This window comes from Rhodanobacter sp. FW021-MT20 (genome assembly GCF_041107475.1).
Taxonomy (GTDB): Bacteria; Pseudomonadota; Gammaproteobacteria; order Xanthomonadales; family Rhodanobacteraceae; genus Rhodanobacter_A; species Rhodanobacter_A glycinis.
Map to the genome: position 1 here is coordinate 1 of NZ_JBGBPX010000008.1, position 168085 is coordinate 168085.

Here is a 168085-nt window from a genome sequence, read left to right on the forward strand (position 1 = left end):
GCGCATCGAGGGGAAGCCTTGCGATTGATCGAGCCTATGACAGTCGGCTCGGGCGAGAGTTTCTCAACAGCCTGCTAAGGGCTCACATGTTGTTGAGATCAATATGAAGGATGGTGCTGGTTTAAGACCGGATAGTCAGCCTAATGAATTGGTGCACCAAGGAGCAGTTCGAGATGGTAGGCAAGCGAATCTTACGGTAAAAGAGAATGACAACTGATAAATCAATTACCTTGACGGATACTTACGATTTACTTGCCCTTCACAAGGGTCTGATGGAGTCACGCTTCTGCGACGTACCAAATGATCCCGGTGTTTCGGGTAGCCCTCGTCTGGCTGATATCCACAGAAACGTTATCAAAGCCATACGTTCGGCCGATTTGCCGGCTGGTCTTAGTCCTGAGAGCTGGGATAAGTGGCTCGTAGTAGATGAGGATCGAAGAGAGTGGCGTATAGCCTTAGATAGGGCAGTCAAGTCTTCACGCTGGCAAAAGATGGATTATGCGGAAAAATGCTCGCTCGCATCGAATCTATTGGCACCTTTCTATATCGACGATGAGGTGCTTGATAAATTCGTAAAAGCCGCAGACGCCAACAAATATTGAATTTGCCCACCACCTTCACGAGAGCGGAGCTCAGGGTCAGGTCTAGCATCGTTGCATTTGGTGGGGCCGCCGTCGTAAGGGCTTTTACGTATCGGGTGGAGGTGTGTAACGCGTCGGGGTGCTCGGGCTGGCGGGGCTCGGAAAACGTGACGGTGGTGCTCGGAAATGGCGGCGGCCAAGGTGAACGGGGTGCAGCCGGACAACTTCAAGTGCAACGGGGCGCCGGCGCTGGAGAAGGAGGGCACGCCATGAAGACGATCTGTCGAAACGCGCATCGTTCGTGGTGGTCGATAACTGCCAGTTTGCTGCTGTGGGCTGTGGTCGCCATGGCCCATGCCGGCACGGTGACGTATGTGTACACCGACCCGCAAGGCACGCCGCTGGCCGAGGCCGATGCGCAGGGTAACATCATCGCCCGGTTCGACTACTCGCCGTATGGCAGCATCGCGCTGGGCACGGCGCCGAATGGACCGGGGTATACGGGGCATGTGAACGACCCGGAGACGGGGCTCGTCTACATGCAGCAGCGGTACGATGACCCGAGTGGCGGGCGATTCCTGAGCCCGGACCAGGTGGGGGTAAGCCCGGGAGATGTGTTCAGTTTCAATCGGTATGCGTATGCCAACAGTAATCCGTTGCGATATACAGACCCAAGTGGACGGTGTGCGGAGTATTACAGTAAGAAGGATGGTGGTGGCTGCAAGGTTGATGTCGATCCATCGCTTACTAAAAGCAAGCAGGCGCAGGCAGCAAGGAGGGCGGTAGAGGGTGTGTTAAATAAATACGACAAGGCTATCAATGCGCTATCTGATGGAAAATCGTACTCGGTCTTCACAAAAAATTCCCGCCATCGAACTGAGGCCATTGGCCACTTAACAGGTAAGCAGATCAAGGCGCTGTGGAATGGGCAGCATTTCTCGATAGTCTCGAATGGCACATATATGAGTAGTAATGGAGGGGTTGGGGGTGCGGTGCCTGGCCATACGGCATTGGAGCCGCAAGGAGTTTTGGGGTATCAGGTTAGCTCCAGTGTGGCAACGGAGATATTTCACGAGTTTGGGCATATTACACCTGCGGGATTGCAGATGACGCGGATGTACGGTGATGCGCCTATTCGTAGCCCTGAATATATTGAGCGCGAACAAAAAGCAAGTACTGTTGGTAGCGTGATTGCTAGTTCTGTACAAGCGCCATTCCTTTGTTCTGCCATAGAATATGGGTGCTTCTGATATGTCGATTTATCGCGTTCTGAAAATATTTCAAATAGTATTGTATGTCGTCTGTATATACGGTTGTGATCGCCATGATCACGGCGCACTGACAGGCTTCACTCATACGGTTCCAACGGTATTTAAAAATAGAAACGGTGCGACTATCAAAGTATCAACCGAGGGTTTATGGCTTGGTGGGGTGTTTTATAAGGCACATGATTGCTCGAATGAAAATTTTAACTGTTTTGTTTATGGTGGAAAAATTTTATTTATAACACCAAAACTATGTTATATGCCGCCCATGCGTAGTTGGAGAGTTGGGAGCTTCATGGTCGAATGGAATGGATACGATCAAGGCTCGGAAGGTGATGTGATCCAATCGAACTTTGGGAATGGTGTGGGATATGGTTTTTCAGAGCTTAAGGGAAAAGGCATCGATAGTATTGCTTACAATATTGGAGATACTCATGTGGCTGTGGGTGAAAGGTTTTACGCGGATGCTCCATCTTGGCGTATGAATGACATGCTTTATTTCAGCCCTTCCGGTCCAGCGTTTCTTCCCTGTGTAAAGGAATGGGGTAAATAACAATGATGTGTGGCGCCGCCACGATCTGATACGTCCGTCTCGGATTCGGTAGCGAGCTGTATTTCGTGATAGCGTGTCTCGGGACAAGCTCCAGTCCGGTTGCCTTGATGTCCAGGCAGGCCGCTCGCGATGACGGCATCATTGCATCCTCGCCACGCGGGTTGCGAACAACCCGCTCCCGGTATGCGTCAGACGGGGCTTCGAGCAGACATTTATCAGCCCCTGACTTTCGGCACAGGCCGGCCGTACTCCCGCCCCGCTCGGTTATCCTGATTCCTTTTGCTGCGGGGAATTCCCATGCGTCGATTGCTGCTTGCCGGCTTGATTGCCTTCACCGTGTTGCCTGCTGCCGCGATGGCGGAGCAGGCGCCGGCCACGGCGCCGCTGACTATGGAAACCATCATGGCCAGCCCGGATTGGATCGGGCAGGCGGTGGAGAGTCCGTATTGGGGCGTGGATGGGCGCAACCTGTATTACGCGTTGAAGCGTGACGGCAGTTCGGTGCGCGATCTGTATCGCGTCGATCCGGCCGGTGGTGCGGCGACGAAGCTCGATCCGGCGGCGATGGCGCAGGCCGATGGTCCGGCGGTGTATGACCGCGCGCATCAGCATGCGGCGTTCGTGCTGCATGGCGACGTGTTCCTGGTGGATCTGGCCAGTGGTCGTCGCGTGCAGGTTACGCGTACGCCGCAGCGCGAATCCGCGCCGCAGTTTTCCGCCGACGGCCACGCGCTGCAGTTCCGTGACGGCAATGACTGGTACGTCTACGATCTTGCCAGTGGCGTCACTTCGCCCGCGGCGATCCTGAAGTTTGCCGACAATCCGCAGACGAAGCAGCCTGATGCGCTGGCCGCGGAGCAGTTGCGCCTGTTCAAGACGCTGCGCGAGATCAAGGCCGACAAGGACGCCGAGCTGGCGCGGAAGAAGGCGCTGGAGCAGGCCGATCCCACCCGTGCGCCGCTGCCATTCTGGCTGGGCGACAAGGTCGCCGCGGTGGATACCGAGCTGTCGCCCGATGGCCGCTGGATGCTGGTGATCACCAAGCCCGCGCACGCCGACGACGGCAAGGCGCCGGACGTGATCCATTACGTCACCGATTCGGGTTACACCGAGGTGCAGAAGGCACGCACCTACGTGGGCCGCAACGATCCGGCGCCGCAGTCGCTGCTGCTGCTCGACCTGTCCGCGCACAAGATCTGGCCGCTGAAGACCGACGGCCTGCCGGGCATCAAGGAGGATCCGTTGAAGGCGATCCGCGCGCAGACCGTGGCCGCGCTGGAGAAGGCCGGCAAGGACGACCAGGCCAAGGCGCTGAAGGCGCCGGCGGTGCGGCCGGTCACCATGGCCAACGAGGGCAGCGGCGGTGGCATCGTGTGGAGTGACGACGGCCACGAGGCCGCAGTGCAATTGCGCGCGATCGACAACAAGGATCGCTGGATCGCCACCGTCGACTTCGACAAGCACGCGCTGGTGACGCAGGATCACCTGCACGACCACGCCTGGATCAACTGGAGCTTCAACGACTTCGGCTGGCTGAAGGACGGCCGCACGCTGTGGTACCTCAGCGAAGCCAGCGGCTGGTCGCGGCTGTACACCAAGTCGCTGGACGGCAAGGCGCGCGAGATTGCCGGCGGCAGCAAGTTCGAAGTGAGCCAGCCGCAGCTCAGCGCCGACGGCAAGTGGTTCTACCTGCTGGCCAACAAGGTGGCGCCGTACAGCTACGACGTCTATCGCGTGCCCTCCGACGGCGGCACGCTGACCCGCCTCACGCAGTACCAGGGCGTGGACGGTTTCGCCCTGTCGCCCAACGGCCAGCAGTTGGCCGTGTTGCATTCGGCGCCGTACATGCTCGATCAGCTGGCCGTGCAGAACGCGGCCGGAGGCACGCCGCGCGAACTGACCAACACCATGAAGCCCGGCTTCACCGCGCGCCACTGGATCGAACCGAAGTTCGTGCAGGTGCCGTCCTCGCACGGTGCCGGCGTGGTCTACGCCAAGTACTACGGCCCGGCCAACGAGACCGACGCGCCGGATTCGCGTCCCGCCGTGATCTTCATCCACGGCGCCGGTTACCTGCAGGACGTATCGATGCAGGAGACCTACTACATCCACGAACAGATGTTCCACAACCTGCTGGTGCAGCAGGGCTACGTGGTGCTGGACATGGATTACCGCGGCTCGGCCGGCTACGGCCGCGACTGGCGCGACGCGATCTACCGCAACATGGGTCATCCGGAACTGGAAGACCTGCTCGACGGCAAGGCGTGGCTGGTCAAGCACCACGGCGTCGACCCGAAGCGCGTGGGTGTGTACGGCGGCAGCTACGGCGGCTTCATGACCGAGATGGCGATACTGCGCGCGCCGGGCCAGTTCGCCGCCGGCGCCGCATTGCGTGCGCCGGCCGACTGGATGACCTACAACCACGAGTACACCGCGAACATCCTCAACGACCCGCAGCTCGATCCCGAGGCGTACAAGACCAGCTCGCCGATCGAATACGCGGCGAACCTGCAGGATCCGCTGCTGATCGAGCACGGCCTGATCGACGACAACGTGATGGCCAGCGATTCCATCCGCCTGTACCAGCGCTTCGTCGAACTGCACAAGAAGAACTTCTGGATCTCGCTGTACCCGCTGGAACGCCACGGCTTCAAGCACGCCGACGACTGGTATGACGAATACCGCCGCATCGACGAGCTGTTCAATACCTACGTGAAGCCGGTGCACTGACCGGGAATCGCGAGCCTCGAATACCCTCGTCATCCCGGCGCAGGCCGGAAGCGCTTTTCAACAGACGGCTGTCTGGTCATCCAGTAGCGATCACGCCTGTTCAGGCCATGCGGCTACTGGATTCCTGCCTGCGCAGGAATGACGAGCAAGTGTGTCGTGCCGGTGTGCGCTGCGCATGATCGCGGATACGTAAAAAGATATGGCATCAATGGCGATGCGCTCAACGTGCATCAAAAGCCATCCGCATCTGCAGCATGATCTGGCGCCCGTAGACGTCGTAGTTCTCGTCGTTGAAGTACGGCGCGTCGGTGTAGCTGGCGTCGCGTGGCGGCATCTTGTTGGCGAGGTTGTTGACCATCAGCGCGAAGCGCAGGTGGCGCGTGGCCTGGTAGCCGATGCTGCCGTTGAAGGTGATCCACGGACGCAGGCGTCCGGCATCGGGCTGGCTGGCACCGCCCAGGATGGCGGCATAGTTTGGCGATGAACCCACGCGGCGGGCGTACAAGGTGCTGGTCCAGCGGCGGCCAGGGCTGGTCCAGTCCAGCGCGCCGGTGAACATGCTTTTGAATTCGGTGCTGGACTGCGGGTTGGCCAGTTGCCGCACCGATGGCGTGCCGGCTTCGAAGCGGAATTCGTGGTTGAGCAGATCGTTGTAGTCCAGCTGCAGGCCGAAGCTGCCGAAGCGCGTGGGTACGAAGTGGTAGCGAAGCGAGGCAAAGATCGCGCGTATCGTTTCGCTGGACAGGTTGGCATAGCTGGTGACGAGGGCCGTGATCGGCCCATCGGTCCCGGCGCGCTGCACCTGGCCGGTGGTCGGATTGGTCAACGCCTGGCATTGCGCCGAAGCCGGGTCGAGCTGGCCGAGCAGGCAGCGCGCGTCGTCGTAGGTCAGCTGGTCGATATCCTGTTCGACGACTTCGTTGCGAATGGCCATGTCGATGTAATCCACGCTCACGCTCACGCGCTCGGTGGGCGACCAGGCGGCACCGGCGGTCCAGCTGCTGGCCGTGGTCGGGCGCAGCGTCGGGTTGGCCAGCAAGGTGCCGCGCACGCCGTTGCTGTAGGCGTCGCAACTTGACGCGCCATCCTTCGCGCATGCGTAGTAGTCGGTGACCTGGGTGTAGTAACTCGACGGGCTGAGGAACAGCGACGAAAGGTCCGGCGCCTTGAACGAGGTGGCGTAGTTGCCACGCAGCAGCAGCGAGTGGAACGGGCGGTATTCCACGCCGAAGCGATAGGTGAAATGGTGGTTGCCGCGGGTACGGTCGCTGTCGTAGCGGTCGTAGCGCCCGGACAGGTCCAGCGTCAGCGGCTTGAACAGCGGCAGGTTCAGCTCGAACGCCGTCGCCGCGTGCGCGCGACGGCCGCCGCCGCCCGAGGCCGCGTGCTCGAACACCGCATGGTCGGCGAACAACGGATTGATCGGCTCCTGCCACGATTCGCCGCCGGCTTCGACCAGCGCAGCCAGGCTGGCGTTGCCGCCCGGCAGCTCGAACCAGGCCGTGTTGCCGATGGTGAGGCGCGTATCGTGCAGGGCGGTGTTGCTGGTTTCGCCGACATCGCGCGCAAAGCCGGCGTATTGGGCCGGCGACACGCCATCGAAAAAGGCCGCCGCATCGGTGCGGTAGAGCGGCAGGCCGGTGACCGGATCGATGTTGCCGGTCGCGCCCAGCAAGGTGCTGAAGAAGTGGTTGATCAGCGGCGCGATCAGCAATGGCTCCTCCACCCGTGCGTGGTCGCCGCTGCGCAGGTGGTAGATGTCCCAGGTCCAGTCTGAGGCGCCGAAGCGGCCGTTGGCGCCCAGGTCGGCCTGGTACAGCACGTCGCGCTGGCGGTACATCTGGCCGAAGACACCGTTCGGCATTTCTTCCGGCGCGAAGTATTTTTCGGGATAGAGGATATGGCCGCTGGCGGCATCCTCGATCACGCCGCCGGGCAGGTCGTCGGCATCCCAGCCCGGCACGCCGGGATACCAGCGTTGTTCCTGCCAGTCCCACATCGCGTCGGCGTACAACCGGACGCTGTCGCTGGCGCGGTAGCGCAGTTTCAGCAAGCCGTCATAGCTGCGCGTGTCGTTGCTGTAGGTGCGGTAGCCGCCGAGCGTGGACGAGCCGCAATACTGGCGGCTCGCGCTGGTGCCGGCGAGCCGGGTGCTGTGGCCGTAGAGGGCCTGGTCGCAGCCGTTCGGCGGGGCAAGGAATCCTTGCGGATAGCCGGTGAACGTGGCGATCGTGCCGTAGTCGAGGATGCCGGCCTGCAGCGGCGGTGAGCCGCCCTGCGGTCCGGTGCCGGAGGTCAGCGAACGCTGGTAGCCCCAGATCGGTTCGGCATTGGCGAACTCCAGCGCGGCCAGGGTGTGCAGCCGGCCGCTGTCGTGGCCCCAGGCGAAAGTCATGCGCTGGCTGGCGCCGCCGCCGTCGGCATAACCGCCCATGCGTGCCGACACCGCGCCGCCGTCCAGATGCGAACGGGTGACGATGTTGATGACGCCACCGATCGCCTGCGAGCCGTAGATCGCCGAGCCGCCACCGGCCATCACGTCGATATGGTCGATCAGCGACAACGGCAGGTTGGCCACGCTGATGAAATTGTTGCTGCCGTTGTAGGGGCGGCCGTACTGCGCGATCGGCTTGCCATCGACCAGGATCAGGGTGAACTGCGGGCCGAGCCCGAACAGGCTGATCGGCTGCGCGCCCTGGGTGAACGAGCCGGCCTCCTGCTGCCCTTGCACCGAGCCGGTGGCGAACACGTTGTTGCGCAGCACGTCCGACACGCTGCTGAAGCCGCGCGCTTCGATCTGCGCGGCGGTGATGGTGAATACCGGCGTGGCGGTCTGCACCCGGGCATCGCCGATCAGCGCGCCGCTGACGTTGACCGTGGCCAGCGTGGATGCGTCGTCGCTGGCCGGCCGCAACGGCAGCGCATGCACCGTGCGTTGGGGCGCGTGGTCGGCCGGCATCAGCACGAAGCTGGCCGGGCCCAGCGCGTTCCACCGCAGGCCGGTGCCGTCGAGCAATCGTTTCAATGCGGCGGTGGGGGTGAAACGGCCGCTGAGCCCGCGTGTGGTTTTGCCGGCAATCAGTTCGGGTGCGTAGGCCACCTGCACGCCGCCTTGCGCGGCCAGCGAATCGAGTGCGTGGCCCAGCGCGCCGGGCGCAATCGCATAGGCATGCAGCGGTGGCGCGGATTGGGCCGCACGCGACGGTGCTGCCAGTGCGGCAGTGCATGGCAGGCACACGATGGCAGCGGCCAGCGCCCACAGCATTGGCCGGGTAGGAGCCGATGGCCCGCGCCCACGAGTTCTTTTGCACATGGCCAACATGCGGTTTCCGCGGTTCCCCCGACGTGCAGATGCGGAAGCGGACGCTGTTCGATGCCCGCGCCCTCATTCCCCGAACCGGGCCATCATACGGGCAGGACACGCGGCGTAGGTGAAGCGAGCCGCGGCGGGGATCGGGAAAGTGGAGGGTCGCCGCTGCGGGCGTCGCGAGGCGCTGCCGACACCGGCTGGGTCGATCCGGAACACGGTGCGAGTGGAGGGTCACGCAGGGTCGGGGCGGTTGTCCGCGCGCCCGAGGTAAAACCGACGATGCCATATCCATGCAGGCGTAGGCGTTCCGCAATCCATGCGCACCGGGTACGTAGCGGCATCGTCCCGGGTTGAAACGGATGCCGCGGGAAAACCCCTACCCGGAAATGTCGAAAAGCGTGATGTGGATCACGCTACCGCTGGCGAGTGGCCAGCACGACGACTCCTGTCCGGAACGTTTTGGGCCACATCAATTTTGACTGAAGTGCTCTCGGCCTTTTGCCGCCACCTGCGGTGACGGAGGTTCCGCCCGCCTGCCGGCGGCCGGGTTCATTTTCTCGCTTGTCCGAGAAAACGGAACCAAAAGAGGGACACCCTGCGTTCGCGCCCACCGGCTCTACGAGCCGGCGGGTCCGCGCGCGACTGCGGGGGTTCGCCGACAGGGCTTCCTGCCCTGGCGTCGAACTGGCCGGCATCCCTGCCGGTCACCCTGCGGGCCTGATCCTCCGTCGCGCGCCGCTTCTCGAAGGGTTGGAAGAGCCACACACCGCGACCATGAGGCGATTATTGATGGTTCGCCAAATGGGGCCTGTCTTCGAGAGTCGGCTTGCCAGCGCTGTTGTATCAAAGCTTCTGGGGTCTTGCTGCCCGTTGATTCCGGGCAGCATTGAGCAGGACCACGTGGTGGCTGCCGTCGGCCCGGGCACGGATGGGCCAGCCGCGTTGCAGCAGTTGCAGCATGGTGTGCGGATCGTGGCTGTCGAACACGCCGCTGATGCGGATCGCGTCCAGCGCGGGGTCGCCGATGCTGACCTGGGTGCGGTTGTAGCGGTTCATTTCGGCGAGCAGGTCGGGCAGCTTCCAGTCGTGCACGAACAGCTTGCCCTCGGTCCAGCCTTCGGCGGCCTGCAGGTCGGCGGGCTGCACCGGCGAAATGTGGCCGCTGCGGTCGAACCAGAGCTGCTTGCCACTGTGCAGCGACACCCGCTCGGTGGCGTGATCGGGGGCGCTGGCGGCGATATCCAGTTCGCCCTCGATCAGGGTGATGCCGGTGCAGTCCTTGTCGGTGCGTACCTGGAACACGGTGCCGACGTCGGTGATGGTGCCGTTGCCCACGTGCACCACGAACGGCCGCTGCGGGTTGGCGCGCACACTGAATTGGGCGCGGCCGCGCAGCAGGTCGACGCTGCGTTCATGTGCGTCGTAGCGCACCACTAGGCTGGATTGGGTATCGAGCGTCACCGTGGTGCCGTCCGGCAGATTGACGCTGCGCTGCTGGCCGATGGCGGTGCTGTAGGTGGTGCCCGGCGCGGGTGCGATGGCGCGCCAGTGCGGCAGGATGGCCAGCACCGCCACCGCGGCCACCGCGACCGCCGTCGCCGGCCACAGCCATGCCTGGCGGCGATACCACGGCGCGGGCGGCGTGTAGTGCAGGGCGCGCAGGGCGGCAGCGGCCACGGCGGGGTGGCGGGCTGCGGTGGCGCTGTGTTGCCACAGGCGATCCAGCTCGCGCCAGGCCGCTTCGTGGGCGGGATCGGCGGCGCGCCAGCGGGCGCAGGCGGCGCGATCGGCGTCCGGACAGTCCGCTTCGAGCAGGCGCGCGTACCAGCGCTCGGCAGCGCCGGGTACGGCTTCGCGTTGTTCGGAGTGTCTGTCCATGCCTGCTAGAACGTATCCGGGAAGGAATCGCCTACCTTCTGCTTCAGCAAGGCCATGGCGGTGGTGATGTGCTTTTCGACCATTTTCACCGAAATGCCGCAGCGTTCGGCGATTTGCGTACGGCTGAAGCCGTAGACGCGCTTGAGCAGGTAGACGCGCTGGCACTTGGGCGGCAAGGCCATGATCGCCTCGCTGAGGCGCGCCAGCTGCTGGTCGCAGTCGGCGCGCTGCTCAGGCGAACGGTCATCGGCGGCGAGATCCAGGTCGTCCAGCGTCACGTGGTCGCCGCTGTGCCGGCTGGTGGCGGCGCGGCGCTGGTCGTGCGCCACGTTGGCGGCGATGCGGTAAAGCAATGGCTTCCAGCCTGCCGGCGCTTCGCTGTCGCGATAGCGCAACAGCCGGGCAAGGCTTTCCTGCAGCACGTCCTCGGCATCCTGCTCGGTGGGCGTGCGACTGCGCAGGAAGTGCAGCAACGGGCGCCGCTGCTCGCGCACGAAGGCGTCGAAAGCCTCGGCGATCGCGCGCGCTCCGTCGGCCGGCGCTGGCGGCGGCTCAATCGACACTTGGTCCCACTTGGCGTGCATCCCCGATATTTCCCTCACCCGTCCCGGCAATGTGCGGCAAATGGGGGGTGACACGCAACCGTCACAATCGGCGCTTCCCGCGAACCGGGCGCAGGAACGGTGGCCGGCCCGTTCCTGCGCCGCCGGTTCAGGGCGTGGCCGCGTCTTTCGGCAGCGCGACAATATGCAATGCGTCGTAGTCCGCCTCGTTCAACGGACCGGCGCTGCCGCCAGCGCCGGTGTAATGCGCGAAATGCGCGAGATCGCTCATGTTGAAGCCCTGCTTCAGCGCGAACGTGCAATGCGCACCGGCCTGTGCGGTGAAGCTGCCGGGGGTGGAGGCCTGTTGGCCGACGCTGTGTGGCATCACCAGCAGAGTGTCCTGCGGCGCGCTGCCGGCACAGCTCACGTGCAGCCACTTCACCGCGGCGGTGACGCCGGTTTCGATCGAGCCGTGGTGGTTGCTGTAGTCCAGCCACGCACGGAAGCGGCCACTGGAGGGCGCGGTCCAGGTGCGCGGCCATGTGCCGCTGATGCTGGCGGTATCGCCGACGCAAGTGGTCGGACTGGGCAGCGAAGCCACGCCGTCCTTGCCGACGTGGGTGAGGTTGAAGCACTGCTGCGCGGGCGACCACGGCAGCGCCAGCTGGCCGTGGATGGTGCCGTGGCGATGGCCATTGACGTACAACACGCCGTCGCCGTGCACCTGCCAGTGCGTGCCGTCGCGGACCACCACGGGAGCGGCGGGCGTGGGTGGCGCGTAGGTGGGTGCATCGGTGCGCAGCGGCGAGCTGGCGACGTGGATTGCCTTCAGCGTCACCGTGGTGTGCTGGCCATCCTGCGTCGTGCGATCGGCCACCAGCAGGTTGCCGTCCAGCGCGGCCGGACGCACCAGGGTGATGCTGCGCCCGGGCAGCTTCAGCGAGATGCGGCCATGCGTGCCGAACAACAGCGGCACCAGCGAGACGGGCAGCTCCGGCTTCACCTCGCCGTTGTCTTCCAGGCCAAACACGCCCTCGCTGACCATGTCGAGATAGCCGGCCACCGACCATAGTTGCCGCTTCGAGTCGACCACCGGTCCGCTCAGCTTGCCGTCGTCGACATGGGTGGACTGCGTCACCAGGTCGAAATTCTCCATGTTCGAACCGGCCAGCGCGGCGCCACGCAGCAGCGAGTGCAGTTCGTGCGCGATCAGCTCGGGTTGCTGCGTGATGCGTGCCGCGCGCAAGGCATAGGCGCTGACGAACGGCCAGATCGCGCGGTTGTGGTAGATCGGCTGGTCGGCGCGCTCGGGCCAGATCACTGGGCTGCCGGCGGGCCACGCGGGATAGTGCGTCAGCGAGGAACGCGCGCGTGCCTCGTCGGCCACGCCGCTGGTGATCGCCAGCGACAGGCCGAGCAGGTCATAGGCTTCCACCGGCATGCCATTGCCGCCGATGTAACTCATGTACATGCCGCGATCGGCGCGCCAGAAGTACGCGTTGATCGCTTTTTTCAGCGCATCGGCCTGCGCCGCATAAGTGGCCGCGCGCGGATCGTGGTGCTGCGTCGCCAGACGTGCGGCGAGGCGCAACGCGTCGTAATGCAGCACGTTGGTGGACAGTGCGAACGAGTGTCCGATAAAGGTGACGTCGCTGGCCGCCCACTCCGGATAAGTCTGCTGGCGCCAGTCGAGGAACGAGGTCTCGCCGCGGTACAGGCCCATCGCCGGATCGAAGATGTAGCGGCGATCCTGCGCCAGCGTGTCGTTCAGCGCCTGCCAGGTCTTGTCGGCAAAGGCGTGGTCATTGAGCAGATGACGCGCGCCCAGGAACCACACGATACGGTCGGTGCTGATCGGCCAACTGCCGCCGGAGCCGGTGTCCTGCATCGGGTAAAGACCTGCCGGTGCGTTCTTGTCACGCACGCCGGACAGCTTGAACTCGAGCCCGTTGCGCGAACGCGCCGGGTCAAAGCGCCACAGCCCCAGGTCGACCGAGTAGGACAGATCGCGCGTCCACACGTAATGCCAGCTCGCACCGGTCTCGAAGCAGTGGCAAGGCATCGGCTGGTCGTTGTCGAACGCGCCGTCCTTGATCGAGGTGACCGAGTCGCGCTTGAGGTCGTCCTGTGCCATCGCGAACAAGCCGTCGAACAGCGGGCTGGCCGTCTGCACGGTCGCCGTCGACGCAGGAATGCGCCGCTCACCGGCCGGCCCGTTCAGCACGTAACTGCCGTCGGCGTTCGCGGTGATGGCGGCGCGCTGGCTGTGCCAGTCGAGGTAATCGGCGTGGATGGATGGCGTAGTGGCCAGGGCGGTGGCAAGGAGGGCGACTGTCAGCATGGTGGGCGCCTCGTGGAATGGGTTCGTGTCATCTGCATCGTCTGTGTTTCCTGTTGATTGGGCTGCGTTCCGTCAACACAGCTCTTTGCTCGTCATCCCGGCGTAGGCCGGGATCCAGTAGCAGGGCATGTGGCTTTGGCGACAACCTATCCCTGACGTTACTGGATCCCGGCCTGCGCCGGGATGACAGCGGGAATCATTGCGCAAGTATCGCGCCGTAATGTCCCTGCACGCTCACGACCACGTTGCCGTTGCTTACGGTGTACTGATTGCCACTGAGCAGGTCGGTGAGCGTGCTGCCGTTGGTCACGCTGAGTTGCGATACCGGCACTGTCACCGTATGCGTCACCGAGTCGTTGTTGAGCGCCACGGCAATACGGTTGCTCGCGTCGAAGCGGCCGAAGGCATAGAGGTGGTTGGTGTCGTCGGTGAGCAGTGTCATGAACGAGCCGGTGCGCAACGCGGGGTACGCGTTGCGGATGCCGATCAGCTTTTGCGTGAGCGCCACCGCGGCATTGGTGGTGGTGGCCTGCGACCAGTCGAACGTGCGGCGATTGTCCGGGTCGGCCCCGCCTTGCATGCCGTACTCGTCGCCGTAGTAGATCGTCGGCGTGCCGACGTAGGTCATCTGAAAGATCAGCGCCAGGTAGGTCTTCCAGATGTCGCCGCCGCAGCGCGTGGCGAAGCGCGAGGTATCGTGGCTGCCGAGGAAGTTGGTCATCACCTGCTGCACGTCGCCGGGCAGGTCGGCGCGGGTGCCGCGCAGCCAGCTGTCGAACTGGCTGGTGGGGATGGCGGCGCTGTTGCCGCCCTCGTCGACGCCGCAGATCCATTCCGACACCGGCTGGGTGAAGCCGTTGTAGTTCATCGCGCCGTCCCACTCCTTGCCGTCGTCGAGCCAGGACGAGGCATCGCCCCAGAACTCGCCCACGATGTCGGCGTTGGCGTTCACCGATTTCACCGCCGTGCGCATCTCCTGCATGATCTGGTGGTTGGTGGCGTCGCTGCCGTTGCCGCCGCCGGCGTCGAGGTATTGCGCCGCGTCCAGCCGCCAGCCGTCGATGCCGTAGGGCGATTTCAGGTAGGTCTGCATCACCGAAGTGCTGCTGCCGTAGATCTGTTCGCGCACCGCCGAGCCGCTGGCGCCGTAGTCCAGCTTGGGCATGCTGGCGACACCCAGGAAATTGCTGTAGGTGCCGGGCCACTGCTGGAAGGTGTAGTAGTCGTACCAGGGACTGGACTGCGACTGGTAGGCGCCAGGCGGTTGTCGCCAGGATGGCCAGTGGCGCCATGTGCCAGCGTGGCCGGGCCGCCGCCATGCCGGCGTGGCGAGTGCAAGGCCGGATTGACCTGACGGCAGGTCGCGTGGATGGGTTTCGCCGAACCACGGGTTGCTGTCGCCGGTGTGGTTGAACACGCCGTCCAGCACCAGGTAACCGCGCCGTCCGTTGCGGTGGTCGTGGATGGTGTGGATCAGGCGCACCAGAGTGGCATTGCTGCCGAACGTGGGGTCGACCCGGTAATAGTCGGCCGTGTCGTACTTGTGGTCGGTGGGCGACTGGAAGATCGGATTGAGGTAGAGGATGTCCGCGCCCAGCGTGTGCTTGATGTAACCGAGCTTGTCGATGATGCCTTGCAGGTCGCCGCCGAAGAATACCGCGGTGTTGCAGCCGCCCACGCGGGGGAACACGCTGCTGCCCCAGGCGTGCTGTTCGGTGGCGCAGCCGTGATAGGTGTACTGGCCGTTGGCGACATCGTTGCGTGGGTCGCCGTCGAAGAAACGGTCGGGGAAGACCTGGTACATCACGCCGTTCTTCATCCAGTCCGGTGTGCTGAAGCCGGGGACGATGAAGAAATCGCCGAAAGGTTGCTCAGTGTCCGAGGGGCCCTCGGCGTCGTACCACACGGTCTTGCTGCCGTCGTTGACCTGGAAGCGGTAGTACTTCTCCGACGCGCTGGCCGGGATCGTGCCCTGCCACAGGTCGAAGCTGCCGGTGGCGTCGTTGGACGTCCAGTGCATCGCCACCCAGTGGAACTGGCTGTCGGCGCTGTCGTAGTACTTGATGTTGGCGCTGGTGATGTCGCCCTTGTAGGTGCGCAGGGTGAGCGTGACGGCCTGTGTCGCGCTGGGTTCGGGGTTGCTGTCGTACAGCGGGCCTTGGTCGTGGAACAGGCCGGCCCATTCCACGTTGTTGTCGTTGCTGGCCGCGAAGCTCGCGCCCAGCGGCAGCATACCCAGGGCCAGGCACAGACCCAGGGCGAGGGTGCGGTAGTGCGGGTAAGTCGTCTTGCCGTTGCGCATCGAAGTCTTCCTCCAAGGTTGGGTGAAACCCGATCCATGTGTGCATGGACGCTTTGCCGGTCACGGCCGGCGTATCGCACAGGCCGTCATCCCAGTGGCTCTCAACAGCCGAAGGGCTGGTCAAGCTGGGATGACGACTCATTTCATTTGGAACTTTGTCCGTGTTCGTGCTTGGACGTCAGCACCACGTCCTGCGCCTTCGCTGCCGCCACCCGCACCCAGGTCACTTCGCCGTAGCGATCGTGGCCGTGCGCCCAGCCTTCGCCGTTGGCCTTCGTCAGTGCATCGAGGCTGCCGAACGCGGGCAGCGGGCGGCCGTGGTCGGTGACGTTCTTCGCCTGCGCGCCATGGATCTTCAGCAGGTAGAACTTCAATGCCGGCGCGTAGCTGCCATTGCTGGCGGAGATATCGACATGCACCGCATCACCGCTACGCTGCAGGCTCAGCTTCTGGCTGAAGTACGCGCCGTGCTCGTAGGCGTAGGTGTCGCCATCGTCGTCGTAATAGTCGAAGTGAGTGGCATGGTCGGCGGGGAACATGTCCACGCTCAGCGTCGTCACCGGATGCTGGCCGACGTAGTCCATCGGCGGCCAGGTGGGGATGATCGCGCCGTCGCGGATGAACAGCGGAATGTCGAGCCAGTTCTTCGCGTCGACCGTGACCGCGATGGTCTGACCGCCGGCGTAGACCTTGCCGGTAAACCAGTCGGTCCAGCGACCCGCGGGCAGGTAGATGTGCTTGACCGTCTGGCCCTGCTGCACCACCGGCGAGACCAGCAGCCACTGGCCGAACAACCACGCGCTGGTGTCGTTGCGCACCTTGGCATCATGCGGCCAGGCGAAGGCCAGCGGCCGCACCAGGCCGACGCCGTGCGTGTGGTCCTGGTGCTGGTAGGCGTACATGTACGGCAGCAACTTGTAGCGCAGGCGGATGGCTTTGGTCGCAGCCTTCTCGGCGATCGGGCCGTATGTCCACGGCTGGCGCTTCTGGCCGAAGGTGCCGTGCACGCGGAAGATCGGGGTGAACGCGCCGAACTCGATCCAGCGCGCGTAGTTTTCGTCCGACGGATGGCCGTTGAAGCCGCCGCCGTCCATGCCCCACTGCATCTCGCCCACGCTGATCGCGCTGAGCATGCGCTGGCGCTGCGCGGCCATGCTCTTGAAGCCGGTGTCGATGTCGCCCGACCACAGGCCGTAGGCGTAGCGTTGCGCGCCGAGCCAGAAGTCGCGGTTGATCGACCACACGCGAAGGTTGGAATACGCGCGCTGGCCGTCGTAGATCGAGCGCTGCATGTTGAGGAACTGGGTGTCGCTCTTGGTGGTGTCGGCCTCGTCGTTCCACCAGCCGACGATGCCGGTGTCGAAGCTGTGCTTCAGCGCGCTGTTGAAGAACCATGCGCGCGTGGCCGGCTTGTCGAAATCGAGATCCTTCACCGGCTTGTGCGAGAAATAGTCGTTGCTGACCTTTTCGCCGGGCAGCCACAAATCGTGCGCCGTGGCGTAATGGCCCTCGACGGTATTCACGTGCACGCGCGGCTTCATGATGCCGGTCATGTGCACGCCCAGCTTGTCCATGTCGGCCTTCAGCTTGCCGGTGGGACCGTCGGGGAATTTCACCGGATTCCAGCTGAACTCACCCCAGTCGTTGCCCCAGTTCTTCCAGTCGAAATCGAAGGTGAAGGCATCCAGCGGAATGTGCTTGCCGCGATAGGTGGCGATGATCTGCCGGAATTCTTTCTCGTCGATGCCCCACTGGCTGTTGATGAAGCCCAGCGACCACTTCGGGAACAACGGCGCGTGACCGCTGAGGTTCGCCAGTTCGCCGAACAGTTGCGGCGGATCGCCGGCCATCAGGTAGACGTCCATCGCCGACTTGGACAAGCCGCTGATGGCGATGTGGCCGTCCTTGATCGCGTAGGTTGCGCCGTCGCTGTCCACCAGCACGCCATAACCGGCGGTGCTCCACACGAACGGTGCGCCGGCGAAACCCTGCTCGCCGGCTTTGGCCACTTGCGTGCCGTTGCGCAGCAGGCCGGCGGAAGCGTTCTCGTCCTTGTCGTAGCCGTGGATGCCGTACAGCGCGTCGTCGGTGGCGTGCGTCAGTTGGACCTGACCCTTGGCCAGCGCGGCGAGATCAAGTGTGAGCAGCAAGTGGTGCTGGGCGTCCTGCAGTTCCAGTGTGCCGGCCTGCTTGTGCCAGATCGCTACCAGCCGCTCGCTGGTGAGGGTGAGCGTGGTGCCGTCGTCATGCACCTTCGCGTCGGATGCGGCGACGGGTTTCGCATGCGGGTCGAGTACCAGCGTATGCACATCGCTGGCGCCGGCAGGGAGTGCCTGCACGTGCACCACGCCGGCACCATCGAAACGGATCGACACGTGTTCGCTGCCGAGGCGGAAGGCGACGCCTTGCGTGTCGGCGTGGATGGCCGAAGCGGTGGGGGCTGCGGTGGCGAACAGGGCCGGAGCGGCAAGCAGCAGGCCGGTGGCGAGTGCGGTGGTCAGTGTGCGGCGTGTGGTGGTGCGGAGAATGCTGGAGGACATGGGGATGTGGGCTCGCTGGTGAGTGGAGGCTTCGCGGTGGCGGCAATCGGCTCCCGCACGAGGTGGCAATCGCTTTTCATGCTTGTCATCCCGGCGCAGGCCGGGATCCAGTAGCGACCACGCCTGCTCAAGCCATGCAGTCGCTGGATTCCGGCCTGCGCCGGAATGACGGCGTCGGAGGCCGGGGGGCATTGATGCATCCCGCCCGATCACTGCAGCACCACGCTGGTATAAGCCGGCACGCTCAGCGTGTCGACGCGGATCGTGGCGCCGGGGCCGGTCTGTTTCAGCACACGGGAAAAGTGCGGTCGGCCAGGGACGTCCAAAGCCATCGTTTGCGTCTGGCCGGACAGGTTGTGCACCACCAGCACGGTGCCGTGCGGCGCGGTGCGTTCCCATGCGACCAGATGATCGCTGGCTTCCGGATACGCGCGGAAACCGCCATCACGCAAGGCGGGTACTTCGCTGCGCCAGTGGATCAGTCGCGTATACAGGTGCAGCAGCGACTGCGAATCGGTCTGTTCGGCCGCGACTGAAACATCGGCACCGTTGGCCGGGTTGCCGGCTTCCCAGGTGGTCTCGCCCTGCGCCGTTGGCGAGCGCTGCCAGCGCATCGGCTGGCGCAGGTCAGGATCGGGTTTCCTGCCCTGCGTGCCGAGTTCCTCGCCGTAGTAGATGTACGGCTCGCCGGGCAGGGTGAGTAGCATCGCGGCGGCCGTGCGCATGTGTTGCGGGTTGTCGTCGAGCTGGCTCATCACGCGTTCCTGGTCGTGGTTGGACAGGAACGGCGCATCCTTGATCGCCGCGCCGCCGACCGCCTCGTAGGCGGCGTAGGTGCGGTCGAGCGTGGGGCCGAGACCGAGGTTGCGTTCGCTTTTCGCCGCGGCGATCAGTTGCTTGGCCAGCGGGAAGTTGAACACCGCGTCCAGCGGCTTCAGCCACGGCGCGAGTTCGCTGGCGCGGTCGCGAGTCACTTCACCGACCAGGTAGGTGTGCGGATTCACCGCGTCGAGGCCGCGGCGGTACTGGTTCCACCAGGCGAAGTTCTTCGCCTGCGCGGCGGGGTCGTCCACGTCCCACGCGAAGTTTTCGTAGATGTGCCGGGCGGCGTCGAGGCGGAAGCCGTCCACGCCCTGCTTCAACCAGAACCGGCCCACCTTGATCATCTCGGCGCGCACGGCCGGGTTGTCGTAGTTCAGGTCGGGCATGGTCGGCGCGAAGATGCCGAGGTAATGGGCGTTGCCTGCTGCATGCCAGGCCGTGCTGCCGGTGACGCTGTCGCTGGCCAGGTCGGTGTACTTGTTCGCCCAGGTGTACCAGTCGTGGTACGGACTTTTTGGATCGAGCGCGGCCTTGAACCAGCGGTTCTCGTTGCCGCTGTGGTTGATCACCATGTCGATGATGACCTTGATGCCGCGCTGGTGCGCTTCGCTCAGCAGATGGCGGAAGTCGGCCAGCGTGCCGTATTGCGGGTTGATGCCGTAGTAGTCGGTGACGTCGTAGCCGTGATGGCTGGGCGAGGGGTTGATCGGCATCAGCCAGATGCCGCTGACGCCCAGCGATTTCAGGTAATCGAGCTTGGCGGTGACGCCGTTCAAGTCGCCGATGCCGTCGCCGTTGGTGTCGTACCAGCTGCGCACGAAGATCTCGTACCACACGCCGGACGGGGCTTTCGCCGTCACTGCGGGGACACTTGGCGCGGAGTTTTCTGCCGCCAGGGGCGCCGCTGTGGCAAGCAGCGTGGCAAGCGCGAGGGAGGCAAGGCATCGGCGTGAAGGCATGTCGGGATCTCTTCAGGTGCGGGTCAGACAATGGTCGGCGACGAAGCGCGCATGATCGGGCAGGCTGCCGGCGGCACGTCCTACCAGGGTACGGATATCGCCGAGGAACGCGTCCAGTTGGGTCTCGTCCAGCGCATCGGCCAAGGGATGATAGGCCTGTGGTTCGATGTGCTGACCAATCATCGCCTGCAACCACGCCACCTCGGTGAACAGTTCCTCGTGCTCGCGGAAAATCTGGCCGTGGCCGCGGAACAGCTCGATCTTGCGCGCCAGCGTGGGCGGGATATCCATGCTTGCGCACTGCCGCCAGAACGGGGTGTCGTCGCGCTCGGTGGCCTTGTAATGCAGGATCAGGAAATCGCGGATGCTTTCGTATTCGAAGCGGGTCTGCCGGTTGTACTCGTCCACCAGCACCGGGTCGCAGTGGCGATCCGGGAACATCGCCAGCAGCCGGCTGATGCCGGACTGGATCAGGTGGATGCTGGTGGATTCCAGCGGCTCCATGAAACCGGCGGCCAGACCCAGCGCTACGCAGTTGCGTTGCCACGCCTTGCGTCGCATGCCGGTGGTGAAGCGCAGTGGACGCGGCGTGCCCAGTGCTTCGCCGTCGAGGTTGGCCAGCAGCATCGCGCTGGCTTCGTCGTCGCTGAGATGCTGGCTGGCATACACCAGGCCATTGCCGGTGCGGTGCTGCAACGGCACCCGCCATTGCCAGCCTGCCGTGCGCGCGGTGGCACGGGTGTACGGCCACAAGGGTTCGGTGCGTGCGCTGGCCACGGCCATCGCCCGATCGCACGGCAGCCAGTGCTGCCAGCTTTCGTAACCGGTGTGCAGCGCGCCTTCGATCAGCAGGCCGCGAAAACCCGAGCAGTCGATGAACAGGTCGCCGGCGATGCGCTCGCCGCTTTCCAGCCGCACCGATTCGATGAAGCCGTCGACCTCGCGCAGCTGCACGTCGACCACCTTGCCCTCGATGCGCTGCACCACCTGCGGGTCGCAGCGCTGGCGCAGGTATTGGCCGTACAGTCCGGCGTCGAAATGGTAGGCGTACTTGATGCCCCCGAGCGGGCTGCTGCCGACCTTGTCCATGCGGCCGAAGCGGTGTTCGTTCGCCGTCTGCGTATTGAGCGAATACGACCACAGGTCGTTGGCGGGGTCGCTCGCGCGCTTGCGCAGCCAGTAGTGATGGAAGCCGATCAGCCCCAGCGGCAGGCCGATATCGCTGAAGGCATGCAGATAGGAATCGCCGAGCCGGCCGAAGTTGTTCAGTTGCACGCCCAGCTTGAAGGTGCCGTGGGTGGCGCGCAGCATGTCGTCCTCATCGATGCCGAGGAAGGCGTTGATGTGGCGGATTTGCGGAATGGTTGCCTCGCCCACGCCGACGATGCCGATCTGTTCCGATTCGATCAGGCGGATCTGCACGCGACGGCCGAGTGCCTTGGCCAGCAGCGCGGCAGTCATCCAGCCGGCGGTACCGCCACCGACGATCACCACGTGGCGGATGCGGGAATCGTGCGGATCGTCGCTCATGGGCCTCTTCCGTCGTGGTTGCCTTGCCACCGATGGTCCGGCGGCAGGACCGTGAAAAAAAGGCCCCGCTGGAAAGCACACAGCGGGGCACCAGGGGAGACACTTCGATAAAGCGCTTACTGGAACTTGTAGGAAACGCCCAGCGAGTAGGTGCGACCGTAGCGTTCCCAGGTTTGCGTCTGGCGCGGATCGTTGTTCTGGTACGTGGTGAAGATCTTGTTCGACAGGTTCGAGCCGGTGGCGATCAGGGTCAGGCCCTTGAACGAACCGTGTTCGAAGCTGTAGCTCACCTGTGCATCGTAGGTGCTGCCGCCGTTCAAGGTCTGCTCGATACGCGAGGAACTGATGCCGGACACCTCACCCAGGAAGCTGGAACGGTAGCTGTCGCTGATGCGGGCTTCGAAACCCGCATGCTGGTAGTACAGCGTGCCGTTGGCAACCCACTTCGACAGGCCCGGCACGGTGATCGGCGACGGGTTGTTGCCGTACACCAGCGAGCTCTTGGTGCGGTTGCCGGTGAGGATCACGCCGAAGCCGTCCAGCGGCTGGGCGATCAGGTTGAACGGCAGGTTCAAGGTGACCTGGGCGCCCTTCACGTAGCCGTGGCCGTCGTTGGTCGGGCCGGAGACGATGCCTTGCGTGGTACCCAGCGTGGCCGCTTGCGCCGGGGTCAGGTACGACGGCACGAACGCGCTGAAGTCGTACAGGTAGGACGCGTTCGGATCGATGTAGTCGCTCAGTTCGAGGAAGTAGCCGGAGACCGCGAAGTAGCCACCGCCGCCACCGCTGCGGCACAGGTCGGAGTTCTTCTGGTCGGCGGAGTTGCACTGGTAGCCGGAGGCCGGGCCGGAGAAGTAGTGCTCGTAGCTGATGTTGTAGTTGTCGGCCTTGGTCGGCAGCAGCTTGGCGTTGCCGCCGTTGGAGCTGAAGAACGCCTGGTTGGGATCGGTGGAGCCGAGGTGGGTGATGTTGCCGCTCACGTTCTGGCTGGCGTTCATCTGGTCCATGCGCGGCTGGGCGATGGTGCGGGCCGCACTGAAGCGCAGGTCGTCGTTGTCGGTCAGCCCGAAGATCAGGTTGGCGCTGGGCAGGTAGCGGGTGTAGCTGGTGCCGCCCGAGACCGGGATCAGGTCGGTGTGGCCGCCGGTGACATCGCTGCCCGGAGCTACGCGCTCGCCGGTCGAGGTCTGGTTGGTGTGGTCCACCTGCATGCCGACATTGCCGCGCAGGCTGATGCCGCCCAGATAGGTGTCGATGTTGAGCTGCACGTACGGGTTCAGGTCACGCTCGCGCACCTTCCAGTTCGGCGGCAACGGCAGCGAGGACATAAACACCGGCACCTCGGTCAGCGTGCCGTTGGCGATCAGCGAGAACGGGTTGTAGCACTGCATCGAGCCGATGCCCATCCACGCCAGCGGTGCACAGCTGCTGCCGCTGAACGGCGCCGACAGCACCGGCGTGTTCGTTGCGCTGAACGAACCACCGCCCAGGGTCAGGAAGTTCTGGTCGATGTTGTAGGTCTTGTTGCGGGTGGCGTAGCTCGCGCCGAACTGCAAGCTGGAGAACGGACCGCTGACGAAGTCGCGTTCCACGCTCAGGCGCAGGTTGGCCAGGTAGTCGACGGTGTGCGGTGCGTTGATGAAGCCTTCCTGCACCACCTTGTTGCCGGCGCCCCAGCCTTGCGGATCGGTCAGCACCATGCCGCTGCCGTAATTCATCGAAGGATCGACGTAGAGCATGCCATTGCCGAGCTCGTTGAAGCCGAAGCTGCCGCTGGGCGCGTGCGGGCTGCCGGTGACGCTGCCGTTGCCAGTAACAGGGTCGACCTTGTAGTACGCATTCGGACCGTAGTAGTAGCCGGTGCCGGAATAGCTTTCCAGGTTCACGTCACGGCGCGTGGCGCGCGAGTAGTTGCCGTCCAGGTCGGCCGACCAGTTCTCGTTGATGTGGAACTTGTTGTCCCAGTTGAAGTTGTAGACGCGTGCCGTGGTGCTGTTGAAATCGTTGCGGATGACCGGGTTGACGTGGTCATAGGTGCCGTTTTCAACGAAGCCACGGGAAACCGTGCCGGGCGTCAGGTACGTCATGCCATCGGGGCCGTAGCCCAGCGGCAGCTCCATGCCCTTGGCCTGCTGCACTTCCTTGAAGTTGTCGGCGGTGATGTCGATGGTGCCGGTGTAGAACTCGTTCGGCTGCCACTGCACGGTGGCCAGGAAGCCGTTGCGCTTCATGGAGTCGGTGATGCCGTAGTTCTTCGAGCCGCCGATGACGTAGTCACCGTTGCTGTCGGTCGGATAACCCCACGGTGCCTGATGCTCGATCTGCGACGGATTGTTCTCAAGGTCCACGCCCAGGGTCACGCCGATGGTGTGGTCGGCGAACTGGCTCACCCACACGCCGTTGACGTTGTAACCATGGTTGCTCACGCCCTTGCCCGGGGAAAGCTCGGACATGCTGTTGCCGATGTACTTGGCATTCACCGCGGCTTCGGGGCCGCTCTTGTCCAGCGGGCGAATGGTGTGCATGTCCACCGTGCCGGCCAAGCCCTGGCCGATCAGGTTGGCTTCCGGCGAGAGATGCACCACCACGTTGTCGAACCAGCTCGACGGGTACTGGTCGAACGCCACGTCGCGGTTGTTGTTCGTGCTGACCTGCTGGCCGCCGTTGATCAGCGCGGTGGAGAAATCCGGGCCGAGGCCGTGGATGGTCAGCACCTGCGGGCGACCGTCGACGGTCTGCACCGCCAGGCCCGGCAGGCGGCCCAGGGTGTCGGCGATGCTCACGCCGGGCAGTTTGCCGACCTGTTCGGCCGACACCGCCTCGACGATGGTGTTGGCGTTGCGCTTCAGCGCGGTCGAATTCTCGATGCTGCTGACGAAGCCGTTCACCTGCACGGCCGCCATCTTCTGCGGCTGGCGCTTGTCGGTGGTCTTGTCGGACTTGCCGTTGTTGTCGGTCTTGGTGTTCGACGACGACGTCGTCTGCGTGTCCTGCTGCTGGCTGGCCAGCGGCGCGGTTCCGGCATTGGCCACGGCGCACATGCCGAGACAGACCGAAGCGACAGCCGTCGCCAGCACGTTATGTTTCAGAACCATTGTGTTCCCCTCCCGCAAAAAGTGTGTCGCCGTCGATCTTGTTGGCTGGACTCCCCCGCGCTTCCGTCGGCGACGACCGTCGGCAGGTGCGCTGCCAAATGGTTTTCGGCGGCGTGATCGCATGGTAGGCCGGGCTTTCCGCAGTGAAGCATTTTCTGCATACGTATTCATGGTGGGCAACAAACCGCGTTTATCGCAGTGCAGCACAACGTGTCGCGCAATCGGGCATCGGCGGCGCGAGCCATGGCAGGACTTGACATGCGGGCGCGGTGCGCGAGTGCGACCTGGGCGAGACCTGCGTGCGCATGACGCAACCGCAGCACGAATGAATACGTATGCATACCCGTGCTGGTCGTCATGGGGCTGCGGCTAAGCTGATCGACATTCAACGACGGGCGGCCAAATGCGCCCGCTTCATGTCGTGGGGACACGTTCAATGACCGATGCATCGTGGTGGCGCGGAGCCGTCATCTACCAGATTTACCCGCGCAGTTTCCAGGACACCGACGGTGACGGTGTGGGTGATCTGCCGGGCATCATCGAGCGCCTCGACTATGTGGCCGGGCTCGGTGTCGACGCGATCTGGATCGCCCCGTTCTTCACTTCGCCGATGGCCGATTTCGGCTACGACATCGCCGATTACCGCAACGTGGATCCGTTGTTCGGCACGCTGGCTGACTTCGATCGGTTGCTGGCCAAGGCGCATGCGCTGGGCTTGCGGGTGATGATCGACCAGGTGCTCAGCCACACCTCGGCCGAGCACGCGTGGTTTCGCGAAAGCCGGCAAAGCCGCGACAACCCGAAGGCCGACTGGTACGTGTGGGCCGATGCGCGAGCCGATGGCGGCCCGCCGAACAACTGGCTGTCGCTGTTCGGCGGCAGCGCGTGGCAATGGGAACCGCGCCGTGGCCAGTACTACCTGCACAATTTCCTGACCTCGCAACCGGATCTCAACTTCCATCATCCGGACGTGCGTGCCGCCGTGCTGGACGGCGTGAAGTTCTGGCTCGACAAGGGCGTGGACGGGCTGCGCCTGGACGCGATCAACTTCTGCTTCCACGACACCCAATTACGCGACAACCCGCCCAAGCCGAAGGACAAGCGCGTGGGCCGCGGTTTCAGTCCGGACAACCCCTACGCGTTCCAGTACCACTACTACAACAACACGCAGCCGGAGAACCTGGCCTTCCTCGGCGAGCTGCGTGCGTTGATGGATCGCTACGACGACGTCGCCGCGCTGGGTGAAATTTCCTCGGAGGATTCGCTGGCGACGATGGCTGAATACACCCGCCGCGGTCGCCTGCACATGGGCTACAGCTTCGAGCTGCTCACCGACGATTTCAGCGCCGCCTACATCCGCGGCACGGTGCAGACGCTGGAAGCGCAGATGACCGAGGGCTGGCCGTGCTGGGCCATTTCCAACCACGACGTCGAGCGCGTGCTGACGCGCTGGGGCGGTGGTCGCCCGTCCGCGCCGCTGGCCAATCTGCTCACCGCGATGCTGTGCTCGCTGCGCGGTTCGGTTTGCGTGTACCAGGGCGAGGAGCTGGGCCTGACCGAGGCCGACGTGCCGTACGAAGCGCTGCGCGATCCCTATGGCATCGCGTTCTGGCCGCAATTCAAGGGCCGCGACGGTTGTCGCACGCCGATGCCGTGGACCGACGATCCGCTGGCCGGTTTCAGCAGCGGCTCGGCGTGGCTGCCGGTGCCGCAGGAACATCGCGCGCTGGCGGTGGCACGCCAGGAAATCGATCCGGCGTCCGCGCTGCAGGGCTTCCGCACCTTCATGCGCTGGCGCCATGCGCAACCCGCGCTGCGGACCGGCGATATCCACTTCCTCGAAACCGCCGAGCCGATTCTCGCCTTCATGCGCAGCTGCGGCGACGACGCGTTGCTGGTGGCGTTCAACTTGTCCGAACACGACGCGGTGATGGATCTGCCGCTTGACGGCGCGCTGCCTTTGCTCGACGGCCATGGCTTGCCACCAGGGCGCGTGCAGAACGGACGCCTGTACCTTCCCGGGTATGGCTCGGTATTCGCGCGGCTCGATGCCGCGCAGCGACAGATCATCGAACCCGGGCGTGCTTGATGCGGTTCGTTGAAGTTTTCATCGTTCGCCCCCGGGTCGAGTCAGGGCAGGCTCTGAGCGTCGCCGTGTAGCGGCAGCGAGGAGAAGCGTTTTGGAGGCAAGGACGTCGAGGCGTCGACGCCCCGGTCACCGGCGCGTGCGTGGGAGGTTCTACACGGAATGACCATCTCGATGTAGGAGCGCGCTTGCGCGCGATGCTGTTTCGCCGGAGAGGAAGCGCATCGCACGCAAACGCGCGCAACCCGGAAAACAAAAGAACGACATCAACCAGACCATGCCAACAGGGCCGTCGCACGACGGTTACGAGGGGGAAGACATGCAAGTTACGGGGCCAACCACGAACGCCGCGATGGCGTCGTCCATGGACATAACGCAACCAGGCAGCACCGCGCGGGTCATCATGATCGTGGCCGCTGCGGCCCTCGGCGGCTTCCTGTTCGGTTTCGACACCGCGGTGATCAATGGCGCGGTGGACGCATTGCGCGACAGCTTCGGATTGAGCGCGGGATGGACCGGCTTCGCCGTGTCCTGCGCGCTGCTCGGTTCGGCACTGGGCGCATGGTATGCGGGCCGGTTGGCGGATCGCTTCGGCCGCGTGCGTACCATGCAAGTGGCCGCGGCGCTGCTGGCCGTCAGCGCACTCGGCGCGGGGCTGGCACACAGCGTGGCCACGCTGATCCTGTGGCGCCTGATCGGCGGCATCGGCGTGGGCGTGGCGTCGGTGGTGGCGCCGACCTATATCGCCGAAGTGTCGCCGGCACGCATCCGCGGACGGCTCGGTTCGATGCAGCAGTTGGCGATCGTGCTCGGCATCTTCGTCGCCCTGCTCAGCGATGCGTGGCTGGCCAGTGTGGCTGGCGGTGCGGAACACGCGCTGTGGCTGGGTCTGGAAGCATGGCGCTGGATGTTCCTGGCGATGTTGGTACCGGCGCTGGTCTACGGCGTGCTGGTGCTGGGCGTGCCCGAATCGCCGCGTCACCTGGTGGCGCGCAGCCGTCCGCATGATGCGCTGCGCGTGTTGCGCCAAGTGCTGGGCATGACCGACGAGGAAGCGCTGCAGCGCAAGCTCGGCGACATCGAGCAAAGCCTGCGTCGCGAACACAAGCCGCGCTGGAGCGATCTGCTTGGCAAGAGCGGCCTGCTGCCGATCGTCTGGGTCGGCATCGCGTTGTCGGTATTCCAGCAGTTCGTCGGCATCAACGTGATCTTCTACTACTCGTCCACGCTGTGGCATTCGGTGGGCTTCAGTGAAGCCGATGCATTCGCGATCACCGTGATCACCTCGGTGATCAACGTGCTGGTGACGCTGGTGGCGATCGCCCTGGTCGACCGCATCGGCCGCAAGCCGCTGCTGGTCATAGGCTCCGGAGGCATGGCGCTGACCCTGGCGGTGATGGCGTGGTGTTTCGCCCAGGCCAGCGGCAGCGGCGCCGCGTTGGTGATGCCCGAACCGTGGGGGCCAGTGGCGCTGGTCGCGGCCAACGCCTACGTGATCTTCTTCGGCCTGAGCTGGGGCCCGGTGGTATGGGTGCTGCTGGGCGAAATGTTCCCCAACCGCATCCGCGCCATGGCCCTGGCCGTAGCCGCCGCCGCGCAATGGCTGGCCAACTTCGCCATCACCAGCAGCTTCCCCGCCATGGCCGAACTGAGCCTGCCGTTCTCCTACGGCGTATACGCGGGGTTCGCACTGTTGTCGCTGGTCTTCGTGTTGCGCTTCGTGCGCGAGACCAAGGGGATGGAGTTGGAGGATATGCGTGGGTGAACGTTTTGCGATAGGCATCCGCCGTGCCATTTGCATTGATGGTTAGTAGCTTGAGTCTGGCTTGTGTGTCTTGAGTGCACCCGAATTGAACGAAACTGAGCCATCCGCACACTGGATATCGGCCAACTGTTTCCCGTTACGAGCAACCTGGACTTCCCCATCCCTACGAGGCGGTCCTTTGAAGGATTCAATATAGAGAACCTGATATAAGGTTTTTCCATGTGGAAACGTTAGTAGATTGAAAAAGGCACCAGTTCCGTTGCCTGCTTCCCACTTCAGCTCCGCATTTGGCACCTTGACTTCCATGTCAGGCTTGCTTCCAAAGCGATAGTTGACCGTATCCTTTGCCTGACAGACATGAACTGGTTTGCCATTGGTTGTGACGCAACGAAATACCGTCTCCTCGTTAGCCGAACAAGCCATGGCCACTGCCGGAAGGAACAATACAAGAGCCACGATTGCCCTCATGTTTTTATCTCAACATGCACAGTATTGGAGAGGTCATGCCCATCATTTAGTGTGCGGCTGCTGCGCTAGCCGGTGTCGGGGAGCCTACTGAGGCATCGACGAACTCGATAGTTTTGAGGACAGCCATGATTTTGGGAAGAGTGCCTGTGGAAGGCGGATCGACCAGTGCCCTGACTGGGATCGGGCCGCCGCAAAGTACCTGCGAGCCGCCCGTCTCGACCAAGCAGAAGAAAAGGTTGCGCCCCCGGGTCGCCTCATCGCCCGTCGTGTCGTCGTAGGTGATGGCTGTGCCTTTCCAGTTGCTACCGGATAACGCGTAGGCGTGGAAATGCTGCTCTGGTGTGAAGGGCGGGTTCTCGGGGACGTTGCCGGCACCAGGGTTGTACCAGACCCATGTTCCATTGATTTTCTTGGCATCTAGTTGCTGATCAATCTGGTCTTGCGACGCGCCGGCGTAGCAGAGTAGCGGCACGCTCCAGTTTTCCGTGCCGGGTGGGTAGTACCCTGCACTCTGGAACGAACTGGCATTGTGCACGGATACCGTTCCCCCATTGAGCTTGAGTCGGAAGTGGCATTTTCCGGGAGAATAGATGGGACTGAGACCAGCGGAAGCCGTGCCTGTTGAGCTGTCTGATGCTGACTGCCGCGCACACGCAACTGTCGCAGCGAGAACCAACCCTACGAGGATGACAACTCTTTTCATGAATGCCTCGGTTTGTAGTCTTGCGGTTCGTTCGGTTTGTTCGAGCCGGGAAACGCAGGGGTATCCAGCAACACGACTTCGCAGGTGTTGTAGGCTTGGAAGCGAGCGACGAGACCGTTTCCACCACCGTTGATTGCCACGGCCACGCTTCGCATGCCGGGGCTGCTGTAGTACATGTGGCTGCCAGTTCCCGTGGCGGGTTTTGATGTGCGTTGGTTTACTGGTTCAGTGTCTGCGTTTTTGGCGAAGCCATTCCATGCCCAGAAAGTCCCTGCGGTGTCGGCGGAAATATCGATCCGAGTGCCATCACCTGTCTCAGTACGCCATGGCTTCATGTGTGCGGCAGCCACCGTGGCTTCCAATACTGCCAATGGTTCATTTTCATTCGGCAGATGATGTTTGTGCCGCCGTTCGACCTCTTTGTGAGCGGCCTTCAGACGACTGGCCAGATCGTCATCCACATCCCTGCCGATGAAGAGCCAATACTTGATGTAGTTGTCTGGCCAAGTGAGTTGCATGAAACCACGCCCGTTCCACGGGTAGTAACGCGGAGGATGGGCGTTGTTGACTCGCTCTTCCAGCCGCGCAAACCATTGCGTCTCCACCATCGCGTTCGCATAGAACGCAGCCATGCGCAGAGGCGTAACGATGCCGTAGCGGCGGCAGGCTTTGTTGAGTTCGTTGTGATAACCGGCCACCGTTCTGGGAAGGACGGTGATCGGCTCAGATACCCACTGATGATGGGCTGCTTCGCGCATGGCGGTTTTCGGAAACAACTGAATCATTTCGTCCTTGCTCAGCCAACCGCACTGGCGGAACACGCGCACGAACTCGCGCGGGTGGAAGTGCCAGTGCTTGCTTGGGATGCCGAGGTCGGCGTCTTCCCAGAAGCACAACGCCTCGGAGTGCGCCTTGAAGCGCGGAAAGTCCTCCGGCTTTAAATATGGACCGGCTATAGGGCCGGCATCGGGTGGGGTCTCCTTCGTCAGCCACTGCCAGCGTGTGGCGATGGTGGCTTTCTCCCACTCGGTGGGAAACTTGCAGATCGTGTACGCCAGGCGCGCTTGCGCATCCGCGCCGGCCACCTTGCCCAAGGCATCGGCACGGCGTGCTTTGGTCGCGCCACCCTGGCTTTGCAGGATCAGATCGATCAGCGTGGCGGAGTCGCAGCGGCTGTCGCTGTCGGCATCGTCGTCGACCAGTTGCCAACCGCACCAGTCCGGAAAATCCGCGTCGCTGAAGGCATGCACGCCTTCAGCGTGCAGGTTCACCCAGCCCTGCCCACCGGGATAGGCCACCTGCTGCCAATCCTGCAGTCCAGCCGCATTGCCCAGTGGCTCAAGCACGCGCCCAAAGCGCAACAGCTCATAGGCATCACGCCCCACGCCGCCCTGGGTCCGCTTGGCCAAAGCGCAGGCCGTGTCGAACAGGGTCGTGTCGGCAGCAGCGGGCATGCTGCCAATGGTCTTTCCGTCCATCGCGTAGGTGACGTAGTGCGTGCCATGGGGACGAGCCAAGTCGATGCCCACGACCAGCGCGTCGGTGCTACTCCATGTCGGCTTCGACAATGCCGTGGTCTCCGGCCAGAAGCCCACATGTTCCGGCGGCAGGGGGATGGTATCGTAGAGCGGCGTACCGGCCGGAAGACGCAGGTAGGCATGGCCGAACACGCTGGTGAGGCGGCCATCCTTGCCGGTATTCAGTGCACCGGACGCGCGGCCCACCAAGGCCACAAGATTGGCGTCGTCGCAGACGATCTCGACATGAACCCGCCCGGGCTTGCCGTAGATGCTGCCGGCTTCGCCGACCTCATCCTTGCGCCAGATCTTTTGGCCTTGCTTCACGTTGCTGGCGATGCGCTTGAGATGCAGGATGATCGAGAAGAAGCGAACCGTGACGCTCTCGCCGATCTCGGTTTCGTGACGGATCACCACGCAGCCGTTGTCCGACCAGCCACCGCCGTAGTTCAACGGATCGTTGGCATTGCTTGTCTGTGGCTTGGGTTGGCGTACATAAACCACGGTGCCGTCGGCCATGGCACAAACTGGCAAGCGCTTTCCGTCGTGGGATGGCGCCACCAGGTGCACGCCACCATGCCAAGCCATGTCGGAGCCTAGCGGGAAGGCACCATCGCCAAAGCCGCCGCCGTTCATGGCCTGGGCCAGCCACGGATCATCGGGACTGCTGGCGGCGCGCTGCGGCAGAAAGGGAGGGCTGATAAGCATGGCGTGTCCTTACACCGAGCGTGGATAGTCGGATTTGAGCTGTGTAAGTCCTTGAGGCAACGGTTCCAATTGCGCTGCTTGTCCCTCACCGCCCAACCACTCATGCGTCCCGCTCTTCACCGTGAAATTTCCGGGGCAGGCAATGGTGATGTTCTGGCCGTCGAGGGTGATCTGGCTTTGGCCGGATTGCAGGACGATCTTGTCCTTGGCCAGGACCTGGATGCTGTCGGTGGTGCTGGTGACGGTGACGCTTTGGTCGGCGAGGATGTCCATGGCGTCGGTGTGGACTTCGAGGCTGACCGGGCCGTGGTTGGCGATGACGTTGATGCCGCCGTCGGCGGTGTAGAGGCTGGCGCTGTCGCCGCTGACGGCGGCGAGGGTGGTGCCGGCGGCGAGGTGGGTGTCGCGCTGGCTGGTGAGGTGCTGGTGTTCGCCGGCGAAGCTGGCGGCGCTCTTGGGGGTGGTGAGGGCCACGCTTTCCGGTGACTCCATCAGCACGGCGGGCTGGGCGAAGCGTTCGACCGGGTCGCCGCCGCTGCGCTGGTTGCCGCTGGGTTTGCTGGCGGCCTGGCCGTTGACGGGGCCGCTGTATTTGCCGTTTTGCTGGGGATCGATCACTTGCTGCAGATCGGTCTGGGCGCGGTTGGCGGCCAGGCCGCCGGCCTTGGCTTGCGTGGCCGCGTTGTCCAATCGCTTGGCGGTGGCATTGGCGGCCTTGAGCTGGCCGATCGCTTCGGCGGCGTCCATCTGGGTGGATTGGCCTTGCGCGCGCGCGGTGCCGGACAGCAGCAGGCCTTCGCCGGCGCGCAGCACGGCCCAGCCGGCGGTGATCAGTTCGAAGCCTTCGCCGCGATAGCCGCCACGGGTGTTGCCGCTCTGGTCGATCAGGTAGCCGAGGTTGAGCTGGCTGTCGGCGATGCTGTGGTTGAGGCTGTGGCGCAGCTGCCCCGAGGCATCGTCGAGCACCCAGCGGCTGCCGCTCTGGCCGTCCAGCGTTTGCGTCTGCACGCCACTCAGCGTGCCGGGATGATTGGCGCCGCTGTTTTCGCCTGCCGCGAACGGCGGCGTGGCCGGGCCGTTGTAGAGCTGGCCGACGACGACGGGATGGTCGATGTCAGCGTGGGCGTATTCGACCAGCACTTCGCTGCCGATGCGCGGCACGAAGCTGTGGCCGTGATGGGCGCCGGCGTTGGCTTCGGCCACGCGCACCCAGGTGCCCGAATGATGATCACCCGGCGCGTGACCTTGCGGCAGGTGCTGGCTCATCGTGTCGGTGAGGCCGCCGGGTAGCGGTGCGGTGCCGCGCTGCCACGGGAATTGCACGCGCACCTGGTGATCGCGGGTGCCGGTGAGCGTGTCGCCCGGCACGCCGGTGACGATGGCGGTTTGCACGCCCGGGGCCAGCGGGCGGTCGCGATGCGCCGGGGCGATGGGCGTGCCGGCGGGCACGGCGTCGAATTGCTGGCGGTAGCTACCCTTGCCGAGCGTGCTGTCGTCGGTCTGGCTGCCGCGCAGGTGCGGCAAAGCCGTGCCGAGGTTGTTGGTGGCCACATGGTCCAGCGTCAGCGGCACGAAGGCCTGTCCGGACAGGTCCGGATGCTGGGTCAGCACATAGCTTTTGCCCGCTTCCAGCGTGCGCACGGCGCCCTGGCCGCGGAAAGTGCGGGCAGGCAGACGCAGGGCATCCAGCCGATGGGTGGCATAGTGCTGTGCCTGCGCGGCGGTGTCGAAACGGCCACTGCGGTCGGCGTCGAACACGTCCAGCGAGGGCAGCTCGGGGGCGTTGCCGTCATGCGGGGCCTGGGCAGTGCCGGCCACGCTGAGTACCTGGTCGGGCTTCCAACTGGCCGTGGTGACCTGGTCGGGCACCAGTTGGCGGCGTTCGCTGAACACGCTGACTGCGTCGTCCTGCTCGGTGGCGTCGATGCGATGGAAGCGCACCGCGGCCGGCGCGCCCGTGGGCTGTGCCGCCTGGGTGTCGAAGATCACCAAGGTGTGGCCGGGGCCATCGTCGCTGCTGGTCTGGTCGTGCTCGAAGCGGTACGACAGGCCTTCCTCGCCCAGCAGCCGCTGCACGAACGCCAGATCGGTTTCGCGATACTGGGTGCAGATGGGGCGGGTGCGCAGTGCCGTGGTGACTTCGGTGCGCACCTTGAGTTGCGGGTAGTCGGCCAGCACCTGGGTGACCACGTCGAGTGCGCTGCGATCCTGGAAGATCAATGCGTTGCGGCGCAGCGCCAGCAGGGCCAGGCCCGATTGCATGTCGAGCCGGTAACGCGCCAGGCCGCCATCGGCACCCAGCGAGGCGGCATGGGTGATGATGCCGTGCCAGTAGCGGCGGCCACCGGCGGCGGTGGCGATGCCCACGCTGATCGGTTGGCCGATCAGCGGCTTGAGATCGATGAAGGCGGAGGCGCTGACGCAATCCAGTTCGAATCGGAAGTCGTCGTTGACGGCTTCGCGCCCTTCGAAGCGCTCGACGATCAGGCCGTCGGCCGCGGTGGTGTCCAGCGTGATGAAGCGCGTGGTCTGCGACAGCAGCCCCAGCCAGGCGGAAACGTCAAAGTCTTCCATGTCTTTTCTCTTGCGCAGATACGGTACAGCCCTGTCCCTTCAAGCTTAATGACATGAAGTTGCGAGGGGTATCGGCGAAATCCGACACGGCCGGGTGTCGGTGTCGACCCGGTCACAGTTCGCCATCCGGGGGCGTCCGGCCAACCAGGGCCCGACAGGCTGCTAGGATCGTCATGGAGGCGGCCGGCAAATGGCCGTTTCCCGATGATTGCCTGCCACGGGGGTTCTGGCCAGCGTGACGACCAACAAGAAAATCACCTCGTTCGACATCGCCGATCTGGCCGGGGTTTCCCAGTCCACGGTATCGCGCGCGTTGCGTGGCAGCCCGCTGGTGAACGAGGAGACCCGGCGACGCGTGCAGGCGGCGGTAGAGTCGCTCAACTACACCGTTGACAAGAATGCTTCCAACCTGCGGCGCAAGTTCTCCGGCACGCTGGCGCTGCTGTTCTTCGAAGACCCCACCCCCGACGATTCGCACATCAACCCGTTCTTCCTGTCGATGCTCGGCTCGATCACCCGCGCCTGCGCGAAGCAGGGCTACGACCTGCTGATCTCGTTCCAGCAGCTTTCGCGCGACTGGCATGCCGATTTCGCCGACAGCAAGAAGGCCGACGGCATCATCCTGCTCGGTTATGGCGATTACCTGGCCTATTGCGACCGCCTGCAGAAGCTGGTCGAGCAGGGCACCAGTTTCGTGCGCTGGGGCGCGGTGTTGCCGGGCCAGCCCGACATCACCATCGGCTGCGACAATTTCCGTGGCGGCCACGATATCGCCACGCACCTGCACGAGCAGGGCTGCCGGCGCATCGCGTTCCTCGGTGACGCCTCCAGCCACTACCCGGAATTCTTCGAACGCTACCGCGGCTATGCCGCTGCGCTGGAAGAGCGCGGCCTGGTGGCCGATCCCGACTTGCAGGCCAATGCGGAAAGCACCGAGCGCGCCGGTTACGAAGCCATGCAGAGCCTGCTCGAACGCGACGCGAAGTTCGACGCGGTATTCGCCGCCAGCGACCTGATCGCCATCGGCGCGTTGCGCGCGCTGGCCGGCCGTGGCCTGAAGGTGCCGGACGACGTGGCGCTGGCCGGCTTCGACGACATCCCCGTGGCCGGCTTCATCAACCCCTCGCTCACCACCATTCGCCAGGACACCCGCCAGGCCGGCGATGCATTGGTGGAAAGCGTATTGAAGATGATCCACGGCGAATCGCCCGAAAGCGCGGTGCTGCCGGGCAAGCTGATCGTGCGGCGGTCGAGCGTGCGCGAACCATCGGGCTTAGGCGATGCTTAGCAAGGGGCTTCAAAACCCGCGGGCCGATGCGTACTGTGAGCCCATGCCGCCTCTTCCGAAAAATCTTGCCGTGCCCGTGACACGATCGATCGTGTGTTGCTGCAGCCTGTTTGCCGGGCACGGGCCGCAACGATGAAATTGCTGCTTGTCGAAGATTCCGAACGCCTGCGTAGCACGCTCCAGCACGGGCTGGTGGCGGCCGGGTTCGTGGTGGATGCCGCAGCCGATGGCGTGATGGCCAAGGGCTTCCTCGACACCTACGAATACGACCTGGTGACCCTCGACCTGATGTTGCCGCGAATGGACGGCATGGCCGTGCTGCGCGGCCTGGCGCGGCTGCGCACGCGCCCACGGGTGCTGGTGCTGTCGGCGCGCGACCAGGTATCCGATCGCATCGAGGCGTTGAACGCCGGCGCCGACGATTACCTGGTGAAGCCGTTTTCCTTCGATGAGCTGGTGGCGCGGTTGCGCGCCCTGGCGCGCCGCCCCGAGGAAGCGCACATGCCCATCCTCGAATGCGGGCCCCTGCGCATCGATACCCGTTCGCAGAGTGCCTTCGTGGCGGATGAGCCGCTGTCGTTGACGCCGCGCGAATTTGCCCTGCTGGGTTTGCTGATGCGGCATCGCGGTCGCGTGTTCAGTCGGCATGACATCCTCGAACGGCTGGCTGGCAGTGACTCGACCGCGTCGGAAGGCAGCGTCGAGGTACTGGTCTTCGGCCTGCGCCGGAAGCTTTCCGATGCCGGACTCGAAGACATCGTCAAGACACGCCGCGGCGCGGGTTACCTCATTCCATGAAACCGCGTTCGCTGGCGGGACGTATCGCGTTGCTGGTGGGCGTTGCCACCATGGCCATCCTCGGGGTGGCATCGGTGGTCATGGATCAGTGGGTCGATGCGGAGATGGCCCAGCGCTTCGATTCGGACCTGGTTTCCCAGGCCAACGCGCTTTCCGCGCTGGCCACGCTGGAGGACGGGCGGCTGGCATTGGGCGATTCGGATTCGCCGCATGCGCGATGGCTGTCGGAAATCGACGAGACGGTCTATGCCATGCGCTGCAGCGGTGGCCAATCGCTGCTGAGCGACCCGGCGCCGGCGCGTTATCCGGAAAGCTGGGCCGAGCGGGCGACTGCACAGCCGGCGTACCAGGACATCCGCATCGATCACCGCGTGTTGCGGGCCGTGTGGTTCCGCTTCCAGCCGGAGCTTTCGAAGGAGCCTGGCGAGGACGCATCGGCCGCAGCGGGGGCCGGCAGCTGCAGCATCATCTTCATGCAGCCGCGGACCAAGCTCGACGACATTCTGGAGGCGATTGACGGCATCCTCGTCTTCACGCCGATGTTGGCCTTGCTGGCCGTGTTGCTGATCACGCCGATGCTGGTCCGGCGCGGGCTGAAGCCGCTGGCCTTGCTGGGCAACGAGATGCGGCACATCGGTCCGCAGGCACCCGGGAAGCGCCTGCCAGAAACCGGCACACGCGAACTGGAGCCATTGGTCGGTCGCTTCAACGGCGTGCTGGAGCGCATGGACGAAGGCGTCAACCGCGAGCGGCAGTTCGCCGGTGCACTGGCCCATGAAACCCGCACCCGGCTGGCCGAGTTGCGTGTCCTGGTCGACGTGGAGCGGCGCTACCCCAGCGGTCGTCCCATCGATGGCTTGCTGGCGGAAATCGGCAATATCGGCGGCGAGCTGGAAAGCACGGTGTCCGGGTTGCTCCTGCTGACCCGGCTGGATGCCGGCGTGGAAAGCATGCAGCGCATCGAGGTGGATCTGGACAGCGTGCTCGAGCGGCAAATCGAACATGTGGCGCCGACCCTGAATCGACGCGGGTTGCGGCTCGACTGGCAGCGGTTGCCCGTGGCCGGAACGGTCATCGCCGACCCGGCACTGCTAGCCATCGTCATCGGCAACCTGCTGGGGAACGCCAGTACCTATGCCCCCGAGGGCAGCGTGATCGTGATTCGCCACGAAGGGTCATCCCTGATCATCAGCAACGCCGCGCCGGGTCTGGACAGCAGCGACGTGTCGCACTTCGGGCAGCGCTTCTGGAGCAAGCATCCAGGCAGCGAAGGCCATGCCGGGCTGGGCCTGGCGCTGGCAGGCGCAGCGGCTCGCGCGATGGACTTCCAACTGGCTTTCCAGCTGGATCCATCGCAGCAGCTGCGTGTGGTCCTGGGCTGGGGTGGCTGAGAGCCAGTCCGAAACCTCGTCCGGCCCCTCATCCTTCGCGAAGTTGTAGGAGCCCGCTCGCGGGCGATGCTCCGGCTTTCCGTTTCGGGAAGCGCCAGAGCAAGAGCATCGCCCGCGGGCGGGCTCCCACAGCCCGCTTCTGTCTCAGGTCCGCATGTTCGGAAAGATGTTGAGCAGGCTCTCAGAAGCGATGCACGTAGCCGATGCGGAAACCGCCGGGTAGCCAGCCGAGGATCAGCGGGCTCTGCCGGTGCGAGGCCCAGATGCCCAGGCCCGCACCCAGTGCGGCGCCGACGATGACGTCGCTTTGCCAGTGCCCGCGTACCTTGAGGCGTGCGACGGCGTCGTACAGCGGCAACGCGGCCAGCGCATAGACCGCCGGATGGTCGCTGCCGTACTTCACCATGAAGGGGGTTACCGCGGCGCTGATCACGGTCACTTCGCCGCTGGGAAAGCTTTCGTTGTGGATGCCGCGGAAGAAGCGGTTCGGATCGTCGGTTTGCGAGGGACGCTCGCGCTGGAAGGTCAGCTTCATCGCCTGGGCGGCGACAGCCGATACGGCGACGGCATCCACCGAGCGCCAGAACGTATCGCCCAGCTTGGTCTGGTCACCCAGCGCAAATGCGCCACCGATGACCGTCAGCATGGTTCCGTATTCCACGCCCAGCTGCGCGTTGCGATTCCAGATGCCGTGGTTGTCGTAATGCAGGCGATGATCGATGCCGAAAGGGCCGCCGCCAGCATGGGCCAGTGGAACCTGCAGCAATGCGCAAAGAGTGATGGCAAGAATCAGAAAGTGGCGCATGACGTGGTTCTCCATGGTATTCAGCGGCCGCCTACATGCAGTTGACGAGTGTGGCGCTTGAGCGTCCGCAAGGACAGGTGGACCGCCAGCCCGGCCAGCAGCAGTCCGACCCACAGCGGATCATGCACGAGCCAACGGGACAGCGTCTGGTGTCCGGCATCCAGATCGTACACGGCTTCGAGCAGGAAATAGGCGAGGGCGACGTGAAGCACGCCGTTGTATTCGCGACGCAGCACGGTGCGCAGGCTGAAGCGCAAGTCGGCCGGTTGCCACAGGCTGAAGTCCGGAATGAAAGCCGGTGTTTTCGCGGCCCAGCGCGACCAGGCCTGTCCGTGCGCAGCGGCGAGGAAGCGCTCTTCCGCCGCGGCAATGCGCTCGATGTACAAGGTGTTGGCGGCCACCAGCACGAGCAGGAACCACAGCGATCCGGTCGCCGCCGCAAAGGCCATCGCCACGATCGAATTGGCCAGATACAGCGGGTGACGGACCACCGAGTACATGCCGGTGGTGTTGAGCACCGCCGCCCGTTGTTCGCGGGTGCTGCGCACGGAGGTGTTGGCCGGCACGAAGCCGACGGTGAACCAGCGCAATGCCAGCCCGGCGAACGAGATCAGCAGGCAGGCCTCGCCAAGATGGTCGACCGCCGTCCCATGCAGCCATCCGCGCCCGGGGAATCCCGGAAAGCCGATGGCCAGCACCAGCAGCGGGAGAATGGCGATGATGGCCACGCTGCGCCGGTGGTAAAGCCATTGGCCCTGGCGCTCGAACTGCTCGGTCAGGCGGGCATGCGGGTTCATCGGAATGAGGCCACCGGATGATCGGGTGCGGTGTATTCGCCGACGGCCTGGTCGACCCAGCCGGCTACGCACGGTGCCGTGTGGACACCGTCGTCTCCCGCCGCCACGTCGACCCCCTCGTTGCCCGGACCATAGGGCGTGTACTTGCTTCGATTGGACTGGGTGAACAGGCCCAGCGTCGGTGTGCCGACGGCCGCGGCCAGGTGCATGACGCCGCAGTCGGCGCTGACGAAGCCCTGCATGTTCGCCAGCACCGCGGCCAGTTTGCGCAAATCGCGGGTGTAGAACGATGCGGTGACCCCGGGCAGTTGCGAGCGGCCGTGCTCGGCCAACACCTCGACGATATGGACATCCGGCCGGCGCGCGCGCAGTGCCGTGGTGAATGCCTCCCACCACGGTTCCGGCAGCCGCTTGGGACCGGTGGCGTTGCCGAAGATGCCGATCACCGGCTGCGTACCTGCCTTGCAACCATCGCGCCCGAGGATCTTGGCGAGCGCGCATGCGCCGTGCTGCATGTCGCTGGGCGCGAGTGGCACATCAAGCGTGGGCCATTCGGTTTCCGTCGTTCCCGCATAGGCGGTCCGCAGCAGGAAGACGCTGCGCTTGGCCAGGTGTTCGGGCGCGGTCGACCAGGGTCCGTCGGTTTCTCCGCCCGCGGTCGAGTCCGGGAATCCCACCTTGTAGCGCGCCCGGCACACGCGCAGGGCCAGGCGGCCGGAGCCCGAGCCGGCGCAAGGGTCGATCGCCAGGTCATAGGTGTTACCGCGCAACTCGTGCACCAGCTTCGCGGCAAGCCATGGATGATGTACGGCGCGGCGCGGGAAATTCATGATGCGCCGGACCTGGAAGCGCGGGCCGTACAGTACCTGTGCGGCGCAACCGGCACTGACGATATCGATCTCGGCGCCCGGATAGAGCGTCTCGATTTCGTGCAGCAACGGGCTGATCAACACCATGTTGCCAAGCCGGTGGTTGGGCCGGCAGACCAGCACGCGATGGATGCCGCGCACCGGCAATTCCCCGGGTTGGCACAAGCGCATGCCGGTGCTGCTGCGGGGCGGGGACGCACGCTCGCTCATGGGCGTCCCACGACCAATACGCTGAAGCTGCCCGGCACGATGTCGTGGCGGCCGTTGGCCTTGGTGGTCTTGCTCCACTGCGCGGCAGACAGGTACAGGCGGTGTTTCTGCGGGTCCAGCGCCAGCGTGCGGGCGCTGCGCTGGGTGGGAATGGTGGCCGTCACGCGGTATTGGTCGGGGCTGTTCTCGTGCACGGCGGTGATCGTGCCGCTGCCGCCGTTGGCGCTGTAGATCATCGAGGTGGCCGGATTGAACACCACGGCATCCGGGTCATCGCCGATCGGCACCATCGCCACGCGCTGGCCATCGCGGGCATCAAGCACCGCCATCAGATTGTTGTCGCACACCGAGAACAGCCGGTGGTGCGCGGTGTCGATGGCCAGGCTGCTGGGCGAGTGGCACGGCGCCAGCGGCCAGGTGTGCAGCAGCTTGTCGGTATGCGAGTCGATCTGCACCAGCTCGGACTTGTCTTCGATGTTCGCGTACACGTGGCCGGCGCCGTCGGCCACGGCAAACTCGGGACGGCCGGGCAGCGGAATCGTGTCGATGACGAGGTTCTTCGTCGTATCGATCACGCTGGCGCTGTTGCTGTGGCCGTTGAAGGTGAACACGTGGTGCGACGACGGGTCATAGACGATCGCGTCGGGGTTCTTGCCGGTGCCGGACACCACCGCGACGGTTTTCAGCGTGGCCAGGTCGAACACCGTGACCGACGCGCTCTTGCCATCGCTGGTGAAGCCGTGGTCCAGGTCAGGGGCGAGCGCGATGCCGTGCACGCCATCGGTGTCGGCAATCGTGCCGACCTGCTTCCCGTTGTCGGCGTCGAGCACGAGGACGCGGTTGCCCCGGCTGACGAACAGGTGCCGCCGCTGTGCATCGAAGCTCAGGTAGTCCCAGCCGCCCGTGCCGCCCAGTTGCCAGCGCGAGAGCACGCGGTAGCCGGAGGCCGGCGAGGTCGTGCCGGCGTGGGCGCTGACGCCGACGATGGCGGTGGCGAGCACCGCGAGCAGGGCCGTACGTAACAGGGAGCGTGGCATGAGCGGAACCTTCGCGCGATGGATGGAGCGGTATCCGCATATCATCCCGTCGCCGGCTTATCACTGGCTTAGCGCGCGCGACAGGGTGTCGCCGGCACTGCCGGAAGATCATGAACCGGTTCTAAGCTTGGGCTAAGTTGAAAACGGCAAAGTGACAGGATGCGGACTCCCCTACGCGCAATTTACATCATTGACACGCCGGCTCCCATGGGTCGTTTTCCACGTCGGCGCAGGCTTGCCGGCTGGTTGCCGGTGGCGATGCTGCTGGCCTTGTCAGGCTGCGCAAGCTATGCCCCCGAGCCGCTCGGCAACGGGCACGGCACGGTGAACCTGAATCAACTGGTGGTGCCCGCGTCCTCGATGCCGGTGCGGGACCTGGCCGCACACCGGTTCGACCCGGCCGATGGCCTCGACGTCACCGAAACGGCGATGCTGGCGGTGGTCAACAACCCCCAGCTCAAGGTCATGCGCGACCAGCTTGGCGTGGCGCGCGCGCAGGCGTTTGCCGCCGGCTTGTTGCCCGATCCGCAGTTGGCGTGGTCGCGCGATCTTCCCAGCAGCGGCCAGAGTGGCCTGACCAGCGCCTACAGCCTCGGCCTCAGCTATGACATCGGCAACCTGCTGACCCGCTCGGCGCGGGTGAAAGCCGCGGACAAGTCGCGCGAGCAGGTGCATCTGGACCTGCTATGGGCCGAATGGCAGACGGTGGCGCAGGCGCGCCTGCTGTTCGACCAGGTGGCCTCCAGCCGGGCCCAGGAGGCGGTGCTGACACGCGAAGTGGCCGCATTGAAGCCGCTCGATCGGCAAGTGCGCGTGGCGTTGGCGTCCGGCAACCTGACCTATGACGGTGCGGCCGTGGGCCTCAATGCCATGGCCGACGCCCAGCGGCGCCTGGCCGAAACCACGCGGCAGCGCCAGCAAGCCGAATCCGACCTGCGCAGCTTGCTGGGCTTGTCGTCCCAGGCACCGCTGGATCTGGTCGGGGCGCCTTACGGGCGCGAGCCCGACGCCGCGCAATTGCAGCAGGCGTTGCAGAGCTTGCCCGCGCGTCGCCCCGACCTGCTGGCGCTGCGGGCCGGTTACGCCGCGCAGGAGCAGCGGCTGCGCGAAGCGGTGATTGCGCAGTTCCCGGCGATCAACATCGGCATCAACCGCGCCCGCGACACCACCGACGTCACCACCAACGGCTTCAGCATCGGCATCACGCTGCCCTTGTTCAACCGCAATCGCGGCAACATCGCGATCGAGAAGGCCACCCGCCAGCAGTTGCATGACGATTACGATGCGCGCCTGCTGACCACCCGCAACGACATGCACCAGCTGCAACAGGGCTTGACCTCGCTGCAGGCGCAGACTGCCATGCAGGAGGCTCATGCACGACGGCTGGATGCCGCCCGCGCGGCCGCGCGCCAGGCCTGGCAGGCCAACCTGATGGACTGGCCGACGTATCTGTCGATTCGCGGCAACGCCTTGACGGCCGATCTCGACCTGCTCGCCCTGCGCCAACAACGCGCCACCCAGGCGATTGCGCTGGAAACGCTGCTCGGCGGCGATTGGACCGCCCAAGCCATGAGCGCCACCTCACCTTCTTCGAACCGGCACAAATGATGAATCGCCTGATCCCCAAACTGGCCTTGCCGCTGATCGCCGGCCTGCTGGCCGCGTGTGGCCAGGGCGCCAGCAATACCGACGAGGCCGCGCCGAGCGTGGCGGTGACCACCGCCAAACCGGTTCAGCGCAGCTTCGACGACACGGTGGCAGCCTTCGGCACGATCCAGGCCGACCCGCGCCGTGCGCGAACGCTGAATCTCGCCCACGGCGGCCAGGTGGTGGCCCTGCGGGTGGCCGACGGGCAGTCCGTGCGCGCGGGCGATCTCCTGTTGAAGGTGGCCACCGACCCGACCGCACGCAATGCCTATGCGCAGGCGCAGAGCGCGCTGACCCTGGCACGCGGCGAGCTGGCACGCACCACGAAACTGGCCGCGCAGCATCTGGCCACGCAATCGCAACTGGCCACGGCGCGCAAGGCGGTGGCCGATGCCGAGGCCGGCGTGCAGGCGCAGCGCAGCCTGGGCGGTGCAGCAGCGGTCGAGTCGGTCGTGGCCCCCGCGGCCGGCGTGGTCTCGCATCTGCAGGTGAGCCTGGACCAGCGTCTGTCAGCGAATGCGCCGCTGCTCGATTTCACCCCGTCTGGCGGATTGATCGCGCAGCTGGGCGTGCAGCCGGGCGAGGCCGGCACCATCCACCCCGGCATGCCGGTAAGCCTGCGCACGGTGTACGGCGACGCCAAGGTGCTGCAGGGACAGGTGAGCATGCTCGGCGACGCGCTCGATGCGCAGACGCACCTGCTGCCGGTGCAGGTCAGCCTGGCGCCGACCAAGGCAGCGCTGCCGTTGGCCGGCACCGCGCTGAATGCGCAGATCCAGACCCGCCACTACACCGCCTGGGCGGTGCCGCGGGCATCGCTGCGGCATGACGAGAGCGGCGATTACCTGTTCCAGATGGATCACGGCAAGGCGCACCGGGTGGACGTGACCGTGCGCTCGCCGGCGGGCGATCCGGTCGGCGTGGAAGGTTCGCTCGATCCTGCCCTGCCGGTGATCGTGCTGGGCGCCTATGAATTGTCCGACGGCATGGCCGTGCGCCAGAACGCAGCACGCAAGGGCAGCCAATGACGGCCACGCAATGGATGCACCGGCATCGGCGTTCGCTGCTGTTCCTGGCGCTGATCCTCGCCATCGGCGGCATCATCAGTGCCTTCAGCCTGCCGGTATCGCTGTTTCCGAACGTGTCGTTCCCGCGCGTGCGGGTCACCCTGGATGCCGGCGACCAGCCCGCCGATCAGATGGTGGTGAGGGTCACGCGGCCGGTGGAGGAAGCCATTCGTCGCGTGCGCGGTGTGCGCGAGGTGCGCTCCACCACCAGCCGCGGCAGTGCCGAGATCAACATCGGCTTCGACTGGGGCGCGGACATGGGCCGCGCGCTGCTGAACGTCAATGCCGCGATCGGCGAGATCCTGCCGAGCCTGCCGCCCGGCGTGAACGTGGGCGCCAAGCGACTCGATCCCACGGTGTTCCCGATCCTCGCTTACAGCCTGAGTTCGGACACGCTGACGCCGACCCAGCTGCATGACATCGCCGAGTTCCAGTTGCGGCCCTTGCTGTCCGGCGTCACTGGCGTGGCGCAGGTGGACGTGCAAGGCGGCGACGTGGCCGAGTTCCATGTCGACGTGGACGCGGACAAGCTGCGCGCGCAGGGGCTGACCTTCGCCGACCTGGACCATGCCGTGGCCAATGCCGCCACCATCCAGGCGATGGGCCGGCTGCAGGATCACTACAAGCTGTATCTGCTGCTGGCGAACAACCAGCCGGCCACGACCCAGGCGCTGGGCGACATCGTGCTGCGTGCCGGTGCGCACGGTGTGCTGCGCCTGCGTGACGTGGCAACGGTACGCATGGATCATGTGCCGCAGTGGGTACGCACCACGGCCGACGGCCACGATGCGGTGCTGATGCAGGTGTTCCAGCAGCCCAGCGGCAACAGCGTGCAGATTGCGCGCGACGTGGCGCAGCGCCTGGCCACGTATCAAAAGCAGGCACCGAAAGGCCTGCATATCGCCAGCTGGTACGACCAGACTCAATTGGTGCTTGGCGCGGCGGGCAGCGTGCGCGACGCAATCCTGATCGGCATCGTGCTGGCCGGGCTGGTGCTGTTCGTGTTCCTGCGCAACGTGCGGGTGATCCTGGTCGCGTTGATCGTGGTGCCGTCGACACTGGCGATCACCGTGATGTTGCTCAACGTGCTGCACATGAGCTTCAACATGATGACGCTGGGTGGCATGGCCGCCGCCGTCGGATTGCTGATCGACGACGTGATCGTGATGCTGGAACACATCATGCGACGCCTGCGCGACGGCACTGGGCCAGTGCGTGATCGCATCGCCGGCGCAGCGTGGGAGTTCACCCGGCCGTTGACCGGTTCCAGTGCGGCCACGGTGGTGATCTTCCTGCCGCTGGCATTCCTTACCGGTGTCACTGGCGCGTTTTTCAAGGCGCTGTCGCTGACCATGGCCAGCGCGCTGGTGATCTCCTATCTGCTCACCTGGGTGGCGGTGCCGCTGCTGGCCGAATGGCTGATCGACGAACGCCACGCGGAAGAGCATCCGCCGGGGCGTTTTTCCACGAAACTGCTGGCAGGGTACGAAAGCACGCTGGGCAAATTGCTCAAGCGTCCCGCGTGGCTGCTGCTGGGCGTGGTGCCCTTGCTGCTGGTCGGCGTGCTGGCGTACCGGCAGGTAGGCACCGGCTTCATGCCGAAGATGGACGAGGGCGGCTTCACGCTCGATTACCTGTCCGAGCCGGGCACCTCGTTGACCGAAACCGATCGCCTGCTGGCTCAGGTCGAGCAGATCATCCAGTCCAACCCCTACGTAGCAACGTATTCGCGGCGCACCGGCCTGCAGCTCGGCGGCGGCCTCACCGAGGCGAACACCGGTGATTTCTTCGTGCGCCTGAAGAACGGCACGCGGCCGCCCACCTCGATCGTGATGGAACACATCCGCGAGGAGATCGTGGCCAAGGTGCCGGGGCTGGACGTGGATGTCTCGCAACTGATGGAGGACCTGATCGGCGACCTCACCGAAGTGCCGCAGCCGATCGAGATCAAGCTGTATTCCGACGACCAGGCGCAGCTCGACGCCACCGCGAAGAAAGTGGCGGCGGCGATCAGCAAGGTCAATGGCGTGGCCGAGGTACGCAACGGCATCAAACCGGCTGGCGATGCGCTGGATATCAAGGTCGACCCGATCAAGGCCGGCCTGCTCGGGCTCGACCCGGTCGCAGTGGCGCAGCAGGTGGCCGACGCGGTGGCCGGCAACGTGGCCGCGCAGCTGCCGCAAGGGCCGAAGATGGTTGGCGTGCGCGTGTGGTTGCCACCGACATCGCGTGCGCGGCTGCAACAGCTGGAGGCATTGCCGATCCGCGCCGCCAACGGCCAGATCGTGCCGCTGTCGCAGTTGGCCACGATCCGTGAGGAGCAGGGCCAGCCGGAGATCGATCGCGACAACCTGAAACGCATGGTGGCGGTGACCGCGCGCATCGTGGGCCGCGACCTGGGTTCCACCGTCAGCGACGTGAAGCAGGTGCTGGCGAAGCCGGGCCTGTTGCCGCCGGGCATGTATCACGAAATGGGTGGCCTGTATGCGCAGCAGCAGATCGCCTTCCATGACCTGAGCATCGTGATGCTGGCGGCGATTGCGCTGGTGTTCACCCTGCTGCTGTTCCTGTACGAAAGCTTCCGGGTGGCGCTGGCACTGATGGCGGCGCCGCTGCTGGCGCTGGCGGCGGTGTTCGTCGGACTGTGGATCACCGGCATCGAGTTGAACATCTCGGCGATGATGGGCATGACCATGATCGTGGGCATCGTCACCGAACTGGCGATCTTCTACTTCTCCGAGATGAACGATGCCGTGCAACGCATGCCGCTGCACGAGGCGATGCTGTACGCCGGGCATCACCGCATGCGGCCGATCCTGATGTCCACCATCGCGGCGATCCTCACCCTGCTGCCGCTGGCGCTGGCGATCGGCCAGGGCTCGCAGATGCAGCAACCGCTGGCGGTGGCGATCATCGCCGGCATGCTGGTGCAGGTACCACTGGTGCTGTTGGTGATGCCGGCGCTGTATGCGTGGCTGGTGGGGCGCGGCCGCAAAAAATCCACGACCCAAAGCGAAGACTAAGCCATTGATAAGAGGTGGCTAAGCTCACGTGCGTAAGGTAAGGGTGTCATCGCAACGCAACTTTTTGCGCGGTGATCGACACCCAACCACCAAGGAGTACGTGATGCAAAAGTCCATCGTTCTCGCCCTGCCGCTGGCCCTGTGCGGCCTCGTGTTTGCCGCACAGGCGGGTACTTCGAAGCAGGCGGCCGCGCACGCGAAGATCAGCATGACGCAGGCCCGCAAGATCGCGCTGAAGGTCTACCCCGGCAAGATCGTGAAGCAGGAACTCGAGCACGAATCCGGCGGCAGTGGCCTGCGCTACTCGTTCGACATCAAGTCCGGCAAGAACACCCACGAAGTGGGCGTGGATGCGAAAACCGGCAAGCTGCTCGAGAACTCGCTGGACAACAACGACGCGGATTGACGCCGCACGCGACATGCCGTGCTGGCGCTGCCCTCGCGCCAGCACGGGCGCGGTGATGCCGCCCCGTCTGCCAAGCGGCATTTTTGCGTCAGGGCGCGCGCTTGAGTGCCAGCACCGCGTTGAGCCCGCCGAAGGCGAACGAGTTGCTGAGTACCGCGCGTACCGGCATCTCGCGCGCGGTGTTCGGCACGTAGTCCAGGTCGCAGGCCGGGTCGGGCTGGTCCAGGTTGGCGGTGGGCGGTACCACGCCGTCGCGCAGCGCGCCGATGGCGGCCACCAGCTCCAGCGCGCCGGACGCGCCCAGCGCGTGGCCGTGCATGGACTTGGTCGAGGACACCGCGAGGCGGTCGGCATGCGTGCCGAAGGCGAGCCGAATGGCGCGGGTTTCGGTGGCGTCGTTGGCTTGTGTGCCGGTGCCGTGGGCGTTGATGTAGTCGACGTCCTGTGGTGCCAGCCCGGCTTCGTCCATGGCCTGGCGCATCGCCATGGCGGCGCCTTCGGGGTTCGGCATCACGATGTCCGACGCATCCGCGCTCATGCCGGTGCCGGCCAGTTCGGCGAGGATGTTTGCACCGCGTGCCTGCGCGTGTTCCAGCGATTCCAGCACGAAGATGCCGGCGCCTTCGCCCAGCACCAGGCCGCGGCGGTTGGCGCTGAACGGGCGGCAGGCATCGTCGGCCAGCACGCGCATGGCTTCCCACGCACGCAGCGCGCCGTAGCTGAGGCAAGCCTCGGTGCCGCCGGTAATAGCCGCATCGACCATGCCGAAGCGGATCATCTGCGCGGCCTGGATGATGGCGTGGTTGGCCGAGGCGCAGGCGCTGGCCACCGCATAGGTGGGACCGCGCAAGCCGTGGGCAATGCTGATCTGGCTGGCCGAGGCGTTGGTCATCAGCCGCACGATGGTCAGCGGATGGGTACGGCTGGCTTTTTCGGCATAGAGCCGGCGGCTTTGCTCGTCCTGGGTGGTTTCGCCGCCGACGCCGGTGCCGACCACCACGCCGGTGCGCAGACCGAGGCCGTCGCGGGTGAAGTCGATGCCGGAGTGCGCGATCGCCTCGCGCGCGGCGTGCAGGGCGAATTCCGAGGTGCGATCGAGCTGCGGCAGGATGCGTTCGTCGATGTTCGCGGCGGGGTCGAAGCTTTCCGGCACCTGCGCGGCGATCTTCACGCGCAGGCGCTCGCTGTCCGCGTGGCGCAGCGGGCGGATGCCGCTGCGGCCTTCGCGCAGGCCTTGCCACAATGCCTCGGCGCCGACGCCCAGCGGGCTGATCGCGCCCATGCCGGTGATCACCACGCGGCGCGTGGTCACGGTAGCCATCAGGACTGGCCTGCGCCTGCAGCCTTCTCGTCCAGCGCTTTCTGCACCGCGTCGACCAGGCTTTGCGCGGTGTCGCTGTCGAAGTTGGCGCCCTGCTGCTCGGGGAAGTTGATGTCGAAATGTTCCTCGATGTCGAAGATCAGTTCGATCGCGTCAAGCGAAGCGATGCCCAGGTCCTTGAGCGTGGATTCGGGCTTGATCGTCGAAATGTCGATCTTGGCCTGCTTGGCGATGATCTCGAAAACTTGCTGCTGGATCGTGGGGGTCATGACGGAACCCTTGGTGGCGGGCGACAATGATGCACCATCCCCAGTCTAGACGGCACCGCTTACTCATGCCTTTCGTCGCACAACTCGAACCGGAGGCCATGTTGCAGGCGTTCATGGCGCAGCCACCCGATGGTTTCGCCGTGGAGTGCACGGTGCAGGGCACGCCGTCCTTCGTGGCCCCGTTCGACCTGCTGACCACGGCAGACGACGCCTTCCGGCGCCGGGTCGAGGGCTTGCCGCTGTACCGGCATTGGCAGCGCCTGCTGCGCTGGCGCACGCGTTTCGTCGGCACCACCGTGTCCGAGTACGCGCTGCTGCCGGGCGATGTCGAACCGGCGGCGCTGGCGCAAGGGCTGAAAGCCGCCTACGGGCGTGAATGCAAGCTACTGATCGTGAAGGACATCGCCGGCGATTCACCGCTGTTGGACGAGGCCGGCAACCGCTATGTGCGCCGTTTCGCCGAGGCCTGCGAGCGTGAAGGCTACGTGCTGCTGGAAGGGCAGGCGCTGGCGTGGGTGCCGATCGATTTCGATTCGGACGACGCCTACCTGGCGCGGCTGTCGCGCAGCCGACGCAAAAATATCCGGCGCAAGTTGCGTTCGCGCGACGCGCTGGAGATCGAGACGCTGCACGCCGGCGACGCCTGTTTCCACGACGACACCGTGCTGGCCGAATTCCACGCGCTGTTCGAAAATGTTTACGCGCAAAGCGAGATCCACTTCGATCACCTCACCGCCGGCTACTTCCGGCAGATTTTCCAGGATGCGCATAGTGGCGGCGTGGTGTTCGTCTATCGCCACCAGGGCCAGATGATCGGCTGGAACCTCTGCTACGAATGCGACGGCAAGCTGATCGACAAATACATCGGCCTGGCATATCCCGCGGCACGCGAGCACAACCTTTATTTCGTGAGCTGGATGCACAACCTCGGCCATGCCCGCGAACGCGGACTGACCCACTACGTGGCCGGCTGGACCGATCCCGAGGTGAAGTCGTTCCTGGGCGCCAGCATGACCTTCACCCGGCATGCCGTGTACGCGCGCAACCCGCTGTTGCGCTGGCTGCTGCGGCGGCTGGGCGGCCATTTCGAAAGCGACCGCGCCTGGCAGGCGACGGCGGAGTCCGACGATGAGTGAGCACAACCTGCGCCCGGTGGTACTGGATATCGACCACTCCACCGGCGACCTGCCCGACAGCGTGATCGTGCCTTTGGCCGAGTGGCAGGAATCCCTGCGCTTCGGCTGTTCGCTGGCGACCATGCGCCGTTTTCGCGCCACGCTGGATGCGCAGTTGCCGGCGCGCCACGGCACCGTGTTCATGGGCAGCGGCGACTTCCACCACCTCACCTGGCCACTGCTGGCGCGGATGCGCCCCGACGCGCCGATCCAGGTCGTTGTGCTGGACAACCATCCCGACAACATGCGCTTCCCGTTCGGCGTGCATTGCGGCTCGTGGGTGCGCCGGGTGGCGGCGCTGCCGTTCGTGGAGCACGTGCACGTGCTCGGCATCACCTCGGCCGACATTGGCGCGGGCCACGCGTGGGAGAACTACCTGACGCCGCTGCTGCGCGGCAAGCTCACCTACTGGAGCATGGGCGTGGATACCGGCTGGTCACGACGGCTCGGCGTGTCGCGCTGCTTCCGTGGCTTCGACACCCCTGAAGCGCTGGTCGACGCCTTCGTCGAAAGCCAGCGCACGCAGACCCTGCGCAGCTACCTGTCGATCGACAAGGACGTGTTTTCCGCCGAAGTCGCACAGACCAACTGGGACCAGGGCCGCCTGCTGCTATCGCACGCACTGGCGCTGATCAACGGCCTGCGCCACACGCTCATCGGCAGCGACGTCAACGGCGAGGTCTCGCACTACCAGTACCGCAGCTGGTGGAAGCGCAAGCTCTCCGCAATGGACGAACAGCCGCAGATTGATCCGGCGCAACTCGCCGGCTGGCAGGCGCAGCAGCATGCATTGAATCTTGAGTTGCTGGCGGCGTTGGCGGCGCGATCAGGCTGAACGCATGGATTTGTCTGTCAGGCTTTCCAACAGATGACACGGCCGATCACAACGCCAATCCGCCACTCTGCCAGCGCTTCGCGAACGACCGCTCTCGGGATGATCAGCCCATGTCTGGGAGGGAGCACACCAGACTACTGTGTCTTCACACGGCGCACCGATCGGAGACGATCGCCAAAATCAGTGAATTTGCGTATAACGCCAGTAGTTCGGCGTCGGTAACAGGATCGTTGGGGCGTGCGGCTCAGGCGGTTGCTGGCCGCGCCGCAGTGTTGCCAGTGACGTTGCATCCCAAATCACGATCCATACGCCGCGGTAGGGCTGCACGAGGCGCGCGTAGTGCACGTCGGTGGCAGTGAGGCGACGAGGGTAGGCAACCACGAGGCCGTGTCGATGCTTCGCCGCGAAGCTCTGTAGACTCTGGCCTTCATGTAGGCGGATCACTGGCCGGGTCATACGACCCGCGAATTCGAACTGGCCGTCATAGCTATCGAGGTTGCCGATGGCTCGCCCCTGTGTTTCCGCGTGGGCCAGCAAGCTTGTCGCAGGATGCATGTCGAATGCCGGGTAGATCGCCATCGTGACCATCACGTAGACCGTCGCGCTTCCGATCAGGCAGGCGCTGGCCAGCCGGCGTAATTCACCGCGCCCCGGCAACAGCATGAATCCGCCGAGCAACACGTACAGCACGCCATAGGGTGCGCTGATGCCAGCGAGGTCGTGCAACCAATGGTTTTGCAGTTTGCTGCTGTCCGCGGCTAGCGGTAACGCGAACAACAGCGAAGCCATGGCAAAGGCGCCCAGCGCGGGAGGCCATGCGGAGAGCCACTGGCTGTGCGCGGCTCTTCCGCCACGCGCGCGCAGCAACGTGATTGCAGTTGCCATCACGATCGCCGCCCCAGGCAGTTCTGGTACAAGGTAGTAACACTGCTTACCGCTAAACGCGCTGAAGATCAGAAACGCAGGCACCAGCCATGCGAATGTCATGCGTAGCCCGGGCGGCAAGGGCCGCGGCAGTAACAGGACGCCCGCCCACATGCGAGGCCAAGCCACGAACGGGAACAGCAACACTACCGCCCACGGCAGGTACCACCAGAACGGACGGTTGTGGATGAAGGCGTCCACCACACGACCGCTAGTTTGTTTAAACAGCAGGTTGTGCGCGTAAGCGGCGCTGCTCATCTGCACTGCCGGGATCACCCACGCGGCGAGTAGGATGCAACCGCTGATGATTGCGGCGAGGCCGAATCCGTACCAGCGCATGCGATGCGCGCGCGCCCATGAGCACCACCATGGGCCGAGAAGCCATACCGGCGCAGTATGCACCAGCATCACCGGGCCTTTGGTGAGGAGTCCAAGTCCGGTGCATACCGCCATGCCTATCCAGCGCGGTGACGGGTGGCGCTGGCTAGGGACGAGACATAGCATTGTCGCCAGCACCCACACGGCCAGCAGCCCGTCGTACATGATCTGCAGGCCGAACAGAAATCCGAATGACAGCGAAAGCAGCACCCACGGCGCCGCGCGTGCCACCTTGGGATGTTCGGGAAATAATCGCAGCGCCAATGCCTGCGAGAGGATCAGTTGCGCGGCACCGATCAGTACCATCAGTAGTCGCGGCCATACGTCGTTTACGCCGAACACCACCCAGCCGGCGTGAATCAGCCAGAACAGCAGTGGTGCCTTCTGTGCGTACGGCGCGCCGTTGATGTGCGGGACCCAGAACTGGTGGTGCGCCCACATGTCCCAAGCTACCGCGAGCGTGCGGGTGGAGTGCACAGGCAGCGGTGGTTGCAAAAAAATTGCGAGCGACGCAACCGCGATATACAGCGGCAGCCACCACAACAAGTCTTGTAGGTGTTTGAAATGAGCAGAAGAAGCGTCGGTCACGGAAATTTTCGCAGGCGCATGGAGAAGTGGACCCACTTGTTTGAACAGTCAAACAAGTTGCGATAAGTGGGTGCTTGCTCGGATCAAGGTACCTCGGGCACGAGCGGCGGTTGGTCGTGGTAGATCAGTCGACGTCGGAACGGTATACCCTGCGAACGATATAAGGCGGCCGTGACTTCGATTCGATATAGGTTCGCCCCACGTACTCACCTACGATGCCCAGCCCCAGCAATTGTAGGCCGGAAAGAAAGGCCACCAACGATATCAGCGAGGCATAACCTGGCAGTTCGACGCCGTGCACCAGGGTTCGAATGACGATGAAGCTACCGTAGAGCATCGCGGCGACCGCCACGCTGCCGCCGACATAAGTCACCAGCCGCAGCGGCGCGGTCGAGAATGAAGTCACACCTTCAATGGCCAGACTCAGTAGGCGAAACGCATTGAATTTGGTCTGGCCCGCGGCACGGGTGGGGCGGATGTATTCCAATTCCTCGGTGCGGAATCCAGCCCAGGCGAACAGCCCTTTCATGAACCGTCGATTTTCCGGCAAGCTGTTTATGGTGTCGATCACCGCACGATCCATTAGGCGGAAGTCACCGACGTTTTCCGGAATTTGAACGTCTGAAATCATGTTGAAGGTGCGGTAGAAAAGCATGGCCGATACACGCTTTCCCCAAGTGTCCGAACTCCGATTCGAGCGTTTAGCCACCACCACCTCGGCACCGTTTTCCCAGAGCTCAATCATTTCCAGAAGCAATTCCGGTGGATCCTGCAGGTCGGCGTCCAGCGGAATCACTGCATCGCCTGAGGCAGCCCGTAAGCCGGCGCTGAGTGCCGGCTCCTTGCCGAAATGGCGGGACAGGTCCACCACGACCATGCGAAAGGAGGTGGGTTGGTAGCGGGTTGCTTCGCGCAAGGTATCGTCTTCGCTGCCGTCGTTTACCACGACGAGCTCCCACTGATAAGGCGTTCCGGTGAACGTTCGCTCCAGCCGTTCAAGAGTGAGTTTGAGTGCCTCCATCTCGTTGTACGCTGGCATCACCACGGAAATCAGACGAGCGTGCCCGGCCGCATCCGTAGTTTTCATCGTGTAATTCCCGGGCGGCCATGCCGAGATTTCCTTCGTGCTGCGTCTCTCATGGCGAAGGTCGCGCAGGCAAAGGTGGGCGCATGATCACCAACCCGCTGGGCGCTCGGCCCACGATGATCATCGGCAGTTGGGCGGACTCAAGTTCCGGCAGCAGATGCGGATCGATAACAGCCATCGCGCTGCGTGTCATGCGCCACCGGTTTTCGAACGTGTGAAGGTCGGTGATCACCCCATTGGGGCGAGATGAGATGCCGGGCCGGATGTCGTCCGGCTGCTCATCCACCACGGTAATCAAGCGCTGCAGATAGAAGGAAAGGCCACGCTGGTAAGCGCGTACCGTGAACACTTCGGTGTCCTTGCGCAGGTGCGGTCGCATGAGTTCAGCCACGGGTTCGGCGGAGAGATTTTTGGCCAGTGGCGCATTGCCGGCGAACAGCATTTGCCAAACCACAAGCGTGCAAGCGCCGAGCAAGCTTATCGCCGCCACCGGCGGCCATCGTCGTTTGAGCATGAGCGCGCACAATGCGGCAACCACGGCGAGCAATCCGAGCCCAGTCGCTAACCACAGCAAGGCAGGGTGCAGATGAGTGTGCTGAGACAGGTGGCGAGTACTGGGCCGCACCGTCAGTGCCGCCAGCATGGCGGCAAGCGCCAAGGCACTGATCCACAGTAAGCGCCGCGCCAGGGTGCCACTGCTGAGTGCCGAGATTCTGTGTGCGATGAGCAGCGCCAAAGCAGGGAAGATTGGCAAAATGTAGAGCGGCAACTTGGAATGGGATACCGAGAAAAACACCAAGATGACCGCGACCCAGCACAACAGGAAACGCTCAGCGGCTTTTCTGGAACCGAGTTCACGCCAACCGGCTCGACTGAACGGCAGGAACGCCACCCAAGGAAACAGCCCCGCGAGTGTGATCGCCAGGAAAAACCACCAAGGCTGATAGCGGTCGTATTTATTAACCAGGAAGCGGGTGAATTCTTGCTTGATAAAAAAATAATTGAAAAATTCGGTATGCCGCAGACTGATGGCGATGAACCATGGCGCCGCGATCACAACCAGCAGCGCCAGGCCCCAGCCCATCGTCATGTGCCGCAAACTGCTCCAGTCTCTCTCCCAGAGCATGAAGACCATCAGGGTCAAAGCCGGAAAAACCAGCCCGATTAGACCTTTCGACAGTACCGCCAAGGCGAGGCTGGCCCAGCCGGCCAAGTTCAGCCAGACACGCCGGGATACGGCTTGCGGGTCGAAATTGGCCACCAGGAACATGCAGATCGCGATACTCATGAAGGCCGCCACACTCATGTCCATGGAGTTAATGTGGCCACCCGCAAAAAACAGCAGCGTGCTGCCGAGCACGATGGCCGCCATCCATCCAGTGGCAACGCCAAACAGCCGTTTGCCGGCCCAGCCCGTGACTGCGATGGTCGTCATCGCGGTGAGTGCAACCCACAAGCGGGCGGTCCATGCGTGCACGCCAAACAGGTTGTAGAAGATGCTGGTGGCCCAGTATTGCAACGCGGGTTTGTCGAAGAAGTTGAAGCCGTCGAGCTTGGGGGTCAGCCAATTGCCGCTGACGAACATCTCGCGCGCGACCTCGGCATAGCGTGCCTCATCGGGCTCGGTCAATGCCCGCATGTCAAGTCCGAAGAACCAGAGGACCAGCCATCCAAGGGCGAAGGCGCCGGCCATCCATCTAGTCAGGTGTTGCTGCGCAGGGGGCGGCGACGCCGCGGTGTCGCGAACTGCCTTGTGTGGATCCGAAGGGGGGGTCATGGGCATATCGGACTACGAAGCGCCGTAACACGGTGGGGACCGCCGGCCTTTGAGAGACGTGAATCTGGCTTCATCACAGGAAGCTACCCCGCATTCCTTTGCATTTGCTTATCGAGTTTTACCTCACCTCACAGACGCTTGGCTGCCGCCCGACTCTGCCTGTCAGCATTCTTGCCTGGTCTGCGTCAGCGGCGTTGGCCAGTTGTCATGGTGACGGCGGACGGATGACGGGCGTTATGCAGCTACGAAGGTTGGCCGGGGGTCATTCGGCCATTGCTCCTCGCAGAATCACGACGGGATGAAGGAGCGCGTGACCTCATCGCCGGGAAATACATGCGAGCAATTCGTCACATGCGGGTTTCGCACGGCGAGTGTTGATCCGTCTGTCCAGTAGCGCAGTGACCCGCGAAGCCCGCGCTCTATTTATCTGGGACAGCAGCCAGCACGCGGCAAATCGCCTCGAAATCATCATCGCCCAGCCACGGGCTGTTGCTGATGCTCAGGCTGCGGGCGGCGAAGTCGCGGGCGTTTGGCACGTCGCAGGCGGGTACGATGCCGTTGAGATAGCCGTAGTCGGGTAGCGCGTGGATGAACAGGCGGCTGACGCCGAGGCCGGCTTGCCACAGTTGCTCCAGCGCTTCGTCACGGCGACGTTGATCGGGGAGCAATAGCAGGAAGAACGGCCAGCTGCCATGGGCGTTGCCGCTGTCATCGAGCACGCGGATGCCGGGAATCTCGCGTAGTCGTGGCAGGCGGCGTTGCGCCTGGGCAGCGCAGTGTTCGAGGAAGGCGGGCAGGCGTGCGGCGGCATGTGCGCCGACGGCCTGGCGCCAGCGGCCCACGGGGTGCAGCGGCAGCGGCAGTTCGAAATCGTCGCCGACGGCGGCGACCGGATCGCCACGTCGCAGCGCGCGGCGTAGTGGATTGCCGTAGGCCAGGCGCAGACCGTGTGGGCGGTACAGTGCGGCGTAGCCCAGCAGCTCGATGCAGCGGCGCAGTTCCCAGCGTGCACTGGGCAGCGCGATGCGCGCGGCGGTGCGTTGCAGTTGTTCGCGCAGTGCGGGGTCGCGCGCTGCCAGCAGGCCGCCTTCGTAGATCGACAAGCCCTTGCCCGCGGCGAGGCTGAAAAATCCGATGTCGCCGGCCAGGCCCACGCTGGTGTCGCCGTGCCGTGCGCCGACGGCTTGCGCGGCATCTTCGATGACATAGGCGCCGACGTTGTTGGCGACGGCCAGCGCGTCGTCCACGTCGGCGACGCGGCCGCCCAGGTGAGTGGGCACGATGGCCAGCGTGCGTTCATCGCAGGCGGCACGCAGGGCTTGCGGGTCCATGTCGAAATGATCGGGACGCAGGTCGCATGGCACCAGTTCCAGCCCGGCGCTGTGCACGGCCAGCGCCACCAGCGGGCAGGTGAACGCCGGGACCACCACGCGTCGCCGGCGCGGCTGCTGTTCGTGCAGGGCGACCAGCGAAATCAGCAGGGCCGCGGTGCCGGAGCAGGTCAGTTGCAGCGGCGGTGTGTGCAACAGCCGCGCAAGATCGCTCGCCAGTGACGGCCGGCCCGGCCGCAGGTCGGCCAGGGTCAGCGGCAGGCCGGCGGTCGGGGGCAATTCGTGTCGGCGGCGAGAAAGCATGGGCGCAGGATGGGCCTAGCTATCGGCCCGTGTCGAATCGTCCGTGAGTTCGGCGACATGCTCGTGGCTCTCGGCAAAACCGAGGCAGACGATGCCGGCGATGATCGCCACGGCGCCCAGCACGTGCGCCAGCGTCAGCGGTTCATTGAACAGCCACACCGACAGCAGCATCACCGACACCAGCTCCAGGTGCGAGGCGGCGAAGGCCGGTCCGATCGGCGCGTGCTTGAGCAGGGTCATCCAGGTGAAGAACGCGCCGACGTAACCGATCACCGCGCCGTAGATCCACGGCTTGCCGAACAGGCGCAGCAGCCACGCGGCGTTGGCTTGCACCGGCAGCGCATGCATGCCGGCGTACTTGAAGCTGATCGCGCCGATCGAGTCGAAGCCCATCAGCAGCAGGAAGCCGATCAGGTAGAACCAGCCGCGCTTCATCCGCCCACCCCCACGATCACCACGCCCAGGGTCACCAGCAGGATGCCGGCCACGCGCAGGGAGGTGAGCTTTTCGCCGAACAGCACGCGACCGGCCACCATCACCGCCACGATGTTGATCGAGCCGAGCAGGATCGCCTGCGACAGCGGCAGCAGCGACAGGAAGGCGATCCACGCCAGGAATTCCAGCACGTAGCAGGCAATGCCGGTCCACAGCCATGGGCGACTGGCCATGTGCAGCCAGCGGGCGAAGCCGTCGCCTGCCGCGGGATCGCTGGCGGCGGCCTTGAACGCCAGCTGGCCGGTGGTGTCGAGGATCACGTTGACCAGCCACAGCCCGGCGACCAGGGCGGTGATGGAGCCTCCGGTCGGCATGCTCAGGCCGCGACGCGCTGGAGGGGGGCGCCTTCGGCCACGCGATCGAAGAACGCGGCCGAGCGATCGACCAGCAGGCGCCGCTGCTTGTCGATGGTGATCATGTGGTAGCTGTCGTCCAGCAACAGCAACTCGGTCGGGGCGCTGACCGAACGCTGCACCAGTTCCGCGTTGCGGGTGCTGGCCACGTCGTCTTCGCTGGCATGGGCGATCAGGCAGGGGGCCGTCACCTGCGGCAGCTGGCGGCGCACTTCGGCGGCCAGGCCGTACATTTCCGCCAGCGAATGCCACGGGTTGCCCGGCAGGCCGGCGGCGGCGCTGTCGCCACCGAGCATGGCGCTGCTGATCTGCGCACGCAGGCGTTCGTCGCGGATGCCGTAAGGCGGTTGTTCCATGAAGCTGCGGTTGCGGCCGATGCCCAGCCGTTTCAGCAGCGGCAACAGGAACGACAGCCGCGCGATGCGCGGGATGCTCCAGCCGTCGTAGCGGAAGGTGGCACCGTACACGCCCACGCCGGCGATCTGCGCGGGGCGGTCGGCGGCCAGCTTCAGTGCCAGCAGCGCGCCCATCGACAGCCCGCCCACGAACAGGTGGTCGACCTTCTCGCGCAAGGCGTCCGCGGCTTTTTCCACGCTGGCGTACCAGTCGTGCCAGTTGGTGGCGAGCAGGTCGTCGACATCGCCACAGTGACCGGCCAGTTGCATGCCGTGCACGGTGTAGCCGGCGCGGTTCAGGCCCTTGCCGAGCAAGCGCATTTCCATCGGCGTGCCGGTGAGGCCGTGGATCAGCAGGATGCCGCTGCGGCCACCCTCGAAGAAAAAGTCGGTTTGCTGGATCACGCGCGATACCTGAGAAGAGCGCGAACGGCCGCCGTCACGGCGTGGTTCGGGAGGCTGGCAGTGTCGCAGCCTGCGGTTTCCCCGAGCTTTCGACGGCCTGACTGCCAGCCGAACCGGGCAGGAAATGCACGACCACGCGCTGGCCGATGCGCAGCTGCTCGGGATGCTCGAAGGCCAGCACGCATTCCACGGTACGCGTGTTGGCGCGGATCTGCGGATCGCTTTCCAGCGGATCGGGACCATAGACCTGGCCCACGCGCAGTACGCGCGCCTCCCAGTGCCCGTTGCCGCTGCCGTCATCGTCGGCCACCTCGGCGCGCATGCCGGCGTGCACCACGCCGACGAAGCTCTCGTTGAGCTCGGCGCGCACGATGCGCGGCTTGTTTGGCAGCAAGGTGAACAGCGGGCCGGCCTCGGGGCTCACGCTGGCGCCCGGCTGCGCGATCACGCGGATCACCTGGGCGTCGAGCGGGGCGCGCAGGCTGTCCTGCTGCAGTGCGTAGTTCGCTTCGGCCAGTTTCTGGTGGGCCATGGCCACGGCGGCCTGCGCCGCGGTGGCTTGCGCGCCGAGCTGGCTGCTGGCCTCGCGGGCGTCGTCGGCGCTCTGGCCGTCGCCGGCACCGGCCGCGGCGGCCGCGACCAGACGCTGTGCGCGCAGCTTGGCCGAGGCCTGCTTGATCGTGAGCAGTTCGAGTTGGGCCTGCGCCTGCTTCAATTGCGCCTTCGCCGCGTCCACGCCCAATTGCGCCGCGCGACTGTCGAGGCTGGCGAGCAGTTGTCCGCGTTTCACCTGTTCGCCTTCGTGCACGGCGACGCTGGCGAGGGTGCCGGCGCGCGCCATTGACAGCTTCAGCAGGCCGCCTTCGATGTCGATGCGGCCACGTGCCACGGCGACATAATTCGCCTGCGTGGTGGTGGCGGGTGGCGGCGCGTCGGCCTGCTTCGAACAGGCGCCCAGCAACGTGGTGACCAGCAAGAGGCCGCCGATGCCGAACAGGGCTGGACGGTGCCGGGTCCAGGTCGGAGCAGGTGCAATCGACTTCATGATGAGATCTCGGGTGAAGCCACGTGGGTGGCGTCGCGGCGGCGGTCGCTGAGAATGCGGCCGTCTTCCATGGCCAGCACGCGATCGGCGTGCGCGACCAGGCGCGGGTCATGGCTGACGCACAGCACGGTGGCGCCGTGGGTGCGGGCGATGGTGTGCAGGATGCCGATGATGGTCTGGCCGTTGGCGGCGTCCAGTGCGCTGGTCGGTTCGTCGGCGAACAGCAGCTCGGGTTCCTTGGCCAGCGCGCGGGCAATCGCCACGCGTTGTTTTTCGCCGCCGGACAGTTCGGCCGGGCGCAGGTGCATGCGTGGCCCCAGGCCCACTTCTTCCAGTGATGCCGCGGCGCGGCGGCGGGTCTCGGTGCGGTCGAGGCCGAGGTAGCCCAGCGGCAGTTCCACCTGTTCCAGTGCGTTCAGCGCCGGGAACAGGTTAAAACCCTGGAACACGAAGCCGGTGTGCTGCAGGCGGAACTGTTCGGTCTGGCGCCGGCTGAGTCCGCCCAGCGCCATGCCCAGCGCGTGTACGCTGCCGCTGTCGGGTGGCTGCAATCCGCTGAGGATCGACAGCAAGGTGCTCTTGCCGCAACCGGAAGGTCCCGAAATCAGGGTGAGCTCGCCGGCATGCACTTCCAGCGAGAGATCCTGCAGCACCGGGCTGCGCAGCCTGCCGGACACGAACGCCTTGCTCACGCCGCGAGCCTGCAGCGTGATGTTCGGCGATGGAGCGACGACGTCGGGCATGCTCATCGCAGCAGGCTCGCCGGATCGGCGCGGCGCAGGCTGCGCATGGCGGCGAGGCCCGAGACGATGGCCAAGCCCATGCCCAGCAGCAGGCAGACCACCGCAGTGATCGGGTCCAGGGTTACCGGCACGTCATGGCTGCGCGCCAGCAGCAGCAGCAGGACGCCGAGCACGATGCTGCCGAGCAGGCCGATCGCGCCGACCCAGAACGCCTGCTCCATCACCACCTTGCGCAGCGATCCCACGCCCACGCCCAGCGCATTGAGCGTGGCGTACTCGCGGATCGAGCCGATCACGGCGGCCATCAGGGTCTGGCTGGTGATCACCGCGCCGACCAGGAACACGATGCCGGCCAGAAACAGCACGCCGGCGCCGGCGCCGGTGTCGAGGATCCAGTACATCTGCGAGCGGCGCGCGAAATCATCCGCGGTCCATACCGTGTAGGGGCCGAACGTGGATGCGCCGCGCAAGCGTTCCGCCACGCTTGCGGCCATGGCCGGGTCGCGCAGCTTGGCCACGTAGAAGGTCATCCGGTCGGTGTCTTCGGGGTCGCCATCGAGCATGCGCGCGGTATCCAGCGAGGTCATCACGTTGACCCCGCCCAGCGCCCGCAGGCCATGGCTGATGCCGACCACGTGCACGCGCTGGCCGTTGATGACCCCGGTGCCGCCGAGCTTGACGCCGAGGCTGGAAAGATCGGCCTGGTCGACGATCACCGCGCCCGGCTCCTTCAAGCGTGCGCGCAGCTCCGGCGACAGCGCTTGCGAGAACATCAGTCCGTCCGGGTTCGGATCGATGCCGCAGATGAACACGGGGACGCCGCCAGTTCCCTGGGTGCCGCGCCAGTTGCCGTCGACCCAGTCGAACGGCTCGACGCGGCTCACGGCCGGATCCATGCGCAGGTGCATCGCCACATCGCGGTTGATCGGCTGGCCCAGGCTCACGCTTTGCGTGCCGGGGTAACCGGCCCAGATGTCGGCCGAGGATTTGGTGATGTAGACGCTGGCGCTGCCGAAGATGCCCAGTACCAGCGCCGCCTGCAGCAGTTGCAGCAGGCCGGCGAAACCCACCGCGAGGATGGCCGGCAGGAAGCGCCGCCATTCGTGGATCAGCGTCTTGCGTGCAAGCGCGACCATCAGGGCGTTCCCTGCACCGATGGCATGGCCGGTTGGGGTGCGGCCGCGTCGTGATCGGCAGCGGCGCCAGTCGGCTGGTCGGCCTTCGGCAACGGTGCGCCGCCAAGCGCCTTGTACAGGGCCACGTAGGCCAGGTCGCGGGCAGTGCGGGCGGAGACCAGTTCCGCCTGGGCCTGGCGTTGCTCGATCAGGCTGTCCTGCACTTGCAGCGTGCTGCCCAGGCCCAGTTGCTTGCGCTTGCGCACCGCGGCCGTGCGCGAATCGAGCGCCTGCACGGCACGGTGGGTGGCCGCTTCGCGCAGATGCAGCTGGTGCAGGTCGCCGAGATCGGTTTCCACTTCGGCCACGCCCTGCAGTACGGCTTGTCGATACGCCAGTACGGCGGCACGCAGTTCATGGTCCTTGGCATGCGCCCGGGCGACCCGCTGGCCCCAGTCGAACAGCGGCACGTTGATGACCGGGCCCAGCGAGAAGATGCCTTCGCCGGTGCGCGCACGGTGATTGCGTGCGATGTTGATCGACCATTGCAGCGAAGTGCCGATGCCCAGGTGCGGATAGATGTCGGCGTGGCTGATGCCGGCCTCGCCCGCGGCGCGCAGCACGTCGGCTTCGGCGCGGGCGATCTGCGGCTGGGTACGCAGCAGGTCGGCCGGCACGCTGGTCAGCTGCCAGTGGCCCAATTCGGGCTGGACGCCGCCCGGCTGCAGCCATTGCGGATCGGGCTCGTTCTGGCCGAGCAGCACGGCCAGCTGCTGCGCGTTGGCGTTGATGGCCTGTTGCGGTCCGGTCAAGGCGGCCTCGGCGCGCGCGACGTCGGCAGTGGCCGCGGCCACATCGTCGGGCGACACGAGTTTCAGCTGTTCGCGTACCTTCAGCAGGCGCAATTTCTCGCGGCGGGCCTGGCAGGCGTCATCCAGCAGTTGCGCCTGCCGCTGGGCCGAGCGCAACTCGATCCAGCGCCGCGCCACCTCGGCCACCAGCGAGACGCGCGCGCCGTGCAGGTCGGCGTCGGCCGCGTCGAGGTTGCCCTTGGCGATCCGTCCACTGTTCTGCCAGACGCCGAACAACGGCAGCTCCCACAGCGCGTCGAAGCCGACAATGAAATACGAGGCCGTGGTGTCGGGATTGATGACGTCGTTGGTGTCTGCGTTCAGCTTGGGCAGATAGTCATCGTGTGAATGCCGGTTCAGCAGGCGTGCGGCGCGCACGCGTTCGGCGGCCTGCGCCAGATCCAGGTTGCCTTGCAGCGCACGATCGACCAGCGCGTTCAGCTGCGGGTCGTGGAAGGCGTGCCACCAGTCGTGCAGGTCGGCGGCCGGGGCCGCCACCGATGAGGCCTGGGCGTTGCGCCATGCGCTGGGTACCGGCGGCTTCAGGTCCGGCAATGCCGCGGCGCTACAGCCGACCAGGGCCACCGCAAGCAAGGCGGGCAACAGGCGCAGCGAGGTTGCCATCCGCCGGTAGGGGCACAGGATCAGCGAAAAGCGCGGGGCAGGTGCGGGCAAGGCGGGGTTTCTCGGCACGCGGGAGCCATAAGCATAACCTGTGAAGGCTTACGATTCGCTTCTCGCGAGACATTGCGGAAAGGGAGCCGAAAGGCATGCATCGCTATGGTGGCGCCCTCTGATACCGGAGCGGTCCTACGTGAGCGGTTGGAACATCCTTTGCGATTTTGACGGCACCATCTCGGTCGAGGACGTGATCGACTCGTTGCTGGACCGTTTCGGCCGTCCCGGCTGGGAAGCGCTGGAGCGCGACTGGCGCGCCGGCCGCATCGGCTCGCGCGAGTGCATGAGCGGCCAGGTCGAACTGCTGCAAATGACCCGCGCCGAGCTGGACGAGCACCTGCGCACGCTGTGGATCGACCACGCCTTCCCGGGTTTCGTGGCCAAGGCGCGCGAGCTGAACGTGCCGATCCGCATCGTCAGCGACGGTCTCGACCATGCGATCCACCAGATCCTCGGCCGTTACGGCCTGGATGACCTGCCGCTGGCCGCGAACCATCTTGCTCCCGCAACGCCGCCGAAGCAGTGGCAGCTGACCTCGCCGTTCCAGGCCGAAGGTTGCCGCAGCGGCACCTGCAAGTGCGCCTGCGTGACGCAGGCCCGCAGCACCGGCGCCAGGACCTTGCTGATCGGCGACGGCGCCTCGGATTTCTGCGCGGCCGATCACGTCGACTTCGTGTTCGCCAAGCATCGCCTGATCGAACACTGCCGCGCCGCCGGCATTCCCTACATGCCGATCACCGGCTTCGAGGACGCGCTGGAATTCCTGCCGCGCCTGGTCGACGGTACGCTGGCGCACCACGCGCGCTATCACGAGGCAGCGGCGGCCTGAGCGGTCGCTGCACCTCCCGTAACACTCTCCACCACCGTTCCCCCGGACCCAGACCATGAACATCGACAAGAACGCCGTCGGTTTCATCGACGACGCGCAACTGCTCGCCGACGAGGCCAAGTACAGCTCCTTCGGCGACACCGTGCATTACGTGGACCCGCCGAAGATCTTTCGCCACGGCGAAGGCAGCTACATGTTCGACACCGCGGGCACGCCTTTCCTTGACCTGCAGATGTGGTATTCGGCGGTCAATTTCGGCTACGGCAACAAGCGTCTGAATGATGCGCTGAAGAAGCAGATCGACGTGCTGCCGCAGGTGGCCAGCCAGTACCTGCACCAGACCCGCATCGAGCTGGCCAAGACCATCGCGCTGGACGCGAAGAAGAAGTTCGGCCTGGACGGTCGCGTGCATTTCAACGTGGGCGGCGCGCAGGCGATCGAGGATTCGCTGAAGATCGTGCGCAACGCCAGCAACGGCAAGAGCCTGATGTTCGCCTTCGAGGGCGGCTACCACGGCCGCACGCTGGGCGCTTCGTCGATCACGTCGAGCTACCGCTACCGCCGCCGCTTCGGCCACTTCGGCGAGCGCGCAATGTTCCTGCCGTTCCCGTATCCGTTCCGTCGTCCGAAGGGCATGAGCGCTGAGGAATACTCCGACAGCTGCGTGAACCAGTTCGCGCGCTTGTTCGAGACCGAATACAACGGCGTGTGGGACCCGAAGACCAACCAGTGCGAATACGCCGCGTTCTACGTCGAGCCGATCCAGGGCACCGGCGGCTACGTGATTCCGCCGCCGGGCTTCTTCCAGGGCCTGAAGAAGGTGCTGGACCAGTACGGCATCCTGATGGTGTCCGACGAAATCCAGATGGGCTTCTGGCGCACCGGCAAGCTGTGGTCGATCGAGAACTTCGGCGTGACGCCGGACATCGTGGTGTTCGGCAAGGCACTGACCAACGGCCTGAACCCGCTGTCCGGCCTGTGGGCGCGCGAAGAGCTGATCAATCCGACCGTGTTCCCGCCGGGCTCGACCCACAGCACGTTCAACTCCAACCCGCTGGGTACCTCGCTGGGTCTGGAAGTGATCAAGATGGGTTACGAACTGGACTACGAGACCACCGTGCCGAAGAAAGGCGCGCATTTCCTCGAAGGCCTGCGCGACTTGCAGAAGCGACACAAGGAAATCGGCGACGTCGATGGCCTGGGCCTCGCGCTGCGCGCCGAGATCTGCACCGACGACGGCTTCACGCCGAACAAGGCACTGCTGGACACGATGGTCGACATCGGCCTGGCCGGCGACCTGGAGCACAACGGCAAGAAGATCGGCCTCGTGCTCGACGTGGGTGGCTGGTACAAGAACGTGATCACGCTGGCGCCCTCGCTGGACATCACCCACGAGGAGATCGACCTGGCCATCGCGCTGCTCGATCAGCTCCTCACCAAGGCCAAGAAGCAGTCCGCCTGATCATGGCGTCCGGGCGCCCGTGCGCCCGGACGCTTTCACTTTAAGTGTTCGAATTTCCCATGCAGGGGAAGCTGGCACGTACGGCGATGCCGGGGGCTTGTCATGAGCTCCGGGCGTCGCCGTTTTTTTATGTGGCGGGAAAGCGCACTTCCACCCGGAATCCGCCGGCGTCGCCGGAGCGGTAGCGCACGTTGCCATGGTGGCGCTCGGCGATGCGCTGCACGATGGCCAGCCCCAGGCCGCTGCCTTCGGCCCGGCATCCGGGAACCCGGAAAAAGCGTTCGCCCAGCCGAGCCAGCCATTCGTCCGGCACGCCGGGACCGTTGTCTTCCACGCCCAGGCAGATGTTCGCGTCCTCGCGCGCCAGCGTGATGGTCATGCTGGCGCCGCGTCCCGCGTAGCGCAGGCCGTTGTCGATCAGGTTGTCCAGCAATTCCTGCAAGGTATGGCTGTCCGCCTCGATCCACTGCGGTTCCGCGGGACCGTCGTAGCCAAGGTCGATGCCGGCCGCCAGCGCCTCGTGCACGCGTCGGCGGACCAGGTCGGGAATCAGTTCCGCCAGGTCCAGCCGGGTGGCGGCGGCGGCATCCGGTTCGGTCGATTGCGCGCGGGTCAGCGCCAGCAGCTGGCTGGAAGTGCGATTGGCGCGTTCGATGAGTTGCCGGATGTGCTGCAGCGAGTCGCTCACGGTGGCCGGATCGGGATGGGCCTGGGCCCGCTCGGCGTGGACGCGCAAGCCGGCCAGTGGGGTGCGCAGTTGATGCGCGGCATCGGCGATGAAGCGCTCCTGCAGCGCCAGCATGTTGCGCAGGCGCGCGAACAATTCGTCGATGGTGCGGGTCAGCGGCAGGATTTCCACCGGCACGCCGGTTTCACCGATGGGCGACAAGTCGTGTTCGCGCAGGGCCAGGCGGGCAGACAGCGGATCGAGCTGGCGCAGGCCGGTGCGCACGCCAAACCAGACCAGCAGGAACACCGCGAGGATCAGCACCGCCTGCGCCGGAATGCTCAGCAGCAGGATCTGCCGGGCCACCAGGTGGCGATCGCGCAGCGTCTCGGCCACGGTGACGGTGAGGATGTCGCCGGGATCGCGCGTGTTGGGCATCGTGACGCTGGCGGCGCGCAACGAACGATGGCCGAGGTGCACATCGTAGAGCCGGGGCACATCGCTGAGCCGGCCCAGGCCGGCAGGCGGTTGCAGGGTATTGTTGCCGGCGAGCAGGCCGTGCCGGGCGCTGCGTACGCTGAAATAGCTGTAATAGTTGTGGCCGCCCGGATCGTATTCGAGCAGGAAGCGGGCCTGCGGCGAGATGCGACCGTCCGGGTCCTGGGTGGCGAGCATCTGCTGCAGCGTGAGAGCGTCGCTGGTGAGGCTGTCGTCGTGGACCCGGTTGGAATAGATCAGCGCGCCGGCATAGGTGATCAGGCTGTTGAACACCAGCAGCAGCATCAACGGCACCAGCAGGATGATCAGCAGGCGTTGGCGCAGGCTGTGCCGGCTTTCGGGCAGCAACAGTCGATACAGCCACGGTTGCAGCTGCAGCATGCGCCGACGGGTCATGCGCCTTCGACCTCCTCAAGCAGGTAGCCCAGACCGCGGATGGTGCGCACCTGGGTGCCGGAGTCGGCCAGTTTCCGGCGCAGTCGATAAAGGGCGATGTCCAGTCCGTTGTCGGTGAGCTCCTCATCCCAGCTGCACAGGGCTTCGGTCAGCTGCGCGCGGCTGGTCACGCGATCGGGGCGTGCGGCCAGCGCCTCAAGCAGGCCGAACTCGCGCGCGGTGAGTTCCAGCGGCGTGTCGCCGACCCAGGCGCGATGTCCCGGCAAGTCCATGCGCAATCGGCCCAGGGTCAGTTCTGGCGCGCCTTGCGCAGCATAGCGACGCAGCAGGGCACGCACGCGGGCCTCGAATTCGGCCAGCGCGAAGGGTTTCACCAGATAGTCGTCGGCGCCCAGGTCGAGCACGCGCACGCGCTCGCGCAGGCCTTCGCGGGCAGTGATCACGAGGATGGGCAGGGTGCTTCCGCGCTTGCGTACGCGCTCCAGCACCTCGCTGCCGTCGAGCGTGGGCAGGCCGAGGTCGAGGATCAGCAGGTCGTAAGGCGTTCCCCGCAACGCCTCGTCGGCACTTTTCCCGTCGGCGACATGGTCGACGGCATGCCCGCTCTGGCGCAGCGTGGCACTGATGCCAGCGGCGATGGCGGGGTCATCCTCGGCAATCAGAAGGCGCATGGATGGACAACTTTCTTGGTGGGCCCACCAGGACTCGAACCTGGAACCAAAGGATTCGCGTATTCCGAAGGTTTCCCTCCGGCGCGGACTATCTCTTCGCCCTCCGTTCGCGTGAACGGGTGGGGCGCGGGACGCTCTAGCCTGTGATCAAGGACACTGAAGTCCCCAGGTAGTCTCTGCACCTTCCGTCGGTGTACCGACGGCTTGGCTCAGGGTTGCCACCGGCCGTGCCGCTGAGGTTTCCCTGAATTCATCCCGATCCCGTTCGCGGATTACGCCGCGGCGGCACCTTTTCGATGAGTCCTCTGCTCTAACCATTGAGCTATAGGCCCTTGCTGCACATGGTAGCAATCCACAGCGGTAAAGCGATGCTCTGAGCGGTTGTTGGGATTATGATCATATGATGAAATCTGAATCGTTTTGCGTGGTATGTAGTGCCGCCTTGGAAGGCAGGCAGCGCAGGTTTTGTTCTCGAGCCTGCAAGAACCAGGATACGAATCGTCGGCACCAGAGTTATCTCAGTCAGCAGACGCGGGGTTTGTTGCGCAAGCGGGAACTGGTGGCTCTGGCAGGGGGGCATTGCGCACATTGTGGTTATGACGCAAATCTTGCGGCACTGACATGGCATCACCGCGAGCCGTCGCGTAAATCCTTCAATCTCGATTTGCGCGCCTTGTCGAACCGGAAGATCGTCGAGATCCGGGCCGAGGCAGCCAAGTGCATCTTGCTTTGCGCCAACTGCCATGCTGAAGAGCACCACCCGGAAATGGCAGTGGCGTTTGCGAGCACTGGAAAAGACAACGGCCGCAAACGCGGCCGTTGAGGTGTGCCAATGACGTGTGCGATCAATCCACGTCGAGGAACGAGCGCAGCTGTTCCGAGCGGCTCGGATGACGCAGCTTGCGCAGCGCCTTGGCTTCGATCTGGCGGATGCGCTCGCGGGTGACGTCGAACTGCTTGCCGACTTCTTCCAGGGTGTGGTCGGTGTTCATGTCGATGCCGAAGCGCATGCGCAGCACCTTGGCTTCGCGCGGGGTCAGGCCGCCGAGCACGTCGCGCACGGTTTCCATCAGGCCGGTTTCGGTGGCCGACTCGACCGGCGAGCTGGCGTTGCCGTCTTCGATGAAGTCACCCAGGTGGGAATCCTCGTCGTCGCCGATCGGGGTTTCCATCGAGATCGGTTCCTTGGCGATCTTCAACACCTTGCGGATCTTGTCCTCGGGCATCTCCATTTCCTTGGCCAGTTCTTCCGGCGTGGCCTCGCGGCCGAACTGCTGGAGCATCTGGCGGGAAATGCGGTTCAACTTGTTGATCGTCTCGATCATGTGCACCGGGATGCGGATGGTGCGCGCCTGGTCGGCGATCGAGCGGGTGATCGCCTGGCGGATCCACCAGGTGGCGTAGGTCGAGAACTTGTAGCCGCGGCGGTATTCGAACTTGTCGACCGCCTTCATCAGGCCGATGTTGCCTTCCTGGATCAGGTCGAGGAACTGCAGGCCGCGGTTGGTGTACTTCTTGGCGATGGAGATCACCAGGCGCAGGTTGGCCTCGACCATTTCCTTCTTGGCGCGACGGGCCTTGGCTTCGCCCACGCTCATGGCGCGGTTGATATCCTTGATGTCGACCAGCGGCAGGAACAGCTTGCGCTCGATCGCGGCCAGCTTTTCCTGCTCGGCGTCGATCGCCTCGCGGTGGTTCTTGACGTTCGGCGACCACTTCTGGCGCTTGCGGCCGAGCTCGGCTGCCCACTCGAGGTTGCCCTCGTTGCTGGGGAAGGTCTTGATGAACTCGCCCTTGGGCATCTTCACCTGCTTGATGAAGATGTCCATCAGCACGCGCTCGTGGTGGCGGATGTTGCCCACCACTTCGCGCAGCTTGCGCACGAAACCGTCGATCAGCGCGCTCGGCAGCTTGAGCTTGAGGAACTCCTCGGCCATCTGGTCGCGCAGCTTGACGATTTTCTTGTCGGTGATGTCGGCGGCCTTGGGGGCCGCCTTCTGGAACTTGGCGTAGTAGTCGCGCAGCAGTTCGAAGCGGCGCTTCACCTCTTCCGGATCGGGGCCGGTGGGGCCGGCTTCTTCCTCGTCGCCGGTGTCGTCGTCATCGCTGTCCTCGTCGCCGTCGGATTCCTCGTCGGTGCCGTTCTCGGCAGCCTCGGCGGCGGCGGCTTCCTTTTCCTTGCGGGCGAGGTCGGCGGCTTCTTCCAGATCGAGGAAGCCGGCCAGAATCTCGCTGAGGCGGCGCTTGCCGTCCAGGTGCTGGTCGTATTCCTCCAGCAGCAGCTCGATGGTCAGCGGGAAGCTGGCCAGCGCGGTCTGCACCTGGCCAAGGCCTTCCTCGATGCGCTTGGCGATGGCGATTTCGCCTTCGCGGGTCAGCAGCTCGACCGTACCCATCTCGCGCATGTACATGCGCACGGGGTCGGTGGTGCGGCCCACTTCGGCGTCCACGGCGGACAGCAGGGCGACGGCCTCTTCGGCGGCGGCCTCGTCGTCACCGCTGTTGCCGGGCGCGGCGCCATCGGAGATGGTGTCGTTGTCGGGGGCGGCGTCATGGACCTCGATGCCGACGCCCTTGAGCACCGCCATGATGTCTTCGATCTGCTCCGGATCGACGATGTCGTCGGGCAGGTGATCGTTGATCTCGGCGTAGGTCAGGTAGCCCTGTTCCAGGCCCTTGGAAATGAGCGCCTTGATTTCGGACTGTTGTTCGGGTGCTTTGTTGTTCATACCTACCGCCGCGGATGCAGGAACCGATCAGTATAGCGATGTGATGCTTTTTTGACCAGTTTTCAAGGTGAAAAATGTTTGAGTACGACACGCAAGAATCGCGCCAGATAGGCGTTTGCAGATGACTGTGGCGTTGCGCAGGGCATCGGGATTCAGCTGGCCTCCAGCCAGAAGGTGACCGGGCCGTCATTGACCAGATGCACCTGCATATGGGCACCGAAGCGGCCGATTTCCACCCCGGGATGCGCCGCGCGCGCCAGTTCCACCAGCCGTTCGAACCAGTGCCGGCCCTGTTCGGGCGGGGCGGCGGTGGTGAAGCTGGGGCGACGGCCGGAGCGGGTGTCGGCGGCCAGGGTGAACTGGCTGACCAGCAGCAGGCCGCCGCCGGTATCGGCGAGCGAGCGATTCATCTTGCCGGCCGCGTCGGCGAACACGCGATAGCCCAGCATGCGTTCGAGCAGTCGCCGGGCCTGCGCCTCGCCGTCGTCCGGCTGCACCGCCACCAGCGCCAGCAAGCCGGGGCCGATCGCGCCGACGGTTTCGTCGTCGACGTCGACATGGGCAGTGCTGACGCGCTGGATCAGGGCGATCATGAAGAGCCGCGGGCCAAGGACGCCCCAGCATAGCGATTGCCGCCGGCGAGGCAAGCCCGGGCCGGGGGCAAGGGCAACAGGCACGGTTCGGGCTTATGGATCGGGCCTCTGGATAGCGCGTGATTCCGTTCGCCCTGAGCGTAGCGCAGCGAAGTCGAAGGGGCCGCAGGTGATTGCCCTTCGACTCCGGCCCTACGGGCCTACGCTCAGGGTGAACGGAGAGGTGTCGGCTGAACTTTGTCGCCAAGGAAGGTCTGATTCATCGTTTTTTGTTCGTCATTCCTGCGGAGGCAGGAATCCAGCGCCTTTGCACTCAAGAGATTACAGTCGCTGGATCCCAGCTTGACCGGCCCTTCGGCCGTCGAGAGCCGCTGGGATAACGAGCAAAATCAGACTTTCCTTCAGGCGATTTCCATCGCCATGGCGTGCAGCCGCTACACTGCGCGGCGCATGCGATTCGATATCCATCTCCTGTACCTGTTGCTGCGCCTGCTTGGGCGTCTCCCTTTGCGTACGCTGCATGGCGTGGGCTCGTTTTTCGGCCGTCTGGCGCTTTGGCGGCATGGGACGATGGCCCACACGGCGGCGGTGAACCTGGCCATCGCGCGGCCCGAGCTGGATCGCGCCACCCGTGGGCGCCTGCGCCGCGAGGCGCTGGCCGAGGTCGGCAAGTCAGGCGCGGAGATCGTGAAGATCTGGGGCGGTGGCGCCGAGCGTGCACTGTCGCTGGTACGCGAGGTGCGCGGCGGTGAGTTGTTCGATGCCGCGCTGGCGGCCGGCAAGGGCGTGATCATCGCCGCGCCGCACCTGGGCTGCTGGGAACTGCTGAACTACTGGCTGTGCCGTCGCACGCCGATGGCGATCCTGTATCGGCCGCCCCACCTTGCCGCGCTGGAGCCACTGCTGCGCAAGGTGCGCGGAGCGCTGGCGCCGGAGCAGGTACGTGCGGAAGGCGCGGGTGTGCGCACCTTGTACAAGCGGCTGGCCGCGGGCGGCACGGTCGGCATCCTGCCCGACCAGAAGCCGCGTGCCGGCGAGGGTCAGCTGGCGCCGTTCTTCGGTCGCGATGCACTGACCATGGTGTTGCTGCCGCGACTGGCCGCGCGCACCGGGGCCGCCGTGCTGTTCGCCTTCGCCGAGCGGCTGCCACGCGGGGTGGGGTATCGCATCCATTTCCTGCCGGCGCCGGAGGGTTTGGCCGACACGGATACGGCGACCGCCTGCGGCGCGCTCAATCGCGGTGTCGAGGCGTGCGTGGAGCGGGCATTCACCCAATATCAATGGCATTACCGGCGCTATACGGCGAACAACCTGCCCAATCCCTATCGCGAAGGAGCGGGACTGGTATAGCTCTTGCGGCCCCGCCGCAGGGTCGGTGAAGGAGCGCACCCTGTGCGCGATGCTTCTGGCTTTTCCCGGTTTCGATTCGGTCCAAGTACAAAAAGCATCGCGCACTAAGGTGCGCTCCTGCCTTTTCGCCTGGGGCGAGGTTGCTCAGGTTTTTTCCAGTCGCCGCAGAAACACGGCCATCTCTTTTTCCGCCTGCTTGTCGCCGCGTTGCCGTGCGGCGTCGATGCCTCGCTGCCAGGCGTCGGCGGCGCCCGCTTCGTCGGCGGTGGCGAGCAAGGCCTTGCCGAGTCCCTTCCAGGCCGCCGAATAGGCGGGGTCGAAGGCCAGTGCCTGGCGCAACTCGACTACGGCCGCGGCGGCATCGCCGGCGTCCAGCAGCGCGTTGCTCAGCGTGAGTCGCAGCAGGGCGCCATCGCGAGGCCCGCCGCATTGGGCGCGCAGGCTGTCGATATTCATGGCAGGGTGCGATAGCGCCAGTCGTCGGCGGAATGGATGCGTGGCGGCTGCGACGGCTCCGGCGGCGTGACGCCGCTGCGCAGGTCCGCCAGCGTGCCGGCAGGCCACACCACATCCCACGACGAGCGGAACGGCTGCGCCAGCAAGGCATAACGCAAGGCCGCCGGCGTCAGCGTGTGCGGGTGTTCCACGATCAGCCCGTCCGGATGCGCCTTGGCGAAGGCCTGGATGGCCGCCGTGTCGCGCAGTTCGGTGATCGGCTGAGTCAGTCGGGCGGCAAAGTGGAATTCGCCGTCGTAGCTGCCCACGTAACCGATGGCGTGATGCTGGGCGCCGGCCATGGCCAGCAATTGCGTGGTCGGGCGCAGGTCGTAGCGATGCCACAGGGTCAGCGTGAACAGCGTGTTCAGTGCCAGCGTGCCGATCAATCCGGCAAAGGCCAGCCGGCGCATCTCGCCCCGTCCGCGCAGCAGCAGAAGCAGGCCCAGCAGCACGAACAGGGCACCGAAGTAGCGGCTGTACGGAGCCGCGCCGACCATCCATTCGCCGTGCAGGCGATGGGCCGTCACCAGCGGCGGCAACACGAACATGAACAGTCCCAGCGCGATGCTGCCCACGCCCAGTGGCCAGGTGCCCAGCCACACGTGGTTGGCCAGCGCGGCGCGGCGCTCGCGCAGCAAGGCCACCGCGCCGGCCAGCAGCAGCATGGTGCCGGCCAGTTCCGGCAGCAGGTAATACAGCTGCTTGCCGCGGACCAGCGAGAACACCACGAAAGTGGGCAGCACCCAGCACAGCGCGAACCGCAGGCCCGGCGACAGTGGTCGGCGCAGCATGGCCAGTGCCACCCAGGCGCGCGGCCAGCCGATGAACGGGAACAGCAGCACGGGAAGCATCAGTACGTACCAGGGCACGGCATGCGCGTGGCTCTGCAGCGGCTCGGCCGATTTCACGCCGTGGACCACGCGTGCCGCGGTCTGGGTGAAGAACAGGCGATGGCGGTATGCATCGCCGCCGGCAAACCCGGCCGGCAACGCCCAGGCCAGCAGCATCACCAGGCCCAGCAGCACGGACAACACGCCGAAGCCGTACCAGCGTGCGCGATGGTTGCGGGCCCAGTCGCTCCACAGCGGGCCGAGCAACCACGGAAACAGCACGTGCAGCAACATCACCGGGCCCTTGGTCAGCAGGCCCAGGCCAATGCAAACGCCGAACAGCAGCCAGCGCGGTTCCTCGCGCTGCGCCTTTGGTACCAGGCACACCAGCGCCGCCAGCACCCACATGGCCAGCAGCGCGTCGTACATGATCTGCAGGCCGAACAGGAATGCGTAGGACAAGGCCAGCAGCATCCACGGCGCCGCTTTTGCCACCCACGGCCGGGCCGGGAACATGCGGCGCGCCAGCACCGCCAGCAACACCAGCTCGATGGCGCCGAACGCCACTTCGAGCACGCGCGGCCATATATCGTTTGCGCCGAACACGAACCAGCCGGCATGGATCAGCCAGAACAGCAACGGCGCCTTTTCGCTATACGGCTGGCCATTGAGGTGCGGCACCAGCCATTGGCCGTGGCTCCACATGTCCCAGGCCACCGCCAGCGTACGGGTGGAGTACAGCGGCATCGGCCCGTGCGAGAAGATCGCCAGCAGGGCGACCAGCAGCCATAGCGGCAGCCACGGCCAGAGTGATCGCAGGTGTTCGAGTCGGCTGTAGGCGCTGGATGGCACGAACGATCCTCTGGGCTAACGGCGGCAAGGCCGTGATTCTAGCGGTTTGGGTGCGTGCGAGCCGTGATCGGCCATGGACGAGGCGAAGATGTCAGGCCCGGCCCCAGTATCCGATACGGCGCCTTATTTTCAGCTTTCGCCACAGGTTCAGCGGTTTGCGCCGGCGGTTGCGGCCACCGCCGGCGATGAAGGTGTCGATGGCGTCCAGCACGCGTTCGCTGGAACGGCCGTCGCGATAGGGGTGGATGGCGTCGGCGTAGTCGCGGATCGCCTGCATCAGCGCCGGCGGCCGTGCCAATGCGCGTTCGATCGCCGGCTCGAACTCCTTCGGGTCGTCGATATCGATCAGCTGCGGGCCGGGTCGACGGTTCTTGAAAGTCACCACCGGCTTGCCGGTGAGCAGGAACTCGTTCAGCGCGGACGAGGTATCCGAGCACATCATGTCGACCTGCGGGAACAGCTCCAGGATGTTGTCGTTCTCGGCGAACGTGAGGTACGCGTTCTGCAGCGCCTTGAACTTCGCCGTGGTCTCCGGATTCATCTTCGGGTGGAAGGTGACGATCCAGCGCCAGCGGCCGTCGCGCGACAGCCGCTTCACTTCCTCGTACAGCGTTTCGGCCGCGCTCCACGAGGGCGAGAAAGTGGAGTGGTAAAGGATCACCGGTGGCTGGCGCACCGGCGGCAGCGGGCCGCTGATCTCGCGCATGAACGGGTCGATCTTGGGGAAGCCGGTCTCGGTGACGCTGAAGTGGCCGACCTTGTCGGCGATGGCGCGGAACTGCGCGGTGTCGCGCGGGCCGGTGGTGCAGTACAGGTCGAAGAACCCCCGCACGTAGATGTGCCGTGGCTTGCCGGCGTCGAAACCGTGGAAGGTTTCCACTTTCACGCCGGGGAAGAAATGCGGCACCGCGTTGGACGAGGTGATGACGGCACGCGGTTTCCACGCACGCACTTCGGCCACGCTGAGCAGGCGCTCGCCTTCCACCAGATCCTCGGCGCCGGGGCCGTCGAAGAACCACGCCGCCTCGTCACCACGAGCGCGGATTGCCGCCTGGATCGGGCGCAGGATGGCCAGCGCATAGCGCTCGGAGCCGTAGAGAAGGTAGCGCTTGCTGGAATCCGGGGTGGTCAATGATCGAGTCCGCTGCGGGTGAGTGCGGCCGCGGCGCTGTCACGCGAGGCGGGGTTGCGGCGCATTTCGTAGTAGCGCATGCGCTTGTAGGCGGCGTAACTGGCGGCGGTCTGGGCGATGGTGTAACCGCGCCAACCATCCAGGAAGCCGAGCCGGAACACGTAGTCCTTGAGAAAGGCCAGCGCGAACACGAACGGCGTCTGCCACATGCGTACCGGCTTGTTCTTGTCCAGCCAGTCGCGGCACTTCAGCTCGGAGTACAGCAGCACTTTGAGCTGCTTTTCCACCAGGCTGGGGTTGTTGTCATGCAAAAACGGCGCCTTGAAGGTGATCGAGCGGCCGTCGAAGCGCAGCGATTCATGCACGCGGGCATCGCTCCAGCGAGCCCGATTGCGGTGGTACAGGCGCGCCATCTTCTCGCCCATGGCGGGGCGATACCAGCGCATCGGCTGGCCCATGTACAAGGTATGGCGGCGCAGGTTGGCCGCGGCAAGGTCACCGGCCATCAGCGCGGGCAACTGCTGCTGCATCTCCTCGGCCAGCTCCGGCGACAGGTACTCGTCAGCATCCAGCGCAAGCATCCAGTCGTTGCGACACTGTGTCGTCGCGAAATTGCGTTGCGGCCCGAAGCCCAGCCAGTCCTGATGGATTACCCGCGCGCCGTGCGCCTGGGCGATTGCCACCGTGTCATCCGTGCTGCCCGAATCCACCACCAGCTTCTCGGCCGCAAACGGCACGCTGTCGAGACAGCGCGCGATCTTGGCCGCTTCGTTGCGGGTGATGACTACAAGGGTCAGCGGAAGGCTTGGCATGGCGGGATTTTAGCTGCATTGCAGCGGCTTCGTGATGGAGGGGGGCTGCCAGCCCATGTGGCTTGGGCGAGGGGATACCGCTTCTGCCGAGCCTGCGATGTGCCGGTGCGCGCTGGACGCGACATGAATAACATGTAAGGTAGTTGTGCTGGCAGATTCCCCCGGTGAACTGGTCTTCAGTCACGCTGCCGCATGATCTCGCTTGGCATGTCTGGCCGGTGTGTCGCGCCGGCACCGGGTAATATCTTGTGGGTAAGGCCATGTGGCAACGAAGTGACAAGATCGGCAGGACGGGCATGCGTGTGAACGGACAGGGAACGTGGTCGCCACCGGCGGTGTCGGAAGCTGGAGTGGATGGATCATCAAGCGGGCCGAAATCACGCATGAACAATCTGCGCCAGCTCCTGCCCGGTCGAGGGGAGGCCGTACTTGGCCTCGGCATCGGCTGGATGATGATCGGCATGCTGGTGATGCCATCGAGCGTTTCCTACAACCCGGGGCGGCTGTACCAGATCAGCCTGATCCTGTTGCTCTATGTGCCGGCGCTGTACCTGCTGTTGCGGCGGCGTGCGGAGGTCTGGCGCGAGCTGTGGCCGCAGCCGGCGTTTCGCGTATTCCTGCTGTTGCTGGCCTGGGCCACGGCGTCGCTGGGCTGGGCCCAGCTGCAGCGGCCAGGTGACGAATTCGGGCGCATTCTCAGCGTGGTGCTGTTCGTGCTCGGCTGCCATCTCTGGGCCGGCGAACGGCCGCAGCGCATGCGCGTGCTGTTGACCCTGGTCGGTTGGGGCATGGCGTTGTGTGCATTGGTCTACAGCGTGATGTTCCTGCGCACGACCCCGTCGCCGGACGATTCGCGCATTGTCGGCAGTGGCGTGATCGCCACCGCGAATTACGCCGCCGCCGCCATGGGTGCGGCCTGCGTATGGCTGGCGCAACTGCCGCAACGTCGGCGTGCCGGCGGCATTGCCTGCCTGGTGGCGGTGGCATCGCTGCTGGTATTCGTCGCACTGACCCAGTCGCGCAGCGTGTGGTTGGCGCTGGCAGCCTGCGCCGTCCTGACACCGCTGTGGCAACGCCGCCGCGCCACGCTGGCCGTGGCGTTGGGCGTGTTCGTGCTGGCCGTGGTCGCCCTGGCGTGGCGGCCGGAAGTGCTGATGGATCGGGGCGCCTCGCACCGTCCGCAGATCCTGGTGAAGGCGCTGCACATGATCGCCCTGCATCCGTGGGTTGGCCTGGGCCAGGGCACGGATTTCGTCATCAAGGTGGGCGGAGAACATCTGACCCACAGCCACAACGTGCTGACCCAGGCGGCGATCATGCTGGGCCTGCCGGGCATGCTGGTGATGATGGTGATGTGGGGGCTGGTCGCGTGGAGTGGCTGGCGCCATCGTGGCGCGCCGCTGGGTCGTGTGGTGCTGGGCCTGTGGGTCTATGCCAGCGTGGCGCTGCAGTTCGACATGCCGCAACTGCTGGACAGTCCCCGGCCGGGCTGGCTGCTGATCTGGTTGCCGTTTGCGCTGGCATTGGGGCTGGAAGCGCGCGATCGCGCACGGCGTGAACCGCCGGCTCGCGTACACTAAACCGTTGGCGCTGTGGGCGCCGGTTGCTGGCTGCGAGGATCGATGAACAGAGTACTGGTTACCGGTGGTGCCGGCTTTCTCGGCTCCCATCTTTGCGACCGGCTGCTGGCCGATGGCCACGATGTGCTGTGCGTGGACAACTTTTTCACTGGCAGCAAGCGCAACGTGGCGCACCTGCTGAACCATCCTTATTTCGAATTGATGCGCCACGACGTCACCTTCCCGCTGTACGTGGAAGTGGACCGCATCTTCAACCTCGCCTGTCCGGCCTCGCCGGTGCATTACCAGCACGATCCGGTGCAGACCACCAAGACCAGCGTGCATGGCGCGATCAACATGCTCGGCCTGGCCAAGCGGGTGAAGGCGCGCATCCTGCAGGCCTCGACCAGCGAGGTGTACGGCGACCCGGAAGTGCACCCGCAGACCGAAGGCTACTGGGGCAAGGTCAATCCGATCGGCATCCGCAGCTGCTACGACGAAGGCAAGCGCTGCGCCGAGACGCTGTTCTTCGACTATCACCGCCAGCACGACCTGGACGTCAAGGTGGTGCGCATCTTCAACACCTACGGCCCGCGCATGCATCCCAATGATGGCCGCGTAGTGAGCAACTTCATCGTGCAGGCGCTGAAGGGCGAGGACATCACCATCTACGGCGACGGCAGCCAGACGCGCAGTTTCTGCTATGTCGACGACCTGATCGAAGCCTTCATCCGCATGATGGCCTCGGAGCGGGGTTTCACCGGCCCGGTGAACATCGGCAACCCGGTCGAGCACACCATGCTGCAGTTGGCCGAGCGGGTGATCGCGCTGGTCGGTGGCAAGTCGAAACTGGTGTTCCGCCCACTGCCGGCCGACGACCCGCGTCAGCGCCAGCCGGATATCTCCTTGGCGCAAAGCAAGCTGGGCTGGCAGCCGAAGGTGGCACTGGATGACGGCCTGCGCGAAACCATCGCCTACTTCCGGCAACTGCTGGAGGCCTGACGTGGCTGCGCCGCTCACCTTCTCCGTCGTCGTCACCAATTACAACTACCGCGAGTTCGTGGCCGAGGCGGTGGATGGCGCGCTGGCGCAGACGCGTGCACCGCATGAGGTGATCGTGGTGGACGACGGTTCCACCGACGGTTCGCCCGATTATCTGCGCGAGCGCTACGGTCGCGATCCTCGCGTGAAGCTGCTGTGCGGCGAGAATGGCGGTCAGCTCGCTGCCTTCCAGCGCGGGTTGGCGGCTGTCAGCGGCGATCTGGTGTGTTTCCTCGACGCCGACGATCGCTGGGGCGTCGATTACCTGCGTCAGGTCGGCGAGCTGTTCGAGTCACGCAAAGACATCGATTTCGTGTTCTCCGACGTGCGCCTGGTCGGCAACGAAGCGGGCGTGCAGGGCTATGCGAAGGAAGCCACGGACCTGGGTTACACCGTGCTCGGCACCTGGGTGCACATGCGCTGGTACGGCGCGCCCACCTCGGCGCTGGCATTGCGCCGTCGGCTGGCCGAGCGCGTGCTCGACCTGCCGGACGATTTCGTGGCGAACTGGCGCATCTCCGCCGACAACTGCCTGGTATTTGGTGCCAGCATCCTCGGCGCGAAGAAGTACTACCTGCCCACCGGCCATGTCGATTACCGCATCCACGGCCGCAACGGCTGGTGGCACGAGCAGGCGCGCATGCGCGGGTTCGCCGCGCAGTTCCGCTCGCGCTGCCTGATCAACCACTACGCCGAACGGATGCACCTGGACACGCAGGCGCTGAATCTGGCCAAGGCCGAGTTCAAGTCGCGCGCCAATCCCAGCTGGGACGATGCCTGCCTCTACGCCGACATCGCCCTGCGCGGCAGCGCGCCATGGTGGAAGCGCGCCGAGCGTGCGCTGGCGATCTTGCGACATGGCCTGCGCGCGCGTCGGAAAAAAGCCGGGGCATGAAGGTCAGCCTGATCGTCCTCACCTACAACTGGCCCGCGGCACTGGATCGCGTGCTGGCCAGCGTGGCAGCGCAGACGCGGCTGCCAGACGAGGTGATCGTGGCCGACGACGGTTCCGGCGAGCCGACGCGTGCCGTGGTCGAACGCTGGGCTGCAACATGTCCGTGTCCACTGCGCCATGTCTGGCAGGAGGACATGGGCTTTCGCGCCGCGCGCTGTCGCAATCGTGGCATCGCTGCCAGCCGTGGCGACTACGTGATCCTGATCGATGGCGACATGCTGCTGCATCCGGCGTTCGTGGCCGATCATCTAATGCTCGCCGAGCGCGGATTCTTCCTGCAGGGCGGCCGACTCAAGGCCACGGCGGCGGAGACGGCGCGTCTCCTGGCGGGTCGGCGGCCGGTGTTTGCACCGTGGCTGGCGGCGGACTTCCGCGCGTTCGATGGCACCAACCGGCACTATGCATTCCACGCACCACTGCTGGCCCGCTGGAAGGCGCGTCAGCGGCGCGGTGGACGCGTGATGAGCTGCAACATGAGTTTCTGGCGCGATGACCTGTTGCGCGTCAACGGTTTCGACGAACGCATGGAAGGTTATGGGGCGGAAGACCGCGAACTGGCCGCGCGCCTGGGCAATGCGGGTGTGCGCCGGCGCCAGCTGAAGTGGGCGGCGCTGGCCGTGCATCTGGAGCATGCCTCGCGCGCGCAACCGGACGTGGACGACATGAGTCTGCCCAACAACCGCCTGTTTCGCGACACGGTGGAACAGCACATCACGCGGTGCGAGCGTGGCATCGATACGCATCTGGCGGAGTTTGCGCGAGCGGCAAGCGCCAAGTAGCCGTTCGCTGCCGGCACACGCTGGCCGGTGGATGATTGCCTGCGCCGGGTCTTCCCGCGATCACATCTGTGGGTGTTCTGCGCGTAGGCGCGTCAGGTGCGCTCAATGGCGCACATGGCCTCGTGCAGGCGCGCCGGGAATGCATCACGGTTGGTCTCGTACCACGTGCGTGCAGCCTGGCCCAGGCGTTCGGCCTCGCTGGTATCCATTGCGATGCAGCGCTCGGTCGCCGCAGCCATGTCCGCATCTGCAAACCGGTATAGCGTGGCCAGGTCCTGCTGGCCGCTGGCTTGTGCTGGCACCAGCACGCCGCGCGCCGGGGTGACCAGCTCGTTCATGGGTGCGGCATCCAGGGTCAGCACGACGGCGCCACAGCTCATCGCTTCGGCCAGGTAGTGGCCGTAACCTTCGGTTTGCGAGGGGCACAGATGGAAGCGGTGCTCGTTCTGCAGACGGCGATAGCTGGCGTCGTCCAGATGCTCGCGAATCAGGCGTACATTGTCTGGCAACGCCCCGTGCTCGATGTGCTTGCGCCGCCACGCCACGGTCAACGTCGGCCACGCGGGATGGGCGGCCCAAAGCGCAAGCAGGGCCGCCGTGCCCTTGTTGCCGCTGCGACCGGGGCCGTGGAAGAACGAGGCCCGGCGCGGCACGTCCGGCAGATGGCGGTCCGGGCTGCTGAATCCGATGTAATGGGTGCGTGCACCCAGGGCGGCGAACAGCGCTTCGGCGTGGCGGGTCTTCACCCATACCGCATCCATCTGCGCCAGCGCGGCGCGGTCTTGCGGGCGGAAATATTCCGGATTGGGCACCAGCACGTTGCGATGCGCGGCGGCGGCAAACTCGGGGCGGATGCGTTCCAGCATCAGGTTCACGTCGAAGGCGGGCACGCGTCCGGCCAGGCGACGGCGGGTCAGCCATTCGGCCAGCCGGCCACGATGCGCCAGCGCGGCCAGCGTGACCTCGCTGCCGTTGTGACGCAGCGCATCGGCCAGCAATGCCATGTCGCGACTGAGTCCGGCGCCGTTGTCGCGACCGATCAGTTGGCAGCGCGTTGGGCCTGCCTCACTGCTCGGCATCGTCGGGGTCCACCACGTTGTCGTCATCGGAGGCTGGCGGAGTGCAGCCGGGTATCACCGCCGCCGCCTTGAACAGCCACCAATCGCGACGGTTGGCATGGCCGAGGTTGATGGCCTGGTCGCGTCGCACGCAATCGCCCATGGCATCCTGCTCGGCGAAAATCCAGCGCGTGGCCGGTGCGGCCGCCTGCCATTGCACGGCGCGGGCAAATTGCAGGTGCGCCGGCACGCTGAAGCCGAAATCGACCGCGGGACGATCCAGCATCAGCAGGTTCTGTTCTTTCCAGTCGACCAGGCCAACCTGTTCGTGCGGGCCCAGATGCGCGCGCACTTCGGCCATCAGTGCGCTCGACGAACTGGTCGGGTTGAGCAGCGGATAGGCCCACAAGCCCCACGCCAGCCACAGCACGGCCATGCCGCCCGCCACCGCCCACACGGCGTGGCGCAATCGCAAAATCAGCAGCAGTGCCAGTTGGCTCGCGCCAATGACAACGCACATCCACCACAGGCCCGCTTCGTTGCCTTCGAAACCACGCGATACCGACAGCTTCGCGGCGAACGCGGGATGCGCGAGCAGGGCATAGCCGCCCAGCAGCAACATGGCGGTGCCCAGAATGCCGAGGAAGGCCAGACCGGACACGCGCAGCCAGCGCCGTTGCAGCAGGTCTTTCATGAACGGCCCGCTGATCAGCGCGACGATCGGCAGCACCGGCAGGATGTACACATCGCGCTTGCCCGCCGACGCGTCGAAAAACAGCAACACCAGCACGATCCAGCCCAGCGGCACGCCGATGCGCGCGTCCTTCGCCTTGAGTTGCCGCCACCAGCGCGGCAGCGTGCCCGGGTAGGTCAGCGACAGCGGCAACCAGCTGAACAGCACGATCGGGATGTAGTAGAACGCCGAGTGGATGTGATGCCAGGCATGGGCGTAACGGCCGGCGGTCTGGTGGAACAGGATGTCGTCGACGTAGGCGGGGTAGATCGGGTTGTCGCGGCGTGCATGCGCCGCCCACAGCATGGGCAGCAGCCACAAGGCGATCGCCGCCAGGGTGGCCACCAGTCCGAGCAGCCAGCGCCACCACGCGCCTTGTGGCATCCGCGTCACGCCGTCCCAGCGCCAGCGCAGCACCGCCGCGTAAGGCAGCAGCATCAGCAGCGCAAGGAAACCCACGCCCTTGGTGATCACGCCCAGGCCCGCGCAAAAACAGCCCAGCCAGTAGGCGCGCCAGTTGGGGCCGCACAGCAGGTGGCGCAGCAGGCCGTAATTGGCGGCCGTGATGAAGAACATCACCAATGGATCGATCTGCGCCCGCTTGGACTGGTAGACGAACTGGAACGCCAGCAGCAAGCCGGCTGCCGCATACCAGCCGGCCTGGCGATTCCACAGGCGGCGGCCCAGGTCGTAGATCAGCACCAGGCTGCCCAGCGCGGCCAGCAACGAGGGCAGCAGGAATGCCACCCGCCAGGACCGCACGACCTCGAAGCTGGCCGCTTCCAGCCACATCAGCATCGGCGGCTTGTCGGCATACAGTTCGGTGCCGCGGTGCGGGAACAGCCAGTCGCCGCTTTCCACCATGTGCTTCGCCACCAGGGTGAAGCGTGGTTCGTCAGACGGCCATGGGTCGCGCAAGCCCATGCCGACGCCGATCAGTACCAGCGCGGCGAACATCAGCAACCAGAACTGGCGGCGTTCCTGTGGAGTGGCTTGGGTAGATGGCGTCATGGCTCGGTTGCTGGAAGCGGGAGGGCGCGCTGCGGCCGGAAACGGCTTCAGGATTTCTCGATGGCGGCATAGTACATGCCGTCGAGATCGCCATCGCCGGGCAGGATCTGCCAGCCCACGGTTGCCGCCTGCCCAACGGGCAGTTCGAAGGGTATCGCTTTCGCATCCGCGTGTGCGGCGAGGAAAGGCGCGATCACGCCTTCGTTCTCGGCGCGCAACAGCGAGCAGGTGATGTAGAGCAGCCGCCCGCCCGGTGCCAGCAGCGGCCACAACGCGGCGAGGATGCGCTGCTGCTGCGCCACCAGTGCGGGAATGTCGCTGCCGCGGCGGTGCAGGCGCACGTCGGGCCGGCGGCGCAGCACGCCGGTGGCCGAGCAGGGTGCGTCGATCAGGATGCGATCGAAGGGCAGGCCTTTCCACCAACCCTTGGGGGCACCCGCGTCGCCCATCACCAGTTTCGCGTTCAGCCGCAACCGCATCAGGTTCTGACGGATGCGCTCGCCGCGCTGGGCATCGAATTCCAGCGCGGTCAGGTCGATGTCGGCACGTTCAAGCAGATGGCAGGCCTTGCCGCCGGGAGCGGCGCAGGCATCGAGTACGCGCAGGCCGTCACGCAGTTCGGCGAGGTCGGCGGCGACCTGTGCCGCGCCGTCCTGTACGGCGAACGCGCCGTCGTCGAAGCCGGGAAGGCGGGTCACGTCCACGCTGTGCGGCAGCACGATGCCGTCGGCCAGCCAGTCGTGGGAAGTGGCCGTCTGGCCGTCCACACGCAGGCGCTCAAGCAAGGCCTCGCGGCTGCCGAAGCGACGGTTCGCGCGCAGCATCAACGGCGGCTCGCAGTTGTCGGCAGCCATCACGGTGTCGGCCTGTGCCGGCCAGTCCCGGGTGATGGCCGTGGCCAGCCACGCCGGATGTGCATGGCGGGTGCGTGGATCGGCGTCGAGTGCGACGAGCAGGCTTTCGCGCTCGCGCTGCCAGCGACGCAGCACCGCATTGACCAGTCCGGCCAGGCGCGGCTTCTTCAGTGCGCGCGTGGCTTCCACGGTGGCGGCGACGGCGGCGTAATCCTGCAGGCCAAGAATCTCCAATTGCACCAGGCCCAGCACCAGCAGCGCGTGCACCACCGGCTCCTTCTGCCGCAGCGGTTTTTCCAGCAGGCGATCCAGCGCCGGATCGAAACGCAGCCACCAGCGCGCGCCCTCGCTGAGCAGCGCCATCAACAGAGCGCGGTCGCGCGAATCGGGAAGCTTGCGCGCGTGGCGCTCCATGGCGTCGCGCAGCGAAGCGCCCTTGAGGGCGATCTCGGCGAGGGCTTGGGCGGCGAGGGCGCGGGTGTCAGTCACGGGCTGATGAGTTCCAGCTTGGGGTAATAGGTTCGGAAGCGCTTGGCATCGCGCGTCAACAGCGCCATGCCCTCGATGGCGGCATGTGCGCCGATGTAGAAATCCGGCAGTGGCGAGGTACGGCTACCCTTGGCTCGCCGGTAGTTCAGGAAGGCTTTGCCGGCGAGGAAGCCTGCTTCCCACGGCAGTTCCAGCCGGGTGAAGGCATCGGGCGACAAGGCATCGTCCAGCGCTTCGATACGCTCGAAACCGACCGAGATTTCCGCGTAGATGATGGGGTTGATGCATAGCTCGGCGTGGGCCGCGCCAGCGTCCAGCTGGCTCGCCGACCAGCCGTACCACTGTGGATCGTCGGTGAGCACGTCCAGCAGGACGTTGGCATCTACCAGGATGCGCTTCATGCGCCGCGGGTGAGCTGCATGATGGCGTCGGTACTCAGCCGCGAGCCGGCACGTCCGCGCAGGCGCTCCGCCAGGCTGCCGCGCGCTGCTTTGGGCGGGTGAACGATGACGATATCGGCTTCACGCAGGGCGGCCTCGCGGACGAAGGCGGCCAGCGGCACGTCACGCAGTGCGGCGGCACGGCGCAAGCGGTCCTTGTCCTCGGCGCTGAGGCGCAGGTCGAGGCGGTCGGCGGTAGCGGTCATGACGAATCTCGCGAGAGTGATGTACGGTATTGTACCGTACATCACGGGGCGGCGGCGCGCTGCTCTTCCGAGTGCCCTGTGGCGCGGCGGGTGGGTGCAGGAAAAGGTCAGCAGGGTGGGTGGCGGGCGGACGAAACGGCTCGGTCAGTTGCGACAAAACCCACAAAAGCCGAATCCATGGAGTTCATGGCGAGCACCCGCCCCTCACCCCAGCCCTCTTCCCTGCGGGGAGAGCGTGCCTGGTTGGCGCAGCTCGGGTCGCGCGTTGAGGTAGTCGGCGGCGCTGATGCGCTTGCCGCCGGCGCGTTGCACGGCGGTGATGCGCAAGGCGCCTTCGCCGCAGGTGATCTCGATGCCTTCGCGACTGGCGTGCAGCACGCTGCCCGGTGCGGTTTCGTGCGCGATATCGAGGGCGTGGGCGGCCCAGACGCGCAGGCGTTCGCCGGCGATCTCGGCATCGCTGCCGGGCCATGGATCGAACGCGTGCACCTGGCGCTCCAGTTCGATGGCGGGGCGACTGAAATCGATATGCGATTCGGCCTTGTCCAGCTTGTGCGCGTAGATCACGCCTTCGTCGGGTTGCGGCGTGGCGGCCAGCACTTCGCCGGACAGGGTGCGACGCAAACCTTCGGCCAGTGCTTCGGCGCCCAGCGCGGCGAGGCGGTCATGCAGTGAGCCGCCGGTGTCTTCGCGGCTGATCGGGGTGCGCATTTCCAGCAGCACCGGGCCGGTGTCGAGGCCAGCTTCCATGCGCATCAGGTCGACGCCGGATTCGCTGTCGCCGGCGAGGATCGCGCGCTGGATCGGCGCCGCGCCGCGCCAGCGCGGCAGCAGGCTGGCGTGCACGTTCCAGCAGCCGAGACGGGGAATGGCCAGCACCTTGCGCGGCAGGATCAGGCCATAGGCCACCACCACCAGCAGGTCGGGCGCGTAGGCGGCCAGCGTGGCCTGCGCTTCGACGGATTTCAGCGACTCGGGTTGCTCGACCGGCAGGCCGGCGGCGAGCGCGGCCTGCTTCACCGGGCTGGGCGTGAGTTTGCGGCCGCGGCCGGCGGGACGGTCGGGCTGGGTATAGACGGCCACGACTTCGGCGCCGCTGGCGCGGCAGGCTTCCAGGCAGGGAACGGCGAAGTCGGGGGTGCCGGCGAAAACCAGCCGCAACGGGGCGCTCAAGCGCTGGCCTTGCGGTGCTTCTCCAGGCGCTTGAGCAGCAACGCGCGCTTCAGCGGCGAGAGGTGGTCCACGAAAACCTTGCCGGCCAGGTGGTCCATCTCGTGCTGCACGGCCACGGCCAGCGGGCCCTCGGCCTCGTAGATGAATTCCTTGCCGTCCAGGTCCTGCGCCTTCACTTTCACTTTCAGCGCGCGAGTGACGTCGGCGTAGATGCCGGGAAAGGAGAGGCAGCCTTCCTGGTAGACCTGCGCACCGTCCTTCTCGAGGATCTCGGCATTGATCAGGGTCAGCGGCTGGTCGCGGTCCTCGCTCATGTCGATCACCAGCAGGTGCCGGTGCACGTTGACCTGGGTGGCGGCCAGGCCCACGCCGTTGGCGGCGTACATGGTCTCGTACATGTCGGCGACCAGCTGCTTCAGCGTGCCGTCGAACGTGGTCACCGGCGCGGCCTTGGTGCGCAGGCGGGGGTCGGGAAATTCGAGGATGGATAGCACGGACATGGAAATCACCTTAAGGCTGGGGCCCTCGCTGGGTTGGCGCGGCCCTGACGTCAAAATGCGGGCGAATCGCTAAAATCGAAGCCCTGACGCCATCTAGAATGTGCCTTATTGTACGTCGGCAAGCCCGCGTCCGGCAGGCAGTTATGCCAACTGTTCCCGGTTGCGGCCCGTCAAGGTTAGGCTACACTCGCCCGAACACCGGGAGAGGGGGGATTCCCGCTTATGTTGAGAAAGTCCATCGGGCTGCTGGCCGGCATGCTGGTCACTGTGGCCGTTTACGCTGCCGGTGCGCAATTGCGCACCAACCATCCGGATACCTACACCGTTCGCCGCGGCGACACGCTGTGGGACATTTCCGCCAAATTCCTGTCCAAGCCCTGGCTGTGGCCGGAAATCTGGCAGGCGAACCCGCAGGTACGCAATCCGCACCTGATCTATCCGGGTGACGTGCTCAACCTGTCGTTCATCAACGGCCCGCACCTGACGCTGCAGCCGAGCGTGCATCGCGAGGGCAATGCGATCCCGGCGATCCCGCTGTCGCAGCTGAAGATGTTCCTCAAGGACATGCGGGTGATGAACTCCAACGAGGTGAGTTCGGCGCCCTACGTGGTCGGCTTCGAGGAAAACCAGCTGCGCGGCACCGTGGGCCAGAACATCTACGTGCGCGGCCTCAAGGCCGAGCGTGGCCAGCGTTGGGCCATCGTGCGGCCCACGCATGTGTTCCGTGGTTTCGACGGCAAGGGCTCCAACGGCGAAGACAGCGACATCGCCGGCCACCTGCTCGACAGCAACGTGGCGCTGGTGCGTTCGCCGTGGTCGGAAGATTTCCGCAATGACGGCCACTACGGCCGCGGCGATGATCTCGGCGTGGAAGTCACCGTGATCGGCACCGCCGAGACACTGCGCGGTGGCGATCCGTCCACCCTGCTGCTGCTCGACGCCAACCGCGAAATCCGTGCCGGCGACCGCGTGATGCCGCTGGATGGCCCGGCCTACGATCCGTACTACTACCCGCATGCGCCCAAGACGCTGCCGGCGAATGGCCGCGTGATCGCGTTCGCCGATGCGATGGCCGCGGTGGGCCCGCACCAGGTGGTGGCGCTTTCGGTCGGCAAGAAGGATGGCGTGGACAACGGCACCACCTTCGCCATCTGGCAGCCCGGCGATCGCACTTTCGACGATGTGGCGCACGACAGCTGGGATCGCGGCACCGGCAAGAAGGTGCAGTTGCCCGACGAATACATCGGTCACGTGATGGTGTTCCGCACCTTCGACCGGGTCAGCTACGGCCTGGTGATGGATGGCCTGCGTCCGGTGAAGATGGGCGACAAGCTGCGCATGCCTGACTAACGCAGTTGCTCCCTCTCCCCGTCGGGGAGAGGGTTGGGGTGAGGAGCCAATCTCGCGACACGCTTGATGGTTTCTTGCTTGGCCTCCCTTGCGAGCGGGAGGCGCGCGGTGACCACATCAGCCTTCACCCACACGACGGCGCGGCGATCCCGCGCCGTCGTCGTTTTCGTCGTCGCGTAGACTGCGCGGCATGAGTGAAGACGAGGAAGCGCGTGCCTGGCTGATCGCCTTGCGCACGCCCGGACTGGGAGCCGGCGGCCTGCGCGAGGCGCTGGCCGGAGCCGATGGCCGCATCGATGCCGCACTGGCATGGCTGCGTCGCCGGGCGGCCGAGCTGGACGCATCCGCGGCAGCGTGGCTGGAGCAGCCGGACGAAGCACAACTGGCCACGGACCTGGCCTGGCTGGCCGAGCCCGGTCATCGGCTGTGGCGCTGCACCGAGGCGGATTTTCCACCCTTGCTGGAAAACATCCCGCAACCACCGGCGGCGCTGTTCGTGGCCGGGGATGCCGGCTTGTTGCTGCGGCCGCAGGTGGCCATCGTGGGCGCGCGTCGGGCCACGCAGGGCGGCCTGGCGATCGCGCGGGATTTCGCCCAGACGCTGGCCCGGGCGGGTTTCGTGGTCACCAGCGGCATGGCCGACGGCATCGACGGTGCGGCGCATGCGGCGGTGCTGGATGCCGGGGCGCCGACCATCGCGGTGGTCGGTACCGGCCCGGACCGGGTCTACCCGCGCAAGCACCACGCCCTGGCGCGGCGCATCGTGGAGCAGGGCGCGCTGGTCAGCGGATTCCCGCCCGGCACATCGGCCCGGCCGCACCATTTTCCTCGGCGCAATCGCATCATCGCCGGGTTGGCACTGGGCACGCTGGTGATCGAGGCGGGTTTGCAGTCCGGCTCGCTGATCACCGCGCGGCAGGCCGGCGAGCAGGGGCGCGAGGTGTTCGCGGTGCCCGGTTCCATCCACAACCCGCAGGCGCACGGCTGCCATCGGCTGATCCGCGACGGCGCGCGGCTGGTGGAAACCCCGGAGGAAGTGGCGGAAGTTCTGGTCCCGTTGGCGCGCGAGCTGGGTTGCGAGCTGGCACGGCGGCTCGGAGTCGGGGAGTCATCGGCCGGCCGTGGCTCGGCGGATACGGCCGGCTGGCGCGGCGATCCGCAGTATCAGGCCCTGCTCGAAGCCCTCGGGCACGACCCGGCCGCGCTGGATGTGCTGTGCGAACGTACCGGACAGGCCCCGGCGGAGCTATCCTCCATGCTGCTGATGCTGGAACTGGAAGGCGTGGTCGAAGGCCTTCCGGGCAACCGCTACCAGCGCCTTCCCGGTTGACACAACGGGCCGGTTCGGGGCCGGTCGAGGTCCGTGTGGCCGGCCCGCAAGCCGCATGGCACCGCGTTTTCACGTCACCCGGCTTGACAGTCGGCGCGGTGACGTGGTCTCACTAGATATAGAAGCGTCCGTCGCGCGGCGACGGCGGCCACCTTTGGAACCCCAGCTGCATGGCAAAGAATCTGCTCATCGTCGAATCGCCGGCCAAGGCCAAGACGATCAACAAATACCTCGGCAAGGACTTCCAGGTCCTGGCGTCCTATGGCCATGTGCGTGACCTCAGGCCGAAGGAAGGTGCGGTGGATACCGAGCACGATTTCGCCATGGCTTACGAGATCATCGAGCGCAACGAGAAACACGTCGACGCGATCGCCAAGGCGGCCAGGCAGGCCGATGACATCTATCTCGCGACCGACTTGGATCGCGAAGGCGAGGCGATCAGCTGGCACATCAGCGAGATCCTGAAGGACCGTGGCCTGGTCGAGGGCAAGCGCATGCATCGCGTGGTGTTCTCCGAGATCACGCCGAAGGCGATCAAGGCGGCGGTGGCCGAACCGCGCCAGCTTTCCCACGACATGGTGGATGCGCAGCAGGCTCGTCGCGCGCTGGATTACCTGGTCGGCTTCAACCTGTCGCCGGTGCTGTGGCGCAAGGTGCAGCGCGGGCTGTCCGCCGGCCGCGTGCAGAGCCCGGCGTTGCGCATGATCGTGGAGCGCGAGGAAGAGATCGAAGCCTTTGTGGCGCGCGAGTACTGGAGCGTCGAGGCCAGGCTGCAGCACGCAAACGGCGATTTCAGTGCGCGTCTGACCCGCCTCAACGGCAAGAAATTCGAGCAGTTCGACCTCACCAACGAGGCCGATGCGATGGCCGCGCGCGCCGCGCTGAAGGAGGCCGCGCACGGTCGCCTCACCGTCAGCGAGGTGGCCTCGAAGGAGCGCAAGCGCCGTCCGGCCGCGCCGTTCACCACGTCCACGCTGCAGCAGGAGGCCGCGCGCAAGCTGGGCTTCTCCACCAGTCGCACGATGAAGGTCGCGCAGGGACTGTACGAAGGCGTTTCGCTGGGTGACGAGGGCAATGTCGGCCTGATCACCTACATGCGTACCGACTCCACCGCGCTGTCCGAGGATGCGTTGTCCGAGCTGCGCGCCCTGATCGGCCGCGATTTCGGCGACAAGGCGCTGCCCGATGCGCCGCAGGTCTACAAGACCAAGTCGAAGAACGCGCAGGAAGCGCATGAGGCGGTGCGTCCCACCTCGGCCATGCGCACGCCGCGCGAGGTGGCCTCTTACCTCAACGACGAACAGCGCAAGCTGTACGAGCTGATCTGGAAGCGCACCGTGGCGTGCCAGATGATCCACGCCACGTTGAACACCGTCTCGGTGGATTTCGCCTTGCCGCATACAGCCGGCGGCGATGCCGCGTTTCGTGCCACTGGCACCACCGTGGTCGATCCCGGCTTCCTGGCCGTGTACGAGGAAGGGCGCGACCAGAAGAGTGCGGATGACGAGGACGAGGGTCGGCGTCTGCCGAAGCTGGAGAAGGGTGAGGAGGTGCCGCTGCAGGACATCCTGGCCGACCAGCACTTCACCGAGCCGCCGCCGCGCTATTCCGAGGCCAGCCTGGTCAAGGCGCTGGAGGAATACGGCATCGGCCGGCCGTCCACCTACGCCAGCATCATCCAGGTGCTCTTGAACCGCGACTACGTGCTGCTCGATAGCCGGCGCTTCAAGCCCACCGACGTGGGTCGCGCGGTGGGCAAGTTCCTCACCCAGCATTTCAGCCGCTACGTGGACTACGACTTCACCGCCAAGCTGGAAGACGAGCTGGATGCGGTGAGTCGCGGCGAGGAAGCCTGGATACCGCTGATGCAGCGCTTCTGGCAGCCGTTCAAGCAGCAGGTGGACGAGAAGACCGAAACGGTTGACCGCAGCGAAGCCAGTGGCGCGCGTGAACTGGGTGCCGATCCGAAGACCGGCAAGCCGGTGTTCGTGCGACTGGGCCGCTTCGGACCTTATGCCGCGATCGGCGACAAGGACAGTGACGAAAAACTGCAGTTCGCCAGCCTGCGTCCCGGCCAGAGCATGCACACCATCACCCTGGAGGATGCGCTGGAACTGTTCAAGTTGCCGCGCAAGCTGGGTGCCGCGGACAACGGCGACGAAGTGAGCGTGGGCATCGGCCGCTTCGGTCCGTTCGTGAAGCAGGGCAGCACCTACGCCTCGCTCAAGCCCGAGGACGACCCGTACACCATCGAGTTGCCGCGTGCGTTGCAGTTGGTCGCCGACAAGCTGGAAATGCTGGCCAACCGCATCATCCTCGACTTCGGCAACGGCGTGCAGGTGCTCAACGGTCGCTATGGCCCGTACATCACCGATGGCGAGAAGAACGCGCGCATCCCGAAGGAACAGGAGCCGAAGGAGCTGACCGAGGCGCAGTGCGTGGAGTTGCTGGCTGCCGCGCCGGTCAAGAAAGGCCGCTTCGGCAAGAAGACCGCGGCCAAGAAAGCGGTGGCGAAGAAGACAGCCACCAAGAAGACAGCCGCCAAGAAGGCTCCGGCCAAGAAAACCGCGAGCAAAAAGGCCGCCACCAAGAAGACGGCGACCAGGAAGGCGGCCGCGAAGAAGACCGCGACGAAGAAGGCCGCGACATCCAAGGCCGACGCCTGATGCTGCAACGGTTCGATCTCGGGCAACTGGATGCCGCCGCCGCGCTGTTGCGCAGCGGCGGGGTACTGGCCTATCCGACCGAAGCGGTTTATGGCCTCGGTTGCGATCCGCATGACCGCGGTGCGTTCGACGCGCTGTTCGCGTTGAAGCAGCGCCCGCCAACCCAGGGCGTGCTGTTGATCGCGGCGGACTTCGGGCAAATCGAGCGCTATATCGATCTGGCGGCGGTGCCGGCCGACGTGCTGGCGCAGGTGCGCCAGAGCTGGCCCGGGCCGTACACCTGGATCTTCCCACGCACGGCAGAAGTGCCTGATTGGGTTGCCGGCGGACATGCCGGCATCGCGCTGCGGATCACCGCGCATGAGCCTTCCGCCGCACTGTGTCGTGCGTTTGGTGGCGCGCTGGTGTCGACCAGTGCGAATCCGCATGGCGAACCCTCGGCGCGCTCGGCGCAGACCGTGGTCGACTATTTCGGTGACGCGCTGGATGGCGTGCTGGATGCGCCTTTGGGCGAACAGACCCGGCCCTCCACGATTCGCGATGCGTTGACGGGCGCTGTCATTCGCGCCTGAACGCCACGCGCGGCGAGTCGGTTGCGATTCAGCGGTGGCAGCGAGGATGGGGAACCTCGCATCATCTTTTCCTCGGCGTGCGACGGCCGTTCATCCTTGCCGGGATAAAAGGGCGGTCGTTCCATGGGCATACGGGAGCTCGGCTTGGCGATTGTTCAAGACACCTGTCAATACGACGAGGCAGCCCAGATGCTGCCGCTGCTGGCCATGGCCGATCCGCAACGCACGCTGGCCTGGCGTGATGGTGTGGCGGTGAGCGCGGCACAGTTCCTCGATCACGTGGAACAGGTGGCCGCACGATTGCCCGACGCGCCGTCCGCGGTGAACCTGTGCGAGGACCGCTACGCTTTTCTCGTTTCTTTCTGTGCCCTTGCGCGCCGCGGCCAGGCCAACCTGCTACCGCCCTCGCGCGCGCCACAGGCGGTCGATGAGGTCATGGCGGCCCATCCCGGCTGCTATGCGTTGGGCGAGCAAGCGCTGCAGCCGGCGCCCTTGGGCTACCTGCCATTGCCGCTGCTGGAGACCGGGGCGGCAACGCTGGCAACCGCTGTCGCGCCGGCGATTCCCGCCGCGCAGACGGTGACGGTCGGCTATACCTCCGGTTCCACCGGCACGCCCCGCGCCAATGCCAAGAGCTGGCGCAACCTGCATGCCAGCACGGCGGGCAACCTGGCGATGCTGCATGCCGTGGCCGGCCCGGCGTTTGCCGTGGTGGCCACGGTGCCGCCGCAACATACCTACGGCATCGAGATGTCGGTGCTGCTGCCGCTGCTGGGTGCGGTGGCCGTCCATGCGGGGCGGCCGTTCTTTCCCGCCGATGTGGCTGCTGCATTGGCCGAGGTGCCGGCACCGCGCGTGCTGGTGACCACTCCGGTGCACCTGCGCGCGCTGGTCGAATCCGGTGTCGAATTGCCGCCGCTGGCGGCCGTGTTGTCGGCCACGGCGGCCATGCCGCCGGCCTTGGCGCGGGCGGCCGAGCAACGTTTTGGCGCGCCGCTGCTGGAAGTGTTCGGCTCCACCGAGACATGCGCGTTTGCCAGTCGACGGCTCACTGCCGACGAAGACTGGACGCTGTATCCGGACGTCCATCTGCACCCGCAGCCGGATGGCACCCGCATCGAGGCACCACAGCTCGACATGCCGGCCACGCTGGCCGATATCGTCACGTTGCATGACGAGGGGCGCCGCTTCCGCCTGTGCGGCCGCCATGCCGATCTGCTGGAAATCGCCGGCAAGCGCGCGTCGCTGGGCGACCTCACCCGTCGCCTGCTGGCCGTGCCTGGCGTACAGGACGGCGTGGTATTCCAGCTTGAGGACGCCGATGCCATCGGCGTGCGCCGCATCGCCGCGCTGGCCGTGGCGCCGGCGTTGGACGAAGCGGCCATCCTCGATGCCTTGCGCCAGTCGGTCGATCCGGTGTTCCTGCCACGTCGACTGCGCCGGGTCGAGGCGTTGCCACGCAACGAGACCGGCAAGCTGCCGCGTGCCGAGCTGCTGGCCTTGCTCGGCTAACGCTGCCTTCGCAGTCCTGCGGAACGCGTACCGGCACCACGCTCCGGCGCGTCATTCGGGCCTTGCACGCCGCTGTCTGGAATAACTTCGAACTCCCGCAGTCGCGTGTGGCACATGTCGAAATCGGTTTTTGCTCGTCATTCCTGCGAAGGCAGGAATCCAGTGGCTGTACGGCCTGAGCAGGCGTAACCGCCACTGGATCCCGGCCTGCGCCGGGATGACGAGCGGGATAGGTATTCGCACTCGAATGTCGAGTCGCCGTCTTGCTGCATTCCGCGCGATCGACAAGGAAGGCCGTCGTTCTGCCGTTACAATAGCCAGCCATCCACGCGGCAACCCTTCGGAGTCCACCTCATGAAAGTCCTGGTCATCGGCAACGGCGGTCGCGAACACGCGCTGGCGTGGAAACTCAAGCAGTCGCGGCGCGTCGATGAGGTGATCGTGGCGCCAGGCAATGCCGGCACCGCGCGCGAGCGTGGCGTGCGCAACGCCGACGTGGCTGTGACCGATCTCGACGGCCTGCTGAAGCTGGCGCAGGACGAGAAGATCGGCCTGACCGTGGTCGGCCCCGAAGTGCCGCTGGTGGCCGGCGTGGTGGACAAGTTCCGTGGCGCCGGCCTGCGCATTTTCGGGCCGCGCGCGATTGCCGCGCAGCTGGAAGGTTCCAAGGCCTTCGCCAAGGACTTCCTGCTCCGCCACAACATCCCGACGGCGCACTATGCCGTGTTCACCGAGCTGGAACCCGCGCTGGCCCATGTGCGCAAGCACGGCGCTCCGATCGTCATCAAGGCTGATGGCCTGGCCGCCGGCAAGGGCGTGGTGGTGGCGTTGACCCAGTCCGACGCCGAGCTGGCACTGCACGACATGCTCGGTGCGCACGCCTTCGGCGATGCCTCCGCCCGCGTGGTGATCGAGGAATTCCTCGACGGCGAGGAAGCCAGCTACATCGTGATGAGCGACGGCCAGCACGCGCTGCCGATGGCTTCCAGCCAGGATCACAAGCGCCGCGACGAAGGCGATCTCGGTCCCAACACCGGCGGCATGGGCGCGTACTCGCCCGCGCCGGTGGTCACGCCCGAGGTCGAGCAGCGCATCCTCAAGCAGGTGATCGAACCCACCTTGCGCGGCATGGCCGTCGAGGGAGCGCCGTTCATCGGCTTCCTCTACGCCGGCCTGATGATCGACAAGCAGGGCAACCCCAAGGTCATCGAGTTCAACGTGCGCTTCGGCGATCCGGAAACCCAGCCGATCATGTTGCGGCTGAAGTCCGACCTGGTCGAACTGATCGAGGCCGCGCTCGATGGCGAGCTGCACCATACCCGCGCGCAATGGGACGTGCGCCCGTCGCTGGGCGTGGTGATGGCCGCTGGCGGCTATCCCGGCAAGGTGAAGAGCGGCGACGTGATCGACGGCCTCGACGGCGATTTTGGACCCGACGCCAAGGTCTTCCACGCCGGGGCGAAGCTCGATGCGCAAGGGCGCGTGGTGACGGCGGGCGGTCGCGTGCTCACGGTTTGTGCGCTCGGCACGGACATCGCCACTGCGCGCGAAAACGCCTATGCCGCCGTGGAGAAGATCCGTTTCGACGGCGCGTTCTGCCGGCGCGATATTGCGCACCGGGCATTGCATCGGTCGTAGGAATTCACCGGCGCGGCGGCAAGGTACGAGTTTGCTTGTGCGCTTTGTCTTGATCGCGCAACGACAGAATTTCATCTGGGCGGATAGACGTCCAGATGGCGGCGTTTGCTTGAACGGAACGCCGCCGCCCCGGTGATCGAGGCGTGGAAAATCAGGGCAGCGTGATGGTCAGGCTGGCGGTGCGCGCCGGCATTTGCACCAGGTCGTGGTAGGCGGCCAGGCGATGGGTGGTGTCCTTCTGCAGCGCCACGTGCAGCGAGAAGTAACCGATAAGCCCGGCCACGACCAGCACGGCGGCGGCAGCCCACAACGGGACGGTGCGGCGCAGGACATTGGCGACGCGATCCGGTGGCGCCCAGTGCGGCGCAAAGCCGGTGCGCTTGCCTTTCAGGTAGACGATCTCGTCGCCCAGGCGTGCGGTGAGATAGCCGAGTTTCTCGCTGCCTTCCAGGCGGTACTTGCCCTCGAAGCCGAGCAGCAGGCAGAAGTAGCACACCTCCAGCGACTGCAGCCGTGCGGCGCCCTGGGCACGCAATTGTTCCAGCCGCACGAAGAAATTCTCGCCGGCCAGGTGGTCGCCGAACAGCGCCAGCTGCAGGGGCTTGCGCGCCCACTCCTCGCGGAAGCTGCAGGTGGAGCCGAGGATGGCCTCGTCCACCACGGCGCAATAGGCGTACTTGGCAGCATGGACATCCTCGGCGGGGATGCCCTCGCGGCTGGCGTTGCGTTCCATGTTGGCCAGGAACTGGCGCACCGCGTCGGCGAACGGCTGCTCGGCCAGCGGCACCTGGCCACGCTTGATCAGCAGCAGCATGTAGAAGCCGTCCGACATCAGGTCGAGCAGGCTGCGCGGTGCGCCGGCGGCCGGGGCGGCAGGCGTGGCGGCGGGTTGGGGCGTGCGGTTGTCCGTCATGGCGTGAGTGCGATCAGTTCAAGCTTGAGTTCGGGGATGCCCGAAGGCACGTAGATCATGATCGATTGCGATTTCAGCATGCGCTCGTAGAGCGGGCCGCGCGCCTCGACCGCGAAGTAGGTGCTGCCGGGGCGCACCGGGATGGCCGCGGGAATCTGCGGCGAATGGCTGAGGCTGACGCCGGGGAGCGCCGACAGCACGGCTTTCTCCACGTCGTCGGGGGCGCCGATCTTGAAGCGCACCGGCACCACGCTGACCAGTTCGGCGGCAGGCATGGCCGCGCCCACGGCAAGGTAGAACGCGGACTTCTCGTCGATGCGTTGCGAGTCGATCCGGCCCAGGTGGTACGACGGGCGAACCTCGGTCAGGCTGATGCCGAAGTAGCGCGCGGAAATCACCGTGTCGATCAGTTCGCGGATGATCTTGAACAGTTTGTCGAAGCCGGGGCCGGGCTCGGCGTGGTTGTATGCGGGCAGGTCGGAAAGCTGGTGCGCCGGCGAGAACGTCAGCAGCGAGCCGGCCAGCCGCAGCAGTTCCTGGTGCAATCGTTCGGGTGCCAGGCCCGGATGCTGGTACAGGTGCGCCAGCGCCGCGAATGCGGCATTGGCGGTGTGCAGCAGCCAGAACGAGGCAATGTCACCCGAGCGGAACTCGATGATGTTTTGCGAGGGTTCGCGGTGCAGGCCGATCAGTGCCTGCGCCTTCGCCTGCAGCGCATCGAGCAGGCGCCGCAGTTGCAGGAACAGGGTGGGTGATGCGCGCAGGCTTACCGAGGGCGGCACGTAGTGCGCATCGGCCTCGAAGCTGCCGGTGCTGCTGCGGCGCAGCCGGATCAGCGGCACCGTGACGTAGGCGTCGCGCGACTGATCGTCGGTGAGCAGGCGCACCGATTTCTTCAGGTAGGCCAGCTCCGCTTCCGCGGCGTCGGAATAGACGTCGGCGGTGGCCACGTCGTTCTGCACGTAACGGGCGGTGGCATCGGTGGCGTCGCGCGCGCAGTTGCCGCCGTATTCCTTCAGCAGCGGCAGGGCGAGATAGATGGTGACTTCCTGCGTGCCCGGCGGCAGGCTGTCCAGCGAAATCGGCGGCGGCAGTTCGTCGGCATCCGGGGCGGTGTACAGCTCGCCATCGGGGAAGACCACCGACACCTGCAACGGGCGCAGCGTGCCGGTCGCCAGGCTCTGGTTGTCGAAACGCAGCTGGCGCACGCCCCAGCCGTACGGGTGCAGCGCCTGGCTGGTCTCGTGCAGACGCGACTCGTGATAGGCGTCCTGGCGTTGGAAATGTTGCGGGCGAAGGAACAATCCCTCGCCCCAGAATAGCTTGGCTGCTTGACTCACGTGAGCCTCGTCCTGATCCGTGGGTTGACGTGGATGCGGGCGACTGCGTGCCGCGCCGATCCATGGCAAGTGCCGTCGGCAAGCGTGGCTTGCAGCACGGCGTGATGGGGCAAATGCGCGCTCATGAGCCCGGCTTCGGGCAATGCACGGAGGCCAGCGAGCCCGGATTGTCCGGCAGCTCGGTGACCAGCGCGCCGGCCGTGGATGACATTGCGCAGGCATGCACGCCCAAGGTGATGCCGCTGGCAGTCGAACGCTTCACGTCGTAGGCGAAACGCCAGCGTTGCGCCGCCGGCGCGCGGAAAAGCGCCACGAAAGCGAGGTAGCGCGTATCCAGCGGCATGTGTTCGGTGCTGATGTAACGCTGGTCCGGCAGCAGCAGCATCTCGCGACTGTCGATCAAATCGTCGCCCAGCGCCGCCTGGGTCTTGCTCTTGTCGAGGAAGTCGTCGAACGGTGTCTGCTTGAACCGCTCCAGCGAACGCAGGTGGTACACCTTCACCACCAGCGCCAGCGCCTTGCGGCTCTGGCCGGCATTGAGGTTCTGCGCGGTGAAGATGCGCAGGGGCAATTGCTGTTCGGTGGGCGCCGGTGGCGCGGGCTTGGCCAGGCCGACCGCCTGCATCATCCGCTCGATCGTGCCGGTCGTGGCGTTCGCCTGGGTCGCTGCATCATCGACCTGGCTCGCCGTATTGCTGGCCGACGAGGGCATCGAGCCGCCACTGCTGGCGCAGCCGGCGAGCAGCAGGATCATCGACGCGGCAAGACAGTGAAGGAGGCGGCGGGGAGGGAAGTGCATGTCCATGTATGCGAAAAATGTCCGTGGAATTTTCACAGGGAACAGCGCGACGTGTTGTAGTCGATCCCTGACAACGCTGTATGAATCGGGCTCCCCGTGAGTTGCCGTCGATCGATTCCGGCCGTGCGTTGCAGGTTTCCTGCACTCTGCAAACGCAGTCGCAGCATCATCATAAAGGCGATAAGTGCGATTTTCTTCATGATGAAACAACACATCGACAGATTGTGATAACTGGCTTGCGTTTCCGCGGATTGCGGGTTGCATCACCATGCGTACTCGTATAGAAAGTCGGCCGAATACCGTCGCATCTGGAGCGCCTTTCACGAGGTCCGCGACGTCGTCAATACGGGATGACATGGAGATTTACCGGTGAAGATGGCTCACGTACGTGCCGCGATGTTGCTGCTGCTGATTCCCGCCTTCGCCGGATGCAGCATGCTGCATCGGTCCAAGACCAAGCCGGTTGCCGTGCATCCCTACGACCAGTTGATGCAGCAGGCCGATGCCCGTTACAACGCACAGGATGTCGACGGCGCCAAGGCGCTTTACAGCAAGGCGGCCGCCGCCGACCCCACGCGCGAGAATCCTTGGTATCGCCTCGCCCAGATCAATTTCGATCAGCAAAACTACGGCCGTGCCATCGTCGATGCGCAGGAAGTGCTGCAACGCAATCCGTCCGACAGCAATGCCGAGAGCATTCTCACCGTGGCGGGCCTGCGCGTGGCCGTGCAGGCCCTTGGACGCCTGCACGACGAGTCCAATCAGCAAGGGCCGGCGCATGTCGAAGCCGAGAAGCTCGCCGCGAAAATGCGCGAGACACTCGGCCAGAGCGTGCTGGTACCACCCGAGGCCAAGCCGGTCGAGCGCAAGCCCGTTCGGCGTCGCGTCACTCGGCATGTCGCGCCGGCACCCCGTCCCGCAGCGGCTCCCGCCCCTGCGCCCGCTCCATCCGCCCCGGCCAGTGACAACCCGTTCCAGGCATTGCCTGGCGGCAGCCTCTGACACCGAGCTACCCGCTACAGGCCCATCATCGGAGAGATACTCATGGCCAAGAAGGAAAGCATCCAGAAGCGCCTACAGAAGGTGCGTCCACCTCGTGTTCAGCTGACCTACGAGGTGGAGAAGGGCGATGCCATCGAACAGAAGGAACTGCCCTTCGTCGCGGGCGTGCTGGGCGATTTCAGCGGCAACCCCGAACAGGCCCTGCCGCGTCTGCGCGATCGCAAGTTCGTCAATATCGATCTCGACAATTTCGATGACGTGATGTCGGGCATGGCGCCGCGCGCCACCTACCGCGTGCCCAATACCATCGGCGGCGAAGGCGAATTCGGCATCGAGCTGAAGTTCAAGTCGATCGACGATTTCCGCCCGGAAGCCGTGGTGCAGCAGGTCGAGCCGTTGCGCAAACTGCTCGAGGCCCGCAGTAAGCTGGCCGATTTGCGCAACAAGCTGGCCGGCAACGAGAAGCTTGAGGACATCCTCAACGATGTGCTCACCAACACCGAGAAGCTCAAGCAGCTGGGTGTCGAAGCAGGCGAGGATCAGGCATGAACACCGACGCTGCGGGTAGCGCCGTCAAACAGGCCGAAGCCGTCGAAGGCGATGGCCTGCTCGACCAGATCGTCGAACAGAGTCGCGTCGCCAAGTCCGGCGCGGAACACCAGCGTGCCAAGGACATCATCTCCGAGCTGGCTCGCGAGGTGATGAGCGGCACCGTGGTCGTCTCCGACAACCTCAACCGAACCCTCGACGCCCGTGTGGCCGAGCTCGATCAGATGATCTCCGAGCAGCTCAGCGCGGTGATGCATGCCGCCGAGTTCAAGGCGCTCGAGTCCAGCTGGCGCGGCCTGCATTACCTGTGCGAGCAGACCTCCACCGGCGCCATGATGAAGATCAAGGTGCTCAACGCGTCGAAGAAGGAACTGAACCGCGACTTCAAGTCCGCGCTCGACTTCGACCAGAGTACGTTGTTCAAGAAGGTCTACGAGGAAGAATTCGGCACCTTCGGCGGTGCGCCGTTTGGGGCCCTGCTGGGCGATTTCCAGATTGGCCGGCAGCCCGAGGACATGTATTTCATGGAGCAGATGTCGCACGTCGCGGCCGCTGCCCATGCGCCGTTCATTTCCGCGGCCGCTCCCGAATTGATGGGGTTGGAAAGCTTTGCCGACCTTGGCAAGCCGCGCGACCTGGCCAAGGTGTTCGATACGGTCGAATACGCCAAGTGGAAATCGCTGCGCGAATCCGAGGATGGGCGCTACGTCAGCCTCACCCTGCCGCGCTTCCTCGGTCGCCTGCCCTACAACCCGAAGGATGGCACCACGGTCGAGGGTTTCAACTTCGTCGAGGACGTGGACGGCACTGACCACATGAAGTACCTGTGGTGCAACACCGCCTACGCCTTCGGTGCGCGTCTCACCCACGCGTTCGAAGACTTTGGCTGGTGTGCAGCAATTCGCGGTGTCGAAGGTGGTGGCCTGGTCGAGGACCTGCCCACCCACACCTTCCGCACGGACGACGGCGAAGTGGCGCTCAAGTGCCCCACCGAAATCGCCATCACCGACCGTCGCGAGAAGGAACTCAGCGACCTCGGCTTCATCCCGCTGGTGCATTGCAAGAACACCGATTACGCGGCGTTCTTCGGTGCGCAATCGGTGCAGAAGCCGCGCAAGTACAACACCGATGCGGCCAATGCCAATGCGGCGCTTTCCGCACAGTTGCAGTACATCTTCGCGGTGTCGCGAGTGGCGCACTACCTGAAGGCGATGATGCGCGACAAGATTGGCAGCTTCGCCTCGACCTCCAGCGTGGAATCGTTCCTCAACCGCTGGATCACCCAGTATGTACTGCTGGATGACAACGCAACGCAGGAAGCCAAGGCCCAGTTCCCGTTGCGTGAAGCATCCATCCAGGTGTCGGAAGTGCCGGGCCGCCCCGGTGCCTACCGCGCGGTGGCTTTCCTGCGTCCGCATTACCAGCTCGACGAGCTTTCGGTATCGCTGCGGCTCGTGGCGGAGCTGCCTTCCTCGGTGAAGAGCTGATCGCTCCAGCCGAATTGCAAGAAGCGCGTACCTCCTGTCGGGTACGCGTGAAGTTCCAACCCTCACTATCCACTTTCCGTCAAGGATGAAATCATGAAGGACATCTACATCAAGTTCGGCAATCCGGCCATCAAGGGTGAATCGCAGGACAAGGATCACCCGCAATGGATCGAGGCCAGCTCCTGGACCCATCACATCGCGCAGCCGAAGTCGGCCACCGCTTCCACCTCGGGCGGTTTCACCGCCGAGCGTTGCGAGCATGGCGACATGGTGTTCACCAAGGACATCGACGTGGTCAGCCCGCAGCTGTTCCAGTCGTGCTCCGGCGGCACCACCTTCGACGAGGTGACGATCGATTTCATGCGTGCCGATGGTGAAGGCAAGCGCGTGAAGTACCTGGAAATCCTGCTGAAGAAGGTCATCGTGGCCAGCGTGACGCCGTCGGTGCAGACCGAAGGCCTGCCCACCGAAACGTTCGCGCTGAAGTACGCCGCCGTGCAGTGGCGCTACACCCAGCAGAAGATCGGCGGCGGCCAGGGCGGCAGCTCGCAGGGTGCCTGGAGCCTGACCAAGAACGACAAGACCTACAACGTCTGATCGTTTGACGGATGGTGTGGTGTCGCGGTCATCCGCGACACCACATTGATTCGGGCGGAAAGTTTCCGACAGTTCGTCGGCGGCCCGCCACGGCCCGGCGGAGGAATCGGATCATGAAAGGCTTCGAGCCGAGCCTGCTGGACAAGCTGTTCGACGACGCACCACGCGAAGCCGCGTACGGCATGGTCAAGCGACTGTCGAACGAGGAATTCAAGGATTCGGTGGCGCGTGACGTCGAAGGTCTGCTGAACAATCGCTTCGTGGTGGCCGAGGACGTGCTCAAGCGCTTCCCCCACTGCCAGCGCTCGCTTGCCACCTATGGCATCCATGATTTCTCCGGACGCAGCCTGGCCAGTTCGGACGACCGTGCGTTCATCTGTCACTCGCTGGAACTGGCAATATCCCGGCACGAGCCGCGCCTGACCAATGTCCGCGTGCTGCTGGACCAGGGCCAGCGCACCACCGGAGCACTGCGCTTTTCCATCAGCGCCCTGCTGGTGGTGCACCCATCGCGCGAACCGATCAATTTCGACGCCTTGCTGCAACCCACCACGCTGCAGTACTCGGTCAGTCGCAACCGGCGTGCGGCGGCATGACCTCGATAGATCACGACAAAGGAGACCAGACATGACATGGACTTATCATCAATCGACCGGTGTGATCGATCACGATGGCATGAACGTGGGCACCGGCTATGCGGGCAAGGGAAAGTGCCGCAACGTGCCTCACGCGCAGATCCATTCGAAGGAAGGGCCGTTGCCGCAAGGCCGATATACCATCGCCAGCCATTTTGTTGATGACTCGGCCGCCGGCAAGAATTCGCTTCGACTCACCCACGATTCGAAGAATCGAATGTACGGGCGTTCCCGGTTCCTGATTCACGGCGATGATTCCGGGCATGTCGGCGATTCGTCAGAGGGCGGCATCGTTGCCTCCTACAACATTCGCCAGCTGATGTTGCACAGCGGCGACAAGGCTTTGGTCGTGGTGCCGTGAGATATGAGCTGCGGCCAACCCCGCATTCGGACTGACACTCGTCATGCGTGGTCGACCAGCCAGGATTTGCCTCGTCCCACAGGGTGCTGACAAACAAATATTCCCCCAGGCATCAAAGATCGGAAGTCGAGCCAAGCTGAGGGGCACGCAGGTGTCCGGAAACCCTTGAGAACCCATGGAAGACCTGCTCCCCTACTACGAACGTGAATTGGCATTCCTGCGACGTTACTCGCGGGATTTTGCCGAGCGCTATCCGAAGATCGCGGGTCGTTTGCTGCTGGTCGGTGACATCAGCGAAGACCCGCATGTCGAGCGACTGATCGAGTCGTTTGCGCTGATGGGCGCGCGCATCTCCAAGAAGATCGAGGACGACTACCCGGAATTCACCGAGGCGCTGCTGGAAGTGCTTTACCCGCACTATCTGCGCCCGTTTCCCTCCTGCTCGATCGCCCATTTCGATCTCGGCAAGTCCGGGGCGCAATTGTCGGCACCGGTATCGATTCCGCGTGGCACCGAACTGTTGTCGCGCCCGGTGCGTGGCGGCCCGTGTCGCTTCCGCACTGCCTACGACGTCCATCTCACGCCGCTGCGCATTGCCGCGGCGCAATTCCAGCCGGTGGCCCAGGTGCCGCCGCATGTACGTCTGCCGGCGCAGTCGTGTGCACAGATCACGCTGCGTTTCGAACTGCAGTCCCAGCACGCATCGCTGGGCGCTCTTGGCGTGGAGCGGGCACGCGTGTTCATCGATGGCGAGCCCTCGTTCTGCGCGGTATTGCGTGACACGCTCGCGTTGAAGGTGGATCGCGCCTACGTGGAGGCGGGCGACGGCGGGCGCTGGACGCGCCTGGACGGCAATCCGTTCGCACCGGTCGGCATGGCCGACGACGAGGCGCTGATCGATTACCCGGCGCGTTCGCACCCGGCGTATCGCCTGTTGACCGAACTGTTCGCCTTCCCCGAGAAGTTCGGTTTCTTCGACATCGACTTGCGCCGCGCTGGTGCCCTCGGTGGCAAGCAGTTCGCGCTGCACCTGATCCTGCGCGACGTGGCTTCCGATTCGGTACCGGCGCGTTTGCTCGAAGGACTGGCGCCGGCCAACGTGCTGCTTGGCTGCACGCCGGTGGTCAATCTGTTCCAGCAGCATGCCGAGCCGATTCGCATCACCCACACCAGCACGTCTTATCCGGTGGTGGCCGACGCCCGCCGCGCTTACGCCTACGAAGTACACGCGATCGACAGCGTGGCGCGCGTGCAGCAGACCGCGCAAGGCGAGTCCGTCGTCGAATTCCGCCCGTTCTATTCGTTGCGCCACGGTGAGAATCCCGAGCGAACCGAGCATTACTGGGTGGCTACCCGCAATGATGCGGTGGCCCAGCAGAGCCCCGGCTACGAGCTGGAGCTGTCGATGGTGGACGTGAATTTCGACCCGGTGACGCCCAAGACCGACGTGCTCAGCCTGGAGCTGACCTGCAGCAATCGCGACCTGCCATCGCAGCTGGCCTATGGCGTGCCTGGTGGCGATCTCACCATGGAAGGCGGTTCGGTGGCGCGCAGCATTTCGCTGTTGCGCAAACCTACCGCGTCGCTGCGTTTCGATACGGGCCGCGGCGCGCAGTGGCGATTGATTTCGCACTTGTCGCTGAATCACATCTCGCTGGTCGAAGGGGGCGCCACGGCGTTGAAGGAAATGCTGCGCCTGTACGACCTGCCGCGCTCGGCTACGTCGGCGCGGCAGATCGACGGCATCGCCAGCCTGGAACATCGAGCCGTGACCACGTGGCTGCCCGGCCGGCATTTCGCCAGCGTGGCCCGTGGCACGGAAATCCGCATCGGCATCGACGAGGATCATTTCGTCGGTACCGGCATTCATGCGTTCGCGAGCGTGCTCGACCATTTCTTCGGGCTGTACGTGCACGCCAACAGCTTCACCCAACTTGTCCTGCTGTCCAGTCGCAGCGGCGAGGAACTGATCCGATGTCCGGCGCGAAGCGGCGAATCGACCCTGGTGTAGCGCAGCGGCTGCTCGACGCGCCGCATCGCTTCCAGTTTTTCCAGGCCGTGCGCGTACTGGAGCACTTGTTCGTGCGCAACGGTGCGCGTCCGCAGGACGTGGTGACGCGCAAGCTGCGTTTCCGCAACACCTTGTCGATGGGTTTCCCGGCCAGCGAAATCGAGCAGCTGCGCGCCTATGCCGCGGACGACGCGCCACTGCCGATGTCCGAGGATGGCCAGTCGCCAGCCTGGAATGCGCTGGCGGAAGTCGACCTGACCCCGGCCTTCATGGGCATGCTGGGCGGCCGTGGCGTGTTGCCGTACGGCTATACCGAGCAGCTTGGCGAGCGGGAGACCTATCACCGCGACCATGCCGCGCGTGCCTTCCTCGACATCTTCAACAACCGCGCCATGGCCTTGTTTTACGGCGCATGGAAGAAGTACCGGCTGGCGTTCCAGTATGAACTGGACAAGCGCGAGCGCTTCCTGCCGCTGGTAATGTCGCTGGCCGGCATGGGTTCGCCGGCATTGCGTTCACGCCTGGCGGAAGGCGAGGGCGCGGTGTTCGACCAGGCCATCGCCTATTACAGCGCCGGCATCGGCCAGCGCCCGTTGTCCGCGGCCTTCCTGCAGCGCATGTTGCGCGAGTACTTCGACGCCGATATCCGGCTGGAGCAATTCGTCGGCGCGTGGTACGCGGTGCCCCCCGAACAGCGCTCACGTCTGGGCGAAGGCAATGCCGTGCTCGGTCGCAATGCCTTGTCCGGCGAGCGCGTATGGCAGCGCGACCTGCGCATGCGCCTGTGGGTCGGTCCGCTGCGGCGCACGCGTTTCGAGGAATTTCTGCCCGGCGGCAAGGCCTCCGCGGCACTGGCCAAGTGGCTGACCCTGCTGGGTGGCGATTCACTCGAATACGAAGTGCGCCTGGTGCTGCACAAGGACGACGTGCGTTCCACCGGGCTCACGCCTCTCAACGGCGGCCGGCTTGGCTGGGATGCCATCGTCAATACCCAGCCCGCGAACGACCATCGCGCCGACGCCAGCTATCTCGTACACACTCTGAACTAAGGCACTCACCGGATGAGCATCAACCTCAAGACCCTGATCGGCAAACTGGACGATACCTGCCGCCATGCCGCGGAACGCGCCGCCAACCTGTGCATGGCGCGCGGGCATTACGAGGTGGATCTGGAGCATCTGTTCCTGGCGCTGCTGGAACAGCCGACCAGTGACTTTGCCGTTATCGCCCGCCACAGCGGCGTGAGCCTGGAACAATTGGAGCGCGACCTTACCACCGAGATTTCGCGTTTCCGTGATGGCAATACGCGCACCCCGGTGTTTTCCTCGCGCCTGCCGACGCTGTTCGAGCATGCCTGGCTGATTGCATCGCTGGACTCACACACCACCCGCATTCGCAGCGGGCACTTGTTGCTGGCCCTGCTCACCCAGGCCGAGCTGGCGCAGCTGGCGCAGCGTGCCTCGGCGCAGTTCGCACGGTTCAAACTGGACGAGATCAAGCACGATTTCGTCAAACTCACCCGGGGTTCGAGCGAAGCCGGCGAAAGCGTGGGTTTTGCCGATGCGCAGGCCGGCGAGGGCGATGAAGGCGATGTCGCGGCACCTGCGCCGAACGCGTTGGGCAAGACGCCTGCGCTGGATCAGTTCACCACCAACCTTACCCAGCGCGCGCGCGACGGCAAACTCGATCCGGTAGTCGGGCGCGACACCGAGATCCGCCAAGCCATCGACATCCTGATGCGTCGCCGCCAGAACAACCCGATCCTCACCGGCGAAGCCGGCGTGGGCAAGACCGCCGTGGTCGAAGGCCTGGCCCTGAAGATCGCCGACGGCGACGTGCCGCCGCCGCTGGAAGGCGTCGAGCTGCACACGCTCGATATGGGCCTGCTGCAGGCCGGTGCCAGCGTGAAAGGCGAGTTCGAAAACCGCCTGAAGAACGTCATCGACGAGGTGAAGAAAAGCCCGAAGCCGATCATCCTGTTCATCGACGAGGCGCACACCATGATCGGTGCCGGCGGCTCGGCCGGCCAGAACGACGCGGCAAATCTGCTCAAGCCTGCGCTGGCGCGTGGCGAGCTGCGTACCATTGCCGCCACCACCTGGGGCGAATACAAGAAGTACTTCGAGAAAGACGCCGCGTTGGCCCGCCGTTTCCAGGTCATCAAGGTCGAAGAGCCCAGCGAGGAACTGGCCGCCGCGATGTTGCGCGGCATGGTGCCGCTGATGGAAAAGCACTTCAACGTGCGCATTCTCGACGAAGCCGTCACCGAAGCCTGCCGCCTGTCGCACCGCTATATCGCCGGCCGCCAATTGCCGGACAAGGGCGTCAGTGTGCTCGACACCGCCTGTGCCCGCGTGGCGCTGGGGCAGACCGCCACGCCCGCCGCGATCGACGACGCACGCAAGCAGCTTGCCCGGCTGGCCGCCGAAGTCAGTGCGCTGGAGCGCGAAGAGGCCGCCGGCAGCACGCATGACAAGCGCCTTGCTGCGCTGCGAGCGCAGCAAGCGGAGGTGCAAGCGAAGCTGACATCCGACGAGCAGCGTTGGGAAGCCGAGCGTGCCGTGGTCGAGCAGATCAAGGCGTTGCGCAACGAGCTGGAAGCCGGTGCCGCCGCCATGCCGGAAGCGACTGTCGATGCGCAAACCATCGAAGCGGGCCAACCTGTTGCCTCCAAAAAGAAGAAAGCCGCGAGCAAGTCCGTCGATGTGCACCCGGGCAAGGCCAGGCTGCAAAAACTCTACGACGAGCTGGCAGCACTGCAAGGCGAAGCTCCGCTGATTTCAATCCAGGTCGACGGCATCGTCATCGCCGAAATCGTCGCCGCGTGGACCGGCATTCCGCTGGGCAAGATGGTGAAGGACGAAATCCGCACCGTGCGCCAGTTGAAGCCCGCATTGCAGGCGCGCGTGATCGGCCAGGACCACGCACTCGAAGCCATCGCCCAGCGCGTGCGCACCGCGCGTGCCAACCTGGAAGACCCGAACAAGCCCAAGGGCGTGTTCCTGTTCGTCGGCCCTTCCGGCGTGGGCAAGACCGAGACTGCCTTGGCGCTGGCCGACATTCTCTACGGCGGCGAGCGCAAACTGATCACCATCAACATGAGCGAGTACCAGGAGGCCCACACGGTGTCCGGGCTGAAGGGCTCGCCGCCCGGTTATGTCGGCTACGGCGAAGGTGGCGTGCTTACCGAAGCGGTGCGCCGCAGCCCGTATTCGGTGGTGCTGCTGGACGAAATCGAGAAGGCCCACCCGGACGTGCTGGAGATGTTCTTCCAAGTGTTCGAGAAGGGCGTGATGGATGACGCGGAAGGCCGCGAGATCGACTTCCGCAACACGTTGATCATCCTCACCAGCAACGTCGGTTCGCGCGAGATCATGCAGGCCTGTCTCAACAAGCCGGCCGAGGAACTCCCTGATGCCGACGCGCTGGCCGAGCTGCTGCGCCCGGTTTTGTACAAGGCGTTCAAGCCGGCCTTCCTCGGTCGCATGAAGGTGATTCCGTATTACCCCATCAGCGACGACGTGCTGAGCCAGATTATCCATCTGAAGCTGGATCGCATTGGCAAGCGCGTGGCCGCCAACCACCAGGCCGAATTCAGCTGGGACGACGCGCTGGTGGATGCCGTGCTGGCGCGGTGCACCGAAGTGGATTCGGGCGCGCGCAACGTCGACCACATCTTGAACGGCAGCCTGTTGCCCGAGGTGGCCGACAGCGTGCTGGCGCGCATGGCCGAAGGCGGCGCGATCGCGAAGATCAAGGTTGGCGCAGACAAGCACGGCGCCTTCAAGTATTCGCTGAAGTAAGACCCCGACTGAAGTCACCCACGATTCCGGACATTCGAGCAGGACGCAACGACATGGCAGCGACGGACATTCTGCAACTTCTCTGGGGCTCGGTACGGCAGACCAATCGCCTGCTACGCCTGCATACGCCGCTGGGCGGCGACGTGCTGGTGGCCGAGCGGCTGGACGGCTGGGAGGCGGTGGACCAGGGCGGCTTCCGCTTCGAGCTGAGCGCACTGTCGCCCAACGCCATGCTGCCGCTGGATGCGCTGCTCGGCGCGCCGGTGCTGGTGGAACTGCTCACCGCCGACTCGCGCACCGACCTGCGCCCGTTTCATGGCCACGTCACCGCGTTCGAGCGGGTGGGCAGCAATGGCGGCATGGCGCGCTACACCTTGGTGATCGAACCGTGGCTGTCGCTGCTCCATCTTCGTCAGGACAGCTATGCCTTCCACGATGCCAGCGTCATCGAGATCGTCGAGCAGGTGTTTGGCCATTACACCCAGGGCGTGGTGACGCCGGCCTGGCGCTGGGAACTGGCCGATCGCTCGGTCTACCTCAAGCGCAGCCTGACCACCCAATACCAGGAATCCGACGTCGCCTTCGTCCAGCGCCTGCTGGCCGAAGAAGGCCTGTTCTACTGGTTCGAGCATGTCGGCGATGCCGCCTCGCCCAGCCTGGGTACGCACACACTGGTGCTGGCCGACAGCAACACCGCGTTCCAGCCCGGCCGTGCCCCCAGCGTGCGTTACCACCGCAGCAACGCCACCGAAAAAGACGACACCATCCAGCATTGGGCGCCGGCCCGGCGCTGGCAAACCGGTCAACTGGCCCGCGCCAGTTGGGATTACCGCACGCTGTCCACCCGCCCCGCGCAGGCGCAAGTCGATGGCCCAGCTGTTGACGCGACCGACGACGACACCGCCGGCCCCTACGCGTGGCCCAACCTCGCGACAGGGCAACGTCGTGCGCAGCAACAACTGGACGCCCGCCACGTCTGCTCCAGCCTGATCGACGGCAGCGGCAGCGTGCGCCGTCTCGCACCCGGGCAAAGCTTCCAGCTCGTCGATCATCCCACCCAAACCGCCGACGCGCTGGCCTGCCTGCGCGTGGAACACCACGCCCGCAACAACCTCGATGCGGATGTGCAGGGCGCCATCGAAAAAGCGCTCGGCAACGCGATGCAAACCCTCTCTCCTGCAGGGAGAGGGCAGGGTGAGGGACGAGTGCTCGCGACAGCCTCCCAAACGAGCCGCGATAACGAAGCCAAAAACGGCGACGTCGCCAACGACCACACCCCGCTCTACCAGAACACCTTCATCGCCCTGCCCATCGCGCGCACCTACCGCCCGCACACGCCCGCTGGCCATGGCCTGCGCCGCCATCCCGTCGCCAGCGTCAGCGGTGCGCAAAGTGCCGTCGTCGTGGGCAATGGCAACCTCATCTACACCGACCGCGACCATCGCGTCATCGTGCAACAACACTGGCAGCGTGGCGGCAACGCCGCCAACCGGCTCGATCATCCACGTGAGGCCAACGCACCGGCCGATCCCAGCGCCGGCACCTGGGCGCGCGTCAGTACGCCGCTGGCCGGTGCCAACTGGGGCAGCGCCACGTTGCCGCGCGTCGGTCAGGAAGTGTGGCTGGATTACCTGGAAGGCGACATCGACCGTCCCATCGTCATGGCCAGCCTGTACAACGGCCAAGGCAATGCCGATGCCCCATTCAATCAGCAATCCGGCGGCCCCAGTGGCGCCACCGGCAATGCCGCCGCATGGTTCACCGGCAACGAGCACGCCGGCGTGCTCTCAGGCTTCAAGAGCCAGGACCTGGCCCAGAGCGCCAGCGGCAGTGGCGGCTACCGCCAACTGCGCTTCGACGACACGCCCAATCAGGGCCACGCCCAGCTCGCCACCACTGATTACGAAAGCGCGCTGACACTCGGCCACTTCAAACAGCTGGACGATAACCAGCGCGCGGCCGATCTCGGCTACGGCGCGGCCCTGTCCACGCTGGCGCAAGGCGCTGTGCGCGGCGGCACCGGCCTGTTGCTCAGCAGCGCGCCCGGCAGTAGCCAAATGGATGCCAGCGCGGCCATCGGCGTGCTCGATCAAAACACCCGGCTCGCGCAAAGCCTCACCGACGTCGCGCAAAAGCAGCAAGCCGGACTGCCCGGTGAACCGGCACCGGACAAGCTCAATGCCGTCGCCGCACAAACCCAAACCAGCCAGCACCTGGCCGGAACACGCGAAGGCGCAAGCGCCGGTGCCGGCATCGGCGGTGGCGAAGGCAGCGTCATCGCCTGGAGCAAGCCGCATCTGGTCTCCCACGGACAGGACGGATTGGTCACCGTCACGCCAAAGCATCACATGTGGATCAGCGGCACCGACACCTTGCTCAGCGCCGGTCAGGATCTCAACCTCGTCGCGCAAGGCCAATGGAGCGCAGTCGCCGCCCAAGGCATCGCCCTGTACGCCCAAGGCAGCGATGCCGGCAGCCGGCCCGTCAAGCCAACCGGCATCAAACTGCACGCCGCCAGCGGACAAGTCAGCGTGCAAGCGCAGCAGGACCAAGCCGACTTCGCCGCACAAAAGGCCATCACCATCTCCAGCAGCACCGGCAGCATCAACGCCAGCGCCAAGCAACACCTCCTGCTCACCGCCGCCGGCGCCTATCTCAAGATTCAGGGCGGCGATATCGAAATCGGTGCGCCGGGCAAGGCGGAGTTCAAGGGGGCGCAGCGGGAAATCGCCGGGCCGCAGTCTGCGAATACGTCGCAAGTAGCCCTGGCCAGGGCCAAGGTCAAGCTGTGCGAATTCAAGACGCAGCGCGCGGACGGCAATGGTGCGGCGATTGCATGAGGCGCGGCCAGTGAGCGTATTCGATCATCGACTGATCCAGTCCCACGATTACGCGATCATCAATCCACTGCAGGTGGACATCGGCGTGTGGGGTGGCTTCCATGCCAAGGCTGCGGTTCCGTGGGTGTTCAGGGGTCAGCCGGAGTTGTTTCCGCGATTGATCGACTTGAATATCTTGTCGTTCGAGCGGCGTGTCGCCTTGGTCGATCTGGCCGAAGACTGGTCGCAAGGCCACGACCACCCCATGTTCTCGGCGCTATTGAAATCCGACGAGCCCCGCGATCAGGTCGTGCAGCATCTTGCACGTACCATGCATGTGCGACGGAGCGGCAAGGACAGGGTGTTTCGCTTCCACGACCCACGCGTTTTTCGACATCTGTTCTGGCTGTTCGATCCGTCGCAGATGAACGCCCTGCTTGGCCCGGTGGACACGTGGACTTGGCACACGGCAGCCGACGACTGGCAGAGTTGTGCAAGGCAAGGGAGTGCGGCATCCATGTTGCACATCCGTGCGGATCAGTGGCCGACCCTGTTGCGGATGGAAGACATCAACGTGGTGCTGACAGCCCTGGCCGACGCAATGCCTTCGCTCGCGTCGGAAGAAAAGCTGGTACGCCATATCGACGATCTGCTGGTGGAGTCTTCGCACACTTGGGGCATGACCGCGCCGGACGACCGCCAGTTGTTCGCTTTCCAGGCCATTCGCTTTCACCCGCGCATCCATGCGCACCCGGTGTTGAAGACCAGGCTTGCCCAAGTTCGAGACGGCAAGCAAAGTTATGTCGGCGCGTGCGCCGACCTAGATGACGCGGCCATGTTGCAACTGGCTGAAACCGCGACAAACTACAAGGACGACCCATGAGCACGACCTGTCCGTTTTGCCAGAAAAAGAGCGATCCCTGCCCGTTCTGCGAGCGCCCGGGGCTGCCTATCCTGCCTTTGCGCTATGCCATCGTGCGAGCCGATCGTGGTAGCGCACCGGCGTTGTCGGCTCCCTTCGGGGTAGGAGCAAGCAGTATTTCCCTTCCTGCCAAGGTCGCGCATTACACGACGCGTCTCCTGCGCCCGGGTTACCTGTATGCCTACGACGAGAATCGTCGCAAATGGTATGCATACGTGGTAACCGAAGAATCCTACCTTTACGATTTCGTGCCGGGAAAAACCCCGCCGGATGTCGCCAAGCTCAGGTTCCAGTGCCATCGCCAGGGTGATGCGCTGCTCGCACGCTGCATCAAGATCGAGGATGCCGACAAGGCTGGCGTCGTGTGGGTGGGCTTTTCGGATACGCCATGGACGCCTGCCGTACTCAAGAAGCACGATGGCGACGATGGACGCAGCTACCGCGCGGCGCATATGCGCAAGATCGATGTCGCGGCGTGGCTTGAGGGCGGCAGGCAAACGCATGCCGTGCCGATGGGCGAGTTGACGAGCCGTGTCGCCGAATTCGCGGCGGCTGCCAGAGAGCAGCCCAGGTCCACGACATTATTTGGCGTGATCGGCAAGATGTACGACACGACGGCACGATACACGCGAGCGCTACTTGAAATCCCTGCCTTCGACTTCTCGCCGCACAAGTTCGTTGATGCCAGTGCGCAGGCGGCAGAATTTCTGGCGGAGGCGAATGCGGCCTGCACCATTCACAAGCCGGCATTGCTGGCTCTGGACGATGCCACGGGCATCACCATGGAGTTGAACCAACTGGCCCAGCATCGCGCCGTGGAGTGGACGGAAGAGCCCGAGCGCAAATGGAAGTTCCAGACCGCTACGACCATCGAGTCGATCAAGGCTGCCGTTGGCAACGGCGCTGTCAAGCAGGAAAGCGCCGACCGCAAGCATCACGCGGAGGCCGAGCATTCCGTGTTGAGCCTGATGATGCCGACCATTACACGTCAGATCACGCGACCGGGCTGGCAAGACCGCGTCGGCGTCATCAGTCCGGCGGAACAGTTGGAGATCAACAAGCACGCTTGGGAAAAGTACCAGACGTGCTATGACGATCCAGGACGGAAGAATTACATCCAAGCATACAAGAGCGAATTGAAGGCCTTCGACGAAGCGACGATCCAGCCCTTGGATGCCGTCTATGTGAAATGGCTGGAGTCGACGTCGTTCAAGCGCGCGTTCACCCACAATTTCGACCCCGCGAACATCGACAGCGGCTTGAACTTCCTGTTGACGATGTATGCCTGCATCTATGGCGCTGCTGGGCGCAATGCGACGATGGCGTATTTCACGAAGGCGCTGGAGTCCGATCCTACCCACGCCGATCACGTTGTCGTGCGTGCGCTGGTGTTCGGTCAGGACACGTTGGCGGAAAAGTGGGTGCAGTCCGCCGCCAAACAGGCCGAAGGCGACATGCCTTGGCTGGACATCGGCTCCAAGGTCTATGACGCCCTCAAGGACACCTTCGTCAAGGGCTCGGCAGGCAAGCTGGAGGGGGCCGCGTCGAACTTGTCGAAGTATCTCTACCAGCTCGGCGGACCAATCATCAGCCGGCTGGGTGACCTGGTGGATGGCGGTCTGGTATGGGCTGCGGCCAAGTTGCCGGAAAAACGCATGCTGGGGTTGATGCAGGCGGTACTTACGGTTCAGCACCCGGGTATGGTGGTCGGTGGGGTCCAGTTCGAGGGGGCGCGTACGCAAGCGGCACACGCGCTGGCGACGGCCCTGGCGGAAATGTCGGGTGGCCGGGCAGGCCTGCTGCAGTCGGGCGCGCGTCGTGTGGTCGATGAGGCAGACCACGATCTGGTCAGTGGCCGCGCTCTGCTAGTCATGCAAGAGAATGACCTGGATGCCCTCAAGAAACTCAGTGGAAGCATGGGCGCAAGCAAGCGTGCCGGCATCGTGGCTGCGGCGGTCAGCGTGGAAAACTTCGAGCTTGAATATGCGAGCTGCGTGCGCCGTGTGGGCAATGCCGAGGTCAAGGGCGGCGTCATAGGTGCCTTGTTCGCGGCTTTGGGCGCACGCACGGCGTTCAAGGACTTGGCCAAGGCGGAAGCCACGGGCACGGACGTGAGGGCCAAGCTCTGGAACGTCCGAGGCGGCATGAGCTCGCTGGCCGGCGGTATGGCGGACGTGGGTGGATCGATAAGCAAGAGCTTTGCATGGGGTGCGGCCAAGCCGCCGTTGCTGGGCCAGATCGAGGCAATGGGCACCTGGACGAAGGCGTTGACTGGGGTGGCGAAGTTGCTTGGGGCGGCAGGTGGAGTTATTGCGGGCGTGTTGGAATTCATGGATGGCATCGAGGAGACAAAAACCAATCTTGGCCTTGGCGTCACGATGATCATTCTTGGCGCCTTGGAGGTGGTAGCCGCAATTCTTATGCTTGTTCTTGATGCGACGGGCGTTGGCCTGATCCTTGGATTGATTATTGCTGCTGCGATTTGGCTTGTATCCTTGTTCAAATCGGACGATCTGCAAAAATGGCTGGATAAGTGCAAGTTCGGCCATCACCCGGACTTCCCGAATTTTGCAGCACAAAACAAGGCCCTTGAGGCCTTGGCGCAGGGGTGACTCCATGTATAGCGGGTGGATCTACAAGTTCAAAGTCAATCGGCCGATTACGGAAGACGAGCAGCGGGAAGCCTTGCGGCACGAACGACAAAATAATGTGGAGGCTTCCGATCGAGGTTCGCTGACGAAGTTTAATTCCACCTATGTAGAATTTATAGACCGCTGTTTCTCCTTACGCGGCTCAATGGGAATGCTTATTGTATTAGCCGGCTTTTGCTTTCTATTCGGTGCCTCAATATTCTTGTTTGTTAACGCTTTTACCGACTTCGCGCAAGGTCATCCGCTTCTTATAATTTCGACTGCGTTTTTTGTTTTTTTGTTATCGTTGATTCCGGTTTTTCTCGCCCTCCGCAAAGAATTCTTCACCTACACTCATTACCCCATCCGCTACAACCGCAAGACGCGCAAGGTCTACGTGTTCCGTCACAACGGTCCGGGCGGGGTGCTGGAGGTGCCATGGGAAGAGGGGTATTTCCATCGCGGCCATGGCATGAGCGACAAGTCCCTGCTCGACGTGCGCTGCCATGTGATGGACGGCGATACCGTCAAGGACACCTTCGCCACCGGCCATTCGTATGGGATCGAAGCGCCGGTCAACGAGCTCTGGGAATTCATCCGCCGCTACATGGACGAAGGCCCCAAGGGCGTCAAGCCGCCGTTCGTCTCGATGACGGCCTCGCCCACCTGGCACAACTGCTGGCGGATGAGCTTCATCCGCATCGGCGCAGCCTCCACCGTGGCGCAACTCATCCTGCTGCCGATCGAAGGCCCGCTGGTGGTGCTGCGCTGGCTGGTGTTCAAGACCTGCAAGCAGCCCGTCTGGCCGCTGGAAGTCGAGGCCGAATGCCGGATTGCCGAGAACGACCCCTATCACCTCCCCGAGCCGGTCTACATCGGCGAAGGCTACGAGATCAACAAACAGGCACTGGACGCGCAGGTGCGCAAAGGCCAGCGCGAACGACACATGAAATAGGTCGTGTCGTGGACACATGCCTGGTAGGAACTCAGGAGCGAAATGGCCTATCGGCTGATAGTCTGAACATAAAAAGTGGACGGCAACAGTTCAGCGAAGGGGCAGTGATTTCACGCCCCGCCTCCGACACCAGCTTTCTTGGTAGTCCCCAGCAAACCGTAAACCAAGCGCCGACAGTCGGTTGGCACCTGGCGAGGACTGAGTGAGACGGGGCGCATGGATGTGGCCTGTGAGCTTCAGTTCTTGTCGATCCTGAAATCAATACGACGATTACGAGCACGCCCCGCGTCGGTGCTGTTGTCGGCGATGGGGTTGTCGGGGCCTTGGCCGCTTACCGAGAGGTTGGCGGCGGGGATGCCCTTGGCTACCAGATAGGCCTTTACCGCACTGGCGCGGGCCAGGCTCAGTTCGATGTTGGACTGGCGGTTGCCGGTGTTGTCGGTGTTGCCGACGATGGCGATGAACGGGTCGTCGAGTTTGCGAATGGCGGCGGCCATCTGGTCGAGCACGGTGCGGCCGGCGGGGGTGAGGATGGAGCTGCCGCTCTGGAACTGCACGGTGCGGTTGGCCAGGGTGTCGTCCAGAACTTTCTGCTTGGACTGGCCGATGTGCAGGTTCTGCTTGATGCCGTAGTGCGAGTCGAACGCGCCGGACAGGCTGCTGAGCACCTGCTGGCGCACGGCCTCGTTGGGCACTTCGCCGCTGATGTCGATGGTGTTGCCCTGTACCTGCACCTTGCCCTGGGACACCTGCTTGAGGTTAGGGCCGATCATGGCGGTGACGTAACGGCTCCAGTTGGCTGGCGTGACGACGCCGCCGACTTCGACGTGATCAACCACGTGGTCGGCGCCATAGAGTTTGCGCAGGTGGTCGAGCACGGCGGCCTTGGTGGTCTCGTTGGGCACGGTGCCGCTGACGGTCACCATGCCATCTTGCGCCGGTGCCGGCACGGTCTGCGCCAGGGCGCCGGCGGCGCACAGCAGCAGCGTGCTGGCGGCGAGTATTCGCAGGGTCATGCTCATGCTCCCAGAAAGGTTTCGCGGAAGGTGTTTCGCGCGGTGCGCAGCGAGAGGTCGTCCTGGCTGGCGTAGGCGGACAGTTTCTTCAGCGCGGGGTCGTCGTGGGCGTGATCCTCGACCCAGTCGGGGTCGTACAGCGGGATGAAGTCCTGCTCGGCCACGCTTGGGTCGAACATGGCTTGCAAGCTGCGTCCCTGCACGCCGCTGAAGCTGACGGCGAGCGAGGGTTGCGGCCCGTGCCGCAGCAGCACCAGCAGCTCGAAATCGGCGCGGCTGAGGAAGCCGGAGATCAGGTCGAGCCACAGGGTGGACACCAGGTTGCGGTACAGCGGATCGCGCGGCAGCGGCAACAGCAGGCCCTTGCCGATGCGTGCGGCGCCGCTGCTCATCACCGGCTGCAACAGGATGCCCAGCGCCAGCAGGATGCGCCGCAGCGAGACCGGGTGGTCGTGCACCGCCAGCAAGCCTTGCAGGCTTTCCAGCGTCTGCATTTCCAGGAAATCCTGGAATGCGGGGTTGAGTGCTTCGTACAGCACGTTGACGTTGGCGCGGTTGTCCACCAGCTCGGTCAGCGGCACCGCCGGATCGGGTGCGTCGCGCGCCACCCGTGTTTCGCGTTCCAGCCGCGACCACACCCGCGAGAACGCCAGCGGGCTGCGCGAAAGGAAGGCCAGCGGTTGCGGCACGTCCATCGACACCGCGGTCATGAACGGGAAGCGTCGCCCGGAGGCATCGGTGCTGGGCAATAGGTGGCCGGCAATGGTGCCGCGACTGCGCGAACCGAGGATCGCGAAGTTGAGCGGGTGGCCCATGTCGTAGAGCTGCTTCCAGGCGACATCCTGCGACAACTGTTCCAGCCCCTGGCCGGCCCAGCGATCGAGCATGGCGATCAGCTGGTGGTTGTTGCCTTGGGCCTTGAGGAAATCGCCACGGCTGGGCAGCTTGCCGAAGTAGCTGATGTTGAGTGCCAGTTCGCCGTTCATGGTGCTCCCTCCGTGGCGGGTTGTGCGTTTGCGTCGGCGCGTCCGCTGCCGGCCACCGTGGCCGGCAGGACGGTGCCCTGCAGGCCCTGCTTCTGCGTGCCGTCGCCGTTGGTCTGTGCGCCGCTGACCAGTTGCAGGTGCGCGGTGACGGAGATCGGGCCCTTGCTCCAGGTGAGCGTGTAGATGCCGGTGGCCTTGTCCAGGGTGCCCTTCGCGGCGAGGAACAGCTTCTTCAGCGCGTCGTTGCCGCTGATGTTCTCGATCATCACGGTGCGGCCGTCGTAGGTCACCGCGCTGATCTGCGCCATCGGGTTGGCCTGGTTGCCATCCCACACGAACGGCTTCCAGTCCGGCGGGGTGTTGCGGTAGCGCAGGCTCTGGCCGTTGATGTTGATGGTGTACTCGCTGATGCCGCCGCTGCCGGGTTCCGGCTGGATCTTGAAGATGGTTTGCGTGCCGCTGCCGGTGGTCTGGCCCAGCGGCGCCACCCACTGCGCGAAGCCGGCCATCAGCTTCGGCGACAGGGTGATGCCCATGTCGGCCCACTGCTTGGCGGTGAGCGTGTCGCCACGGCGATCGACCAACGGTCCCAGCGTGTCGCTGGCGAACTTGGCGATGCCGCCGGAGGGGCCGAAGATCTGCGAGATCTCACTGTCGGCGGCCTGCACCTGGCCGTTGCTGTCGAACGGATACTTCTGCGCGAGATTCTTCTCGAACGGGGTGTAGACCTGCGCGGTCCAGATCTTGTTGATCTCGGTTTCGGTGGGCTGCACCAGCGCGTTGAAGGTTTGCATCAACGGACGCAGCAATAGCGGACGCAGCGTGTTGCGCTGGCGATCGTCGAGGCCGTCGAGCATTTGTTCGTCGACCAATTGCAGGCCGCTGGAAAGCTCCGAACCGCTGCCGTCGAGCGTTTTCTGCATCAGCTGGCGAGCGCCGGGGCCCGGGTCGCCCTGGTTCTTGATCGCGTTGAGCCGGGTGCGCAGCTTGGCCAGCATGTCCAGGTAATTGTTCAGCAGCGGCGGGTTGTTGTTGCGCGCCACCATCAACTGCGCCACGCCAGCGAACGCACTGCCCACCGGCCCGGTGCGCAACTTGCCGCCACCCGGTCCCTTGACGTTGTCCAAGTTGAGATTCACGCCGCGCGGCTGGCGGCGCAGGATCACCCGCTTGAACCAGCCGACGAAGCCGCCCTGGGCCGATTTCAGGCCCTGGTCGACCAGCGACGGGTTGTCCCAGGAGGTTTCCTGGTAAACGGTCTCGACCAGCTTGCGCATCGGCGAGTTCTGCGGATCGCCCAGCGTGTTCATGTCGTTCACCGCATCGGCAAAGCTGCCGAACGATGCCACCGACACGCCCTGCAGGAATTTCTGCCACTCGTGCACGTAGTCCTTGTCGTAGAGCGACTCCAGTTGCTTCTGGATCTGCTCGGGGCTGCCGGACAAGGTGAGGTCAGTCTGCTGGGTGGTCTGCAGCACCCAGTCGGTGGCGTTCAGTTCGTTGTTGGCGGCATCGCGGATGGCGCCCTTTACGTAGCCCTCCCACGCCTCGCGCGAGAACGTGCCGGGAATGGCGTAGCTGCCCACCAGGATCTTGTCGTTCTGGTCGCCGAGGATCGAGGCCACGCTGATCGACGGATAACGCGTGGCGGCGCGTGCCTTGATCTCGGCATACACGCGATTGATCGCCGGCATGCCGCGCATCACGTGGCGCAGCGATTGCCGGGTGTCGTCTACCAGCGCGACCTTGTTGTCGATGGTGGGCCAGCCCGGCTTGGCGTACTGGGCCACGTAGAAGCTCATCAGGTGGTCGGCGCTGCTGATCAGTTCGTCGCGGGTCATCATGCCGCGGTTGGCATCCAGCCATTCACGCCAGAAGCGGGTGAGCTGGTCGGACAGGTGCACCGGCTCGACCCGGCTGGGATCGCCCAGCATCAGGTAGGCCTTCAACGCGTTGTAGGCATCCTGCGTGTTGGTGGGCGAGGGTGCCTGGTAGGTGCCCGGGGCGGCCATCGGTTGCGATGGCGTGGCGCCGGCCGCACCGGGCTTGGTCTGCACCAGCTGGTCGCGATCGGCCACCACCTTGCCCAGGTAGGCTTCGAGGTTCTGCGTCACCGGCGTCAGCATCAACTGCTGCATGCCGTGGAAGTACTCGGTGCGCAGCTTGTTTTCGATGGTGTCGCCCTGGTACAGGCCCAGGCCCAGCATCAGCGGATGGTCGTGGCGGTAATCCTGCAGCTGCTGCAGGCGATCCTGCAGGATCTGCAGTGCCTGCAGGCGCGATTGCAGGTCGATGCGGCCCTTCTGCAGCGCTTCCACCTTGTTCAGGTCGGCCTGCACGTTGACCACCAACTGGCGGTTGTTGGTGTACGACCAGGCCCAGCCGGCCAGGGCCAGGCCCAGCGCCAGCGCCGAGCCCAGCAGCACCGCGTAGCGCGTGCGCGTGCGATTGCGGCTGGAGTACTGCCGCACCAGTTGCTTGTCGGCGAAGATCACCTTGCGGAACAGGTCGAGCAGGAAATAACCCTTCGCCGACGCGCGGCCTTCGACGGGTGCAGCCTCGGCGTGGGCCAGGCCGTAGCGCTGCGCGATGCGGTCGGAGGCGTGGTGTACCGAGGCTGATTCCTGCAGCGCGCTGGTGAAGTAGAAGCCGCGGAACACCGGGCGGAACTGGAATGGGTTGTCTTCGAACAGCGTGGTGATGAAGGTGCGCAGCGTGGCCTTGATGCCAGTGAATTCCAGCGGCAGCGTGAGCAGACCCGGCGCCAGTTCATTGCCGCGATTCAGCGACATCTGCGACAGGCTCATCTCCTTCAGGCCTTCGGACAGTTCGTCGAAGTAGCGGTCGAATTGGTCCACCGCATCGGCGCTGCCCTCGGGCTGGAATGGCAGCGTGGTGCCCCACACGCGCTCGCGTTCGCCGTCGTCCAGGGTGTGGAAGAAGTCGTTGAAGCCGGCGATCAGGTCGGCCTTGGTGAACACCACGTAGACCGGTGCGATCACCTCCAGCCATTCGGTCAATTCCTGCACGCGCTGGCGCAGGTTCTTGGCCAGGTTGATGGCGAACTCGGGACGGTTGCCGGTGAGCTCGGCGATGCTGGCGGCGATGATGATGCCGTTGATCGGCGCGCGCGGACGGTTCTTGCGCAGCAGTTCGAGGAAGCTCAGCCATTCGCTGCGGTTTTCGTCGTGCACCGAATAGCGGCCGGCGGTGTCGAGCAGGATGCCTTCGGTGGTGAAGTACCAGTCGCAATTGCGCGTGCCACCGATGCCTTGCACGATGCTGCCGTGGTTGTCGGCAAACGGGAAGCGCAGGCCGGAATTGACGATGGCGGTGCTTTTGCCGGCGGCCGGGTTGCCGATAATCATGTACCACGGCAATTCGTACAGCGCTTCGGTGCCCTTGGTCTGGCCCAGGCGCGAGGTCTTGATCGCCTTCACCGCCTCGCGCAGGCGCTCGCGCAGTGCGTCCACATCGGCGTTGCGGTTGTTGCCGCCGGCACTGTTGCCGGAAGCGGACGGTTTCAGCAGTGCTTCGCCCAGTTGTTCGGACGAACGGCGTGCGCGCATGCGCCGCAGGATCCACAGCACGACCAGCACGATCAGCAGCGCGATCAGCGCGATGCCGACCCAGAACGCAATCATCTTCAGCGTGTTGCGTCCAAGCAGGAACACGCCGGCCACGATCACGATGCCGATCACGGCCAGCGTGCGCGAGTCGGTGAGCAGGTAACGAAGACGGTTCATCGGAAGCGGATTCCTGTCATGCCAATGTGGGAGTGGTGCTGGTGGAGGTCGCCGGGGCGGGCGGGGTCACCACGGCCACGGCGCGCAGGCTGGCGTCGTGGTGGGAAAGGATCAGGCCGGGTTGCTGCGTATCGACAGCCAGTTGCGCGGCTACGGCAACGGTCGCCAGTGCCAGCGCTGCGCCGCATTCGCCGTTCGCGATGCCAAGCGGCAGCAGGGTTTCGATCGGGTCGCGTTCGGGCAGCGCCTGCTCGACCAGATGCATCGCCTCGGCCGAGCGACTGGCGCGCATGTCGGTGTCACTGACCAGATGTGCCGGTGCGTCGGCTTCCAGCTTCGTGCGTTCCAGCGCCTGGCCGACGAGTTCGTTGAAGGTGTCGGCCTGCAGCCGGCCAGGTTTGTCCACCGGCTGCGCGCGTTGCGCGGCCAGCAAGCGGTGCAGACGGGCCAGTTCGGCTTCACCGGCCGGATGTTTGGCGGCCAGCAGCAACGCGCAGGCACCTTCGCCGGGCACCTGGCCTTCCGGCCGGCTGGCGCCGTGCAGGCGATGCGCGGCGTCCCATTCGGCGATGCTGGCTTCATCGATATGCGAATCGCTGGCCAGCAACAGGTGAGGCAAGCGTGGTGCGTCGCCGTGGAAGGCGCGGTTGAGATCGTCCAGCCGTTTCAGCGCGGCGGCGCCGCTACCGATGCCGCTGACGGTGACTTGCAACGACGGCGCGCTCCAGCCCTGGGCCGCGAGTTGGGCCGTCAGCCACGCCTGCGCGGCGTCGCGATCCGCGTCGCTCCAGTGCGCGGGCAGCAACCATTCGAGCTGCAGCAGCGGGCGGGGTTTGGCGCGCCCAGGCGGCATGTCGGCGGATGGATCGGCAGCGCGCAGGGCGTCGAAGTGTTCGTCCAGCACGCGCGTTGCCAGCGTCTGCGCCAGCACCAGCGCGCGCTTGCGCGATTCGCTCCAGCCTTGCGCGGCGTCGGGGAGGCTGTCGTCGATCGCTGCCGTATCCACGTCATCCACCCCCACGGCGAAGACCGGCAAGCCCTGGCCGTCACGCAGCGTGGGGTGCAATTCGGCGCGTTGGCTGGCGCGCGCCGCATCGATCAGGGCCGCCGGTGTGTCGCCACCGGCGAACAGTACGTTGGCGGCGAAAATCGGCAATTGCCATGCCAGCGAAGGATCTTCCGGCGTGACAGGTTCGGCGGCGTCCGCGTCGGCAACATCGGCTTGTGCAGCTTTCTGTCGACGCTTCTTCGTCGCGTCGATCACCTTGCGCAGCAACACGAAGCCAAGCAACAGGCCCAGCGGCAGCGCCACCAGGTAAAGCGCCACGTCGGTGCCGTTGGGCACGCGGTTGGCCATGCGCCAGCGCACGATCATCGTGCACCAGATCACGCCGAAGACCAGCACGACAAAGGCAAGCGGGCGGAGCAGGGAGCGTCGTTCCATCGGCGTTTCAGTCATTGCCAATAACTCGGCTTGCGCTTGAGGCGCAGGGTTTGTCCGTTGCCATCGAAGTGGCCTTCCAGAATGCCGTCCACGATGTGGCCGTGAAACGCGCCGCGCGGATCGGCTGCAACGGGCAACGTGAAGGAGATGGCGTTGCCGTGGAGATCGGCGGGGACTGTCATCGGCACGCCGGGCTCTCCTTCGCCATGTTGGAACACGACGTAATAGCCGTGGCTGGTGAACAGGATGAATGCCTCGTCACCGATGACGTCGCCGTCATGCATGGCCATGTCGGAATAAATCCCGGTGATCCTCGTGCCATGAGGTTGCGCGTGCGCGCGAGTCGCACAAAGATTAAGGGCCATGATAACGATGGCGACGGCCGGCAAGAAACGCACGCGGATCATGGTTCAATGTGCGGGTCGTATTCGGAAAGTGCATCCTGAACCGTTTTACTGTCTTTGTATTTGGCTTTTAAGGATGCAAGTTTCGCATCAGTGCCAATGCAATATTGATTGATGGCCTTGTTGACCTGCTCCATCCGGGTTTTATCAGATGGGTCGGGGATCTCGCCTCGGAAGTGGTCACAGAGGTCGCGCTTGTTGATGTACTTCACGACGTCTGATGGGAGCGTCGCGCTTGTCTGATTTAGTTGTTTTGGGGGAGTTTGTGCACAGGATGCCTGCGGCGCTGCTATAGCGCAGAACATTGCGATGCAGAGATTGAACCGTAACTTGGACATGATTCAGTGACCGTCACTCGACCAGTGGGGAATATCGGTTTCGCCACCCACAAATTTGTGTACGCCATAGCTCAGGCCCACAGTTGCAAGGTCCGAATTCATTCCATCGCGTGGCTGAGAATCGATTGCGACTGTTTTGCCATTGGCATCGACGATTTTTAGCGTGCCTGACCAACTGATATTCATATCTATGGCTTTGCCATCGATATGACGTGAATGGAGCGCCGGCGCTACACGAAGTCGCTGCAAACCGTAGCCATTAACCATTTGCTGCGCGGCTGCACGAGCAGCGGCCAAGTCGGATCGGCCAGCGGTGTCACGATGAGCCCAGTCAATGTCTACGGGGCCATTCGGAACGGATTCGGGAGATGTCCCATGCACGATTTTCCATGACCAGTGCATGAGATAAGCGCGCTTGGGTGGTCGCCGGGTTGCATTGATGTGAACGGAAGCACCTGCTGCACGCAATGCGTGGGTAAACCGCTCGACATCATCCTTGAAGGGTTGCACCAAATCGGAGGCCGAAGTGCTCGTCGGATAGCGACTGACCCATTGAGGTCCACTTGGTTCGCCGTAATGTTGTTGGGGGGGCGCTTGGTCAGATTGGCTATTGCTCGTCTGCTGCGTTGCCTCGTTCGCCGATGCGACGCTTGCGGAGTCACTCTCCCTCCCCGCCTGCTTGTCGCCACCGCCACCGCCACCGCCACCGCCACCGCCACCGCCACCGCCACCGCCTGCCCCTGTCGTGGTCACGCTTTGCCCGGCGATCAGCGTGGCGCCGCAGGCGGTCTTGTCGCCGTGGCGGGCGACGGGCTGGCCCATCACGATCATGCTGTTGTCGCCGGTGGCGATGGTGGTGCTGCCGCACTTGGGGCAGGTCACCTTGTCGTTGACGCGGGCGACTTGTTTGCCATGGGTGGTGGCGGTGCTGGCTCCACCGACGACGGTGCCGCCGTGGCTGGTCTTGTCGCCGATGACAATGAAGGGTTTGCTCATGTCCAGGTTTCCTTACCGATAATGCGTGGGCCGGTTTCCTTCAGTGCCGGTGCGGCCCCATGCCGGGTTTGTGCAATTCCACGTGGCCAAGATCCATCATCTTCCAGCTGCCACCCCACACCAGACCGGCAGCCTCGGCTACCTGGCCATACAGCTGGTAGCCACGCATGGCCCAGGGATCCTTTTCCGAGATCACCAGTTTGCCGTCGCGATAGAACGCGCAGTCGGCGGCCAGACCGTACTGATGATAACTCTGCCAGGCCCCGGCATTGGTCACGCTGCCGCCCTTGGCCGCAAGCATGGCCTGCCGTTGGGGACTGCGATAACCCTCGATCAGGGCCATGTCGTAACCGTAGCGTTCTTTCATGATCTTGAAAACCACGAGCAGGCGCTGTCGAAAATCATCGTTTAGCTTAGCCCAGTTGCGGCTGGCCAAACCGAGATCGGGTCGAACCATTTCGACTTCGCGAGTGACGAAAACGGCGGGCGGCAGCGCCGGTGGCGGCACCAGTTGTTCGCCCTTGAGCAGGCTGGCGACGAGTGCCGTGGTGCCCTGGTCGGCCGATGGCGTGGTGTCGTAGCCATCCAGCATCACATGGCGGCGCAAGCCCAGGATGAGCATGGGCGGCAGCAGCAGGATCAATGCCAGTGCCAGCAGCAGCACCCAGTGACGGCCCAGCCGCTGGCCCATGTTCGTGGCGTTGTCGCGTGCATGGAGCGAGGTGTTGCGCAGTGTTTCGCCGGAACGATGAAGTGTCCGTTTTGTGCGCTCCGTCACATGTTTGCCGCGCGCGGTGAAGCGTCGCCACAACGCGATGCGGATTTCCGGGAAGCAGACCAGCCACAGCAGCAGCAAGGTCAGGGCGAGCAGCCCGATCAGCCAGCCAAACAACGGGTCCATGAAGCGGTGAAATCCTTGTCGTGAAGGGTCGAATCAAGCGTGGATCGATGCCGCGATTGGGCCGCATTGCGGCCTGGGTCTTGGATCGCGCCGCCGCTAGCTAGTATGGTTCGCCCTGTTTTATCCGTGGCCAAAGCTTAAAGGGAGTTGCGCTTGGATCCGAAGGAATCACGATCGAGAAGCCCCAGTCTGCTCGATGCCGACGCGCACGAAGCGCCATCGGCTGCGCCACAGGGGCGCATTCTATCCGGCTTGCAGAGTGATGCGCCGCCGCCCTCCGTCACGAATCGGCCACGTCGCTGGCTGTGGCCATCGGTATGGCTGCTGCTTGGATGCGCCGCGGTGCTGCTGCTGGTGCTGGGCGGTGCATTCGACGGCACGGGCTCGACGCCGGCCACGCGCGTGGCGGCGCATGACACTGCCGAATCGGCGGGATCGCACGTGCCTGCGTCGATCGCGTCCGGCGACGTTTCACCGGAGTCGGCAACCCCCGCGTCGACCGGTCAGGATGGCGATGCCGGGGCGGAGGCGGCGCCCCATGCGGCAGTCATTCTTCCCGAGACATCCGACTCGGCCGAAGTTGCGACGGCCGCGCCTGCGCCGGCTGCAAGTGCGAGTGCCAGCAAGGATGCGGTGGCGTTGAGCGAGATCTTCACGCCGGCCTCCGAGCGCAAGCATGCCGCAGCACCGCGTCGGGTCGTGCGACGTGCGAGCACGAGCGGGGATTCCGACGTGGCCCTGCTCACGGCGCTCATCCAGCACGTGGAAGTGGGCAGCCCTGCATCGCGCAAGACGCTGGAACGCATCCGCCACGTGCAGAAACCGGCGGATAGCCTGGATGGTATCGAGGCGCGCATGCAGGCCTGTCCCGCGGCGAACACCGAAGCCGGCTTGCGTTGTCGCCAGAAGCTGTGTGCCGGTCATAGCGGGCAGACCGCGGCCTGCCCGGCCTCGACTTCGGACGGCGCCTGAGGTTTTTCAGCGGCGCAGTTTCAGTGCCCGGGCACGACTTGCATCGAAAGTCGGCGGCTGATGTTCGGGCAAGGTGCCAAACGGGTGACGCGGATTCCTTGCGGCGCCGGCGCGCCAGCCGTTGGCGTCCGGCTCGCGCAGTGGCAGCGGTCAGCCGTTGCCGTTCGGTTCGTCGATGCCCACGTCGAGCAATTCTTCGAGTTGGCCCAGCGCCGGGTTGTCTTTCAGCACCGTCTTCAGCCACACGTGCAGCGGCATGTTGCCCCAGCGTGCCGCCTTGTCGGCGAGATAGGCGACCGGGCTGTGCGGTTCGGTGCGGCGGAAGAAGTCGGCCACGCGGCGCAGTTGCAGCAGGGCCTCCTTGCGCGTGGTGATTTCGCCGTTGCCGCGAGCTGGTGCGGCGGGTGCCGCGTCGCCGGGTTCGTCGCCGGGCAGTGGCGGCGGGGCGCCGGCTTCGTCCAGCACCACGCCGGCGGTGGCAGCCATGCGCAATGCAATGGCGCCCACGTCGTCCACGGCGTCGCGGGTGGCGCTGAAGCTGGGGCCATGCTGGCCGAGGCGTGCATCCACCACGGCTTCCAGCGCGCGCAGCGCTTCCCGTGCCTGCGGTACTTCGTCGGCCAGGCGCTGGTAGAACTCGAACGGGGTGGCGGCGCGTGCGGCGTCGATGCGTGCGGTGTCGGGGTAGGCGTCGGGGTTTGATTCATCGCCCTGGTGGCCGCGCGCGGCCATCTCCACGGCAGTGGCATCGTAACGGCCCTGCGGCGCCTGGGTAAGCGGGATGGCGCGAATCCACGAGATCGATTGCGTCAACAGCCAGCTCAGGTTGCCGATGCGCAGCTCCTGGTCGTCTTCATCGGCCTCCGGATGAATGCTGTCCCAGTAGCGTTCGCACAAGCCGGCCACCAGCAGGTAACCGCTGGCCAGGCCGGCGAAACCCTGCGTGCGCGTCCATGCTTCGGCCATCCAGACGGCCAGGCGAAGATCCTTGCTGCGCGTGCTGAGCAGTTGCCCGCATTGGCGCGAGACGGCGAACCAGTCGGCGGTCTTCAGGTCGGTGACCCATTCGCCCTGGTCGAGCGTGGCGTCATCGCTGCGGCGCGATTCCTGGATGGCGTCGAACTCGGATGAGAACGAGAGATCCTCGCCACAAGGCGCAGAATCGGAAACCGGTTCGAGCAAAGCGTCGATGTCGATCATGGGCAGCATCCCTGGCTGGGCATCAAAGAATGTCGGCAAGCAGCGCGGTGTGCCGGCTTGCAGCGAAGGACGACGATGGTAAGCCATCCGAACGAGCGGTGGCACCCGGAAGCTTGTCGGATTTCCCGTGCAGAAGAATGTGCGGGCGTGGACAGACTCACGCGGCGTATCGCGATATTCTCCGCGCGCAGTGCCTACTGGACGACCGTTTCGTCGTCGCATGGATTGGTTCGACCAAGGAGAAGGAACGTGGACACATCCCGGATGTTTGCCTCAGCCACCGCCGCACTGGCTGCATTCACCGACGCCACGCGCCTGTATGCCCTGGAAGGGGATGGCCCGTTCACGCACATGCAGGTGGAACGCTGGTCCGGCACGGAGGCGCTGTCGTCCTGCTACGCGTGGACGGTCGACGCGCTGTCCACCGATGCCGATCTTTCGCTGGACGCCATGCTTGGCCAGCGTTGTGCCCTGCGCACCACGCAAGCCGACGGCACGCGCACGCGGCGCTCCGGCCTGGTGCGTGAAGCGCAGTTGCTGGGTGCCGACGGCGGCCTGGCGCGTTATCGACTGGTACTGGTGCCGTGGTTGTGGCTGTTGTCGCAAGGGCGGCACAGCCGCGTGTTCCAGGATAAAAGCGTGCTGGACATCGCCGAAGCGGTATTCGCCGACTACGCGCCGCATGCTGCGTGGAGCATCAGTCCCGACGCCCGCGCGCTGGTCGGCCAGGTGCGTCCGCGCAGCTACGCCGTGCAGTACCGCGAAACCGACCTGGCCTTCATCGAGCGCCTGTTCGCCGAGGAGGGCCTGGGCTTCAGCTTCAGCGAGGACGAGGACGCTGGCGCGGGTCACACATTGCATATCTTCGGCGACGCCAGCCAGCTTCCCGAGGATGTCAGCTCGGCTGCCAATCCACTCGGCGGGCTGCGTTTTCACCGCGCTGCCGCCGTGGAAGCCAGCGACACCATCCAGGCTATCGGCCCGACCCGCGCGCTGGCACCGGATGCCGTGACCCTGCTCAGCTACGACTACAAGGCCCTGGCCGGCAGTGCTGCCAGCGTCGCTGTCGATGGAGCCCAGGGCCAGCGCGAAGCCTATGACCCGGTCGGCATGTACGCTTTCGCCGACAGTCGCGAAGCACAGCACTACGCCCAGCTGGCCGCCCAGGCGCACGAAGCGCAGCAGCAACGCTGGGAAGGACGAGGCAGCGTGCGCAGCGCGCGCGCTGGCACCCGCTTCCGCTTGGCACAAGCGCCATGGGAAGCCGTGGGCGCCCCCATGCCTGATGGCTTCGTCTGGACCACGTTGCACCACGCCGGCATCAACAACCTCCCCGAGGCCGTGCAACACGCCGCGCAGGAGCAGTTGGGCGATGGCGACGACTACGCCGACATCCATCACGCCGTCGCGCCCGCCCTGTGGCAACAGGCCGACGCCGTGGGTTACGCCCAGCACTTCGAGGCCGTGGCCCGCGCGCTGCCGTGGCGTCCCGCGCTGGAAGACGACCACGGCTTGCGTCTGAATCCGCGTCCCACCGTGCCGGGCGTGCAAACCGCGATCGTGGTGGGCCCCGAAGGCGAAACCAGTCCCGGTGCCAGCGGCCCGCTGCACACCGATGGCCTGGGCCGCCTGAAAGTGAAATTCCACTGGATGGAACAGGGCGCCAGCTGCTGGCTGCGCAGCGTGCAGCGCTATGCCGGCAACGGTCACGGTGCGCAGTTCCTGCCGCGCATCGGCCAGGAAGTGCTGGTGAATTTCATGGGCGGCGACATTGACCGGCCGATCATCGTCGGCGCCGTCTATAACGGCCAGGGCGACGCGGGTATCGCCGCCAGCCCGGGTGCGGCACAAGTCGCGCCGGACGGGGCCGCCTACACCCAGGCCACCGACTTCAGTCCCAGCGCCCAGGCCAACCTCGCCGGCGGCAACAGTCCCGCGTGGCATGGCCAGAGTGCCGACGAAGCCGGCCATGCCAACGCCGCCGCACTGTCCGGAATCAAGACCCAGGGCTTCGATGGCAGCGGCCACAACCAACTGGTGTTCGACGACAGCGATGGCCAGGGCCGCGCGCAAATGGCCAGCACGCAAGCGGCGACCCAGCTCAACCTCGGCCACCTGATCCATCAGGCCGACAACTATCGCGGCAGCTTCCGCGGTACCGGCATGGAACTGCGCAGCGACGGCTACGGCGCCGTGCGCGGCACGAAAGGCGTGTTGCTCTCCACCTACAGCCTCAGTCAGGCCGAGCCTGCAGCCGATGCCACTGCCGTCGGCGCGTTGCTCAGCCAGCACGCGCAACTGGCCGAAGCGATGAGCCAGGCCGCGACCACGCACCAAACTGTGCCGCTGGCCGGGCATGAAGGCGTCGCGCAGGCAAACGCCTCCCAGCTCAACGCCAAGGCGGCGCCGCTGAAAGCGCTACGTCAGAGTGCGGTCGACACCGTCAGCAGCGACAACTTCGACGCCGCCGCGCCGAGCAAAGCCGAACAGGCCGTGCCGCACAGTGCCGACGCCCTCACCACCATCGCCGGTCGCGGTGGCATCGGGGCCATCGCCGGCCAATCGCTGCACGTCGCCGCCGGCGAAACGTTCAACCTCGGCAGCGGCCAACACACCAACATGGCCGTGGGTAACCAACTGCGCCTACACGCCAGCCAAGCCATTGGCCTGCTCGCCGGCGCGCACAAGGCCAACGGCGTGGGCCTCAACCTGATCGCCGGCAAGGGCGCCCTCAACGTGCAAGCCCAGCACGACACCCTGGCGCTGCGCAGCAAAGGCGACCTGAAACTGGTCAGCGCCAACGCCGCCGTGGAAATGGCCGCCAAGCAAAAGATCCACCTCGCCACCAGCCAAGGCGCCTTCCTCACCATCGAAGGCGGCAACCTCACCTTCGGCTGCCCCGGCAAGCTGATGGTGCAGGCGGGGAATCACAAGCTGGTGGGTGCGGCGCAGCTCAGTCCAAAATTGCCAATCTTTCCGGATAACGTTTGCATCGAATGCTTGATGAAGCGTGCTGCGCAACGTAGCGGTTTCATCAACAAGGGAGCGTAAGTCAATGCCCGTGCAGGAAGCTGCCATTACATGGCCTTCATGGCTGTGCGATCGTGACACCGCGGCTTTGCACGCTTACGCGGTGGTTGATCCGGCACAGGACAAGCGTCTGCCCGCGGTGCTGCACGCGCCGCGCAACGCCTGTCTGCTTGGCGATGACGCATCAATCCGGGAGGCTTCCCCACATCTGGTCGAGCTGCCCGACGATATTGATAGTCGGGCATGGAGCTGGCTCGCGCGCAACGGCTCTCAGCAGCCATGTGCCGTTCTGGTAACGAGCGAACTGGGTTTCGATGAGCTGTTCACGCACCTCCTGAAATTTCTGGACGTACAAGTCAATCAAAGCACCACCATGCTGCTGGCTTGGTGGGATCCAGCTGTGCTCGCCAGCCTGCTGGGCCAGCCCGACGATGACACTTTGTACGTCAAGGGGCCGATTTTCACCGCTGAGCAGAAGGCCGCATTCGCAATGTCGTTATGCGATGTCGGTTATTGGGATCGGGCTGGTACGTTGCATCGGATGAATGCGCAGCAACTGGTCGCGACGGTGCCTGCAACGTCGGGCATAGACGGCGGGTCTGTGCTGCCACTCACATTTGATGTCGGCCAGGTGCGCAAACTCGTTCGTGCAACCACGCCCGATCAGGTGTTGTACGAACTTCGGCTCAACCGCCCTGGTGTATTGTCTGATCGTAGCGATTTGGAGAACTACGGCTTGGCTTGCCGTCTAGTGGATGCTGCAGAGCGCTACGCCATCCGTGGAATGCGGGATCTTGTCAACTTTGTGGGTGCCGGCATGATCCTTGGTGAGCGTTTCGACATATGCCCGGCAATGGCCAGCGAGCTGGAAGGCGTACGCACTGGAACGAAGACATTCACGGAGATGCTTTCGAGTTTGTCGCCGGAGGTTCTGGAACAGGCAAGACAGAGTTCGATGGAGTGTGCCGAAAGGTGATCACGCGGTTCGACAGCAACAAACAAATATCTGCACCGTGCTGCAGGGTCACGCATGGAATCGACAAAATGAATAGTGTCAAAAGCACATGGTTTCGCACTGTACTCGGTACACGAAAGCTGATGCTGGGCTTGCTGGCCAGCTTCGCCATTGCGACGACAGGAGGATGTATGGCGCACACGTTGACGGTTGATGTCGTGGTCTTCAACTACACACCGAAAGCGCTAGCTGATATCTGGGTTCAAGATCATTACGTGGGCGGCTTCGTCCAGGAGTATGGGCCGGGTGGAACAGGCGGTGGCATTTACTGCTGCATCGAGGTGAAACCAGGGCCGACTCATGTCAGGTGGGAATACGACAGATCGCCATCCGACACGCGGCCCGACGAGCTCTTCAAGCGCGACGTGATAGGCGTCATTCCCAAGCCTCATGGCGCTTACAAATACCTCGGAGTTCATATCTACCCGGACGATCATGTTGAGTTCACGCTGAGTCGCGACATACCTGACGAGAAAAAGGAAGGAGTGCACTGATGGAGAGTGCTCATGACCTGATCGCGGCCCTGACGGCATCCACGCAAGATGTGGACAAGGAAGCACCGGCGGCAAAACAGGATTGCTACGATCGCGTCAAGGTCGCGCTTTTTTTTGACGGCACGGGAAACAATCGAGATGCCGATGCTGCCGCTAAAAAATGGAGCAACGTTGCACGACTTTACGACGCATCTCGTCGCGAACCGGAAAACGGCATTTATGCATACTACATTTCTGGTGTAGGCACCAAGCTCAATCGTAAGGAGCCTTGGTGGGAGTTGGGCAAGTACGTGCGTGATTCGAGTTTTGTCGGAGGGGGCGTCGGCGCCGGCGCGGACTCGCGCTTGGAAAGTGGCGACATGGACATGAACGACATGCTGCGTCGTGCGCTCAAGGTCGCCACCGACAAGGCTGGCAAAGATGTCAAGGCCATCTACGACAAGAACCAGGAAAAAGGGCTTTCCGACCTCAACAAGGCGCTAAGCGGGCATCGGCTTATCAAGTCGATCGAGATATCAGTGCTCGGCTTCTCGCGTGGTGCCGCGTTGGCGCGTGCTTTCGTCAACCGTATGTTGAAGATGTGCAATCGTGAAAGCGGCACGCTGACCTACCAGTCCTATCCGATCACCTTCCGTTTCCTCGGCCTTTTCGACACGGTGGCCTCTTTCGGACTTCCCGCGCACAACGATTTCAAGGATGTCGACCTTTGGTTGCCCAAAGACTTGCAGCGCTGCGTGCACTACGTGGCGGCGCATGAGTTGCGTTACTCCTTTCCGGTGGATCTGATCCGGCAGAACGGTAGCTATCCTGGCAATTGGAAGGAGGAAGTCTTCCCGGGAGTGCACTCGGACGTGGGCGGCGGCTACGCGCCGGACGAGCAAGGGCGTTCCGACACGCTCGCTCGCGTGCCCTTGGTTGAAATGTATCGGGAGGCCACAAGTGGCGGCGTACGATTGAACGATTGGGCATTTGTTTCAAAAAGCCGGACTCTTTCAGAAATGTTGATGATCCCGGAAGCAACCCAGAAAGCGTTCGACACCTACATGACCTTCGTTGGCGAAACCGCTGGCTCCGTGGGGCAGCGCATCAAGGCACACATGAAGGCGTGGTATGCCTACAAGCACACAGTGTCCGGCCATATGTCTCCAGCCGATGCGCACTATCAGCAAGAGGCCAAGGCGTACCAGGGCCAGATCGATGAACTCAACGCTAAAATACGCGCGATCATGACGAAGCGTGGGGCGACGCCAGCCGAGCGCGATCAGGCGGTTGCCTTGGCCACGCAGCGCAATGCGCTACAGGCCAAACAGGATGCGCTGAAGAGTGGTGTGGCGCAGATCAATAGCGGCGAAGTTCAGATTTCCGACGAAGCTGCCGCACTACTCGAAAAGCGCAAGCATGGGGAACCCTTGGTGTCTGGCAAGGTGGGAGCCGGTGGCCATTACATGTTCACGTCCACGGCAGCATCCTGGATGCTGGATGCCTACTACGGGGCGCCGCCCAAGGCCGATGTCGTCAGTTTTTTCGACACTTATGTGCATGATTCCAAGGCAGGGTTTCTGGGTGGAAGCGAACCTTGGTCGTACTTCCGCAATCGCGGAGTCTGGGAGTCGGCGCATGCCGTCGTTGCACAATCGTCGGAATGGGAGCAGCAGCGGCAACACGTGCAACAAGTAGTGAGCAGTCAGGGTATGGCCGGATTTGTTAACGGAGTGCGGTGACTTTTACTTTCGTCAAGAGCCGTGAAGTGCAGCATTCACCCTTCTGACCGAGCTGATGCACGCGCAAGAAGGAAGTGACGGCCCCTGCCCAAGATGCCGATTTGTCAGCTCGGCAGTGTAACCTCGGCTGAAGTCATGCGTTGATGCACAACGCGGCTATCAGCTCACGGTTCGATGCTTGGATCATGCCTGCCGAGCTCCCTTTTGCGCCAGCTTTTCACGCTACCCTAGCCGCCAACTCTCCCGCATGGATCCCGCATGAGCCAGTTCGCCCTGTTCGGCAAGCGTCGGTTTGCGCCGTTTTTCTGTACACAGGCGCTGGCGGCGTTCAATGACAATGCGTTTCGCAATGCGTTGCTGATGCTGGTGGCATTTCAGTTGGGGCTGGATGATCACGCGGCGTCGTTGTACACGAATCTGGCGCCGGCGTTGTTCATCGTGCCGTTTTTCCTGTTCTCGGCCACGGCGGGGCAGTTGGCGGAGAAGTTCGAGAAGACGCGGATCATTCGCTGGGTGAAGCTGTTCGAGATCCTGGCGATGGTGATCGCGGCGGCGGGGTTCATCACGCATCACGTGGCGTTGTTGCTGGTGGTGTTGTTCATGATGGGCGTGCATTCGACGGTGTTCGGGCCGATCAAGTACGCGATCCTGCCGCAGGCGCTGAAGCCGGGCGAGCTGGTGGGCGGCAACGGCCTGGTCGAGATGGGTACGCAATTGGCGATGCTGATCGGCATGATCGCCGGCAACGAGTTGATGCGGGTGGCGGGCGTGGGGCCATGGCTGGCCTCGGGTGCGACGATCGGCGTTGCGGTAGTTGGGTACCTCGCCAGTCGCGCGATTCCGCCAGCACCGGCCACCGCGCCAGACCTCACGCTCAACTGGGACCCGTTCAGCGAGACGGCGCGGGTGATCGGCATCACCCATGCCGATCGCGCGGTGTGGAACGCGGTGCTGGGCATCTCGTGGTTCTGGTTCTTCGGCACGGTGCTGATCGCGCAATTGCCGATCTACACGCGCGAAACGCTGGGTGGCAATGGTTCGGTCTACACGCTGGTGCTCACGCTGTTTTCGGTAGGCAGCGGCGTGGGCGCGTTGTTGTGCGAGAAGTTGTCGAGTCGGCGCGTGGAGATCGGCCTGGTGCCGCTGGGTGCCTTCGGACTGACCGTGTTTGGCGTGGACCTGTATTTCGCACGGCACGGGATTTCGGCGACGCGCGGGTTGGACTGGCTGGCATTCCTGCACGGTGCGGGCAGCTGGCGCATCGTGCTCGACCTCACCCTGATCGGCATGTTCGCCGGCCTCTACGTGGTGCCGCTGTTTGCCTTCGTGCAGGCGCGTGCACCACGCGAAAAGTTGTCGCGCATCATTGCGGGCAACAACATCATGAATGCGATATTTATCGTGGCTGCGGCGGGTTTTGGCCTCGGCCTTTACGCGCTGGGTCTGGATGCCGCGCAGATTTTCCTCGGTGCGGCCTTGCTCAACGTGCTGGTCGCCGCGTACATCTTCACCCTGGTGCCCGAGTTCATCATGCGCTTCATCACCTGGGTGCTGGTGAACACGTTGTATCGCGTGCGTGCGGAGGGTGGGCAAAACATTCCCGAGGAAGGGCCGGCGCTGCTGGTGTGCAACCACGTCAGCTTCATGGACCCGCTGTTGCTGATGGCGAACCTGCGCCGGCCGACGCGCTTCGTGATGTATTACAAGATCTTCAACGCGCCCCTGCTGCAGTTCGTGTTCCGCACCGCGAAGGCGATTCCCATTGCCGGGCAAAAGGAAGACCCGCAGGTGTTGCAGCAGGCTTATGACGCGATCGATGCGGCGCTGGCCGATGGCGAGGTGGTGTGCATCTTCCCCGAAGGCGCGCTGACCCGCGATGGCGACATGGCGCCGTTCCGCCCCGGGGTAGAGAAGATCCTCGCGCGCCGGCCGGTGCCGGTGGTGCCGATGGCATTGCGTGGTTTGTGGGGCAGCATGTGGAGCCGGCGCGATTCGACGTTGCAGCGCTCCCGGCTGCCGCGGCGCTTCCGCGCACGGGTGGAGCTGGTGGTGGATGCGCCGGTGCCGCCGGAGCATGCCAGCGCGGCTTCACTGGAAGCGCGGGTGCGCGAGTTGCGCGGGGACATGGCGTAGGGTCTGCGCTTTGTTTGGCTTCCTCTCCCCACCGGGGAGAGGATTGAGGTGAGGTGCGGGTGCTCGCGGAAGGCTTCCACAATGAAGGTTATCGCAAGCGAGGCCCCTCACCCCAGCCCTCTCCCCGGAGGGGAGAGGGAGTGAGTAGGGGATGTCGAGGATGAGTCGGTACGTGGGCGTTGCGCGCGCAGATGCTGCGCTTTGTTTGGCTTCCTCTCCCCTCCGGGGAGAGGATTGAGGTGAGGGGCGGGTGCTCGCGGAAGGCTTCCACAATGAAGGTTATCGCAAGCGTGGCCCCTCACCCCAGCCCTCTCCCCGGAGGGGAGAGGGAGTGAGTACCGGACGTCGAGGATGAGTCGGTACGTGCGCGTTATGCGTTCAGCGCCACCAGCCGGCGATCACGATCAAGGCCACCACGCTCAGCCACACCAGCAAGGCGCGCAGCAAGGCCGAGCGCAGGCGGCGCAGTTCCAGCAAGGTGTCGATGCGTTCTTCGGTATAGCCGTCGCCGCCTTCGATATCGGTGAGGATGTCGGCACGTGCAGCGGCGGCGAGGAAGCCGGGGCCGTTGCGATACCAGTCGTCGGGACGGGCCAGGTGATGCCAGCGCCGCCATGCGTTGATCACCGCTTCCCAGTGGCCGACCAACGCCAGGGTGAAGACCAGCAATTGCGCGGGCAGCCAGTCCAGGATGTTGGCGAACTGCCGGGCGATGGCGCGTGCGGCCGGGTCCAGGGTAAGCGACTCGTCGCGGCCCAGCGTGCGTGCCAGCCGGTAAAGCAGGGCGCCGACCGGGCCGAGCAGGAAGAACCACAGCACCACGCCGAAGCGTCGGCGCAACGCCGCTAGCGCGATCGCCTCGCCCAGTTCGGGCGCGCGCCAGGTGACGTATTCGCCGTCCTCGCCCAGCGCCTGCGCGGCGGCTTCGCGGCGAACATCGTCGGGGGCATGCAGGACAGCTTCGAGATCGGCTTCATAGGCGTGCGGGCCGAAGCAGAACAGCAGCACCACCAGCGCGAAGATCAATTGCAGCAGCGCCGGCAGCGGCAGCAGGCCGAGCAGCCAGATCACCAGCGCGCACAGCGCCAGCGGCAGCAGCAGCGCAAGCGCCACGCGGCCGGCACCGCTGGTATCGGAAATCTGTGCCACCCAGCGCCGGAAGCCACCATCACCGCGCCAGCAGGCAAGTCGCGGCTGCAGGTGCAGCAGGCCGAGGGCGATCAGGGCGACAAGCAGGCGAATGGCCATGATGACGATGTGCTTCCGAAGATGCTTCGCATTGTATGGCATGCGAAGCACAACGGCGGCGACCATTGGCGTGGTGGCGTCAGCCGCCGCTGGCGAAGCCGTGCGCGATGGCGTTGATGGTTGGGTCGTTGTCTTCCTTGCTGGCCTGCGGGCCGCAGCCTTCGGCCTCCATCTTGTCGGCGATCTGGTCGGGCGTGAGGAAGCGTTCCGGGCCGTGCGTCAGACCGGTGTACATGGCATAGCAGTCCTGGCTCTTGCCGATCATGCGCACGATCTTCTGCAGGCTGAGGGGCGGTGCGCGCAGGTGGATGCCCGGCACGCGGGTGACGGCGAAGCCGGGCATTCGGAAGGCCGGCTTTGGGTGGCGAGCTTCCTGCAGATCGCTGCGAAAACTGCCCGGATGATAGGTGGCAGTGGCGGCATCGGGTGCGGGTGACAAGTCGAGTTGCACGGGGGGATTCGGTGACGCCTGCCTCGGTGGTGTCGCAGCTGGTGGCGGCCGGATTCGTCGAGGTGCCGGGACCATGCGTGATCGCGGCAACGCGCGGTGCGAGGTGATGGCGTGTGCCGCAAGCGTCGCGGTCGGCTGGCGCAGGAACGCGAGGTGCAAGGCATCGTCGCGGACGGGCTCGGCTTCGTTGTCGGCAGGCTTGGCATCCGGTGCGGGTGCCAGCGTCAGTATCCACGCCAGCAGCGACAGATGCAGCGCCAACGCCACGCCAAGCGCGCTGCCGCGGCGGGCGATGTCGCGCCAGGGCAGGCGATTTTTTCCAGAGGGTGGCTGATCCGGCGGCGGGCGTGCCTCCGGCCGGGCGGCGTGTTCCTGCACCATCGTCGATCCATGCGTGGCGGGCGTGGAGTTGGGACCGATGATGGGCGGTGAAGTTCATGGCATGGCGTTGACGGCTCGAATCCGTCGCGTGGAAAGGCCGGCCGCGTCGGGCTTATGCGCTGACCGGCGCGGCTTTCACCAGTTCGTCGAGATCGAGTCCGGCGCGTTCGCTCAGCCAGTCGGCCAGCAGGCGGTACGACACCGACAGCCGCGTCGGCGTCAGCAGGCTGCCGTCGGCGAGGCCGTCGACGATCTGCCGTGGGGTGAACCAGCGCGCATCCTGCAGTTCGTGGTCGCGCAGGCGGATATCGGGAATGCGTGCGGTGGCGGTGAAGGCGGCCATCAGCGAGGCCGGCATCGGCCAGGGTTGCGAGGAGTGGTAACGCACCGCGCCCACGATCACCCCGGATTCCTCGGCCACTTCGCGGCGCACGGCATCTTCCAGCGCTTCGCCCGGTTCGACGAAGCCGGCCAGGGTGGAATAGCGGCCCGCCGGCCAGCCAGCCTGGCGACCGAGCAGGCAGGCGCCGTCGTGTTCCACCAGCACGATCATTGCCGTGTCGGTACGCGGGAAATGCAGCCGACCGCAGGCGGCACTCGTGCATTGCAGGCGATGGCCGGCGGAAACCACACGCACCAGCGCGCCGCAACGGGCGCAGTGGCGCGTTTCGCGATGCCAGTGCAACAGACCCTTGGCGTAGGCGAACAAGCCGGCCTCGACGGCGCCCAGCAACACGCCGGCCTCGCGCAAACCCATGCGGCGTGCATCGAGTGCGGTTTCCAGTTCGTCGATGCGTGCGTCATCGTCCAGCGCCAGCAGAAAATGCGGGCGTTCGCGAGCCACGCCGAGCAAGGTGGCCGGCAAATGGCCGAACAGGCGCGCGCGCTCGTCGGCATTCAGCCAGCGCAGCGCTTCGTGTTCGCGTTCGAGGAAGGCGCTGCCACTGTCATCCAGCAGCAGGTAACGCACATCGGGCGCAGCGGCTTGGGCGGCCAGCCAGTCGGCGTCGTCGCGGCGCTCGGCCATGCGGTCGAGGGTCAGGCTGAGTCCGGCAAAGGTGTTGAGCGGTGTCGACGCGGCCATGCGTGGATCAGAGCCTGTGGCTATCTCAGGTGGAGAACGAGGAACCGCAGCCGCAGGTGGTCTTCGCGTTCGGGTTGCGGATCACGAACTGCGCGCCGCTGAGGCTCTCGCTGTAGTCGATCTCGGCGCCGAGCAGGTATTGCAGCGACAGCGGATCGACCAGCAGGGTGACGCCTTCGCGTTGCAGTGCGAAGTCATCCTCGGCCTGGGCCTCGTCGAAGGTGAAGCCGTACTGGAAGCCGGAGCAGCCGCCGCCGCTGATATACACGCGCAGCTTCAGCTCCGGATTGCCTTCTTCGACAATCAGCTCGTTCACCTTGTGCGCGGCGGCAGCGGTGAAAGCCAGCGGGGCGCCGGCCTGGCGGTAGTCGGGAATCGAGACGATGGTTTCCATCGGACTGATATGCGGTTGTGGCGGGGCGAACGCAAGGATAGCGCGATCAGGCCCGCTTCACGATCTCGGGCCTGATGTCGCGGGTTTGCGGCCGGGCCCTGCTTCAGGCCGCCTCGGCCTCGGCGTCGTCCTTCTCGACCACCGGGGCGGGCAGTTCGCGCGTGACTTCGGCGTCGCCGGCATGCGTCATGCGGCCGTTGACCTGGGCGCCGGCGGCCATTTCCAGGCTGCGGTAGCGCACGTCGCCGGTGATGCGCGCCTGCGGCGCCAGTTCCAGCCGCGCGCTGGCGTAGACATCGCCATGCACCTGGCCGTTGATGACCGCGTGCGGCACGCGGATCTCGCCCTGCACCTGGCCCTGCTCGCTGAGCGTGAACACGGCGTCCTCGCCCTCGGCATGCACCGCGCCTTCGATGCGGCCATCCAGGTGCAGTGCGCCGCTGAAGCGCAGGTCGCCGCAGATCACCGTGCCGTGGGCGATCAGGCTGGTTTCGTGGGAATGGCCGTTGCGGGCCGGTTCGTGGCGTTTGTTACGGTTGAGCATCTTGATCCCCCTGGGCGACGGTGACATGGCCGGTCAATGCGTCACTCCATGTGACGGCGCGGGCGACAGCATCGCCGCCGGCCGGTTTGGCCTCGACCCGCAGCCGGGTCGGACGGAAGTCCGCCGGCAACATGATCGTGGCGTGCAATTGCTGGAAATACTTGAAGCTGAAGGGCAGGCCGTCCTTCTGGGCCTCGTCGCCCAATGCCGACCACGCCAGCTGCACCACCTTGTTGCCGCGCACGCCGTCCACGCTTACCAGGGCGGTGCCGCTGGTGTCGTCGCTGTGCTTGACGCTCTGGGTCAGGCTGATGGTGAGGTTCCAGGCGTGCGAGCCGGACACCGGCTGCAACTGCACCTCCTGCACCTTCAAGCCGTCGTGGGTGGCGTTGTTGCCGAGCAGGCGCGAGTAGAAGCCTAGGTCGGCGCGCAGGCCGCTGATCTCTTCGTCGCGGTCGGCCAGGGTCTTGCGCAGCGAGACCGTGGCAATCTGGGTGACCTGCTGCGAGCGCTGCAGGTTCGCCACCTGCTGCTTGAGGTCGTCGTTCTGCGAGGCCAGGTCGCGCAGCTGGCTCTTGTGGTTGATGATGCGCGGCGCCGCATGGCCGGTCAGCAGCGTGGCCGCCCCGCCCACCAGAATCAGGCTGGCCAGCCACGCCGCGCCCAGCCATAGCCGGCGGCGGCGTTGCTCGTGGGCGTCGTTCGGGCGCACCACGTAGCGCGGCGGCGGTCGTGAAGGCATGCGCGGCCATCCGGTGGAAAAACGAAGGTATAGCCGCGCGGGGTCAACAGCGTCAAGGAACCGCCGCACGCATTCGCGTTGTGGCGGCGCCAAGAGCGGGTCAGTCGCCCATCTTGCTCTGCAGGTAGCGCTCGACGCCGATGTCCTTGATCAGGTTCTGCTGGGTTTCCAGCCAGTCGATGTGCTCTTCCTCGTCGTGCAGGATGTTCTTGAACAGGTCGCGGCTGACGAAGTCGGCAATGCCTTCGCTGTGCGCAATGGCGGCGCGCAGGTCCTTGGCGGCGACCAGTTCCAGGTCGAGGTCGCCCTGGATGCACTCGGGCACGTTCTCGCCGATATGCAACTTGCCCAGGTGCTGCAGGTTCGGCAGGCCGTCGAGGAACAGGATGCGCTCGATCAAGGTATCGGCGTGCTTCATCTCCTCGATCGATTCCTTGTACTCGTGCTCGGCCAGCTCGCGGTAGCCCCAGTCCTTGAACATGCGCGAATGCAGGAAATACTGGTTGATCGCGGTCAGCTCGTTGTAGAGCACCTTGTTGAGAAATTCGATGACCTTGGCGTCGCCCTTCATGACCTTCGCTCCGTGTTGGCTGATGCGTCGACTATACGGATTCGGCTTGCACCATGACGAAACGCAAATGCCAATGGTTCGCGCATGCGAAAGACGTGGCATGGACACGGGTCGTGGAGGCATGAATGCGGGGCGGCGTTTGTACGAAGCGCGGCCCAGGCTCCTGACGTGGACTCGAAATCGTTCAACGACGACTTGTCGAAGCCGTCACCCCGGCGAAGGCCGGGGTCCAGTAGCGATCACGCCGGAGCAAGCCATCCAGCGGCCTTTGCTTTTCCATGCCGTGAAGACGCAGGATCCCGACTTGACCAGCTTCCGGCCGCGGCAAAGCGTCTCGCCGGGACAACCGGCAAAACCAGGCTTCTCTTGACGGAAGAGGATCAGGCGACGGCGACGAAGCCCGGCAGGGCGGTGCTTTCGACATGCTCCAGCGCCTGCTGCAGGCAGGCGCGCGCCTCGGGCTCGCAGCAGCCGCAGCAATCCGAGCAGCCCGTGCGCGCCTGCAATTCGGCGAACGAACGGACGCCGTCGGCGACTTCGCGACGGATATCGTGATCAGTGACGGCGTTGCACAGACAAATGTACATGCCGCGTATTGGAATACGAATGCGAATGATTGTCAACAAGCGCAGCCGCAGCGATGCCGGCGGTTCAGGCGGCAGCCCATCCGTTGCCCGGATCAGGCGCGCGCCGGGGCTGGTGGCCCACCTGCACGCTCAGCAGGTCTTCCACCACCGGCGCAAAATGGCGCAGGGCGCGCTCGTAAACCTCGCGCTTGAAATTCACCACGTTCGCCGCGGGATACCAGAAATCGACCCAGCGCCAGATGTCGAACTCCGGCTTCTCGTTCGCATCCAGGCGCAGCGCGTCCTCTTCGCCCACCAGCCGCAGCAGGAACCACACCTGCTTCTGGCCGATGCAGATCGGCCGCTGGTGATGGCGCACGTAACGGTTGGGCAGGCGATAGCGCAGCCAGCCACGGGTGACCGCCACCACTTCGACATGTTGCGGTTCGAGGCCGGTTTCCTCTTCCAGCTCGCGGTACATCGCTTCCAGCGGCGTCTCGTCACTGCGCATGCCACCTTGCGGAAACTGCCAGCCGTCACGGCGCACGCGGCGCGCCCAGAACAGCTGCCCGGCGCCGTTCAACAGCACGATCCCCACGTTTGGACGGTAGCCATCAGCGTCGATGATGTCGGCCATCTTGCCTCCTCGCAGCGCGCCAGCCTGTGGGTCGGATCAGTGACCGGTGCGTGACATTCAACCCGATTCAAGCACAGTGCGCGAAGCATCGGCAAGCCACAAAGGCTAATGTACGCTTGAATGCCGGCGCCGAGACGATTAAACTGCCGCGCCCCGCCCTCCGGTTCGCAAGCACCGAACCCACCCGCGGCGGGCACCCCATGGCTATGTAGCTCAGCCGGTTAGAGCACAGCACTCATAATGCTGGGGTCGGTGGTTCGAGTCCACCCATAGCCACCATGTCCTTTTGCGAGTCAGGCAATTGGATGATGGACGACAAGCCCGCGTATCTGCGGGTTTTTTTGTGCCTCGAGCGTCGATTCTGCTCTTGCGGCACCCTCGCAACGCCATCCCGCGCGCCTCTGTTTTTGGTTCCCGAATGGGCTGTGTGACACTTTCTGTGACACTTTTTACTGTCACAGAGCAGGCGATGGGGCCGATATGACCCAAGCACTGTGTGACACATGAAGTATGAAAGTGAGCTGCCTCCGAGATCGTAAGCACTTCCTGCCTATGATCGCCCGCAACCCAAAATATTGATTGCGACAGTTCGATAGCAGAGACTCTGGCTCACGAAATGGGATCAGCGAATTTCGGGTACCCCTTCGGCTGGATCAAGTTCGACTTGGCGTACCTGAAGCCAGCAACCCTCCTTCTTTGCCCATTCGGAGACCTGTCGCCCTGCGGCGGTATGCCTAAGTGCCTCGTCAATTTTCGGAGCCCATTGGAGCATGAGGTCACTCAACTGAGGAGATGTGAATTGGGTTCGCCATATGCGTTCCAGATCAAACTTCTCGCCATAGCGATCCGCAAGCAGGGAAACCAGATAGGCAGTGATATTTGATTGGCTGGCCTTGAACTTCAGGCTCCGCACGATGCGTTGTGCCTCCCTGAATAGAATGGCTTTGGCCACAAGTTCACGGAACCACTTCTCATCAGGGATCCACTCTGTGTCGCTGTTCTTCCGCAGCTGCTGCATGAAGTGGTCGAAGTTCTTCTGGGTGCCAAGGCTGACCAAGTGGGGCTTGGAACCCCAGGCGTTGATGTATCTCGCAACTTCCGGCTTCGAGATTCTTCGGTTGGGTGGAATGGTCTCTTTGAGCTTCCGCAGCTTTGCCGGGGTGTCGCCTCCGCGGAACAGCGCAACTTGATAGCTGCCCCGTGCGCGCTCATAGAACCAGCGCCCTCGCTGATCCGGGCACCACGTACGCTCTGCAAGCCGCTCGATCTCGATGTGGAATGGATCATTGGCCGAAAAGTCGGCTGGCTGCACCGAATTCTGACTGTTCGCGTACTTGGAGATCAGCGAGACCATCTCCTCGAGCCGATCCTCCCTGATCTTCGATATCTTCGCGGGAACGAAGACCTTGGAGAGCTCTGCCTCCTTGAGTTTCCAGGATCTGTGGATCGAGGCGGTCGTCTGACCGCCGTTCACAATCTGCACGCCCTTCAGGTACCGCAGGCCGATCTGGCCATCCTCGCCGCGCTCCGCGACCAGTTCGTCGGCGGTCATGACGATGCCGTTGTTGAAGGCCAGAAACCTGTCGGGCCTCGTTTTGAGGGTTTCCCTGATGCCCTTGTTGATCTTGCCTGTCGCGGACAGGAATGAGCGCACGTTCAGTTCAAGCAGGCGCGCACCGTACAGGTCGTAGAGTTTTGCCAGTGCCACTCCCGGGATGACAGCCAGGCTGTCTTGAGGCCCATGCCAAAGCGCCCCAAGTCGCTCGTCGATCGGGACTCGAGTGGGCTGGTCGACCCGAGAACCATCGCCTCATCCAGCTTGTCTGCAGTCAATCCGTGCCCGTTGTCGGATATGCGGACGAACGAGTCCTTTCCATTCCAGCCGAAGTCGATCCGGATATTGGAAGCCTCTGCAGAAATACTGTTGTCGATGACGTCCGCGATGGACGCTCCAATCGTATACCCCATACCACGCAGCGACTGGGTCATCGCACTGGCGCGCGGTGGGCAGCTCCTTGTCTTCATTGTTGCGAATCCATGAGGTCGGTCAGTCTGGTGGCGCGGGAAGGGTGCCGCAGCTTCATGAGTGCCTTCTTCTCGATCTGGCGTATCCGTTCCCGCGTGACACCAAATCGCTTGCCCACTTCCTCCAGGGTGAGCTCTTCATCCACCGCGATACCGAAGCGCAGTCTCACGACCTCAGCCTCACGTTTGTCCAGTGAGGACAGGTAGTGCCTGGCGTCCCCTTTGCTGTGGAAGGAGCTGTTCCTCGCGTTCCGTGCCCGGCCCACCAGTGAATAGGCTTGGCAGGGAGGTCCACCGATCAGTACCAAGGCGTCACCTGAGTTGTGGATCCGCGAGACCATCTGGGCAAGTTCGCTGTCACCGTCAGCTGTGCCTAAGACCAATTGGCGGGCCTCGAGGGTGGCTTCGTGCCAGAGCGATGCGTAGGCGGTCCTCGAGAAGAAGTCGCCGGCGGACTGGATATCGCCACGTGATGTCTTTTCAAGGAACTGGTAGTACTCCTTGGGAGCACGGCCATCAAGCGCGATGGCCTTTCGATAAAAGGAGCGCAAGGTCAAAGTGCGGTGGGCCGAGGATTCCATCTCAGCCGATACGCGGATGCGAAACGGGTGATGTTGGGCGTCCGGCGAGAAGTTGGTGAATCCCTCTCCGAGTCCGCCGGGGCCGGCAAAGATGTCTATTACATTTACTTGCAAAGGCATGACAGATGAACTTCCCGGACTGTTTCGAGTTGCCTTGGCGCTGGGCGCTCTGCTGACCCGTTTACGTGGCTGGTTATCAGTGAATGGGTATTGAGTGGGTCGGATTGGTCATCCGGAGCTGGATGGATTCCCTCGCCGTGCTCGCCCCGGGTTGTCTTACGGTCTGGACTTTCCCCATGACGGACACTCTTAGTAGAGAGCAGCGTTCTGCAGCGATGTCGAAGATTCGAAGCAGGGACACCGCGCCTGAGTTGTTGGTCCGGCGTGCTCTCTGGTCGGCGGGGCTTCGCTTTCGTTTGCAGGCAAGGGCTTTGCCTGGGCGACCGGATATCGTATTGCGACGTTGGAACGCTGTTGTTTTCGTGCATGGGTGCTTCTGGCACCGTCATGAGGGCTGTCCGTTGTTCCGATTGCCGGCGACGCGGCCCGAATTTTGGGAGCCAAAACTGCTCGCCAACCAACGCAGGGATACAAGGGCAATACGCGAGCTGTCGGAAGCTGGATGGCGTGTTCTTGTTGTATGGGAGTGCGCGCTGAAGTGGGATGCGGAAATTTCCGGGGTGCAAGCCGTCTCATGGGTGCGGCGGCAGAACGACAGCGCAGAGCTGCTCCGGAGCGGGAGTTCGATCATGATGAGGTCACTTCCCTCTGAGTCTTGATGGCAGCGCCTGTCTTCCATGCCCCTGTCGTTTTGAATAGAGACCTTCCGTGGTCACGCTGTTGACTCTCGCTGATTGCTGTCTTGGAAGTTGAGACGCAGGGCTTTGGCTGCTGCTTCATGGTGCAGGGCGGGGCTTGCTTGCTGGAACCTCGTCGAGGTACTCCACCAGTTCCTCGATACGGCAGTTGAAGTAACCGCAGAGCCGATCGAGGTTCTCTGAGCGCACGCTCGCCCCATACTGATTGAGCATCTTCGAGAGCGTGTTCCTCGTGATGCCGGTGGCCTGTGCGATCTCTTGGATCGTCACGCGGCGACGTTCCGCAAACTCCTTGTCGGCGATCCGTTCCTTGAGCTTGTAGCGAAGCATGGCCGACCTTGTTGGCATCGTTTCATGCATTTCGCCCAAAAAAATTGACAAACGCAAGTCTTGTGTTACAAATGCACTCGAATGCACATATTTATGTGCATTCGCCCTGAAACTGGTGCATGGAGCATTGACATGAGCGAAACATATCTCACCACCGACCAGCTGGCCGATCGCATTCACTACGACGCCCGAACCATTCGCACGCGCCTCAAGGATGCGGTGCTGCTGGAGGGTATCCACTACATCAGGCCGTTCGGAGGGCGGAAGCTTTTGTTCATCTGGGAAGCGATCCAACGCGATATCGGCACTCCTTCAGCATCTCGCGCGCCACTCATTCCGATGGCCAACGGTGGTGTCGCCCATGGCTAAGGTTCGGGTGCGACCGGAGACCGGCACGCTTTATCTGGATTTCTTCTATAGGGGCGTGCGTTGTCGCGAGCAGACGGCACTTGCCGATACCACGGAAAATCGAAAAAAGGTCCAGTCGCTGCTCAATCGAGTGCAGAAGGACATAGCGCAAGGAGCGTTCGACTACACAGCGATATTTCCAGGCAGTCCACGTGCGTCGCAATTTGCGACTGCGGTTGAGGGAGCCATCCCAGCTCCGGGCAGAAGAGCATCGGCACCAGTTGCTGCTGCACCACGACCTTCCACGCCGCTGTTCGCCGACTTCGCCGAGCAGTGGTTCCTCGAGATGTCACCGCAGTGGCGCCGACTCCATCGGTCATGCGTGCGGGAGGTATTGAACAAGAATTTGTTGCCAACCTTTGGCAAATCTCTCGTAGGTGATGTCACCAAGGCGGACGTACTCGCCTTCCGTGCTGAAGTGGCCAAGTGTCCAGGCCGCAAAGGTACCTTGGGCAACGCACGCATCAACAAAATCATGTGCTTCCTGCGGCAGATCCTGAATGAGGCGGCGGATCGGTTCGAGGTGACACCGGCATTCCGGGGCGTGAAACCACTCAAGCAGAAGAAGACGGACGTGCAGCCGTTCTCGCTGGACGAGGTCAATCGGATTCTCGGAGCGGTTCGTGTCGACTATCGCAACTACCTCGCTGTGCGTTTCTTCACTGGCATGCGCACGGGCGAGATCAACGGTCTGCAATGGAAGTACGTGGATTTGGAACGCAGTCTGATCCTCGTCCGCGAAAGCGTGGTTGCCGGTGAAGTGCAGGACGACACGAAGAACCAGTCGTCCGTACGTGACATCCCGATGCAGCCGATGGTGCGCGAGGCAATTCTCGCCCAGCAACGAGTCCGCGATCCGGCCGTGCCGTGGGTATTCCCCTCGCGCGAGGGCGGCCCGATCGATGCGCACAACTTCACCAACCGCGTCTGGTACCCGTTGCTGCGCTACCTGGAACTCGAGAAGCGGCGCCCATACCAGACACGTCATACCGCCGCGACGTTGATGTTGGCCTCGGGTGAAAACCCCGAGTGGATCGCCCGGACCTTGGGGCACTCCAACACGGACATGTTGTTCCGCGTGTATTCGCGCTACGTGCCGAACCTGACTCGGCTGGACGGGCACGCGTTCGCCGGACTCATCAACAGCCGCCTCGCCGGTCAGGAAGCGACGGCCGAGCCGGTAACGTCCGTCGATCTGGACGCTATGAGCCCAGAACAGCTGCGGAACGCCTTGGCGCGTCTTCTCAAAGCCAAGCCTGAATCCTGCAAGGAGGTGCGTGGCAAAGACCACTGATTCGTAGAGCACTCCCCCGATCACCACCTCTCATTACGAACACGCTGAAGGTAATCACCATGAATGACCTGTATACCGCCGAGATCGCCGCCCACCAAGATGCCTATCGCTATCGTCGGGAGGGCGTGCTGATCTGGGATATCCCGCCGAACAAGGAACGCCCGCCCTACCACGCAAGCTTCGTCACACAGGACGGGGTATATCCGCTGGTCAGCTGGGTCGATCCACCGTTGTTCAGCGATCCGGACGTCGTGGACAAGGTCAGTGCCGTGATCCTGAGTCTGCCCAATCACCAGATGTATCTGGTGCATGCGGAGCGCGATGTCACCCTTGACCCCATCGAAGTGATGGATACCCACCAGTGTCCCATCCCGTCGGTGGTGGTGGATACCTATGATCTGCTCCAGTCCATCACGACGCCGGCGCTGCGACGGTTCGTCAGCGACGTGTTCTCATTGGTACCGGTATTCCACGGATTCTGGACATCGACGGCCGGTACCAAACATCACACGTGGCCCGGTGGTCTTGCCTGGCACAGCCTTGCGGTGGCCAACAAGGTGGCGGGCGTGATGACGTCGCCGGCACAGAAGCAGGTGAATTTCCGCGGAGTCGAATACGAGCTCGGCGTCATTGCGGCGTTGTTGCATGACGTCGGCAAGACGGTCAGCTATACCCAGAGCGGCTACTGCAACGAAAGGGCGCTCATGATCGGTCACGAGCTGCTCGGGGTGGAATTGATCCGCAAGCCGCTGGAAACGCTGCGCACGAGCCGATCCGATCTGGCCGATGCGATGACCGTGTTGCTGCTGAGTCGCACCCGCTTTGCGTGCGGTCCCCATCGTCTGGAGGCGATCAGGGAAGTGATCAGCAAGGCTGATCGCGAGAGCGCCAAGCGGAACACGAAGCCGCGCTAGAGCCGCGCTCGGGGATCCGGCTGGGAACGGCTTTCACAGATGGACGGGGTCTCCGCGAACCACCACTGCAATCCCCGGCGAAGCGTCCGCCAAAGAATCACGGAGAGTGAGGCCCCACATGTTGAGTCACCTCTGTCGCAAATCGTGCGCCTCATGGCGTGTTCAATACCTCAGCACTCCTTACCCAACGAGGCACCCATGCCAAACTCGAAGAATGTAGACCTATCGCTTCTGTGGATACAGATGAGCGAGATGGAACAGGTGGTCTGGGCTACTGCTTTTTCGCTTCACATGTCATCAGCAGAGGCGGCGGCAAAGCTGGCCGATGAAGCGGTTGAGCGCTTGCGTACCTTGGATGACTCCAGGTCGGAGTTCCCGGAGCCTGAATATGTGGTGGCACGCGCAGGCCTCTATATCGAGCTGCAGGACTTTGAGACGTGGTACTGCGTTGAAATGCAGATTCGCTATGGGAAAAAGGCATCGTATCGGCCACCGAGCAAGGAAGACTGCGCCAAGGCGTATGAGCGCTATCGAATGTCGCGCAGTGATTTCTACTGAGGATATCGACGCGCAACCATGTTGACGAAGGAGATCGAGCGGGTGCTGTGGCCTCAGTTGTGCAGGTGAGTATTACAGCGACCCCGTGACTGAGAGAGGCGCCTCCGGAATGGAAACTCACGATCACCTATGTCAGGCATGCAGGAGCGTATCGAGCTGATAGAGGGCTGATGTGATGGGCACGCTTTCTGCGGAACACGCTGTTGACATGGCTAGGGTACGGATCAAGACCTACTCCGAACGACTGGCCGAGAACACTACCGTGATTCAGACCCACGGCAAGCTCATTGAGACGGTGGTGGAGATAGCGTGGAACAAGGCACTCGCTGGTTTCCGGCTCAACGAGAGCTACGAATTCCATAACCTAGCGAAGGACTGGGCGGCGGAGTTCGAGGCGCTATATGACGACCGCGTTGCTTCGTACGAGTGGCACGAAGACGACTGGCTCGAACGGTGTGAGCACTTCACCCAGGAGAAGGTGGAGGAAGTGGTATTGGCTGGGCTCGGCCGCATCCTAGCGCGGGATGAGCGGTGATTGGCGTCGGCCATCTCAGGATGGCCGACGCCACCTGTCACATCATGCGTGGTCCGGATGTCCATTCCCCTTGTGTTTTCGTCCCGTTTGGCATGCCGGGAATGTCTCAGTTCGGCCAACTGCGGTCAGTCACAGCCTCAACCAAGTTGCCGCAAAGCTGACGTTTGATATGCAAACGGCGACGCCCCACCCATCCAACAGGGTTCGTACGAAACACGATTGGCTAACCTCAATCCGATCCCCTATTTCCGCACGCATGAGGCGCTAGTCGGCAGAAGGCAGTTGCAGGCGCGGGAACACCATCGTCATGGTAGTGCCGACGCCGGACGTGGACTCGACGTCCACGAAACCGCCGGCCTGGCGCACCACGCCGTAGACCTGGGCCAGGCCTAGGCCGGTGCCGCTGCCTTCGGGCTTCGTGGTGAAGTAGGGTTCGAACAACCGCTCGCGCACGCTCTCGTCCATGCCGCTGCCGTTGTCGATCACAGCCAGGGTCACGTAGTCGCCAGCCGGTCGCAGCGTGCTGCCGTGCTCCGCGGTCACCGTCAACCCACCCAGCCGCACAGTGATCACACCCTGCCCGCCGCAGGCATCACGGGCGTTGATGCACAGGTTAATGAAGGCCTGCTCGATCGCATGACGGTCGCACATGGTCGACAGTGCGGTGGCGGCACGCTCGATCTGGAAATCCATACCGGCGCCGAGGCTGTGCCGCGCGAAATTCTCGATGTCACCTACGATGCCGACCAGCTCGACCGGCTCGGGCGTGTAGCGATGCACGCGAGCGAATGCCAGCAGGCGCTGCGCCAGCTGCGCAGCATGGTGCACGCCGTCCATCGAATAGCCCAGCAAGCGGCGCTGACTATCGGTGAGGTTGGCCGGATCGTCCTGGATGCTGCTGAGCGCGACCACAGCAATCTGCAGCATGTTGGAGAAGTCATGCGATAGGCCAGCCACCAGTTGACCGATGGCCTCGTTCTTCTGCGATTGTAGCGCAGCGTGCTCTGCGACCGCTTGGGCCGCGCTGGCCAGGCCAAGCTGAAGCTTCAGCGACTGCTCACGGCCCGCGCCCTGCTGATGTGAAACCCGTGCGCGCGCCAACTGGTCAACCAGCCTCTGGTTGCGAACCGTGCTGACGGCGCGAGCGGATTCGCTGAGACTGAGTCTGCTGGCCAGGCCGACGATCGCCGTGTCCAGCGCCAGCTTCGCTTCGACCGCTTCAGTGATGTCGTGACAGATCACAGCCATGCCATCGACCTGATGGGTCGCATCCACATACGGGTGAACGCTGATCAGCCACCAGCCCGGCTCGCCGCTGGCCGATGGCAGCACCTGGGTGAACTGCATGGATCGGCCGGTGCGCGCGGTGGCCAAAGATGCTTCGAGCACGTCACGGGCCGCTTCCGGCCAAAACGTGGCCAGCGGTTGGCTGAGCGCGGCAGCCGGATCGGCGATGCACAACACGGCGCAGCCGCTGGCATTGATGCGGGTAATATGACCGCGCAAGTCGAGTTCGTGGACGCCGTCCGCCGAAAAGGCGAGCAATTGCCGGTAGCGCTCAAGATCGTTCATTTGTGCACTCGTCATGGAGACCGAGCATAGGGCTAATTCGGCCTCACCGCGTGTTTACATGGCGCGGGTCAAGGTCGGTGCATCTTCTGCCCGAGATCACTCATGACTTTTACCCCGACCAGAACCATCTTGCTGGCCGAAGATGACCGCAACGCCCGTGAAGTCACGGCGCTGGTGTTAGAGGCCGCAGGCTACAAGGTGATCACGACCGGCAATGGCACCATCGCACTGGATATCCTGCAGAACGACGCCACCGTCGACCTGTTGCTGAGCGATATCCAGATGCCTGGCGGTATCGATGGCATCGAACTCGCTAGGCGCGTGCAGATGAAGCGGCAGATGCCGATCGTGCTCACTTCGGCGGATCCACGCAGCAGCTTCACATGGTTTCCCGACAACGTGATCTTCCTGCCCAAGCCCTACGATCGCCGCGCGCTGCTAGCCGCGGTGACGGTGCTGCCATGGCCGGCAGCCGCCTGATGCCTCCACGTTCGGAGTCGGTCATCGCTGAGCCAGCTTTTGCAGGAAACTTGCTGCCGTGTAGTTCGGATGAAGACGATGTGGGCAAATCCATGACCGCACAGCTGAGCCGTCGGCAGCCAATAAGCCACAGGCGCTAAACGAACACGTAGCTAGTTTCCACGGAACCACGACGACAGCAGGATTGATCAGACCATCCGAAGCCCCCGTCGATGCTCGTAGGCACCGGCTCTTCATGCGCGACGCCAGCTCAGCGACCTGCCCGCACTGTGGTAATCACCAGCGGCGATAACTAGCCGTTCCGAAAGCAGACGGTCGCCACCGGCAGCTTCACGTCGAACATTGCCCATTCGTGGCATCGGTGCACGCTAGCAGGCTCCACCAACTCGGTAGGAGTCTGCTATGAGTACGATCAATCCATCCGCTCAGCGCCATGAACCCTGGAACAAGGGCAAGCTCTCCGGTCAGAAGGCACCGCTCAGGCTCCGCGACATCTGGGCAATTCGCATCCGCCTGCAGCTCGCAAGAAAGACTCGCGACCTTGCATTGTTCGATCTGGCAATCGACAGCAAGCTCAGGGCATGTGATTTGGTCAAGTTGCGTGTACGCGATGTCGGCTCTGCGGATCACATTTCCTCTCGCACCATCGTGCTTCAACAGAAGACGCAGCGCCCGGTTCAGTTTGAAATCACCGCACCGACGCGAGATGCAATTTCCGCTTGGATCAAACAGGCTCAGCTTCAATCCAACGCCTTTCTGTTCCCAAGCAGGATCCGCAACTCGGACCACTTGTCGACCCGGCAGTACGCACGAATCGTCAATGCATGGATCGAAGGAATCGGATTGGATGTCGCTGCGTACGGTACGCACACCATGCGGCGTACAAAGGCTACGCTCATCTATCGACGGACGAAGAACCTACGTGCCGTGCAACTGCTCCTTGGACATACCAAGCTCGAAAGCACGGTCCGATACCTTGGCATCGAAGTGGAAGATGCTCTTGAGATCGCAGAGCAGACCGAAGTCTGATCGGAAAGGCTGTGCGCCGGATAGCGGCACAAGGCACGGTCGCTATCCGGCCAGGTGCTGCCGGTCGCAGCTTGAATCGGGTTGCTCGATAGCGGATGTTGGCGATTTACTTGCCGCGACGTGTTGCTGATCATCGTTATTCTTGGAAGTGTCCGCGTTAACGAGGTAGAACCCCGATGAGGGCCGCAGGAGTGTCTTCAGGCAAGTGCGTTTACCCGACTACGGCTGTGCCGAAATCGACAGGCTGGCGCCATGGCCGACCTTGTCGGACCAGAACAAGCGACGTCCCGAGCTGGTTTCCGGCAGGATGTAGACGATGCCGCTGGTGTGCGTGAATGCCGGGCTGACAAACCTCTGATAAAACTTCAATGGCACGTTGATGCAGCCGTAAGAAATGCGGTTGTCCGCAGATGTTGGGCTCTGCAAGCGCTGGGCGCGGTGCTCCTGCGGAGTCCCCTTGACCACCGCGTGCAGCGCGATGGCATCCTTGTAGTCGACCCACAGGATCTCCTTGCCGTGCGGATCGTGAGCCAGCGATGATACGAAGCGACCTGCCGGGGTGATGCGATCCTGCGGACGAATGGTCGCCATCCTTTCGTCGCCAACCCCTGCGACCGAGCGATCGCCCCGCGCTAGCCCGAGCAGCACGGGTGCAGCGGCCCGCAGGTGTCCGGCCGCATCGAACGCGAACACTGCGGCATCGGTCTTGTCGATGATCAGATAAGGCATGCCACCGTTGTCGCGCGACGCTATCACCCACTGCACCAGTTCGGTCACCTCCGCTGATGGTGGATTCAATCCGACCCCCGGCGCTGGTGGGCGCCCGGCGACGGCCGAAGCCTCACCCGTGGAGCTGAGGCGGGTGGATGCCGGGTCGATCCAAGGCCTCGCCGCGACGGTCGACGAATGGCAGGCGATGACCAGCGTCAACGCCACCAGCAGGTGGCCAAGGCCTTCGTTCGCCGGAACTCTTGCGGCATCCGCCAAAACCATCCACGGTCGCGCGGGTATCGTGTACCACATCAGTTTCGTGCTGGCTTTGGCTTGTACACCGGCGCCACATAGGGAGGAGTGACTCTCAAGATCGGCGGCGGCACCGGAGCCTCCAGCATCGTCATGACCAACGGTGACTCGTGCGTCACTTCAACCAGCGTGGCCGGCGCTGGAGCCCACCCCGGCAGCGGCATCGGCACGCCCAGCGGCGGTGCCCCCGTCGGCAGAATCGGCGGGGGCGGGGGCGGGGGCGGGGGCGGGGGCGGGGGCGGAGGCGGAGGCGGGGGCGGAGCTGGAGCTGGAGCTGGAGCTGGAGCTGGAGCCGGAGCCGGAGCCGGTGCTGGTGCTGGTGCTGGTGCTGGTGCCGGTGCCGGTGCCGGTGCCGGTGCCGGTGCTGGTGCTGGTGCTGCGGTGATCGTCCCGGTGGTATGTGCCAGCACCGGTCCGCAGCAATTCAGCGGTAGCGCGTAAGAACCCGCATTCGGTCCAGACAAGGTGTAGCCGGTGTAGGTGATCCCTTTGTTCACGCCGACGTCGGGGGTGATGAAGTTGGCACTGCTGCCGGCGCCATTGACCAGCGTCACCCCCGACGGGCTGCCCTTCAATCCGGTCAGCGTGGTTGCGGTGGTGCCGTCGTAGGTCTTGTCGCCGCCGGCGGCGAACACCAGCATGAATTGGCTGAGGGTGGCTCCCTGGGTAAGAGTGAACTTGTTGGAGTAATCCGTCGGCGCCGCGTAGGAAACCGGGTTGTAGTAGATGTTGACCGGGGCCTTGGTGACCGTTGCCAGCGGTGCCAGCGAATCGAACACGACCGTGCCGCCGGCAATACCAGGACCCGTACCATCCGAATCCGCACTCAGGGTCATGCCCAGTGGCAAACCCAGGCTGCGGGTGGGGTCGGCGGTGCCGCGGGTCAGGGTGAGCGCGGAGAACACATTGACGTTGTTCCCTGCGCACATCAGCAGGTTGCCGTCCGTGACCGTGATCGCCGCACGCTGATTGATGTCGTTGCCCGCGCTGAGCTTGACGCTGCCGTTGGTGGTGGTGATGGCCCCGCTGACGTTGACATCGCGCCCGCAGCACACCGAGAAATTGCCATTGGTGGCAGTAACCGCGGCGTTGATGTTCACGTCGCGATTGGCATTAAGCGCCAGCGTGGTGGGCGTCCCGCTGGCAGTCCAGCTCACCGCATCGTTGATGAAGATATCGCCATTGCCGGTGCCGGTCGTGCCGGTGGTGTCGATGGTGATGTTGTTGGTGACCAGTTCAGCCGAGAGCGTCGCGCCGGAAATGTTATCGCCCGGGGCGCTGCCCACCGTGTAGTCCAGCGGATCGATCCGCCATTGGCCAGTCTTTCCCTGGGCTGCCAGCGTACTGACCTTGCTGCCGACGGCGACGTTGACGTGGGCTGCGGACGTCTCGATGAGCCCACCGTCGCCACCGACCGGAGCGCTCGCGTCCAGGCTGCCGGCGAGGTTCACGCTGCCGCTTTGCATGTCGCCCAGCAGCAGGATCGTGCCATTGTGGTTCTCGATCGTCTGCGCCTGGATCATCCCGGTGTTGTTGACCACCGTATTGAGCAGGTTGCCCGCCGCCTGCGCCGTGAGCAGCACGCGACCGCCATCGGCCTGAATCATGCCGCCATTGCTGACCAGCGCATTGACCGCTCCCTGCGACACCGACACGTTCAACAGGCCGTCACCGGCCACGTCCAGCGTGACCGCCTCACCGCTGGCCAGCGCCACGCTGCCGAGTCGGGCCGAGATGATGCCCTGGTTGCTGACGCTGCGACCCAGCAGTGCGACATAGCCACCGCTGGCCGCGCCGATCCGTCCCTGGTTGATGATCGAGCCGGCGCCGGCGTTGGCAAATACATAGTGGCCGGCCATGAAGTTGGCGTCAGTGATGCCCATGGTGGAGGCCACCAGGCCACCGACGTTGACCGACGCGCCACTGCCGAACAGGATCCCGTTCGGATTGACCAGGAAGACGTTGCCGTTGGACGTGAGGTTGCCCAGGATCACCGATGGATCGGCGCCCAGTACGCGGTTCAGCGCCACCGACGTGCGGCCAGGCTGCATGAATTGCACGGTATCGCCCGCGCCGATACTGAAACTCTGCCAGTTGATGATGACGTTCGCGCTGGACTGGGTGATTGTGGTGGTGCTGCCGTTGCTGGTGATGCTGGCCTGCCCGGCCGTCACCACCCCACCGGTGGGAACCGTCGCGTGGGCGGGTATGGCCAGCGCCAGCATCAGCGATGCCGACAATGCGCGGATGGTGAGCGACGTCAACCGGGCACCCGGGCCGGCGCAGGATCGGCTCTTCGTAGGGGTGCGGCAGGCGATTCCGGCCGCCACGCCAATGGGATGGACGTGCGTGTTCTGGGTGGGACAATCAGTGCGGTTCATGGTGAATTCTCGAATGCTTTTTCAGGACCCTGCGCCAGGGCCAAACGGGCTCAGAAGTACTTGATCAGCTGGATCCAGAAGCGTTCCGACCTGTCCGGTGCCGACATCGCACGCTCGCTGCCGAGCTTTTGCGCGTAGTACGCCCTCACTGAGAAGTCACCCGGATCCTCCCAGGTGGCTCCCACGCCAACGCTGCTCAGCGTGCGGCTGTTGGACCCCGCGTACCACGGGTGTTCGTTGATGGTGATATGCCCGGTATCCACAAAGCCGAGCAGATGCACCTGCCCCGGCACGTGAGCTGATAATCCGACGAGCAGCAAGCGCGCTTCCAAGCTGGCCAGGTAACCCGCGTCGCCAAAGCCCTCACCCTGCGGATAGGCGCGAATGCCGTCCATGCCGCCAAGCACCAGTTTCTCGGAGGGGTCCAGATTTTTAGACGCCAGCTGGCCGGTGAAGCTGCCGTAAAGCGATACCACATCGGTCACCCGCTGCAGTCGCGCGAGGTTGAACCAGAGCTTGCTGTAAGACCCGTTGGTGCGCGCACTGACTGCGTCGGCCGCCCTTGCTGCCGGCGTCTGAATGTCGAGGGAACCGGCAGAAAGGCCCACGAAGAAGGTGGTCACACCGCCGCCGCCAAGGCCGTCCTGATGACTGCCGTAAAGCTGGGCTGTCGCCACGTGCGCCTGTCGATCGCTGACCGAGTGGAACAGGTCGATGTTGTCCTGAAAGGTCTTGTCTTCGTAAACCAGCCCGGCGGTGAGATTGGTGTCGCGCGAGCGTATCAGCGGGTAGTAGCCATAGACGCTGGCCACTTCGGCCGAACCATGTGCGCCGAGGCTCCTGAACTGCCTTCCCAGCACGTATTCAAGCTTGCTGTAGGCCACACCCACCGTGGCACGACCCACTTCCAGCTGATAGGACGCGCGTCCGTAGCGGAGCCCCCGGCCCGACGTCAGCACACGCAGGCTGGCGACATCACCGAGCCCGAGAGGATCATTGAGGTTCACCGTGGCGCCAATGCGGTATTCCCCGGTGTAAGGGTTGCCGGCATTGTCCGCATCCACACTGCCTGACACCCGCCGACCGGGAGTGACATCGACGAGCAGGTCGGAACTTCCCGGCGTGGCTCCTGGCGACAACGTCGAGGAAACATGCACACCGGGCACATCGGAAAGCAGCAGCAGGCGGCTTTCCAGTGGCTTGATCGTGATCGGATCACCGGTGTTCAATCCGTCCAGCTTGCTCCGGGCAAGACGACCAGACAGATTGGTGCTGTTGTTCAAGGTCACCTTGCCATAGCGGCCTTCGCTGACCGCGATGGTCACCTCATTGCCGATGACCTTCTGCGCGGGCAAAAACGCTCGTGCCACGAAGTAACCGTGGCTCCGATAGAACTCGGTGATGCGTGAAGCCATCACCTGCAGATCCGCCAGCGAGAGCTGCGCGCCGGGATGGAAATCGGCGACACCCAGCAGTTTCGCCTCGGAGAAAACATGCTCACCTGACACATGCAGTGTTTTCACCAGCACCCTTACCGAGTTCTCACCCGACGTCGGCGGTGCAGTCGTCTGCTCGATGCGAATATCCGGCGCGACCTGTTGCGGCACCGGCGGTAGCGGGAGCTGCTGCAGCTGACTGCCGGCCCCGGGCACCTCTTGCGCCCAGGCAGCATGAGCCAGCGCCAGCAGCGCCAGCGGCAATAAACTGTTCTTCTTCATGTCGAACTTCCTTGCGCGGCTTCCGCGCACGGGCATGCTCGGGCCGTGCGACAAATACGCTGATGAGTGATGTGGCGAGAGATCTGTACTGCTTCTTGCCAGACTGGATGCCGCAGAGGACATCAGCCTGAGAACTACGCTGCATGACGTCGCGCTGCCGTGAAACCCCATTTGGAAACAGGCACTCGCGCGATGCACCCAGTCAAGAGTGCGGCAAGAGCACGCGCCAGAGACATTTCGGAAAGTGAGCTTGCCCGAGTTTGATAGACACCTACCGTAAACCGTAAGGTTCACCCAGAGGTCGTCATCATGTCCAAACGTATACGTCGTCGTTTCACCGACGAATTCAGGTCTCGCACCGCAGCCATGGTCATCGAAGAAGGACTGCCGTCGCTCTCGAGAAATTGGCTTCCCTAAAGCAGCCGCTCACCACCGGCAGCAACGGGTCGACAGCGGTCGTACGCCAGCCATCGGCTCTGGGTGCGGTCAGCATCGGTACGGCGGTTAGGGATTGCCGGAACGGATGGTCACGGAATGCGCAGATGATTCCGCGCCCCTTGTCAGATTATCGAGGGAATCGTCGTAACCGACATCAAACGCCATTCACCAAGCGACAAACCGGGCCACCTAGATTGACGCCCGTCTTCACCCCGGCCGCAGTGAAGTCGACATAGACCTCGTTTCCCGCCGCAAACCTCGGCCAGAGCGGCAAGCCTTTGCCGTTGGGGTTGCCCGTCTTGATGAAATTGGCGTAATACGCCTGCAAAGTTACGCTCGGCCTGCTGCGATTCAACGGCAAGCCGTTATACAGATACGGCAGATCAGCCCCATGATGCGACGGCTTGCCGCTGGACTCCACGGAAACCTGATCACGCCAAGACGCACTGCCGGTCGCCGCGTGCATGCGCAGCACGTTGTTGCCGCTGCAGCGAAAATCGGTATCCGTTCCCATGCGATCGACCAGGGGGCCATAGCTGGCATCGAAGTGTCCAAGAGGCGGATGTCCGTCGAGGCCGTAATAACGTTTTGCCGCGGCAGTATCCGTGCCGAAAGCGATATGCATGCGTTTGGGTATTTGCGGGCCGCCACCAGGGACTTCCAACTCGATCCGATTGGAGGAGATAACATAGGGAATCTTGCTAACCTCGCCCAGCGCCAGGCTGAGCGCCGGAGGCGCCGTGATCACACGCCCATCGACCACTGCCTGCAGCCACATGTAATCATCACTGGTCAGCGCCTTGCTGTGCAGCTTCAGATCACCAGCCAGCAGCTTGGACACTGACACGGCACGCAGGGCAGACAAGGTGTCGGGCACACCGATTGCCGCGGCCAGTTGCGTGCCAATGGCCTCGTTCTGCGCCAGCGTGCGTGCGGGCTGGCCGAAGCCGGGTGAGCCACTGGATTCCCACGCACCCGCAAACAGGCTGTGCTTGAGGTGAGCCAGCATCAACAGGCCCACATCCTGGCCACCGGCTGATTCGCCACTAATCGTCACCCGTTGCGGATCCCCGCCAAACCGGGCGATGTTGTCGTGCACCCACTGCAAAGCCTTGATCTGATCCATTAAACCGTAATTGCCCGAACTTCCGCGCTGCTCGGCAGTCAGCGCCGGCAGTGACAGAAAGCCCAGTACGCCGAGGCGGTACTGAATGGCCACCACCACAATGCCTTGCCTGGTCAGATTGGTCTGGACCGTACCCGCGGCCGAACCGCAGCGATTCGATCCACCATGGATAACCACCAGCACCGGCAGGTGCGCATGTGGATCGAGTTTGGGTGTATGGATGTTCAGATAGAGGCAGTTCTCGTTGTAACGATGCGCGTCAACTGAATTCCAGTGGTAGTCATTCTGAGGACACGATGGCGGTTCCACGAGCGCCGAACGCACACCATGCCAGGGCATCACATTCTGCGGCGCTCGCCAGCGCAACGTGCCCAGTGGCGGCGCCGCAAAAGGTATGCCCAGAAAAACTGCGCCACCGGTGCCATCTGCCTTGCCTACCAGTTGGCCTTGCATCACGGTCACCTTCGGCCCCACCACCTTGGCCAACACAGGTAACGTCACCAACATAGACAAAGCAAACATTGCCGCGCGAAGCCAAATCGTCCAGCCAACATGTCGCATCATTGAACTCCTGACTCTCGACGAAGAACCCCACGTGGCATATGGCGACCAAGCGCGGCAGCATAAGGCGATGCCCGACGGCGAGTTGAAGGACGCGGTCAAGCGCGCCGAGCATATGCAGGCGGCCGTTCGCTCCAGGGTGAACACCCGTTCCGGGTAGTGGAGCGGCAGTTTGGCTGCCGGAAGGTGCGCCTCAAGGGATTGCTCAACAACACGTCTCAAGTTCTGAGGCTGTTCGCGATGTCGAATCTGCGGATGACGCGGCGAATCTTGTTGGCGTCTTCTGGAGAGGTGCGTCAGTATCGTGGGTCGGGTGGACATGAGCGTGGGCTCGTTCAAGCTTCGCGTCTAGGCGGTGCGGTGGAACCACGCACCACCAGCTCTGGCTTGAAACCTTCGTTCTCGACCTTGCCTCCACGGATGTGTGCGATCAAAAGACGTGTGGCACGCTCGATGATGAGGTCTTCGGGCTGTCGCGCGGTAGTAAGTGGTGGCCACGACTGACGAGAGAATGGACTGTCCTCGAATCCGGCGATCGAGATGTCGTGAGGAATCTGTAAGCCGTCAGAGCGTGCGGCGGCCAGTGCGCCAGCCGCGATTTCGTCATTGGAGCCGAAGATGGCCGTTGGTGGACGTGCCAAGCTAAGCAAGCGTCGTGCTCCACGAAAGCCATCGTCGAATAGATAGTCGCCCTGTACGATCAATTCTTCGCTTGGCACGACGTTATAGTCCCGCAATGCTTCCCTGTAACCGTCGAAGCGTTCTGCGCTCGCGTGGTGGGATTTGCCGCCCTTCAAAAAACCAATCCGGCGATGGCCGAGGTGTATGAGGTGAGCTGTGATCGAATAGGCCGCGTTGCGGTCATCTATGTACACGCAAGGTGAGTTGCCGCCCGGGTCGGCACTCGAAGACAGGACCAGCGCTACTGGAATCTTGCAGTCACGCAGTGACATCAGGGCACTGCTGCGCTCCGATACGGGTGGGGCTAGCACGATTCCTGCAAGTCCCAAGCGATTCGAGAAGTCGCGCAATTTTTCTGCAAGATTGGGGGCGCTTGAATTGAAGGGGTGCACGTGCAACCCGAATCCAAGATCGTCGCACGCCGTCAACGCGCCCTGCAGCGCTGCCACGATGAGGTATGCGTTGGGGTTATCGTAAGCTAAACCTATCGTATAAGCCCTCGCGCCGCTCAACCCACGCGCGAACAGGTTGGGGCGATAGTCGAGCAGCTCGATCGCGCGCATGACCCGCGAGCGCGTTTCCTTGCGCACTGAATCTCCGCCGTTGATTACGCGCGATACCGTGGCTGACGATACGCCAGCCCGGGTTGCGACGTCCTGCAACGTTGGGGTTCCCGAAGCTTGCTCTTTTGGTTCTTGTGTCATGTTCAGGACCTTTCTGCGTGCGTGTTGTGGTCAATCGCTGCGTAGTTGCGGATTTTGCGCGTCGGCGTACGTGTTGGTTCGAGTCGGTGAGCGAGCATGCGCAGTCGCGCGTAGCAGCCTTGGTGCGAGGGTCGACTTGAGCGAGTATAGCATTGTAAGCGCTTTCATAAAGCGCACGAAATTGTTCGCCACTCGCTAGATTGCCTTCTTTCAAGGTGCCGCGACGCCAAGTGTGGATATATTGCGCAGCAACATATTAGTCGCAATATATTGTGATATTACATATAAATAACTAATTTATATATACATTTAATGTACGAAAAAATCATTGCATTGCAGTTTGACTTTTCATCACCCTGTTATAAAAATGGTCCCATAAATTTGGTGGCGCTTACAGTTCCTGCTTCCCTGTGAGGAGGTCGTGATGGGGTGCCACGGTTGTTCTGGGGGTGATAGGGCAGCCGACAGCGCGTCGCAGCGAGTGGAACTCTGATTGGTCCAAACTGGGGAGCGGGGCATTGCATACACGAGCACGATTACTGGGTCGTGGATTTCTTCGGACATCCCTTTTGTGTGCATTGGCCGTCGCCGCGGTGATGGCTCTCCCGCGCATTGCGCGCGCGGATTCGGTATCCGGTCCCTGGAACGTCACGGTGCCGAGTGGCGGCGTTGGCTTCAGCCACTCGATGCCCGCTGGCGCAGGCATGCTCGATGCGAATGCTGATTGGACCGTGTATGCGTGGGTGCGGCCACGGGCACTACCCGTGGGTCGCCAGCTGGTTGCGGGTCTAGGTGACACCGATGGTGTGGCGCGTTATTTCATGCTCGATGGTGGCCATCTGGGCTTTTGGTGGGGCGATGCCCACGAGATAGTCACGAAGTCGGTGTTGCGAGCAAACGCGTGGCAGTTCATCGCTGCGGTGGAACGTGGTGGCCGTTTGCAGTTGTACGTCAACGCCACGCAAGTCGCATCCGTGCCCGCCCAGGGTGGTGTGGTAAACCCGGTGCTTCAGATTGGCCCGGTACAGCAGCCATGGCCAAACGCCGAACACTTCGGTGGTGAGGTTGCGGCATTTACCGTTGTTGATCATGCGGAAAACGCGAGCGAGCTCAAGCAAGTGTCCAACGGGACATCCCCGACAACTTTGACGCGTTACGAGCTCGCTGGAGGGCACTGGCCCCTGCAAACCCATCAGATGGCAGGGCAGGTGGTGCCGCAGCCGCCATCGACATTGCCGCGCAGTCGCGCTCCGTATTCTGCACCGCACGCGCGCCGGCCAGGGGCCCATCCACCGCTTGCTCAAAGCGGTGCCGACACTTGGGTCTTGGGCGATTGGTACCTGGCGTCCGCGACGAAGCTCGATAGCCCGGACGGGGACAAACTGTCGCTACCGACTTACACGCCAGGCGCCAAGCCCTGGATGCTGGCGACGGTGCCTGGCACCGTGCTGACTACGCTGGTTGATCGTGGGGTTTACCCGGATCCGGCGTACGGTCTAAACAACATGGCGATACCGGAATCGCTGCACGAGCATGATTGGTGGTATCGCACAACGTTTGACTTGCCCGCAAGTTTTGACGGAAAACAGCTGCAACTCACGTTTGACGGTGTCAACTACGCGGCTGAAGTATGGGTCAATGGCTCGCGGGTCGGGGACATTCGTGGGGCGTTCATCAGGGGCAAATTTGACGTCACCAAACTGCTCAAGCCGGGGCAGCGCAACGCCATCGCAGTGCGTGTTGCGCCGCCGCCGCACCCAGGTGTTGCGCAGGAGGAGTCATTGACCGCTGGGCCTGGACCCAATGGTGGCGAGGAGGCACTGGATGGCCCCACGTTTATCGCGTCCGAGGGGTGGGACTGGATACCCTCGATCAGGGACAGGAACATGGGGCTGTGGCAGCCCGTAACATTGCATGCAACGGGTGCAGTGCGCTTGGGCGCCCCGCGCATCGTCAGCCACATCCCGGTTCCGGACCTGACTCGGGCGGACGTGGACATCGACGTTCCGCTGACAAACCCCACGCAGCGTTCCGTGCGGGGCACCTTGGAACTGTCATTCGGCGAGGTGCATATCTCCCGCTCGGTCGACGTTCCACCAGGTGGCACCGTGGTCAGTCTGACCCCTGCGAACACCCCCCAGCTTGCGCTGCACAATCCCCATCTATGGTGGCCAAACGGGTACGGGGATCCCTACCTCTACAAGTTGAATATGAGTTTCGAGGTCGGCGATGAGGTCTCGGATACACGTGCACTACATTTCGGCATTCGTCAGGTCAGCTACGAGTTGTCCTTGTTCAACTCGGCGGGTGACCTTGATCGTGTTCTTGTCACGCCGGACCTGAAACAGCACCACGCGGATCGTGTAGTCAATGTCGACTACAGGGCCATTCACCCCACGCAAAAGCCGCACATCTGGGCCTACTCGCTGATGCCGGGAATGGAGCACTCGCCCGCTGTTGCAGCGTTGCAGCCTTCCAGCCTTTCACCTTATCTGGTGCTTCGGGTCAATGGCGTACGCATCGCTGCCAAAGGGGGTAGTTGGGGCACCGACGATTTCATGAAGCGCGTGTCGCGTGAACGCCTTGAGCCGTACTTCAAGCTTCAGCGCGACGCGCATCTGAACATCATCCGCAACTGGGTTGGACAAAGCACAGAGCCTGCGTTCTACCAACTTGCCGACAAGTATGGATTGCTGATCATCAATGAGTTCTGGGAGTCCACGCAGGACTACAACATGGAGCCCATGGATGATTCTCTGTTCCTGCGCAATGCCGCCGATGTCATTCGACGGTACCAGAGCCACCCCTCCATCGTACTTTGGTTTGGGCGTAACGAAGGAGTACCCCAGCCGCTGCTAAACGAAAAGCTGGCCAAGCTCACCGCCGAGCTTGATGGCACGCGTCTTTATCTGCCCAGTTCCAACGACATCAATTTGTGGGTAAGTGGTCCGTACAACTATCAGCCGCCTCAGGATTATTTCACCAAATTGTCCAAGGGGTTTGCCGTCGAAGTAGGTACGCCCTCGTTTCCAACCGCGCGCGCATTCAGCGCAATGATGCCTAAGGCTGATCAATGGCCTATGAGTGATGATTGGGCATATCACGATTGGCACCCGTCTGGTAATGGCGATGTGCATGGTTTCATGGTGGCGATGGCCGAGAAGTTTGGCCATCCCACGAGCCTTGCCGATTTTGAGCGCAAGGCGCAGATGATGAACTACGTCAACTATCGCGCTCTATTCGAGGGATTCAATGCGCATCTGTGGACAGAAAACAGCGGGCGCATGCTGTGGATGTCGCAGCCGGCCTGGCCAGACACGATGTGGAGTATTTACAGCCACGACTACGATACGCAAGCGTCCTATTACGGTGTAATGGAGGCTGCGCAGCCCATGCACGTGCAGATGGACCTGCCTACACGTCAGATTACGGTCATCAACAATACGCGCGACGCATTGAAGGGCGGCCACGTGCAGGTCACCGTATATGGGCCCAAGAGCCAGGTGCTGACGGATACGAGTTGCCAAGTGACTGCAGCAGCCGGATCCGTAGTGCACGCGTGCCCGCGTCTGGAGCTAAGTGCCCAAGTGCGGCGCGAGGGCATGGTCTTCGTGGAGCTGGTACTGCGCAGCTCGAGCGGCGAGGAGCTGTCGCGGAATTTCTATTGGACAGGCACAAAGCCGGGCAGCTTGCGGACTCTCAATGCATTGCCGCAAGTGAAGCTGGAGCTTTCCGCAGTGCGTGAACGCGGCGGACAGGTGGACGTCAGTTTGGCGAACCCAAGCTCGAGCATGGCGCTCAATACGAAATTGACCTTGGTAGATGCGCAAGGACATCGAGTATTGCCGGTGTATTACTCCGACAACTACCTGAGCATTCCACCCGGCGGTTCACGACGAATTGAAATAGACGTTGATCCACAAGTGCCATTGAATGGTGCGGTGGTTTACCTGCACGGTTGGAACGCTGTCTCTGTGCACGAGAAGGTGTCTGCGCCACGACGTAGGCGGTAACGTTTCAAGCCAAATACATGCGCTGTCGCTGGCAGCCGATAATTAATCATTCCGCATTCAGTTCACATTTGTGCAAAGCGTGAGCGCTTGCACCCGAGGAGCGAGGCAATTTATATGATACCTGATTCCGTGACCACGTTACCACGCCGCCACCACCTTACGGCCGTCTATACGTCCAAGGAACAATCATGGTCTG

The 168085-nt window shown here is 64.2% G+C and carries 133 protein-coding genes, 1 tRNA gene and 2 pseudogenes; 59 read left to right on the forward strand and 77 right to left on the reverse strand.

All coding sequences use genetic code 11. The annotated features are described in order from the left end of the window. The first annotated feature begins 206 nt into the window (after positions 1–206). From AB7849_RS10135 to AB7849_RS10150, 4 genes are all read left to right on the forward strand, one after another. Positions 207–602, forward strand: a complete 396-nt coding sequence (locus AB7849_RS10135) for a hypothetical protein (RefSeq protein ID WP_139201772.1) — start codon at positions 207–209, stop codon at positions 600–602. 248 nt (positions 603–850) lie between these two features. Then, positions 851–1831, forward strand: coding sequence for an RHS repeat domain-containing protein (locus AB7849_RS10140; protein ID WP_081491715.1), 981 nt, complete (start codon positions 851–853; stop codon positions 1829–1831). A 1-nt stretch (position 1832) separates the two neighbouring features. Next, positions 1833–2399 (forward strand): hypothetical protein, encoded by a 567-nt coding sequence (locus tag AB7849_RS10145; RefSeq protein WP_139201771.1) that lies wholly within the window; start codon positions 1833–1835, stop codon positions 2397–2399. Between the two features lie 297 nt (positions 2400–2696). Continuing rightward, positions 2697–5129 carry a S9 family peptidase gene (locus AB7849_RS10150; RefSeq protein WP_008209417.1) on the forward strand — a complete coding sequence of 811 codons (2433 nt, stop codon included), beginning with the start codon at positions 2697–2699 and terminating at the stop codon, positions 5127–5129. A 220-nt stretch (positions 5130–5349) separates the two neighbouring features. Here AB7849_RS10150 and AB7849_RS10155 read toward each other — a convergent pair whose 3' ends face one another. From AB7849_RS10155 to AB7849_RS10195, 9 genes are all read right to left on the reverse strand, one after another. After that, positions 5350–8394: a TonB-dependent receptor gene (locus AB7849_RS10155; RefSeq protein ID WP_369501036.1), complete on the reverse strand. Its 3045-nt coding sequence runs from the start codon at positions 8392–8394 to the stop codon at positions 5350–5352. A gap of 888 nt (positions 8395–9282) precedes the next feature. Then, a complete protein-coding gene (locus tag AB7849_RS10160; RefSeq protein ID WP_092705076.1) occupies positions 9283–10317 on the reverse strand; it encodes a FecR family protein in 1035 nt (344 codons plus the stop codon). A 5-nt stretch (positions 10318–10322) separates the two neighbouring features. Further along, positions 10323–10901: an RNA polymerase sigma factor gene (locus AB7849_RS10165; protein WP_008212986.1), complete on the reverse strand. Its 579-nt coding sequence runs from the start codon at positions 10899–10901 to the stop codon at positions 10323–10325. A 127-nt stretch (positions 10902–11028) separates the two neighbouring features. After that, complete coding sequence (locus AB7849_RS10170) at positions 11029–13203, reverse strand: alpha-L-rhamnosidase-related protein (protein ID WP_369501037.1); 2175 nt, start codon at positions 13201–13203, stop codon at positions 11029–11031. Between the two features lie 196 nt (positions 13204–13399). Then, positions 13400–15505, reverse strand: coding sequence for a glycoside hydrolase family 13 protein (locus tag AB7849_RS10175; protein ID WP_008212985.1), 2106 nt, complete (start codon positions 15503–15505; stop codon positions 13400–13402). A 143-nt stretch (positions 15506–15648) separates the two neighbouring features. Next, the gene (locus tag AB7849_RS10180; protein ID WP_008212983.1) at positions 15649–18045 is read right to left on the reverse strand and encodes a TIM-barrel domain-containing protein; all 2397 of its coding nucleotides are present in this window, start codon (positions 18043–18045) and stop codon (positions 15649–15651) included. A 209-nt stretch (positions 18046–18254) separates the two neighbouring features. Further along, positions 18255–19727 (reverse strand): alpha-amylase family glycosyl hydrolase, encoded by a 1473-nt coding sequence (locus AB7849_RS10185; RefSeq protein ID WP_008212981.1) that lies wholly within the window; start codon positions 19725–19727, stop codon positions 18255–18257. A gap of 111 nt (positions 19728–19838) precedes the next feature. Further along, complete coding sequence (locus AB7849_RS10190; RefSeq protein ID WP_008212979.1) at positions 19839–21356, reverse strand: tryptophan halogenase family protein; 1518 nt, start codon at positions 21354–21356, stop codon at positions 19839–19841. Between the two features lie 116 nt (positions 21357–21472). Further along, a complete protein-coding gene (locus AB7849_RS10195; protein ID WP_369501038.1) occupies positions 21473–24451 on the reverse strand; it encodes a TonB-dependent receptor in 2979 nt (992 codons plus the stop codon). 436 nt (positions 24452–24887) lie between these two features. Between AB7849_RS10195 and AB7849_RS10200 the strand changes: the two genes are divergently transcribed. Both AB7849_RS10200 and AB7849_RS10205 read left to right on the forward strand, forming a co-directional pair. Continuing rightward, a complete protein-coding gene (locus AB7849_RS10200; protein WP_008212978.1) occupies positions 24888–26540 on the forward strand; it encodes an alpha-glucosidase family protein in 1653 nt (550 codons plus the stop codon). A 274-nt stretch (positions 26541–26814) separates the two neighbouring features. Then, positions 26815–28302, forward strand: coding sequence for a sugar porter family MFS transporter (locus tag AB7849_RS10205; protein WP_081491793.1), 1488 nt, complete (start codon positions 26815–26817; stop codon positions 28300–28302). 42 nt (positions 28303–28344) lie between these two features. Here AB7849_RS10205 and AB7849_RS10210 read toward each other — a convergent pair whose 3' ends face one another. From AB7849_RS10210 to AB7849_RS10225, 4 genes are all read right to left on the reverse strand, one after another. Next, complete coding sequence (locus AB7849_RS10210) at positions 28345–28758, reverse strand: hypothetical protein (RefSeq protein ID WP_139201769.1); 414 nt, start codon at positions 28756–28758, stop codon at positions 28345–28347. A 58-nt stretch (positions 28759–28816) separates the two neighbouring features. Further along, a complete protein-coding gene (locus AB7849_RS10215; RefSeq protein WP_037100508.1) occupies positions 28817–29305 on the reverse strand; it encodes a hypothetical protein in 489 nt (162 codons plus the stop codon). Positions 29306–29469: 164 nt separating this feature from the next. After that, positions 29470–31626 (reverse strand): M23 family metallopeptidase, encoded by a 2157-nt coding sequence (locus tag AB7849_RS10220; RefSeq protein WP_157618122.1) that lies wholly within the window; start codon positions 31624–31626, stop codon positions 29470–29472. Between the two features lie 81 nt (positions 31627–31707). Further along, entirely contained in the window at positions 31708–34272 is a 2565-nt protein-coding gene (locus tag AB7849_RS10225) for a type VI secretion system Vgr family protein (protein ID WP_369501039.1), read from the reverse strand. A 235-nt stretch (positions 34273–34507) separates the two neighbouring features. On the opposite strand from AB7849_RS10225, the gene AB7849_RS10230 reads away from it, so the two are divergent. The 3 genes from AB7849_RS10230 to AB7849_RS10240 all read left to right on the forward strand — a co-directional run bounded on the left by AB7849_RS10230 (position 34508) and on the right by AB7849_RS10240 (position 37749). Further along, complete coding sequence (locus tag AB7849_RS10230) at positions 34508–35560, forward strand: LacI family DNA-binding transcriptional regulator (protein ID WP_008210774.1); 1053 nt, start codon at positions 34508–34510, stop codon at positions 35558–35560. Positions 35561–35692: 132 nt separating this feature from the next. After that, a complete protein-coding gene (locus AB7849_RS10235; RefSeq protein ID WP_008210772.1) occupies positions 35693–36358 on the forward strand; it encodes a response regulator transcription factor in 666 nt (221 codons plus the stop codon). Next, entirely contained in the window at positions 36355–37749 is a 1395-nt protein-coding gene (locus tag AB7849_RS10240) for a sensor histidine kinase (protein ID WP_008210770.1), read from the forward strand. The genes AB7849_RS10235 and AB7849_RS10240 overlap by 4 nt, the downstream gene beginning before the upstream one ends. Before the next feature lie 181 nt (positions 37750–37930). On the opposite strand, the gene AB7849_RS10245 is transcribed toward AB7849_RS10240, so the two are convergent. Genes AB7849_RS10245 through AB7849_RS10260 form a run of 4 tightly spaced genes read right to left on the reverse strand, consistent with a single transcriptional unit; the run spans position 37931 to position 41467 of the window. Further along, the gene (locus AB7849_RS10245) at positions 37931–38554 is read right to left on the reverse strand and encodes a phosphatase PAP2 family protein (RefSeq protein ID WP_147626019.1); all 624 of its coding nucleotides are present in this window, start codon (positions 38552–38554) and stop codon (positions 37931–37933) included. Between the two features lie 20 nt (positions 38555–38574). Next, entirely contained in the window at positions 38575–39351 is a 777-nt protein-coding gene (locus tag AB7849_RS10250) for a methyltransferase family protein (RefSeq protein ID WP_008210764.1), read from the reverse strand. Then, the gene (locus AB7849_RS10255; RefSeq protein ID WP_008210763.1) at positions 39348–40391 is read right to left on the reverse strand and encodes a glycosyltransferase family 9 protein; all 1044 of its coding nucleotides are present in this window, start codon (positions 40389–40391) and stop codon (positions 39348–39350) included. Before AB7849_RS10255 ends, AB7849_RS10250 begins: the two co-directional genes overlap by 4 nt. A gap of 35 nt (positions 40392–40426) precedes the next feature. Next, complete coding sequence (locus tag AB7849_RS10260; protein WP_369501040.1) at positions 40427–41467, reverse strand: YncE family protein; 1041 nt, start codon at positions 41465–41467, stop codon at positions 40427–40429. A gap of 207 nt (positions 41468–41674) precedes the next feature. Here AB7849_RS10260 and AB7849_RS10265 point away from each other — a divergent pair, with 207 nt between their 5' ends. The 4 genes from AB7849_RS10265 to AB7849_RS10280 all read left to right on the forward strand — a co-directional run bounded on the left by AB7849_RS10265 (position 41675) and on the right by AB7849_RS10280 (position 47610). Continuing rightward, on the forward strand, positions 41675–43075 hold the full coding sequence (locus AB7849_RS10265; protein WP_008210407.1) for a TolC family protein: 1401 nt from the start codon (positions 41675–41677) through the stop codon (positions 43073–43075). Further along, a complete protein-coding gene (locus AB7849_RS10270; protein WP_037099349.1) occupies positions 43075–44142 on the forward strand; it encodes an efflux RND transporter periplasmic adaptor subunit in 1068 nt (355 codons plus the stop codon). The genes AB7849_RS10265 and AB7849_RS10270 overlap by 1 nt, the downstream gene beginning before the upstream one ends. Beyond that, positions 44139–47204: an efflux RND transporter permease subunit gene (locus tag AB7849_RS10275; RefSeq protein ID WP_008210412.1), complete on the forward strand. Its 3066-nt coding sequence runs from the start codon at positions 44139–44141 to the stop codon at positions 47202–47204. The genes AB7849_RS10270 and AB7849_RS10275 overlap by 4 nt, the downstream gene beginning before the upstream one ends. 103 nt (positions 47205–47307) lie before the next feature. Further along, complete coding sequence (locus AB7849_RS10280; protein WP_081491729.1) at positions 47308–47610, forward strand: PepSY domain-containing protein; 303 nt, start codon at positions 47308–47310, stop codon at positions 47608–47610. A gap of 88 nt (positions 47611–47698) precedes the next feature. Here the strand turns inward: AB7849_RS10280 and AB7849_RS10285 are convergent, their stop codons facing one another. Then, positions 47699–48931, reverse strand: coding sequence for a beta-ketoacyl-[acyl-carrier-protein] synthase family protein (locus tag AB7849_RS10285; protein ID WP_369501041.1), 1233 nt, complete (start codon positions 48929–48931; stop codon positions 47699–47701). After that, positions 48931–49200, reverse strand: a complete 270-nt coding sequence (locus AB7849_RS10290) for an acyl carrier protein (RefSeq protein ID WP_037099340.1) — start codon at positions 49198–49200, stop codon at positions 48931–48933. Before AB7849_RS10290 ends, AB7849_RS10285 begins: the two co-directional genes overlap by 1 nt. Before the next feature lie 65 nt (positions 49201–49265). Between AB7849_RS10290 and AB7849_RS10295 the strand changes: the two genes are divergently transcribed. Together AB7849_RS10295 and AB7849_RS10300 are read left to right on the forward strand one after the other, a co-directional pair. After that, positions 49266–50336 carry a GNAT family N-acetyltransferase gene (locus AB7849_RS10295; protein ID WP_037099343.1) on the forward strand — a complete coding sequence of 357 codons (1071 nt, stop codon included), beginning with the start codon at positions 49266–49268 and terminating at the stop codon, positions 50334–50336. After that, entirely contained in the window at positions 50329–51210 is an 882-nt protein-coding gene (locus AB7849_RS10300) for a hypothetical protein (RefSeq protein WP_008210423.1), read from the forward strand. Before AB7849_RS10295 ends, AB7849_RS10300 begins: the two co-directional genes overlap by 8 nt. Positions 51211–51390: 180 nt before the next feature. On the opposite strand, the gene AB7849_RS10305 is transcribed toward AB7849_RS10300, so the two are convergent. The 11 genes from AB7849_RS10305 to AB7849_RS10355 all read right to left on the reverse strand — a co-directional run bounded on the left by AB7849_RS10305 (position 51391) and on the right by AB7849_RS10355 (position 63675). Further along, complete coding sequence (locus AB7849_RS10305; RefSeq protein ID WP_037099346.1) at positions 51391–53100, reverse strand: ArnT family glycosyltransferase; 1710 nt, start codon at positions 53098–53100, stop codon at positions 51391–51393. 124 nt (positions 53101–53224) lie between these two features. Next, positions 53225–54187, reverse strand: a complete 963-nt coding sequence (locus AB7849_RS10310) for a glycosyltransferase family 2 protein (RefSeq protein ID WP_008210426.1) — start codon at positions 54185–54187, stop codon at positions 53225–53227. A gap of 49 nt (positions 54188–54236) precedes the next feature. Next, on the reverse strand, positions 54237–55964 hold the full coding sequence (locus AB7849_RS10315) for a phospholipid carrier-dependent glycosyltransferase (RefSeq protein ID WP_369501042.1): 1728 nt from the start codon (positions 55962–55964) through the stop codon (positions 54237–54239). A 419-nt stretch (positions 55965–56383) separates the two neighbouring features. Further along, positions 56384–57598, reverse strand: coding sequence for a DegT/DnrJ/EryC1/StrS family aminotransferase (locus AB7849_RS10320; protein WP_369501043.1), 1215 nt, complete (start codon positions 57596–57598; stop codon positions 56384–56386). A gap of 15 nt (positions 57599–57613) precedes the next feature. Beyond that, entirely contained in the window at positions 57614–58033 is a 420-nt protein-coding gene (locus tag AB7849_RS10325) for a DMT family transporter (RefSeq protein ID WP_008210926.1), read from the reverse strand. Further along, entirely contained in the window at positions 58030–58407 is a 378-nt protein-coding gene (locus AB7849_RS10330) for an EamA family transporter (RefSeq protein WP_008210923.1), read from the reverse strand. Before AB7849_RS10330 ends, AB7849_RS10325 begins: the two co-directional genes overlap by 4 nt. A gap of 2 nt (positions 58408–58409) precedes the next feature. Beyond that, positions 58410–59246, reverse strand: a complete 837-nt coding sequence (locus AB7849_RS10335; RefSeq protein WP_008210921.1) for an alpha/beta hydrolase — start codon at positions 59244–59246, stop codon at positions 58410–58412. A gap of 34 nt (positions 59247–59280) precedes the next feature. Further along, positions 59281–60291 (reverse strand): efflux RND transporter periplasmic adaptor subunit, encoded by a 1011-nt coding sequence (locus tag AB7849_RS10340; protein WP_369501044.1) that lies wholly within the window; start codon positions 60289–60291, stop codon positions 59281–59283. Continuing rightward, on the reverse strand, positions 60288–61040 hold the full coding sequence (locus AB7849_RS10345; protein ID WP_008209139.1) for an ABC transporter ATP-binding protein: 753 nt from the start codon (positions 61038–61040) through the stop codon (positions 60288–60290). Before AB7849_RS10345 ends, AB7849_RS10340 begins: the two co-directional genes overlap by 4 nt. Next, the gene (locus AB7849_RS10350; RefSeq protein WP_008209138.1) at positions 61037–62170 is read right to left on the reverse strand and encodes an ABC transporter permease; all 1134 of its coding nucleotides are present in this window, start codon (positions 62168–62170) and stop codon (positions 61037–61039) included. Before AB7849_RS10350 ends, AB7849_RS10345 begins: the two co-directional genes overlap by 4 nt. Beyond that, entirely contained in the window at positions 62170–63675 is a 1506-nt protein-coding gene (locus AB7849_RS10355) for an efflux transporter outer membrane subunit (protein ID WP_369501045.1), read from the reverse strand. The genes AB7849_RS10350 and AB7849_RS10355 overlap by 1 nt, the downstream gene beginning before the upstream one ends. A gap of 139 nt (positions 63676–63814) precedes the next feature. On the opposite strand from AB7849_RS10355, the gene AB7849_RS10360 reads away from it, so the two are divergent. Together AB7849_RS10360 and AB7849_RS10365 are read left to right on the forward strand one after the other, a co-directional pair. Beyond that, positions 63815–64507, forward strand: a complete 693-nt coding sequence (locus AB7849_RS10360) for an MtnX-like HAD-IB family phosphatase (RefSeq protein WP_008216966.1) — start codon at positions 63815–63817, stop codon at positions 64505–64507. Between the two features lie 55 nt (positions 64508–64562). Next, positions 64563–65969 (forward strand): aspartate aminotransferase family protein, encoded by a 1407-nt coding sequence (locus AB7849_RS10365; RefSeq protein WP_008216968.1) that lies wholly within the window; start codon positions 64563–64565, stop codon positions 65967–65969. Between the two features lie 127 nt (positions 65970–66096). Here the strand turns inward: AB7849_RS10365 and AB7849_RS10370 are convergent, their stop codons facing one another. Together AB7849_RS10370 and AB7849_RS10375 are read right to left on the reverse strand one after the other, a co-directional pair. Then, entirely contained in the window at positions 66097–67530 is a 1434-nt protein-coding gene (locus AB7849_RS10370; protein WP_008216970.1) for a sensor histidine kinase, read from the reverse strand. Further along, positions 67527–68201: a response regulator gene (locus tag AB7849_RS10375; protein WP_008216974.1), complete on the reverse strand. Its 675-nt coding sequence runs from the start codon at positions 68199–68201 to the stop codon at positions 67527–67529. Before AB7849_RS10375 ends, AB7849_RS10370 begins: the two co-directional genes overlap by 4 nt. A gap of 400 nt (positions 68202–68601) precedes the next feature. Here AB7849_RS10375 and AB7849_RS10380 point away from each other — a divergent pair, with 400 nt between their 5' ends. Then, on the forward strand, positions 68602–69024 hold the full coding sequence (locus AB7849_RS10380; RefSeq protein ID WP_369501046.1) for a hypothetical protein: 423 nt from the start codon (positions 68602–68604) through the stop codon (positions 69022–69024). A 22-nt stretch (positions 69025–69046) separates the two neighbouring features. Here AB7849_RS10380 and rpoD read toward each other — a convergent pair whose 3' ends face one another. Next, positions 69047–70930 carry an RNA polymerase sigma factor RpoD gene (gene rpoD, locus AB7849_RS10385; protein WP_147626033.1) on the reverse strand — a complete coding sequence of 628 codons (1884 nt, stop codon included), beginning with the start codon at positions 70928–70930 and terminating at the stop codon, positions 69047–69049. 152 nt (positions 70931–71082) lie between these two features. Further along, positions 71083–71523, reverse strand: coding sequence for a D-aminoacyl-tRNA deacylase (dtd, locus tag AB7849_RS10390; protein ID WP_008216976.1), 441 nt, complete (start codon positions 71521–71523; stop codon positions 71083–71085). Positions 71524–71973: 450 nt separating this feature from the next. Here dtd and AB7849_RS10395 point away from each other — a divergent pair, with 450 nt between their 5' ends. Further along, entirely contained in the window at positions 71974–72873 is a 900-nt protein-coding gene (locus AB7849_RS10395; protein ID WP_369501047.1) for an LpxL/LpxP family acyltransferase, read from the forward strand. Between the two features lie 144 nt (positions 72874–73017). Here AB7849_RS10395 and AB7849_RS10400 read toward each other — a convergent pair whose 3' ends face one another. The 4 genes from AB7849_RS10400 to AB7849_RS10415 all read right to left on the reverse strand — a co-directional run bounded on the left by AB7849_RS10400 (position 73018) and on the right by AB7849_RS10415 (position 76997). Further along, complete coding sequence (locus AB7849_RS10400; protein ID WP_008216952.1) at positions 73018–73329, reverse strand: hypothetical protein; 312 nt, start codon at positions 73327–73329, stop codon at positions 73018–73020. Beyond that, positions 73326–75053, reverse strand: a complete 1728-nt coding sequence (locus AB7849_RS10405; RefSeq protein ID WP_369501048.1) for an ArnT family glycosyltransferase — start codon at positions 75051–75053, stop codon at positions 73326–73328. The genes AB7849_RS10400 and AB7849_RS10405 overlap by 4 nt, the downstream gene beginning before the upstream one ends. A gap of 91 nt (positions 75054–75144) precedes the next feature. Then, a complete protein-coding gene (locus AB7849_RS10410) occupies positions 75145–76185 on the reverse strand; it encodes a CDP-glycerol glycerophosphotransferase family protein (protein WP_008214029.1) in 1041 nt (346 codons plus the stop codon). Beyond that, the gene (locus AB7849_RS10415) at positions 76182–76997 is read right to left on the reverse strand and encodes a glycosyltransferase family 2 protein (protein WP_008214028.1); all 816 of its coding nucleotides are present in this window, start codon (positions 76995–76997) and stop codon (positions 76182–76184) included. Before AB7849_RS10415 ends, AB7849_RS10410 begins: the two co-directional genes overlap by 4 nt. A 383-nt stretch (positions 76998–77380) precedes the next feature. Here AB7849_RS10415 and AB7849_RS10420 point away from each other — a divergent pair, with 383 nt between their 5' ends. Genes AB7849_RS10420 through AB7849_RS10435 form a run of 4 tightly spaced genes read left to right on the forward strand, consistent with a single transcriptional unit; the run spans position 77381 to position 81331 of the window. Further along, entirely contained in the window at positions 77381–78577 is a 1197-nt protein-coding gene (locus tag AB7849_RS10420) for an O-antigen ligase family protein (protein ID WP_008214025.1), read from the forward strand. A gap of 42 nt (positions 78578–78619) precedes the next feature. Further along, positions 78620–79558, forward strand: a complete 939-nt coding sequence (locus AB7849_RS10425; protein WP_008214024.1) for a UDP-glucuronic acid decarboxylase family protein — start codon at positions 78620–78622, stop codon at positions 79556–79558. Between the two features lies 1 nt (position 79559). Then, complete coding sequence (locus tag AB7849_RS10430; protein ID WP_008214022.1) at positions 79560–80492, forward strand: glycosyltransferase family 2 protein; 933 nt, start codon at positions 79560–79562, stop codon at positions 80490–80492. Then, positions 80489–81331 carry a glycosyltransferase family 2 protein gene (locus tag AB7849_RS10435; protein WP_008214021.1) on the forward strand — a complete coding sequence of 281 codons (843 nt, stop codon included), beginning with the start codon at positions 80489–80491 and terminating at the stop codon, positions 81329–81331. The genes AB7849_RS10430 and AB7849_RS10435 overlap by 4 nt, the downstream gene beginning before the upstream one ends. 92 nt (positions 81332–81423) lie before the next feature. Here AB7849_RS10435 and AB7849_RS10440 read toward each other — a convergent pair whose 3' ends face one another. The 7 genes from AB7849_RS10440 to def form a co-directional block, all read right to left on the reverse strand. Continuing rightward, positions 81424–82410 (reverse strand): glycosyltransferase, encoded by a 987-nt coding sequence (locus AB7849_RS10440; protein WP_008214020.1) that lies wholly within the window; start codon positions 82408–82410, stop codon positions 81424–81426. Next, positions 82397–84133 carry an ArnT family glycosyltransferase gene (locus AB7849_RS10445; RefSeq protein WP_008214019.1) on the reverse strand — a complete coding sequence of 579 codons (1737 nt, stop codon included), beginning with the start codon at positions 84131–84133 and terminating at the stop codon, positions 82397–82399. The genes AB7849_RS10440 and AB7849_RS10445 overlap by 14 nt, the downstream gene beginning before the upstream one ends. 47 nt (positions 84134–84180) lie before the next feature. Next, on the reverse strand, positions 84181–85476 hold the full coding sequence (gene rsmB, locus AB7849_RS10450; RefSeq protein ID WP_369501049.1) for a 16S rRNA (cytosine(967)-C(5))-methyltransferase RsmB: 1296 nt from the start codon (positions 85474–85476) through the stop codon (positions 84181–84183). Continuing rightward, complete coding sequence (locus tag AB7849_RS10455) at positions 85473–85877, reverse strand: type II toxin-antitoxin system VapC family toxin (RefSeq protein ID WP_008214015.1); 405 nt, start codon at positions 85875–85877, stop codon at positions 85473–85475. Before AB7849_RS10455 ends, rsmB begins: the two co-directional genes overlap by 4 nt. Next, positions 85874–86122: a type II toxin -antitoxin system TacA 1-like antitoxin gene (locus AB7849_RS10460; RefSeq protein WP_008214013.1), complete on the reverse strand. Its 249-nt coding sequence runs from the start codon at positions 86120–86122 to the stop codon at positions 85874–85876. The genes AB7849_RS10455 and AB7849_RS10460 overlap by 4 nt, the downstream gene beginning before the upstream one ends. Positions 86123–86326: 204 nt before the next feature. Beyond that, the gene (gene fmt, locus AB7849_RS10465; RefSeq protein WP_008214012.1) at positions 86327–87295 is read right to left on the reverse strand and encodes a methionyl-tRNA formyltransferase; all 969 of its coding nucleotides are present in this window, start codon (positions 87293–87295) and stop codon (positions 86327–86329) included. After that, complete coding sequence (gene def / locus AB7849_RS10470) at positions 87292–87795, reverse strand: peptide deformylase (RefSeq protein ID WP_008214010.1); 504 nt, start codon at positions 87793–87795, stop codon at positions 87292–87294. Before def ends, fmt begins: the two co-directional genes overlap by 4 nt. A 222-nt stretch (positions 87796–88017) precedes the next feature. Here def and AB7849_RS10475 point away from each other — a divergent pair, with 222 nt between their 5' ends. From AB7849_RS10475 to purD, 6 genes are all read left to right on the forward strand, one after another. After that, positions 88018–89145, forward strand: a complete 1128-nt coding sequence (locus AB7849_RS10475; RefSeq protein ID WP_008214009.1) for a LysM peptidoglycan-binding domain-containing protein — start codon at positions 88018–88020, stop codon at positions 89143–89145. Positions 89146–89335: 190 nt separating this feature from the next. After that, the gene (gene dprA, locus AB7849_RS10480; protein ID WP_369501050.1) at positions 89336–90475 is read left to right on the forward strand and encodes a DNA-processing protein DprA; all 1140 of its coding nucleotides are present in this window, start codon (positions 89336–89338) and stop codon (positions 90473–90475) included. 170 nt (positions 90476–90645) lie between these two features. Beyond that, on the forward strand, positions 90646–93141 hold the full coding sequence (locus AB7849_RS10485) for a DNA topoisomerase I (protein WP_008209996.1): 2496 nt from the start codon (positions 90646–90648) through the stop codon (positions 93139–93141). Beyond that, a complete protein-coding gene (locus AB7849_RS10490; protein WP_008209992.1) occupies positions 93141–93713 on the forward strand; it encodes an L-threonylcarbamoyladenylate synthase in 573 nt (190 codons plus the stop codon). The genes AB7849_RS10485 and AB7849_RS10490 overlap by 1 nt, the downstream gene beginning before the upstream one ends. Before the next feature lie 144 nt (positions 93714–93857). Next, positions 93858–95225 (forward strand): AMP-binding protein, encoded by a 1368-nt coding sequence (locus AB7849_RS10495; RefSeq protein WP_037099112.1) that lies wholly within the window; start codon positions 93858–93860, stop codon positions 95223–95225. Positions 95226–95579: 354 nt separating this feature from the next. Continuing rightward, a complete protein-coding gene (gene purD / locus AB7849_RS10500; RefSeq protein ID WP_008209987.1) occupies positions 95580–96863 on the forward strand; it encodes a phosphoribosylamine--glycine ligase in 1284 nt (427 codons plus the stop codon). 151 nt (positions 96864–97014) lie between these two features. On the opposite strand, the gene icmH is transcribed toward purD, so the two are convergent. From icmH to AB7849_RS10520, 4 genes are all read right to left on the reverse strand, one after another. After that, positions 97015–97776 carry a type IVB secretion system protein IcmH/DotU gene (icmH, locus tag AB7849_RS10505; RefSeq protein ID WP_008209985.1) on the reverse strand — a complete coding sequence of 254 codons (762 nt, stop codon included), beginning with the start codon at positions 97774–97776 and terminating at the stop codon, positions 97015–97017. Continuing rightward, entirely contained in the window at positions 97773–99116 is a 1344-nt protein-coding gene (gene tssK / locus AB7849_RS10510; protein WP_008209983.1) for a type VI secretion system baseplate subunit TssK, read from the reverse strand. Before tssK ends, icmH begins: the two co-directional genes overlap by 4 nt. A gap of 121 nt (positions 99117–99237) precedes the next feature. Then, on the reverse strand, positions 99238–99915 hold the full coding sequence (gene tssJ, locus AB7849_RS10515; RefSeq protein ID WP_037099108.1) for a type VI secretion system lipoprotein TssJ: 678 nt from the start codon (positions 99913–99915) through the stop codon (positions 99238–99240). Between the two features lie 32 nt (positions 99916–99947). Then, positions 99948–100115, reverse strand: a complete 168-nt coding sequence (locus tag AB7849_RS10520) for a hypothetical protein (RefSeq protein WP_369501051.1) — start codon at positions 100113–100115, stop codon at positions 99948–99950. Between the two features lie 169 nt (positions 100116–100284). Here AB7849_RS10520 and AB7849_RS10525 point away from each other — a divergent pair, with 169 nt between their 5' ends. From AB7849_RS10525 to AB7849_RS10585, 13 genes are all read left to right on the forward strand, one after another. Next, the gene (locus AB7849_RS10525) at positions 100285–100917 is read left to right on the forward strand and encodes a tetratricopeptide repeat protein (RefSeq protein WP_008209979.1); all 633 of its coding nucleotides are present in this window, start codon (positions 100285–100287) and stop codon (positions 100915–100917) included. A 42-nt stretch (positions 100918–100959) separates the two neighbouring features. Continuing rightward, positions 100960–101466, forward strand: coding sequence for a type VI secretion system contractile sheath small subunit (gene tssB, locus AB7849_RS10530; RefSeq protein ID WP_008210597.1), 507 nt, complete (start codon positions 100960–100962; stop codon positions 101464–101466). Beyond that, entirely contained in the window at positions 101463–102953 is a 1491-nt protein-coding gene (tssC, locus tag AB7849_RS10535) for a type VI secretion system contractile sheath large subunit (RefSeq protein WP_369501052.1), read from the forward strand. The genes tssB and tssC overlap by 4 nt, the downstream gene beginning before the upstream one ends. Before the next feature lie 93 nt (positions 102954–103046). Continuing rightward, positions 103047–103550 (forward strand): Hcp family type VI secretion system effector, encoded by a 504-nt coding sequence (locus AB7849_RS10540; RefSeq protein WP_008210599.1) that lies wholly within the window; start codon positions 103047–103049, stop codon positions 103548–103550. 113 nt (positions 103551–103663) lie between these two features. Beyond that, positions 103664–104146, forward strand: a complete 483-nt coding sequence (tssE, locus tag AB7849_RS10545) for a type VI secretion system baseplate subunit TssE (protein ID WP_008210600.1) — start codon at positions 103664–103666, stop codon at positions 104144–104146. A 79-nt stretch (positions 104147–104225) separates the two neighbouring features. Continuing rightward, the gene (locus tag AB7849_RS10550; RefSeq protein WP_237711798.1) at positions 104226–104546 is read left to right on the forward strand and encodes a tlde1 domain-containing protein; all 321 of its coding nucleotides are present in this window, start codon (positions 104226–104228) and stop codon (positions 104544–104546) included. 175 nt (positions 104547–104721) lie between these two features. Next, a complete protein-coding gene (gene tssF / locus AB7849_RS10555) occupies positions 104722–106557 on the forward strand; it encodes a type VI secretion system baseplate subunit TssF (RefSeq protein WP_008210602.1) in 1836 nt (611 codons plus the stop codon). Beyond that, complete coding sequence (tssG, locus tag AB7849_RS10560) at positions 106521–107606, forward strand: type VI secretion system baseplate subunit TssG (protein WP_008210603.1); 1086 nt, start codon at positions 106521–106523, stop codon at positions 107604–107606. Before tssF ends, tssG begins: the two co-directional genes overlap by 37 nt. A 12-nt stretch (positions 107607–107618) precedes the next feature. Further along, a complete protein-coding gene (gene tssH, locus AB7849_RS10565; RefSeq protein WP_008210604.1) occupies positions 107619–110360 on the forward strand; it encodes a type VI secretion system ATPase TssH in 2742 nt (913 codons plus the stop codon). 53 nt (positions 110361–110413) lie between these two features. After that, on the forward strand, positions 110414–113200 hold the full coding sequence (locus AB7849_RS10570) for a type VI secretion system Vgr family protein (protein ID WP_008210605.1): 2787 nt from the start codon (positions 110414–110416) through the stop codon (positions 113198–113200). A gap of 73 nt (positions 113201–113273) precedes the next feature. After that, positions 113274–114062, forward strand: coding sequence for a DUF4123 domain-containing protein (locus AB7849_RS10575; protein ID WP_157618060.1), 789 nt, complete (start codon positions 113274–113276; stop codon positions 114060–114062). After that, positions 114059–116713: a T6SS effector BTH_I2691 family protein gene (locus AB7849_RS10580; protein ID WP_008210607.1), complete on the forward strand. Its 2655-nt coding sequence runs from the start codon at positions 114059–114061 to the stop codon at positions 116711–116713. Before AB7849_RS10575 ends, AB7849_RS10580 begins: the two co-directional genes overlap by 4 nt. Positions 116714–116717: 4 nt before the next feature. Further along, positions 116718–117686: a DUF6708 domain-containing protein gene (locus tag AB7849_RS10585; RefSeq protein ID WP_157618061.1), complete on the forward strand. Its 969-nt coding sequence runs from the start codon at positions 116718–116720 to the stop codon at positions 117684–117686. Between the two features lie 236 nt (positions 117687–117922). Here the strand turns inward: AB7849_RS10585 and AB7849_RS10590 are convergent, their stop codons facing one another. The 8 genes from AB7849_RS10590 to AB7849_RS10625 form a co-directional block, all read right to left on the reverse strand. Beyond that, positions 117923–118702, reverse strand: a complete 780-nt coding sequence (locus tag AB7849_RS10590) for an OmpA family protein (RefSeq protein WP_008210609.1) — start codon at positions 118700–118702, stop codon at positions 117923–117925. A 2-nt stretch (positions 118703–118704) separates the two neighbouring features. Next, a complete protein-coding gene (gene tagF / locus AB7849_RS10595) occupies positions 118705–119688 on the reverse strand; it encodes a type VI secretion system-associated protein TagF (RefSeq protein ID WP_008210610.1) in 984 nt (327 codons plus the stop codon). Beyond that, positions 119685–123434, reverse strand: coding sequence for a type VI secretion system membrane subunit TssM (gene tssM / locus AB7849_RS10600; protein WP_369501053.1), 3750 nt, complete (start codon positions 123432–123434; stop codon positions 119685–119687). Before tssM ends, tagF begins: the two co-directional genes overlap by 4 nt. Before the next feature lie 16 nt (positions 123435–123450). Continuing rightward, positions 123451–124878, reverse strand: coding sequence for a hypothetical protein (locus AB7849_RS10605; protein ID WP_157618063.1), 1428 nt, complete (start codon positions 124876–124878; stop codon positions 123451–123453). Positions 124879–124889: 11 nt separating this feature from the next. Further along, positions 124890–125285: a hypothetical protein gene (locus AB7849_RS10610; protein WP_037099463.1), complete on the reverse strand. Its 396-nt coding sequence runs from the start codon at positions 125283–125285 to the stop codon at positions 124890–124892. After that, complete coding sequence (locus AB7849_RS10615) at positions 125282–125494, reverse strand: hypothetical protein (protein WP_139201787.1); 213 nt, start codon at positions 125492–125494, stop codon at positions 125282–125284. The genes AB7849_RS10610 and AB7849_RS10615 overlap by 4 nt, the downstream gene beginning before the upstream one ends. Before the next feature lie 129 nt (positions 125495–125623). Further along, positions 125624–126616, reverse strand: a complete 993-nt coding sequence (locus tag AB7849_RS10620) for a PAAR domain-containing protein (RefSeq protein ID WP_369501054.1) — start codon at positions 126614–126616, stop codon at positions 125624–125626. A gap of 40 nt (positions 126617–126656) precedes the next feature. Next, entirely contained in the window at positions 126657–127517 is an 861-nt protein-coding gene (locus tag AB7849_RS10625; protein ID WP_008217008.1) for a M15 family metallopeptidase, read from the reverse strand. A gap of 153 nt (positions 127518–127670) precedes the next feature. Between AB7849_RS10625 and AB7849_RS10630 the strand changes: the two genes are divergently transcribed. Continuing rightward, positions 127671–128489: a hypothetical protein gene (locus AB7849_RS10630; protein WP_157618231.1), complete on the forward strand. Its 819-nt coding sequence runs from the start codon at positions 127671–127673 to the stop codon at positions 128487–128489. A 150-nt stretch (positions 128490–128639) separates the two neighbouring features. Here AB7849_RS10630 and tssA read toward each other — a convergent pair whose 3' ends face one another. Further along, positions 128640–129689, reverse strand: coding sequence for a type VI secretion system protein TssA (gene tssA, locus AB7849_RS10635; protein ID WP_008217004.1), 1050 nt, complete (start codon positions 129687–129689; stop codon positions 128640–128642). 249 nt (positions 129690–129938) lie between these two features. Here tssA and AB7849_RS10640 point away from each other — a divergent pair, with 249 nt between their 5' ends. The 5 genes from AB7849_RS10640 (at position 129939) to AB7849_RS10660 (ending at position 138082) form a co-directional block, all read left to right on the forward strand. Then, complete coding sequence (locus AB7849_RS10640) at positions 129939–132740, forward strand: type VI secretion system Vgr family protein (RefSeq protein ID WP_369501055.1); 2802 nt, start codon at positions 129939–129941, stop codon at positions 132738–132740. Positions 132741–132744: 4 nt separating this feature from the next. Next, positions 132745–133695: a DUF4123 domain-containing protein gene (locus tag AB7849_RS10645; RefSeq protein WP_008216997.1), complete on the forward strand. Its 951-nt coding sequence runs from the start codon at positions 132745–132747 to the stop codon at positions 133693–133695. A gap of 68 nt (positions 133696–133763) precedes the next feature. Further along, the gene (locus AB7849_RS10650) at positions 133764–134228 is read left to right on the forward strand and encodes a DUF3304 domain-containing protein (protein ID WP_175481607.1); all 465 of its coding nucleotides are present in this window, start codon (positions 133764–133766) and stop codon (positions 134226–134228) included. Further along, a complete protein-coding gene (locus AB7849_RS10655; RefSeq protein ID WP_008216993.1) occupies positions 134228–135949 on the forward strand; it encodes a T6SS phospholipase effector Tle1-like catalytic domain-containing protein in 1722 nt (573 codons plus the stop codon). The genes AB7849_RS10650 and AB7849_RS10655 overlap by 1 nt, the downstream gene beginning before the upstream one ends. Before the next feature lie 258 nt (positions 135950–136207). Beyond that, a complete protein-coding gene (locus tag AB7849_RS10660; RefSeq protein WP_369501056.1) occupies positions 136208–138082 on the forward strand; it encodes an MFS transporter in 1875 nt (624 codons plus the stop codon). A 378-nt stretch (positions 138083–138460) separates the two neighbouring features. On the opposite strand, the gene AB7849_RS10665 is transcribed toward AB7849_RS10660, so the two are convergent. The 9 genes from AB7849_RS10665 to AB7849_RS10705 form a co-directional block, all read right to left on the reverse strand. Beyond that, positions 138461–139330, reverse strand: coding sequence for a hypothetical protein (locus AB7849_RS10665; RefSeq protein WP_037099493.1), 870 nt, complete (start codon positions 139328–139330; stop codon positions 138461–138463). 79 nt (positions 139331–139409) lie between these two features. Beyond that, positions 139410–140162, reverse strand: coding sequence for a hypothetical protein (locus AB7849_RS10670; protein ID WP_008210659.1), 753 nt, complete (start codon positions 140160–140162; stop codon positions 139410–139412). A 112-nt stretch (positions 140163–140274) separates the two neighbouring features. After that, positions 140275–141246 carry an NAD(+) diphosphatase gene (gene nudC, locus AB7849_RS10675; protein WP_008210660.1) on the reverse strand — a complete coding sequence of 324 codons (972 nt, stop codon included), beginning with the start codon at positions 141244–141246 and terminating at the stop codon, positions 140275–140277. A 25-nt stretch (positions 141247–141271) separates the two neighbouring features. After that, on the reverse strand, positions 141272–141640 hold the full coding sequence (erpA, locus tag AB7849_RS10680) for an iron-sulfur cluster insertion protein ErpA (RefSeq protein WP_092705259.1): 369 nt from the start codon (positions 141638–141640) through the stop codon (positions 141272–141274). A 103-nt stretch (positions 141641–141743) separates the two neighbouring features. After that, positions 141744–142184 (reverse strand): bactofilin family protein, encoded by a 441-nt coding sequence (locus AB7849_RS10685; RefSeq protein ID WP_008210663.1) that lies wholly within the window; start codon positions 142182–142184, stop codon positions 141744–141746. Beyond that, positions 142171–142926, reverse strand: coding sequence for a DUF6776 family protein (locus AB7849_RS10690; RefSeq protein WP_369501057.1), 756 nt, complete (start codon positions 142924–142926; stop codon positions 142171–142173). Before AB7849_RS10690 ends, AB7849_RS10685 begins: the two co-directional genes overlap by 14 nt. Positions 142927–143026: 100 nt before the next feature. Further along, complete coding sequence (gene bfr, locus AB7849_RS10695; RefSeq protein WP_008210665.1) at positions 143027–143497, reverse strand: bacterioferritin; 471 nt, start codon at positions 143495–143497, stop codon at positions 143027–143029. Positions 143498–143877: 380 nt separating this feature from the next. Then, the gene (locus AB7849_RS10700; protein WP_008210666.1) at positions 143878–144084 is read right to left on the reverse strand and encodes a (2Fe-2S)-binding protein; all 207 of its coding nucleotides are present in this window, start codon (positions 144082–144084) and stop codon (positions 143878–143880) included. A gap of 64 nt (positions 144085–144148) precedes the next feature. After that, a complete protein-coding gene (locus AB7849_RS10705; protein ID WP_037099495.1) occupies positions 144149–144691 on the reverse strand; it encodes an RNA pyrophosphohydrolase in 543 nt (180 codons plus the stop codon). 211 nt (positions 144692–144902) lie between these two features. Here AB7849_RS10705 and AB7849_RS10710 point away from each other — a divergent pair. Next, positions 144903–144979: transfer RNA gene (locus AB7849_RS10710), tRNA-Met, on the forward strand. 343 nt (positions 144980–145322) lie between these two features. Here AB7849_RS10710 and AB7849_RS10715 read toward each other — a convergent pair. From AB7849_RS10715 to AB7849_RS10725, 3 genes and pseudogenes are all read right to left on the reverse strand, one after another. Further along, positions 145323–146408 carry an AIPR family protein gene (locus AB7849_RS10715; RefSeq protein ID WP_369501058.1) on the reverse strand — a complete coding sequence of 362 codons (1086 nt, stop codon included), beginning with the start codon at positions 146406–146408 and terminating at the stop codon, positions 145323–145325. Continuing rightward, on the reverse strand, positions 146357–146689 hold the full coding sequence (locus AB7849_RS10720) for an ATP-binding protein (RefSeq protein ID WP_369501059.1): 333 nt from the start codon (positions 146687–146689) through the stop codon (positions 146357–146359). Before AB7849_RS10720 ends, AB7849_RS10715 begins: the two co-directional genes overlap by 52 nt. Positions 146690–146721: 32 nt before the next feature. Beyond that, positions 146722–146937 (reverse strand): annotated as a pseudogene (locus AB7849_RS10725) (sigma-70 family RNA polymerase sigma factor); the annotation flags it as partial. Positions 146938–147602: 665 nt separating this feature from the next. On the opposite strand from AB7849_RS10725, the gene AB7849_RS10730 reads away from it, so the two are divergent. Next, positions 147603–148085: a very short patch repair endonuclease gene (locus AB7849_RS10730; RefSeq protein ID WP_008210672.1), complete on the forward strand. Its 483-nt coding sequence runs from the start codon at positions 147603–147605 to the stop codon at positions 148083–148085. A gap of 117 nt (positions 148086–148202) precedes the next feature. On the opposite strand, the gene AB7849_RS10735 is transcribed toward AB7849_RS10730, so the two are convergent. Further along, a complete protein-coding gene (locus AB7849_RS10735) occupies positions 148203–148454 on the reverse strand; it encodes a helix-turn-helix domain-containing protein (protein WP_008210674.1) in 252 nt (83 codons plus the stop codon). Positions 148455–148586: 132 nt separating this feature from the next. Between AB7849_RS10735 and AB7849_RS10740 the strand changes: the two genes are divergently transcribed. From AB7849_RS10740 to AB7849_RS10760, 5 genes are all read left to right on the forward strand, one after another. Beyond that, positions 148587–148823, forward strand: coding sequence for a hypothetical protein (locus AB7849_RS10740; protein WP_008210676.1), 237 nt, complete (start codon positions 148587–148589; stop codon positions 148821–148823). Next, positions 148816–150156 (forward strand): Arm DNA-binding domain-containing protein, encoded by a 1341-nt coding sequence (locus tag AB7849_RS10745; protein WP_369501060.1) that lies wholly within the window; start codon positions 148816–148818, stop codon positions 150154–150156. The genes AB7849_RS10740 and AB7849_RS10745 overlap by 8 nt, the downstream gene beginning before the upstream one ends. A 59-nt stretch (positions 150157–150215) precedes the next feature. Further along, a complete protein-coding gene (locus tag AB7849_RS10750; RefSeq protein ID WP_008210679.1) occupies positions 150216–151070 on the forward strand; it encodes an HD domain-containing protein in 855 nt (284 codons plus the stop codon). Between the two features lie 243 nt (positions 151071–151313). Continuing rightward, a complete protein-coding gene (locus tag AB7849_RS10755) occupies positions 151314–151628 on the forward strand; it encodes a hypothetical protein (RefSeq protein ID WP_237711801.1) in 315 nt (104 codons plus the stop codon). Positions 151629–151803: 175 nt separating this feature from the next. Then, positions 151804–152163 carry a hypothetical protein gene (locus AB7849_RS10760; RefSeq protein WP_369501061.1) on the forward strand — a complete coding sequence of 120 codons (360 nt, stop codon included), beginning with the start codon at positions 151804–151806 and terminating at the stop codon, positions 152161–152163. A gap of 264 nt (positions 152164–152427) precedes the next feature. On the opposite strand, the gene AB7849_RS10765 is transcribed toward AB7849_RS10760, so the two are convergent. Further along, positions 152428–153735, reverse strand: coding sequence for a PAS domain-containing sensor histidine kinase (locus AB7849_RS10765; protein WP_008210682.1), 1308 nt, complete (start codon positions 153733–153735; stop codon positions 152428–152430). Positions 153736–153837: 102 nt separating this feature from the next. On the opposite strand from AB7849_RS10765, the gene AB7849_RS10770 reads away from it, so the two are divergent. After that, positions 153838–154215 carry a response regulator gene (locus tag AB7849_RS10770; RefSeq protein WP_008210684.1) on the forward strand — a complete coding sequence of 126 codons (378 nt, stop codon included), beginning with the start codon at positions 153838–153840 and terminating at the stop codon, positions 154213–154215. 402 nt (positions 154216–154617) lie between these two features. Then, positions 154618–155244 carry a tyrosine-type recombinase/integrase gene (locus AB7849_RS10775; protein ID WP_056766459.1) on the forward strand — a complete coding sequence of 209 codons (627 nt, stop codon included), beginning with the start codon at positions 154618–154620 and terminating at the stop codon, positions 155242–155244. A 219-nt stretch (positions 155245–155463) separates the two neighbouring features. On the opposite strand, the gene AB7849_RS10780 is transcribed toward AB7849_RS10775, so the two are convergent. The 4 genes from AB7849_RS10780 to AB7849_RS10795 all read right to left on the reverse strand — a co-directional run bounded on the left by AB7849_RS10780 (position 155464) and on the right by AB7849_RS10795 (position 162494). Next, complete coding sequence (locus AB7849_RS10780; protein WP_369501062.1) at positions 155464–156231, reverse strand: L,D-transpeptidase; 768 nt, start codon at positions 156229–156231, stop codon at positions 155464–155466. 35 nt (positions 156232–156266) lie between these two features. Next, entirely contained in the window at positions 156267–158648 is a 2382-nt protein-coding gene (locus AB7849_RS10785; protein ID WP_369501063.1) for a two-partner secretion domain-containing protein, read from the reverse strand. A gap of 50 nt (positions 158649–158698) precedes the next feature. Then, complete coding sequence (locus AB7849_RS10790) at positions 158699–160660, reverse strand: ShlB/FhaC/HecB family hemolysin secretion/activation protein (protein ID WP_202799641.1); 1962 nt, start codon at positions 160658–160660, stop codon at positions 158699–158701. Between the two features lie 298 nt (positions 160661–160958). Continuing rightward, positions 160959–162494, reverse strand: a complete 1536-nt coding sequence (locus AB7849_RS10795; protein ID WP_369501064.1) for a carboxylesterase/lipase family protein — start codon at positions 162492–162494, stop codon at positions 160959–160961. Between the two features lie 115 nt (positions 162495–162609). Here AB7849_RS10795 and AB7849_RS10800 point away from each other — a divergent pair. Further along, positions 162610–162788: pseudogene (locus AB7849_RS10800) on the forward strand (IS5/IS1182 family transposase); the annotation flags it as partial. A 38-nt stretch (positions 162789–162826) separates the two neighbouring features. Here the strand turns inward: AB7849_RS10800 and AB7849_RS10805 are convergent. Further along, complete coding sequence (locus AB7849_RS10805; protein WP_050984316.1) at positions 162827–163876, reverse strand: LacI family DNA-binding transcriptional regulator; 1050 nt, start codon at positions 163874–163876, stop codon at positions 162827–162829. 596 nt (positions 163877–164472) lie between these two features. Here AB7849_RS10805 and AB7849_RS10810 point away from each other — a divergent pair. Then, on the forward strand, positions 164473–167889 hold the full coding sequence (locus tag AB7849_RS10810; RefSeq protein WP_439822717.1) for a glycosyl hydrolase 2 galactose-binding domain-containing protein: 3417 nt from the start codon (positions 164473–164475) through the stop codon (positions 167887–167889). Positions 167890–168085 lie beyond the last annotated feature (196 nt).

Excerpts from the sequence above, each read along its gene's own strand:
- AB7849_RS10140 (WP_081491715.1), top strand. The coding sequence starts at position 851 with ATGAAGACGATCTGTCGAAACGCGCATCGTTCGTGGTGGTCGATAACT.
- tssE (WP_008210600.1), top strand. The coding sequence starts at position 103,664 with ATGAAAGGCTTCGAGCCGAGCCTGCTGGACAAGCTGTTCGACGACGCA.
- AB7849_RS10805 (WP_050984316.1), bottom strand. The coding sequence starts at position 163,876 with ATGACACAAGAACCAAAAGAGCAAGCTTCGGGAACCCCAACGTTGCAG.
- AB7849_RS10350 (WP_008209138.1), bottom strand. The coding sequence starts at position 62,170 with ATGGTCGCGCTTGCACGCAAGACGCTGATCCACGAATGGCGGCGCTTC.
- AB7849_RS10160 (WP_092705076.1), bottom strand. The coding sequence starts at position 10,317 with ATGGACAGACACTCCGAACAACGCGAAGCCGTACCCGGCGCTGCCGAG.
- AB7849_RS10540 (WP_008210599.1), top strand. The coding sequence starts at position 103,047 with ATGAAGGACATCTACATCAAGTTCGGCAATCCGGCCATCAAGGGTGAA.
- AB7849_RS10690 (WP_369501057.1), bottom strand. The coding sequence starts at position 142,926 with ATGCCTTCACGACCGCCGCCGCGCTACGTGGTGCGCCCGAACGACGCC.
- AB7849_RS10150 (WP_008209417.1), top strand. The coding sequence starts at position 2,697 with ATGCGTCGATTGCTGCTTGCCGGCTTGATTGCCTTCACCGTGTTGCCT.
- AB7849_RS10380 (WP_369501046.1), top strand. The coding sequence starts at position 68,602 with ATGATGAAATCTGAATCGTTTTGCGTGGTATGTAGTGCCGCCTTGGAA.
- AB7849_RS10225 (WP_369501039.1), bottom strand. The coding sequence starts at position 34,272 with ATGGAAGACTTTGACGTTTCCGCCTGGCTGGGGCTGCTGTCGCAGACC.
- AB7849_RS10425 (WP_008214024.1), top strand. The coding sequence starts at position 78,620 with ATGAACAGAGTACTGGTTACCGGTGGTGCCGGCTTTCTCGGCTCCCAT.
- AB7849_RS10310 (WP_008210426.1), bottom strand. The coding sequence starts at position 54,187 with ATGAAAACTACGGATGCGGCCGGGCACGCTCGTCTGATTTCCGTGGTG.
- AB7849_RS10755 (WP_237711801.1), top strand. The coding sequence starts at position 151,314 with ATGAGCGAGATGGAACAGGTGGTCTGGGCTACTGCTTTTTCGCTTCAC.
- AB7849_RS10345 (WP_008209139.1), bottom strand. The coding sequence starts at position 61,040 with ATGAGCATGCCCGACGTCGTCGCTCCATCGCCGAACATCACGCTGCAG.
- AB7849_RS10460 (WP_008214013.1), bottom strand. The coding sequence starts at position 86,122 with ATGACCGCTACCGCCGACCGCCTCGACCTGCGCCTCAGCGCCGAGGAC.
- AB7849_RS10740 (WP_008210676.1), top strand. The coding sequence starts at position 148,587 with ATGAGCGAAACATATCTCACCACCGACCAGCTGGCCGATCGCATTCAC.
- AB7849_RS10370 (WP_008216970.1), bottom strand. The coding sequence starts at position 67,530 with ATGACCCGTCGGCGCATGCTGCAGCTGCAACCGTGGCTGTATCGACTG.
- AB7849_RS10520 (WP_369501051.1), bottom strand. The coding sequence starts at position 100,115 with ATGAAGAAAATCGCACTTATCGCCTTTATGATGATGCTGCGACTGCGT.
- AB7849_RS10330 (WP_008210923.1), bottom strand. The coding sequence starts at position 58,407 with ATGCCGACCGGAGGCTCCATCACCGCCCTGGTCGCCGGGCTGTGGCTG.
- AB7849_RS10775 (WP_056766459.1), top strand. The coding sequence starts at position 154,618 with ATGAGTACGATCAATCCATCCGCTCAGCGCCATGAACCCTGGAACAAG.
- AB7849_RS10340 (WP_369501044.1), bottom strand. The coding sequence starts at position 60,291 with ATGAAGTCGATTGCACCTGCTCCGACCTGGACCCGGCACCGTCCAGCC.
- AB7849_RS10810 (WP_439822717.1), top strand. The coding sequence starts at position 164,473 with ATGGCTCTCCCGCGCATTGCGCGCGCGGATTCGGTATCCGGTCCCTGG.
- AB7849_RS10685 (WP_008210663.1), bottom strand. The coding sequence starts at position 142,184 with ATGCTCAACCGTAACAAACGCCACGAACCGGCCCGCAACGGCCATTCC.
- AB7849_RS10135 (WP_139201772.1), top strand. The coding sequence starts at position 207 with ATGACAACTGATAAATCAATTACCTTGACGGATACTTACGATTTACTT.
- AB7849_RS10200 (WP_008212978.1), top strand. The coding sequence starts at position 24,888 with ATGACCGATGCATCGTGGTGGCGCGGAGCCGTCATCTACCAGATTTAC.
- AB7849_RS10195 (WP_369501038.1), bottom strand. The coding sequence starts at position 24,451 with ATGGTTCTGAAACATAACGTGCTGGCGACGGCTGTCGCTTCGGTCTGT.
- AB7849_RS10295 (WP_037099343.1), top strand. The coding sequence starts at position 49,266 with ATGCCTTTCGTCGCACAACTCGAACCGGAGGCCATGTTGCAGGCGTTC.
- AB7849_RS10785 (WP_369501063.1), bottom strand. The coding sequence starts at position 158,648 with ATGAACCGCACTGATTGTCCCACCCAGAACACGCACGTCCATCCCATT.
- tssA (WP_008217004.1), bottom strand. The coding sequence starts at position 129,689 with ATGATCGACATCGACGCTTTGCTCGAACCGGTTTCCGATTCTGCGCCT.
- AB7849_RS10700 (WP_008210666.1), bottom strand. The coding sequence starts at position 144,084 with ATGTACATTTGTCTGTGCAACGCCGTCACTGATCACGATATCCGTCGC.
- AB7849_RS10655 (WP_008216993.1), top strand. The coding sequence starts at position 134,228 with ATGGAGAGTGCTCATGACCTGATCGCGGCCCTGACGGCATCCACGCAA.
- AB7849_RS10290 (WP_037099340.1), bottom strand. The coding sequence starts at position 49,200 with ATGACCCCCACGATCCAGCAGCAAGTTTTCGAGATCATCGCCAAGCAG.
- AB7849_RS10315 (WP_369501042.1), bottom strand. The coding sequence starts at position 55,964 with ATGACCCCCCCTTCGGATCCACACAAGGCAGTTCGCGACACCGCGGCG.
- AB7849_RS10400 (WP_008216952.1), bottom strand. The coding sequence starts at position 73,329 with ATGAATATCGACAGCCTGCGCGCCCAATGCGGCGGGCCTCGCGATGGC.
- AB7849_RS10155 (WP_369501036.1), bottom strand. The coding sequence starts at position 8,394 with ATGCTGTGGGCGCTGGCCGCTGCCATCGTGTGCCTGCCATGCACTGCC.
- tssH (WP_008210604.1), top strand. The coding sequence starts at position 107,619 with ATGAGCATCAACCTCAAGACCCTGATCGGCAAACTGGACGATACCTGC.
- purD (WP_008209987.1), top strand. The coding sequence starts at position 95,580 with ATGAAAGTCCTGGTCATCGGCAACGGCGGTCGCGAACACGCGCTGGCG.
- tagF (WP_008210610.1), bottom strand. The coding sequence starts at position 119,688 with ATGAACGGCGAACTGGCACTCAACATCAGCTACTTCGGCAAGCTGCCC.
- AB7849_RS10490 (WP_008209992.1), top strand. The coding sequence starts at position 93,141 with ATGCTGCAACGGTTCGATCTCGGGCAACTGGATGCCGCCGCCGCGCTG.
- AB7849_RS10280 (WP_081491729.1), top strand. The coding sequence starts at position 47,308 with ATGCAAAAGTCCATCGTTCTCGCCCTGCCGCTGGCCCTGTGCGGCCTC.
- AB7849_RS10220 (WP_157618122.1), bottom strand. The coding sequence starts at position 31,626 with ATGAACGGCGGCGGCTTTGGCGATGGTGCCTTCCCGCTAGGCTCCGAC.
- tssF (WP_008210602.1), top strand. The coding sequence starts at position 104,722 with ATGGAAGACCTGCTCCCCTACTACGAACGTGAATTGGCATTCCTGCGA.
- AB7849_RS10260 (WP_369501040.1), bottom strand. The coding sequence starts at position 41,467 with ATGCCACGCTCCCTGTTACGTACGGCCCTGCTCGCGGTGCTCGCCACC.
- AB7849_RS10720 (WP_369501059.1), bottom strand. The coding sequence starts at position 146,689 with ATGACCCAGTCGCTGCGTGGTATGGGGTATACGATTGGAGCGTCCATC.
- tssG (WP_008210603.1), top strand. The coding sequence starts at position 106,521 with ATGTCCGGCGCGAAGCGGCGAATCGACCCTGGTGTAGCGCAGCGGCTG.
- AB7849_RS10170 (WP_369501037.1), bottom strand. The coding sequence starts at position 13,203 with ATGCTGACAGTCGCCCTCCTTGCCACCGCCCTGGCCACTACGCCATCC.
- AB7849_RS10275 (WP_008210412.1), top strand. The coding sequence starts at position 44,139 with ATGACGGCCACGCAATGGATGCACCGGCATCGGCGTTCGCTGCTGTTC.
- AB7849_RS10240 (WP_008210770.1), top strand. The coding sequence starts at position 36,355 with ATGAAACCGCGTTCGCTGGCGGGACGTATCGCGTTGCTGGTGGGCGTT.
- AB7849_RS10585 (WP_157618061.1), top strand. The coding sequence starts at position 116,718 with ATGTATAGCGGGTGGATCTACAAGTTCAAAGTCAATCGGCCGATTACG.
- AB7849_RS10180 (WP_008212983.1), bottom strand. The coding sequence starts at position 18,045 with ATGTCCTCCAGCATTCTCCGCACCACCACACGCCGCACACTGACCACC.
- AB7849_RS10325 (WP_008210926.1), bottom strand. The coding sequence starts at position 58,033 with ATGAAGCGCGGCTGGTTCTACCTGATCGGCTTCCTGCTGCTGATGGGC.
- AB7849_RS10770 (WP_008210684.1), top strand. The coding sequence starts at position 153,838 with ATGACTTTTACCCCGACCAGAACCATCTTGCTGGCCGAAGATGACCGC.
- AB7849_RS10165 (WP_008212986.1), bottom strand. The coding sequence starts at position 10,901 with ATGCACGCCAAGTGGGACCAAGTGTCGATTGAGCCGCCGCCAGCGCCG.
- AB7849_RS10375 (WP_008216974.1), bottom strand. The coding sequence starts at position 68,201 with ATGCGCCTTCTGATTGCCGAGGATGACCCCGCCATCGCCGCTGGCATC.
- AB7849_RS10795 (WP_369501064.1), bottom strand. The coding sequence starts at position 162,494 with ATGATGCGACATGTTGGCTGGACGATTTGGCTTCGCGCGGCAATGTTT.
- erpA (WP_092705259.1), bottom strand. The coding sequence starts at position 141,640 with ATGGAAACCATCGTCTCGATTCCCGACTACCGCCAGGCCGGCGCCCCG.
- AB7849_RS10665 (WP_037099493.1), bottom strand. The coding sequence starts at position 139,330 with ATGGCCATTCGCCTGCTTGTCGCCCTGATCGCCCTCGGCCTGCTGCAC.
- tssM (WP_369501053.1), bottom strand. The coding sequence starts at position 123,434 with ATGAACCGTCTTCGTTACCTGCTCACCGACTCGCGCACGCTGGCCGTG.
- AB7849_RS10420 (WP_008214025.1), top strand. The coding sequence starts at position 77,381 with ATGAACAATCTGCGCCAGCTCCTGCCCGGTCGAGGGGAGGCCGTACTT.
- AB7849_RS10570 (WP_008210605.1), top strand. The coding sequence starts at position 110,414 with ATGGCAGCGACGGACATTCTGCAACTTCTCTGGGGCTCGGTACGGCAG.
- AB7849_RS10670 (WP_008210659.1), bottom strand. The coding sequence starts at position 140,162 with ATGGTGCAGGAACACGCCGCCCGGCCGGAGGCACGCCCGCCGCCGGAT.
- AB7849_RS10485 (WP_008209996.1), top strand. The coding sequence starts at position 90,646 with ATGGCAAAGAATCTGCTCATCGTCGAATCGCCGGCCAAGGCCAAGACG.
- AB7849_RS10455 (WP_008214015.1), bottom strand. The coding sequence starts at position 85,877 with ATGAAGCGCATCCTGGTAGATGCCAACGTCCTGCTGGACGTGCTCACC.
- AB7849_RS10620 (WP_369501054.1), bottom strand. The coding sequence starts at position 126,616 with ATGAGCAAACCCTTCATTGTCATCGGCGACAAGACCAGCCACGGCGGC.
- AB7849_RS10650 (WP_175481607.1), top strand. The coding sequence starts at position 133,764 with ATGAATAGTGTCAAAAGCACATGGTTTCGCACTGTACTCGGTACACGA.
- AB7849_RS10255 (WP_008210763.1), bottom strand. The coding sequence starts at position 40,391 with ATGCGCTTGTGCCAACCCGGGGAATTGCCGGTGCGCGGCATCCATCGC.
- tssC (WP_369501052.1), top strand. The coding sequence starts at position 101,463 with ATGAACACCGACGCTGCGGGTAGCGCCGTCAAACAGGCCGAAGCCGTC.
- AB7849_RS10145 (WP_139201771.1), top strand. The coding sequence starts at position 1,833 with ATGTCGATTTATCGCGTTCTGAAAATATTTCAAATAGTATTGTATGTC.
- AB7849_RS10365 (WP_008216968.1), top strand. The coding sequence starts at position 64,563 with ATGAACATCGACAAGAACGCCGTCGGTTTCATCGACGACGCGCAACTG.
- AB7849_RS10765 (WP_008210682.1), bottom strand. The coding sequence starts at position 153,735 with ATGAACGATCTTGAGCGCTACCGGCAATTGCTCGCCTTTTCGGCGGAC.
- nudC (WP_008210660.1), bottom strand. The coding sequence starts at position 141,246 with ATGGCCGCGTCGACACCGCTCAACACCTTTGCCGGACTCAGCCTGACC.
- icmH (WP_008209985.1), bottom strand. The coding sequence starts at position 97,776 with ATGACGGACAACCGCACGCCCCAACCCGCCGCCACGCCTGCCGCCCCG.
- tssB (WP_008210597.1), top strand. The coding sequence starts at position 100,960 with ATGGCCAAGAAGGAAAGCATCCAGAAGCGCCTACAGAAGGTGCGTCCA.
- AB7849_RS10395 (WP_369501047.1), top strand. The coding sequence starts at position 71,974 with ATGCGATTCGATATCCATCTCCTGTACCTGTTGCTGCGCCTGCTTGGG.
- AB7849_RS10320 (WP_369501043.1), bottom strand. The coding sequence starts at position 57,598 with ATGCTTTCTCGCCGCCGACACGAATTGCCCCCGACCGCCGGCCTGCCG.
- AB7849_RS10285 (WP_369501041.1), bottom strand. The coding sequence starts at position 48,931 with ATGGCTACCGTGACCACGCGCCGCGTGGTGATCACCGGCATGGGCGCG.
- AB7849_RS10730 (WP_008210672.1), top strand. The coding sequence starts at position 147,603 with ATGACGGACACTCTTAGTAGAGAGCAGCGTTCTGCAGCGATGTCGAAG.
- AB7849_RS10415 (WP_008214028.1), bottom strand. The coding sequence starts at position 76,997 with ATGCCAAGCCTTCCGCTGACCCTTGTAGTCATCACCCGCAACGAAGCG.
- AB7849_RS10590 (WP_008210609.1), bottom strand. The coding sequence starts at position 118,702 with ATGACCCTGCGAATACTCGCCGCCAGCACGCTGCTGCTGTGCGCCGCC.
- AB7849_RS10270 (WP_037099349.1), top strand. The coding sequence starts at position 43,075 with ATGAATCGCCTGATCCCCAAACTGGCCTTGCCGCTGATCGCCGGCCTG.
- AB7849_RS10205 (WP_081491793.1), top strand. The coding sequence starts at position 26,815 with ATGCCAACAGGGCCGTCGCACGACGGTTACGAGGGGGAAGACATGCAA.
- AB7849_RS10745 (WP_369501060.1), top strand. The coding sequence starts at position 148,816 with ATGGCTAAGGTTCGGGTGCGACCGGAGACCGGCACGCTTTATCTGGAT.
- AB7849_RS10760 (WP_369501061.1), top strand. The coding sequence starts at position 151,804 with ATGGGCACGCTTTCTGCGGAACACGCTGTTGACATGGCTAGGGTACGG.
- AB7849_RS10245 (WP_147626019.1), bottom strand. The coding sequence starts at position 38,554 with ATGCGCCACTTTCTGATTCTTGCCATCACTCTTTGCGCATTGCTGCAG.
- AB7849_RS10175 (WP_008212985.1), bottom strand. The coding sequence starts at position 15,505 with ATGCGCAACGGCAAGACGACTTACCCGCACTACCGCACCCTCGCCCTG.
- bfr (WP_008210665.1), bottom strand. The coding sequence starts at position 143,497 with ATGAAGGGCGACGCCAAGGTCATCGAATTTCTCAACAAGGTGCTCTAC.
- AB7849_RS10250 (WP_008210764.1), bottom strand. The coding sequence starts at position 39,351 with ATGAACCCGCATGCCCGCCTGACCGAGCAGTTCGAGCGCCAGGGCCAA.
- rpoD (WP_147626033.1), bottom strand. The coding sequence starts at position 70,930 with ATGAACAACAAAGCACCCGAACAACAGTCCGAAATCAAGGCGCTCATT.
- AB7849_RS10610 (WP_037099463.1), bottom strand. The coding sequence starts at position 125,285 with ATGATCCGCGTGCGTTTCTTGCCGGCCGTCGCCATCGTTATCATGGCC.
- AB7849_RS10190 (WP_008212979.1), bottom strand. The coding sequence starts at position 21,356 with ATGAGCGACGATCCGCACGATTCCCGCATCCGCCACGTGGTGATCGTC.
- AB7849_RS10645 (WP_008216997.1), top strand. The coding sequence starts at position 132,745 with ATGCCCGTGCAGGAAGCTGCCATTACATGGCCTTCATGGCTGTGCGAT.
- dprA (WP_369501050.1), top strand. The coding sequence starts at position 89,336 with ATGAGTGAAGACGAGGAAGCGCGTGCCTGGCTGATCGCCTTGCGCACG.
- AB7849_RS10735 (WP_008210674.1), bottom strand. The coding sequence starts at position 148,454 with ATGCTTCGCTACAAGCTCAAGGAACGGATCGCCGACAAGGAGTTTGCG.
- AB7849_RS10580 (WP_008210607.1), top strand. The coding sequence starts at position 114,059 with ATGAGCACGACCTGTCCGTTTTGCCAGAAAAAGAGCGATCCCTGCCCG.
- AB7849_RS10300 (WP_008210423.1), top strand. The coding sequence starts at position 50,329 with ATGAGTGAGCACAACCTGCGCCCGGTGGTACTGGATATCGACCACTCC.
- AB7849_RS10445 (WP_008214019.1), bottom strand. The coding sequence starts at position 84,133 with ATGACGCCATCTACCCAAGCCACTCCACAGGAACGCCGCCAGTTCTGG.
- AB7849_RS10435 (WP_008214021.1), top strand. The coding sequence starts at position 80,489 with ATGAAGGTCAGCCTGATCGTCCTCACCTACAACTGGCCCGCGGCACTG.
- AB7849_RS10550 (WP_237711798.1), top strand. The coding sequence starts at position 104,226 with ATGAACGTGGGCACCGGCTATGCGGGCAAGGGAAAGTGCCGCAACGTG.
- AB7849_RS10605 (WP_157618063.1), bottom strand. The coding sequence starts at position 124,878 with ATGGAACGACGCTCCCTGCTCCGCCCGCTTGCCTTTGTCGTGCTGGTC.
- dtd (WP_008216976.1), bottom strand. The coding sequence starts at position 71,523 with ATGATCGCCCTGATCCAGCGCGTCAGCACTGCCCATGTCGACGTCGAC.
- tssJ (WP_037099108.1), bottom strand. The coding sequence starts at position 99,915 with ATGCACTTCCCTCCCCGCCGCCTCCTTCACTGTCTTGCCGCGTCGATG.
- AB7849_RS10750 (WP_008210679.1), top strand. The coding sequence starts at position 150,216 with ATGAATGACCTGTATACCGCCGAGATCGCCGCCCACCAAGATGCCTAT.
- AB7849_RS10625 (WP_008217008.1), bottom strand. The coding sequence starts at position 127,517 with ATGGACCCGTTGTTTGGCTGGCTGATCGGGCTGCTCGCCCTGACCTTG.
- def (WP_008214010.1), bottom strand. The coding sequence starts at position 87,795 with ATGTCCGTGCTATCCATCCTCGAATTTCCCGACCCCCGCCTGCGCACC.
- AB7849_RS10475 (WP_008214009.1), top strand. The coding sequence starts at position 88,018 with ATGTTGAGAAAGTCCATCGGGCTGCTGGCCGGCATGCTGGTCACTGTG.
- AB7849_RS10235 (WP_008210772.1), top strand. The coding sequence starts at position 35,693 with ATGAAATTGCTGCTTGTCGAAGATTCCGAACGCCTGCGTAGCACGCTC.
- AB7849_RS10660 (WP_369501056.1), top strand. The coding sequence starts at position 136,208 with ATGAGCCAGTTCGCCCTGTTCGGCAAGCGTCGGTTTGCGCCGTTTTTC.
- AB7849_RS10265 (WP_008210407.1), top strand. The coding sequence starts at position 41,675 with ATGGGTCGTTTTCCACGTCGGCGCAGGCTTGCCGGCTGGTTGCCGGTG.
- AB7849_RS10440 (WP_008214020.1), bottom strand. The coding sequence starts at position 82,410 with ATGCCGAGCAGTGAGGCAGGCCCAACGCGCTGCCAACTGATCGGTCGC.